Annotated in this window: 207 protein-coding genes, 3 tRNA genes, 3 rRNA genes, 2 other RNA genes and 2 pseudogenes; 73 read left to right on the plus strand and 144 right to left on the minus strand. The window is 71.3% G+C overall.

Annotation, left to right across the window (positions count from 1 at the left end; all coding sequences use genetic code 11):
* The first annotated feature begins 138 nt into the window (after nt 1-138).
* The gene (locus tag FHX46_RS23640; RefSeq protein WP_208400257.1) at nt 139-591 is read left to right on the plus strand and encodes a hypothetical protein; all 453 of its coding nucleotides are present in this window, start codon (nt 139-141) and stop codon (nt 589-591) included.
* Between the two features lie 252 nt (nt 592-843).
* Here FHX46_RS23640 and FHX46_RS23645 read toward each other — a convergent pair.
* The 3 genes from FHX46_RS23645 to FHX46_RS23655 all read right to left on the minus strand — a co-directional run bounded on the left by FHX46_RS23645 (nt 844) and on the right by FHX46_RS23655 (nt 2,309).
* Nucleotides 844-916: transfer RNA gene (locus FHX46_RS23645), tRNA-Ala, on the minus strand.
* A 104-nt stretch (nt 917-1,020) separates the two neighbouring features.
* The gene (locus tag FHX46_RS23650; RefSeq protein ID WP_167121632.1) at nt 1,021-1,797 is read right to left on the minus strand and encodes a DsbA family protein; all 777 of its coding nucleotides are present in this window, start codon (nt 1,795-1,797) and stop codon (nt 1,021-1,023) included.
* 5 nt (nt 1,798-1,802) lie between these two features.
* Nucleotides 1,803-2,309: a MauE/DoxX family redox-associated membrane protein gene (locus FHX46_RS23655; RefSeq protein WP_167119089.1), complete on the minus strand. Its 507-nt coding sequence runs from the start codon at nt 2,307-2,309 to the stop codon at nt 1,803-1,805.
* 109 nt (nt 2,310-2,418) lie between these two features.
* Between FHX46_RS23655 and hrpB the strand changes: the two genes are divergently transcribed.
* Nucleotides 2,419-4,782: an ATP-dependent helicase HrpB gene (gene hrpB, locus FHX46_RS23660; RefSeq protein WP_167119093.1), complete on the plus strand. Its 2,364-nt coding sequence runs from the start codon at nt 2,419-2,421 to the stop codon at nt 4,780-4,782.
* A 168-nt stretch (nt 4,783-4,950) separates the two neighbouring features.
* Nucleotides 4,951-5,307, plus strand: coding sequence for a nuclear transport factor 2 family protein (locus tag FHX46_RS23665; RefSeq protein ID WP_167119096.1), 357 nt, complete (start codon nt 4,951-4,953; stop codon nt 5,305-5,307).
* A 34-nt stretch (nt 5,308-5,341) separates the two neighbouring features.
* Here the strand turns inward: FHX46_RS23665 and FHX46_RS23670 are convergent, their stop codons facing one another.
* Nucleotides 5,342-6,121 carry an ion transporter gene (locus tag FHX46_RS23670; RefSeq protein ID WP_167119099.1) on the minus strand — a complete coding sequence of 260 codons (780 nt, stop codon included), beginning with the start codon at nt 6,119-6,121 and terminating at the stop codon, nt 5,342-5,344.
* An 89-nt stretch (nt 6,122-6,210) separates the two neighbouring features.
* Between FHX46_RS23670 and FHX46_RS23675 the strand changes: the two genes are divergently transcribed.
* Together FHX46_RS23675 and FHX46_RS23680 are read left to right on the plus strand one after the other, a co-directional pair.
* Entirely contained in the window at nt 6,211-7,125 is a 915-nt protein-coding gene (locus FHX46_RS23675; RefSeq protein ID WP_167119103.1) for an ABC transporter ATP-binding protein, read from the plus strand.
* Nucleotides 7,122-7,880 (plus strand): ABC transporter permease subunit, encoded by a 759-nt coding sequence (locus tag FHX46_RS23680; protein ID WP_167119105.1) that lies wholly within the window; start codon nt 7,122-7,124, stop codon nt 7,878-7,880. Before FHX46_RS23675 ends, FHX46_RS23680 begins: the two co-directional genes overlap by 4 nt.
* Nucleotides 7,881-7,882: 2 nt before the next feature.
* Here the strand turns inward: FHX46_RS23680 and FHX46_RS23685 are convergent, their stop codons facing one another.
* From FHX46_RS23685 to FHX46_RS23695, 3 genes are read right to left on the minus strand one after another with little or no spacing between them, the layout of a single operon-like run.
* Entirely contained in the window at nt 7,883-8,533 is a 651-nt protein-coding gene (locus tag FHX46_RS23685) for a response regulator (RefSeq protein ID WP_167119108.1), read from the minus strand.
* Between the two features lie 17 nt (nt 8,534-8,550).
* Nucleotides 8,551-10,089: a histidine kinase gene (locus tag FHX46_RS23690; protein WP_167119112.1), complete on the minus strand. Its 1,539-nt coding sequence runs from the start codon at nt 10,087-10,089 to the stop codon at nt 8,551-8,553.
* Nucleotides 10,090-10,136: 47 nt separating this feature from the next.
* Nucleotides 10,137-10,853 carry a dienelactone hydrolase family protein gene (locus tag FHX46_RS23695; RefSeq protein ID WP_167119115.1) on the minus strand — a complete coding sequence of 239 codons (717 nt, stop codon included), beginning with the start codon at nt 10,851-10,853 and terminating at the stop codon, nt 10,137-10,139.
* 27 nt (nt 10,854-10,880) lie between these two features.
* Between FHX46_RS23695 and FHX46_RS23700 the strand changes: the two genes are divergently transcribed.
* From FHX46_RS23700 to FHX46_RS23710, 3 genes are read left to right on the plus strand one after another with little or no spacing between them, the layout of a single operon-like run.
* Nucleotides 10,881-11,090 carry a hypothetical protein gene (locus FHX46_RS23700; protein WP_167119118.1) on the plus strand — a complete coding sequence of 70 codons (210 nt, stop codon included), beginning with the start codon at nt 10,881-10,883 and terminating at the stop codon, nt 11,088-11,090.
* Nucleotides 11,087-11,692 carry a hypothetical protein gene (locus FHX46_RS23705; RefSeq protein ID WP_167119121.1) on the plus strand — a complete coding sequence of 202 codons (606 nt, stop codon included), beginning with the start codon at nt 11,087-11,089 and terminating at the stop codon, nt 11,690-11,692. Before FHX46_RS23700 ends, FHX46_RS23705 begins: the two co-directional genes overlap by 4 nt.
* A gap of 58 nt (nt 11,693-11,750) precedes the next feature.
* The gene (locus FHX46_RS23710; RefSeq protein ID WP_167119124.1) at nt 11,751-12,116 is read left to right on the plus strand and encodes a VOC family protein; all 366 of its coding nucleotides are present in this window, start codon (nt 11,751-11,753) and stop codon (nt 12,114-12,116) included.
* Here the strand turns inward: FHX46_RS23710 and FHX46_RS23715 are convergent.
* The 7 genes from FHX46_RS23715 to hutH all read right to left on the minus strand — a co-directional run bounded on the left by FHX46_RS23715 (nt 12,100) and on the right by hutH (nt 20,267).
* Nucleotides 12,100-12,324 (minus strand): hypothetical protein, encoded by a 225-nt coding sequence (locus tag FHX46_RS23715; RefSeq protein ID WP_167099416.1) that lies wholly within the window; start codon nt 12,322-12,324, stop codon nt 12,100-12,102. The genes FHX46_RS23710 and FHX46_RS23715 overlap by 17 nt on opposite strands.
* Nucleotides 12,325-12,334: 10 nt before the next feature.
* Nucleotides 12,335-13,453 (minus strand): inorganic phosphate transporter, encoded by a 1,119-nt coding sequence (locus FHX46_RS23720; RefSeq protein WP_167119127.1) that lies wholly within the window; start codon nt 13,451-13,453, stop codon nt 12,335-12,337.
* 83 nt (nt 13,454-13,536) lie between these two features.
* Nucleotides 13,537-14,682, minus strand: a complete 1,146-nt coding sequence (hutI, locus tag FHX46_RS23725) for an imidazolonepropionase (protein WP_167119130.1) — start codon at nt 14,680-14,682, stop codon at nt 13,537-13,539.
* Nucleotides 14,670-15,962 carry a formimidoylglutamate deiminase gene (locus tag FHX46_RS23730; RefSeq protein ID WP_167119133.1) on the minus strand — a complete coding sequence of 431 codons (1,293 nt, stop codon included), beginning with the start codon at nt 15,960-15,962 and terminating at the stop codon, nt 14,670-14,672. The genes hutI and FHX46_RS23730 overlap by 13 nt, the downstream gene beginning before the upstream one ends.
* Entirely contained in the window at nt 15,959-17,110 is a 1,152-nt protein-coding gene (locus tag FHX46_RS23735; protein ID WP_167119136.1) for an allantoate amidohydrolase, read from the minus strand. The genes FHX46_RS23730 and FHX46_RS23735 overlap by 4 nt, the downstream gene beginning before the upstream one ends.
* Nucleotides 17,107-18,759 (minus strand): urocanate hydratase, encoded by a 1,653-nt coding sequence (hutU, locus tag FHX46_RS23740; protein WP_167119139.1) that lies wholly within the window; start codon nt 18,757-18,759, stop codon nt 17,107-17,109. Before hutU ends, FHX46_RS23735 begins: the two co-directional genes overlap by 4 nt.
* Nucleotides 18,756-20,267, minus strand: a complete 1,512-nt coding sequence (hutH, locus tag FHX46_RS23745) for a histidine ammonia-lyase (RefSeq protein ID WP_167119142.1) — start codon at nt 20,265-20,267, stop codon at nt 18,756-18,758. The genes hutU and hutH overlap by 4 nt, the downstream gene beginning before the upstream one ends.
* 72 nt (nt 20,268-20,339) lie before the next feature.
* Here hutH and FHX46_RS23750 point away from each other — a divergent pair, with 72 nt between their 5' ends.
* Nucleotides 20,340-21,122, plus strand: coding sequence for an IclR family transcriptional regulator (locus FHX46_RS23750; protein ID WP_167119144.1), 783 nt, complete (start codon nt 20,340-20,342; stop codon nt 21,120-21,122).
* 318 nt (nt 21,123-21,440) lie between these two features.
* On the opposite strand, the gene ssrA is transcribed toward FHX46_RS23750, so the two are convergent.
* Nucleotides 21,441-21,813, minus strand: a transfer-messenger RNA (tmRNA) gene (ssrA, locus tag FHX46_RS23755).
* Nucleotides 21,814-21,968: 155 nt separating this feature from the next.
* On the opposite strand from ssrA, the gene FHX46_RS23760 reads away from it, so the two are divergent.
* From FHX46_RS23760 to FHX46_RS23770, 3 genes are all read left to right on the plus strand, one after another.
* Nucleotides 21,969-22,646, plus strand: a complete 678-nt coding sequence (locus FHX46_RS23760) for a sensor domain-containing protein (protein WP_167119147.1) — start codon at nt 21,969-21,971, stop codon at nt 22,644-22,646.
* A 65-nt stretch (nt 22,647-22,711) separates the two neighbouring features.
* Entirely contained in the window at nt 22,712-23,779 is a 1,068-nt protein-coding gene (locus tag FHX46_RS23765; protein WP_390622659.1) for a sensor histidine kinase, read from the plus strand.
* Between the two features lie 51 nt (nt 23,780-23,830).
* Nucleotides 23,831-24,475, plus strand: coding sequence for a response regulator transcription factor (locus FHX46_RS23770; RefSeq protein WP_167119153.1), 645 nt, complete (start codon nt 23,831-23,833; stop codon nt 24,473-24,475).
* A gap of 4 nt (nt 24,476-24,479) precedes the next feature.
* On the opposite strand, the gene FHX46_RS23775 is transcribed toward FHX46_RS23770, so the two are convergent.
* On the minus strand, nt 24,480-24,851 hold the full coding sequence (locus FHX46_RS23775; RefSeq protein WP_167119156.1) for a cupin domain-containing protein: 372 nt from the start codon (nt 24,849-24,851) through the stop codon (nt 24,480-24,482).
* 78 nt (nt 24,852-24,929) lie between these two features.
* On the opposite strand from FHX46_RS23775, the gene FHX46_RS23780 reads away from it, so the two are divergent.
* From FHX46_RS23780 to FHX46_RS23790, 3 genes are all read left to right on the plus strand, one after another.
* Nucleotides 24,930-25,385 (plus strand): MarR family winged helix-turn-helix transcriptional regulator, encoded by a 456-nt coding sequence (locus tag FHX46_RS23780; protein ID WP_167119159.1) that lies wholly within the window; start codon nt 24,930-24,932, stop codon nt 25,383-25,385.
* Nucleotides 25,386-25,478: 93 nt separating this feature from the next.
* Nucleotides 25,479-25,697: a hypothetical protein gene (locus FHX46_RS23785; protein ID WP_167119162.1), complete on the plus strand. Its 219-nt coding sequence runs from the start codon at nt 25,479-25,481 to the stop codon at nt 25,695-25,697.
* A 97-nt stretch (nt 25,698-25,794) separates the two neighbouring features.
* Nucleotides 25,795-27,078 carry an acyltransferase family protein gene (locus tag FHX46_RS23790; RefSeq protein WP_167119164.1) on the plus strand — a complete coding sequence of 428 codons (1,284 nt, stop codon included), beginning with the start codon at nt 25,795-25,797 and terminating at the stop codon, nt 27,076-27,078.
* On the opposite strand, the gene FHX46_RS23795 is transcribed toward FHX46_RS23790, so the two are convergent.
* The 7 genes from FHX46_RS23795 to FHX46_RS23825 all read right to left on the minus strand — a co-directional run bounded on the left by FHX46_RS23795 (nt 27,068) and on the right by FHX46_RS23825 (nt 32,073).
* The gene (locus FHX46_RS23795; protein ID WP_167119167.1) at nt 27,068-27,958 is read right to left on the minus strand and encodes an amidohydrolase family protein; all 891 of its coding nucleotides are present in this window, start codon (nt 27,956-27,958) and stop codon (nt 27,068-27,070) included. The two genes, FHX46_RS23790 and FHX46_RS23795, sit on opposite strands and share 11 nt — an antisense overlap.
* Nucleotides 27,959-28,435 (minus strand): SsrA-binding protein SmpB, encoded by a 477-nt coding sequence (smpB, locus tag FHX46_RS23800; protein WP_167099463.1) that lies wholly within the window; start codon nt 28,433-28,435, stop codon nt 27,959-27,961. It abuts the gene before it with no gap.
* Between the two features lie 40 nt (nt 28,436-28,475).
* Nucleotides 28,476-29,372, minus strand: coding sequence for a permease-like cell division protein FtsX (gene ftsX / locus FHX46_RS23805; protein ID WP_167119170.1), 897 nt, complete (start codon nt 29,370-29,372; stop codon nt 28,476-28,478).
* A gap of 46 nt (nt 29,373-29,418) precedes the next feature.
* Nucleotides 29,419-30,108, minus strand: a complete 690-nt coding sequence (gene ftsE / locus FHX46_RS23810; RefSeq protein ID WP_017987098.1) for a cell division ATP-binding protein FtsE — start codon at nt 30,106-30,108, stop codon at nt 29,419-29,421.
* A gap of 63 nt (nt 30,109-30,171) precedes the next feature.
* Nucleotides 30,172-31,275, minus strand: a complete 1,104-nt coding sequence (gene prfB / locus FHX46_RS23815; protein ID WP_167119173.1) for a peptide chain release factor 2 — start codon at nt 31,273-31,275, stop codon at nt 30,172-30,174.
* 71 nt (nt 31,276-31,346) lie between these two features.
* Complete coding sequence (locus FHX46_RS23820) at nt 31,347-31,847, minus strand: PadR family transcriptional regulator (RefSeq protein WP_167119176.1); 501 nt, start codon at nt 31,845-31,847, stop codon at nt 31,347-31,349.
* Nucleotides 31,848-31,996: 149 nt separating this feature from the next.
* A tRNA-Met gene (locus FHX46_RS23825) sits at nt 31,997-32,073 on the minus strand.
* Between the two features lie 350 nt (nt 32,074-32,423).
* Here FHX46_RS23825 and FHX46_RS23830 point away from each other — a divergent pair.
* The 4 genes from FHX46_RS23830 (at nt 32,424) to FHX46_RS23845 (ending at nt 37,196) form a co-directional block, all read left to right on the plus strand.
* Nucleotides 32,424-33,203, plus strand: coding sequence for an SDR family NAD(P)-dependent oxidoreductase (locus FHX46_RS23830; protein WP_167119179.1), 780 nt, complete (start codon nt 32,424-32,426; stop codon nt 33,201-33,203).
* 45 nt (nt 33,204-33,248) lie between these two features.
* Nucleotides 33,249-34,790, plus strand: coding sequence for a sugar ABC transporter ATP-binding protein (locus FHX46_RS23835; protein ID WP_167119182.1), 1,542 nt, complete (start codon nt 33,249-33,251; stop codon nt 34,788-34,790).
* Nucleotides 34,787-36,022: a multiple monosaccharide ABC transporter permease gene (gene mmsB, locus FHX46_RS23840; RefSeq protein ID WP_167119185.1), complete on the plus strand. Its 1,236-nt coding sequence runs from the start codon at nt 34,787-34,789 to the stop codon at nt 36,020-36,022. Before FHX46_RS23835 ends, mmsB begins: the two co-directional genes overlap by 4 nt.
* 73 nt (nt 36,023-36,095) lie before the next feature.
* Entirely contained in the window at nt 36,096-37,196 is a 1,101-nt protein-coding gene (locus FHX46_RS23845) for a substrate-binding domain-containing protein (RefSeq protein ID WP_208400260.1), read from the plus strand.
* Nucleotides 37,197-37,268: 72 nt separating this feature from the next.
* Here FHX46_RS23845 and FHX46_RS23850 read toward each other — a convergent pair whose 3' ends face one another.
* The 4 genes from FHX46_RS23850 to FHX46_RS23865 form a co-directional block, all read right to left on the minus strand.
* Complete coding sequence (locus FHX46_RS23850; RefSeq protein WP_167119188.1) at nt 37,269-38,006, minus strand: lipoate--protein ligase family protein; 738 nt, start codon at nt 38,004-38,006, stop codon at nt 37,269-37,271.
* 65 nt (nt 38,007-38,071) lie between these two features.
* Entirely contained in the window at nt 38,072-39,439 is a 1,368-nt protein-coding gene (gene lpdA / locus FHX46_RS23855) for a dihydrolipoyl dehydrogenase (RefSeq protein ID WP_167119191.1), read from the minus strand.
* Between the two features lie 40 nt (nt 39,440-39,479).
* Entirely contained in the window at nt 39,480-40,805 is a 1,326-nt protein-coding gene (locus FHX46_RS23860) for a dihydrolipoamide acetyltransferase family protein (protein ID WP_167119196.1), read from the minus strand.
* A 42-nt stretch (nt 40,806-40,847) separates the two neighbouring features.
* Nucleotides 40,848-43,028, minus strand: coding sequence for an alpha-ketoacid dehydrogenase subunit alpha/beta (locus tag FHX46_RS23865; RefSeq protein ID WP_167119199.1), 2,181 nt, complete (start codon nt 43,026-43,028; stop codon nt 40,848-40,850).
* Between the two features lie 112 nt (nt 43,029-43,140).
* Here FHX46_RS23865 and FHX46_RS23870 point away from each other — a divergent pair, with 112 nt between their 5' ends.
* Both FHX46_RS23870 and FHX46_RS23875 read left to right on the plus strand, forming a co-directional pair.
* Nucleotides 43,141-43,650 carry a VOC family protein gene (locus FHX46_RS23870; protein ID WP_167119202.1) on the plus strand — a complete coding sequence of 170 codons (510 nt, stop codon included), beginning with the start codon at nt 43,141-43,143 and terminating at the stop codon, nt 43,648-43,650.
* 15 nt (nt 43,651-43,665) lie between these two features.
* Nucleotides 43,666-44,355 (plus strand): GntR family transcriptional regulator, encoded by a 690-nt coding sequence (locus FHX46_RS23875; RefSeq protein WP_167119205.1) that lies wholly within the window; start codon nt 43,666-43,668, stop codon nt 44,353-44,355.
* A 110-nt stretch (nt 44,356-44,465) separates the two neighbouring features.
* On the opposite strand, the gene FHX46_RS23880 is transcribed toward FHX46_RS23875, so the two are convergent.
* From FHX46_RS23880 to FHX46_RS23940, 13 genes are all read right to left on the minus strand, one after another.
* Entirely contained in the window at nt 44,466-45,308 is an 843-nt protein-coding gene (locus tag FHX46_RS23880) for a mycofactocin-coupled SDR family oxidoreductase (protein WP_167119208.1), read from the minus strand.
* Complete coding sequence (locus FHX46_RS23885; protein WP_208400261.1) at nt 45,305-46,222, minus strand: sugar phosphate isomerase/epimerase family protein; 918 nt, start codon at nt 46,220-46,222, stop codon at nt 45,305-45,307. Before FHX46_RS23885 ends, FHX46_RS23880 begins: the two co-directional genes overlap by 4 nt.
* Nucleotides 46,219-47,679, minus strand: a complete 1,461-nt coding sequence (locus tag FHX46_RS23890) for an NAD-dependent succinate-semialdehyde dehydrogenase (RefSeq protein WP_313886232.1) — start codon at nt 47,677-47,679, stop codon at nt 46,219-46,221. The genes FHX46_RS23885 and FHX46_RS23890 overlap by 4 nt, the downstream gene beginning before the upstream one ends.
* A gap of 53 nt (nt 47,680-47,732) precedes the next feature.
* Nucleotides 47,733-48,983 carry a M24 family metallopeptidase gene (locus FHX46_RS29080; RefSeq protein ID WP_208400262.1) on the minus strand — a complete coding sequence of 417 codons (1,251 nt, stop codon included), beginning with the start codon at nt 48,981-48,983 and terminating at the stop codon, nt 47,733-47,735.
* A gap of 10 nt (nt 48,984-48,993) precedes the next feature.
* Nucleotides 48,994-49,965: a zinc-dependent alcohol dehydrogenase gene (locus FHX46_RS23900; protein ID WP_167119210.1), complete on the minus strand. Its 972-nt coding sequence runs from the start codon at nt 49,963-49,965 to the stop codon at nt 48,994-48,996.
* Between the two features lie 19 nt (nt 49,966-49,984).
* Nucleotides 49,985-50,872: an NAD(P)-dependent oxidoreductase gene (locus tag FHX46_RS23905; RefSeq protein WP_167119213.1), complete on the minus strand. Its 888-nt coding sequence runs from the start codon at nt 50,870-50,872 to the stop codon at nt 49,985-49,987.
* The gene (locus FHX46_RS23910; RefSeq protein ID WP_167119215.1) at nt 50,869-51,966 is read right to left on the minus strand and encodes a zinc-dependent alcohol dehydrogenase; all 1,098 of its coding nucleotides are present in this window, start codon (nt 51,964-51,966) and stop codon (nt 50,869-50,871) included. Before FHX46_RS23910 ends, FHX46_RS23905 begins: the two co-directional genes overlap by 4 nt.
* A gap of 105 nt (nt 51,967-52,071) precedes the next feature.
* Nucleotides 52,072-52,809, minus strand: coding sequence for an SDR family NAD(P)-dependent oxidoreductase (locus FHX46_RS23915; protein WP_167119218.1), 738 nt, complete (start codon nt 52,807-52,809; stop codon nt 52,072-52,074).
* Between the two features lie 72 nt (nt 52,810-52,881).
* Nucleotides 52,882-53,679, minus strand: coding sequence for an SDR family NAD(P)-dependent oxidoreductase (locus tag FHX46_RS23920; protein ID WP_167119221.1), 798 nt, complete (start codon nt 53,677-53,679; stop codon nt 52,882-52,884).
* A gap of 45 nt (nt 53,680-53,724) precedes the next feature.
* Nucleotides 53,725-54,723 carry an ABC transporter permease gene (locus FHX46_RS23925; RefSeq protein ID WP_167119224.1) on the minus strand — a complete coding sequence of 333 codons (999 nt, stop codon included), beginning with the start codon at nt 54,721-54,723 and terminating at the stop codon, nt 53,725-53,727.
* Nucleotides 54,720-55,778 (minus strand): ABC transporter permease, encoded by a 1,059-nt coding sequence (locus FHX46_RS23930; protein ID WP_167119227.1) that lies wholly within the window; start codon nt 55,776-55,778, stop codon nt 54,720-54,722. Before FHX46_RS23930 ends, FHX46_RS23925 begins: the two co-directional genes overlap by 4 nt.
* Entirely contained in the window at nt 55,775-57,271 is a 1,497-nt protein-coding gene (locus FHX46_RS23935) for a sugar ABC transporter ATP-binding protein (protein ID WP_167119230.1), read from the minus strand. Before FHX46_RS23935 ends, FHX46_RS23930 begins: the two co-directional genes overlap by 4 nt.
* Before the next feature lie 124 nt (nt 57,272-57,395).
* Nucleotides 57,396-58,490: a sugar ABC transporter substrate-binding protein gene (locus tag FHX46_RS23940; RefSeq protein WP_167119233.1), complete on the minus strand. Its 1,095-nt coding sequence runs from the start codon at nt 58,488-58,490 to the stop codon at nt 57,396-57,398.
* A gap of 480 nt (nt 58,491-58,970) precedes the next feature.
* Here FHX46_RS23940 and FHX46_RS23945 point away from each other — a divergent pair, with 480 nt between their 5' ends.
* The gene (locus FHX46_RS23945) at nt 58,971-60,053 is read left to right on the plus strand and encodes a LacI family DNA-binding transcriptional regulator (protein WP_167119236.1); all 1,083 of its coding nucleotides are present in this window, start codon (nt 58,971-58,973) and stop codon (nt 60,051-60,053) included.
* 136 nt (nt 60,054-60,189) lie between these two features.
* On the opposite strand, the gene FHX46_RS23950 is transcribed toward FHX46_RS23945, so the two are convergent.
* Nucleotides 60,190-60,266, minus strand: a tRNA-Met gene (locus FHX46_RS23950).
* Between the two features lie 81 nt (nt 60,267-60,347).
* Nucleotides 60,348-63,326, minus strand: a complete 2,979-nt coding sequence (locus FHX46_RS23955) for a UPF0182 family protein (RefSeq protein ID WP_313886233.1) — start codon at nt 63,324-63,326, stop codon at nt 60,348-60,350.
* Between the two features lie 163 nt (nt 63,327-63,489).
* On the opposite strand from FHX46_RS23955, the gene FHX46_RS23960 reads away from it, so the two are divergent.
* The gene (locus FHX46_RS23960; protein ID WP_167119240.1) at nt 63,490-64,038 is read left to right on the plus strand and encodes a PPA1309 family protein; all 549 of its coding nucleotides are present in this window, start codon (nt 63,490-63,492) and stop codon (nt 64,036-64,038) included.
* 74 nt (nt 64,039-64,112) lie between these two features.
* Here the strand turns inward: FHX46_RS23960 and FHX46_RS23965 are convergent, their stop codons facing one another.
* Nucleotides 64,113-65,258: a YlbL family protein gene (locus FHX46_RS23965; RefSeq protein WP_167119243.1), complete on the minus strand. Its 1,146-nt coding sequence runs from the start codon at nt 65,256-65,258 to the stop codon at nt 64,113-64,115.
* Nucleotides 65,259-65,374: 116 nt separating this feature from the next.
* On the opposite strand from FHX46_RS23965, the gene FHX46_RS23970 reads away from it, so the two are divergent.
* Nucleotides 65,375-66,757 carry a zinc-dependent metalloprotease gene (locus tag FHX46_RS23970; RefSeq protein WP_167119245.1) on the plus strand — a complete coding sequence of 461 codons (1,383 nt, stop codon included), beginning with the start codon at nt 65,375-65,377 and terminating at the stop codon, nt 66,755-66,757.
* 998 nt (nt 66,758-67,755) lie between these two features.
* Here FHX46_RS23970 and FHX46_RS23975 read toward each other — a convergent pair.
* Nucleotides 67,756-68,325 (minus strand): M48 metallopeptidase family protein, encoded by a 570-nt coding sequence (locus FHX46_RS23975; protein ID WP_208401677.1) that lies wholly within the window; start codon nt 68,323-68,325, stop codon nt 67,756-67,758.
* Nucleotides 68,326-68,491: 166 nt separating this feature from the next.
* On the opposite strand from FHX46_RS23975, the gene FHX46_RS23980 reads away from it, so the two are divergent.
* The 3 genes from FHX46_RS23980 to FHX46_RS23990 all read left to right on the plus strand — a co-directional run bounded on the left by FHX46_RS23980 (nt 68,492) and on the right by FHX46_RS23990 (nt 72,325).
* Nucleotides 68,492-69,604: a TOMM precursor leader peptide-binding protein gene (locus FHX46_RS23980; protein WP_167119249.1), complete on the plus strand. Its 1,113-nt coding sequence runs from the start codon at nt 68,492-68,494 to the stop codon at nt 69,602-69,604.
* Nucleotides 69,601-70,947, plus strand: a complete 1,347-nt coding sequence (locus tag FHX46_RS23985) for an ABC1 kinase family protein (RefSeq protein WP_167119252.1) — start codon at nt 69,601-69,603, stop codon at nt 70,945-70,947. Before FHX46_RS23980 ends, FHX46_RS23985 begins: the two co-directional genes overlap by 4 nt.
* Nucleotides 70,948-71,383: 436 nt before the next feature.
* Entirely contained in the window at nt 71,384-72,325 is a 942-nt protein-coding gene (locus FHX46_RS23990; RefSeq protein ID WP_243871335.1) for a hypothetical protein, read from the plus strand.
* Between the two features lie 183 nt (nt 72,326-72,508).
* Here FHX46_RS23990 and FHX46_RS24000 read toward each other — a convergent pair whose 3' ends face one another.
* The 4 genes from FHX46_RS24000 to FHX46_RS24015 form a co-directional block, all read right to left on the minus strand.
* On the minus strand, nt 72,509-73,591 hold the full coding sequence (locus FHX46_RS24000; RefSeq protein ID WP_167119256.1) for a class I SAM-dependent methyltransferase: 1,083 nt from the start codon (nt 73,589-73,591) through the stop codon (nt 72,509-72,511).
* Between the two features lie 709 nt (nt 73,592-74,300).
* Nucleotides 74,301-74,702, minus strand: coding sequence for a WhiB family transcriptional regulator (locus FHX46_RS24005; protein WP_167119257.1), 402 nt, complete (start codon nt 74,700-74,702; stop codon nt 74,301-74,303).
* Between the two features lie 109 nt (nt 74,703-74,811).
* Nucleotides 74,812-75,048, minus strand: a complete 237-nt coding sequence (locus FHX46_RS24010) for a hypothetical protein (RefSeq protein WP_167119258.1) — start codon at nt 75,046-75,048, stop codon at nt 74,812-74,814.
* A 428-nt stretch (nt 75,049-75,476) separates the two neighbouring features.
* Nucleotides 75,477-77,540, minus strand: a complete 2,064-nt coding sequence (locus FHX46_RS24015) for an ATP-dependent DNA helicase UvrD2 (RefSeq protein WP_167121638.1) — start codon at nt 77,538-77,540, stop codon at nt 75,477-75,479.
* 80 nt (nt 77,541-77,620) lie between these two features.
* On the opposite strand from FHX46_RS24015, the gene FHX46_RS24020 reads away from it, so the two are divergent.
* Complete coding sequence (locus FHX46_RS24020; protein ID WP_167119259.1) at nt 77,621-78,352, plus strand: DUF4191 domain-containing protein; 732 nt, start codon at nt 77,621-77,623, stop codon at nt 78,350-78,352.
* A 51-nt stretch (nt 78,353-78,403) separates the two neighbouring features.
* Here the strand turns inward: FHX46_RS24020 and FHX46_RS24025 are convergent, their stop codons facing one another.
* Nucleotides 78,404-78,883 (minus strand): RDD family protein, encoded by a 480-nt coding sequence (locus FHX46_RS24025; RefSeq protein ID WP_313886234.1) that lies wholly within the window; start codon nt 78,881-78,883, stop codon nt 78,404-78,406.
* A 161-nt stretch (nt 78,884-79,044) separates the two neighbouring features.
* Here FHX46_RS24025 and glnA (FHX46_RS24030) point away from each other — a divergent pair, with 161 nt between their 5' ends.
* Nucleotides 79,045-80,469, plus strand: a complete 1,425-nt coding sequence (gene glnA / locus FHX46_RS24030; RefSeq protein WP_167099582.1) for a type I glutamate--ammonia ligase — start codon at nt 79,045-79,047, stop codon at nt 80,467-80,469.
* Between the two features lie 411 nt (nt 80,470-80,880).
* Here glnA (FHX46_RS24030) and FHX46_RS24035 read toward each other — a convergent pair whose 3' ends face one another.
* From FHX46_RS24035 to FHX46_RS24075, 9 genes are all read right to left on the minus strand, one after another.
* Nucleotides 80,881-81,789, minus strand: coding sequence for an NAD-dependent epimerase/dehydratase family protein (locus tag FHX46_RS24035; RefSeq protein ID WP_167119261.1), 909 nt, complete (start codon nt 81,787-81,789; stop codon nt 80,881-80,883).
* Between the two features lie 19 nt (nt 81,790-81,808).
* A complete protein-coding gene (locus FHX46_RS24040; protein WP_167119262.1) occupies nt 81,809-82,660 on the minus strand; it encodes a class I fructose-bisphosphate aldolase in 852 nt (283 codons plus the stop codon).
* A gap of 1 nt (nt 82,661) precedes the next feature.
* Complete coding sequence (gene dhaL / locus FHX46_RS24045) at nt 82,662-83,867, minus strand: dihydroxyacetone kinase subunit DhaL (protein WP_167119264.1); 1,206 nt, start codon at nt 83,865-83,867, stop codon at nt 82,662-82,664.
* Nucleotides 83,864-84,865 carry a dihydroxyacetone kinase subunit DhaK gene (locus tag FHX46_RS24050; RefSeq protein WP_167119265.1) on the minus strand — a complete coding sequence of 334 codons (1,002 nt, stop codon included), beginning with the start codon at nt 84,863-84,865 and terminating at the stop codon, nt 83,864-83,866. Before FHX46_RS24050 ends, dhaL begins: the two co-directional genes overlap by 4 nt.
* 21 nt (nt 84,866-84,886) lie before the next feature.
* A complete protein-coding gene (locus FHX46_RS24055; RefSeq protein WP_167119268.1) occupies nt 84,887-85,873 on the minus strand; it encodes a sugar ABC transporter substrate-binding protein in 987 nt (328 codons plus the stop codon).
* Nucleotides 85,874-85,897: 24 nt separating this feature from the next.
* Nucleotides 85,898-86,863: an ABC transporter permease gene (locus tag FHX46_RS24060; protein ID WP_167119270.1), complete on the minus strand. Its 966-nt coding sequence runs from the start codon at nt 86,861-86,863 to the stop codon at nt 85,898-85,900.
* 68 nt (nt 86,864-86,931) lie between these two features.
* Nucleotides 86,932-88,488 (minus strand): sugar ABC transporter ATP-binding protein, encoded by a 1,557-nt coding sequence (locus FHX46_RS24065; protein ID WP_167119272.1) that lies wholly within the window; start codon nt 88,486-88,488, stop codon nt 86,932-86,934.
* Between the two features lie 157 nt (nt 88,489-88,645).
* Complete coding sequence (locus FHX46_RS24070; RefSeq protein WP_167119274.1) at nt 88,646-89,401, minus strand: IclR family transcriptional regulator; 756 nt, start codon at nt 89,399-89,401, stop codon at nt 88,646-88,648.
* Nucleotides 89,402-89,403: 2 nt separating this feature from the next.
* Complete coding sequence (locus FHX46_RS24075; RefSeq protein ID WP_167119275.1) at nt 89,404-90,474, minus strand: substrate-binding domain-containing protein; 1,071 nt, start codon at nt 90,472-90,474, stop codon at nt 89,404-89,406.
* A 278-nt stretch (nt 90,475-90,752) separates the two neighbouring features.
* On the opposite strand from FHX46_RS24075, the gene FHX46_RS24080 reads away from it, so the two are divergent.
* Nucleotides 90,753-91,730, plus strand: coding sequence for a substrate-binding domain-containing protein (locus FHX46_RS24080; protein ID WP_167119277.1), 978 nt, complete (start codon nt 90,753-90,755; stop codon nt 91,728-91,730).
* A 24-nt stretch (nt 91,731-91,754) separates the two neighbouring features.
* Complete coding sequence (locus FHX46_RS24085; protein ID WP_167119279.1) at nt 91,755-92,156, plus strand: nuclear transport factor 2 family protein; 402 nt, start codon at nt 91,755-91,757, stop codon at nt 92,154-92,156.
* A 45-nt stretch (nt 92,157-92,201) separates the two neighbouring features.
* On the opposite strand, the gene FHX46_RS24090 is transcribed toward FHX46_RS24085, so the two are convergent.
* The 8 genes from FHX46_RS24090 to FHX46_RS24125 form a co-directional block, all read right to left on the minus strand.
* Nucleotides 92,202-92,627, minus strand: coding sequence for an acyl-CoA thioesterase (locus FHX46_RS24090; RefSeq protein WP_167119282.1), 426 nt, complete (start codon nt 92,625-92,627; stop codon nt 92,202-92,204).
* Nucleotides 92,628-92,684: 57 nt separating this feature from the next.
* Nucleotides 92,685-95,663, minus strand: a complete 2,979-nt coding sequence (locus tag FHX46_RS24095; RefSeq protein WP_167121639.1) for a bifunctional [glutamine synthetase] adenylyltransferase/[glutamine synthetase]-adenylyl-L-tyrosine phosphorylase — start codon at nt 95,661-95,663, stop codon at nt 92,685-92,687.
* Nucleotides 95,664-95,702: 39 nt separating this feature from the next.
* Nucleotides 95,703-96,452 carry a type 1 glutamine amidotransferase gene (locus FHX46_RS24100; RefSeq protein ID WP_167119285.1) on the minus strand — a complete coding sequence of 250 codons (750 nt, stop codon included), beginning with the start codon at nt 96,450-96,452 and terminating at the stop codon, nt 95,703-95,705.
* Between the two features lie 87 nt (nt 96,453-96,539).
* Nucleotides 96,540-96,656: ribosomal RNA gene (gene rrf, locus FHX46_RS24105) — 5S ribosomal RNA — on the minus strand.
* A gap of 77 nt (nt 96,657-96,733) precedes the next feature.
* Nucleotides 96,734-99,852: ribosomal RNA gene (locus FHX46_RS24110) — 23S ribosomal RNA — on the minus strand.
* A 287-nt stretch (nt 99,853-100,139) separates the two neighbouring features.
* Nucleotides 100,140-101,661, minus strand: a 16S ribosomal RNA gene (locus FHX46_RS24115).
* Together the 16S, 23S and 5S rRNA genes form the textbook arrangement of a ribosomal RNA operon.
* 375 nt (nt 101,662-102,036) lie before the next feature.
* Entirely contained in the window at nt 102,037-103,380 is a 1,344-nt protein-coding gene (gene glnA, locus FHX46_RS24120; RefSeq protein ID WP_167119289.1) for a type I glutamate--ammonia ligase, read from the minus strand.
* A gap of 9 nt (nt 103,381-103,389) precedes the next feature.
* Nucleotides 103,390-104,748 (minus strand): MFS transporter, encoded by a 1,359-nt coding sequence (locus FHX46_RS24125; protein WP_167119292.1) that lies wholly within the window; start codon nt 104,746-104,748, stop codon nt 103,390-103,392.
* Between FHX46_RS24125 and FHX46_RS24130 the strand changes: the two genes are divergently transcribed.
* Both FHX46_RS24130 and FHX46_RS24135 read left to right on the plus strand, forming a co-directional pair.
* Nucleotides 104,747-105,697: a GlxA family transcriptional regulator gene (locus FHX46_RS24130; RefSeq protein WP_167119295.1), complete on the plus strand. Its 951-nt coding sequence runs from the start codon at nt 104,747-104,749 to the stop codon at nt 105,695-105,697. The two genes, FHX46_RS24125 and FHX46_RS24130, sit on opposite strands and share 2 nt — an antisense overlap.
* A 17-nt stretch (nt 105,698-105,714) precedes the next feature.
* A complete protein-coding gene (locus tag FHX46_RS24135; RefSeq protein WP_167119298.1) occupies nt 105,715-106,407 on the plus strand; it encodes an LppX_LprAFG lipoprotein in 693 nt (230 codons plus the stop codon).
* On the opposite strand, the gene FHX46_RS24140 is transcribed toward FHX46_RS24135, so the two are convergent.
* Entirely contained in the window at nt 106,404-107,957 is a 1,554-nt protein-coding gene (locus FHX46_RS24140; RefSeq protein ID WP_167119301.1) for an alpha/beta hydrolase, read from the minus strand. The genes FHX46_RS24135 and FHX46_RS24140 overlap by 4 nt on opposite strands.
* Before the next feature lie 22 nt (nt 107,958-107,979).
* Nucleotides 107,980-109,536, minus strand: coding sequence for an alpha/beta hydrolase (locus FHX46_RS24145; protein ID WP_167121640.1), 1,557 nt, complete (start codon nt 109,534-109,536; stop codon nt 107,980-107,982).
* Between the two features lie 156 nt (nt 109,537-109,692).
* On the opposite strand from FHX46_RS24145, the gene secA2 reads away from it, so the two are divergent.
* Nucleotides 109,693-112,014, plus strand: coding sequence for an accessory Sec system translocase SecA2 (gene secA2 / locus FHX46_RS24150; RefSeq protein WP_167119304.1), 2,322 nt, complete (start codon nt 109,693-109,695; stop codon nt 112,012-112,014).
* Nucleotides 112,015-112,129: 115 nt separating this feature from the next.
* Nucleotides 112,130-112,708, plus strand: a complete 579-nt coding sequence (locus tag FHX46_RS24155; protein WP_167119307.1) for a DinB family protein — start codon at nt 112,130-112,132, stop codon at nt 112,706-112,708.
* Nucleotides 112,709-112,778: 70 nt separating this feature from the next.
* On the opposite strand, the gene FHX46_RS24160 is transcribed toward FHX46_RS24155, so the two are convergent.
* Nucleotides 112,779-113,312, minus strand: coding sequence for a methylated-DNA--[protein]-cysteine S-methyltransferase (locus FHX46_RS24160; protein ID WP_167119310.1), 534 nt, complete (start codon nt 113,310-113,312; stop codon nt 112,779-112,781).
* On the minus strand, nt 113,309-113,722 hold the full coding sequence (locus FHX46_RS24165; protein ID WP_167119314.1) for an SRPBCC family protein: 414 nt from the start codon (nt 113,720-113,722) through the stop codon (nt 113,309-113,311). The genes FHX46_RS24160 and FHX46_RS24165 overlap by 4 nt, the downstream gene beginning before the upstream one ends.
* A 71-nt stretch (nt 113,723-113,793) precedes the next feature.
* On the opposite strand from FHX46_RS24165, the gene FHX46_RS24170 reads away from it, so the two are divergent.
* From FHX46_RS24170 to panB, 3 genes are all read left to right on the plus strand, one after another.
* Nucleotides 113,794-114,501: a maleate cis-trans isomerase family protein gene (locus FHX46_RS24170; RefSeq protein WP_167119317.1), complete on the plus strand. Its 708-nt coding sequence runs from the start codon at nt 113,794-113,796 to the stop codon at nt 114,499-114,501.
* Nucleotides 114,502-114,665: 164 nt separating this feature from the next.
* Nucleotides 114,666-115,748 (plus strand): helix-turn-helix domain-containing protein, encoded by a 1,083-nt coding sequence (locus FHX46_RS28645; protein WP_243871336.1) that lies wholly within the window; start codon nt 114,666-114,668, stop codon nt 115,746-115,748.
* Between the two features lie 110 nt (nt 115,749-115,858).
* Nucleotides 115,859-116,719: a 3-methyl-2-oxobutanoate hydroxymethyltransferase gene (gene panB, locus FHX46_RS24180; RefSeq protein WP_167119320.1), complete on the plus strand. Its 861-nt coding sequence runs from the start codon at nt 115,859-115,861 to the stop codon at nt 116,717-116,719.
* Between the two features lie 75 nt (nt 116,720-116,794).
* Here the strand turns inward: panB and FHX46_RS24185 are convergent, their stop codons facing one another.
* From FHX46_RS24185 to FHX46_RS24215, 7 genes are all read right to left on the minus strand, one after another.
* The gene (locus FHX46_RS24185; protein ID WP_167119324.1) at nt 116,795-117,670 is read right to left on the minus strand and encodes a cytochrome c oxidase assembly protein; all 876 of its coding nucleotides are present in this window, start codon (nt 117,668-117,670) and stop codon (nt 116,795-116,797) included.
* Nucleotides 117,667-118,620, minus strand: coding sequence for an undecaprenyl-diphosphate phosphatase (locus tag FHX46_RS24190; protein WP_167119327.1), 954 nt, complete (start codon nt 118,618-118,620; stop codon nt 117,667-117,669). The genes FHX46_RS24185 and FHX46_RS24190 overlap by 4 nt, the downstream gene beginning before the upstream one ends.
* Nucleotides 118,621-118,671: 51 nt before the next feature.
* Nucleotides 118,672-119,478: an ABC transporter permease gene (locus FHX46_RS24195; RefSeq protein WP_167119331.1), complete on the minus strand. Its 807-nt coding sequence runs from the start codon at nt 119,476-119,478 to the stop codon at nt 118,672-118,674.
* Between the two features lie 10 nt (nt 119,479-119,488).
* Nucleotides 119,489-120,346, minus strand: a complete 858-nt coding sequence (locus tag FHX46_RS24200) for an ABC transporter permease (RefSeq protein WP_167119334.1) — start codon at nt 120,344-120,346, stop codon at nt 119,489-119,491.
* A gap of 1 nt (nt 120,347) precedes the next feature.
* Nucleotides 120,348-121,553, minus strand: a complete 1,206-nt coding sequence (locus FHX46_RS24205; protein ID WP_167119337.1) for an ABC transporter substrate-binding protein — start codon at nt 121,551-121,553, stop codon at nt 120,348-120,350.
* A 65-nt stretch (nt 121,554-121,618) separates the two neighbouring features.
* Complete coding sequence (locus FHX46_RS24210) at nt 121,619-122,695, minus strand: ABC transporter ATP-binding protein (RefSeq protein WP_208400264.1); 1,077 nt, start codon at nt 122,693-122,695, stop codon at nt 121,619-121,621.
* 5 nt (nt 122,696-122,700) lie between these two features.
* The gene (locus FHX46_RS24215) at nt 122,701-124,122 is read right to left on the minus strand and encodes a gamma-aminobutyraldehyde dehydrogenase (RefSeq protein WP_167119340.1); all 1,422 of its coding nucleotides are present in this window, start codon (nt 124,120-124,122) and stop codon (nt 122,701-122,703) included.
* A 132-nt stretch (nt 124,123-124,254) separates the two neighbouring features.
* Here FHX46_RS24215 and FHX46_RS24220 point away from each other — a divergent pair, with 132 nt between their 5' ends.
* The gene (locus FHX46_RS24220; RefSeq protein ID WP_167119343.1) at nt 124,255-124,998 is read left to right on the plus strand and encodes a FadR/GntR family transcriptional regulator; all 744 of its coding nucleotides are present in this window, start codon (nt 124,255-124,257) and stop codon (nt 124,996-124,998) included.
* A 34-nt stretch (nt 124,999-125,032) separates the two neighbouring features.
* On the plus strand, nt 125,033-125,761 hold the full coding sequence (locus FHX46_RS24225) for a cache domain-containing protein (RefSeq protein WP_167119346.1): 729 nt from the start codon (nt 125,033-125,035) through the stop codon (nt 125,759-125,761).
* On the opposite strand, the gene FHX46_RS24230 is transcribed toward FHX46_RS24225, so the two are convergent.
* The 3 genes from FHX46_RS24230 to FHX46_RS24240 are packed head-to-tail and all read right to left on the minus strand — an operon-like array spanning nt 125,748 to nt 128,295.
* Nucleotides 125,748-126,521 carry a helical backbone metal receptor gene (locus FHX46_RS24230; RefSeq protein WP_167119349.1) on the minus strand — a complete coding sequence of 258 codons (774 nt, stop codon included), beginning with the start codon at nt 126,519-126,521 and terminating at the stop codon, nt 125,748-125,750. The genes FHX46_RS24225 and FHX46_RS24230 overlap by 14 nt on opposite strands.
* Nucleotides 126,518-126,895: a DUF4326 domain-containing protein gene (locus tag FHX46_RS24235; RefSeq protein ID WP_167119352.1), complete on the minus strand. Its 378-nt coding sequence runs from the start codon at nt 126,893-126,895 to the stop codon at nt 126,518-126,520. Before FHX46_RS24235 ends, FHX46_RS24230 begins: the two co-directional genes overlap by 4 nt.
* The gene (locus tag FHX46_RS24240; RefSeq protein WP_167119355.1) at nt 126,892-128,295 is read right to left on the minus strand and encodes an RNB domain-containing ribonuclease; all 1,404 of its coding nucleotides are present in this window, start codon (nt 128,293-128,295) and stop codon (nt 126,892-126,894) included. The genes FHX46_RS24235 and FHX46_RS24240 overlap by 4 nt, the downstream gene beginning before the upstream one ends.
* Nucleotides 128,296-128,420: 125 nt before the next feature.
* On the opposite strand from FHX46_RS24240, the gene FHX46_RS24245 reads away from it, so the two are divergent.
* Both FHX46_RS24245 and FHX46_RS24250 read left to right on the plus strand, forming a co-directional pair.
* Nucleotides 128,421-129,383 (plus strand): ATP-binding protein, encoded by a 963-nt coding sequence (locus FHX46_RS24245; RefSeq protein WP_167119358.1) that lies wholly within the window; start codon nt 128,421-128,423, stop codon nt 129,381-129,383.
* A gap of 21 nt (nt 129,384-129,404) precedes the next feature.
* Entirely contained in the window at nt 129,405-129,797 is a 393-nt protein-coding gene (locus FHX46_RS24250; protein ID WP_167119361.1) for an SCO5389 family protein, read from the plus strand.
* A 43-nt stretch (nt 129,798-129,840) separates the two neighbouring features.
* Here FHX46_RS24250 and FHX46_RS24255 read toward each other — a convergent pair whose 3' ends face one another.
* From FHX46_RS24255 to rnpB, 9 genes are all read right to left on the minus strand, one after another.
* Nucleotides 129,841-130,038, minus strand: coding sequence for a hypothetical protein (locus FHX46_RS24255; protein WP_167119364.1), 198 nt, complete (start codon nt 130,036-130,038; stop codon nt 129,841-129,843).
* Nucleotides 130,039-130,077: 39 nt separating this feature from the next.
* Complete coding sequence (locus tag FHX46_RS24260) at nt 130,078-131,070, minus strand: hypothetical protein (RefSeq protein WP_167119366.1); 993 nt, start codon at nt 131,068-131,070, stop codon at nt 130,078-130,080.
* Between the two features lie 13 nt (nt 131,071-131,083).
* Complete coding sequence (locus FHX46_RS24265) at nt 131,084-132,082, minus strand: C40 family peptidase (RefSeq protein ID WP_167119369.1); 999 nt, start codon at nt 132,080-132,082, stop codon at nt 131,084-131,086.
* Between the two features lie 3 nt (nt 132,083-132,085).
* Nucleotides 132,086-132,682 (minus strand): hypothetical protein, encoded by a 597-nt coding sequence (locus tag FHX46_RS24270; protein ID WP_167119373.1) that lies wholly within the window; start codon nt 132,680-132,682, stop codon nt 132,086-132,088.
* A 5-nt stretch (nt 132,683-132,687) separates the two neighbouring features.
* Nucleotides 132,688-134,748 (minus strand): magnesium transporter, encoded by a 2,061-nt coding sequence (locus FHX46_RS24275; protein ID WP_167119376.1) that lies wholly within the window; start codon nt 134,746-134,748, stop codon nt 132,688-132,690.
* Entirely contained in the window at nt 134,745-137,624 is a 2,880-nt protein-coding gene (locus FHX46_RS24280; RefSeq protein WP_167119379.1) for an ATP-binding protein, read from the minus strand. Before FHX46_RS24280 ends, FHX46_RS24275 begins: the two co-directional genes overlap by 4 nt.
* A 10-nt stretch (nt 137,625-137,634) precedes the next feature.
* Nucleotides 137,635-138,090 carry a hypothetical protein gene (locus FHX46_RS24285; protein WP_167119383.1) on the minus strand — a complete coding sequence of 152 codons (456 nt, stop codon included), beginning with the start codon at nt 138,088-138,090 and terminating at the stop codon, nt 137,635-137,637.
* 18 nt (nt 138,091-138,108) lie between these two features.
* Nucleotides 138,109-138,375, minus strand: a complete 267-nt coding sequence (locus FHX46_RS24290) for a hypothetical protein (protein WP_167119386.1) — start codon at nt 138,373-138,375, stop codon at nt 138,109-138,111.
* Nucleotides 138,376-139,193: 818 nt separating this feature from the next.
* Nucleotides 139,194-139,579, minus strand: an RNA gene (rnpB, locus tag FHX46_RS24295) — RNase P RNA component class A.
* Between the two features lie 131 nt (nt 139,580-139,710).
* Here rnpB and sfnG point away from each other — a divergent pair.
* The 3 genes from sfnG to FHX46_RS24310 all read left to right on the plus strand — a co-directional run bounded on the left by sfnG (nt 139,711) and on the right by FHX46_RS24310 (nt 143,395).
* Entirely contained in the window at nt 139,711-140,856 is a 1,146-nt protein-coding gene (gene sfnG / locus FHX46_RS24300; protein WP_167119390.1) for a dimethylsulfone monooxygenase SfnG, read from the plus strand.
* Complete coding sequence (locus FHX46_RS24305) at nt 140,853-142,040, plus strand: acyl-CoA dehydrogenase family protein (RefSeq protein ID WP_167119393.1); 1,188 nt, start codon at nt 140,853-140,855, stop codon at nt 142,038-142,040. Before sfnG ends, FHX46_RS24305 begins: the two co-directional genes overlap by 4 nt.
* Before the next feature lie 131 nt (nt 142,041-142,171).
* A complete protein-coding gene (locus tag FHX46_RS24310) occupies nt 142,172-143,395 on the plus strand; it encodes an SLC13 family permease (protein WP_167119395.1) in 1,224 nt (407 codons plus the stop codon).
* On the opposite strand, the gene FHX46_RS24315 is transcribed toward FHX46_RS24310, so the two are convergent.
* Genes FHX46_RS24315 through FHX46_RS24325 form a run of 3 tightly spaced genes read right to left on the minus strand, consistent with a single transcriptional unit; the run spans nt 143,392 to nt 146,027 of the window.
* Nucleotides 143,392-144,471, minus strand: coding sequence for a bifunctional RNase H/acid phosphatase (locus FHX46_RS24315; RefSeq protein WP_167119398.1), 1,080 nt, complete (start codon nt 144,469-144,471; stop codon nt 143,392-143,394). The two genes, FHX46_RS24310 and FHX46_RS24315, sit on opposite strands and share 4 nt — an antisense overlap.
* Entirely contained in the window at nt 144,468-145,205 is a 738-nt protein-coding gene (locus tag FHX46_RS24320) for a zinc ribbon domain-containing protein (RefSeq protein WP_167119401.1), read from the minus strand. Before FHX46_RS24320 ends, FHX46_RS24315 begins: the two co-directional genes overlap by 4 nt.
* A gap of 15 nt (nt 145,206-145,220) precedes the next feature.
* On the minus strand, nt 145,221-146,027 hold the full coding sequence (locus FHX46_RS24325) for a Nif3-like dinuclear metal center hexameric protein (protein WP_167119404.1): 807 nt from the start codon (nt 146,025-146,027) through the stop codon (nt 145,221-145,223).
* Between the two features lie 40 nt (nt 146,028-146,067).
* Here FHX46_RS24325 and FHX46_RS24330 point away from each other — a divergent pair, with 40 nt between their 5' ends.
* From FHX46_RS24330 to FHX46_RS24340, 3 genes are all read left to right on the plus strand, one after another.
* Complete coding sequence (locus tag FHX46_RS24330) at nt 146,068-146,541, plus strand: low molecular weight protein-tyrosine-phosphatase (protein ID WP_313886235.1); 474 nt, start codon at nt 146,068-146,070, stop codon at nt 146,539-146,541.
* Nucleotides 146,542-146,611: 70 nt separating this feature from the next.
* Entirely contained in the window at nt 146,612-147,472 is an 861-nt protein-coding gene (locus FHX46_RS24335) for a fructosamine kinase family protein (RefSeq protein ID WP_167119410.1), read from the plus strand.
* Nucleotides 147,473-147,577: 105 nt separating this feature from the next.
* Nucleotides 147,578-148,471 carry an SURF1 family cytochrome oxidase biogenesis protein gene (locus FHX46_RS24340; protein WP_167119414.1) on the plus strand — a complete coding sequence of 298 codons (894 nt, stop codon included), beginning with the start codon at nt 147,578-147,580 and terminating at the stop codon, nt 148,469-148,471.
* Here the strand turns inward: FHX46_RS24340 and FHX46_RS24345 are convergent.
* Nucleotides 148,434-149,354 (minus strand): annotated as a pseudogene (locus tag FHX46_RS24345) (cobalamin biosynthesis protein CobD/CbiB); the annotation flags it as partial. The gene FHX46_RS24340 and the pseudogene FHX46_RS24345 overlap by 38 nt on opposite strands.
* 36 nt (nt 149,355-149,390) lie before the next feature.
* The gene (locus FHX46_RS24350; protein ID WP_167121643.1) at nt 149,391-150,059 is read right to left on the minus strand and encodes a FadR/GntR family transcriptional regulator; all 669 of its coding nucleotides are present in this window, start codon (nt 150,057-150,059) and stop codon (nt 149,391-149,393) included.
* Nucleotides 150,060-150,176: 117 nt separating this feature from the next.
* Between FHX46_RS24350 and FHX46_RS24355 the strand changes: the two genes are divergently transcribed.
* From FHX46_RS24355 to FHX46_RS24360, 3 genes and pseudogenes are all read left to right on the plus strand, one after another.
* A complete protein-coding gene (locus FHX46_RS24355) occupies nt 150,177-150,674 on the plus strand; it encodes a gluconokinase (protein WP_167119417.1) in 498 nt (165 codons plus the stop codon).
* Complete coding sequence (locus tag FHX46_RS28920) at nt 150,671-150,796, plus strand: hypothetical protein (RefSeq protein WP_279589483.1); 126 nt, start codon at nt 150,671-150,673, stop codon at nt 150,794-150,796. The genes FHX46_RS24355 and FHX46_RS28920 overlap by 4 nt, the downstream gene beginning before the upstream one ends.
* A pseudogene (locus FHX46_RS24360) lies at nt 150,769-150,918 on the plus strand (gluconate transporter); the annotation flags it as partial. The gene FHX46_RS28920 and the pseudogene FHX46_RS24360, both read left to right, overlap by 28 nt.
* Before the next feature lie 150 nt (nt 150,919-151,068).
* On the opposite strand, the gene nudC reads toward FHX46_RS24360, so the two are convergent.
* The 4 genes from nudC to FHX46_RS24380 form a co-directional block, all read right to left on the minus strand.
* On the minus strand, nt 151,069-152,076 hold the full coding sequence (gene nudC, locus FHX46_RS24365) for an NAD(+) diphosphatase (RefSeq protein WP_167119420.1): 1,008 nt from the start codon (nt 152,074-152,076) through the stop codon (nt 151,069-151,071).
* Complete coding sequence (locus FHX46_RS24370; protein ID WP_167119423.1) at nt 152,073-153,455, minus strand: M16 family metallopeptidase; 1,383 nt, start codon at nt 153,453-153,455, stop codon at nt 152,073-152,075. The genes nudC and FHX46_RS24370 overlap by 4 nt, the downstream gene beginning before the upstream one ends.
* Complete coding sequence (locus tag FHX46_RS24375; RefSeq protein ID WP_167119426.1) at nt 153,452-154,738, minus strand: M16 family metallopeptidase; 1,287 nt, start codon at nt 154,736-154,738, stop codon at nt 153,452-153,454. The genes FHX46_RS24370 and FHX46_RS24375 overlap by 4 nt, the downstream gene beginning before the upstream one ends.
* A gap of 130 nt (nt 154,739-154,868) precedes the next feature.
* Complete coding sequence (locus tag FHX46_RS24380; RefSeq protein WP_167121644.1) at nt 154,869-155,699, minus strand: RDD family protein; 831 nt, start codon at nt 155,697-155,699, stop codon at nt 154,869-154,871.
* Nucleotides 155,700-155,739: 40 nt separating this feature from the next.
* On the opposite strand from FHX46_RS24380, the gene FHX46_RS24385 reads away from it, so the two are divergent.
* From FHX46_RS24385 to FHX46_RS24395, 3 genes are read left to right on the plus strand one after another with little or no spacing between them, the layout of a single operon-like run.
* Nucleotides 155,740-156,744 carry a stage II sporulation protein M gene (locus FHX46_RS24385; RefSeq protein ID WP_167119429.1) on the plus strand — a complete coding sequence of 335 codons (1,005 nt, stop codon included), beginning with the start codon at nt 155,740-155,742 and terminating at the stop codon, nt 156,742-156,744.
* A gap of 47 nt (nt 156,745-156,791) precedes the next feature.
* Nucleotides 156,792-157,004: a hypothetical protein gene (locus FHX46_RS24390; RefSeq protein ID WP_167119432.1), complete on the plus strand. Its 213-nt coding sequence runs from the start codon at nt 156,792-156,794 to the stop codon at nt 157,002-157,004.
* Nucleotides 156,979-157,278 (plus strand): hypothetical protein, encoded by a 300-nt coding sequence (locus tag FHX46_RS24395; protein WP_313886236.1) that lies wholly within the window; start codon nt 156,979-156,981, stop codon nt 157,276-157,278. The genes FHX46_RS24390 and FHX46_RS24395 overlap by 26 nt, the downstream gene beginning before the upstream one ends.
* 14 nt (nt 157,279-157,292) lie before the next feature.
* Here FHX46_RS24395 and FHX46_RS24400 read toward each other — a convergent pair whose 3' ends face one another.
* Genes FHX46_RS24400 through FHX46_RS24420 form a run of 5 tightly spaced genes read right to left on the minus strand, consistent with a single transcriptional unit; the run spans nt 157,293 to nt 162,297 of the window.
* On the minus strand, nt 157,293-158,588 hold the full coding sequence (locus FHX46_RS24400) for a DUF58 domain-containing protein (RefSeq protein ID WP_167119435.1): 1,296 nt from the start codon (nt 158,586-158,588) through the stop codon (nt 157,293-157,295).
* Nucleotide 158,589: 1 nt separating this feature from the next.
* Nucleotides 158,590-159,558, minus strand: a complete 969-nt coding sequence (locus FHX46_RS24405; RefSeq protein ID WP_167119438.1) for an AAA family ATPase — start codon at nt 159,556-159,558, stop codon at nt 158,590-158,592.
* Nucleotides 159,555-160,673 carry a DUF4350 domain-containing protein gene (locus tag FHX46_RS24410; protein ID WP_167119441.1) on the minus strand — a complete coding sequence of 373 codons (1,119 nt, stop codon included), beginning with the start codon at nt 160,671-160,673 and terminating at the stop codon, nt 159,555-159,557. The genes FHX46_RS24405 and FHX46_RS24410 overlap by 4 nt, the downstream gene beginning before the upstream one ends.
* The gene (locus FHX46_RS24415; RefSeq protein ID WP_167119444.1) at nt 160,670-161,302 is read right to left on the minus strand and encodes a DUF4129 domain-containing protein; all 633 of its coding nucleotides are present in this window, start codon (nt 161,300-161,302) and stop codon (nt 160,670-160,672) included. The genes FHX46_RS24410 and FHX46_RS24415 overlap by 4 nt, the downstream gene beginning before the upstream one ends.
* Nucleotides 161,299-162,297, minus strand: a complete 999-nt coding sequence (locus FHX46_RS24420; protein WP_167119446.1) for a hypothetical protein — start codon at nt 162,295-162,297, stop codon at nt 161,299-161,301. Before FHX46_RS24420 ends, FHX46_RS24415 begins: the two co-directional genes overlap by 4 nt.
* Nucleotides 162,298-162,435: 138 nt before the next feature.
* Here FHX46_RS24420 and FHX46_RS24425 point away from each other — a divergent pair, with 138 nt between their 5' ends.
* Nucleotides 162,436-163,410, plus strand: a complete 975-nt coding sequence (locus FHX46_RS24425) for a neutral zinc metallopeptidase (protein ID WP_167119449.1) — start codon at nt 162,436-162,438, stop codon at nt 163,408-163,410.
* Here the strand turns inward: FHX46_RS24425 and FHX46_RS24430 are convergent.
* From FHX46_RS24430 to FHX46_RS24445, 4 genes are all read right to left on the minus strand, one after another.
* On the minus strand, nt 163,403-163,861 hold the full coding sequence (locus FHX46_RS24430) for a hypothetical protein (RefSeq protein WP_167119452.1): 459 nt from the start codon (nt 163,859-163,861) through the stop codon (nt 163,403-163,405). The genes FHX46_RS24425 and FHX46_RS24430 overlap by 8 nt on opposite strands.
* A 52-nt stretch (nt 163,862-163,913) precedes the next feature.
* Nucleotides 163,914-164,915 carry a potassium channel family protein gene (locus tag FHX46_RS24435; RefSeq protein ID WP_243871825.1) on the minus strand — a complete coding sequence of 334 codons (1,002 nt, stop codon included), beginning with the start codon at nt 164,913-164,915 and terminating at the stop codon, nt 163,914-163,916.
* Between the two features lie 65 nt (nt 164,916-164,980).
* Complete coding sequence (locus FHX46_RS24440; RefSeq protein ID WP_167119458.1) at nt 164,981-168,238, minus strand: ATP-dependent helicase; 3,258 nt, start codon at nt 168,236-168,238, stop codon at nt 164,981-164,983.
* A 52-nt stretch (nt 168,239-168,290) separates the two neighbouring features.
* Nucleotides 168,291-171,506 (minus strand): ATP-dependent helicase, encoded by a 3,216-nt coding sequence (locus tag FHX46_RS24445; RefSeq protein WP_390622639.1) that lies wholly within the window; start codon nt 171,504-171,506, stop codon nt 168,291-168,293.
* 59 nt (nt 171,507-171,565) lie between these two features.
* Here FHX46_RS24445 and FHX46_RS24450 point away from each other — a divergent pair, with 59 nt between their 5' ends.
* Nucleotides 171,566-171,853 (plus strand): MGMT family protein, encoded by a 288-nt coding sequence (locus FHX46_RS24450; protein ID WP_167099782.1) that lies wholly within the window; start codon nt 171,566-171,568, stop codon nt 171,851-171,853.
* A gap of 22 nt (nt 171,854-171,875) precedes the next feature.
* Here the strand turns inward: FHX46_RS24450 and FHX46_RS24455 are convergent, their stop codons facing one another.
* Nucleotides 171,876-172,685 carry a uroporphyrinogen-III synthase gene (locus tag FHX46_RS24455; RefSeq protein WP_167119464.1) on the minus strand — a complete coding sequence of 270 codons (810 nt, stop codon included), beginning with the start codon at nt 172,683-172,685 and terminating at the stop codon, nt 171,876-171,878.
* Nucleotides 172,678-173,643: a helix-turn-helix transcriptional regulator gene (locus tag FHX46_RS24460; protein ID WP_167119467.1), complete on the minus strand. Its 966-nt coding sequence runs from the start codon at nt 173,641-173,643 to the stop codon at nt 172,678-172,680. Before FHX46_RS24460 ends, FHX46_RS24455 begins: the two co-directional genes overlap by 8 nt.
* A 61-nt stretch (nt 173,644-173,704) precedes the next feature.
* On the opposite strand from FHX46_RS24460, the gene FHX46_RS24465 reads away from it, so the two are divergent.
* Both FHX46_RS24465 and FHX46_RS24470 read left to right on the plus strand, forming a co-directional pair.
* Nucleotides 173,705-174,097, plus strand: a complete 393-nt coding sequence (locus FHX46_RS24465) for a DUF3224 domain-containing protein (protein ID WP_167119470.1) — start codon at nt 173,705-173,707, stop codon at nt 174,095-174,097.
* Nucleotides 174,097-175,218, plus strand: coding sequence for a DNA glycosylase AlkZ-like family protein (locus tag FHX46_RS24470; protein ID WP_167119474.1), 1,122 nt, complete (start codon nt 174,097-174,099; stop codon nt 175,216-175,218). Before FHX46_RS24465 ends, FHX46_RS24470 begins: the two co-directional genes overlap by 1 nt.
* On the opposite strand, the gene FHX46_RS28925 is transcribed toward FHX46_RS24470, so the two are convergent.
* The 12 genes from FHX46_RS28925 to FHX46_RS24530 form a co-directional block, all read right to left on the minus strand.
* Entirely contained in the window at nt 175,215-175,733 is a 519-nt protein-coding gene (locus tag FHX46_RS28925; RefSeq protein ID WP_167119476.1) for a VOC family protein, read from the minus strand. The genes FHX46_RS24470 and FHX46_RS28925 overlap by 4 nt on opposite strands.
* 32 nt (nt 175,734-175,765) lie before the next feature.
* Complete coding sequence (locus tag FHX46_RS24480; protein WP_167119479.1) at nt 175,766-176,455, minus strand: sirohydrochlorin chelatase; 690 nt, start codon at nt 176,453-176,455, stop codon at nt 175,766-175,768.
* On the minus strand, nt 176,452-177,564 hold the full coding sequence (locus FHX46_RS24485; protein WP_167119482.1) for a uroporphyrinogen-III synthase: 1,113 nt from the start codon (nt 177,562-177,564) through the stop codon (nt 176,452-176,454). Before FHX46_RS24485 ends, FHX46_RS24480 begins: the two co-directional genes overlap by 4 nt.
* A complete protein-coding gene (gene nirD, locus FHX46_RS24490; protein ID WP_167119487.1) occupies nt 177,561-177,911 on the minus strand; it encodes a nitrite reductase small subunit NirD in 351 nt (116 codons plus the stop codon). The genes FHX46_RS24485 and nirD overlap by 4 nt, the downstream gene beginning before the upstream one ends.
* A complete protein-coding gene (gene nirB / locus FHX46_RS24495; protein ID WP_167121646.1) occupies nt 177,908-180,451 on the minus strand; it encodes a nitrite reductase large subunit NirB in 2,544 nt (847 codons plus the stop codon). Before nirB ends, nirD begins: the two co-directional genes overlap by 4 nt.
* 23 nt (nt 180,452-180,474) lie before the next feature.
* Nucleotides 180,475-181,836: a nitrate/nitrite transporter gene (locus tag FHX46_RS24500; RefSeq protein WP_167119490.1), complete on the minus strand. Its 1,362-nt coding sequence runs from the start codon at nt 181,834-181,836 to the stop codon at nt 180,475-180,477.
* Nucleotides 181,837-181,846: 10 nt separating this feature from the next.
* Nucleotides 181,847-183,289 carry an FAD-dependent oxidoreductase gene (locus FHX46_RS24505; protein ID WP_167119493.1) on the minus strand — a complete coding sequence of 481 codons (1,443 nt, stop codon included), beginning with the start codon at nt 183,287-183,289 and terminating at the stop codon, nt 181,847-181,849.
* A complete protein-coding gene (locus FHX46_RS24510) occupies nt 183,286-185,298 on the minus strand; it encodes a molybdopterin oxidoreductase family protein (protein ID WP_167121647.1) in 2,013 nt (670 codons plus the stop codon). The genes FHX46_RS24505 and FHX46_RS24510 overlap by 4 nt, the downstream gene beginning before the upstream one ends.
* Nucleotides 185,299-185,487: 189 nt before the next feature.
* Nucleotides 185,488-186,294 (minus strand): TIGR02569 family protein, encoded by an 807-nt coding sequence (locus FHX46_RS24515; RefSeq protein ID WP_313886237.1) that lies wholly within the window; start codon nt 186,292-186,294, stop codon nt 185,488-185,490.
* 115 nt (nt 186,295-186,409) lie between these two features.
* Nucleotides 186,410-187,588, minus strand: coding sequence for an adenylyltransferase/sulfurtransferase MoeZ (gene moeZ, locus FHX46_RS24520; protein ID WP_167099820.1), 1,179 nt, complete (start codon nt 187,586-187,588; stop codon nt 186,410-186,412).
* Between the two features lie 100 nt (nt 187,589-187,688).
* Entirely contained in the window at nt 187,689-188,681 is a 993-nt protein-coding gene (locus FHX46_RS24525) for a DUF3152 domain-containing protein (RefSeq protein ID WP_313886238.1), read from the minus strand.
* A gap of 193 nt (nt 188,682-188,874) precedes the next feature.
* Nucleotides 188,875-189,885 (minus strand): alpha/beta fold hydrolase, encoded by a 1,011-nt coding sequence (locus FHX46_RS24530; protein WP_167119497.1) that lies wholly within the window; start codon nt 189,883-189,885, stop codon nt 188,875-188,877.
* A gap of 86 nt (nt 189,886-189,971) precedes the next feature.
* Between FHX46_RS24530 and FHX46_RS24535 the strand changes: the two genes are divergently transcribed.
* Nucleotides 189,972-190,610, plus strand: a complete 639-nt coding sequence (locus FHX46_RS24535) for a TetR/AcrR family transcriptional regulator (protein ID WP_167119498.1) — start codon at nt 189,972-189,974, stop codon at nt 190,608-190,610.
* A 1-nt stretch (nt 190,611) separates the two neighbouring features.
* Here FHX46_RS24535 and FHX46_RS24540 read toward each other — a convergent pair whose 3' ends face one another.
* Together FHX46_RS24540 and FHX46_RS24545 are read right to left on the minus strand one after the other, a co-directional pair.
* Nucleotides 190,612-191,505 carry an alpha/beta fold hydrolase gene (locus tag FHX46_RS24540; RefSeq protein WP_167119499.1) on the minus strand — a complete coding sequence of 298 codons (894 nt, stop codon included), beginning with the start codon at nt 191,503-191,505 and terminating at the stop codon, nt 190,612-190,614.
* Nucleotides 191,502-192,407 carry an AurF N-oxygenase family protein gene (locus tag FHX46_RS24545; RefSeq protein WP_167119500.1) on the minus strand — a complete coding sequence of 302 codons (906 nt, stop codon included), beginning with the start codon at nt 192,405-192,407 and terminating at the stop codon, nt 191,502-191,504. The genes FHX46_RS24540 and FHX46_RS24545 overlap by 4 nt, the downstream gene beginning before the upstream one ends.
* Before the next feature lie 52 nt (nt 192,408-192,459).
* Here FHX46_RS24545 and FHX46_RS24550 point away from each other — a divergent pair, with 52 nt between their 5' ends.
* Both FHX46_RS24550 and FHX46_RS24555 read left to right on the plus strand, forming a co-directional pair.
* Complete coding sequence (locus tag FHX46_RS24550) at nt 192,460-193,227, plus strand: TetR/AcrR family transcriptional regulator (RefSeq protein ID WP_167119501.1); 768 nt, start codon at nt 192,460-192,462, stop codon at nt 193,225-193,227.
* Nucleotides 193,217-193,555, plus strand: coding sequence for a DUF4873 domain-containing protein (locus FHX46_RS24555; RefSeq protein WP_167119502.1), 339 nt, complete (start codon nt 193,217-193,219; stop codon nt 193,553-193,555). Before FHX46_RS24550 ends, FHX46_RS24555 begins: the two co-directional genes overlap by 11 nt.
* A 49-nt stretch (nt 193,556-193,604) precedes the next feature.
* Here FHX46_RS24555 and FHX46_RS24560 read toward each other — a convergent pair whose 3' ends face one another.
* Together FHX46_RS24560 and FHX46_RS24565 are read right to left on the minus strand one after the other, a co-directional pair.
* Complete coding sequence (locus tag FHX46_RS24560; RefSeq protein WP_167099838.1) at nt 193,605-193,835, minus strand: DUF3107 domain-containing protein; 231 nt, start codon at nt 193,833-193,835, stop codon at nt 193,605-193,607.
* A gap of 43 nt (nt 193,836-193,878) precedes the next feature.
* A complete protein-coding gene (locus FHX46_RS24565) occupies nt 193,879-194,526 on the minus strand; it encodes a ferritin-like fold-containing protein (protein ID WP_167119503.1) in 648 nt (215 codons plus the stop codon).
* A gap of 338 nt (nt 194,527-194,864) precedes the next feature.
* Between FHX46_RS24565 and FHX46_RS24570 the strand changes: the two genes are divergently transcribed.
* The 3 genes from FHX46_RS24570 to FHX46_RS24580 are packed head-to-tail and all read left to right on the plus strand — an operon-like array spanning nt 194,865 to nt 198,703.
* Nucleotides 194,865-196,472, plus strand: coding sequence for a DEAD/DEAH box helicase (locus FHX46_RS24570; RefSeq protein ID WP_167119504.1), 1,608 nt, complete (start codon nt 194,865-194,867; stop codon nt 196,470-196,472).
* A 45-nt stretch (nt 196,473-196,517) separates the two neighbouring features.
* Complete coding sequence (locus FHX46_RS24575) at nt 196,518-197,870, plus strand: Rv3212 family protein (RefSeq protein WP_313886239.1); 1,353 nt, start codon at nt 196,518-196,520, stop codon at nt 197,868-197,870.
* The gene (locus FHX46_RS24580; protein ID WP_167119505.1) at nt 197,867-198,703 is read left to right on the plus strand and encodes an alpha/beta fold hydrolase; all 837 of its coding nucleotides are present in this window, start codon (nt 197,867-197,869) and stop codon (nt 198,701-198,703) included. Before FHX46_RS24575 ends, FHX46_RS24580 begins: the two co-directional genes overlap by 4 nt.
* On the opposite strand, the gene FHX46_RS24585 is transcribed toward FHX46_RS24580, so the two are convergent.
* From FHX46_RS24585 to FHX46_RS24600, 4 genes are all read right to left on the minus strand, one after another.
* The gene (locus tag FHX46_RS24585) at nt 198,674-200,596 is read right to left on the minus strand and encodes a M48 family metallopeptidase (RefSeq protein ID WP_167119507.1); all 1,923 of its coding nucleotides are present in this window, start codon (nt 200,594-200,596) and stop codon (nt 198,674-198,676) included. The two genes, FHX46_RS24580 and FHX46_RS24585, sit on opposite strands and share 30 nt — an antisense overlap.
* A 3-nt stretch (nt 200,597-200,599) precedes the next feature.
* A complete protein-coding gene (locus tag FHX46_RS24590; protein ID WP_167119509.1) occupies nt 200,600-201,187 on the minus strand; it encodes a LemA family protein in 588 nt (195 codons plus the stop codon).
* 111 nt (nt 201,188-201,298) lie between these two features.
* The gene (locus tag FHX46_RS24595) at nt 201,299-201,640 is read right to left on the minus strand and encodes a hypothetical protein (protein WP_449224096.1); all 342 of its coding nucleotides are present in this window, start codon (nt 201,638-201,640) and stop codon (nt 201,299-201,301) included.
* A gap of 406 nt (nt 201,641-202,046) precedes the next feature.
* Nucleotides 202,047-202,904: a RecB family exonuclease gene (locus FHX46_RS24600; protein ID WP_167119511.1), complete on the minus strand. Its 858-nt coding sequence runs from the start codon at nt 202,902-202,904 to the stop codon at nt 202,047-202,049.
* 99 nt (nt 202,905-203,003) lie between these two features.
* Here FHX46_RS24600 and FHX46_RS24605 point away from each other — a divergent pair, with 99 nt between their 5' ends.
* Nucleotides 203,004-203,738 carry an ESX secretion-associated protein EspG gene (locus FHX46_RS24605; protein WP_167119513.1) on the plus strand — a complete coding sequence of 245 codons (735 nt, stop codon included), beginning with the start codon at nt 203,004-203,006 and terminating at the stop codon, nt 203,736-203,738.
* 59 nt (nt 203,739-203,797) lie between these two features.
* Nucleotides 203,798-205,243, plus strand: a complete 1,446-nt coding sequence (locus tag FHX46_RS24610; protein WP_167119515.1) for a hypothetical protein — start codon at nt 203,798-203,800, stop codon at nt 205,241-205,243.
* A gap of 9 nt (nt 205,244-205,252) precedes the next feature.
* Here the strand turns inward: FHX46_RS24610 and FHX46_RS24615 are convergent, their stop codons facing one another.
* The 4 genes from FHX46_RS24615 to FHX46_RS24630 are packed head-to-tail and all read right to left on the minus strand — an operon-like array spanning nt 205,253 to nt 207,535.
* Nucleotides 205,253-205,882 (minus strand): MarC family protein, encoded by a 630-nt coding sequence (locus tag FHX46_RS24615; protein ID WP_208400268.1) that lies wholly within the window; start codon nt 205,880-205,882, stop codon nt 205,253-205,255.
* Nucleotides 205,883-205,884: 2 nt separating this feature from the next.
* Nucleotides 205,885-206,733, minus strand: a complete 849-nt coding sequence (locus FHX46_RS24620) for a PHP domain-containing protein (protein ID WP_167119517.1) — start codon at nt 206,731-206,733, stop codon at nt 205,885-205,887.
* Nucleotides 206,734-206,789: 56 nt separating this feature from the next.
* Complete coding sequence (locus FHX46_RS24625; protein ID WP_167099862.1) at nt 206,790-207,350, minus strand: PH domain-containing protein; 561 nt, start codon at nt 207,348-207,350, stop codon at nt 206,790-206,792.
* Between the two features lie 20 nt (nt 207,351-207,370).
* Nucleotides 207,371-207,535, minus strand: coding sequence for a hypothetical protein (locus FHX46_RS24630; protein ID WP_167119519.1), 165 nt, complete (start codon nt 207,533-207,535; stop codon nt 207,371-207,373).
* A gap of 171 nt (nt 207,536-207,706) precedes the next feature.
* Here FHX46_RS24630 and FHX46_RS24635 point away from each other — a divergent pair, with 171 nt between their 5' ends.
* The gene (locus FHX46_RS24635) at nt 207,707-208,108 is read left to right on the plus strand and encodes an NUDIX hydrolase (RefSeq protein WP_167119521.1); all 402 of its coding nucleotides are present in this window, start codon (nt 207,707-207,709) and stop codon (nt 208,106-208,108) included.
* Between the two features lie 346 nt (nt 208,109-208,454).
* Here FHX46_RS24635 and FHX46_RS24640 read toward each other — a convergent pair whose 3' ends face one another.
* Genes FHX46_RS24640 through FHX46_RS24650 form a run of 3 tightly spaced genes read right to left on the minus strand, consistent with a single transcriptional unit; the run spans nt 208,455 to nt 211,704 of the window.
* On the minus strand, nt 208,455-210,047 hold the full coding sequence (locus FHX46_RS24640; protein WP_167119523.1) for an acyl--CoA ligase family protein: 1,593 nt from the start codon (nt 210,045-210,047) through the stop codon (nt 208,455-208,457).
* A gap of 39 nt (nt 210,048-210,086) precedes the next feature.
* Nucleotides 210,087-211,190, minus strand: a complete 1,104-nt coding sequence (locus FHX46_RS24645) for a DUF2332 domain-containing protein (protein WP_167119525.1) — start codon at nt 211,188-211,190, stop codon at nt 210,087-210,089.
* A 10-nt stretch (nt 211,191-211,200) separates the two neighbouring features.
* Nucleotides 211,201-211,704: a MaoC family dehydratase gene (locus FHX46_RS24650; RefSeq protein ID WP_167099876.1), complete on the minus strand. Its 504-nt coding sequence runs from the start codon at nt 211,702-211,704 to the stop codon at nt 211,201-211,203.
* Between the two features lie 312 nt (nt 211,705-212,016).
* Here FHX46_RS24650 and corA point away from each other — a divergent pair, with 312 nt between their 5' ends.
* The 3 genes from corA to FHX46_RS24665 all read left to right on the plus strand — a co-directional run bounded on the left by corA (nt 212,017) and on the right by FHX46_RS24665 (nt 214,789).
* Entirely contained in the window at nt 212,017-213,102 is a 1,086-nt protein-coding gene (gene corA / locus FHX46_RS24655; RefSeq protein WP_167119527.1) for a magnesium/cobalt transporter CorA, read from the plus strand.
* 173 nt (nt 213,103-213,275) lie between these two features.
* A complete protein-coding gene (locus tag FHX46_RS24660) occupies nt 213,276-213,944 on the plus strand; it encodes a metallophosphoesterase family protein (protein WP_167119529.1) in 669 nt (222 codons plus the stop codon).
* Nucleotides 213,941-214,789: a ParB N-terminal domain-containing protein gene (locus FHX46_RS24665; protein ID WP_167119531.1), complete on the plus strand. Its 849-nt coding sequence runs from the start codon at nt 213,941-213,943 to the stop codon at nt 214,787-214,789. The genes FHX46_RS24660 and FHX46_RS24665 overlap by 4 nt, the downstream gene beginning before the upstream one ends.
* 8 nt (nt 214,790-214,797) lie before the next feature.
* Here FHX46_RS24665 and FHX46_RS28930 read toward each other — a convergent pair whose 3' ends face one another.
* The 8 genes from FHX46_RS28930 to FHX46_RS24705 all read right to left on the minus strand — a co-directional run bounded on the left by FHX46_RS28930 (nt 214,798) and on the right by FHX46_RS24705 (nt 223,523).
* Nucleotides 214,798-216,198: a nitroreductase family protein gene (locus FHX46_RS28930; protein ID WP_167119533.1), complete on the minus strand. Its 1,401-nt coding sequence runs from the start codon at nt 216,196-216,198 to the stop codon at nt 214,798-214,800.
* Nucleotides 216,199-216,345: 147 nt separating this feature from the next.
* The gene (locus FHX46_RS24675) at nt 216,346-217,530 is read right to left on the minus strand and encodes an ABC transporter ATP-binding protein (RefSeq protein ID WP_167119536.1); all 1,185 of its coding nucleotides are present in this window, start codon (nt 217,528-217,530) and stop codon (nt 216,346-216,348) included.
* A 4-nt stretch (nt 217,531-217,534) separates the two neighbouring features.
* On the minus strand, nt 217,535-218,377 hold the full coding sequence (locus FHX46_RS24680; protein ID WP_167099893.1) for a carbohydrate ABC transporter permease: 843 nt from the start codon (nt 218,375-218,377) through the stop codon (nt 217,535-217,537).
* A complete protein-coding gene (locus FHX46_RS24685) occupies nt 218,377-219,327 on the minus strand; it encodes a carbohydrate ABC transporter permease (protein ID WP_167119539.1) in 951 nt (316 codons plus the stop codon). The genes FHX46_RS24680 and FHX46_RS24685 overlap by 1 nt, the downstream gene beginning before the upstream one ends.
* Nucleotides 219,324-220,640, minus strand: a complete 1,317-nt coding sequence (locus tag FHX46_RS24690; protein WP_167119542.1) for an ABC transporter substrate-binding protein — start codon at nt 220,638-220,640, stop codon at nt 219,324-219,326. The genes FHX46_RS24685 and FHX46_RS24690 overlap by 4 nt, the downstream gene beginning before the upstream one ends.
* A 157-nt stretch (nt 220,641-220,797) precedes the next feature.
* On the minus strand, nt 220,798-221,331 hold the full coding sequence (locus FHX46_RS24695; RefSeq protein ID WP_167099902.1) for a general stress protein: 534 nt from the start codon (nt 221,329-221,331) through the stop codon (nt 220,798-220,800).
* Between the two features lie 84 nt (nt 221,332-221,415).
* Nucleotides 221,416-222,612: an acyl-CoA dehydrogenase family protein gene (locus FHX46_RS24700; protein WP_167119545.1), complete on the minus strand. Its 1,197-nt coding sequence runs from the start codon at nt 222,610-222,612 to the stop codon at nt 221,416-221,418.
* 77 nt (nt 222,613-222,689) lie between these two features.
* Nucleotides 222,690-223,523, minus strand: a complete 834-nt coding sequence (locus tag FHX46_RS24705; protein WP_167119548.1) for an SPFH domain-containing protein — start codon at nt 223,521-223,523, stop codon at nt 222,690-222,692.
* A gap of 342 nt (nt 223,524-223,865) precedes the next feature.
* On the opposite strand from FHX46_RS24705, the gene FHX46_RS24710 reads away from it, so the two are divergent.
* The 3 genes from FHX46_RS24710 to FHX46_RS24720 are packed head-to-tail and all read left to right on the plus strand — an operon-like array spanning nt 223,866 to nt 226,836.
* Nucleotides 223,866-225,158, plus strand: a complete 1,293-nt coding sequence (locus FHX46_RS24710) for a magnesium transporter MgtE N-terminal domain-containing protein (RefSeq protein ID WP_167119551.1) — start codon at nt 223,866-223,868, stop codon at nt 225,156-225,158.
* Nucleotides 225,151-225,672 (plus strand): DUF1003 domain-containing protein, encoded by a 522-nt coding sequence (locus tag FHX46_RS24715; RefSeq protein ID WP_167119554.1) that lies wholly within the window; start codon nt 225,151-225,153, stop codon nt 225,670-225,672. The genes FHX46_RS24710 and FHX46_RS24715 overlap by 8 nt, the downstream gene beginning before the upstream one ends.
* 9 nt (nt 225,673-225,681) lie before the next feature.
* Nucleotides 225,682-226,836, plus strand: a complete 1,155-nt coding sequence (locus FHX46_RS24720) for an Mrp/NBP35 family ATP-binding protein (protein ID WP_167119557.1) — start codon at nt 225,682-225,684, stop codon at nt 226,834-226,836.
* The last annotated feature ends 240 nt before the right edge of the window (nt 226,837-227,076 follow it).

Here is a 227,076-nt window from a genome sequence, read left to right on the forward strand (position 1 = left end):
CCGTCGATGTCATCCCACGTCACCATCACGCTTTCCTCCCTTAGCGGAGGACTGTTCCGGACAGTTGAAGGACGGTGCCAAGAAAGTTGACGACGGCGCCGGGAACTCGCCTCCCAGCTGGGCAAGGGCCGTGACCAGGTGCCCAGCTACACCGATGCCGAACGAGCGCACCTCAAGACCGTCGCCGCGGATCCCAGTGCCGCCACGACCGACGGCACGCCGACCGGCACTTTTGCCCTCACGCTGTTCGCCGCGCTCGCCCTCTGGGCGCTGGCCCTGGCCACCTACATCGTCACCCGGGCCGTGCTGATCGCGCTGCTGGCCGCGTCGGCGTTCGTCGCGCCCAACCAGGCCGCCACGGCGAACTTCGGCCACGCCGGCCGGATAGCCTCGCTGGCCGTGCTGGTCCTGACGGGCGCGACGGGCGTCGTCTCGACGCTTTCCGGCCCGCTGTACGCCCTCGCGGACCACCTTCGACCCACGGTGCCGTCTTGGCGCTGCGTGCGGCGGCCGCCGACGGCACCGGCCTCACGACGGGGTCGCCCAGCTCGCCGCGTGGCTGGTGGTCGGGCACCATCGCCTCGATCCTGATCACCGATCGCCGCCGCTACCTGTCCGCCAAGAGCATCCGGCCTCGCCAAGTACACCCGCTCGCGACCGTCTGACCGAGAGGGGACCGCTCCGATGAGCCGTGCCGCACCCGGCGCATCGACTGGCGTCGCAGCACAGTCCGGACAGTTGACCTGGCCCTCGCCGTTGACAACAACCCCGGTCAGGCACGAAAGAATTGCACTACACAACGAAACCGATCCAATTCGGCTTCGCGTGTCCAAAAGTGTTCTGTGGAGCTAAGGGGACTCGAACCCCTGACCCCCACACTGCCAGTGTGGTGCGCTACCAGCTGCGCCATAGCCCCGGAGCGAAGGTGAACTCCGCATCTCGTCTGCGACTACTGTACATGACCCCGCTGCGGCCGTTGCGCGGGGGGTCGGTGTGACGGCCGGCCCCCCGCGGCGCGCGTCAGCCGGCCTGGTTGATCAGGTTCGTCAGCCAGTCGTTCTGGGTCCAGTTGACGACCGTGCCGTTGTGCATGACCGTCGGCGTGCCCTGGAAGGCCGGGTTCTTGGAGACCTCGGTGAGGGCGTCCTGGAGCTGCTGGTTGTACGTACCGGCGTTCACGCACCCCGCGAACCCGGGCGCGGTGACGCCCAGGTCCTGGCCGAGTTTGATCAGCTGCGCGTTGTCGTAGCCGCGCTTGCCCTCGGCGGGCTGGGAAGCGAACAGGCTGTCGTGGTACGGGGTGAACTTGCCCTGGTCGGCCGCGCACAGGGCGGCGTTGGCCGACGCCAGCGAGTAGCCCGGCGGGTCCGACCGGTTGTTCAGCAGCGGGATCATGTGGTACGTGACCTGCACGTTCCCCGCCTGGATCTGGTCCTCGATCTGCTTGCCGTACTGCTGCTGCAACCGCGCGCAGTAGGGGCACAGGAAATCGGCCCAGATGTCGAGCTTCACCTTGGCCTCGGGCTTGCCCGAGACCACCGTGGCGCCCTGACGTTCACCCGGGCTGTCCAGCGCGGCCGACGCGGTCTGCGGCGCGATGGTCGTGCCCTCGGTGGCGTTCTTCGACTTGTTCGTCCAGATCACACCGCCGATTACCACGGCGGCGAGCACCACCACGGCGACCACCGACACGATCGTCTTCCGGCTGGGGCCACCACCGCGGGCCTGGGTCACCGCCCTGGCCGCCGGGGACTGCTGCTGGCGGCGCTTGCGCGCGGACCGTTCCGCTCCACCCACGTTCTTCAAATCCTCTCTTTCTCCGTCTCGGCCCGCGGCTCCCCGCCGCGCAGCCAGCGATCCAGCGCAACCCGGGTGGCCGGGCGCACGATCAGCCAGCAGGCCAGGACCAGAAAGCCCACGTCACGCGCGATCTCCTCGGGGTACCGGGTGTGTCCCGCCTCGACCTGACCGCCACCGCCGAAGCAACCGCAGTCGATGGTCAGCCCCCGCGCCCAGGACTGCGCGACCCCGGCGATGAACACCAGCAGCAGCAGGGCCGAGACGACGCCCACCCAGCGGGTGAGCAGCCCGAGCAGCAGGAAGGCGCCCAGCGCCAGCTCCAGTAGCGGCAGCCCCGTCGCGACCGGGTGCAGCAACGCGTCGGGCAGCACCTCGTACGCCTTGACCGCCAGGTACGTCTGGCCGGAGTCGCTGATCTTGGCGACCCCGGAGACGAGCCACACGGCGGCCAGACCGAGTCGCACGAGCGTGCCGACGATGTCGAGCACTGGGGGGGACGGGCGGGACACGGGCCCAGGCTAGCGGCCCGCCCTGAGAAACCTGTGAGTTCCGGCCGTGCCCGGCCGATGCCATACGTCCGGGTGACCGGCGCCGCGGTCGTCTACCGTGACTCTCGCCATGAACCTGCCCGACCTCCCCGTGCGCGCCGTCCTCGACGACGTCGCCGGTGCCCTGGCCGCGCACGGCACCGCGGTGCTGGTCGCGCCGCCCGGGACCGGCAAGACGACCCTCGTCCCGCTGGACCTGATGTCACGCACCGAGGGCCGGGTCGTCGTGGCCGAGCCGCGGCGCCTCGCCGCGCGGGCCGCGGCCGTGCGCATGGCGGCGCTGCTCGGGGAACCGGTCGGCGAGACCGTCGGCTACTCCGTGCGGGGCGACCGGAAGGTGTCGCAGCGCACGCGCGTCGAAGTGGTCACCTCGGGCCTGCTGGTCCGCCGCGTGCAGAACGATCCGGAGCTGCCCGGCGTCGCGGCCGTGCTGCTCGACGAGTGCCACGAACGGCACCTGGACGCCGACCTGCTGCTCGCGCTCCTGCTCGACGTGCGCGGTGGGCTCCGCGACGACCTGCGCTTGCTGGCCACCTCGGCCACGGTGGCGTCGGGCCGGCTCGCGGACCTGCTCGGCGGTGCTCCCGTAGTGACCGCGCAGGCCCGGACGTTCCCGGTCGACACGATCCACGTCCCGCCCGCCCGCGGCGAACGGATCGAGGCGTGCGTGGCGCGGGCGATCCACCGGGCTCTGGCCGACGGGGACGGGGACGTCCTCGCCTTCCTGCCCGGTGCCGGCGAGATCGCCCGCGTCGGCGCCATGCTCGACCTCCCCGAGGTGGACGTCCTGCCGTTGCACGGCCGCCTTGCACCCGGGAAGCAGGACGCGGCGCTGCGCCCGGGGCAGCGCCGCCGGGTGGTGCTCGCGACCGCGGTGGCCGAGTCGAGCCTGACCGTTCCCGGCGTCCGGGCGGTCGTCGATTCGGGACAGGCCCGGGTGCCGCGCGTGGACCACCGCCGCGGGTTGCCGGGCCTGGCGACCGTGCGGGTTTCGGCCGCCGTGGCCGAGCAACGCGCCGGCCGGGCCGGCCGTGAGGCGCCGGGGCGGGCGTACCGCTGCTGGTCGCAGCACGAGCAGGCGAGCCTGCCCGCCTATCCGGAGCCGGAGATCCGCACCGCCGAGCTGGCGCGGCTCGCACTGGAGCTGGCCTGCTGGTCGACGCCGGACGGCGCGGGCCTGTCCTGGTGGGACCCGCCGCCGGAGGGACCGCTCGCCGCGGGCCAGGCGCTGCTCCGCACGCTGGGCGCGCTGGACGGCGGCACCGTGACCTCCCGCGGGCGCCGCATGGCCGAGCTCGGCCTGCACCCCCGCCTCGCGCGCGCGTTGCTCGACGGGGCCGCCGAGGTCGGAGCCCGGCACGCAGCCGAAGTAGTGGCCCTGATGGACGCCGGTGGCACGGCCACGGATGTGGAGACCGAGCTGCGCCGCCTCCGCGACGACCGTGGCGCGCGCTGGCATGCCGAGGTCCGCCGGTTGGCGCGGCTGGTGCCGGGCGGGCCGGATGCGCCCGATCCGGCGCTGGTGGTCGCGCTGGCTCATCCCGAGCGGCTGGCCCGGCGACGGGCGCCGGACTCGCCGGTCTACCTGATGGCGGGTGGCACCGCCGCGGAGCTGCCGGCCGGCAGCGGTCTCGGCGACGCAGAGTGGCTGGCGGTGGCCGAAGCCACCCGTGACCCCGGCCGGGCCCACGGCGTCATCCGGCTCGCCGCGCGGGCGGACGAGGAGCTGGCCGTGCGGGCGGCACCGAACCTGGTCTCCGAGCACGACGACGTGTCCTGGAACGGGGACGTGGTCGCCCGGCGGGTGCGGCGGCTGGGCGCGATCGTCCTGCGGGACCGGCCGTTGCGGGACCCGGACCCGGCGCGGGTTCGCGAGGCGTTGCTGACCGGGCTCCGGACCGGAGATGTGCTCACCTGGACCGCGGAGGCGGACCGGTTGCGCGCCCGGCTCGCCTTCCTGCACGGAGTCCTCGGCGGCCCCTGGCCCGCGGTGGACGACGAGGCGCTGTGGTCGAGAGTCGACGAATGGCTGGAGCCCGAGTTGTCTCGCGCTCGCCGCCGCGCCGACCTCGCTCGCGTGGACACGGCAGCCGCATTGCGTCGGCTGCTGCCGTGGCCGGAGGCGGGACGGCTGGACGAGCTGGCACCGGACCGGATCGAAGTTCCCTCGGGTGGCCGGTTCCGGGTGGACTACTCGACCGGACGCCCGGTGCTCGCGGTGAAGCTACAGCTCGCCTTCGGGTGGCGGGAGACCCCGAAGGTCGCCGGGGGTCGTGTTCCGGTTCTGCTGCACCTGCTCTCCCCGGCCGGCCGGCCGGCGGCGGTCACCAGTGACCTGGAATCCTTCTGGGTGAACGGTTATCCCGCGGTGCGGGCCGAACTGCGCGGCCGGTATCCCAAGCACGCCTGGCCCGCGGATCCACAGGTGCCATGAGATCGCCCGCTTGGTACGACCTGAGCGTGGTGGCGGCGACCACGCCGCCGGTACAGCCGGATATTGCGGTCGTCGTGTCCGCGTGAGGCGTGCCAGGCCGCATCGACCACGGTCCAGCAGGCGGGAATGAGGTTGCCGGCCGCCAAGACAACCGGACATACTCTGGGTATGAACGCCCGAGCCCACGCCGACGCTTGGCTGGACGCGTGGAAGGCGCGCGACCTCGATGCCATCATGGCTTGCTACGCCGATGATGTGGACTTCGCCGCCCCCACGGTGATACGTCGGTGGGGCAGGTCCGATGGCCGGCTGCATGGCAAGTCCGAACTTCGCCGGCATTTCGAACTCGGGTTGGAACTGGCCCCGGGCCTGACCTTCACCGAGGAAGCACTGCTGACCAGCCCGGGCGGCTACGCACTGCTCTACCGGCGCGAGAACGGCAACCGCGCGCTCGACGTCGTCGAGCTCGACCAGGACGGCCACGCGGCCCGGGTGCGCGCCTTCTACGAGAATCTCCAGCAGTAACTCCGCGGCTGATCCCTGCCTGGCGAGCGCATCGTCAGCTGCTGTAGGAGCGCTGTGGGCGAGCGGGCAGGTCGCGCTCGAGTTCTTCGTCCTCCTCCTCGTGCAGGCCGAGCACGACCGCCCGCCGGATCTGCTCGCGGTTCTCCCGGACGACGTGCGCGAAGAACTCTTCGGTGCGCGGGTCGGTCAGCACCTCGAGGATGACGCGCATCGTGGTGTCCACAAGGGACTGGAGGACCTCGTCGTGGAACGGCAGCCGGGACAGCCGCCCTGCCTGCGGGTCCGTCTTGATCTTTTCCGTGATGATGGCCCGCAACGTCTCGCGGTTTTCGCCCAGCGAACGGGCTAGGTTCTCCGGGTAGTTGCCCGTTTCGATGACCTTGACCACCTCGTCGAGCACCGCGACGGTGATCGGTTTCTTGATCGCCAGCACGATGGGCCGGGACATCCGCTCGACCAGCCGCTGGGTGAACAGTTCGCCGAACGCCCGGTCCGCGGTGCGCGCCAGCCGCACGATCACCATGACGATCCGCAACAGCCGGAAGCTGCGCAGAGCGGGGTGTGCGATCGGGATCATGCCGAGGATCTCGTACCAGTTGCGCAGCGGAAACCGCTTGTCCCAGCCAACGCGCGACCACCGCCACAGGAACTCCGCCAGGAACACGCCGCAGATGGAGGTGTCGATGACGAAGATGTGGTGCGCCGTTTCGGGTGTGTGCGGGAAGAACGTCACGTAGACGACCAGGCCGACGGAAACGACGGCCAGTGTCAGCATGGCCACGTCGAGGGCGCTCACCCTGCGCCGAGCAATCATGCGCCGCATTCTGCCCTGCCGAAGGTGCCGGGGAACGGATGCCCTTCGGCCGATGCGCCCGGGCGCGCCCGGTTCCTAGGGTCGGCGGCATGATCACAGTACGAGCGCTGACGAAGCGCTTCGGCGAGAAGATCGCCGTCGACCAGCTCACCTTCACCGTGCCACCGGGCACGGTGACCGGCTTCCTCGGTCCGAACGGCGCCGGTAAGTCGACCACCATGCGCATGCTGCTCGGGCTCGACCGTCCCACGTCGGGCACGGCGCTCCTCGACGGGAAGCGGTACGCCGAGCTGCGGTGGCCGCTGCGCACCGTGGGCGCGCTGCTGGACGCCAAGGCGGTGCACCCGGGACGTTCGGCGGCCAAGCACCTGCTGGCGATGGCCCGCAGCAACGACATCCCGGACCGCCGCGTCGACGAGGTGCTGGCGACCGTCGGCCTGTCCGACGTGGCGGGCAAGCGGGCCGGGCAGTTCTCGCTGGGCATGGCACAGCGGCTCGGTATCGCCGGTGCCCTGCTCGGCGACCCTGCCGTGCTCCTGTTCGACGAACCGGTGAACGGGCTCGATCCGGACGGCGTGCGATGGGTGCGGCAGCTGATCCGGTCGCTGGCCGCGGAGGGCCGGACCATCCTGGTCTCCAGCCACCTGATGAGTGAGATGCAGCTGACCGCGGACCACCTCCTCGTGATCGGGAAGGGCCGCCTGCTGGCGGATGCGCCGTTGACCGAGCTGCTCGCAAGCGGGGCGGTGGTGCGGGTGCGCTGCGCGGATCGCGGCGACTGCGCGCGGCTGGCGGCCCACCTGCCCGGCGCCCGCGTCGAGGGCGATTCGGTGCTGGTGGTCGACGCATCGGTCGAGTCCATCGGCGACCTGGCGTTCGAGCTGGGCATCCGGCTGCACGGCTTGAGCGAGGAACAGGCCTCGCTGGAGCAGGCGTATATGGAGCTGACCGCGGACGCGGTCGAGTACGGCGCGGACTCCGCGCGGAAGGCTGGTGTGCGATGACGACCACGGCGGCGATCCGGTCCGAGTGGACGAAGTTCTGGTCGGTCCGGTCCACGTTCTGGGGACTGGCCGGCGCCATCGTGCTGATGCTGGTGTTCGTCCTGCCGTCGGCGATGTCGCTCGCCGCCAACCGCATCCGGGCGGGCTCGGCACCCGACCTGGTGGCCGGCGGCAACTTCTACCTGGCGGAATTCGCGGTGATCGCCCTGGCGAGCCTGTTCGTGGCCGGGGAGTACGCGACCGGCAGCATCCGTTCCACCTTGCAGTGGGTGCCCGTCCGCGCCCGCGTGCTGACCGCCAAGGCCGCAGTGCTGGCACCGGTGTTGTTCGTGCTGGGAGTGGTGGCCGCGGCAGGGGCGATCGCGGTGGCGACGCCGTTGATGGACGGCTTCGGCCGCGCGGCGTCCACCGGCGAAATCATCCAGGCGTGTGTCGCGAACGGCACCTACTTCGCCCTCACCGGACTGCTGAGCCTCGGGATCGGCACGGCGTTGCGCAGTGTCGCCGGGAGCGCCACCGTGTCGTTCCTGGTGATGGTGATGAGCGCGATGGTGGCCGGTTCGCTCGGACTGGGCGTCGCGGATTACATGCCGGGCATCGCCGGGGTCACCGCCTTCGTGCCGTCGGGACAGCCCAACCCCGTCTCCGGCGCCGTGGCGTCGTATCCGTCGTGGGCCGGGCTGGTGATCCTCGCCGTGTGGACGGCGGTCGCGCTGGCGGTGGGGCACGAGGTGCTGCGCCGCCGGGATGCGTGACCTCATGTCACCAGCCCGGCCTCGTGGGCGATGATCGCAGCCTGGACCCGGTTGCGGACGTCGAGCCGGCCGAAGATCGTGCTGACGTAGGCCTTGACGGTCCCTTCCACCACGAACAGCCGCTCGGCGATGTCCGCATTGGACAGTCCGGCGCCGACGAGGGTGAGCACCTCGCGTTCGCGATCGGTGAGGACGGTGATGCGCTCCCGGGCCGCGGCGGCCCGGGAGACCCGGTCACCCGACAACTGGGCGATCACCCGTTGCGCAACTCGCGGGGACAGGAACGCCGCCCCGTCGGCGACCGCGCGCACTCCGGCAAGCAGTTCGCGGGGGTCGCCGGACTTCAGCAGGAACCCGCTGGCACCACAGGTGAGCGCGCGCTCGATGTAAGCGTCCTCACCGAAGGTGGTCAGCATGACGACACCGGTGCCGGGCACCAGCGTGCGGATCTCCTCGGCCGCGGCGAGGCCGTCGAGGCGCGGCATGCGGATGTCGAGGAGCGCGACGTCCGGACGGGTGCGCCGGGCCTGCTCGACCGCCTCGCGGCCGTCTCCCGCCTCGGCGACGACCTCGATGCCGTCGTCGGCGGACAGGATCGCTGCCACACCGGCCCGGATCATGGCCTCGTCGTCGGCCAGCAGTACACGGATCACTTCGGTTTCCTCCCGGATCACGCGCCCTCGCGCACGTCGGTCAGCAGTTCCTTGCTCGCGAGCCGCTCGCCGTCGAAACAGAGGCGGTAGGCGTCCAGCCGGAGCTCGACGATGCTGCGCCCGGTGCCGTAGTACTCGCACCTCAGCCCGGGCGGCTCGGGCGCCGCGACGTGTGGCCCGCGTTGCCGGTGCGGCAAGACGGCGGCGACCTCGGCCCGGCTCTGGCCGGGTCGCAGCTGCTCGTAGCCGGCGGGGTCCAGCACGGACGTCTGCCACTGGTACTGGTAGGTGGCCCCCACCACCCCGAGCAGACCGGCCAGGATCGACGGCGGCACGACCAAGGCGGCGACCAGCCTGCGCCGCACCGTCCGCCGCACCTGACCGAGCTGCCGCGCCGACTCGGACTGCACCGGCTCGACGGGCGCGGGTGCCGAGGCGTGCGGCAGCCGCGCCACCACTTCGAAGCCGCCGTCGCGGGGGCCGGCGCTGAGTGTGCCGCCGAGCAGCCGCACCCGCTCCCCCAGGCCCACCAGGCCCCGCCGTCCGGAAACGGTGCCGGGCAGCGGCCCGGCCGGCGGCGGACTGTTGCACACCCGGACGACCGTCTCCGCCGGTGCTCGCGACACGGACACGGTCACGCCCGCGCCCGGGGCGTGTTTGGTGACATTGGTGAGGGCTTCCTGGACCACGCGATAGGCCGCGCGTTCGACCATCGGCGCAGCCGATCGGCCGCCGGCTTCGTCGTCCACTCCGGACACCTCGTCCTCACGCAGGACGATGTCCATCCCGGATTCCCGCGCCCGCTCCACCAGTGACGCGACACCGTCGTCCACGGGCTCGACCGGCGCGGCGTCCTCACGGAGCACGCCGATGATCTCGCGCAGCCGTTCCGTGGCCGCGGCCGCGCTTTCCCGCAGCGCCTTGGCTTCCGCACTACCGGACATCTCCAGCGCCGCGGCCCGCAGGGCGATCAGGCTCAGCTCGTGGCCCAGCGAATCGTGCATGTCGCTGGCGATCCGGGCCCGCTCACGAAGCCGGGCCTCCTCCGCGACGATCCGCTGCCGCAGCTCCAGCTCCTCCGCGCGCTGCCACCCGGACCGCACCAGTTCGTCCCTCGTGCGCATGTACCGCCCGAGCTGCCACGGCAGCACGGCGAACAACAGGACCCCGAACATCGGTCCCCAGTCGCCCAACTCGGCCCGGCCGGCCCCCAGCGACAACGGAAGGCTGATGACGCTGATCGCGACGAACGTCGCCAGCGCGGGCCGCGCCGACTCCATCCGGCGCCCGGCCAGGTACCCGAACGGCACCATCAGCAGCACCGGCCACGCCGGGACGCGGCCGGCGAAGTTGAACAGCATCGCGGCGCTGGAGGCCACCGCGACGGTCAGCGACAGCCAGGGGCTGCGCCGGGCGGTGGCGATCGCGAGGACGACCGCGACCAGCCCGGCGACCAGCTCCCACGGCTCGGCGTTGTGCCGGCTCTCGTAGAGCAGCACGGCGGCGGCCGGCACCCCGGCCAGCACCTCGGCTGCGCGACCCCAGAATCTCCCCACGTCCGGGACGCTACCCACCGAAGTGGAGCCGCGGTATCTGTCGAAAGTCAGATTTTCGTCGTCACCCGGATGAAATCCAGCACCTGCGGCCAGGAGATCGCGAACGCCCCGGCGTTGACCGGCTCACCGTGCCGCGTCCGGCTGGCGAAGCCGTGCTCGGCGCCCGGGTAGACGTGGATCAAGCTCGCTCCGGTGACCCGCCCCTGCAACGCGGCCTGCAGCTCGTCGAACCGCGCGCGCGGCACGAGCTCGTCCGCCGTCGGGTACAGCATCATCACCGGCGCCTTGATCAGACCGGCGTGCGCGACCGCGTCCATCGTGTGGTTGGGCGGCGTCTCGCCGGGAACCGTCGGGTGGTAGGCGACCACGTTGGCCACCCGGTGATCCCGGCCACCGAGGATCAGCGCGAACCGCCCGCCGAGGCACCACCCGATCACGCCGGCCGAAGCGCAGCCGAGCTCGCCGAGCAGGTGGTCCAGCAGCTGCGCCTGCTCGTCCAGCGCCACCGCGTCGTCGAGCTCGGGCATCTTCGCCAGCAGGTCCGGCATCGACGTGTCGTCGCTGCTCGGGCCGTGGAACGGGTCCCACACCAGCGCGGTGACGCCGGTGGCCGCGAGCTCGTGCGCCCAGTCCCGGACCTGCTCGCCGATGCCGGTCACCATCGGCAGCAGCAGCATCCCCGACTCGCTGCCCCCGGCGGGCCGCGCGAGGTAGGCGCCGAGGCCGTTGACGACGAGTCGTGACCTTTCGATGTCCTGTTTCATGCCGTGACATTAGGCATGATGATCGCCATGGCCGAACGCACCCTGACCGAACAGCTCGGCGCCGAACCGCCCCCGGGCGTCGCCGCGCTGGACCCGGCGCACCAGCGGGACCTGGCGGACGCGCTGCGCAGCGCCCGGCGGCGGCAGGCGGCGGCGCTGGCCAAGGCGGGCAACGACGCGCTGAAGTTCGTGCCCGCCCTGCTGCGGCCCGCGGTGCGGAAGGCGGTCGGCCTGTGACTCCTCAGGAAGCGGAGATCCGCAAGCTCGCGCGGGTGCTGGGCGTCGGCGCCGAACGGCTCGGCTACCTCGCCGAGGTGCCCGTGGCGGACCTGCGCGAGCTGCGGGAACGCGCCACGACCGTGTTGTTCGACGCGCACCTGGGGGTGCTGGAGCGGATGGCCGGTGCGAGCAAGCTGCTGCCCACGCCGGTGCTGGCGAAGATGGCCGAGCGGGTGTTCGGGCCGCTGCTCGCGGCACGCATCGCCGGCCTGGTCGAAGCGTCCCGCGGGGCGGAGATCGCGGGGCGCCTGTCGCCGTCGTTCCTGGCAGACGTGGCCGCCGAGCTGGACCCGCGGCGAGCGCGGGGCATCATCGCGAAGCTGCCGGCCGGCGTGGTCGTGGCGGTGGCGCGCGAGCTGACCGGGCGACAGGACTGGATCACCATCGCGTCGTTCGTGGACCACCTGCCCGACGCGACGATCGCGGCGAGCCTCCGGTTCATCCCGGACGCGGCGCTGCCCGAGGTCGCCGCCCTGCTGGACGACCCGTCGAAGATCGCGAAGGTGCGGGAGCTCCTGCCGCCGGAACGGGTCGCGGCGCTGCCGGAGCACCTCCGCTGAGTCACCGGGTTCCCATTTCGCCAAGCCGGCGCGGGCGGGCGCGCGGCACGATGGACGGGTGATCAACCGCATCATCGCCTACGCGGGCGCGACCGAACCGGCCGCGGCCAGGGATTTCTACGTCCGCCTCCTCGGGCTCGAGGAGGCCATGACCGACCCGGTGCTGACCCTGCGCTCCCCGGACAACCCGGCCGCGCAGGTCATCGTCCTGCCGGACGGGGACACTCCCGCGCCGTCGTTCGGTGTCGACGTCGGCGACCCCGCGGCCGTCGACGCCATCCACGACGCGGCGCGGCGCGCCGGGCGGCGGATCGTCTACCCCCTCACCGACGAGCCGTGGGGGGTGCGGCGGTTCTTCGTCGAGGACCCGGGCGGCACGGTGGTCAACGTGCTCGCCCACCTACCGGTCAGGCCGCCACGATGAGGTAGATCCCGTACAGCACGACGGCCGCGCACGCGGCGAAGCACACGCCCGCCGTCAGCGTGCCCGCCGCACCGGTTCCGCCGCTCTCCCGGTCGTCGGTGCGGGCGGCGACTCCCCGCACGCCCGCCGCGAACAACCCGGTGACCACGGCCACCGCCGCCAGGGCGGTCACGAACACGCTGCCCAGCGCAGCCCAGTCGATGTGCACGAACGCCTCCTCAGGCCGCCACGGGAACCGGCTGCTCGGCAGCCATCGACTCCGGCGTCACCGGGTTGCGCCGCGACCACAGCCAGATGCCCAGCGCCGCGGCCACCAGCACGAGGCCGACCACGACCGTGCCCACGGTGCCCATCGTCGCGACCTCGGCGGACACCGCGCCGACGGCGGCCGCGGCCGGCAGCGTCAGCAGCCAGGCCAGCGCCATCCGGCCGGCGACGCTCCAGCGCACCTCGGCGAGGCGCCGACCGACACCCGAGCCGATGATGCCGCCGGAGCAGACGTGCGTGGTGGACAGCGCGAACCCGAGGTGCGAGGAGGCCAGGATCGTGGCGGCCGCGCTGGTCTCCGCGGCGAACCCCTGGGGCGTCTGCACGTCGGTGATCTTGCGGCCCATGGTGTGGATGATCCGCCAGCCGCCCACGTAGGTGCCGAGCGCGATTGCGAGCCCGGCGCTGAGCACCACCCACAGCGGCGGACCGGATCCGGCGGCCAGCGCACCCGACGAGATCAGCGTCAGGGTGATGACACCCATGGTCTTCTGCGCGTCGTTAGTGCCGTGCGCGAGCGAGACCAGCGACGCCGACAGCACCTGCGCGCGCTTGAACGACTTGCTCACCACGTCCTGCCGCACCTGTGCGGTGATCCGGTAGACGAGGTAGGTGCCGACGACCGCGATCAGACCCGCCACCAGGGGCGAGGCCACGGCCGGGATCAGGACCTTCTGCACGACCTTGGCGAAGTGGACCGCGTCGGCGCCCGAGGCGACCCAGACCGCGCCGATCAGCCCGCCGAACAACGCGTGGGAGGAGCTGGAGGGCAACCCGACCAGCCAGGTCACCAGGTTCCACAGGATCGCGCCGACCAGTCCGGCGAAGACGACCACGGGGGTGACCTTGGTGTCGTCGACGATGCCGCCCGAGATGGTCTTGGCGACCTCGACCGACAGGAACGCGCCGACGAGGTTGAGCACGGCGGAGATGGTGACCGCGACCTTGGGTCTCAAGGCGCCGGTCGCGATGGAGGTCGCCATGGCGTTGGCGGTGTCGTGGAAGCCGTTGGTGAAGTCGAACGCCAGTGCGGCGACGATGACCACGAGGACGATCAGCGAGAGGTCCACACCCACCACGGTACCGTTCGGGTGATGGCCCCCCGCCGGTGGTCGATGAACTTCCGGTGAACTGGCCGCCGGAGTGATTTGCCTTACGCCACAGCGGAACCCTTCCGCCAGACGCGCCAGGTGAGCGGCACCCCGGGGCGGTAGGCGAGGTGCGTGCGCGCGGGCGCGTCGAGTACGTGCAGGTCGGCCCGGGCACCCGGGCGGAGCACGCCCACGTCGGTCCGGCGGAGCGCACGCGCCCCGCCGAGGGTGGCGGCGCGCACCGCCTCGTCGACGGACAGGCCCATCTGCAGCACGGCCGTCGCCACGCAGAAGGCCATCGACGTGGTGTACGAGCTGCCGGGGTTGGCGTTCGTGGCGAGCGCCACGGTCGCTCCGGCGTCGAGCAGCCTGCGAGCCGGTGCGAGCGGCTGGCGGGTGGACAGGTCGCACGCGGGCAGCAGGGTCGCCACCGTCTCCGACGACGCGAGCGCCGCCACGTCCTGATCGGACAAATGGGAGCAATGGTCCACGCTGGCGGCGCCGAGCCGCACCGCGAGCTGCACCCCCGGCCCGGGGCCGAGCTGGTTCCCGTGCACCCGCAGGCCGAGGCCGTGCCGGGCGGCGGCACGCAGGACCCGTTCCGACTGCGCCTCGTCGAACGCCCCGGTCTCGCAGAACACGTCGGCCCAGCGCACCGATCCGGCCACCGCGTCGAGCATCTCCCCGCACACGAGATCCACATAGGATTCCGCGTCCGACCCGGGTGGCACGAGGTGGGCGCCGAGGAAGGTCACCTCGTCGGCGACCGCGGCCGCGATCCGGGCGGACCGGGCCTCGTCGCCGACCGTCAGGCCGTAGCCGGTCTTGGTCTCCAGGCAGGTGGTGCCCTGCCGCGCCGCCTCGGCCACGTGGCGGCGCAGGTTCGCGGTCAGCTCGGCGTCGGTGGCCTTCCGCGTCGCCGCCGTGGTGACCGCGATGCCACCCGCCGCGTACGGCTGCCCGGCCATCCGCGCTTCGAACTCGGCGGTCCGGTCGCCGGCGAAGACCAGGTGCGTGTGGCTGTCGACCCACCCGGGCAGCGCGGCGCGGCCCTCGACGTCGACGCGTTCGTCCGCGTCGGGTGCCGCCGCGGCCGGACCGACCCAGGCGATCGCAGGACCGTCGAACACGATCGCGCCGTGGTGGATCGTGCCGAGTTCGTCGTCGTTCGTGGTGAGCTCGCCGATACCGGTGATCAGGACCGCCACAACGCCTCCACCTCGTCCGCCAGCGCCGCCGAGGGGCGGTCGACCAGCCGGTGCACCCGGTCGCGCACGACCCAGCGCCCATCGACCAGGACGTCGGTCACGTCCGCGGCCGAGGCGGCGAACGGCACGCCCGCGGGTTCGGTTCCCGCGGTGCGCACCGAGTCCAGTGCCACCACGACCAGATCGGCCGGCGCCCCGGCGGCCACCCGGCCGGCGTCCCACCCGATCGCCGCGTGCCGGGTCGCCGCGTCGACCAGCTCCGCGACGCCGAACCGCCCGCGTTCCCCGGCGGCGAGCCGTTCGTGCAGCTCGAGCGACCGCAGTTCGTCGAACGGGTCGATCACGGCCTGACTGTCGCTGCCCAGGGACAGCGGCACGCCCGCGTCCGCCAGGGGTCTCGCCGGACCGATCCCGTCGCCGAGGTCGCGTTCGGTGGTCGGGCAGAAGCACACGCCGGTCCCCGACCGGGACAGCAGGCCGACGTCGGAGTCCGTCAGGTGCGTCGCGTGCACGGCGACGGTGCCCGGCCCGAGGACGCCCGCGCGGTCCAGCAGCTCCGCGGGGGTGCACCCGTGGTGCGCGCGGCAGTCGTCGTTCTCGGCCCGCTGCTCGGACAGGTGGACGTGCAGCGGACCGGATCCGGTGCGGGCGAAGGACGGCAACTGGTCGGCGGGCACGGCGCGGACGGAGTGCACGGCCGCGCCCACCCGCGCGGCGCCGGGCTTGATCGCGCCGACGCGCGCTGCCCAGCCGTCCACGTCCCCGTCGCCGAAGCGGAGCTGCACACCGGACAGCTCGCGCCCGAACCCGCCGGTGAGGTAGCAGGTGTCGAGCAGGGTGAGCCGGATGCCGGCGTCCTCGGCGGCCTGGATCAGCGCGTGACCCATGGCGTTCGGGTCGGCGTAGCGCCGCCCGCCCGGCGCGTGGTGCAGGTAGTGGAACTCCCCGACCGCCGTGTACCCGGCGAGCGCCATCTCGGCGTAGACGCCGCGCGCGAGCCGGTGGTAGGAGTCCGGGTCGAGCCGTCCGGCCAGCGCGTACATCCGCTCCCGCCAGGTCCAGAACGTGCCGCGGTCGTGGTGCGTGCGGCCGCGCAGCGCGCGGTGGAAGGCGTGCGAGTGCCCATTGGCGAAACCGGGCATCGCCAGGCCGGTGAGCACCGTCCCCGACCGCGGCGCATCCGGGGTGATCGTGGTGAACCGGCCGTCGGCGATCTCGATCCGGACCCCGGACGCGACGCCGTCCGGCAACCACGCGTACTCGGCCCACAAGATCGTCATGTCGACAAGTCCTCCAGGACCCGGGTGAGCGCGACCACGCCCGCTTCCACGTCGGCGTCCTCGGCGAACTCCTCCGGCGCGTGGCTGATGCCGGTCGGGTTGCGCACGTACAGCATCGCGGTGGCCGTGTGCGCGGCGAGGATCGCGGCGTCGTGCCCGGCCCCGGTGGGCAGTTCGGGCGCGCCCAGCAGACCGGTGAGCCGGTCACACAGCGCGGGGTCGAAGGTGACGGTGCCACCGTAGGATTCCTCGGTGACCGTGACCGTGCAGCCTTCGGCCGCCGCGGCCGCCCGGGCCGCATCGGTCAGCTCCGCCACGACCTCGCGGCTGCGCCCGCGGGCGTCCAACCACAGGTCCACAGTGGAGGCGATGACGTTCGTCCCGCCCGGTCGCGGCACGAGCCGCCCCACGGTCGCTCGTCCATCCACTGTGGACGCGAGGCGGCGGGCGGCGAGCACCACTTCGGCCGCGGGCAGCATGGGATCGCGCCGGTCGGCCAGAATTGTCGTACCCGCGTGGTTCCCTTGACCGGTGAACGAGAACCGCCACCGCCCGTGCTCCAGTACCGTGCTCCCGACGCCCACCGGCACGTCCAGCGCCCGCCCCTGCTCGACGTGCAGCTCGACGAACGTTCCGATGCGGCCGAGAGCCTCGTCGTCGCGGCCCAACCGCGCCGGATCCACCCCGGCGCGCGCCGCAGCCTCGGCGAGCGTCACGCCGTCCGGATCGCGCAGCGCCCGCGCGCGGTCCGGATCGAGGGCGCCGGTCAGCAGCCGCGACCCCAGGCACGGCACGCCGAAACGGCCACCCTCCTCCTCGGCGAACACGACGACGGCGAAGGGCCGCGCCGGGCGCGCCGGCAGCCGCGACACCGCCTCCAGCGCACTCACCACGCCGAGCGGGCCGTCGAACGCGCCCCCGCCGGGCACCGAATCGAGGTGGCTGCCGGTGACCAGCGCGTCCGGTCCCGGCTCGCCCCACCACGCCCAGAGGTTGCCGTTGCGATCGGTCTCGACATCCAGCCCGCGGCGCCCGGCCTGCTCCCGGAACCACTCCCGCAGCTCGGTGTCCGCGCGGTCGAACACGTGCCGGGCGTACCCACCACCGGGAGCGCGGCCCACTGCGGCGAGGTCGTCGAGCAGGCTCACGCCTCCTCCCGCATCGGCACGCGCACCCCGCGCTCCGCCGCCACCTCGGCGGCGCGCTCGTACCCGGCATCCACGTGCCGGATCACGCCCATCCCCGGGTCGTTGGTCAGCACCCGCTCGATCTTCCGCGCCGCGAGCGGCGTGCCGTCCGCCACGCACACCTGACCGGCGTGGATGGAGCGCCCGATACCGACACCGCCGCCGTGGTGCAGCGACACCCAGCTCGCGCCGGACGCGGTGTTGACCAGGGCGTTCAACAGCGGCCAGTCGGCGATCGCGTCCGAGCCGTCGGCCATCGCCTCGGTCTCCCGGTACGGCGATGCCACGCTGCCCGCGTCCAGGTGGTCACGGCCGATCACGACCGGTGCGCTCAGCTCACCGCTCGCGACCATCTCGTTGAACCGCAGGCCGGCCAGGTGCCGTTCGCCGTAACCCAGCCAGCAGATGCGCGCCGGAAGCCCCTGGTACGCCACGCGTTCGCCGGCCATCCGGATCCATCGGGCGAGGGAGTGGTCGTCCCCGAACAGGTCGAGGATGGCGCGGTCGGTCGCGGCGATGTCCGCCGGTTCACCGGAGAGGGCGGCCCAGCGGAACGGGCCCTTGCCCTCGCAGAACAACGGCCGGATGTAGGCGGGCACGAAACCGGGGTAGTCGAACGCCCGCGCACAACCACCGAGCTTCGCCTCACCACGTAAGGAGTTGCCGTAGTCGAACACTTCCGCACCGGCATCCAGGAATCCGACCATGGCCCCGGCGTGCTCGGCCATCGACTCGCGCGAGCGGTCGGTGAACTCGTCCGGTTTCGCGGTCGCGTAGTCGTGCCAGTCGGCGACGTCCACACCGATCGGCAGATAGGCGAGCGGGTCGTGCGCCGAGGTCTGGTCGGTGACGACGTCCGCCTCGAGCCCGCGCCGCAACAGGTCCGGCAGCAGTTCGGCGGCGTTGCCGATCACGCCGACGGACACCGCCTCACCGGCCCGTTTGGCAGCGGTCACCCTGCGCACGGCGGAGTCCACATCGGACGCCAGCTCGTCGAGGTACCGGGTGTCCAGGCGGCGGCGGGCCCGCGCCGGATCGCATTCCACCACGAGCGCGGTACCACCGTTCATGGTGATCGCGAGGGGTTGCGCACCACCCATGCCGCCCAGCCCGGCGGTGACCGTCAGCGTCCCCTTGAGCGTGCCGCCGAACCGTTTCGCCGCCACGGCCGCGAACGTCTCGTAGGTGCCCTGCAGGATGCCCTGGGTGCCGATGTAGATCCACGAGCCGGCAGTCATCTGCCCGTACATCGTCAGGCCGAGCTGCTCCAGCCGGCGGAACTCGGGCCAGGTCGCCCAGTCGCCGACGAGGTTGGAGTTCGCGATCAGCACGCGGGGCGCCCACTCGTGCGTGCGGAACACGCCCACCGGTTTGCCGGACTGCACCAGCAGGGTTTCGTCCTCCGCCAGCTCGGTGAGGCACCGGGTGATGGCGTCGAAGCTGGCCCAGTCGCGGGCGGCCTTGCCGGTGCCGCCGTAGACCACCAGGTCCTGCGGACGCTCGGCGACCTCGGGGTCGAGGTTGTTGTGCAGCATCCGCAGCGCGGCTTCGGTCTGCCAGTTCTTCGCCGTCAGCGTGGTTCCGCGCGCGGCCCGGACGGTGCGGCTCATGCTTCCTCCAGTGCGGTCAGGACGGCTCCCGAACGGACGAGTTCTTCGGCGGCGGCGATCTCCGGCCCGAGGTGGCGGTCCGGCCCCGGCCCGGCGACGCGTTCCCGCAGCAGGTCGCGAACGGCGGCGGTGACCGGTGCGGGCCGCAGCGGAGCCCGGAAGTCCAGCGCACGAGCGGCGGTGAGCAGCTCGATCGCCAGCACCGAGGTCAGCCCGTCGACGGCGCGGCGCAGCTTGCGAGCCGCGGACCAGCCCATCGACACGTGGTCCTCCTGCATGGCGCTGCTCGGAATGGAGTCGACCGACGCCGGCACGGCCAGCCGTTTCAGCTCGCTGACGATCGCGGCCTGCGTGTACTGGGCGATCATGTGCCCGGAGTCGACGCCGGGGTCGTCGGCGAGGAACGCGGGCAGACCGTGCGAGCGGGACACGTCGAGCATCCGGTCCGTGCGGCGCTCGGCGATGCTCGCGACGTCGGCGAGCGGGATCGCCAGGAAGTCCAGCACGTAGGCGAGTGGCGCACCGTGGAAGTTGCCGTTCGATTCGACCCGCCCGTCGGCGAGGACGACGGGGTTGTCGATCGCGGCGGCCAGTTCCCGGTCGGCGACCAGTTCGGCGTGCGCGACGGTGTCCCGCGCCGCGCCGTGCACCTGCGGCGCGCACCGCAGCGAGTAGGCGTCCTGCCCGCGGGTGCATTCCGGACCGCGGTGACTCGCGACGATCGCGGAGTCCGCGAGGGCGGCGAACATCCGGCGCGCGGACACCGCCTGCCCGGGGTGCGGGCGCAGGGCCTGCAGGTCCGCGGCGAACGCCCGGTCGGTCCCGAGCAGCGCCTCCACGCTCATCGCCGCGGTCAGGTCGGCGGTGTCGAGCAGGCGGCGCAGGTCGTCGAGGGCGAGGACGAGCATGCCGAGCATCCCGTCGGTGCCGTTGGTGAGCGCGAGGCCCTCCTTCTCGGCGAGCGTCACCGGCTCGATCCCGGCCTCGGCGAGGGCTTCGGCCGCCGGGCGGCCGTCGAGCACCTCACCCTCGCCCATCAGCGCGAGGGCCACGGCCGCGAGCGGCGCGAGGTCGCCGGAGCAGCCGAGCGAACCGTACTCGTGGACGACCGGGACGATGCCGGCGTTGAGCATCGCGGCCAGCGTTTCCGCGGTCTCCGGACGGACACCGGTGTGGCCGGACGCGAGGGTGCGCAGCCGCAACAGCATCAGTGCGCGGACCACCTCCGGCTCGACCGCGGGACCGGTGCCGGCCGCGTGGGACCGGATCAGCGAGCGCTGCAGTGCGGTGCGCCGCTCGGCGGGGATGTGCCGGATCGCGAGGGCGCCGAATCCGGTGGAAATGCCGTAGGTCGGCTGGTCCGCGCCGGCGAGCGCGTCGATGTGGCGGCGGGTCTCGCCGAGCGTCTTGCGGACCTCGTCCGTCAGCTCCACCCGGGCACCGCCGCGCGCCACCGCGACGACCTGCTGCCGGTCGAGGGGCCCGGAGTCCAACCGCACTGTGCTCATCGGCCCATTGCACCTCCACCCGAGGACGGGCGGAGGTCGCCACCGGGTGGTTGTGTCTGGTATCCCAGACAGATGACGGATGTCCCCGCGCTCCGCCGCGGCCTGGCGGTGCTGCGGGTTCTGGCGACCCGGCCGGGGCCGATCTCCGCGGGGGCGATCGCCCGCGAGCTGGGGCTGCCGCGCTCCACGACCTATCACCTGCTCGCGGAGCTGGCGGCGGCCGGTTTCGTCGTGCACCTGCCGGCCGAACGCCGGTACGGGCTGGGAATCGCGGCCTTCGAGCTGGGCTCGGCCTACCTGCGGCACGATCCGCTGGAACGGCTGGCCACGCCGCTGCTGCACAAGCTCGCCGACCGGGTGGGGCACCCGGCGCAGCTGGGCGTGCTGCACGGGAACGAACTGCTGTACCTGGTGAAGGAGCGGCCGCCTGCGCCGGAGACGTTGGTGACCGACGTCGGGGTGCGGTTACCGGCTCACCTGCCGGCCAGCGGTCAGGCACTGCTGGCGCACCTGCCGCACACCCACGTCCGGGCGCTCTACCCGCGCGCCGCCGCGTTCGTGAGCCGCACCGGCCGCGGCCCGGCGACCCTGGCCGCGCTCCGGCGTTCGCTGGCGGCGGTCCGGTCCCGCGGCTGGGCGGTGGAGGACGGCCACGTGACACCCGATTTCGCGTCGGTCGCGCACGCGGTGTTCGACCACAACGGCAGCCCCCTCGCCTCGGTCGCGGTGACGTTCCGCCACGTCTGCCCAGCCGGCTGCGCCGAGACGTGGCCCGAGCTGGCGCACGAGGTGCGGACGACGGCGGACACGCTGACACGCCGCGTGGGCGGCCGGAACCCGGGCCAACTCCGCTGACCGAAGATGGCAGGAAAGGTCGCCTACGCGCCGTCGTGACCGATCTCCGCGCTCTGACCAGCCGCTACACGGCCGTCTGGAGGGACGCCGTCGAATTCACCGACTACGGGCGGTACGCGGGGCTGGACGAGATGGAGGCGCGGGTGACCGCCGCCCAGGAGGAGTTCGTGGCCTTCCCACCTCCCCCACGTAACCACCGGATGGGGGTCCAGGGGGCGAAGCCCCCTGGCGGGGGCCCGGGGGTCCGACCCCCCGACAACACAACGAAGGCCGAGACCGCCGCGAGCGTCCCCCGCGAGCAGGTCCCGGCCTTCGGCCGAGTGGAGGTGCCGGGAATTGAACCCGGGTCCTCTGGCGCCTTGCCTAGGCTTCTCCGTGCGCAGTTCGCTCTGCCTCTACTCGGCCCCACCGGTCACGCGAACAAGCCGGTGTGACGGGCCCAGCCGCTGTGGTTTTCCCATCCGGTCCCCGCGGCCGGGTCCGGATGGTGAGCCTCCTAGCTGATGCCGGCTACCGGGACGGAGGCGCTCCCGGGCCGACAGACTCGCACTCGCTCAGGCAGCGAGGGCGAAGTCGCGCTGACTATTAGTCTTGGCGCTTATTTGGTTACGACGACGCTTAACGGTGGTCTCTCGCCTGCACCGGCACGCTTCCCTTGACTCAACGTCCAGAGTCGAAACCGTTCACCCCCTTGATGGTGTTTCGCAACCAGCATAACGCCCCGGGCAACCGGGTTTGTTCCGGCGGGGTGGGGTTGTCCCTACTCCGGGGATGCCCGCGCACCCCATGGTTCACCAGCGGAAACCTCGCGATGCTGGTCACGTGCTCCACAGAGAGGAACGGACCATGACGGTGACCAATTCCGACGGCACCCGGCCGCGTCCCGCGGTGCTGGGTTCGCTGGGGTACCTGCTGAGCAACCTGCCGCTCGGCGTCGCCGGGTTCAGCGTGATGGCGGTGCTGTTCACCGCGGGCCTGGGCACCGCCGTGGTGTGGGTGGGCCTGCCGGTCCTCGCGGCCGCGGTGCTGATCGCCCGGGGTGCCGGGCAGCTCGAGCGCGTCCGGGTGCACCGGATGCTCGGCACCTACATCGCGACGCCGTACAAGCCGTTGCCGGCGGCCGGTGTCAAGGCCCGGTGGCTGGCGCGGCTCAGCGACGGCGCGACCTGGCGGGAAGTGCTCTACCTGGTGGTGTTGCTGCCGCTGGGGATCGCCGAGTTCGTCGTCGTGGTGACCGTCTGGTCGATCGGGCTCGCGCTCGCCGCGCTGCCGTTCTACTGCACGCGCCTGCCCGGCGGGGCCTACTTCTTCCCGTCCTTCGACTTGCGCTGGATCGTCGTCGATTCGCCGGTGGCGGCGCTGCCGTGGGCCGCGCTGGGCCTGGTCGTCCTGGCGCTGGCAGCCGTGGTCACCCGCGGTCTCGGCACGGCCCACGCCCACTTCGCCCGCGGTGTGCTCGGCCCGGGGCCGCGGGCCCGTCGCCTCGCCGGATCGGACATCGGCTCGCCGGCCCCGGTGGCATGATGAGCGACGTGGGGAGTCAGCCGATCGAGCAATCACGCCCGGGAGCGGCGAGGTCGATCGGCTACATGGTCGCCTCCTTCCCGCTGCGGCTGGTCCAGTTCGTGCTGGTGGTGACGCTCTCGCTGGTCGGCATCGCGACCACGGTGGTCTGGGTGGGCATCCCGATCCTGCTGTGGACCACGAGCATGGTCCGCGGTTTCGGCGACCTGGAGCGCCGCTGGGTGCGGAAGGTGCTGGGCACTCCCCTGCCGCCCGCGGACCGCGCGCCGGCCGAGGGCAATCTGCTGGGCCGCTGGCGGGGCCGTCTGGTGGACGGCACCACGTGGCGCGACCTGGCGTACCTGTTGGTGGCGTTCCCGCTCAGCGTCGTGGAGTTCGCGGTCGGCCTGGTGTCGATCATCCTGGTGCCGATGGCGATCTGGGTCGCGCCGTGGATCGGCTGGATGCACGGCTCGCTCGCGATCGCGCTGCTCGGCCCGAACCGCGCGGAACGGCTGCAGGTCAAGGCGCAGCAGCTGCAGGCGTCGCGGGCCCGCGGGGTGGACGCGGCAGAGGCCGAACGCCGCCGCATCGAGCGGGACCTGCACGACGGCGCGCAGCAGCGGCTGGTCGCGGTGGCGCTGAACCTGGGCCGGGTGAAGAACAAGCTGGACCGGGATCCGGAGGCGGCGCGCGCGCTGATCGACGAGGCCCACACCGATGCCAAGCTCGCGGTGTCGGAGCTGCGGGACCTCGCGCGCGGCATCTACCCGGCGGTGCTCGGCGATCGCGGCCTGGACGCGGCCCTGTCCGCACTGGCGGCGAAGACGCCGATCCCGGTGGAGGTGACGGTGGACATCGAACCGCGCCCCCCGGCGGCGGTGGAAACCACCGCCTACTTCATCGCGGGCGAGACGCTGACCAACGTCGCCAAGCACTCCGGCGCGACAGAAGCGCAGGTCAAGGCGTGGCGGACGGACGACAAGGTGGTCGTCGAGATCACCGACAACGGGCACGGCGGGGCGGAGGTCCGGCCCGGTGGCGGGCTGGCCGGGCTGGCCGACCGGGCCGCGACGATCGACGGTGTGATGACGGTGGTCAGCCCCCAGGGCGGGCCGACCGTGGTGCGAGCCGACCTGCCGTGCACCTGGTGACCCCGTTCGTGAGTGAATAGGGCGGATTCACTCACGAACCGGGGGTTGCGGATGCGGGTGGTGATCGCGGAGGACGCGGTCCTGTTGCGTGCCGGGGTCGAGCGGCTGCTCGCCGACGAGGGCATCGAGACGGTCGCCGCGGTGGAGACGGGGGACGCGCTGGTCGGGGCGGTCACCGAGCACAAGCCGGACCTGGCGATCGTCGACGTCCGGATGCCGCCGACGTTCACCGACGAGGGCCTGCGGGCCGCGCTGGCCGCCCGCGAGACGGTGCCGGGCCTGCCGGTGCTGGTGCTGTCGCAGTACGTCGAGGAGAGCTACGCGGTCGAACTGCTCTCCGGCGGGGCCGGCGGGGTCGGCTACCTGCTGAAGGAACGCGTGGCCGACGTGGCCGACTTCCTCGACGCGGTTCGCCGGGTCGCGCGGGGCGGCACGGCCATCGATCCGGAGGTGATCGCGCAGGTCATGGCCAGAGGGCGGAAGAACCCGCTGGACGCGCTGACCGCGCGGGAGTCCGAGGTGCTCGGGCTGATGGCGCAGGGCCTGTCGAACTCGGCGATCGCCGCCCGGCTGGTCGTCTCGCACGGCGCCGTGGAGAAGCACATCGGCAACATCTTCGCCAAGCTCGGGCTGGAAGCCAGCGCCGAGGAGCACCGCCGGGTCCGCGCGGTCCTCACCTACCTCGGCCGGGCCTGACCACTCAGCTCGCCCACGGCGGCACGACCGTGGTGCCGCCGACCCGGCCGACCATTCCCGCCGACGTGCACACGGTGGCGCGCGCCGGTTCCGCGCCCGGGTTGCCCAGGCGGAACAGGGTGTCCGGGGGCACGATCATCGCGTCCCCCGGCGTGAGCCGGTGCGTCTCGCCGCCGAGGACCACCTCCAGCGCGCCGGAGTCGAGTACGAAGACCTCCTCGCGGCTCACCGAATGCTCCTCGCCGGTAACGCCCGGGGCGAGCTCCAGCGACCAGACGGCCAGCTCGACGGCTCCGCGGCTGGGCACGGCTAGCGGGCGGAACACCGCGCCCGCGCGCTCGAACCGGGGCGCTTCCGCCAACGTGGCAACAGGCATCACGACCTCCAAGTAGTCAAGTAGCTTTACCAGTCGTACGGTAAAGCAGCTTGACCATACAGTCAAGGAGGTTGACCATTGACCGCCGGGGACATGCCGGGGCTGCTCGCGCTCACGTTCCGCGCGCTGATGGACGAGATCCACACGCACCTCGCCGAGGAGGGATTCGCCGACGTCCGGCCCGCACACGGGTTCGCTTTCCACTTCCTGTCCCACCGCCCCGCCACCGCCGTCGAGCTGGGCGAGCACCTCGGTATCACCAAGCAGGCCGCCGTCCAGCTGGTCGACGAGCTCGCCGCCCGCGGGTACGTCGAGCGCCGCCCGCACCCGACCGACCGGCGCAGCCGCCTGGTCGTCCTCGCTCCCCGGGGCCGGCAGTGTGTCGATCGGGTGGTGGCGCTGTCACAGGCCGCCGAAGCGCGGTGGGCGGACCTGATCGGCGCCGACGCGTTCGCCCGGCTGCACCAGGGGTTGTCCGCGTTCGCGACGGAGATGGCGCGGCATCGGAGCGTCACCGTCCGCCCGGTGTGGTGAACCGCTCCTCACCCGTTCTGACGGCGGCGCCGGGCGGGCACCCTCACCTACCATGGGCGGACGTCGCCGTCGTTCCCCTACGAGGAGGGCTCCATGACCGAAGAGAACGTCCGGTTCTTCGGCGGCCCCCTCGACGGCCGGGTGCAGACGCTGGACGACCCGGTGAGCGGCACGATCGTGCGGCACGTCCACCTGCACGAGGGCCCCAAGATCGAGACCTTCTACCAGCTCGGCTTCACCCCGGAGTCCGGTTGGGAGTACCGGCTGTGCGGTCTGCCCGCCACCGAGGTCGGCGAGGCCCGCGAGCGGTAGGTGGGGCCTGCCCCACCACGATCCTGCACCTGACCCCCGGAAGAAGACGGCGGTCTGCCCGGCTGTGCCGGAAAGCCGCGCCGACCAGGCTCTACCCATGCGACAAAGCCTGCGGCAAGCCCCAGCCGGAGCCCGCGACACCTTCCTCGACGTGGTCCGCGCGACCGCGATCCTCGCGGTCATCGGACAGCACTGGCTCATGCCGGTGCTCAGCTACGACCACGGCACCCTGGCCACCGGCAACGCCCTGACCACCCCGGGCTGGTGGGCGCTGACCTGGCTCTCGCAGGTGATGCCGATGGTGTTCTTCGCCGGCGGTGCGGCGAACCTGTTGTCCCTGCGCCGCGCGGCGTCGACCCGGGACTGGCTGTCCACGCGGCTGAAGCGGCTGCTGATCCCGGTCCTGCCGTTGTTCGCGGTGTGGCTGCTCGCCCCGGACCTGTTGCGTGATCTCGGCGCACCGGAGCAGCCGGTGCAGATCGCCGGTGCGATCGCCGGGCAGCTGCTGTGGTTCCTGGCCGTCTACCTGATCACCGTCGCCGCGACACCGCTCATGCTCGCCGCGCACCGGCGCTGGGGCCTGGGTGTCCCGCTGGCGCTGACGGGGCTCGCGGTGATCGTCGACATCGGACGGTTCGAGGTGTTCGGCCCGCTCGGGTACGCCAACGCCGTGTTCGTGTGGCTCGCCGTGCACCAGCTCGGCTTCCACTACGTCGAGGGCCGTCTCGCGACGTTGAGCCGGCGCGGTGCGGCGGGGCTGGCTGTCGCCGGGTTCGGCGTGACTGCGCTGGCCGTCGCGTTCGGCCCGTATCCGGGCAGCATGATCGGCATGCCGGGGGCGCCGGTGTCGAACATGAGCCCGCCGACGGCGGTGCTGATGAGCCTCGCCGCCGGGCAGATCGGGTTCTGGCTCGCGCTCAAGCCGACCCTGACCACGCTCGCCGAGCGCCCGGCGGTGGCCGCCGTGCTGCGCTGGAGCGGCCCGCGGTTCATGAGCCTGTACCTGTGGCACATGCCGGCGCTGGTCGTCGTCGCGGGTGTCGCAGTGCTGGGCTTCGGCTACACCACGCCGGAGCCGGGCAGCGCCGACTGGTTCGCCGTCGCCCCGGTGTGGGTGGTCGCCGCTGCGGTGGTGCTCGCCGGGTTGCTGAAGGCGTTCGGCCGCTTCGAAACCCGGCCGTCCCCGGGCGGTGCGGTCGCGACCGGACAGCTCGCCGCCGCAACCGTGCTGGCCTCCGGCGGGCTGCTCGGCCTGGCCGCCCACGGGTTCACCGCGCCCGCCCACGGCGGCTCGCTCTCCGGGCCGCTGCCCTGGGTCGCGCTGGTGCTGGCCGCGCTGCTGCTGGTGAGCAAGCCGGTGCGGGTGGCCGTCAGAGGTTGAGCAGTTTCGCGGGGGTGTCGTGCAGGACGGCCCGCAGGAAGTCGTCCCCGAGGCGGTCGTCGGCAGCCCAGCCGGCGACCGCCCGCAGCTGGGTGGCATAGGAGTACGGGATGTTCGGGAAGTCCGTGCCGAGCACGACCCGGTCGGCGACGTCCACCAGCCGGTCCGTCCAGTGCGGCGGCAGCGGCATCAGCGACTCGGTGAACGGGACGCCGACCATGGTGGTGTCCAGGTGGACGCGCGGGTACCGCTCGACCAGCGCGAGCGCCTCGTCGTACTCGGGCATCCCGGCGTGCGCGAGCACCGCGGTCAGCCGCGGGTGCTTCGCCAGCACCTCGCCGAACACGTCGAGCCCGGTGTGCGGGCCGCGGTGGGGACCGTGGCCGGCGTGCACGACGACCGGCACCCCGGCCTCGGCGAGCAGGCCCCACGCCGGGTCCAGCAGCTCGTCCCGCGGGTCGTAGGCACCCACCTGGACGTGCGCCTTGAAGCAGCGGACGCCGGCCCGCAGCGCCTCGGCGACGTAGGTGGCGGCCGAAGGCTCGGGGTAGAACGTCGCGGTGGGCACGGCAGCCGGCACGCGCTCGGCGAACTCGCGCAGCCACCCGTTGAGCCATTCCGCCATGCCCGGCTTGTGCGGGTAGGCCAGCGGTGCGTACCGCAGGACACCGAACGACTCCAGCAGCGCGACGCGCTCGTCCTCGGACACCCGGTACTGAATGGGCCAGTCGTAGCCGGCGCGCTCCCGCATCGTGTCGAAGTACGCCCAGACCTTGACCAGCATCCGCTCGGGCAGGAAATGCAGGTGCAGGTCGACGAGCCCGTCCAGGCCGAGGCCGCGCACCCAGGCCGCGATGTCCTCGTCGCGCTCCGGCCCCACCTAGCGGCGGCCCTTCAAGGCGCGGCCCACGGCCCGGCTGATCTCCCGCTGGGCATCCCGCTTGGCCAGGTCCTGGCGCTTGTCGTAGGCCTTCTTGCCCTTGGCGAGGGCGAGCTCGACCTTGACCTTGCCGTCCTTGAAGTACATCGACAGCGGAACGAGCGACAGCCCGCCCTCCTTGGTCTTGCCGATCAGCTTCTCGATCTCGCCGCGGTGCAGCAGCAGCTTCCGCTTGCGCCGCGACTCGTGGTTGGTCCACGTGCCGTGCTCGTACTCGGGGATGTGGACGTTGCGCAGCCACACCTCACCGTCGTCGACGGTGGCGAACGCGTCGACGAGCGAGGCGCGGCCCGCGCGCAGGCTCTTCACCTCGGTGCCCACCAGCGCGATCCCGGCCTCATAGGTGTCCAGCACCGCGTAGTCGTGCCGCGCGCGGCGGTTCGACGCGATCACCTTGGAGCCTCGTTCCTTGGGCATAGGTCCAGGTTATCCCACACGTCCCGGCCCGGGCACGGCGTTAATGCCGGACGTAGAGCCGCAGCGTGACGTAACCGGTGGTGGCCGAGATGATGATCGACGCGAGGAGCAGCCACGGCGCCACCACGATCACGTCGAGCACCTGGACGTTCGGGATGATGCCACCGGTCACCGACAGGATCCGGTCGACGAAGGCGAACTTGGCCCCGATCAGGCCGCCCACCGCGATCGCCCAGCCGACCACCCCGGTGACGACCGCCTCCAGCAGGAACGGCAGCTGGGTGTACCAGCGCGTGGCGCCGACCAGCCGCATGATGCCGACCTCCTTGCGGCGCGTGAACGCCGAGATCTGCACCGTGTTGGAGATCAGCAGCAACGCCGCGAGGGCCTGGATCAGGGCGACGACGAACACCCCGTCGCGGACACCGCCGAGGACGCCGAAGAAGCGGTCCAGGAACTGCTTCTGGTCGTCCACCCTGGACACCCCGGGGCGGGCGCCGTACTCCTGGGTGATGACGTCGCTGCGGCCCGGGTCCTTCAGCTTGACCTGCAACGAGGCCGGCAGCGCCTCGGGGCGGGCCGACTGCACCAGGATCGGGTTGTCCTGGAACAGCCGCTTGAACCGCTCGTAGGCCTGGTCGCGGTTCTCGAACACGACGGACTCGACGGCCGGGTTGCTGTTCAGGTCGGCCCGCAGTCCACGGCAGGGATCCTGGGTGCAGGTCTTGTCGTTGGCGCTGACGTCCTGCGTCAGGTAGAGCGACACCTCGACGTCGGCCATGTAGTTGACCTGCATCTTGTCGATGGTCCGCACGATCAGCAACCCGCCGCCGAGCATGCCGAGCGAGATGGCCGTAGTGATGATCATCGCGATGGTCATCGTGATGTTGCGGCGCAGGCCGGTGAAGACCTCGCTGAACACGAAACTGGCACGCATCGGGGGGTTGGTTCCTCAGGTCGGGGGCAGGCGGGGGTGGGGGCGACTAGCGGCCGACGCCGTACACGCCCCGGGCGTCGTCACGGATCACCTTGCCGAGCTGGAGCTCGACGACCCGGCGTCGCATGGAGTCCACGATGGAGTGGTCGTGCGTGGCCATCAGGACGGTGGTGCCGGTGCGGTTGATGCGCTCCAGCAACAGCATGATGTCCTGGCTGGTGTCGGGGTCGAGGTTCCCGGTGGGCTCGTCGGCCAGCAGCACGAGCGGCCGGTTGACGAACGCGCGGGCGATCGCCACGCGCTGCTGCTCACCGCCGGAGAGCTCGTGCGGCATCCGGTCGGCCTTCCCCTCCAGCCCGACCAGTTCGAGGACCTCCGGTACCACCTTCTTGATGGTGTGCTTCGGCTTGCCGATGACCTCGAGCGCGAACGCGACGTTCTCCGCGACGGTCTTGTTCCCGAGCAGCCGGAAGTCCTGGAAGACGCAGCCGATGGTCTGCCGCAGCCGGGGGACGCGGCGGCGGGCCATCTTGGCCACGTCGAAGTTGGACACGAAGACCCGGCCCTTGGTGGGGACCTCCTCGCGCAGCAGCAGGCGCAGGAACGTCGACTTGCCGGACCCGGAGGGCCCGATCAGGAAGACGAACTCGCCCTTGTCCACGTCGACCGACACGTTCTCGAGCGCGGGACGTGTCGATGTCTTGTAGACCTTGGAGACACTGTCGAGCCGAATCACGGTGCGCCATCCTACCCATCGGCCCCGTCAAGCCCCGGTTGGCCTATTGCCACGGCGCGGCGATCACGCAGCGTTGACCTGCTTGCGCCAGCGGATCCCGGCCTCGAGGAAGTCGTCGATCTCGCCGTCCAGCACGGAGCTGGGGTTTCCGACCTCGTGCTCGGTGCGCAGGTCCTTCACCATCTGGTACGGGTGCAGAACGTAGTTGCGCATCTGGTTGCCCCAGCTGGAGCCGGAGTCCTTGAGGGCGTCGAGCTCGGCGCGCTCCTCCTCCTTCTTCTTCAGCAGCAGCTTGGCCTGGAGGACCTTGAGCGCGGCGGCCTTGTTCTGCAGCTGCGACTTCTCGTTCTGGCAGGACACGACGATGCCGGTGGGCAGGTGCGTGATGCGCACGGCCGAGTCGGTGGTGTTGACGCTCTGCCCGCCGGGGCCGGAGGAGCGGAACACGTCGACCCGGATGTCCTTCTCCGGGATCTCGACGTGGTCGACCTCCTCGACCTCGGGCAGCACCTCGACGTGCGCGAACGACGTCTGGCGGCGGCCCTGGTTGTCGAACGGCGAGATGCGGACGAGCCGGTGGGTGCCCTGTTCGACGGAGAGGGTGCCGTAGATGTAGGGGGCCGCGACCTTGAAGGTGGCCGACTTGATGCCGGCCTCTTCCGCGTAGGAGATGTCGTAGACATCGGTCGGGTAGCCGTGGCGTTCGGCCCACCGCAGGTACATCCGCAGCAGCATCTCGGCCCAGTCGGCGGCGTCGACCCCGCCGGCCTCCGCGCGGATGGTGACCACCGCGTTGCGGTCGTCGTACTCGCCGGAGAGCAGCGTGCGGACCTCGAGGGCGTCCACTTCGCGCGCGAGGCGGGTCAGCTCGGACTCGGCCTCGGCCTTGCTGGCGTTGTCACCCTCGGCCTCGGCGAGCTCGTGGAGCACCTCGAGGTCGTCCAGGCGCTGGCGCAGGTCGGTGACCCGGCGCAGCTCGGCCTGCCGGTGGGACAGCTGGCTGGTGACCTTCTGCGCGGCCTCCGGGTCGTCCCACAGGTTGGGGTTGGACGCCTGCTGTTCCAGGTCAGCCACCTGGGCGCGCAGGCCGTCGAGGTCCATGACGGACTCGACCTGCGTCAGCTTGCCGGCGAGGTCCTTCAGGTCGGCTGCGAAGTCACCACTCACAACCTTCAAGGTTACGGCACGAGGCGCGGCCGGTTACGGGAACCGGCCGCTTGGTGCCTCGTGGCCGCCGGTCAGAGGGCGTTGACCGCGTCGACCAGCTTCAGCGCCCCGCGGACGCACTGCTGGCGGTACTCGGCGGTCGCCTTGCTGAGGGGGTCGTCGGCGGCCTTGACCGCGGCCTTGGCCTCGTCGAGTTCCGCCTGGTAGGCGGCCCGCGCCGTGTCGATCAGGGCGCCGCGCTGCTTGGCGGTGAGCGAGCCGGCGTGGACGAGGCGCAGGATCAGCGGGCTGCGGAAGTGGTCGGGACCGGCCTCGGAGGCCAGCCACGCCTTGAACGCCTTTTTCCCGGCGGCCGTGATCACGTACTGCTGGCTGGAGCGCGGTCCCTGCTTGCCGAGCCGGACGAGCCCTTCCTGAGCGAGGGCGGGCAGCTCACGGTAGACCTGGCTGCGGGTGACGCTGAAGAACGCCCCGAACCGCTCCTCCGCCGCCGCAACCAGCTGCCCCCCGGTGGCCGGACCGTCCTGGAGCAGGCCGAGCAGTGCCGCTGCTGTTGCATTGAGTTCAGACACCCCTCCACGGTGCCACTTTTCCGCGGATCTGTCCACTGTGGTCAAGGACAATGTCCACAAAGGCCATTACCTTCCCCCGTCCGGCGCAACCGGCGGTGGACCAGGCGCACGAAAACGGCCCGGTTCTGATGAACCGGGCCGTTTTCCACTGGTAGCGGGGACAGGATTTGAACCTGCGACCTCTGGGTTATGAGCCCAGCGAGCTACCGAGCTGCTCCACCCCGCGTCGTGGACACCACTATACACACCCCGGGCAGCTCCTCCGCCCCACCCCCGACCATCCCGAGTGGACGCCCCCGGGCACGCCCCGTGCCCACTCCCCCACCACCCGCAGTCCCGCCGGCTCACCCGTCCGGCGGCGCGCCGGCGGCACCGGCCCGCACCCGATCCGGGACGTGGGCAGCGACTCTGCAACCGATTGCAGCTCGGGCTCGGCAAACACCGCCGCACACCTCCCGCAGTGGCACAAGCGCGCTGAGTTGACGGGCTCTTGTGACGCTTGACGCACCATCGGACGCCCGCTTATGGTTCTGCAACCGATTGCAAGCAACACCGACGAAACACAAGGAGACCGCAGTGACTGCTCGTCTGACGGATCGCACCATCGTGGTGACCGGCGCCGCCCGTGGCATCGGCGCCGGTATCGCGCACGCGATGGCGGCCGAGGGCGCGAACATCGTCGTGGTGGACCTCCTGGCCGAGGAGGCCGCGGAGACCGCCGAGCGCATCGTCAAGGACGGCGGGAAGGCGGTCTCCATCGCCGCCGACGTCACCAACCGCGAGCAGGTGCGCGCCGCGATCGACCTCGCCGTGTCGGAGTTCGGCCGGCTCGACGCCATGTTCAACAACGCCGGCGTCAACGACCCGCGCAACTGGCTCGACATCGACAAGGACAACTGGGACTTCATCACCGGCATCAACGGCTGGGGTGTCGTCGTCGGAACCCAGGAGGCCGCGAAGCAGTTCATCGCGCAGGGCAGCCCCGGCAAGATCATCAACACCGCCTCCATCGCCGGCCGCCAGGGCTACGCCGCCATCGGCCCCTACTGCGCGTCGAAGGCCGCGGTGATCTCCCTGACCCAGTCCGCGGCCCGCGCGCTGGCCCCGCACAACATCACCGTGAACGGGTTCGCCCCCGGCGTCGTCGACACCCCGTTGTGGGTCGAGCTGGACAAGGCCCTGGACAACATCGGCAAGCCGGAGCTCAAGTTCGCGGGCATGGCCGCCGACATCCTCCTCGGCCGGCCGAGCCAGCCCGCCGACATCGCCCCGACCGCCATCTTCCTCGCCGGCCCGGACTCGGACTACATCACCGGCCAGATCATTCCCATCGACGGCGGCATGATCCTCGTCTGACGAGGACGTCCGGCCCCACTTCTCGCCTTCGGAAACGGACAGTCCATGACGACCTCACCACAGCCCGTGCTCGAGATGCGGGGCATCACCAAAGCGTTCGGCAGCGCCCTCGCGCTCGGCGGCGTGTCCTTCGACGTGCTGCCCGGCGAAGTGCACGCGCTCTGCGGCGAGAACGGCGCCGGCAAGTCCACCCTGATGAAGGTCCTGAGCGGGGTTTACCCGCACGGGACCTACGACGGCGAGATCTGGTTCGAGGGCGAGCTCCTCCAGCTCAAGGACCTGCGCGACAGCGAGCGCCACGGCATCGTCATCATCCACCAGGAGCTGGCGCTGAGCCCGCACATGTCGATCGCCGAGAACATCTTCCTCGGCAACGAGCGGCGCGGGCGGTTCGGCCTGATCGACTGGAACAGGACCAAACGCGAAGCCGCGGCCCTCCTCGACCGGGTGGGTCTGCGCGAGGACGTCAGCGCCCCCGTCTCCGGACTCGGCGTCGGCAAGCAGCAGCTGGTCGAGATCGCCAAGGCGCTGTCGAAGGAGGTCAGGCTCCTCATCCTCGACGAGCCGACCGCAGCCCTGAACGACGAGGACTCCCAGCACCTGCTGAACCTGGTCGTCGAGCTGAAGAAGCACGGCATCGCGTCGGTCATCATCAGCCACAAGCTGAACGAGATCGAACAGATCGCCGATCGGGTGACCGTCATCCGGGACGGCCGGGTCGTCGAGACCCTCGACGCCACGGACGTCACCGAGGACCGCATCATCGTCGGGATGGTGGGGCGCGACATGGAGCACCGTTATCCGGAGCGCCCCGCCAAGCAACTCGGGCCGTCCGTGCTGCGCGTCGAGGACTGGACGGTGTACGACAGCGTGGACCCCACCCGGAAGGTCATCGACTCGGCCAGCTTCGAGGTCCGGGCCGGCGAGATCCTCGGCGTCTGCGGCCTGGTCGGGTCCGGGCGCACCGAGCTCGCCATGAGCCTGTTCGGTCACGCGTTCGGCAGCAACATCACCGGCAGAACCTGGGTCAACGGCCGCGAGGTCACGATGAAGACCGTTCGCCAGGCCATCGACCACGGCCTGGCCTACGCGACCGAGGACCGCAAGGCGCTCGGCCTCAACATGATCGACGACATCCGCCGCAACATCACCCTCGCGTCCTTGAACAAGGTTACCACACGCGGACTCCTCGACGAGCGCAAGGAAATCGGGGTGGCCAAGGGCTTCCGGGACTCCATGAACATCAAGGCCCCCTCGGTGTTCGCGGAAGCCGGCCACCTCAGCGGCGGCAACCAGCAGAAGGTCGTCCTCAGCAAGTGGATCTTCGCCGATCCCGACGTCCTCATCCTCGACGAGCCGACCCGCGGGATCGACGTCGGCGCCAAGTACGAGATCTACAACATCATCCACGAGCTGGCCCGCAACGGTAAGGCGATCCTCGTCGTCTCCTCCGAACTCCCGGAGCTTCTCGGAATCGCAGACCGAATCATGGCCGTATGTGAAGGCCGCATCACCGGCGACCTCCCTGTCGAAAGCGCAAACCCGGAAAGCCTGATGCGGCTCATGACCCTGGAGAAAGCACGATGAGCGCGACCCTGTCCAAAGACGAGCAGAGCACGCCGGCGCCCCTGGTGGGCATCGAGGAGCGCCGGCGCGTGAACCCGCTCGTCGCCGCCCTGTCACGCAACAGCATGTTCGTGGCCCTGGCCGCGGTGATCGTGGTGTTCACCCTCACGACTGACGGTGTCATCGTGCGGAACCAGAACGTCTCCAACGTCATCGTCCAGAACGGCTACATCCTCATCCTCGCCATCGGCATGGTGATGGTGATCGTCGGCGGGCACATCGACCTGTCCGTCGGATCACTGGCCGGGTTCGTCGGCTCGGTGTCCGCAGTACTGATGGTGAACCACCACGTGCACTGGGGACTGGCGGTCGTCCTGTCCCTGGTCATCGGCGCGGCCGCCGGAGCGTTCCAGGGGTTCTGGATCGCCTACGTGGGCGTCCCGTCCTTCATCGTCACCCTGGCCGGGATGCTCACCTTCCGCGGCCTGACGCTCATGGTCATCGGCCCGACGAACATCGGGTCGTTCCCGGAGGGCTTCACGAAGTTCGGCTCCGGCTACCTGGGCAACCCGCACCCGGGCAAGGGCGTCGACGTCCTGACCGTCATCCTCACCGTGCTCCTCGTGGCCGCCATCGTCGTGACCCGCGTCCGCGGGCGCCTCGGGAAGAAGTCGCACGGCGAGCCCGTCGGTTCCCCGATCCCGTTCGTCCTCGGCCTGATCGCGCTCAGCGCGGCCGTCTTCGCGCTCGGCTGGGCGCTGGCGAGCTACCGCGGCACCCCGATGGTCCTGGTCATCCTCCTCGTGCTGGCCGCGGCGTACACCCTCATCGCCAAGCGGACCTCGCTGGGCCGGTACATCTACGCCGTCGGCGGCAACCGCCGCGCGGCCGAGCTGAGCGGGATCAACGCGAAGCGGATCGTCTTCTTCCTCTTCGTGAACATGGGCCTGCTGGCCGCGCTGGCCGGCCTCGCGTTCACCGCCCGGCTGAACCTGGCGTCCTCCGCGGGCGGCTCCGGGTTCGAACTCGAGGCCATCGCCGCGGCCTTCGTCGGCGGCGCCGCCGTCCAGGGTGGCATCGGCACCATCAGCGGAGCCATCATCGGCGGCCTCACCATCGGTGTGATCAACAACGGCATGTCGATCATGGGCCTCGGTGCCCAGTGGCAGCAGGCCGTCCTCGGGCTGGTTCTGCTCGTCGTCGTCGCCTTCGACTTCTGGAACAAGAAGCGACGCGGTCGCCAGAGCGTCTGAGCCCGCCTCCACCCGCTGCCGTTCGGGGGCGGCGCGCAGCCCTCGCTGCAAACGACTGAAAGGTACAAGGTCCGTGAAAAAGATCCTTCTGGCCGTCCTCGGCCTGGCGCTCACCGCAGCGCTCGCCGCGTGTGGCGGGGGCGCATCCGGCTCCGGTGGCAGCGGAACCATCGGCATCCTGATGCCCAGCACCACCAACGCCCGCTGGCAGATCGAAGCCAACCAGATGAGCGCCACCCTCAAGGAGCGCGGTTACGACACGTCGGTCCAGTTCGCCAACGACGACGCGCCGACCCAGGTGTCCCAGCTCGAGGACATGGTCACCAAGGGTGTCAAGGCCCTCATCGTGGTGGCGGTCGACGGCAAGGCCCTCGGCGGCCCGCTCGCCGACGCCAAGGCGAGCAACATCCCGGTGGTCGCCTACACCCGGCTCCTGCAGAAGACCGACGCCGCCGACTTCTACACGACGTTCGACTACAAGAAGTACGGCGCGCTGAGCGGCACCGCCATCCTCCAGCGCCTGGGCATCCAGGACAAGGACGGCAAGGACACCGGCAACAAGGGCCCGTTCAACATCGAGATCGTCAACGGCAGCCCGACCGACTCGGTGGCCTACGACATGTGGGAGGGGTACCGGGCGACCATCCAGCCCTACGTCGACAACGGCACCCTGCGCGTCCTCTCCGGGCAGACCACCTTCGACCAGTCCGCCACGCTGAACTGGAACCCGGAAACCGCCCAGAAACGCATGGAGAACATCGTCACCAAGACCTACTCCGGCGGCGCCAAGCTCGACGCCGTCTGGGTGCCCTACGACGGCCTGACCCGGGGTGTCATCTCGGCCCTCACCGGCTCCGGCTTCAGCCCGGGCAGCGACCGCTGGCCGCTGCTCACCGGTGGCGACGCCGAGGTGGACTCGGTCAAGGCGATCCTCGCCGGACAGCAGTACTCGACCGTGTACCTGGACTACAAGGCACTGGCCAAGGGCACCGCCGACCTCGTCGCCGACAAGCTCGAAGGCAAGGGCTTCCCGAAGGCCGACACCGAGTACGACAACGGCACCACGAAGGTCCCGGCCAAGCTCTTCGACCTGAGCCTGGTGCGCAAGGACGACGTGAAGCCGGTCCTGGTCGACCGGGGCTTCTACACCGCCGACCAGATCGGCCTCAAGTAGTAGGTCACCACTGCGGTTGTGGGCCGTCGGCGAAGCGCCCGGCGGCCCACAACCGTGTGCGCGGTTGCGGGGTCACACGAGGTGGCGCGGCACCAGGTCTTCCGCGGCTGCGAGGGTGCTGCTCTCGAACGGGGTGGCCGGCCGGGAGTCCACGCCGTGCGCGACCCGGATCCGGCGCTCGACCTCGGCCACTCCGCAGCCGGGAACCTCGTCCGCGACCGAGCCGACGGTACGCGGATCGAACGGCAGGTCGAGAGCGGCGTAGACGTCGGTCAGCACACGCCGGAGGGGCTCGGCGTCGTCGATGACGATCAGCGCGCTGAACAGCCACCCGTTGCGCACGACGCGCTGCGCCGTGCCGACGAGCTTCACGACCGAACGGGCGTTGACGCTGTGCTCCCCCGCGCAGTACTCACCGGGGACGGGACCGACCCGGGCATCGACACCCAGCTCGCGCAGGGCGGTGGCGTAGCGGTCACCGAAGCGCGCGAACCGGTCGTTCAGACCCGCCGCGGCAGGCACCTGCCGGCACACGTGGTCGACCACGAGGGCGTTGCCGGTGTAGGCCACGGCCCGGCCACCGACACCGCGCACGCTCGTCTCGAACCCCGCCGCGGCGGCCGACTCGACCGCGGCCCGGAACCCGGGGCGGTGCGTGTCGCGCCGGCCGAACACGACCGCCGGGCCGGCGGGGCGGTAGATGCGGAGCGTCTCCGGGACCTCACCGGCAGCGGCCTGCCGCAGCAGGGCGGACGTGACCGCGAGCTCCGCGGCCTCCGAAGCACCGGCCCTGCCGGCGTGCAACCGCATACGACCCTGCCTACCAGATGATCAGGGCCAGGACACGCACCGGGCCGGGGGCCGGCCCGGTGACCTCAACCATGGGCGTGCAGGGGTTTCCCGGACAGCGCGAGGGCGGCTTCGCCGAGCGCTTCGTTCTGGGTGGGGTGCGCGTGCACGAAGCGGGCGACGTCGCCGGGGAGGGCTTCCCAGTTGACCACCAGCGCCGCCTCGCCGACCTGCTCGCTCATCCGCGCGCCGATCATGTGCACGCCGACGATCGGGCCGTCCGGCTCGCGCACCAGCTTCACGAACCCGCTGGTGCCGAGCATCTGGCTCTTGCCGTTGCCGGCCAAGCCGTACTCGAGGGTTTCGACCTCGCCGAACTGCTCGCGCGCCTGGGACTCGGTGAGACCGACGGAGGCGATTTCGGGCTCGCAGTAGGTGACGCGCGGGATGGTGTGGTCCTCGACCGGCGGCGGGTTCAGTCCGGCGATCTCCTCGGCCACGAAGATGCCGTGCGCGAAGCCGCGGTGCGCCAGCTGGAGGCCGGCGACCAGATCGCCGACCGCGTACACGTGCGGCACCGAGGTGCGCAGCCGCTCGTCGGTCGCCACCCAGCCGCGGTCCAGTTCGATGCCGTTCTCCTCGTACCCCAGCCCGGCCGACACCGGCCCGCGGCCCACCGCGACGAGGACGAGATCGGCGGGGATCGTGTCGCCGTTTTCCAGGCTCACCAGCACGCCGTCGCCGGTCTGCTGGACGCTGCTGAAGCGGGTGCCGGTGCGGAAACCGATGCCACGCTTGCGGAACGCGCGCTGGAGCTGCCTGCCGATGGCCGGGTCCTCCAGCGGGACCAGCGACGGAAGTGCCTCGATGATCGTGACCTCGGCGCCGAAGGACCGCCACACGGACGCGAACTCGACGCCGATGACGCTGCCGCCGATGATGACGACGCTGGCCGGGACCTCGGTGAGCCGGAGCGCGTCGTCGCTGGTGATGACGCGGCCACCGATCTCCAGACCGGGCAGGGTGCGCGCGGTGGAGCCGGTCGCGAGGACGAGGTCGGTGCCGGTGTAGCGTTCCCCGCCCACGTCCACGGTGGTCGGCCCGGCCAGCGTCCCCGCACCCGGGACCAGGGTGATCCCGCCCGCCTTCACCAGCCCCTGCAGGCCCTGGTACAGGCGGGCGACGACCCCGTCCTGGAACGCGTTGACACCGGCCATGTCGATGCCCTCGAAGGACGTCCGGACGCCGTGCGCGGAACCGGCGCGCGCGGCGTCGGCGAGCTCGGCCGCGTGCAGCAGCGCCTTGGTCGGCACGCAGCCGCGGTGCAGGCAGGTGCCGCCGAGCCGGTCCCGCTCGATGAGCGCGACCGACCGGCCGAGCTGGGCGGCGCGCAGCGCGGTCGCGTAGCCACCGCTGCCACCGCCGAGGACGACGACGTCGAAGTCGTGGGTCATGATCTCTCCTGGCCTGTCGGGGTCGTGGGTCGCGGCCGGGTCAGACGACCAGGCTCAGCGGGTTCTCGATCGCGGTGACGAGGGCGTCCATCCACTGCGCCGCGAGGGCGCCGTCGATGGCGCGGTGGTCGACCGACAGCACGAGCTGGACGGCCGTGCGGACCGTCACCTCGTCCCCCACCACGACCGGCGTAGGGCGGCCGGCACCGACGGCGAGGATCGCCGACTGCGGCGGGTTGATGATGGCCGAGAACTCCTCGACGCCGTACATGCCGAGATTCGAGATGCTGATCGAGCCGCCCTCGAGGTCCTGCTGCTGGAGCCGGCCGGCGTCGGCCTGCTCGACGTAGGTCTTGACCTGGGCGGAGATCGCCGAGAGCGAGGATTTCTCGACCCCGCGCAGCACCGGGGTCACCAGGCCCCGGGCGGAGGCGATGGCCACCGAGATGTCCACGCCGTCGAAGTGGCGCAGGGCGTCGTCGGTCCAGATCACGTTCGCGTCCGGCACCCGGGTGTGCGCCACGGCGACCGCCCGGATGAGGAAGTCGTTGACCGAGATCTTAGTGGGTGCGGCGTCGTTGAGCCGGGCACGCAGCGCGAGCAGCTCGTCGAGCACCGCGGTGCGCTTGACGTAGAAGTGCGGGATCTCCTGCTTGCTCTGCGTGAGCCGCCGGGCGATGGCGCGCCGCAGCCGCGTGTGCTCGACGTCGGTCCAGCCGGTCACCGCCGCGGCAGCCGGTGCGCTCGGTGCAGTCGGGGTAGACGGCACAGATGGCACAGATGGCACGGACGGCGCAGTGGGTGCGGCGGGTGTAGCCGGTGCGGCTGGTGCCTGGCTCGCTGCGGCGGCGACGAGGTGCTCGACGTCGCGCCGCCGGATGCGACCGTGGGGGCCGGTCCCGGTGACGCCGTCGGGGCTGAGCCCCGCCTCCCGCAGCAGCTTGCGCGCGATCGGGCTGATGAAGGTTCGCGACCCCGGCGCCGCATCGGTGGTTCCGGCCGACGGGCCCTGCGACGCCGCCTCGGTGGCGGACGCGGTGGCGGGCACGGCGGCGACCGGCTCGGCGGTGCCCGCTCCGGTCACACCCAGCTCGGCGAGTACGGCGTCGAGGTCCTCGGTGAGCTCGTCGGCGCTACCGAGCAGCGCCATGGGCGCTCCGACGTCGACGGTCGAGCCGGGCGCCACGAGCGCGCGCAGCAGGGTCGCGCCCTTCTCCGCCTCCATCTCGACCACGGCCTTCTCGGTCTCGATGACGGCGATGAGGTCGCCCGCCGCGAACTCGTCCCCCACTTTGACGAGCCACTCGGCGACGACCACCTCGGTCGCGCCGGCAGCCACCTCCGGCACCGGCAACAGCTCAGCCATGGAATTGTCCTCGTCTCTGGATCGGTAGCGGTTGGTGCGGGCTCACTCGGCGGCGATGCGCCGCAGGGCGGTGACGACCTCGTCGGTCTTCGCGATCGCGGCGCGCTCGAGCACCTTGCTGATGCTCGGCGACGCCTCGCCGCCGGTGACCCGCTCGACGGGGGCGTCCAGCCAGTCGAAGAGGCGGCGCTGGATCTCGTCCGCCAGCCAGCCGCCGTAGGAGGTGCCGATCGCGCCCTGCTCGACGATGAGGACCCGGTTGGTCTTCCGCACGCTCTCCTCGATCGTGGCCCAGTCCAGGGAAGCGCGGTCCAGCCAGCGCAGGTCGATCAGATCGGCGGAGACCTCGGGGACCTCGTCCAGCGCCTCCAGGCAGTGCCCCACCATGGAGAGGTAGGAGATGACCGTGAGGCCGGTGCCCTCCCGGCGCACGGCCGCCTTGCCGACCGGCAGGTGGTAGTCGAGGTCGTCGACCGGGCCGACACCCGTCGTGGTGTAGAGGTCGACGTGCTCGAGCACGACCACCGGGTCGTCACAGGCGAGCGCGGTGTTCATCAGCCCGACGTAGTCGAACGGCGTGGACGGGGCGACCACCCGCAGCCCGGGCGCGGTGGTCAGGATGCCGGCCGGGTCCATCGAATGCTGCGAGCCGTAACCGGTTCCGGCGGCGAGCTTGCTGCGCAGCACGAACGGGACGGCGCTCTCGCCGCCGAACATGTGGCGCGCCTTGGCGACCTGGTTGAACAGCTGGTCGGCAGCGACCCACATGAAGTCGGCGTACATGAACTCCACGACCGGCCGGAACCTGCCGTCGAGGGCCATCCCCCCGCCGAGCCCGGCGAAAGCGTTTTCACTGATCGGGGTGCCGAGGACCCGGTCGGGGAACAGTTCGAGGGCGCGCTTCGTGGCACCGTTGGTGCCGCCCTTGAGGCCGTCGACGTCCTCGCCCATCACGACGATGCGGTCGTCGGTCTCCATCCGCCGGCCCATCACGTCGCTCACCACGTCGATGAACCGCCGCTCGCCGAGCTCGCCGGTGAAGTCGTCCTGGTCCTCGAACCGGAGTCCCTCCAGCTCGGCGAGGTCCCCGCGCACGCCGACGTCGACGAAGCTGGTGTCGGGCCACAGCTCCGGCCGGATGCGGCGCTGCCCCGGCTTGCCCCCGGCGACCGGCTCCAGCAGCGTGTCACCGATACCCGCCATGACCGCGTCCACCTCGGCTTTCGCCGCGTCGACCGCGTCGGCGGTGAGCAGGCCGCGCTCGACGACGGCGGCACGCAGCTGGTCGATCGCGTCGCGCTGCCGCCACGCCTTCTCCTCGGCCTTGGAGCGGTAGCCGAAGGCGGAACCGGGGAACGCGCCGTTCTGGTGGAAGTACCGGTAGAGGTCGGCCTCGATGATCGTCGGCCCGTGGCCGGCCCGCATGTGCTCGACCGCTTCGGTCATCGCGGTGTACACGGCGAGGGCGTCCATGCCGTCGACGCGCCAGCTCGGGATGCCGAAACCGGGGCCGCGGGCCGACAGCCGGGTCTCCGCGGTGGCCTTGGCCACCGGCGTCGAGACGGCGTACTGGTTGTTCTCGATGAAGAAGCAGATCGGCAGCTTCCAGGCGGCCGCGAGGTTGAACGTCTCCAGGACGGAACCGATGTTGACCGCCCCGTCGCCGAAGTAGGTGACCGAGACGGCGTCCGTGCCGGCGTGCTTCATGTTCCAGGCGAAACCGGCGGCCTGCGGGACGCCGCCGCCGACGATGGCGTTGGTGCCCATCGCGCCCGCCTCGCGCCACTGGAGGTGCATCGACCCGCCGCGCCCGCGGCAGAAGCCGTCGGCGAGACCGCAGATCTCGGCGAGCGTGCGGCGGAACACCTCGTGCACCTCGGGCGTGATCTCCGGGAGCGCACCGGGCTTCGGCTGGAGAACGTGGCCGACCGCCTTGGCGATGAACTGGTGGTGGCCACGGTGGGATCCGTTGACGAAGTCGTCCGAGCGCAGCGGGAGGATCGAGCCGACGGCGCCGCCCTCCTGACCCACGCTGGAGTGGGCCGGGCCGTGGATGAGGCCCTGCCCGGCGAGTTCGAGCACGTACTCCTCGAACGAGCGGATCCACTGCGCGCGCCCGAGCAGCTGCAGAAGCACGTCCGGATCGGCGTCCGACCAGTCCCGCGCGCTGGTGGACAGCTCCACCCAGGGTGCGCCGGGGACCAGGTCCGTGTGCGTCGTCATGGTGCCTCTCCCGATCTGTAAATGGATCCATTACTGGATCTGACGCTGGCTTCTACCGCGGAATATCCCTACCCTAAGCGGTGGAATGTATCCATTGCAAGGAAGGGCTGCGATGACCACCACGCGGATCCCCGGCGTCCGGGGCGTCGACCACTTCGGCGTCACCGTCCCCGACCTCGACCAGGCGCACACCTTCTTCACCGAGGTCCTGGGCTGCGAGTACCTGTACCGGCTCGGGCCGTACCAGCACGACGACGACTGGATGAGCGTGCACCTGGGCGTGGACGACAAGGCGGTGATGCGACGGCTGCACTTCTACCGGCTCGGCGGGCAGGCGATCTTCGAGGTGTTCCAGTACGAGGCACCCGATCAGCGGACCGAACCGCCCCGCAACAGCGACATCGGCGGCCACCACGTCGCGATCTACGTCGAGGACCTCGACGCCGCCGTGGCGGCCCTGCACGCGAACGGGCTGACGGTCATGGGCGAGCCCACCGCGAGCAAGAACGCGAGCGAAGGACAGCGCTGGGTGTACTTTCTCAGCCCGTGGGGGATGCAGTTCGAGCTGGTCTCCTACCCCGGCGGCAAGGCCTTCGACCGCAACCCTTCCGCCTTCGACTGACCGGAAGGAGTGTTCGTGACAGCGACAGGGGCCGCACGGGTCGCGAGCCAGCGCATCGCCGAGGTCCTGCGCGAGCGCATCCTCGCCGGGCAGCTCCCGCCCGGGACCCGGATCAAACAGGACGAGCTGGCCGAGGAGCTCTCCGCCAGCCGGATCCCGGTCCGCGAGGCGCTGCGCATCCTCGAGTCGCGCGGCCTGGTCGAGGTTCGCGCCAACTCCGGCGCGTGGGTCACGCAGATGGACCTGCACAACCTGACCATCACCTACCAGATCCGGGAACGGATCGAGCCGCTGCTACTGATGGACAGCGTGCCGCGGCTGGATCCGGCCGTGGTCGCGCGGATGCGCGAAATCCAGGCGGAGATCGAGGCGAACGACGACCTCGAACGGTTCATGGCGCTCGACCGCGAACTGCACTGGGCGACCTACGCCGGCAACCGGACTCCCTACCTGGCGACCATGGTCGAGCGGCTGTGGGACACCACCCAGCACTACCGGCGCGAGTTCGCCCGCCAGATGGGCGATCGCGGCACCTGGGCGGTCAACACCGAGCACCGGCTGCTGATCGAGGCGATCGCGAGCGGCGACACCGCCAGCGCCTCGAACGTGCTCGCGCTGCACATCCAGCGCACCCGGGTGGAGCTGGCACGCAACCCCGAGTTCCTGGCGTCGATCGGGCACGGGACCGGCCCGGCGCAGTCCTGAGGCCCGGGACCGGGTGAACGGCTGCTGGTCTGGGTGCGGTTGCGGGAGCGGGTCACCGCAACCGCACCCACGTTCGGCGCGAACTCCGCGGGATGCCGTCGTTGGGCCGGTCAGGCGGTGAAGCGGGCGCTCCACCCGGCGTTGACGTCGATCGTCGAGCCGCTGATGTAACGCGACTGGTCCGAGGACAGGAAGAGGACGGCGTTGGACACCTCTTCGCTGTCGAGCCGTCCGGCCGGGATGGTGTGCACGGCCCAGTTCACGTACGACGTGACGTCGTCCTCGGTCGCGTCCGGGTTGTCCGGGAAGAACATCGGCGGCAGGGTGCCGTTGTTGATCATCTCGGTGCTGATGTAGCCGGGGCAGACGGCGTTCACCCGCACGAAGTGCGGGCCGAGGTCGACCGCGGCCGCCTTGACGAGCCCGATGACACCCCACTTCGACGCGATGTAGGCCGGGTTGTTGGCGGTGCCCACCTTGCCGACGCTGGAGGAGATCCCGACGATGGACCCGCTGCGCTGCTCCACCATCCGCGGGGACACCGCCCGGATGGTGTTGAAGACGCCGGTGAGGTTGACGTCGATGGTGTCCTGCCACTGCTGCGCCGTCATGGCCTGCACGGGTGTGTAGGAGTCGATACCGGCGTTGGCGACGGCGATGTCGAGACGACCCCACCGCTCGACGATCTCGCCGACGGCCCGCTCCATCTCCGGCAGCGACCGGACGTCGGCCTCGATCGCGAGGCACTCGCCGCCCGCGGCCTTGACGAGCTTCTCGGTCTCGGCGATGTCGCCGGGGCGGTTGATCGCGTAGGCGGTGTGGTCGAAGGATCCGGTGAAGTCGCAGAAGGCGACCTTCGCCCCGGCGCGGGCGAAGGCGAGCGCGTGCGACCGGCCCTGTCCCCGGCCGCCGCCGGTGACGAACGCGACCTTGCCGTCGAGGTTGTACGTCATCGGTTCTCCTCGGTGTCTGCTCGTGCGGCGGCGATCCCGGCCTGCACGATCGGGCGGGCCGTGCTGATGGCACGGGTAAGGGCTTCGTCGATCGGGAGGGCGCGGTGCTCGCGCGAGATGATCTCCACGCCCCACCCGCCGGTCCAGCCGGCACGGGTGAGCGTCTCGACCAGCCCGACGAGGTCGAAGACCCCTTCGCCGCACAGCCGGCGGTGGTGGATGGTGTCCTCGAACAGCGTGCCCCGCACCGTGGCGTCCGCGTCGTCCAGTTCGGCACCGAAGAGGATGTCGGGGGTCAGTGCGGCTTCGAGCTCTTCCAGGGTGGTGCCCGCCCGGAACACGTGCCAGCTGTCCACGATCACGCCACAACCGGGATGCCCGACCGCGCGGGCCAGCTCGGCCGCGGCCGGGACGCTGCCGATCAGCGAGAACGGCATGCCTTCGATGGCGATGCGGGTGCCGCGGTCGACCGCCTGCGCGGACAGCTCGCGCAACGGCTGCACGAACGGCGTCAGGTCCTCGGCCGGATCACCGTAGGTGGTCGCGACCTTGATGTGGTTGGCACCGAGCTCTTCGGCGGCGTCGAGGAGCAGCTGCCGGGTCTCGTCGGAGCGGGCCCGGCGGGTGTCCGTGGTCCACCAGTCGGTCAGGAGCTCGACCTCGGTCTGGGCGATGCCCGCCTCGGCGATCAACTCACGCAGCGAGGGGAACCCGATGGTGTCCCGCACTGCGCGCAGATCGTCCTGGGCGATGCCGATGCCGTCCCAGCCGGCCGCGGCGACCGCCCGGACGCGCTCTTCGATCGCCAGCGGGCTGCGCTCGTCGGCGTCCATGGGCGCGACGTTCCCGGCGCTCGTCCAGCAGGTCGCGATCATCGCCGGCTGCGGACCCGATGTGTGCGCGGTCGTGGTCACCAGTCCACCGCCACGTACTTGCTCTCGGTGAACTCGAGCATGCCCTCGTGGCCGCCCTCGCGACCGAGACCCGACTGCTTCGTACCACCGAACGGTGCGGCGGGGTCGGAGACCACCGGACGGTTCAGCCCGACCATGCCGGAGTCGAGGCGCTCGGCGACCTGCATCCCGGTGCGCAGGTCGCGGGTGTAGACGTAGGACACGAGACCGAACTCCGTGCGGTTGGCCAGTGCCACGGCCTCGTCGAGGTCGTCGTAGGCGACCACGGGTGCGACCGGGCCGAAGATCTCCTGGGACAGGATGTGGGCGTCCTGCGGCACCCCGCCGAGAACGGTCGGCGTGTAGTAGTAGCCGACCCGGTCCGGCGCGGACCCGCCCGCGACGGGTACCGCCCCGGCGTCGAGCGCGGACTGGACGAGCTCGGCGACCTTGTCCCGGGTCTTCGCGTTGACCAGCGGGCCGACCTTGGTGCTCTCGACCAGCCCGGGACCGACCTCGAGCGGCTCGACCGCGGCCGCGAACCGCTGGGTGAACTCCTCGGCGACGGCGGAGTGGACGATGAACCGGTTCGCGGCGGTACAGGCCGAGCCCCCGTTGCGCAGCTTGGCGACCAGCGCACCGGCGACGGCTTCGTCGAGGTCGGCGTCGGGCAGCACCAGGAACGGTGCGTTGCCGCCGAGCTCCATGGACGCGGAAACGACCGTCCGCGACGCGTGGCCGAGCAGGACGCGGCCCACCTCGGTGGAGCCGGTGAAGGAGACCTTGCGGACCAGGTCGTGATCCAGCAGCGTCGAGCTCACGTCGTTGGACCGCGTCGACGGCACGATGTTGACGACGCCGTCGGGGACGCCGGCCTCGGCGAGGATGGCGACGATCGCGAGCGCGGTCAGCGGCGTCTCGGACGCCGGCTTGAGGATGACCGAGCAGCCGGCGGCGAGGGCCGGGCCGATCTTGCGGGTCGCCATGGCAGCGGGGAAGTTCCACGGCGTGATCAGCAGCGACACCCCGATCGGCTGGCGCAGCACGACGATCTTGTTGGTGCCGGCCGGAGCGTGCTCGACCACGCCGGAGAGGCGGACCGCCTCCTCGGAGTACCAGCGGAAGAACTCGGCGGCGTAGGCGACCTCGGCCCGGGCGTCCGGGAGGGACTTGCCGTTCTCCAGCACGATCAGGCGGGCCAGCGCCTCGGCGCGCTCGGTCATCAGGTCGAAGGCACGCCGGAGCACGTCGCTGCGGAACCGCGGGCTGGTGGCCGTCCAGCGGCCCATCGCCTCCTGCGCGACGTCCACGGCCGCAACGGCGTCGGCGACCGTACCGTTCACCACCTCGGCGATCACGTCTTCGGTGGCGGGGTTGGTGACTTCGATGACGCCGTCGCCATCGGCCGGCTTGCCACCGATGACGGGCCCCAGTGGGATGGGTCCGAGCACCTTGATGATGTCGTCGAGATCGTTCACAGCTGTCCTCTTCTGTGGTGTTGCGCGGGAGTGATCAGGCGGCCGGGGGCTTCCTAGTACGGGTTGGTGACGACGAGGTCCTGGGCGGGGAACAGGGTCAGGACCTGCGGGCCGTCCTCGGTGATGACGATCTCCTCCTCGATCCGGGCGGCGGAGAAGCCGTCGGCGGCCGGGCAGTAGGTCTCGAGCGCGAAGACCATGCCGACCTGGAGCTCCACCGGCTCCTTCATCGAGTTGAGGCGGGAGATGATGGGCCGCTCGTGCAGGCCGAGGCCGAGGCCGTGGGCGAACTGCAGGCCGAACGCCTCCATTTCGCTGCCGAAACCGAACTCCTCGGCGGCGGGCAGCAGGGCCGCGACCTCGTCGGTACCCACACCGGCCCGGATGCCCGCGATGCCCCGGTCCATCCACTCCCGGGCCTTCTTGTACGCGTCGCGCTGCGCGGGGGTCGAGCTGCCGACCGCGAAGGTGCGGTAGTAGCAGGTCCGGTAGCCGTTGTAGGAGTGGATGATGTCGAAGAACGCCTGGTCGCCGGGCCGGATGAGCCGGTCGGTGAAGTTGTGCGGGTGCGGGTTGCACCGCTCACCGGAGATCGCGTTGACGGCCTCGACCTGATCGGATCCCATCTCGTAGAGCCGCTTGTTCGCGTGGGCGACGATCTGGTTCTCCCGCACGCCGGGCTTGAGCATCTCGACGATGTCCTGGTAGACACCGTCGACCATCGCGGCGGCCTGGTTGAGGAGCATGATCTCGTCGGCCGACTTGATGCACCGGGCGTCCAGCATCAGCTGCTGGGCGTCGACCACGCGCAGGCCCTGCCGCTCCATCTCGAACAGGAACGGCGGCTCGACGATGTCCACACCCACCGGCATGTCCGCGACCCCGGCCTCGACCAGCATGGACTTGATCTCGGCGACCGCCTCGGCCATCAGGCCGACCGAGGGTGCGACGGCGCCCCGGAAGCCGAGGAACCCGGCGCGGTAGTTCTCCTCGGGAACCCACCGGGAGTACTTCTTGTGGTGCTTGACCGCCGACCCGAAATCCCACAGGACCGGGTCCTTGTCGCGGGCCAGCAACGCGTACCGGATCATCTTGTCGCCCAGGGCGCCACCGATCCAGGTCTGGGTGGTGTACCGGATGTTGTAGAAGTCGAAGAGCAGGAACGCACCGCATTCGCTGCTCTCCAGCGCGGCTTTCGCGCGGTCCAGGCGGTAGCGGCGGAGCCGGTCGAAGTCGACGCGCTCCTCGTAGTCGACGCCCATGTGCCCGGGCGCCGGCAGGGGCTGGGGTGCTTGCGTGGTCACTGGAGATCCTTCAGAGGGCGGGGTTGTGGATGTGGACCTTGATGTTGTTGCGGTCCTTGGCGGCCTCGAGCGCGGCCAGCGAGTCGGTGAGCGCGAACCGCTTCGACACCAGCGCGGAGAGGTCCACGGGAAGGCGCTCGACGAAGCGGATGGTGGCGTCCCAGGAGGTGCCGAAGGAACCCATGCAGCCGCGGATGCGCAGTTCCTTTCCCATGATCAGCCCGAGCTCGGCCTGCGCGATCCCGCCCACGTTGATGCCGACGTAGTTGAGCTGCGCGTGGTAGGCGGCCATGGTCAGCGCGCTCGCCTGCGCCGCCGTGTTGCCGGAACACTCCACGACACCGGTGGCGCCCCGGCCGCCGGTCAGCTCGAGCACCTGCTCGGTGGCGTCGCCGGCCAGCGGGTCGACGACGTCCTCGGCACCCAGCTTCCCGGCCAGCTCGCGCCGCCCGGCGTCGGGTTCGACGACGATGGTCCGGGCGCCCTTCGCGGACGCCGACGCCGTGGCCAGCAGGCCGATCGGGCCGGCACCCAGGATCGCCACGACGTCGCCGCCGTCGAACTCCCGGGTGGCGCCGTAGGCGACGATGAACGGCTCGATCAGCGCGGCGACCGTGTCGTCGATCGTGTCCGGGATGCGGTGCAGCCAGGCGGCCGGCACGGTGAAGTACTCCGCGAGCGCGCCGTCGTGCGTGAACCCGAAGTGCTCGTCGGCCGCCACCGAGCACTCGCCGACGACCCGGTCACCGACCGCGAAGGTGGTCACGGCCGAGCCGATCTCGGCCACGCGCCCGTGCCATTCGTGGCCAGGGACGAGCGGGAACTCCAGCGGCAGCACGTAGTTGCCCGCGAGCAGGTCGAAGTCGGAGTGGCAGATGCCGACGGTGACCATCTGCACCAGCACCTCCGACGGGCCCGGTGCCGGTCGGTCGCGGTCGAGGACCTCGGCGACGCCGGGGGCGGTGTAGACGAGCGACTTCATCGGTTTCCCTTTCCCTGCATCAGGCGGTGTGCGGGGGTGTGCCGCGGAAGTACTCCGCCAGGCCGGACTCGTCCAGGTCGGCGTAGCCGGCGTCCACGGCCTCCTGCAGCAGCCGCCGGTTGGTCTCGGCCTGCGGCATCGGCGCACCGGCGTGATCCGCGACCTCGAGCGCCAGCCGGAGGTCCTTCTCGGCCAGGGCCAGCCGGAACGCGACCGGTGTCTCGTCCGGGCGTTCGTAGGCGGCTTGCCGGTACTGCACGAACGGGGCCGCGATGGCGCTGTTGAGGAAGACCTGGTACGCCTGGGTTCGCGGGATGCCGGACTTCTCGGCGAGGACGAGCGCCTCCGAGACCGCACCGTTGAGGCTGTGCACGATGGAGTTGACCGCGAGCTTCATGACGGCGCCCCGGCTGCTCTCCCCCAGGTAGACGACCAGCCGGCCCATGCCGGTCAGGATCGGGCGCGCCCGGTCGACGACGTTCTCGTCGCCTGCGGCCATGATCGTGAGCGAGGCCGCGGTCGCCGCGGCGGTGCTGCCGGAGACGGGAGCATCCACGAAGTGGGCGCCGGCTCCGGCCACCTCGTCGCGCAGCGCGAGCACCGTGCGGGGCGAGACGGTGCTCATGTCGATCGCGACGGCGCCGGGCCGGATGCCCGCGAGGATGCCGTCCGGGCCGCGGTGCGCGTCGAGAAGGGCGGCGTCGTCGGCGAGCATGGTGATCACGAAGTCGGCGCCGGCGGCCGCGGCGCGGGGCGTGTCCGCGGCGGTCGCGTTGTTCTCGCGGGCGAAGTCGGCGGCCTTGGCCGCGGTCCGGTTCCACACGCGCAACTGGTGACCGGCCTTCGCCAGGTTCGCTGCCATCGGCAGCCCCATCCGGCCGAGGCCGAGGAACGCGACGGTGCTCATGCTCCGGCCACCATCCGGGTCTCGCGGGTCATCGTGGCCTGCGGGTCGATGAGGGTCTTGATGCGGGTGCTGCGGCGCTCCACCAGCGGTTGCAGGCCTTCCGTGACGAGCTGGTCGAGCGAGAGGGCGATCGGGGCGAGGTCGGTCCACGGGTCGGGCCGGGACGCCAGCAGCTCCAGCGCGGTGGGCATGTCGGTGGCGAAGACGTGCGCGTTGGTGCCGATGAGCTCGTGCTCGATCAGGCTCAGCGTCCGGACGTCCCACTCGACCGGCCGGCCCTGCAGGCCCACCAGGACGAGACGGCCGCCGCGGGGCAGGATCGACAGCGCGGTCCGCAGCCCGGCCGGGGTCCCGGACACCTCGTAGACCACCGTCGGGTCGAGGCCGAGGTCACCGACGGCGGCACGCGCCTCGTCCGGATCCCCGGTGCGCAGGACGTGCGGGGCGCCGAGCGCGTCGGCGATCTTGAGCCGCTGCTCGTCGATGTCGATCACCAGGAGGTGGTCGGTGACCGACTTCGCCGCGAAGGTCAGGAAAGCGCCGATGCCGCCGGCGCCGACGATCACGGCGTGGTCCGCGGCGGTGAGCCGACCCCGGCGCATCGCGTGCACGGCGATCGACATGGGCTGGGCCAGTGCGGCGGCGTCCGGGGTGAGGCCGTAGGGAGCGACCTGCAGGCAGTTCGCCGCCGGGGTGGCCACGTATTCGGCCAGTGCGCCGTGGCGCTGCAGGCCGACGGTCGTGTACCGCTCGCAGAGGTTGGTGCGTACGCGGCGGCATTGGACGCACTCGCCACAGGCGATGCCGGCGCCGGAGACGACGAGGTCACCGACCGCGAAGCCGGTGACGTCCGGGCCCACCTCGCGGACCACGCCGGAGAACTCGTGGCCGGGGATCATCGGGCCGACGTGGCCGGAGACCGGGTGCTGGTCGTGGACGGGGAACATGTGCGGCCCGCTGTGGTATTCGTGCGCGTCGGTTCCGCAGATGCCGACCGCCCGCACCTCCAGCACCAGGTCGTGCGGTCCGCAGGTCGGTTCGGGGACGTCCTCGATGCGGATGTCGTCCCGGTCGTGGAAGACGGCGGCTCTCATGTCGATGTACTCCTGCAATCGTTTGCACGCACGGGCCGGGTCAAGGCGGCCGGGCGGTGGTGGCTGCGGTGGGTGGCGGGTGCCGCGGTCAGCGGCGAACGGTGGTCACTGGGCGACGAAACCTCCATCGACGTACATCTCGGCGCCGGTGACGAACCGGGACTCCTCGCTGGCGAGGTAGACCGCGGCGTGGGCGATGTCGTCGGGCTCGCCGGGAGCACCCATCGGAGTGGCGGCGACGAACGCCTCGGTCGCCCAGGCGGGCTGCTCGGCCACCATCGGCGTGGCGATGATGCCGGGGTGGATGGAGTTGACCCGGACACCGCGCGTGGCGAAGGTGACGGCGGCGTTCTTCGTCAGGGTGCGGACGCCGCCCTTGGCCGCCTGGTAGGCCGGCGCGACGTCGTGGCCGACCACGCCGGAGATGGACGAGATGTTGATGACCGAACCGGTCCCCGCCTCGAGCATCCGGGGGATGACGGTGCGCATGCCCAGGAAGCAGCTGGTGAGGTTGAGGTCGACGACGCGGCGGAACAGGTCCACCGAGGTCTTCTCCAGGGGATCGAAGCTGATCACCGCGCCGGCGTTGTTCACGAGGACGTCGATCGGCTGACGCTCCCACGCCTGCGCGACGGCGCCCTCCCAGGCGTCGGCGTCGGTGACGTCCATCCGGGTGAAGTGCACGCCGGTCCCGAGGGCTTCCGCGGCGCTCCGGCCCTCGGGTTCACGGATGTCGGCGATGGTGACGATCGCGCCTTCGGCGATGAACCGTTCGGCGATGGCCCGGCCGATGCCGCGTGCGCCGCCGGTGACCAGTGCGTGCTTTCGGGTGAGGCGGGACATCGATTCCTCCGGTTCGGGGTCAGAGCGGGGCTGGCGGGGTGCTCGGGGTGAGGCGGGGACTGGCCAGGGCGGTCACGTGAAGTCGAGGCCACCGTTGACGTTGATGCACTGGCCGGTGACGTAGGAACCGGACTTCGAGGCCAGCCACATGATGGCGCCGGCCATGTCGGAGCCGTAGCCGTAGCGGCCGAGCGGGATCGTGTCGAGCTCGATCTGCTTCATCTCGTCGAAGGTGATGCCGCGTTCCTTCGCGTCGGACTCGACGAACGCCCAGTGCATCTCCGTGGCCGCGAGGCCGGGGCACAGCGCGTTCACGTTGATGCCGTGCTTGGCCAGTTCGAGGGAGAGCGACATGGTGAGGGTGTGCACCGCGTTCTTGCTGGCGCCGTACGCGGCGGAGCCCGGGTGGCCGACCTTGCCGAAGAAGGACCCGGTGTTGACGATGCTGCCGCCCTGCCCCTGCGCGATCATCTGCCGTCCGGCGTGCTTGCAGCCGTGGAAGATGCCCTTGTAGTTGACGGCGAGCAGCTTGTCGACGTCACTCATCGCGGTGTCCACGACGTCGGCCGGGGTGACGTGGATGCCGGCGTTGTTGGCCATGATGTCGAGCCGGCCGAACTCGGCGACGGCGGCGGCGACGACGGCCTCGACCTGTTCCTCGACCGAGACGTCGACGACACGGGACGCGACCTTGACGTCCGGGTGTTCCTCGGCGATGCGCTCGGCGGTGGCGTGCACCTCCTCCCGCACGTCGGCGAGGAGGACGTTCACCCCCTCCGCCGCGAGGGTCTCGGCGATACCCTCTCCGATCCCCCGCGATGACCCGGTGACGATCGCGTTCTTGCCTGCGACGCTTCGGAAATCGCTCACTGTCGTTGTCCTCGCACTTTCGTTGTCATGGGTTGAGCGGACGGATCAACTGGCTCGGGTCAGCGGGGAAGCGCCGGTGCGCCTGAACGTTCGCGCGAACCAGCGCTTGGTGGCGTCGGAGTCCTTGATCAGCTCCACCGCGAGGACGACCAGGACGAGCACGCCGATCGCGAAGTTCGCGACGTACACGGCGCTGCCTTCGATGCTCAGCCCGCTGACGATGAAGCGCAGGGTGAGCGTGCCGGCCGCGATGCCGACGACGGTGCCGCGGCCACCGCGGAGGCTGACGCCGCCGATGAGCGCGGCGGTCACCCCGGGGAGCAGCAGATCGGCGAACTCGGTCGGTGAGGCCGAGCCGGACTTGAGGCTGAGCATGGCGCCGACGAGCGCGCCCATCGCCCCGGACATGCCGAACGCGATCACGAGGGGGCGCCACAACGGGATTCCGGCCGCGAGCGCCTCGACCCGCCCGCCACCGACGGCACCGATCTCCTTGCCCCACCTCGTGTAGGAGAGGAAGAGGCCGGTCAAGACCAGCACGACGATCGTGAGGATGCTGAACGGGGAGAAGATGTACAGCTGCTTCGACACCAGGTCGGCGATGTCCAGGTCGGGCACGATGATCGTCTTCGAGTCGGACAGCAGGTAGGCCACGCCGCGGAACGCGACGAGGGTGCCGATGGTGAAGACCAACGAGTTGATCTTCAGCCAGAAGATGGCGATGCCTTGCGCCACGCCGAGGACGAGGCCCACGGCCAGGGCGGACAGGACGGCGATGACGATGCCGTGCTCGGCCTGCTTGACGGCGATGACGCCGCCGAGTGCGGCGACCGACGCGATCGACAGGTCCAGCTCGCCCGCCATGATCGTCAGGCCGACGCCGAGCGCGATGAGACCGAGGAAGGCGAAACCCTCCATGACGGTGTACATGTTGCCGGTCGAGGTGAACACCGGGAGCGTGATCGCGAAGTAGGCGAACAGGACGACTGCGATGCCGAGACGGACGACGAGGTCGCTGTCGATCTTCTTGGGGAGGAAGTTCATGCCGATCGCCTCCGTGCGAGTGCGTAGGTGCTGACGGCGATGGCGACGGCGACGCCTTCGACGGTGATGCGCACGCCGAAGCTGTAACCGCGCAGCGCGAGCAGGTTGGACACCATGGCGATGAAGATCGCGCCCAGGCAGGTCTGCCACATCGAACCGCGACCGCCTTGCACCAGCGTCCCGCCCACCAGCACCGCCGCGATCACCTCGGTGTTGAAGTCGGGGAACTGGTTGACGATCCCGCGGCTGGTCTGCGCGGCCGCGAACACGCCCGCGAGCCCGGCGGCGACGCCGGAGATCGTGAACGCGGTCAGTGACGCGAGCTTGACGTTGAGGCCGCTGGCCTTCGCGGCGTGCCGGTTCGCGCCGACGAGGGTCATTTGACGGCCGGTACGGGTCCGGATCAGCACGACCGAGAACACGACGGTGAGGAGGACCAACGCCCAGGTCTGGACGGGGACGCCGAGCGGCCGTCCGGTACCGATGAACAGGGCCGTGTTGTCCTGGATGTTGACCTGCTTCTGGTCGGTCATCACCGACGCCAGACCGAACAGCGCGGCGCCGGCGCCGAGGGTGGTGATGATCGGGTTGGCTCCCGCGGCCACCACCAGTCCCTGTGCGATGCCGACGACGGCAGCCAGGAGCAGGGCGCACACCACGCTGAGGAGCCAGCCCATGCCCGTGTTCATCAGCATCGCGAAGCTGACCGCGGTGAACGCGGCGGTCTGCTCGACCGACATCGAGAAGTAGTTACCGGACATCGTGATGAAGGTCATGCCGAGGGCGGCGATGCCGACGACCGATGCCGCCCGCACGATGTTCAGGATGTTCTCGGTGGTGAGGAAGGCGGGAGTCGCCAGAGCACCGGCCACGAGGACGGCGACCGCGATGACGACGATGACCACGACCGGCAGGTTGCGCTTGTTCGGCACCCAGCGCGGCGCCTTGGTGCCACCGGTTCCGGCGGCGCGGGCGGACCGCACCCCTGCCGGGCCCGGAGTCGCCGGCGCCGGCTCGGTGTCCGGCTCGGCCAGATTGCCGTGTGGAACGGTCATGACGCGACCTCCTCGCGCGCACCCGCGGGGTGCGTGATGTCTGCAGTGAGCTGGGCGTAGTCGACGTCCTCGGCATCGCGGAAGGCGACCAGGCGCCCGCGGTACAGCGAGCCGATCCGGTCGGCGAGGCCGAGCACCTCCTGCGCGTCGGAGGAGGCGAAGAGGATGGCCAGGCCCTCGTCGGCCAGCTTGCGCAGGTGCCGGTAGATCTCGGCACGGGCGCCGACGTCCACTCCCCGGGTCGGCTCGTCGATGAGCAGCACCCGCGGCTCGATACCGAGCCACTTGCCCAGGACGATCTTCTGCTGGTTGCCACCGCTGAGCGTCGAGGCGAGTGCCTTGAGCCGCTTGGTGTCGAAGCTGAACGCCTGGGCGATCTCGGTGCCCATCCGGCGCTCCCGAGCCCGGTTGAGCCATCCACCAGGCGTGACCCTGGCGAGCGAGGCCGAGGTGAGGTTCTCCGAGACGGGACGAATGCCGAACATGCCGTCGCGCTTGCGGTCACCGGAGCAGTAGGCGATGCCCTCGCGGATGGCGGTGTGCTGGTTGCCGGTCTTCACGCGCTTGCCGACCAGCGTCACGCTCCCGCTGTCGCTGTGCCGCGCGCCCGCGATCGCCTCGAGGAGCGGAGTGGCGCCGCTGCCCACCTGACCGGCGAGACCGACGATCTCCCCCGCACGAACCTCGAGGCTGATCGGCTCGGCCAGCCCTGCCGCGGCGATCCGCGACACGGAGAGGACGGTCTCGCCGAACGTGCGCCCTGGAACTCGCTCCGGGAACATGTTCTCCAGGCGACGCCCCAGCATTTTCGTGATCAGGCCCTCGACGTTGAGCTCGGCCGTCTCGAGCGGTTCACTGCTCTCACCGTTGCGGAACACGGTGACCCGGTTCGCCAGCTCGAAGATCTCGCCGAGCCGGTGGGTCACGTAGATGACCGAGCGGCCTTCGGCGGCCACGCCCTTCACCACCGCCTTGACCCGCTCGATTTCGGTGTCGGACAACGCTGCCGTGGGCTCGTCGAGGATCAGGATGCGGGCGTCACGAGCGATCATGCGGGCCACCTCGACCAGCTGCTGCTCGGCGACGGAGAGCGTGCCGGCCGGGGTCTGCGGGTCGACGTAGTCCAGGCCGACCGTCTTCAGGTGCTCCCTGGCACGGGCGGCGAGCCGTCGCCCGCTCCAGTTTTGCCCGCTGCTCGCGTTGCCGAGGAACACGTTCTCGGCGACGGTCATCGTGGGGACGACGCTGAGTTCCTGCTGGACGACCGCGACGCCGACCTCGGCGGAGCGGCGGGACGAGTGGATGTCGACCTGCTCGCCGTTGATGCGGATCTCGCCGCTGTCCGGGCGGTGGATGCCGGACAGCATCTTCACCAGGGTGCTCTTGCCGGCGCCGTTCTCGCCGGCCAGAGCCATGACCTCGCCGGCGCGGAGCTCGAAGTGCACGCCCTTCAGCGCGTGTACCGCGCCGAAACTCTTGGTGATGTCTGTCATCCGCAGATAGGGCTCTGTAGACACCGGATTCCTCGCATCTCGTGTGGAACGTTGGGGTGGCGCCGGGAGGCGGTGGCCCGTCGGCGGGACGGGGCCACCGCCACGGCATCGATCCGGTTCGGCCTCAGTACGTGCAGAGGTCGGTCATCTTGTGACCCCACAGACTGGTGGACTGCACTTCGTTGGAGTGGACCATCGGGTTCGGGATGAAGTTGTACCGCGAGACGGAGTCGACCGTCGGAGCCTTGTCCGGGGAAGCTTCCGGACGAGCCTCGCCGTCCTTGACCTGCTTGGTCTTCAGGTAGGTGTTCACCACGTCGACCGTGTACTGCCCCTCCAGGCTCGCGGCCTGGAGACCGGTGCCGAACTGCTTGCCGGCCTGCAGGTTGCTGAAGTCACCGTGGCAGTTGCCGCCGACCACCGCGACGTTCTTGCCGGGCTGGTAACCGGCCTCCTCCAGCGCCTGGATGGCGCCGTCGGCGAGGGCGTCGTTCTCGGCGTAGACGATGTCGATGCCCTTCGCCTTGTTCGCCGCGATCAGCTGGGCGCCGATCTTGTAGCCCGTCGTCTGGTCGAAGCCGGCCGGAGCCTCGGCGATGACCTGGATGCCGGTTCCGTCGATGCGCTTCTTGAAGCCCGTCATGCGGTCCTGGGTTGCGCCGTAGCCCGCGGGGAACGTGATCGCGATGGCGTTGCCACCGGCGGAGTGCAGCGGGGCGCCGCTTTCCTTGAGCTTGTCGCGGGCCTGCACGGCCAGCTGGCCCGACACGTCGCCGTTCTGGGTGTCGTCCACACCGGCGTAAGCCACGATGTATTCGAGTCCGCGGCTGTCCGGGTTCTGGTTGGTCTGGAAGGTCGGGACCTTGCTGTCGTGCAGCTTCTTCAGCGACGCGAGCCCTGCGGCGTTGTCGACCGGCCACCAGATGTAGGCGTCGGGCTTGGACCCGCTGCCCAGTTGCTGCTGCACCTGGGTGTCCTGCTCGGGCTGGCTGAACTGGTTTTCCAGGATCTTGATGTCGATGCCGAGCTTCTGCGCCTCGGCCCGGGCTCCTCGCTGCCACTCGGCGAGGTAGTTGTCCGAGCCCGGGGGCATGAAGACGACGACGCTGCGCGTGTGGTCGCCACTGCTGGCGGTGCCCGCGTCGCCACAGGCGGCGAGCGTCGCACCGGCCACTGCCAGTGCGAGGGTCAACCCGAGGGTGCGGCTGTTCTTGATCACTTGCTTCTCCCGTGCCTTGCGACTGCGCCCTTGCAATCGTTTGCAACTTCAATCAGAAAAGAGCCGTGGCGGCCAGCTCGACATGCGGTACTCGATCGGCGCCTGGTGTGGAGTTGTGTCTCGGAAACCGAGGGAACCAGGTGCGGGCGCTGGTGGCTGCCAACCTCTCGTTCGCTCGCTGCAATCGATAGCAGGGACGGTAGGTCGAACCGGGCGCCGGTGTCAAGGGTCACAGGTGGACAGCTCCGGAACTGGCTGCACTACGCGCGTTTCCGCGATACCGGCGGGGGCACCACGGGACCAGCAGAGCCCTGACCATGCGTTGCTAACGATTGCCGCTCGACGACGAGTACCGCGCCGGGCCGACGGCATGCGGATACCCGCGCAATGCGGCTCCAGCGCGGCCTTCGCCCGGCGCCCCGCCGACGTGTACCGCAACCGATGGCTCGCTGCTATCGTTTGCGAACATGGGTGGACCGAATGGTTGACGCCGCCGGCCGGCGGCGCGACGCACGACAGGCGGGGGCGGCGATGAAATCGCGGGACGCGGGTCCGACGCTGAAGGACGTGGCCGCACTGGCCGGTGTCCATCCGACGACCGCCTCACGCGCCCTCGACCCGGCGAAGAGCCATCTGGTCAGCGAGGAAACGCGGCAGCGGATCCTGCAGATCTCCGCCGAGCTCGGCTATCAGGTGAACGCGATGGCGCGCAGTCTGCGCACCGGTTCCAGCGGCCTGATCGGCATGGTGGTGGCGGACGTGTCCAACCCGTTCCTGCCGCCGATCCTGCGCGCCATCGAGCACGTGATCCGCCACGAAGGCTTGATGCTCCTCATCGCCGAAACCCACGACGACTCGCGCACGATGCAGGAGATCCTGGGGCACTTCGCGCGCCGGCGCGTCGACGCGATCATCCTCAGCGCCGCTCACCAGGGGGATCTCGAAGTCGTCCGCGCGGCCGCCGCGAGCACCCCGGTCGTCCTCGCCGTGCGCAGTGTGGACGGCGGCAAGTTCCCGACGGTGACGCACGACGACCGGCTCGGCGGGAGGCTCGCGACCCAGCACCTCGTCGAACTGGGCCACCAGGACGTGGCCCAGCTCCGCGGACCGGAGGACGTGTCGTCGTTCAGCGGCCGGTCGGCGGGCTTCTACTCGGTGCTCGCCGAGACGACCGCCCGCGAGGTCGGTTCCGGCCTGGTGGCCGCCAGCCCGACCGTCGAGGAGGGACGCCGGCTGACCGCGGAGTTGCTGGCAGCCCCGGGCGACCGGCCGACCGCGATCTTCGCCCACAACGACCAGATGGCCGTGGGCGCGATGGACGCCCTGCGCGAGGCCGGCCTGAGCTGTCCGCGGGACATTTCCATCGTGGGGTACAACGACGCGCCGCTCGCGGACCACATCGATCCCCCGCTGACGACCATCAGGCTCCCGGCGGCGGAGCTGGGCAGGCGCGTGGCGCGCCTCGCGCTGGAGCAACTGTCCGAGGAGCCGGTCGACACCTCGACGGTGCGCCTGCCGCCGGAACTCGTCGTCCGCCGCTCGACGGCGCCACTCACCGCCTGACCCCGGCACCGGAGCTCGGCCAACGGGATCCGGTGCCACCCGCCGGACCGGACGCTGGGGTCCTCGTTGTTCGCCGCGCAGGCACTCGCACAAATACATCAGGCGCGGATCCCGATCCGGGATCCGCGCCTGAACGTGGTAGCGGGGACAGGATTTGAACCTGCGACCTCTGGGTTATGAGCCCAGCGAGCTACCGAGCTGCTCCACCCCGCGTTGTGAGAACCAGTTTACGCGGTGGTGCCGGGGGCGTGCACACCGGGTGCCGGAAGCGGCTCCGGCACCCGGTCGGCCGCGTCAGCCACCCGGTTGGGGCGGCGCCGAGCTGGTCTGGCCGGCCTTGGCGTTCTCGTAGGCGCGCGCCGCTGCGTCGAGAGCGGCGAGCGCCTGCCCCTGGGCGGCGAAGTCGCCGTTCTGCTGGGCCTGGTGCAGCCGGGTGAGGGCCGACTGGATGTCGGCGACGGCCTGGTCCAGGGCCGGGTTGCTGCTCGCGCCACCGGCGGCAGGCGGCGGTGTCGACGTCGACGGGGCCGTGCTCGGCGACGGGGTGGTGGTCGGGGTCTGCTGGGTCGGCGCGGTCGCCGCCTGACCGGCCTGGTCGCCGAACACCTGCTTGAGCGCCTCACCGATGGTGGGGGCGAACCCGACCTTGGAGCCGTAGGACACGAGCACACGCGCCAGCTGCGGATAGCTGTTCTGGTTGCGTTGCTGGATGTAGACGGGTTCCACGTAGAGGAACCCGCCGCCCACCGGCAGGGTGATCAGGTTGCCGAAGATCACCGTGACGCTCTGGTTGCTGAACAGGGTGCGCTGCTCGGCGAACCGCGAGTCGCTCTGGAACCTGTTCTGCACCTGGACGGGGCCGTCGACCTGACTGTTGCCGGACGCCGTCGTCGGCAGCCGGAGCACCTTGATGGCGCCGTAGTCCTTCGGATCGGACGACACCGTCATCCAGGCGGCCAGGTACTGCACCTGGAGGGCGGTGAGCGGACTGGTCAGCTGGAACGTGGTGCCGCCCTGGCCGGGCGCCTGGGCGAGGACGTAGTAGCCGGGCTGGTTGGCCAGGCCGGAGGCGCCCACGTTGGTGCCGCCCTCCTGGGTCGGGTCCTGCGGCACGTTCCAGAAGGTGTTGGTCGTGTAGAACTCCTGCGGATCCGTCACGTGGTACTTCGTCAGGAGCTCCCGCTGGACCTTGAAGAGGTCCTCGGGGTACCGGAAGTGCGCACGCAGGTCCGGCGTGATGTCGCTGCTCGGCTGGACCACACCGGGGAAGACCTGCTCCCACGCCTTGAGGACCGGGTCCTTGTCGTCCACCGAATACAGGGTGACGGAGCCGTTGAACGCGTCGACGGTCGCCTTCACCGAGTTCCGGATGTAGTTGATGTTGTTGTTGGCCTGCCGGGCGACACCCGCGAGGGTGTCCTGCGTCGCCGCGCCCAGCTGCGTCTGCTCCGAGTAGGGGTAGTTGTTCAAAGTGGTGTAGCCGTCGACGATCCAGACGATCTTGCCGTCCACGACCGCCGGGTACGGGTCGCCGTCCACGGTCAGCCACGGTGCGACCTTGCTGACGCGGTCCCGCGGGTCGCGGTTGTACATGATCTTCGAGCCGTCGCTGATCGCGTCGGAGAAGAGGATGTTGCGCTCGCCGTACTTCGCCGCGAAGGCCAGCCGGTTGAACCAGTTGCCGAGGTTGACGCCACCGCTGCCGTCGTAGCGGTAGTTGCTGCTGCTGGCGCTGTCGTACTCGCCGGGAGCCTTGCCCTCCTGGCCGCCGACGATCGCGTAGTCGTTGGTCAACTCCCCGTAGTAGATCCGCGGCTGCTGCACCGCGATGCCGGGTGCGGTGGGTTTGGCCGGGTCGATGCCGGCGCCCGTCGGGTTCTGGGTGTCGCTGGTGACCGCGATCGGGTAGCCGCCGTCGCTGTTCGCGCCGCTCACCGCACGGTCGATCGTGTTGGCCGGAGCCGCCACGAAGCCGTTGCCGTGGGTGTAGACCATGTGCTTGTTGATCCAGTTGGTCTGGTTCCCGGTGAGGTTCGCGGTGTTGATCTCGCGGGCGGCGACCACGTAGTCCTGGGTCTTGCCGTCGATCGAGTAGCGGTCCATGTCCAGCTTCGCCGGAAAACCGTAGAAGTTCTCACGGCCCACGCGCTGGGTGAAGGTCGGGGACAGCACGTTGGGGTCGAGCAGGCGGATGTTGGGCACGGTGGTGGTGTCCGCGCTGATGTCCGCGGCGGTCGCCTGCCCGGTGCCCGGGTAGTCCTCGTACTGCACGTTGTTCAGCCCGAACGCCGTCTTCGTCGCCGCCATGTTGCGGCTGATGGAAAGCGCTTCCTTCTGGTTGGCGTTCGGCTTGACCGAGAACTGCTCGAGGATCGCCGGCCAGGCGACCCCGACCAGGACGCCGGACAGGATCAGCAGCACCAGCGCGATCGCGGGCAGCTGGATGTTGCGCAGGAAGGCGCCGGCGAAGAACGCGAGCGCGCAGATCGCGGAGATGCACAACAGGATCAGCTTCGCCGGCAGCACCGCGTTCAGGTCGGTGTAGGTGGCGCCGTAGAACAGTGGGGCGTTGCGGTCGGAGAACAGCAGGTTGTACCGGTCGAAGAAGTATTCGACCGCCTTCAGCAGCACGAAAATCCCGGCGGTGACCGCGAGCTGCACCCGGGCCGAGCCGGCGAGCTGGCCGCCACGGCCGGCGAGCCGGATCCCGCCGAAGAGGTACTGCGCGATGAGCGCGCCGACGAACGAGATGGTCACCGCGACGAACAGCCAGCCGAGCAGCCACTGGTAGAACGGCAGTGTGAAGGCGTAGAAGCCGATGTCGTTGCCGAACTCGGGGTCGGTCTGGCCGAAGCTCGTGCCGTGCAGGAACAGCTGGATGCGCTGCCAGTCGCCCTCACCGGTCGCCCCCGCGATCAGACCGGTCACCAGCGGGATGCCGATGCCGAACAGCCGGATGCGGCCGACCACGGCCGAGCGGTAGCGCGACAGCGGGTCGTCGGCGCCGGAGACCGGGACGAACACCGGGCGGGTGCGGTAGGCGATCCACAGGCTGAGCGCGAGCGACCCGCCGACGAGCAGCCCGATCGCGAAGAACAACACGATCCGGGTGACGACCACGGTGTTGAACACCTGACGGGCGCCCACCTCGCCGAACCACAGCCAGTCGACATAGGTGTCGAGCAGACGCGCGCCCAGTAGCAGCGCCAGAACGATCACCGCGGCGACGATCAGCAGTACCCGGCTGCGACGGGACAGCTTCGGCAGGCTCACTGGGGGCCGACTGGCCACTGCGCACGCTCCTGTTGTCGTGGTCCGCTGGCGGGGCACCGGTCACGCACGACACCCCTGAACCCCTAACTCTAGGAGGCCCGCTCCGGGTTCCCCGACCGGCCCGAATCGGACACCTCCGGCGGTCACCTGCCACCATGAGCAGATGGGATCGGAGAGCAACCCCGCCGCGCGCCCGGCGGTCGCCGCGCTCGCACGTGAGGTCGAGGAGTTCGTGGCCGCCGCCGGGTGGGACCAGGCGCCGCAGCTGTTCGCGTTGGTCCCGACCGCAGCGCTGCTGCGCGAGCAGCCGGAGCTGGCCGGGCAGCTCGACCCGTCGAGCGCGCTGACGCCGGTGGCGCAGGAGCCGCTGCCGGAAGGCGACCTGGCGGAGGCGCTGGGCCGGATCGCCTGGCCGGAGGCCGTGACGGGCTGCGCGCTGGCCCAGGAGATCGTCGTGCTGCCGCCGAGCGTCGAGTCGGAACTGTCCGGCACCGGCGACCTGGACCGGCTGCGCCAGGCCGCGGCGGACCATCCGGACAGGACGGAGGCGCGGCTGGTGGCCGCGGTGCTGCGGGACGGACCCGGTGCGTGCGTCATGCGCCTGCGCGGCTACGCGAAGACCGAGGACGCCGAGCCGGCCGACCAGGTCATCGAGCACCCGGACCTGGCGCCGAACCTCCTGGACGCGCTCCGCGCCACGCTGGCCCCCTGAGGAGCGCTGCTCCCGTCACGGGACGAAGCCCCGTCCACGGGCCACGCCCGGTCCCGGAGCAGTTCCGGCGCGGGTCAGCAGGACGGGGTCGGCTGCCCGGCCTTGAGCGCGTCCAGCGCGGCGAGCGCGCTGTCCAGACTGGTCACCTTGACCAGCTTGAGCCCGTCCGGGTCGGCGGCGGCCGCCTCGGCGCAGTTGGCCTCGGGCGTGAGGAACACGGTCGCACCGGCCTCACGCGCGGCGACCAGCTTGAAGGTGATCCCGCCGATCGGCCGGACGGCACCCTTCTCGCTGATCTCGCCGGTGCCCGCCACGTGCTCACCGGCCACCATGTCGCCCGGCGTGAGCCGGTCGACGATCGCCAGCGCGAACATCAGGCCGGCCGAGGGGCCGCCGACGTCCTGCAGCGAGATCTTCACCTGGAACGGCACGTCGGCCCGGTCGATGGGCTGCAGGCCCATGAAGCCCTGCTTCTTGCTCGGGTCCGGGTTGGCGGCCAGCGTGATCTGCTCGGTCCGCGGCGGCTCGGTGCCGTGCTGGAACGTGATGGGCACGGTCTGGCCGGGAGCGGTGTCGGCGACCGCGGCGGTGACGTCGTCCTCGGTGGTGATGGTCCGGCCGTTCACCGACAGCAGGCGGTCGCCGGGCGCGAGGACCCGGCTGACCGGGGTGTTCTCCACGATGTTCTGGGCGAGCACCTTGATCGGGTAGCCGAGGTGGCGCAGCGCGGCGACCTCGGCGTTGCTCTGCGAGTCCTGGAACTGCTGGACGTTTTCCTGCTGGACCTGCTCGTTGCTCTCGCCGGGCCGGAAGTACTCCTCGCGGGGCGCGAGGGCGTACCGGCCGCTGACCCACAGCCCGAGGGCGCCGAAGAGGCTGATCTCGTCGTTGAGCGACACCGTGGTCATGCGCAGCTCGCCCGCGGTCGGGTAGGTCTGCTGCCCGTCGATCTCCACCACCGGCGCGCCCTTGACCTGACCGAGCGTGTCGTAGGTGGGGCCGGGGCCGATCGCCACGTAGGGCACCTGGACGAACGCGCCGATGAGTCCGAACACCACGATGAGCGCACCGCTGGCCACCACGGTCCAGCCACGTCTGGTCAGGCCGGCGCGGTCACGCGGCCGCGTGGCGCGGTGCGCGTCGCGGGCCTGGTCGCCGTCGCCGGGTTTGGTGCCGGTTGCGGCACCGGGAGCAGTGCTTTCGTCGCGGGACTCGCTCACGGCCCACAGCGTACGGTGAGCGGCCCGGACGCCCGATCACCAGGCCATGATCGCGGGGAGCGAAATCGGACACCACTGACGCGGTCGGGGCTGCTCCGGCCGCGTACGGTGGGGGTATGAGCAACCTCCCGTTCGGCTTCGGGCCCCCGGATCCCGACAAGCCCGGTGACAACGGGCCGTCGGAGGGCGGCCAGCAGTCCGGTGCCGACGCGTTCAACCAGCTCGGCCAGATGTTGAGCCAGCTCGGGCAGATGCTGAGCCAGGCAGGCAGTTCGTCGGGTCCGGTGAACTACGACCTCGCCAAGCAGATCGCGCTCCAGAAGCTGAGCGGGAGCGCGGGCGGCACGATGGGTTTCGCCTCGAGCGGCGACGCCGACAGCGCCGTGCGCGACGCCGGTCACCTCGCGGAGCTGTGGCTCGACGCGGCGACGATCCTGCCGGCCGGCGCGTCGGCGACCACGGCGTGGTCGCCGCGCGACTGGGTGCACAAGACGCTGCCGACGTGGCAGCGCCTGTGCGACCCGGTGGCCCAGCAGGTGTCCGGCGCGTGGGTCGAGGCGCTTCCCGACGAGGCGAAGCAGGCGGCCGGGCCGCTGCTGTCGATGGTCGGTCAGATGGGTGGCATGGCCTTCGGCTCGCAGCTGGGCAACGCGCTGGCGCAGCTCGCCGCGGACGTGCTGACTTCGACGGAGGTGGGGCTGCCGCTGGGTCCGGAGGGGACGTCGGCGCTGCTGCCCGCGAACATCGAGAAGTTCACCGAGGGCCTGGAGCTGCCGAGCAGCGAGGTGCTCGTGTTCCTGGCCGCGCGGGAGGCCGCGCACCAGCGTCTGTTCTCGCACGTGCCGTGGCTGCGGCAGCGGCTGCTGGCGACGGTGGAGGAGTTCGCGCGCGGCATCAAGGTGGACACGTCGGCGCTGGAGCAGCTGGCGGGCCAGGTGGACCCGTCCAACCCGGCGAGCATCGAGGAGGCCCTGTCGTCGGGGCTGCTCGAGCCGCAGACGACGCCCGAGCAGCAGGCGGCGCTGAACCGGTTGGAGACGCTGCTCGCCCTGGTGGAGGGCTGGGTGGACGTGGTGGTCGCCGAGGCGGTCGGGGACCGTCTCCCGGGAGCCGGCGCGCTTCGCGAGACGCTGCGCCGGCGCCGCGCGACGGGCGGCCCGGCCGAGCAGACGTTCGCGACGCTGGTGGGGCTGGAGCTGCGCCCGCGGCGGATGCGTGCGGCGTCGGCGCTGTGGAAGCTCGTGGGCGACCAGCACGGCGTCGACAAGCGGGACGGCCTGTGGTCGCACCCGGACCTGATGCCGAACGCCGAGGACCTCGACGATCCCATGGAGTTCTCCGAGCGCCTCGGACAGCCCGGCGAGCTGGACGACATGGACCCGATGGCGGAGCTGGAACGCACCAAGCCGGAGGCCAAGGCCGAGCCGGAGACGACACCGGAGACCAAGCCGGACGCCGCCAAGGACGACGGCCCCGAGGACGACGACTCCGGCCACTGACGCCGCCGCGGCTCCACCGTCCACATGAGCGCGCTCGTGTGGACGGTGGTGGCCTGCCAGGTCTTCCCGCCTGCCAGGTCTTCCCGCCTGCCAGGTCTTTTCGGCTGCCAGGTCTTTCGGCTGCCAGGTCTTCCCGCCTGCCAGGTCTTCCCGCCTGCCAGGTCTTCCCGCCTGCCAGGTCTTCCCGCCTGCCAGGTCTTCTCGCCGAGGCCATCGATGTCCCTGGCCTCAGGCCCTGACGTGCGGGACTGCCCGCCGGCTTAACCACCGGTCCGCTGCGCCCGTCTGCTCAGCGGTGGGCGTCCGCCCGCCCGTCTCGACGCCCACCAGCCCCGGGCCAGGCGCGCCGCCACCAGGCCGACGGTGAACCCTTCGCGCGGCTCCTCCTCGAAACCCGTCCCGCAGCCTCCGCGGAGCCCTTCCGCAGCTACCGCTACCCCGCCCCTCGCCGCGGCTACCGCACATCCAGTACAGCGGTCCGCGCAGGCTGTGCAGCGGGCGGTGCAGCACCGGCCGGGCACCGACCAACCAGCACGGGCCCGGACGTTCACCAGCCGCTCTCCGGCCGGCGGAGCAGCCCGGGCTCCCCAGGCCGGTATCGCGCCACTCACCTCGGCATTCGCCCCCCAACCGCCGGGCGCCCGCGGGCACGCTTCGCGCGAACTCCTCCAGCCCACTCCAGGTCCGCGGAAACGGCCCCGCGCCCCCTCACCTGTGGACGGCTCCCCGGGCCGCCCCACCCGCACCGGCCCCCGAGGCCCGCACCACCGCTCCGAGGCGCTACCGCGCCCACCCGCACATCTACCCAGGCCCGCCGCACCGGCTCGGAGAACTCCTCCGGCCCGCCCCAGCTGCGGGGAAGACTCCCCCGCCCGCCTCACCTGCGGACGGCTCCCGGACGCCCGCCCCACCGCTCCGAGAACGCCGCCGCCCCCACCGCACAACCACCCCACGCGCGCCGCGCCTCCCGGAGTGCCCATCCGGCCCGCCTGACCTGCTCACTCCTCGTCCAGTTCGCTGATCCCCCATCCCGCCGCCGCGGAGAGCCCCTCGAGGTAGCCGATGGCCCGCTCGGTCTTCGGGTACCGCCGCACCAGCTCCCAGAACTCCGCGTTGTGGGCCGCCACCCGCAGGTGTGCCAACTCGTGCACCAGCACGTAGTCCAGCACCCACGCAGGCACGTTCTGCAGCCGATCGCTCACCCGGACGGTCCGGTCCGCAGGGGTGCAGGACGCCCACCGGGTGCGCATCGGCGGCACCCAGCGGACACTCGCCGGCAGTGCCTGCCGGTCGAGGTACCGCGCCGACAGCTGCGCACAGCGCGCGAGCAACGCCGCGTCCGATTCGCGCGCCGGTGACGCGCGCCGGGTCTCCGTGCGCTGGAGCTTGCGCTCCATCTCGGCCACCCAGTGTTTCTCCTCGGCTCGGCTCATGCTCGCCGGGATGAGCACCACGAGGGTGTCCCCGTCCCGGTAGGCGCTGACCGTTCGCCGTCGTCGTGCACTCCGTCGTACTTCCACCTTGAGCTGCGGGTTTGATGACTGCCCGGTGTTGTCCCGGTTCCTCAGAGAAGGCACCCGTGCGTTCGCCACTCGTCCACGGTAAAGCCAGGGACCGACAACCTGGGAGGGTCAGCTTCCCGGAGGCCCGAGTTATCCACAACTCGGCTCGCCTGTGGATAACTCGGGGACTCACTTAGCGAAAACTTAGCGACGGTCCCTCACCCTGTGCTCCATGACGGACACCATGAACAGTCAACGCCCGGTCTTCCTGCCCGAACGCCCCTGGTTGCGGCCTGGTCTCGAGGTCTTCGACCGCGGTCCGGGCGAGCTGCAGATCGGGCTCGACCCGCGCCATGCGGTGCTCGGCAAGGGCCTGCCACCGGACGTGGTGCGCGCGCTGCACCACCTGGACGGCAACCTCCGGCTGGAGAGCCTGCTCGCGCTCGTCGACAGCGATCACGTCGAGCTGCTCCGCGACCTGCTGACCCGGCTGACGCGGCTCGGGCTGGTCGAGGAGGCGTGGCCGCCGTCCGCCTACAGCCGCACCGTCAACGAAGCGGGGTTGTGGTCGCTGTCCGCGCGGCAGGGGCACGGCGAGACAGTGGCGCGACGCCGGCACAGCGCCGTCGTCCTGTTCGGCTCCGGGAGGCTCACCGTCGCGATGGCGGTGCTGCTGGCGTCGGCGGGGGTCGGACAGGTCCGCGTCGAGGCCGACGGCACCGTGACCGAGCACGACACCGGCAGCGGCTACACGGACTCCGACATCGGCCGGACCCGGGCCGCGGCTGCCGCCGACGCGATCCGGCGGGCGAACCCGGCGACCGTCACCCGGCGCCTGCGCGACGGCCGGTTGCCGGAGCTGGCGGTGCTCGCCGATGCCGTGGTCCCCGCGCCCGAAGTGGTCCGCCAGCTGATGCACGAGAAGGTGCCGCACCTGGCCGTCCGGGTCCGCGAGGGCATCGGGATCGTCGGGCCGCTCGTCCATCCGGGCAGGAGCAGTTGCCTGGGCTGCGCGGACCTGGTCCGCCGGTCGATGGACGATCGCTGGCCGGTCGTCGCCGGCCAGCTGGCCGGCCGGACCCAGCCGGCGGACCTGGTGACCGTCCAGGCCACGGCGGCTCTGGCGACCGGCCAGGTGCTGCGGGCGCTGGGGCCGGCCGACGGGGTGCCGCCGGGCTGGAACACGACCATGGAAGTCGACCCCTACGAGAACACGATCTATCACCGCCCGTGGTCGCCGAACCCGGTGTGCACCTGCGGTGCCCGCCCGGAGCCGCAGGTCAGTGCCGCTGCCACGCCGATGGCTGCGGAGAACATGGTCGACAAGGCAGAATCGAAGGAGTGACCGACTTCCCCGAAGCGACCGACGACCGTGCCGATCCCGGGATCCCCCGCCGCACCGCCGCCCGCGCTGCCAAGCTCGCGAGTCTGCCCCTGGGCATCGCGGGCCGGGCGGTGGGCGGCTGGGGACGCCGGCTGACCGGTCAGAGCGCGGAGGAAGTCAACGCGAACCTGTCCGCGAAGGCGGCGGAGCAGCTGTTCGAGGTCCTGGGCACGCTCAAGGGTGGCGCGATGAAGTTCGGCCAGACGTTGAGCGTGTTCGAGGCGGCAGTGCCGGACGAGTTCGCCGCCCCGTACCGGGACGCGCTGACCCGGCTCCAGGCGGCCGCGCCACCGATGCCCGCACGCCAGACGCGACGAGTGCTGGCCGAGCAGCTGGGCCGGTCGTGGGAGACGCGGTTCCGGGAGTTCGACGAGGTACCCGCCGCTGCGGCCAGCATCGGCCAGGTGCACCGCGCGGTGTGGCATGACGGGCGCGTCGTCGCGGTGAAGGTGCAGTACCCCGGCGCCGACGAGGCGCTGCGCAGTGACCTGCGGCAGTTGCAGCGGTTCAGCAGGCTGTTCCAGGCGTTGCTGCCGGGAACGGAGGTCAAGCCACTGCTGGCCGAGCTGTCCGCGCGCATGGACGAGGAACTCGACTACCGCGGCGAGGCCGACAGCCAGCGCGAGTTCGCGAAGGCCTTCGACGGCGACGAGAACGTCCTGGTGCCGAAGGTCGTCGCCAGCGCCCCGAAGGTGCTCGTCACCGAGTGGATCGACGGCACGCCCCTCGCCAAGATCATCGCCGGGGCCGACACCGAAACCCGCAACCAGGTCGGCACGCTGCTGGCCGAGTTCCACTTCTCCTCACCGGCGCGGGCGAAGCTCCTGCACTCGGACCCGCACCCCGGCAACTTCATGCTGCTCGACGACGGCCGCCTGGCCGTGATCGACTTCGGAGCCGTGGCCCGCCTGCCGCACGGCATCCCCCGTCAGCTGGGCGAGATGACCCGCCTCGCTCTCGACCACCGCTCGGACGACCTCATGCAGCTGCTGCGCTCGTCCGGCTTCATCCGTCCCGGCACCGAACTCGACGCCGACGACGTGCTCTCCTACCTGGCACCGTTCACCGAGCCACTCGCGACCGAACGCTTCCACTTCACGCGTCGCTGGATGCAACGCCAAGCGATGCGCGTCGGCGACACCCGGGGCCGCGATTTCCGCACCGGCCGGTCGTTGAACCTGCCGCCGGAGTATCTCCTGATCCACCGCGTGACCGCCGGTTCAACGGGAATCCTCTGCCAGCTCGACGCCGAGATTCCTGCCCGCGGGATCGTGGAACGGTGGCAACCGGGGTTCGCCGATTAGGCCGGCAACCCATCCACTCCGCCGGTCACCGGCATCGGGGTCTCCGCACGGTCGCAAGCCCTGTCGTTCCTTGTCCGCCGCCTTGCCCGTGCGCCGCCACACCATCCGGCCAGCCAGACCGGCGCTTTCTACCTCATGAGCACCTCCTTATCACTCGCTACCCCACCGCTGCCACCCGCTCACACATCGCGCAGCTTCGCCAGAAGTCGCTCCTCCTTTCGATTCCGCCGTCCGGCTGTTCACGCCCGCACTTGCCGTCACCGCCAACTGCAAGCATGCCGGAAAGATTGGACGACGCAATCAAAGCTGGGCTGCACGCGGGTAGTTGTCCACAATTTCGGCAAAAACCGCACGAGACCGCCAATCACACCACCAAGTTGTCCACAGATTTACGCGGTGACTTCCGGGGAGTACCGCCCCGCGTCAGGCTGTGGTCATGACCGAAACCATCAGTGCTCCCGCACCGGGAGAACCGGCGCACCGGGATGGAGTCACCACCAGCACCCACCTGCGCCGGGCGGGGCTGAGCCAACATGCCATCTCGTCCCGGTGCCGGCCCGGCGGTCCCTGGCGGCGTCTTCTGCCGGGAGTGATCCTGCTCAGCAATCGAGAGCCGAGCCGGGATCAACAGTTGCGCGCAGCCGTCTACCACGCCGGTCCGGATGCTGTCGTCAGCGGCACGGACGCCTTGCAGGCACAGGGAATTCCGCTGTCACCGTCCCGGCGCGTCCACGTGCTGATCCCGATCGGGAGGCGCCTCACCTCACACGAGTTCACCTGGCTCGACCGCACTTCACGCGTGCCCGACCCGGTCGTCGTGGACGGCATTCCGTTCGCGCCGCCCGCCCGGGCCACCATCGACCTGGCTCGTCACGAAACGGATCCGGACAGGTTGCGGCGCCTGCTCACCCTGCCGGTCTACTACGGCCTGTGCACCGCGGAGCAGTTGCGCAACGAGCTCGACGCCGGCAACCAACGAGGATCGTCAGCCGTACGCCGGACACTGCACACCCTCGGCTCCCTCCGCGACACCTATCAGCAAGGTGTGGCACGGGAACTGCTCGGTGGCGTACCGCTGCCACCACCGATCTGGAACGTGACTGTGTGCGACTCGTCGGGAGGACGGTTGGGCGTGGTCGACGCGTGGTGGGACGAAGTTGCGATGGGCTGGCTCCTCGATCAGGCCGCGCCTCGTTCGGACCAGTCCGTCGCGAGCCACCTGCCGCTCACCGGGGCAGGCGTGGTTCTTGTCCGCACCCCTGCCCATCGGCTACGCGGAGATGCGACGGCGGTGGCCCGTGAGCTCACGAGCGCCTTCGGAGCGGCGGCTCACCGCCGGAGGCCGCGGGTCCAGGCACTGCGGGAGGTGGCGGTGTGAGCGACGATCACCAGTACTCCGACGGCAGCTTTCCCTCGATGTCCCGCACGTGCTCACGTGCGCAACGCGGGCAAAGCCAGCGCAGGGCACCTCCGTCCCGGTCACTGACCCAGGCGAGGGCATCGAGGGGGTCCACATCGGCGTTGCGTGGAACGCCGCATCGCGAGCAGATCACGGATTCGCTCATGGCCGGAATCCGAAATGGACCGTCTGCGTACCGAGCACGTAGAGATCGTCCCGCTTGCCCAGGTAATGCGGGCCGGCGCGGTCCAACAGACGACGCAGGGTGTCCCGATCTTCCTGTGTCACGAGTTCGTCGCCGCCCGAACCGAGCCCTTCGATGTGTTCGAGCACGTACTCCCGGACATTCTCGTCCGGCGGCGCCGGCCGGTCGATGAGGTGGCTGAACGAGCCGACACGTTCCAGCCCCGCCTTGGCCAGGGCGATGTTCCAGCCATACGGCATTCCGACCGCACCCGGCATGCCGGCACGCATTTGCCCGAACCAGCGATCATGAGCCGCCAACAGGCGACGCTCGAGCCCCGGTTCTCCGATCCCGAGATCCCAGGGCAGGCAGTAGGTGGGTGGGCTGCCCTCGGCGAGGGCGAGCATGCCACCCGGTTTGAGCCCGGTGACGAGGCCGGACACCCCGGCTTGTTGATCAGGGAGGTGATGCACCATAGCGGCGGCCCAGACCAGATCCGCGGCCGGGACGAGCTGACCGAGGCCGGTGGACGCGACATCCGCGTGCACGCGCTCGATCCGAACCTGCCCGGTGAGCGCGGCAGCGGAGACAGCGTCGACCCCGGGGTGAGCACGCCCGACAGTCGCCGCCACGGCGGCGCCGTCAAGCTCTGCTCGTGCTTGCTCGGTCTCAGCTCGTTCCCGGCCGGCTACGTCCGGAACAGTCCTGGCCCGACCGTCTGGGGATGTCCCTGGCGAGTTGTTCGACGACGTCGACAAATCCAGATTCGCTCGGACACGTTCGACGGCCGCCTCGGCGACGGTCTCGGCGACGTCGAGCAAAGCGGGTACTGCGTCGACAAGAACGAGCGTTCCGCCACCGCGGCGGGTGAGCTCGGCGGCGAACGCCGCACTCATCCCGCCGGCTCCGCTGCCGGCATCGACGACGACCGGCTGATCACCGAGCTGCCCGATCAGGCGGGCGGCGACCTCCGCGTACACCGGTGCATGGAGGTCATCGGCACGGCGTAAGGCCGGAATTCGCTCGGCCCAATCGATGTCGTCGTGCGTGTGTGCGCCCATACCGGCCATTCAACACCTACCGCGGGTACCTCGCCGTGACTCCCGCGCAGTCGGTCCCGCCGCCGAAAACGAGAGCTCCCATGCCGGATGGCTTCGCGGAGCTGGCCTCGCGTTCCCTGCCGGAGAGTTGCGCCCGGCCTCAGGTGGACGCGTGGCCCGCGGCGGGCGGCGGGCAGCGGGCAGCGGGCAGCGGGCAGCGGGCAGCGGGCAGCGGGCAGCGGGCAGCGGGCAGCGGGCGAGTTTGCCACGACGTCGTGCGCGCGCCGCGAACTCCATCGCGCGACCGGGTGAACATGATCGGGCGAAAAGCAGCGCGACCAGCGCCGCACCCACATGACTCACAGCGGTTGCCGACGGCATCGCCTCCCCTGTCCCGACCGAGACCGAAGACCGGAACGGCCGAGCCCAGCAGCATGCGGAGGTAACAGAATCTCCGCATACTGCCGGGCCAGGAATCGCTAGGCGCGGTACCGTCCTGCGCGCCGGGAGGCCCAGCGGGCTACTCGGTCCCAGCGGCGTGCAGCGCGTGGGTTGCTGCGCATCGGCCGCCGGCGGACGTCGTCGTGCAGGTCCTGTATTCGTGCTCTCGCCAATTCTTCGTTGAGCAACATTCGGGTCATCTCCTTGGTCATGCGTGCGACCCCGGCGCGGGGGCGGGGCGTGCTCGGATGCTTCGTCCAGCTCGTGAGGACGATTGGGGCTTCAGTACTCATGCGGCTGCGCTCTGCTGGTCAGTGCGGTTGACGCGCTCGACGCGCTTCCCCGCAACGGGCGTTTCCACCGGGTTCTTACGAGGACGACCCCGCGGCCGCTTACGGGCGACCACGACACCGCGCTCGAAGATCTCGCCTCCCCAAACCCCCCAGGGCTCCCGCCGGGCGAGCGCACCGGACAGGCACGCATTCCGGATCGGGCAGTCGGCGCACCGGCTTTTGGCCAGCTCCAGATCCGCCGGTGACTCCGCGAACCACAGGTCGGCGTCACCCGACCGGCAGGGCAGGTCCGCATCAGGTGAGGCCACGGCGTCGAAAAGCTCACCGATCCCGGATCCCGGAAGGGTGAGTTCGTCGGTTAACGCCTTCTCTGACGCGAAGGCGATTGCCGATGACATCCCGTTCTCCTTTGTGTAGTAACGGTTTTGAGTTGGTACAAAAACACGAGGGCCGCGGATCCGATACTCGGTTCCGCGGCCCTCGTGAGCCTGTCTCCCTGACGGGGGGTCAGAGTCTGAGCTCCGGCGGAGCCAGCGGAACGTGGAGTCGGTTCTGCTTGTTGGTCGGGACGTACGCCGGCTTGACGGCGGACACACCAGTCCCGTCGAAACGGTCACGCAGCCGGGCGAGAACCGGCACTTCGACGCCGGCCTTGCCAGCGCCCCAGCCGTTCCCGCACGCCATCACCGAGCGGGCAAAGGGCAGAGCGGCGCCAGGGTTCGTGACCGTGGTAGAGATCTTCACGTCCCAGCACCTCCTCTCGTCCTTCGCTCATCGCCGGCGGGCAACGGGCGGTCGCTTCGCGGGCACTCCTCACCCGCTCATGCAGGCTATTGCCCCTGCCCGATCTGGGGCAACTGATTTTCCGCAGAACTTTCCCCAGCGACGAAGATCGTCGTTGAGCAGCGGTTCTGCCGCACGAAGCAGCCCTTGGACGCGGTCAACCGTGCGCCCGCCGCGATCCCGAGTAGGCAAAACCGCCCGCGGCCCCGGCGACCCACCAAGCAAGCAGCCTGTGTCGGTGAGCACATCCCAGCAAGGTGGCCCCGCACACCACCCCAACCGTGCCGCGCAGCACTCGCCGGGTGGCGACGAGCGTACCCACTGCCCGGAACACGTCTCGCGCCCCATCGCGAACTGTGCGCTTACCCCACTCCGCACCCCGGGAAGGGTCAGGAGCGCTGCCGGCGAAGCAGGGACAGCACCTCGTCGCCGAAGCGTTGGACCTTGGTGGGGCCGATGCCGGAGATCGAAACCAATCCGCGTGGGTCGTCGGGGCGTTGTTCGGCGATCGCGACCAGCGTGGCGTCCGTGAAGACGACGAACGGGGGCACCTTCAGCTCCCGCGCCCGCTCCGCCCGCCACTCCTTCAACCGGTCGAGCAGGCCCTCGTCCAGGTCGGACGGGCACCGCGCGCAGCGGCCGAGCTTGACCTCCAGCGTGTTCGCCAGCTGCTCACCGCACATTCGGCAGCTCGGCTTCGTCCGGGTGGCCGGTTGCCTACGCAGCACCCGTGCGGCGGGGTGTTCGTCGGGCACCAGCCCGTACAGGAACCGGCTGCGCCGCCGGTGCCGGCGCCCGCCCGGGTGCCGCGACAACGACCACGACAACCACAGGTGCTCCCGCGCCCGTGTCACCCCGACGTAGAACAGCCGCCGCTCCTCCTCGATCGCCGCTTCGTCGCCGTCCGCGCGCTGGATCGGCACCGTGCCCTCGGCCAGCCCGACCAGGAACACCGCATCCCACTCCAGGCCCTTCGCCGCGTGCAGCGACGCGAGCGTGACCCCCTCGACGGTCGGCGGGTGCTGCGCCGCCGCGCGCTGCTCCAGCTCCGCCACGTAGCGGCCCAGCGACACGTCCTCGGCGGTGGACACCAGCTCCTCCGCCAGTTCGACCAGCGCGAGCAGCGCGTCCCACCGCTCCTTCGCCGCGCCGCCCGCCGGCGGCTGCTCGGTGAGCCCGACCCGCGCCAGCACCGCACGCACCGCCGGCACCAGCTCCCCCGGCGGCGGGTCGCCCGCGGCCGTGCGCAACGCGACCATCGCCTGCCGGACCTCGCGGCGCTCGAAGAACCGCTCCCCGCCCCGGACCAGGTACGGGATCCGCAGGTCCGTCAGCGCCTGCTCGTAGACCTCCGACTGCGCGTTCACCCGGTACAGGATCGCGATCTCGCTCGCCGGCACCCCCGAGTCGAGCAGCTGCCGGACCCGACCGGCGACCGCACCGGCCTCCGTCGGCTCATCGTCGAACTCCGCGAACCGCGGCTCCGGACCGTCCGGCCGTTGCCCGATCAGCTTCAGCCGGGAGCCCGCCGGGCGGCCGCGCGCGGCACCGATCACCTTGTTGGCGAGTGCGACGACCTGCGGTGTGGACCGGTAGTCCCGCTCCAGGCGGACCACCGTCGCCTCCGGGAACCGGCGGGTGAAGTCGAGCAGCGGCCGTGGCGAGGCGCCGCCGAAGGAGTAGATGGTCTGGTTCGCGTCGCCGACGACCGTGATGTCGTCACGGCCGCCGAGCCACGCGTCGAGCAGCCGCTGCTGCAGCGGCGTGACGTCCTGGTACTCGTCCACGACGAAGCACCGGTACCGGTCGCGGAACTCGCGCGCGACGTCGGCGTTCTCCTCCAGCGCGGCCGTGGTGTGCAGCAGGAGGTCGTCGAAGTCGAGCATGCGGGCCGCGTTCTTGACCTCTTCGTACTTGCGGTAGACCTCGGCGACCTGCGCGGCCTGCAGGGGGGTGTCCCGCTGCAGGCGGGCGGCCTGCGCGGGGTAGTCGTCCGGGCCGATCAGCGACGCCTTCGCCCACTCGATCTCGTTCGCGAGGTCCCGCAGGACCTCGGTGTCGCTGCTGATCCGCGAGCGCTGCGCCGCCTGCGCGACCAGCCGCAGCTTGCCGTCGAGCAGGTCCCACATCCGGTCGCCCACCACCCGCGGCCAGAAGTACCGCAGTTGGCGCCGGGCGGCCGCGTGGAACGTCAGGGCCTGCGCGCCGTCGACCCCCAGCGCGCGCAGCCGGGTCCGCATCTCCCCCGCCGCGCGCGCGGTGAAGGTGACCGCGAGCACCTGACTCGCGGCGACGTGCCCGGCCGCGATCAGGTGCGCGATGCGGTGGGTGATGGTGCGGGTCTTGCCGGTGCCGGCGCCGGCCAGGACGCAGACCGGTCCGCGGGGGGCTGCGGCGGCGGCACGCTGCTCGGGGTCCAGCCCGTCCAACAGGCCCGTCGGGGACTTGGTCACGCGTGCGCTACCCACCCCGGCATCCTCGCAGAGGGGACCGACAGGATCGCGCCGCCCCGCCCAGCCGTATCCTGCTTCATATGGCGGGAAAGCAGGACAAAGAGGCTGCCAAGCAGGCCAAGGCGGAACGGCGCGCCGAGAGCAAGGCCAAGCGTGGCCAGATCTGGGAAGCGTTCAAGATGCAGCGCCGGGAGGACAAGGCGCTGATCCCCTGGTTGCTCGGCGCGTTCCTGGTCGTGGTGGCCGTGTTCGTCGTGGTCGGGCTGCTCCTGGACATGCTGTGGGTCCTGCTGCCGCTGGGCATCGTCCTCGGCGTGATCGCCGCGATGATCATCTTCGGCCGCCGGGTCCAGCGCACCGTCTTCGGGAAGGCCGAGGGCCAGCCCGGAGCCGCCGGCTGGGCACTGGACAACCTGCGCGGCCGCTGGAAGGTCACGCAGACGGTCGCCGCCACCACCCAGCTCGACGCCGTGCACCGCGTGCTCGGCGGGCCGGGCGTGGTGCTCGTCGGCGAGGGCGCCCCGCACCGCGTGCGGAACCTGCTCGCGCAGGAGAAGAAGCGCGTGGCCCGGCTCGTCGGCGACACCCCGATCTACGAGGTCGTGGTCGGCAACGACGAGGGCCAGGTCCCGCTGCGGCGCCTGTCCGCGCACATGATGAAGCTGCCGCGCAACCTGCGTCCCCCCCAGGTGGACGCGCTGGAGGCCAAGCTCGCCGCGCTCGGCAACCGCGGTGGCGCGGCGATGCCGAAGGGCCCGATCCCGCAGGGCGCGAAGATGCGCAGCGTGCAGCGTGTCATCAAGCGCCGCTGACCGCCAACCCACGAGGAAGGCCCCGGCCCGCCGGCCGGGGCCTTCGTCGTGTCAGCGCATCCGGACGACCACGGTTCCGGTGAGCCGGTCGAGCCAGCTGCGGCCGTCGGCGTTGCGGATCGCGGCGGGGATGATCACGAAGGTGAGGGCCGCGCGGACGATCGCCCGGGGCACGCCGACCATCTGCGCGCCGTCCAGCCGGGCGACGCGGATCCCGGTCGCGAACATGCCCGGGGTGAAGCCGAAGAACGACGCCGGCACGACCGTGACGACCGCCCACACCCCGATCGACCACAGGTTGTAGGACTGCATCGTGGCCGTGTCCTGCAGGTCGGGCCGGATGAACAGCGACGTCAGCAGGGACGCGACGACCAGGTCGATCACCAGCCCGAGCAGGCGGGAACCGCCGCCGGCGACCGAACCGATCCCCTGCTCGGGGAGCCCGAGCCGTTCCCCGCGCCAGCGCGGGGGGTCCCCGGCGTCCGCGCCCGGCCGGGGTCCGGACAGCCACTCACCGGTCCATCTCGCCACTCGACCAGGGTAGGCCGGTGGCGTGCGCCACTGCCGCCCGGTCCGCCGGGTCACCGTTAACATCCGCGAAACATACGGGTGACGGTCGGGCAACACCGTTCTCCTAGCGTGAGCCGAAGAGAGTACTGCCCCCGGCAATGCGTATGAAGGAGTTACAGAGGGTGACCACTACTCCAGACGATATCCAGCGTCTCATCGCCGATGAGAACGTGCAGTTCGTAGACGTCAGGTTCTGTGATCTGCCGGGTGTGATGCAGCACTTCACCGTCCCCGCGAAGGCTTTCGACGCCGACGCGTTCGAAGAGGGCCTGGCCTTCGACGGTTCCTCGGTGCGCGGCTTCCAGTCGATCCACGAGTCCGACATGCTGCTGCTGCCCGACCCGGAGACGGCGCGGATCGACCCGTTCCGCAAGGAGAAGACCCTCTCCCTCAACTTCTTCGTGCACGACCCGTTCACCCGGGAGGCGTACAGCCGGGACCCGCGCAACATCGCGCGCAAGGCCGAGCAGTACATCGCCGAGTCGGGCGTGGCGGACACCGTGTACTTCGGCCCGGAGGCCGAGTTCTACGTCTTCGACTCCATTCGCTTCTCGTCCTCGGAGAACGCCTCGTTCCACGAGATCGACTCCGTCGAGGGCTGGTGGAACACCGGCCGCGAGGAAGAGGGCGGCAACCGCGGGTACAAGACCCCCTTCAAGGGTGGCTACTTCCCGGTCCCGCCGGTCGACCACTTCGCCGACCTGCGTGACGAGATCAGCCAGCGGCTGATCAACTCCGGTTTCGAGCTGGAGCGCGCGCACCACGAGGTGGGCACCGCGGGCCAGGCCGAGATCAACTACCGGTTCAACACCCTGCTGCACGCCGCCGACGACCTGCAGCTGTTCAAGTACATCGTGAAGAACACCGCGTGGAACGCCGGCAAGACCGCGACCTTCATGCCGAAGCCGCTGTTCGGTGATAACGGTTCGGGCATGCACTGCCACCAGTCGCTGTGGAAGGACGGCCAGCCGCTGTTCTACGACGAGTCCGGTTACGCCGGCCTGTCGGACATGGCCCGCCACTACATCGGCGGCATCCTGGCCCACGCCCCGTCGCTGCTGGCGTTCACCAACCCGACGGTGAACTCCTACCACCGTCTGGTGCCGGGCTACGAGGCGCCGGTGAGCCTGGTGTACTCGCAGCGCAACCGCTCGGCCTGCGTCCGGATCCCGATCACCGGTTCCAACGCCAAGGCCAAGCGCATCGAGTTCCGGTGCCCGGACTCGTCCGGCAACCCGTACCTCGCGTTCGCCGCGATGATGATGGCCGGCCTGGACGGCATCAAGAACAAGATCGAGCCGCCGGAGCCGATCGACAAGGACCTCTACGAGCTGCCGCCGGAGGAGGCCAAGGACGTCAAGCAGGTCCCGGCCAGCCTCGACGAGGTGCTGAACAACCTGGAGGCCGACCACGACTTCCTGACCGAGGGCGGCGTGTTCACTCCGGACCTGATCGAGACGTGGATCTCGCTCAAGCGGGAGACCGAGATCGACCCGCTGCGGCTGCGCCCGCACCCGTACGAGTTCGCGCTGTACTACGACGTGTGATCCGCCTGGCGGAGGGGCGCTGACGGCGGGAACGCCGTCAGCGCCCCTCCGCGGGCGTCCAGTCCACCTGGCCCGCCGGCACCGCGCCGGCGGGCCATGGTGCGTTCGGACCCGAGCACGCGCACGGGCCACCCCGCGCCCACTGGCACGATCTCGCCGACGGCCTCGGAACCAGCCACATACCCGCGACCCGGACCAGGACTTCGCCCTGGCCGGGAACAGGCACGGGTGCGTCGGTGATCAGACGCATGTGCCGCGGACCGTGACCAGAGGTCCGCTGCAGGGCGCATGGTCGCGGGGATGCTCATGGCGGTCTACTTCCGTTGCGGAAGAAACCGCCTGCCCCCGGATCGTCCGCGGCCACCCCCGCTCCGGCCGCGGGGGTGTCCGGCGAAACGTGGCAGCGGCGTGTCAGGCCAGCGACTCCGCGATCCAGTCGGTGACCGACGTGTGCCGTGGCCGCCAGTCGAGCTCCTCGCGGGGCGCCACCCCGCGGACCCGGCTGTTGGATCCGAGCGCGTAGACGGCGGGCTCGTAGCCCCATTCCGCGATGGCCGACTCGATGTCGAGGGGCTCGGGCCCGGGGAGTCCGAGGGCACCGGCGATGGTTTCGGTGATCTCGCGGAAGCTGGCCTCCCCGTTCTCCACGAAGTAGAACGAGCCGGGAGTCGCGCCGTCCAGCGCGCGGAGGTAGAGGTCGCAAACATCGGCCAGGTGCACGTTGGACCAGATGTTCGCGCCGGGGCCGATGTGGCGGACGACGCCCGTCCGGCGGCTCGTGGCGACCAGACGCGGGATCTGGACGCTGTCGGCGCTCAGTCCCAGGCCGGTCCCGTAGATCATGGAGTTGCACAGGACGACCGACCGCACGCCGCGGTCCGCGGCGGCGAGGACCGCGCGGTCGATCGCCACCCGGGCCGCCTTGTCCGGTGCCGGCTGCCACCCCGCACCTTCGGCCACGTCGGCCTCGGTGTAGACCTCCTCCTGCGGTTCGCCGGCCGTGGCCTCACCGACGATGCTCGAACCGCTGGTGTGCAGCAGGGGTTTGCCGGAGCCCGCCAGTGCGGTGACCAGTGCGGTGACAGCGCCCGCGTGGTCGCTGTCCGCCGCGTTGATCACCGCGTCGGCGGCTCGTGCCTCCTCGGCGAGGACGTCGGGCCGGTCGAGGTCGCCGAGAACCGGATCGACGCCCCGCGCGCGGAGGGCGGCGACCGTGTTCTCCGAGCGCGTCAGGCCACGAACGTGGTGCCCGGCTTCCACCAGTTGCACGGCGAGCGAGCCGCCGAGGTAGCCGGTCGCTCCGGTGAGGAAGATGCGCATGAACGTGTTGCCCCTCGTGTCAGTGTCGGCTGTCCGGCTCGGTGCCGGACAGGATGTCTCGCGCGGTCTGCAGCGGCGTGTCCGGTTCGTGCACCAGTGTCATGAGCGCTCGAACCATCCGCCGCGGATGGGGATGGTGGATGATGTTGCGGCCGTACACGATGCCCGCCGCGCCCTGCCGCATGATCTGCGCCGTTCGTTCCAGCAGCTCGTCGTCGGGAGCCCGGCCACCCCCGCGCACGAGGACCGGCACCGACGTGGCGACCTCGACCACCCGGTGGAACTCTTCCGGATCGGTGCACGGATCGGCCTTGATGACGTCGGCGCCGAGCTCGGCGGCCTGGCGGACCAGCGCCATGATCTTCACCAGGTCGCCGTCGACCTGGTAACCGCCCCGCGAGTTGGGGGCCATCACCAGCGGCTCGATCATCAACGGCATGCCTGCCCGCTCGGTCGCGCGCTTGAGCCGGGATATGTTGCGAATGCACTGGTGGTGCAGTTCGGGCTGGTCCGGCAGCTGCATCAGGTTGACGACCACGCAGACCGCGTCCGCGGCCACCGCGATGTCCACGACCTCGTCCACCAGCGTCGAGAACGGGTGCCGCGGCAACGTCGAACCGTACACATTGGACACGTCGGTGCGCAGCGCCAGTGCGGGACGGCGGCGCCCGCGCAGCCCGTCGAGGTGGCGCACCATGCCCGGGGTCAGCTGGATGACGTCCGGTTCGGCCTCGGCGAGGGTGTGCACGGTCGTGCGCATGTTCTCGATGCCACCGAGGAAACTGGGTTCGTCGACCATGCCGTGGTCGATGGCGACGTCGAGGCAACGGCCGCTGGCGTTGAACATGCGGTCCAGTCGTGGGGTGACCATGTCAGCGCGCGTCCTCCGGCGGGTAGACCGAAACCATGTCCGGCGGCAGGTCGAGCAGCGGGCAGTTGCCGAGTTCGTAGATGAAGTCGAGCTTGGGTTCGGTGCCCAGGTAGTAGTGGACGTCGGTCTCGAACTGCCCGGTCTGCAGCACACCGATTCCCTTGTCGCGGAATCCGGCGAGGACGCGGTCGATGTCCTCGTCGGGGATCTGTTCCTTGATGTGGTGCAGTCCCTCGCCCTTGCGCGCCAGGTGGTCCTCGTAGATCGTCGGCCCGTACACCGGCTGGATGATCTCCAGCTGCATGTCGCCGATCCAGGAGATCGCGATCAGGAACTTGAAGGGTTCGGTGACCTTCTGATCGGCGACCTTGAGGTACTTCATGGTCTCTTCGGTGAACGTGAGGACGGTCCACGGACCGATGCCCAGGTTCTCCACCCAGGACTGCATGCTCTTTTCGAGATCGCGGGTGATGAAGGCGATCTGGTAGATCTTGCGGCGCTTGTTGAGTTCGGTGAGTTCGGCGTTGTTCATCGGTTGCCTTCCGTGTCGAGAGGTGGACGACGTGAGGTGGTCGTCGGCCCAGTCCGCCATGGCCGTGAAGATCAGCGCGGTGGACAGGGCGCCCGGGTCGGGGTGGCCGAGGGATCGGTCCTTCAGGCTGACGGCTTTGCCGAACCGGGCGAGGTAGTTCCTGGTGCGGTCCGCGCCGTCGGCAGCGGCATCCGCCGCACGGTGCACCGCGGTGCGGAGGTCGTGGCCGGCCGCGGCGCTTTCGGCGAGCGCGCGGGTCGCGGGTTCGAGCGCGTCCACCATGGTCTTGTCCCCCGGTGCCGCACCACCGCGCTCGGTGATCTGGGCCAGGGACCGGGCGAAGTGGTCGGCGAGCCCCGCGACGTCGAGGTGGCGGGCCGCCGCGCGGTCGGCTGCCCCGGCGCGGAACAGGAGCCCGAAGATGACCCCGGATGCACCACCCATGCTGCGGAGGAGAGCGTTCCCCGCCGTGGTGAACACCGCGTGCACGTCGTCGAAGGTGGCGCCGGCGAGCGCGGCGCGCGCGGCGGTGAAGCCGCGGGTCATGCCGAGGCCGTGGTCGCCGTCCCCGACCTCGCGGTCCGCCTTGCTCAGCTCGGGCTCGGCGGCGATGACCCGGTCGGCCACGTTCACCAGCATGTCCCGCAGCTGGCCGGCGGTGAGTTCGGTCGTCATGATCCGTTCACCCCGTGGAAGAACGAGGTGCGGGCGGGCGCGTCGTAGTGCGGCCGCAGTTCGGGGGGCATGGCGAACACGCTGAGCGAGAAGCCGTGCATTTCCTGGCTGGTGGCGAACTCTCCGACCTGGGTGTCGTGGATCGCGACTCCGCGCTCGGTCAGGTTCTCCACCGCCCGCCGTGCCGCGATGAACAGTTCGGCGCGGGTCGTCGCGCCGAGTCCGTTGACCAGCAGGCACACCGGGTCTCCGGCGGGGACCGGACGGTCGGCGAGGACCAGGTCGAGCATCGCGTCCACGGTGTCGTCGGCGGTCATCAGGTCCGCGCGGCGCACCCCGACTTCGCCGTGCATCCCCATCCCGATTTCCATCTTCCCGTCCGGCAGCTCGAAGGTCGGCTGGCCGGTACCGGGGACGATGCCCGCACCGCTGGCCACACCGATGCTGCGGGTGCAGTCGGCCGCTTGCTGGGTGAGCGCACGAACGCTCTCCAGCGGCAGCCCGGCTTCGGCGGCGGCGCCGGCGATCTTGGCAGCGAAGAACCCGCCCGCGATGCCCCGCCGGTCGGCCATCCGGTCGGGCCCGGCCGCGGCGACGTCGTCGGCGATCCGGACCGTCTCGACCTGGTGCCCGTCCTCGCGCAACAGATCCGCCGCGAGGTCGAAGTTGAGCCGGTCACCGGAGTAGTTGCCGTACAGGAAAAGCACGCCGTGTCCACTGTCGACGGACTTCGCCGTGGTCACGATGCTGTGCGGGTCGGGAGCGGCGAAGACGTCGCCCTGGCAGACCGCGTCCGCGAAACCCGGACCGAGGTATTCCAGCCAGACCGGCTCGTGCCCGCTGCCACCGCCCGAGACGATCGCGACCTTCCCGGTTCGCGAGCGCCGGCGGATGGCGAGCGCGCCGGGTACCGCCTCGAAGTCCCGGCCGTGGACGGCGAGGAACCCGTCGAGGGTCTCCCTCGCCACCGCGTCCGGTTTGTTGATGAACTTCCGCATGGTTTCTCCGAAACTGCGTCGTCAGCCCGCGTGGGTCGCCAGGTATTCCTGGACGGGGGCGGGGTTGTCGTGGGTGAAGGCGGGGCCGGGCGTGTAGTGCTCGTACGGTCCGGTGTTCTGTCCGCTGTGGATCTGCTCGGCGATCTTGATCACCTCGCCCGCCCAGGACGCGGCATCCTGGCCGGTGGTTTCGACGACGGTGCCGGCCGGGTCGAGCAGGAGCTGTCCGACGGTCGGGTTGATGCCGATGCCGAAGACGACCGCCTTGCCGGTGAGGCCGCGTGCCCTGATGGCGTTCGCGGCGGCGACCACACCGTCTTCGTTCTCGGCGAGGAAGACGTCGACGTCGGGATGCGCGGCGAGGATCGAGGTGGCCACCGGTGTCGCCTTGTCCACGACGAATCCTTCCTGGGCGGCTGCGACGTCGATGTCCAGGCCGGCCAGCCCCTGGTCGAGCCCCTCGCGCCGTTGCTTGCACACGTCGTAGGTCTCGCACGTCAGGTAGGCGATGGTGGCCTTGCCGCCGAGCTTGGTCCTGATGTAGTCGGCGGCCGCGGCGGCGGTGGTGGCACCGAGCTTGCGCTGGTCGTTGGTGACGAAGGCCCGGGTGAGCTGCTGGTCGTCCGGCGCGTTGAGGCAGGTGTTGTAGCAGATCACCGGAACACCGCTGGAGTTCAGGCGGCGCAGCGCGGCCAGTGATCCGGTGGGTGAGACGACACTGGCGATGACCATGTCCACCTTGCGTGTCCCGCACGCGGTGAGGACCTGGTTCTCCTTGGCCGAGTCGTTGTTGACGTCCTGGACGTCGAACGTCATGCCGTGCTGGGCGCCCTGGTTCTGCAGAGCGGTGGTGAACTCGGCGAACGTGCCGGTCGGGAACAACGTGGTGACACACGCGGTGAAGCGGTTGCCGCCGACGGGGGCCGACGTGCACCCGGCGAGCACGAGGAGGCCGGCGGCGAGCGCGATCGCGGCTGTCCGCCGTGCCGCGGTGAATCGGCGTTTCATGATGGGAAGTCCTTTCTCACCCGGCTAGTTCCGGCCGGTACCGATGAGCCGCCGGGGCCGCGACGACGGCTTGATGGCGCTGACGAGCACGGCGAGCAGCACGATGGCGCCGTTGGCGACGTTCTGCGCGTAGCTGTTGACACCCAGCAGCACCATGCCGTTGTTGAGCACGCCGATGAACACCACGCCGAGCAGCGTCCCGACCATCGAGCCGCGACCGCCGTAGAGGTTCGCGCCGCCGACGATCACGGCCGTGATGACCTCGAACTCGACACCCGTGCCGATGGTGGGGTTGCCCGCGCCCAGCTGGGACGTCTGCAGCAGCCCGGACACCGCCGCGAGCAGTCCGGTGGTGGCGAACAGGGTCGTCCGCACGGCGCGCACCGGGATCCCGGACAGGCGCGCGGCTTCGGCGTTGCTGCCGATCGCGTAGACGCTGCGGCCGAACGTGGTCCGCTTGGCGATCAGCCAGAAGATCAGGAACAGCGCCAGGAAGATCACCGCGGGGACGGGCACGCCGAGCACGGATCCGTTGCCCCAGGTGGCGAAGCCCGGATCGGTGATCGGCAACGGGACCGCGTCGGTGATCAGCAGCGCCAGGCCGCTCAGCGCCGAGAAGAGCGCGAGGGTCACGATGAACGACGGCATGTTCAGCACGGCGCGCACGAGCCCGGCACCAGCGCCGATCAGCGCGCCGAGCACGCAGACGGTGACCGCGGCCAGCCACATCGGCCAGTGCTGGTGCACCACGAGGACACCGAACAACGACGAGTTGAACGCGATCGCCGAGCCGACGCTGATGTCGATCTCCGCGGCCACGATCACCAGCGTCATGCCGAAGGCGATGGTTCCGGTGAACGAGAGCTGCCGCGCCACGTCCAACAGATTGCTGCCGCTGAGGAAGTTGGGGGCGGCGAACGACAGCACCACGACCAGCGCGACCAGTGCACCGAGCAGGCCGAGGTGATCGCCGCCGACGCGACCGGTCATCCGCGCCAGTGCACCTCGCGGTGGAGCGGACTCGGAGGCGGGCCGGGTTGCGGTGGGTACCGGGGTGGTCACTGCTGTCCTCCCATCGCCAGGGCCATCACCGAGGGCAGCGCGGTGTCCGCGACCTTCGGTTGCGCCACCACGTGGCCGTCGCGCAGGACGAGCAGCCGATCGCACACTTCGAACAGCTCCTCCAGTTCGGAGGAGACCATCAGGACCGCGGCTCCGGTTGCCGCCAGATCCCGGATGAGCTGGTAGATCTGGTCCTTGGCCTCCACGTCGACCCCGCGGGTCGGCTCGTCGAGCAGGAGCACGCGGGTACCGGCGTTCAGGAGCTTGCCGAGGACGACCTTCTGCTGGTTGCCGCCGGAGAGAGTGCCGACCGCGGTGCGCAGCGACGGTGTCTTCACCGAAAGGCGCGTGCAGCTGGCGGTCGCAGTCCGGCGTTCGCGCCCGGCGGAGAGCAGGCCGCGCGACCGCACGGCGGGCAGGGACGCCATCACGAGATTGGCCGAGACGCTCATCCCCAGTGCCAGTCCCTCCCGCTTGCGGTCTTCCGGAGCGAGCCCCACTCCGGCGCGTATCGCCTGCCGGGGGTTGCGCGGCCGGAACGGCTGCCCGTCGAGCCGCATCGACCCGCTGGCCGGCGTCGTGAGGCCGGACAGGCAGCGGAGCAGCTCGGTGCGCCCGGACCCGAGAAGCCCCGCGATGCCGACGACTTCGCCTTCCCGCAGTTCGAACGTAACGTCGCGCACTTTGTCCGCTGTGGACAGTCCGCTCACCGAGAGCACGGTGCGCCCGGCTGCGGCGGTCGTTCGCGGGCGGTGGGAGTGGATCGCGCCTCCGGTCATCATGTCGACGATCTGCGCGGTGTTCGCCTCGCTGATCGGCCGGGTGGCGACGTGCTGCCCGTCGCGCAGTACCGTCACCGAGTCCGCGACCCGGGGAATCTCGTCCATGCGGTGCGACACGTACACCACGGACAGCCCGTCGGCGGCCAGCCGGCGCACCAGCTCGAGCAGGGCCGCGACCTCGGCCGTGGCCAGCGAACTGGTGGGCTCGTCCAGGATCAGGACCTTGCCGCCGTAGGACAACGCCCTGGCTATCTCGACCATCTGCTGCTGCGCGACGCTGAGTGCGCCGACCTTGGCCTTCGGGTCGATGGCGACGCCCAGGACACCGAGATGCCGCTGCGCGTACGCAGCCATCGCGGCCGGGCTGATCAGGGGCCCCCGGGTGCCGGCCTCGCGCCAGCGCCCCAGCAGCAGGTTCTCGGCGACGGTCAGCTCGGGCACCAGGCTCAGTTCCTGGTGGACGGTGGCGATGCCCGCCGCCCGTGCCTCGGCGGGCCCGGCCGGCTGCACCACCTGCCCGTCCAGCTCGATACGCCCAGCGTCGGCACGCAGCGCACCCGAGAGGATCTTGACGAGGGTGGACTTCCCGGCCCCGTTCTTGCCCAGGAGGGCCCGAACCTCACCGGCCGCCAGGTGGAAGTCCACACCGTCCAGGGCGCGGACACCCGGGTAGTTCTTCACCAGTCCCCGCACGGCCAGGCGCACGGGGCTGCCGCCCGCTGCGTCCGCTCGGCAGACCGACCCAGACGGGTCATCCACGGAGGGCTTCATGCCCTGCTCCTTCCAGCTCATCCCGCCACGTCGCGGGCGACTCGGCGTCCCGTTCAAAATTTCGTCGCATCGTCCGAATTACTGAACAGTGAAATGGGCTGGGCAGGTTCTGTCAAGGGGCGGAGCGGAGTAGCAGCCCAGGAGAAGCCCGGGAACCTCAGTCCTGGATCAGCTCGGCGAGCCGGCGAGCGAGCCCGCGCACCGGCTCGGCGTCCTCGTCGGGGTCGTGGACCTGGTCGAGATCGACGACCGAGCCGACGGCCGCCACACAGCCGGTCAGGCCACCGACGACGGCCGCGGTACCGGCCAGCTGCATCTCGCCGAGCTCCGCGTTGGAGGCGTACCCGCGCTGCTGGGCCAGCGTGACCGCGGCCGTCAGCTCGGCGAGCCGGAACGGGTGGCCGCTCGGCGATTCGGGCACCCGGCCGCGGTGCATCCGTTCGACCACGTCGACCGGCAACGCGGACAGCAACGCGCGCCCGGTGCCGGTGGACCAGGCCGGCATGCGCATGCCGGGCTTCAAGGTCAGCGCCAACGGACGCACACCGGGCCGGACAGCCAGGTAGGCCACGTCGAGATCCGCGAGCACAGCCAGCACGACGGTACGGCCGCGCAGGCCCGGCGCCTGGGCGCACGCGCGCGGAAACACCTCCAGCAGCCGGCTCCCGCCGACCAGCCCGCGGGCGATCCGGCCGATCGCCGGGCCGACCTGCACGCCACCGTCGAGATCGCGGGTCAGCATGCCCAGGTCCAGCAGGACCCCGCAGATGTCGGCCAGCGAACTCTTGGGGGCGTCCAGCCGGCGGCTGAGTTCCGCCACGCTCACCGTTTCGTCCTGCGCGGCGAGTTCCCGCAGGACACGGGCCGCGCGACGCACGGCGGGCGAACCGCTCCGGCCCTCTGCTTGCGCCATCGTCATCCCCACGGCTGGTAGTCGGCGAGAGTGTCCCTGGTGATCAACGTCGTCGGCAGGAGCCTTCGCTTCCCGTCGGCGAGCGCGTCGCCGGCGTGCGCCTGGGCGGCGTACTGGACGGCCAGCCGGCCGAGGCGCGCGGGATCCTGCGCCGCGGTCGCCTGCCACGGCCCGCCACTCCCGATCGCTTCGACCGCGACCGCGGCGCCGTCGATGCTCACCAGCGGAACGGCGACACCGAGGTCCGTCATCGCGGCCAGAGCGCCGGCGGCCATCGGATCGTTGATCGCGAAGATCGCGCTCAGACCGGGATGGCGGGTCAGCAGCCGGCGCGCGATGTGCTCGCCGGAGGCCACGGAGTGATCGCCTCGCTGACGGGCGACGACCGTGATGTCCGGGTGGTCGCGCAGCGCCCCGAGGAACCCGACGATCCGGTCCGCGACCGCGGTCACCGGCTGACCGTCCACGATCGCGACGTTTCCCCGTCCGCCCAGCAGACCGGCCAGATAGCTGCCCACCAGGTGCCCGGCCTGCACGTTGTCCGTGGTCACGGTCGCCCGCGCGCCTTCCGCGCCGACGTTGACCGCGACCACGGGGACACCGGCAGCCTGCGCCTTCGCCACGACCTCGCCGACGGTGGTCGAGTGGACCGCGTCCAGCACGATCGCGTCGACCCCCGCCTCCACGAACTCCTCGATCTGCCGGACCTGGGCTTGCGCGTCCTGCTCCGCGTCGACCGCGACCACCTCGGCACCGAGCTCACCCGCCGCCTGCCGGATTCCCGCGATCTCCACCGCGTAGAACGGGTTCAGGCTGTTCGGGACGGTGACGCCGAGCGTGCCGAGCAGCGGCGGACGGGCCGCCTGGGCGGCGGCGAGCTCCGCGACCGCGAGGCCGAGCGTGTACCGGCCGCCCAGGTCCTGCGCGAGCAGCCGCTCTTCCACCAGAGCCTGGCAGATCCCGAGCAGGCTGCTTTTCGGCAACGCCAGGCGCCGGGCCAGGTTCGCGAGCGTCGCCGGGCCGTTGCGGGCGATGTCGTCGAGCACCGCCATCGCGCGGCTGACGGCAGGCACCCGCGAAGCGAGGTCGGCAACCGGCCCCCGCTCTCCCCCGCTCGCCTCGGCCACACCAACCTCCCCATGCCCGTCCGCGCGAGCACTTGACACCGACATCCACGAATGTATCTTGTTCACAATACCGCGTTCCCGGCCGAAATATCGACCGGCCTCGATCTCCCTCGGCTCTGCCCCTCCCGGAACCGGCCAGGCAGAGCGAACACCTCTGGGCAGCAAACCCCTGGGCCACGTTCCGCTGCCCGAATCCGACCCGACCCGGCCCGACGGAGACGACGATGTCCCGAACCGCCCACACGCTCGCCGCCACCCTACTCACACTCACCGCGATCACCACCGCCTGCGCACCCGGCACGGCAGACCATTCCCGGCTGAAGATCGGTGTGGTGGAACTGTTCTCCAACCCCTTTTTCGCCGAAGCCCGAGCCGGAATGGAGAAGGCCGCCGCGGAAGGCGATGCCGACCTGGTCATCAACAACGCGAACGCGGACTCGGCCAAGGAAGCCGGCTTCGTCACCACCTACCTCACCCAGAAGGTCGATGCGATCGTGCTGTCCGCGGTGTCGCCGACGGGTTCCCTGGCCACCCTCCACCGCATCAAGGCGGCCCATGTGCCCGTCGTCTGCTACGACACCTGCGTCAACCCACCGGACGACCAGCAACTCGTCGACGCCTTCGTCACCAGCGACAACCGGGGCCTCGGCGCGACAACCGGCCGCCAGGCGGCCACCTACATCAGGGACGAGCTGAGCGGGAGCGCCAAGGCCATCATGCTCACCTGCGAAGAGTTCGACGTCTGCAAACAACGGCGCACCGGGCTCGACGCGGAACTCGCCGCGGTCCATGTCGACCTGCTCGCCGAGCAGGAGGGCTACCAGGTCGACAAGGCCACCCCGATCGCCAACTCCATGCTGGCCGCACACCCCGACGCCCAGGTGATCATCGCCGAGAACGAGGACGCCATCCTCGCCGCGGCCACCGCCGTCAAAGCACGCGGACTGACCGGGAAAGTGGCGATCTTCGGCATCGACATCGACCCGCAAGTGGCGCTCCTGATCACCCAGCCCGCGACCGACGTGAAGTGGACCACCGGTCAATCCCCGTTCGACATGGGTTACCAAGCGGTGCAAGCCGCCATCGCGAGAGCACACGGCCGGCCGGCCGGCGACTTCTACCACCACACCCCATCACCCACGTTCTCCTCGGCGGACCCGGCCAGTGCCCGGAACTACCTCGATTCGCACCACACCAATTGAGCGCTACCAGGAAGGCGACATCGCATGAGCAATCCCGACAACGAAATGGTCGTTCGCCAGTTCGTCGACGCTCTCAACGACGGCGACCTCACCACGATCGCCGACATCCTCGCCGACGAGGCGAGCTGGCACCTGCACGGAACCCTGCCCGTCGCGGGTCACTACGAGGGACGTGACGCGGTCCTCAACGACTTCCTCAGCCAGGGGCTCGGGCTCTACGAACCCGGCAGCCTGAAGATCGAACTCACCAGCATCGTGTCGGACGGTCCCACCGTTGCCATCGAATGGCACGCCACCGGGCGCAGCGCCAGGGGAAACCTCTACGACAACGAATACGCCCTGTTCTTCCACCTGACCGACGGCAAGATCGCCGCGATCCGCGAGTACTGCGACACGCTGCACGTCAACGACGCGCTCTACGGCTGATCACGGGCCCGGCCGGTGGCCCTTCCACCGGCCGTGCCCGACAGGTCAGTCGGCGGTGAAGACCGAGAGGTCCACACCGGCCCGTTCGAGGTGTCCACGCGGATCGTCGACCAGCTTGCGCCGCCGCAGGTCCATCAGTCCCAGTGTGCAGGTGATCTCGGCGGCGAGGGTGCCGTCCGTCTTGTGGAGGTCGTTGGTCATGTGGAACGTCTTGCCGGTGCCGAACTTCGCCACGCAGCCGACGTACACGGTTTCGCCGGCGCGGATCTCCCGGCGGAACACGATGTGCGACTCCAGCAGCACCGGCGCCAGGTGCTGTTCCCGCAGCGCCGCGCCCCCGGCCTGATCGAGCGCCTCCGTGCGGGCGACCTCGCCGTAGGAGTGGTAAACGGCGTGGTTGAGGTGGCCGAGCGTGTCCAGCTCGTAGTGCCGGACCTTGATCTCCACCCGGAACGGTTCGCGCTGAGTCACCAGCCCACTCTAAATCGCTGTCACCCGGCGGTCAGCGGTCCTGGGACGTTCGCCACGTCACGCCTGGTAGAAGAGCCGCTCGACGACGGCGTGCGCCCGCCGGGTGGTGCGCCGGTAGGAGTCGAGGAATTCGCCGGGGTCGTCGTCGGCGGTGTAGCCGAGGATGCGGGCGACGGCGGCCAGGTCCCGTCCCGAGCTCGGCACCTGGTCGACGGCCTTGCCGCGCACCAGCATCGCCGCGTTGCGCACCCGGGTGGCGAGCAGCCACGCCTCGGTGAGCGACGCGGTGTCCTCCGGATCGGCCAGCCCGGCCTCGGCCATTGCCGACAACGCCCCGGGCGTGGAGGTGGTGCGCAACTCCGGGACGTCGAACGCGTGCCGGAGCTGGAACAGCTGCACGGTCCACTCCACGTCCGCCAGGCCGCCGCGACCCAGTTTGGTGTGCAGCGTCGGGTCGGCTCCGCGCGGCATCCGTTCGGTGTCCACCCGGGCCTTCATCCGCCGGACCTCGCGAGCCCGGGACGCGTCGAGCCCGCCGTCCGGGTAGCGGATCGGGTCGATCATCGAGATGAACCGCTCCCCCAGCTCCTCGTCACCGGCGACGAACCGGGCGCGGAGCAGCGCCTGCGTCTCCCACACCTCGCCCCAACGGGCGTAGTAGGCGCGGTACGAGTCGAGGGTGCGCACCAGCGGCCCGCCGCGTCCCTCCGGCCGCAGGTCGGCGTCCACCTGCAACGGCGGGTCGGCGCTCGGGGCACCGAGCATCTTGCGCACGGTCTCGGCGACCGAGGACGCGTACCGGACGGCGTCACCGTCGGACACGCCCTCAGCCGGCTGGCACACGAACAGGACGTCGGCGTCCGAGCCGTAACCCAGCTCGGCGCCGCCCAGCCGGCCCATGCCGATGACCGCCAGCGTGGCGGCCTCGCCGTCGAGCTCCGCGCGGCGTTTCCGGATGGCCGCGGACAACGCGCTCTGCAGGACCGCGACCCACACCGAGGACAGCGCCTCGCACACCTCCCGCACGTCCAGCAGCCCCAGCAGGTCGGCCGCCGCCACCCGGAGGACCTCGTGGCGCCGCAACGAACGGGCCGCGGCGACCGCCGCCTTCAGCCCGGGTTGCCTGCGCACGGTCGCCCGCAGCGACTTCGCCACCTCGGCGGGGGCGCGACCGGTCAGCCGCGCCGGATCGCCGAGCAGCTGCAGCACCTCGGGCGCGCGGACGAGCAGGTCGGGCACCAGCTTCGACGTGCCGAGCAGGGACGCCAGCCGCTCGACGACAGCTCCCTCGTCGCGCAGCACCCGCAGGTACCACGGCGTGTCCTCCAGCGCCTCGGACACCTTGCGGTAGGCGAGCAGACCGCCGTCCGGGTCGGGGGTGTCGGCGAGCAGGTCGAGCAGGACGGGCAGCAGCGCACGCTGGATCGACGCGCGCCGCGACACCCCGGCGGTGAGGGCACGGATGTGCTGCAACGCGCCGTCCGGCGCCGCGTACCCGAGCGCGGCCAGGCGCTGCGCGGCCTGTTTGGTGGTCAGCCGCAGGTCCTCAGTGGACACGTTCGCCACGGATTGCAGCAGCGGGCGGTAGAACAGCTTCTCGTGCAGGCGGCGGATGCGCTGCACGTGGCGGCGGAACTCGACGAGGAGGATTTCACCCTCGCCACGGCCCATCTCGGGACGGACGCCGATCGCGCGGCCGAGCACACGCAGTTCCGCGGCGTCGTTGAAATCGGGGAACAGGTGGGTGCGGCGGAGGCGGCGCAGCTGCAACCGGTGTTCGACGGTCCGCAGGAACTCGTAGGACATCTCCAGCTCGGCGGCGTCGCTGCGGCCGACGTACCCGCCGGCCCCGAGTGCGGTGAGCGCCTCGACGGTCGACGGCGACCGAAGGCTGGGGTCGGCTCGGCCGTGGACCAGCTGGAGCAGCTGGACCGCGAACTCGACGTCCCGCAGCCCGCCGCGCCCCAGTTTCAGCTCGCGCTCGGCCAGTTCGGACGGCACGTGCCCCTCGACACGGCGGCGCATCTGCTGGACGTCGGCGACGAAGTTCTCCCGTTCGGCGGCCGCCCACACCATCGAGGTGACCATCTCGGCGTACTGGTTACCGAGGTCCGCGTCCCCGGCGATCGGGCGGGCCTTGAGCAGCGCCTGGAACTCCCAGGTCCGGGCCCACTTCTCGTAGTAGGCGGTGTGGCCCTCGATCGTGCGGACGAGCGCCCCTTGCTTGCCCTCGGGCCGGAGCGCGGCGTCGACCTCGAAACACGCCTTGCCGACGACCCGCATCATCGTGCTGGCCAGCCGCGTGGCCAGCTGCAGATCGCCGTCGCCGACGAAGATCACGTCGACGTCGCTGACGTAGTTGAGCTCGCGGCCGCCGCACTTGCCCATGGCGATGACGGCCAGCCTGGTGTCCCCGAGGCCCTGCGGGGCCTGCTCGGCCTGCGCGATCTCCAGGCCGGTGGCGAGCGCGGCCTCGGCGAGGAGCGTGAGCTGCTGCGCGACCTCGGCGTACGCGGGCCGGTCGAGAGCGGCTTCGACCAGGTGTCCGAGGTCGGTTCCGGCGATTTCGAGGAGCAGGCCGCGGTAAGCGGCACGGAGGGCGGTCTCGGCTGGCGTGCCGGTGCGGATCTCACCGCCCTCGCGGACCGCGTCGAGCAGGACGTCGGCGTAGCAGTCGGCTTCGGTGCACTTGTCGGCGGCGAGGCGGGTCCACTCGTCCGGGTGGCCGACGAGGAAGTCGCCGAGGGCACTGGACGTGCCGAGTACGGCGACCAGCCGGCCGCGCACGGTGCGGTTGTCCCGCAGCGCCTCGGCGAGCTCCGACCAGTTCCGCTCGTCGGTTTCCCGGATGCGGTCGAGGCTGCGCAGGGCGAGGTCGGGGTCGGCGCTGCGGGACAGCGCGACCAGGATGTCCACGGCTTCCCGGGCCGGCCCGGCGTCGGTCCACCATCCGGCAGCGCGGAGGTGTTCCTCGGCTCGATCGTCGGTGAAGCCGTAGCGCGCAGGGGATCCGGCCCCTCGTGACTGCTCTGCCATCATCGTCCACCGTAGCCGGGTAGCGGGGGGAACCGGTGCTCACGCGAACGGGAGAGACGCGGGTGGGGCGGTCTCCAGTGCGCCTCGAGCGAGCTGGACGAACCGGGCCGCGAAGGGCTGCCAGGTCTCGGCGATGTCGGCGTGGTTGCGGTCGAGCGTCTCGATGTCGAACACCCCGGCCGGCCGGGTCGCCGCCATCCGCGGTGCGTCCTGTGCCCAGGCCCGGACGGCCGCGGTGGTGGTTTCGATGTGGAATTGGAGGCCGTAGGCGCTCCGGTGGAGCCGGAACGCCTGGTTGGGGTATCGCGGAGCGGATGCGAGGAGGACGGCGCCGCGGGGCAGCCGGGTGATGACGTCCTCGTGGAAGTGCATGACGTCCTGCATCAGCGGGAGGTCGGCGAAGAGGGGGTCGCTCCAGGCGGCGTCCTTCTTCGCGACGAGCGACGGACCGACCTCGGGTCCGGATTCGCCCACTTCGACCCGGCCACCGGCGGCGACCGCGAGGAGCTGGGCTCCCAGGCAGATCGCGAGGGTGGGCACGTTCGTGCGCGCAGCGTCGGCGAGGAGGGTGCGGACGTCGGCGAGCCACGGGTGCTGGGTGTCGTCCTCGGCGCTCATCCCGCCGCCGAGGCACACGACGCCCTGGTGATCGTCGAGGGTGGTGGGGAGGGAGTCCTGCGGCAAGCTCCGGATGTCCAGTTCCGCGCCGGCCGCGGTGAGCCAGTCGCCGAGGGCTCCCACCGGGTCCGAGGGATCGGGTTGCAGGACCAGGAGGCGCGCCGTCGTCATGTCCGCCAGCATAAGGGCACAAAAAGACCCAGGGGCCCGGGAGAACGTGAAGTTCTCGACCGAGCCCCTGGGCTTTTGTGAAGTTGTGTTCGGCGGTGTCCTACTCTCCCACACCCGCGGGGGTGCAGTACCATCGGCGCTGGCAGGCTTAGCTTCCGGGTTCGGAATGGGACCGGGCGTTTCCCTACCGCCATGACCACCGAAACTCTCCGAAACAACACCAGAGCGTTTCCAGTCCGGTGTGGTGTCTCAGAGTTGCAGAGCGGATGCGTAGCAGCTTTGTGGGCAAGTCCTCGGCCTATTAGTACCAGTCCACTCAAAAACACATTACTGTGCGTCCATGTCTGGCCTATCAACCCAATCGTCTCTTGGGGGCCTTAACCCACAAAGGGGTGGGAGACCTCATCTAGGAACAGGCTTCCCGCTTAGATGCCTTCAGCGGTTATCCCTTCCGAACGTAGCTAACCAGCCATGCCACTGGCGTGACAACTGGCATACCAGAGGTTCGTCCGTCCCGGTCCTCTCGTACTAGGGACAGCCTTCCTCAAGTCTCCTACGCGCGCGGCGGATAGGGACCGAACTGTCTCACGACGTTCTAAACCCAGCTCGCGTGCCGCTTTAATGGGCGAACAGCCCAACCCTTGGGACCTACTCCGGCCCCAGGATGCGACGAGCCGACATCGAGGTGCCAAACCATGCCGTCGATATGGACTCTTGGGCAAGATCAGCCTGTTATCCCCGGGGTACCTTTTATCCGTTGAGCGACATCCCTTCCACCAGGAGATGCCGGATCACTAGTCCCTGCTTTCGCACCTGCTCGACCCGTCAGTCTCACAGTCAAGCTCCCTTGTGCACTTACACTCAACACCTGATTGCCAACCAGGCTGAGGGAACCTTTGGGCGCCTCCGTTACCTTTTAGGAGGCAACCGCCCCAGTTAAACTACCCACCAGGCACTGTCCCTGAACCCGATCAGGGTCCTAGGTTAGATTCCCAATCCGACCAGAGTGGTATTTCAACAACGACTCCACCCGAACTAGCGTCCAAGCTTCACAGTCTCCCACCTATCCTACACAAGCCGAACCGAAAACCAATACCAAGCTATAGTAAAGGTCCCGGGGTCTTTCCGTCCTGCCGCGCGTAACGAGCATCTTTACTCGTAGTGCAATTTCACCGGGCCTGTGGTTGAGACAGCCGGAAAGTCGTTACGCCATTCGTGCAGGTCGGAACTTACCCGACAAGGAATTTCGCTACCTTAGGATGGTTATAGTTACCACCGCCGTTTACTGGCGCTTAAATTCTCAGCTTCGCCCCCCAAAGAGAGCTAACCGGTCCTCTTAACGTTCCAGCACCGGGCAGGCGTCAGTCCATATACCTCGTCTTACGACTTCGCATGGACCTGTGTTTTTAGTAAACAGTCGCTTTCCGCTGGTCTCTGCGGCCAACTCACCCTAGCCCGCACGGGGCTTCAAGTGCTTTGGCCCCCCTTCTCCCGAAGTTACGGGGGCATTTTGCCGAGTTCCTTAACCACAGTTCACCCGACCGCCTTAGTATTCTCTACCTGACCACCTGTGTCGGTTTGGGGTACGGGCCGCACATGTTCTCGCTAGAGGCTTTTCTCGGCAGCATAGGATCACCCTACTTCACCTCAACGGCTACGCATCACGTCTCAGGCTACACAAGCGGCGGATTTACCTACCACTCACCCTACACGCTTACACCAGTACAACCACTCACTGGCGGAGCTACCTTCCTGCGTCACCCCATCGCTTGACTACTACACACTCAGGTCCCGCGCGTCCCCGATCAACTCCGAAGAGCCTCACAGTTCAGGGCGGTTAGTATCATGCACCTCGTCATGGGCGAACATACGCGGGTACGGGAATATCAACCCGTTGTCCATCGACTACGCCTGTCGGCCTCGCCTTAGGTCCCGACTTACCCTGGGCAGATTAACTTGACCCAGGAACCCTTGGTCATCCGGCGGCAGAGGTTCTCACTCTGCATTCGCTACTCATGCCTGCATTCTCACTCCCACACCCTCCACCACTCGCTTCCACGGTGGCTTCCCTGGATGCAGGACGCTCCCCTACCCAACAACACCACTGCACAACACTCACAAAGAGCGAAGTGGATGTAAATGTGTCATTGACACGGCTTCGGCGGTGTACTTCAGCCCCGCTACATTATCGGCGCAGGACCACTTGACCAGTGAGCTATTACGCACTCTTTCAAGGATGGCTGCTTCTAAGCCAACCTCCTGGTTGTCTCGGCGACCCCACATCCTTTCCCACTAAGCACACACTTAGGGGCCTTAGCCGGTGTTCTGGGCTGTTTCCCTCTCGACGACGAAGCTTATCCCCCGCCGTCTCACTGCCGCACTCTCACGTGATGGTATTCGGAGTTTGGTTGACTTCGGTAACCCGGTAAGGCCCCTAGGCCATCCAGTAGCTCTACCCCCACCACGAAACATGCGACGCTGCACCTAAATGCATTTCGGGGAGAACCAGCTATCACGGAGTTTGATTGGCCTTTCACCCCTACCCACAACTCATCCCCCAGGTTTTCAACCCTGGTGGGTTCGGCCCTCCACGAGGTCTTACCCTCGCTTCAGCCTGGCCATGGGTAGATCACTCCGCTTCGGGTCTAGACCACGCGACTCCACGCCCTATTCAGACTCGCTTTCGCTACGGCTACCCCACACGGGTTAACCTCGCCACGCAGCACTAACTCGCAGGCTCATTCTTCAAAAGGCACGCCATCACAAACACAAGTTCGCTCTGACGGCTTGTAGGCACACGGTTTCAGGTACTCTTTCACTCCCCTCCCGGGGTACTTTTCATCTTTCCCTCACGGTACTCGTCCGCTATCGGTCACCAGGAAGTATTTAGGCTTACCGAGTGGTCCCGGCAGATTCACAGCAAATTCCACGAGCTCGCTGCTACTCGGGAACACCAACACACCACACCAACACAGCTTTCGCGTACGGGACTCTCACCCACTCCGGTCCACCATCCCAGGCGGTTCCACTAGCCATGCAGCACGATGCCAGAAGTGTCAGCTCCTGGAAGTCAGGTCCCACAACCCCGCACACACAACCCCTGACAGGTATCACATGCGCACGGTTTAGCCTCCTCCGCTTTCGCTCGCCACTACTCACGGAATCACTAAGTGTTTTCTCTTCCTACGGGTACTGAGATGTTTCACTTCCCCGCGTTCCCTCCACGCACCCTATATATTCAGATGCGGGTAACACCTCATAACAGGTGCTGGGTTTCCCCATTCGGACACCCTCGGATCACAGCTCGGTTGACAGCTCCCCGAGGCTTATCGCAGCCTCCCACGTCCTTCATCGGCTCCTGATGCCAAGACATCCACCATGTGCCCTTAACAACTTGACCACAAAGATGCTCGCATCCACTCTGCAATTCTCAAACACCACACCCAGAAACAACACACGTGTTGCCTCAGGACCCAACAGCGTACCCATGAGCACCCACCGATCCGGCCAGCCATGCCGTTCCACACTCCCCGAAAGAAGCAGTACTAAACCATCACCACACCATCACGATAAGCATCAGCCAGCCGTCCACAATTCCTCGAGCAACCAGACAGCGCCACACACGGACACTGAGCCTGGCCACTCCACGACCCACCGAAGCAGGCGTGGATGTGTTGTGCTCCTTAGAAAGGAGGTGATCCAGCCGCACCTTCCGGTACGGCTACCTTGTTACGACTTCGTCCCAATCGCCAGTCCCACCTTCGACCACTCCCTCCCACAAGGGGTTGGGCCATGGGCTTCGGGTGTTACCGACTTTCATGACGTGACGGGCGGTGTGTACAAGGCCCGGGAACGTATTCACCGCAGCGTTGCTGATCTGCGATTACTAGCGACTCCGACTTCACGCAGTCGAGTTGCAGACTGCGATCCGAACTGAGACCGGCTTTAAGGGATTCGCTCCACCTCACGGTATCGCAGCCCTCTGTACCAGCCATTGTAGCATGTGTGAAGCCCTGGACATAAGGGGCATGATGACTTGACGTCATCCCCACCTTCCTCCGAGTTGACCCCGGCAGTCTCCCGCGAGTCCCCGCCATTACGCGCTGGCAACACAGGACAAGGGTTGCGCTCGTTGCGGGACTTAACCCAACATCTCACGACACGAGCTGACGACAGCCATGCACCACCTGCACACCGGCCACAAGGGGGCCGACATCTCTGCCGGTTTCCAGTGCATGTCAAGCCCAGGTAAGGTTCTTCGCGTTGCATCGAATTAATCCACATGCTCCGCCGCTTGTGCGGGCCCCCGTCAATTCCTTTGAGTTTTAGCCTTGCGGCCGTACTCCCCAGGCGGGGCGCTTAATGCGTTAGCTACGGCACGGACAACGTGGAAGTCACCCACACCTAGCGCCCAACGTTTACAGCGTGGACTACCAGGGTATCTAATCCTGTTCGCTCCCCACGCTTTCGCTCCTCAGCGTCAGTATCGGCCCAGAGACCCGCCTTCGCCACCGGTGTTCCTCCTGATATCTGCGCATTTCACCGCTACACCAGGAATTCCAGTCTCCCCTACCGAACTCAAGCCTGCCCGTATCCACTGCAGGTCCGGAGTTAAGCCCCGGATTTTCACAGCAGACGCAACAAGCCGCCTACGAGCTCTTTACGCCCAATAATTCCGGACAACGCTTGCACCCTACGTATTACCGCGGCTGCTGGCACGTAGTTAGCCGGTGCTTCTTCTCCAGGTACCGTCACTTACGCTTCGTCCCTGGCGAAAGAGGTTTACAACCCGAAGGCCGTCATCCCTCACGCGGCGTCGCTGCATCAGGCTTCCGCCCATTGTGCAATATTCCCCACTGCTGCCTCCCGTAGGAGTCTGGGCCGTGTCTCAGTCCCAGTGTGGCCGGACACCCTCTCAGGCCGGCTACCCGTCGTCGCCTTGGTAGGCCATCACCCCACCAACAAGCTGATAGGCCGCGGGCCCATCCCGTACCGCCGAAACTTTCCACCCACCACCATGCGGTGCCAGGTCGTATCCGGTATTAGACCCCGTTTCCAGGGCTTATCCCAAAGTACAGGGCAGGTTACCCACGTGTTACTCACCCGTTCGCCACTCATCCACCCAGCAAGCTGGGCTTCAGCGTTCGACTTGCATGTGTTAAGCACGCCGCCAGCGTTCGTCCTGAGCCAGGATCAAACTCTCCAACAATGCTAGAAAATCGATCCGGCTATAATTCATAGCCTCAAAGGAACCCACAAAGGGTTCTAGCTAATCAAACTGGCTTTAGCTCATCAATACACTGTTGAGTTCTCAAACAACACGAAGCTGCTGCTTCTTCAAAGCTTTTGTTGGTTGTCGCGGAGGGCGTCAGCAACCCTACTCGTTTAGTAGTAGTGGTTGGCGACCCACCCGCGGGCCGACCAAGAATTTTACCCGGTTCGGTTCGCGGTGTCAACCGCCCGACCCTGGCCCGTCCGCCGGGGCGCTCGGCCCCGTCGTCCCGGTCTCCCTGGCGACGAAGAGAAGATTACACGCCCCGGAACCCCCTCGAACAGGGGGGTCCCTTAATGACATTTCCGCTGATCAGAGCACCGGCAACAGGGTCCTGAGCTCGTACGGCGTGACCGACCGGCGGTAGGCGTCCCACTCGGCGCGCTTGTTCCGGAGGAAGAAGTCGTAGACGTGCTCGCCCAGCGCGTCGGGCAACAGCTCGGACTTCTCCATCTCGGCGAGCGCCTCGCCGAGGTTCTGCGGCAACTGGTCGTACCCGGCCGCGCGGCGCTCCGCGTCGCTCATCGACCAGATGTCGTCCTCGGCCGCCGGCGGCAGCTCGTACCCCTTCTCGATGCCCTTCAGCCCGGCGGCGATCACGACCGAATAGGCCAGGTAGGGGTTGCACGCCGAGTCGATCGTGCGGATCTCCACCCGGCGCGAGGACGCCTTGCCGGGTGAGTAGTTCGGCACCCGCACCAGCGCGGACCGGTTCGCCCGGCCCCAGGAGACCGTGGTGGGCGCCTCTCCCCCGCTGATCAGCCGTTTGTACGAGTTCACCCACTGGTTGGTCACCGCGGAGATCTCCCGCGCGTGGTGCATCAGCCCGGCCACGAACGCCTTGCCCGTCTCGGACAGCTCGTACGGGTCCTCCGGGTTGTGGAACGCGTTGCGGTCGCCCTCGAACAGCGACACGTGCGTGTGCATGCCCGACCCAGGCTGCTCGGTGAACGGCTTGGGCATGAACGTCGCGCGCACCCCCTGGGTCAGCGCGACCTCCTTCACCACGTACCGGAACGTCATCACGTTGTCGGCCATGGTCAGCGCGTCGGCGTAGCGCAGGTCGATCTCCTGCTGCCCCGGGGCGCCCTCGTGGTGGCTGAACTCGACGGAGATGCCCATCGCCTCGAGCGCCTCGATGGCGTTGCGGCGGAAGTGGGTCGCCGTCGCGTGACTGGTCTGGTCGAAGTACCCGCCGTTGTCGGCGGGCTCGGGTTCGCTGCCGTCCGAGGGCAGGCTCGACAGCAGGAAGAACTCGATCTCCGGGTGCACGTAGCAGGTGAACCCGGCCTCGCCGGCCTTGGACAGCTGGCGCCGGAGCACGTGCCGCGGGTCGGCCCACGACGGCGACCCGTCGGGCATCGCGATGTCGCAGAACATCCGCGCCGAGTAGTGCCCGCCCTCCGGGGTCTCCCAGGGCAGCACCTGGAACGTCGACGGGTCGGGCTTCGCGACCATGTCCGATTCGTAGACGCGCGCGAAGCCCTCGATGGCCGATCCGTCGAACCCGATCCCGTCGCTGAACGCACCCTCCAGCTCGGCGGGAGCGACGGCCACCGACTTCAGGAAACCCAAGACGTCGGTGAACCACAGACGGACGAACCGGATGTCACGTTCTTCCAGCGTGCGCAGCACGAACTCCTGCTGGCGATCCATGGCCGCACCCTACGCATGGCGTGTTAACGGCATGTTTCGCGGTTCCCGCATTGCCCTGGCCGAGGGAATCAGCAGCGACATCACCGTGGCCAGGGCGCAGAGGCCGCCCGAGATGTACCACGCGAGGTCGTAGCTGCCGGAGCGGTCGTGGATGATCCCGGCGCCGGTCGCGGCGATCGCCGCGCCGATCTGGTGGGACGCGAACACCCAGCCGAACACGATCGGGCCGCTCACGCCGAAGCGCTCGCGGGCCAGCGCCACCGTCGGCGGCACGGTGGCCACCCAGTCCAGGCCGTAGAAGATGATGAACGCCCACATCGGCGGCTGCGTCGTCGGAGCGAACAGGTGCGGCAGCAGGATCAGCGACCCACCGCGCAGGAAGTAGTACACGCCGAGCAGGATCCGCGGGTCGAACCGGTCGGTGAACCAGCCGGACGCGATCGTGCCGGCCACGTCGAAGAGGCCGACGACCGCGAGGAGCGAGGCCGCGGTGGTGGGCGGCATGCCGTGCTCGTGCGCGGCCGGCACGAAGTGGGTCTGGACCAGGCCGTTGGTGGACGCCCCGCAGACCGCGAACCCGCCCGCGAGCAGCCAGAACGTGCGGGTCTTGGCAGCCTGTCCCAGCACCTGGAGCGCGCGCCGGGCCGCTCCGGACGAGTGCGGCACCTCCTCGACCTCGGTCGCGCCGTACGCGGTGAGGCCGAGGTCGCTCGGGTGGTCACGCAGGAAGATCAGCGTGATCGGCACGACCGCGAGCGCGGCGAAGGCGACCACCAGCGACGCGGTGCGCCAGCCCTGGTGCGTCGCCAGCGCGGCGAGCAACGGCAGGAACACCAGCTGCCCGGCCGCGCTCGCCGCGGTGAGGATGCCGCTGACCAGGCCGCGATGGCGGACGAACCAGCGGGAGGTGACCGTCGCGACGAACGCCAGCGCCATCGACCCGGTGCCCAGCCCGACCAGCACGCCCCAGCACAGCAGGAGCTGCCAGCTCGCGGTCATGAACACCGTCAGCCCGCTGCCCGCCGCGACCAGGACCAGCGCGCCGACGACCACCCGGCGCATGCCGAGCCGCTCCATCAGCGCGGCGGCGAACGGCGCGGTCACGCCGTACAGCACCAGGTTGATCGACACCGCGGACGAGATCGTGGAGGTCGACCAGCCGAACTCTTCGTGCAGGGGGTCGATCAGCACGCCGGGGACGGCGCGGAACCCGGCGGCACCGACGAGCGCGACGAAGGCCGCGAAGGCGACGAACCAGGCCGGGTGTATGCGCGCACGGGTCTGCGTTGAGGTCACCGGACCAGCTTCACCGATCAACGCACCGCAGACGAGTGGCCGGAGCGCCAATCTGTGCAAGAATCTGGCCATGCACCGTGTGGTGGTTCTCGCGGTTTCCGAGGTCGTGGGGTACGACCTGAACATCGCCCCGCTCGTCTTCGGCAGGGCGATCAAGGACGGTGCCCAGCTCTACGACGTGCGCGTGTGCAGCCCGGACGGCCGGCCGGTGCGGGTCAGCCACGGTTACGACGCGCACCTCGACCACGGCCCGGAAGCGCTGGACGACGCCGACACCGTCGTCATCCCCGGCACCCGCGTGACCGGGCCGCGCCACGAGGGCGTCCTGCCCCCCGACCTGGCGGCGGCCATGGCCCGCATCCCACCGTCGGCCCGGCTGGTCTCGATCTGCACCGGCGCGTTCGTCCTGGCCGCGGCCGGGGTGCTCGACGGGCGCCGGGCGACCACGCACTGGGCGCACGCGGCCGACTTCCGGCGGCTCTACCCGCAGGTGGACCTCGACGAGAACGTGCTGTTCGTGGACGACGGCGACGTGCTCACCTCCGCCGGGCTCGCCGCCGGCGCGGACCTCTGCCTGCACCTCGTGCGCTCCGACCACGGCAGCGCGGTCGCCAACCAGGTGGCCCGGTACTGCGTGGTGCCGCCGTGGCGGGACGGCGGGCAGTCCCAGTACATCGAACAGCCGCTGCCTGACGGAGACGGCAGCACCGCGGCCACCCGCGCCTGGGTGCTGGAACGGCTCGGCGACCCCCTCGACCTGGCCACGCTCGCGCGCCACGCGGGCATGAGCGTGCGCACCTTCAGCCGGCGGTTCCGCGCCGAGACCGGGCAGTCGCCGCGTGCCTGGCTCATCCAGCAGCGCGTGCTGCACGCCCGGCACCTGCTGGAGACCACGGACCTGCCGGTCGACCGGGTCGCCGCCGAGTCCGGCCTGGGGACGGCGGCGTCGCTGCGCCAGCACCTCAACGCGTCGATCGGGGTGGCACCGCTGGCATACCGCCGGACCTTCGCCCGCGGCTGATCGCTACCGTGGACCACATGCTCCGCCGACGCACCGCCGGTGTTCTAGCCCTGGTCCTGGCGCTGTCCACCGCCTGCTCGACGGCGCCCCAGGAGCCGCTGCCCGACGGGCGAGCGCTCGTGGACGCCGCCGGCGCGAGCCTCGACGGGGTCCGCAGCGTCCGGTTCGACTTCAGCGCCAGCTCCACCGTCCCCGGCCTGGACATCCGTGAGGTCAAGGGACTGGCCAGCAAGGACGGCGGGCCGCACGGCACCGCGATCGGGCAGGCGGACGTGCAGGCGTCGGCCGACCGGTTCGAGCTGGACTACGTACTGGCCGGCGAGACGCTGTTCCTCACCGACCGGAAGGGCGTGCAGTCGCAGGTTCCGGTGCCCGCCGGCTACAACCCGGCGACGCTCCTCGATCCCGCCCGCGGACTGCCGAAACTGCTCACCGAGGCGACCGGGCTGAAGACCGAGACCAAGGAGGACGTCCTCGGCGTCGAGGCGTACCGGGTCACCGGGAAGCTCGCCAAGGACGTCATCTCCAGCGTCGTCCCCGGCATCCTGGCCGATGTCGACGTCAAGTTCTGGGTCACGCAGTCCGAGCCGCGCAACCTGGTCCGGGTGTGGATCCAGGTGCCGCCGCGGCAGCCGAACGAGGGCGCGACGCAGCTGGAGCTCGCGCTGTCCGATCAGAACGTGCCGGTCGGGACCGCACCCGGTCGTTAGGCCGGGCAGCGCGTGCCGGGTGCCGGCTGGGTGCCGTCGACCAGGTAGTCGAGGCCGGCGACGTCCACGCACATATCACCGTGCAGGAACGCGGTGTGCTGCGTGCCCGCCACCGTCAACAGCCCGCCGTGGAACACGTTCGCGAGGTTGACCCCGGCCTGGTACGGGGTGACCGGGTCGCCGGTGGTCGAGATGACCAGCGGCGGTGCCGCCGGCACGGTCATCGGCTGGTGCGGCTGGGACGTGCTCGGCACCGGCCAGTGCGCGCACACGTCCAGCTCGCCCTGGTCGGGGCGGCCCCAGCCGAGGAACGGCGCGGCGTCGATCATCCGCTGCCGCACCGCGGCGGGATCCGGCACCGGCGCGTTGTCCACGCACCGCACCGCGTAGTAGGCGTCCTGCAGCGACGAGTACCTGCCGTCCGCGGCGCGCTCGTAGTAGCTGTCCGCGAGCCGGAGGAGGATCGAGCCGTCCCCGGCCCGCAGCAACCCCAGCCCGGTGTTGAGGAACGACCACGACTGGCTCGAGTACATCGCCTCGACCACCCCGGTGATCGCGTCCCGGTACGACAGGTGCCTGCTGTCACCGGTCCTCGCCGGCGCCGTCATCAACGGCTGGACCAGGCTCTGGAACTCGGTCGTCGCCTTGGCCGGGTCGCGGCCCAGCGCGCAACCGTCGTGCCGCGCGCACTCCGTCGCGAACTGGCCGAACGCACGGGAAAAGCCGGTGCCCTGCGCGACCAGCGAATCCGGATCGTTCTCGGCCGGATCGATGGCCCCGTCCAGCAGCAGGGCACGCACCCGGTCCGGGAACGCCTCGGCGTAGCTGTACCCGACCTGGGTGCCGTAGGAATAGCCCAGGTAGCTCAGCTTCGCGTCACCCAGCGCGGCCCGCAGCACGTCCAGGTCCCGGACCACGTCCCGCGTGCCCATGTTGGCCAGCATCGCCGCCCCGTGTTCGGTGCGCTGGACGCACTTGCCGGCGTAGTCCGCCGCCTGGCCGGTCCAGGCCGCGTCGGAGGTGCCCGGGTTGCTGTCCCGCACCGCGTCGCGCTCGGCGTCGGTCAGGCACTGCACGCGCGGCCGGCTCGCGCCGACACCGCGCGGGTCGAAGCCGACGAAGTCGAACCGCAGGCCGATCGCGTTGTTCACGACCGTGGGTACCAGCCGCGCGGCCGCCTCCATCCCGGAACCGCCCGGCCCGCCCGGGTTCATCACCAGCGACCCGATCCGGTTGGCCGGGTCGAGCGCCCGGTGCCGCAGCACGCCCAGGGTGATCGTCGCGCCGCGCGGGTTCGCGTAGTCCAGCGGCACCGTCAGCCGCGCACATTCCAACCCCGCCGCGCGGAACACGTCCTGGCTCTGCTGCCCCGTCGCGTACGGCGCGCAATCGCCCCACGCCAGCTGCTGCTCGTAGAAGCGGTCGAGCGCGTGGGTGTCCGCGACGGGGGACGGGGACGGCGGCGGCGCGGTGACCTGCGTGGTGCACGCGGTCGACGCAACGGCCAGCAGGCCGGCGGCGATCAGCGTCCGTAGGCGGGAGAAGCGCATCTCCCACATCGTGCCAGCCCGGTCACTGAGCGGTACAGCGCGCACCCTCGGGCGGCAGCGTCCCGTTGATCAGGTAATCGCTGCCGATCCGGTCCACGCACGAGATTCCCTGCAGGAAGACGGTGTGCTGGGTGCCCTCGAAGGTCAGCAGCGCACCCTTCATCGCCTTCGCGAGGTTCACCCCCGCTTGGTAGGGCGTGGCCGGGTCGTTCGTGGTGGAGATCACCAAGACCGGCGGCACGCCCGACACGTTCGGCTCGTGCGGCTGCGACGTGTTGGGCACCGGCCAGAACGCGCACGGGTCCAGCGCCGCACCGTTCGGCCTGCCGTCGTCGAGGAACGGCGCCGCCTGGTCGTACCGGTTCTCCGCGGTCAAGATCTCCGCCCGGTCGGTGACCGGCGGATCGTCCACGCAGCGGATGGCGGTGAACGCGTCCTGCGTGTTGGTGTAGTGCCCGCTGCTGTCGCGCTCGTTGTACTGGTCGGCCAGCGCCATCAGCGTCGTGCCCTGACCCTCCTTCAGCTCGTTGAGCCCGGCGTTCAACGGCGACCACAGCTGCTGCGAGTACAGAGCCTGGATCGTGCCCAGCGTGGCGTCGTCGAAGGTGAGTTCCCGGCCGTCGCGCAGCCGGACCGGGTGGTCGATCAGCGGCCGCACCAGGTCCTGGAAGGCGCGGGTGGCGGCGGAGGGGTCGGCGCCGAGCGCGCAGTCCTGGCGCGCCGCGCACCACTTCGTGAAGTCGTTGAACGCGACGCCGAAGCCCCGGCCCTGCGCGACCAGCGACGAAACCTCGTCCTCGTTCGGGTCCACCGCGCCGTCGAGCACCATGGCACGCACGTTCTGCGGAAACGCCTCGGCGTAGGTGGAGCCGAGACGCGTGCCGTAGGAATAGCCCAGGTAGGTCAGCTTCTGCTCACCCAGCGCCGACCGCAGCACGTCCATGTCCCGGACGACGTCGCGGGTGCCCAGGTTCGCCAGCATCCCCGTGCCGTACTTCGTCCGCTGGGCGCACTTGGCCGCGAACTCCTTCGACTCGGCCTCCTGACGGGCCACGCCGGCGGGCGATCCGTCGGTGTCCAGATCCTCGCTGCGTTCCTGGTCGCGCTCGGTGTCGGTCAGACAGGTCACCTCCGGCTCGCTGGCGCCGATGCCGCGCGGGTCGAAACCGACCAGGTCGAACCGCTTGCCGAGGTCGGTGCCGGCGACCTGGGACGAGATCCCGGCGGCCGCGGACATGCCGGACGCGCCGGGACCGCCCGGGTTGAGCACGAGCGCACCGACGCGGTGCGCGCTGTCGGAGGCCTTGTGCCGCAGCACGCCGATCGTGATCGTGTCACCCTGCGGCTTGCCGTAGTCCAGCGGCACGGTCAGCCGCGCGCACTGCAGGTCGGTCCTGCCGAAAGCGGACCTGACGTCGTCCGAAGTCGCGTAAGGTGCGCAGGCGCCCCAGGTCAACGGCTGGGCGTAGAACCGGTCCAGCCCCGCGGGCACCGGTCCGGCCGGCCCCGCCGACTCCGTCGTCACCGACGGCGCCGCGGGCGGCGCCTGCTGCGGCGAGGTGCACGCAGCCAGCGGCACCAGCAGGCAGGCGCCGAGGACGGCGGCGCGGACGGACCAGGACGTGGCTCGCTGCAGGAGGGGCACTTGCTGATCGTGCCATCCTGAGTGGGAACACAGGTGCACCGCCACCTCGTTGGCCGGCGGGTAGCGCGCGACAAGGACAGGAGACCACGGGTGCCAGCACTGATCAGCCGAATGGGCAAGCGGCTTCGCCGGCTCATCGAGCGGCCGGGCAGCGTCGAGCTGACCGGCTACGAGGCACTGCTGCCGGACATCGGGGCACTCGAACCGGAGCTGGAGAAGCTGAGCGACGCCGAGCTGACCGAGCGCGCCGGCAAGCTCCGCCTGGAGGCCGAGCTCGGCGACACGCAGCTGGTCGAACTGTGCGCCCTCGGGCGCGAGGCCGCGCGCCGCGCCCTGGACGAGCGCGCGTTCGACGTGCAGCTGCTCGGCACGATGGGCCTGCTGTCCGGCCACGTCGTGCAGATGCAGACCGGTGAGGGCAAGACGTTGGCCGGCGCGCTCGCCGCGGCGGGCTACGCGTTGCAGGGCAAGCGGGTGCACGTCATCTCCGTCAACGACTACCTGGCCCGCCGCGACGGCGAGTGGATGAAGCCGGTGTACGACCTGCTCGGCGTGTCCGTCGGCTGGGTCGACGGCAGCCTCACCCGCGAGGAGCGGCGCGCGGCCTACGACGCCGAGGTCACCTACGGCGCGGTCAGCGAAATCGGGTTCGACATGCTGCGCGACCGGCTCGTCACGCGCGCCGGCGACATCGTCCAGCCCGCGCCGGAGGTCGCGATCGTCGACGAGGCCGACTCGGTGCTCGTCGACGAGGCGCGCGTCCCGCTGGTGATGGCCGGTTCGGTCGACCAGGCCGTCGCCGACACCGAGGTGGCCAACGTGGTACGGCGGCTGCGGCTGGGCCTGCACTACGAGACCGACACCGACGGCCGCAACGCGTGGCTGACCACCGCCGGCGCCTCGGTCGTGGAGAAGGCGCTCGGTGGTGTCGACCTCTACAGCGAGTCCGGCTCCGACCGGCTGGCCGCGGTCAACGTCGCCCTGCACGCGCACGCGCTGCTCACCCGCGACGTCGACTACCTGGTGCGCGACGGCAAGGTCGAACTGATCAACGCCTCCCGCGGACGGGTGGCCGAGTTGCAGCGGTGGCCGGACGGGCTGCAAGCCGCCGTCGAGGCGAAGGAGCAGGTCGCGCCCACCGAGCGCGGCGAGATCCTCGACTCGATCACCGTGCAGGCGCTCATCGCGCGCTACCCGCAGGTCGCCGGCATGACCGGCACCGCGGTCGCGGTCGCCGAGCAACTGCGCGAGTTCTACCAGCTCGAGGTCGCGGTCATCCCGCCGAACAAGCCGAACGTCCGTGCGGACCTCGACGACCGGATCTTCGCGTCGCCGTCGCAGAAGCTGCGCGCCATCGTCGACGAGATCCGGGAGGTGCACGAGACCGGGCGGCCGATCCTCGTCGGCACGCAGGACGTCGCCGAGTCCGAGGAGCTCGCCGACAAGCTCGCGAAGGCGGGGCTGCCGTGCGTCGTGCTGAACGCGCGCAACGACGCCGAGGAAGCCGCGATCATCGCCGACGCCGGCAAGTACCAGGCGATCACGGTGTCCACGCAGATGGCCGGGCGCGGCACCGACATCCGGCTGGGCGGAGCCGACGGCCAGGACCGGGAACGCGTCGCCGAACTGGGTGGCCTGCACGTCATCGGCACCGCGCGGTACCCGTCGAGCCGGCTGGACGGACAGCTCCGGGGCCGGTCGGGCCGCCAGGGCGACCCGGGCAGCGCCGTGTTCTTCGCGAGCCTCAACGACGAGCTGGTCGTCTCCAACGCGCCCGACGTGCCGGAGGGCATCACCGCCGACGACGAGACGGGCGAGATCACCGACCCGGCGGCCAAGCGGCACATCGACCACGCGCAGCGGGTTGCCGAGGGTGTCGACCTGGAGATCCACCGCAACACCTGGCGCTACACCCGCCTCATCGAGCACCAGCGGCGCGAGCTGCTGGACCACCGCGACAAGCTGCTGCGCACCGACATCGCCGCGGAGGAACTGTCGGGCGAGAAGCACTACGCCGAACTGGTCGAGAAGGCCGGCGAGGAGCAGGCGAAACAGATCTGCCGTGAGATCATGCTGTTCCACCTGGACCAGCTGTGGTCGGACCACCTGGCGTTCCTGACCGATGTGCGGGAGAGCATCCACCTGCGGGCACTAGCCCGGGAGACCCCGCTGGACGAGTTCCACCGCATCGCGATCCCCGAGTTCCGCAAGATCGTGCCGGCGATCCGCGAGCGGTCGGCCGAGACGCTCGCGGACGCGGAGATCGGCGAGGACGGGATCGACCTGGGGGCGTCGGGAGTGCGCCGGCCCAGTTCGACGTGGACGTACCTGGTGCACGACGCGCCCTTCGACGCCGGCTTCGAGGAGACGCTGCGGCAGGTGCGCAGCCTCTTGCGGCGCAAGAAGAACTGAACCGGCGGACGAATCCCCCGCGGGAGTTCCGGCGCCGGAAATTGTCGGACCCGGATGGGACGATCCCTGCAGGTGCCGGAACTCCTCCGGCTTCCCGTGGAGAGGATTCGTTGTCATGCCTGGAAAAGTCCGTCCTGTCGCCGACGAGCGCGACGGCCTGCTCGCCTTCCTCGCCCAGCAGCGGTACGTCCTGCGCCTGACCGCGCACGGTCTCACGGACGAGCAGGCCCGGCTGGTGCCGACGCGAAGTGCGCTGAGCGTCGGTGGCTTGATCAAGCACGTCACGAGCACCGAACGGAGCTGGATGGCGGCCGTGCTCCACCGGGAGAAACCACCGGAGGCGCCAACCACCTTGTGGTGCACGGATTTCCGCCTCGGTGACGGCGAGACGCTGGGTGACGTGCTGGCCGCGTACGACGACGCGGCCCGGTCGACGGAGGAGATCGTCGCGGGTGTCGCGGATCTGGGTCAGGCGGTGCCCGTGCCGCGGGAGGCGCCGTGGTTCCCGGACGAGCGCGACGCGTGCTCGGTGCGCTGGGTGCTGCTGCACCTGATCCAGGAAACGGCACGGCACACCGGGCACGCGGACATCGTCCGGGAACACATCGACGGTGCGACGGCTCTGCCGTTGATGTCCGCGGCGGAACGGTGGCCGGTCACACCGTGGCTGCAACCCTGGCGCCCCGGCGGTTGACGTCGCTTCGCGGCGCGGCGTTCCCGCGCCACCGGTTCACCCGGCTCGGTGCTCCGACGGCCGGGCGCGGTCAGAAGAGGGTCGGCTGGACGTCCGCACCTTCGATGATCAGCATCTGGCGTTTGGTCTCGACGCCGCCGCGCGCGGAGAACCCACCCATGCGGCGGCCGGCGGCGAGCACCCGGTGGCAGGGCACGACGATCGGGAACGGGTTGTGCCCCAGTGCCTGGCCCACCGCCTGGGCCGAGCCGGGCATGCCGAGCCGGTGAGCGATGTCGCCGTAGGTGAGGGTTCGTCCGGGCGGGATGGTGCGCGCGATCTCGTACACCCGGCGGTTGAACTCCGGCACGCCCTGGTAGTCGACGGTGATGCCGAGGAGGTCGCGACGCTCGCCGTTCAGGAGGGCGACGATGTCGTCGATCGCCGCCTGGACCTCCGCCGGCGGCGCCGACTCGGCAGCCTCGGGGAACGCGGCCCGCAGGCGCGCCCGCATGGTGGCGGGAGCACCGTCGGGCAGGTGGACCGCCGTCACCCCGTGCTCGCCCCAGGCGAGGCCGCAGTGGCCGATCGCGGTGCCGAAGAGCGTGTAACCGAGTGTCGTCATGGTGTCCCCTCAGGCCGCGTGGCCTCGAGCGTCTTCTTGATGGCGGCGGTGCCCTGTTCCATGAAAGCACCGGTGCGCTCGGCGAGGGTGTCCGGGAGGAAATCGGCCACCCAGACGAACCGCGTCCGGCCCGGTCCCTCGGCGAGCACCTGCGCGGCGCCGTTGTGGTGCCGGTAGGGGCCGCCGGTGACCGACCAGACGAGACGGTGCGCGTGGTTGTCGAGGTCGACCAGCACCTCACGGACGACGGTGCCGTCGAAGAAGGTGACGATGCGGTCGGTCCCGTCCAGGCGGGTGTCCGTGACGAACCCGGGCGCGAGGCGTTCGTGGAGTGCGCCCCAGTCCCGCAGCGCCGCCCAGGCCGAATCGAGAGGAGTGTGGATCAGGGTTTCCGTACGAATCGAAGCCATGCGGCCAGCGTGGCGCGTCGCAAGCGCGGAGTCTTGAAGATTCTTGCGGTTCCCCGCGGGTATCCGGGGCCATGGACGATCTGCGGGTCGGCGTGGTCGCGTCGTTCGACTTCACCCGGGACGACGAGATCCGGCGCTGGGTACCGGACGGCATTGAGCTGGACGTGCGCTGGACCGCGGCGGTGCCGGCGGACGACAACCTGGCGATGGTGTCCGCCCTGGCCGGACCGGCGCACCTCGCCGCGCCGGTCCGGTCCCTCTGCGCGGGTGACCCGGCGGCGGTCGCCTATGCCTGCACGGCGTGCAGCTTCGTCCGGGGCGCCGCGGGCGAACGCGCGCTGCGGGCGGCCATGACGTCGTGGGGCGCGCGTCGCGCACTGACGACCTCGGGTGCGGCGGTGGACGCGCTGCGGAGCGTCGGTGCGCGGCGGGTGGCCGTCGTGCACCCCTATGCACCCTCGGTCGGCCGGCGCCTGCACACCTACCTGACCGAGCAGGGCTTCCAGATCACCAGGATCACGGGTTTCGCCTTGACGGCCGACGAGGTGCCCGCCGTCCAGCCCGACGAGGTGGCCGACCTGATCCGCGAAGGCGACACCCCCACCGCCGACGCGGTGTTCGTCAGCTGCACCGGGTTGCCGACCTACGACGCGATCACCCCGCTCGAGTCGGAGCTGGGCAAGCCGGTGATCACCGCCAACCAGGCCACGATGTGGGCGCTGCTGCGCGCGGCAGGTGCGAAGGCAACCGGTCCCGGTCAACGGTTGCTCGCGAGCTGACGCCGTTTCGAGCGTCGAAGTGCGGAGCTGACGTGCCCCGGACCAGGTGGTGCGGGCCGACGACGGGCGTGCCACGCACTGTCCGGGATGCGTGTGGCCGCTGGACAGGGCCGCTCCGGCGCGCGTGACCCGGAATTGTCGTACCGCCGCGATAGCTTCGGCGGATGGTGGCCGTGTCGTTGATCGCCGCGCAGCCGGGGTTCGTGGTGCGTGTCGTCGAATGCCGGGGCGAGCATCGCGGATGGTCGGAGCCCGAGGAGCGCAGCGGGCCGGAGCTGGTGCTGGTTCGCGGGGGATGGTTCCGCCGCCGTACCCCAGCCGGGATCGTCGATGCGGACCCGACCCTCGGGTACCTCAGTCTGCCGGGTGACGAGGAGACCTTCGCGCACCCGGCGGGCGGCGACGTGTGCACCGCGATCCGGTTCACGCCGCAGCTGTGGGACCAGCTGTTCGACGGACGGCCCGCGGCGGGCTCGACCGTGTACGTCGGCGCCGCACTCGAACTCGCCCACCGCAGGTTCGTGGCGGCGACCCGGCAGCCCGACGTGGACTACGGGCTGTCCGAGCACCTGCTCGAGCTGGTCCGCACCGCACTCCAGGAATCCGCCGCCGCAGCCACGAGCCCCGACACCCCACCGACTCCCCAGCCTGCGCACCCCAACCCCACAATCCACGGAACGCCCACCGCCGCAGCCGAAAATCCCGGCGAGCCGCCCGCTCCCCAGCCACCGCGCCCCACCGCAACCGCCGCCCACCGGGACCCCGGCGGGACCCCCGCGCAACCCGCCGCCGCCACGGGTGGCACCGGCTACCCATCCGCGGCCGGCCGACCGCGGGCCACTCCCGGGGGCGCCTCCGGTCAACCGGAACCCGCGGCCGGTGGCCGCCGTCCCGCCGGCGCTCGTGATCGGGACCTCGCCGGCGAGGCGCGGCTCGCCATCGTGGCGGGCGATCCGGCCGCGCGCAGCCTGCTGTCGCTGGCCGGGGCGCTCGAGGTGTCGCCGTTCCGGTTGAGCCGCGCCTTCAGCCGCGAGGTGGGCGTGTCGCTCACCCACTATCGCAACCGCGTGCGCGTCAGCCGCGTGCTGGCACGTCTCGAAGCCGGTGAGGCGGACCTCGCGGCTCTCGCCGCCGAGCTCGGGTTCGCTGACCAGGCCCACCTCACGCGCACGGTTCACCGGTACGCCGGTCACCCGCCGGCACATCTGCGGCGCCTGCTCCGCGCCGGGACGACCACGGCGGTGTGAAGCTCATCGCAGGCCCTTGGGAGCACTCCGCCGGTGGTGTCACCCTGGGGCTCCCAGATCCACGACCCGGGGACCCGACGAGGGCCTCGAGGGAAGGACGGTCGACGACGATGTCCACCACCAGCGGCGAGACCGCGGCTCCGTACGGCTCCGGCCCGGCTCCCGGCGCCACCGGCAAGCGGGTCCGCATCCCCCACCTGCAGGAACTCAAGCGCCGTGGCGAGCCGTGGCCGATGCTCACCACCTACGACATGTACACGGCCGAGCTGTTCGACGAGGCGGGCATCCCGGTGCTCCTCGTCGGTGACTCGGCGGCGAACAACGTGTTCGGCTACGACACCTCGCTCCCGGTGACCGTCGACGAACTGCTGCCGCTGGTCCGCGCCGTCACGCGCGCCGCCAAACGGGCACTCGTCGTCGCGGACCTGCCGTTCGGCTCCTACCAGCTGTCCCCCGAACAGGCGCTCGCCACGGCCGTGCGGTTCATGAAGGAAGGCCGCGCGCACGCGGTCAAGCTCGAAGGCGGCCGCCGCTTCGCGCCGCACGTCGAGGCCCTCACCGGCGCGGGCGTGCCGGTCATGGGCCACATCGGCTTCACCCCGCAGAGCGAGCACAACCTCGGCGGCTACCGCGTCCAGGGCCGCGGCGAGTCCGGTGCGGGGCTCATCGCCGACGCGCTCGCCCTGCAGGAGGCCGGGGCGTTCGCCGTCGTGATGGAGATGGTGCCTGCGGAGGTGGCCAAGCAGGTCACGTCCGAGCTGACGATCCCGACGATCGGTATCGGCGCCGGCCCGGACTGCGACGCCCAGGTGCTGGTGTGGCAGGACATGGCCGGCCTGCGCCGCGGCAAGGCGCCCCGCTTCGTGAAGCGGTACGCCGACCTCGCCGGTGTCCTGTCCGGCGCCGCGACCGCGTTCGCCGACGAAGTCCGCCGGGGCGAGTTCCCGGCACCGGAACACGCGTTCCACTGACAGCGCTGACAACACTGACGGCACTGACGGCGCCCGGGGCGCGGCAGCAGACGAGGCCGCGCCCCGGGCGCACGGTCACCGTTCCCGCTTGAACCGTTCGGCCAGCACCGGGTCGTTCTCCCACCAGAGGCCCTCCGGCGCCGGCTGTTCGTCGTCGATCTCCGCCTGTCGTTCGTCCGCGCGCAGCCAGCGCAGCAGCAGCGCCACGACGAACGGCAGCCCCGCCAGATCGCCGCCGATCCACAGGATCCCGGCGCCGATGATCTGGTCGGTGCGCGCGTCCGGGCCCCAGGTGCGGCCCAGCGCCTCGTAGTACCCGGCCGCCCGCAACGGGCCCAGCCACAGCACCAGCCCGAGCGCCGCGTCGACGATGACCTCGGTGAAGCTGATGGCGAACGACACCAGGTGGTGGTCCTCCCGCGGGGTCGGGTCGACCCGCAGCCGCGTCCAGAAGTAGACGAACCCGCACCCGAGCAGCACCAGCCGCACCAGCTCGTCGACCGCCGCGTGCCGCAGCGTCAGCTCGTACAGCGGCGACAGGTAGATCACCAGCGGCGGGACGATCAGCAGCACCGAGATCACCAGCGGGAAGGTCAGCGCCCGCGCCACCCGCCCGCGCCCCCACCGCCGCAGCCGGCGGCTCGGCACCACTGCGAGCAGCAGCGTGACCGGTGCTCCCAGCGCGAGCAGCAGCGGCGTGATCATCAGCAGCACCACGACCTGCACCGCGCGCGGCCAGAACAGCACGTCGTCGTAGACGCCGAGGGACGAGCACGTCACCAGCACCACGGTGGCGAGCCCGGCCAGGAACGCCACCGTCCGGGAGCGGGGCCACGGACGCGCCCGTCGCGCCGCCCACAGGTAACCGGCGGCGAGCACCACCACGAACACCAGCGCCGGGACGTCGGCCGTCCACGCGCTGATGATCCGTTCCCCGGAGAGCGGACTCATGCCGCGAAATACACCAGGCTCCCAATTCCGGCGACCACACAGTAAATCGCGAACGGGGTCAGCGTTCGGGTTTCAAAATAACGCGTCAGGAACCGCAGGGCCAGGTACGCCGCCACCCCGGCCACCAGGCTGCCGACCAGCGCCGGGCCGAGCGACGCGTGGTTCTCCGCCGTGAACAGCGACGGCATCTTCAGCACGCCCGCCGCCAGGATCACCGGCGTGGCCAGCAGGAACGCGAACCGCGCGGCGTCCTCGTGGGACAGTCCGCGCCGCAGCCCGGCGACCATCGTGATGCCGGACCGGCTGATGCCCGGGAACAGCGCGAGGATCTGCGCCGCGCCGATCAGCACCGCCTCCCCCACACCGAGCCGGGCCAGGCGCCGGTCGGCGGCCACCTCGGCCCGCACGATCCGCAGCGGCATCGTGGTCTCCGCGGAGAAGTCGCGGGTGATCTCCGACGCCTCGGGCACCGGCGCGGCCGGCACCGGCCGCCGCCCGGCGCGGGCGAACCGTTCCACCGCCAGCAGCACGACGCCGTTGAGCGCCAGGAAGATCGCAGTGGGCACCGGTTTGCCGAGGAAGTCGCGCAGCGCGCTCTCCAGCAGCAGACCGGCGATCCCGACCGGGATGGTGGCGAGCACCAGCAGCCAGGCGAGCCGCTGGTCGGCGTCGACCACCTCCCGGTCGCGCACCGAGGTCCACAAGCCACGCACGATGCGCACCCAGTCCCGCCGGTAGAACACCACGAGCGCGAGCGCGGTCGCCACGTGCATCGCGACGAGCACCGCCAGGTACGGCGAATCCTTGCCCATGCTCAGGTCACGCGCCCAGGATCCGCCCACCCAGGCCGGGATCAGGATGCTGTGTCCCAGGCTGGACACCGGAAACAATTCCGACACACCTTGCAGAGCGCCGACGACAATTGACTCGAAATACGTCACAGCGGACATCGCGGACCTCTTTTCCGACCGCCAGAAGCGTCCGCCAAAATACCTGAGGCCCTACAGCCGCCCGCCGCTGGCCGTGTCACCGGACAACCGCTGCGCGAGGTACACCGGCACCGTCGACACCACGATCAGCACCGCGGCGACCACGTTGACCACCGGCGCCTGGTTGGGCCGGAACAGGTTGTCGAGGATCCAGATCGGCAGCGTCTGCATCCCGGCGCCCAGGGTGAACGTGGTGACGATGATCTCGTCGAAGGACAGCGCGAACGCCAGCAACCCGCCGGCGAGCAGCGCCGACCGCAGCATCGGGAACGTGACGAGCCGGAACGTGGTGATGCCGTCGGCACCGAGATCCATCGACGCTTCCTCGAGGTTGCCGCCCATCCGGCGCAGCCGCGCGACGACGTTGTTGAACACCACCACGATGCAGAAGGTCGCGTGCGCCACGATCGCGGTGAACAACCCGAGGTCGACGCCGAGGATCGTGCGGAACGCGTTGTTCAGCGCGATGCCGGTGACGATGCCGGGCAGCGCGATCGGCAGGATGATCAGCAGCGACACGCTGTCCTTGCCGAAGAACCGGTACCGTTGCAGCGCGAACGCCGCCATCATGCCGAGCACCAGCGCGATCGCGGTGGCGGCGAGTCCGGCTTCCAGGCTGGTCACCAGCGCCCGGAGCACGCCCTCGTTCTGCGCCGCGCGTCCCCACCATTCGAGGGTGAAGCCGGACGGCGGCCAGCCGAACGTGGTGTCGGAGTTGACCGAGTTGAGCAGGACCACCACCAGCGGCACGTAGATCACGGCGAGCCCGAGCACCAGCCCGGCGAGCAGCACGTACTTGGTCTTCTTCGAGAGCATCATCTTCGACCGCCTACAGGTTGTCCAGCGCACCGGTGCGGCGCACCGCGGCGAGGTAGACGAGCATGATCACGACCGGCACGGTGGCGACCGTCGCCGCGAAGGGGAGGTTGTTCGCCGCGCCGATGTTGTCGTAGACGACGTTGCCGAGCATCTGGTTGGCGCCGCCGACGATCTTGACCGTGATGTAGTCGCCGAGGGTGAGCGAGAACGTGAAGATCGAGCCGGCCACGATCGCGGGGAACGTCAGCGGCAGCACCACGGACCGGAACGTCCGCCACGGGCGCCCGCCGAGGTCGCCGGACGCCTCGACGAGCGAGTTCGGCAGCCGGTCCAGTCCCGCGTAGATCGGCAGGATCATGTACGGCAGCCACAGGTAGGACAGCGTGATGACGGTGGCCGCCAGGCCGTAGCCGGGGGTGGCGCCGAAGAGCCACCCGACCAGCCCGTTGCCCGACAGCATGACCCGCCACGAATACGCCTTCACCAGGTAGCTGGCCCACAGCGGGGTCATCACCGCGATCACCAGCACCCGCTGCGCACGCGGGGACGCGAACTTGGCCATGTAGAAGGCCATCGGGAACGCGATCACGGCGTCGATCACGGTGACCGCGACCGCGATGCCGAGCGTGCGGACCGTGATCGTGCGGTAGACCTCGTCGCGGAACAAGGTGGCGAAGTTGTCCAGCGACCACTCCGTCACGACCTGGCCGGTGAACGTGTCGGTGTGCCAGAAGGCGGTGACGAACAACGCCGCCAGTGCGCCGAGGTAGGCCAGGCCCAGCCAGAGCAGCGGCGCGCTGAGCAGCATGCCCAGTCGCAACCTGGGTTTGCGGTAGAGGAATCCCGACACACTGGCGGCGATGCTCATGTCAGCCCTTGATCTCCGTCCACGCGCGAGTCCACTCGCCGTAGTCCTTGCACTTGACGTCGGTGCGGCCGTCGATGCACTGCGTGATCGGCGTGGTCCAGTACCAGATCTGGCTCGCGTAGGCCGCGTCACCGGCGTGGTAGGTCTCGCAGTGCTTGGCGTCCGCGGTCATCGAGCACGCCTTCGGGTTGGCCGGCGCCTCGCCGAAGTACTCGGCGACCTTCGCGTTGGCCTGCGGGCTGACGATGTGGTCGAGCCACTTGTAGGCGCAGGTCTTGTGCGGCGACTTCGCCGAGACCATCCAGGTGTCCGACCAGCCGGTCGCCCCCTCGGTGGGCAGGGTGGACTGCACCGGCGCGCCCTCGGACTGGGTGAGGTTGACCGTCACCTGCCAGGCGGTGCCGATGACGGCGTCGCCGTTCTTGAGCGCCTGGCTCTCCTTGAGGTAGTCCGACCAGTACTCCGACACGAGCGGGCGCTGCTGCTTGAGCAGGTCGACCGCGGCCTGGAACTGCTTGTCGTCCAGCGCGTAGGGGTTCTTGATGCCCAGTTCCGGCTTGGTCTTCATCAGGTACAGCGCGGCGTCGGCGATGTAGATCGGTGAGTCGTACGCGATGACCTTGCCCTTGTACGGCGAGTTCGGGTCGAACATGGTGGACCACGAGTTCGGCGCGGGGCTGACCTTGTCGGTGCGGTAGGTCAGGACGTTGGCGCCCCAGCCGTGCGGCACGCCGTAGGAGACGTTGTTGACGCTGTTCCACGGCTTGTTCTTGAGGAAGTCGTAGATGTCGGCGTAGTTCGGCACCAGGCTGGTGTTCACCGGCTCGACGTCGCCGCCCGCGATGAGCCGCAGCGACGCGTCACCGGAGGCGGAGATCACGTCGTACTGGCCGGTCTTCATGAGGCTGACCGCCTCGTCGGACGTGCCGAAGGTCTTGACGTTGACCTTGCACCCGGTGGCCTGTTCGAACGGGGTGACCCAGTCGACGTTCGGGTCGTTGGACCCGTTTTCCGCGTAACCGGGCCACGCCAGGATGTTCAGCGCGCCCTCGGGCTGGCCGAGCTGGGACAGGGCTTCGAGCTTGGGCGGGGTGAACGCCCCGCCGCCCGCACTGGACGAGCTGGTGCTCGACGTCCCGCAGGCCGCCAGGGCGGTGCCCGCGCACATCACCCCCGCGATCAGGCGCAGGGTCCGGCTGTTGCGCATGGATTGGCTCCTTCGGATTGTTTCTGAGCGGTGGAACGGAAGTCGCGCGGCCGTGGGCCGCTTGCTCACTGGTCGTTGATGCGGAAGTTGTGTTCCTGCCGCCAGGACAGGCGGACCCGGTTGTCGGCGAGGTCGAGTGGTGCGCCGGCGTTCTGCCGGACCACCGAGAGCTGCCCGCCGACGTCGAGCGCGACGACGTAGCGGACGGTGGCGCCGGCGTAGGAGGTGCTGGTGACCGTGCCGGTCGCGCTGACCTCGCCGGGCGCGGCGGGCTGGGACAGGTCGGTGCCGATGCGGATCTTCTCCGGCCGGATGCTGAACACGCCACGGGTGCCGAGCACGGCTTCGGCGCCGTCGCCGGAGAGCAGGTTCGACGTGCCGACGAACCCGGCGACGAACGCGGTGGCCGGCTTCTCGTACACCTCGCTGGGCGTGCCGACCTGTTCGATGCCGCCGGTGTTGAACACCGCGATCCGGTCGCTCATCGTCAGCGCCTCGTCCTGGTCGTGGGTGACGAAGATGAACGTGATGCCGACCTCGCGCTGGATCTGCTTCAGCTCGCTCTGCATGGCGTGCCGCAGCTTCAGGTCCAGTGCGCCGAGCGGTTCGTCGAGCAGCAGCACCTTGGGCCGGTTGACCAGAGCGCGGGCCAGCGCGACGCGCTGTCGCTGACCGCCGGACAGTTGCGTGGGTTTGCGGCTTTCGAACCCTTCCAGGTGAACGGTCCGCAGTGCCTCGAGGGCGCGTTCGCGGCGCTGCGCGCGCGGCACCTTCTTGACCCGCAGGCCGTATTCCACGTTCTGCTGCACGGTCATGTGCGGGAACAGCGCGTAGTCCTGGAACACCGTGTTCACGTCGCGCGCGAACGGGGCCAGCCGTGTGACGTCGCGGCCGGCCAGTTCGACCGTGCCGGACGTGGGCAGTTCGAACCCGGCGATCATGCGCAGCACGGTGGTCTTGCCGGAACCGGACGGTCCGAGCATCGAGAAGAACTCGCCCTGCGCGATGTCCAGGTCGACGCCTTCCACGGCCACCACGGAGCCGAACTCCTTGCGCAGGCCGCGCAGGCGGATCGCGCTGGTGGCCGTCGTGCGGACGGCGGTCTTCTCGGCGGTCAGGGAAGGTGCTTGGTTGGGCGACATAGTCCTCACCACGCCGTCATGACGTGCTTGATCCGGGTGTAGTCCTCGAGCCCGTACAGCGAGAGGTCCTTGCCGTAACCGGACTTCTTGAACCCGCCGTGCGGCATCTCGGCCACCAGCGGGATGTGGGTGTTGATCCAGACGCAGCCGAAGTCGAGCTTCGCGGACAGGCGCATCGCGCGCCGGTGGTCGGCGGTCCACAGCGACGACGCGAGCCCGTACTCGACGCCGTTGGCGGCGGCCAGCGCCTCGTCCTCGCCGCCGAACCGCTGCACCGTGATGACCGGGCCGAACACCTCGTTCTGCGAGATCTCGTCGTCCTGCCGGACGCCGGAGATCACCGTCGGCTCGAAGAAGTAGCCTTCGTCGCGGGCCGGTTTCCCTCCGGTGTGGACGGTCGCGTGCGCGGGCAGCCGCTCGATGAACCCGGCGACCTTGGCGAGGTGGCCGGCGCTGTTGAGCGGGCCGTAGAGCACGTCGGGGTCGTCGGGCAGGCCGGTCCTGGTCGCCTCGGCGTGCCGGGTCAGCGCGGCGACGAACTCGTCGTGGACGTCGTCGTGCACCAGGACGCGGGTGGCGGCGGTGCAGTCCTGGCCGGCGTTGAAGAACCCGGCCATGGCGATGGTTTCGGCCGCGTTCTCGAGGTCGGCGTCGTCGAAGACGAGCACCGGGGCCTTGCCGCCGAGTTCCAGGTGCACCCGCTTGAGGTCGGTGGCAGCGGCGCCGGCCACCTCGATGCCGGCGCGGACCGAGCCGGTGATCGACACCATCGCCGGGATCTCGTGCTCGACCAGCGCCCGGCCGGTGTTCCGGTCCCCGCAGACCACGTTGAGCACGCCGGGCGGCAGGAACTCCGCGGCGATCTCGGCGAGCAGCACCGTGGACGCCGGGGTGGTGTCGGACGGCTTGAGCACCACCGTATTGCCCGCCGCGAGTGCGGGCGCGATCTTCCAGATCGCCATCAGCAGCGGGTAGTTCCACGGCGTCACCTGCGCGCAGACGCCGATCGGTTCGCGCCGGACGTAGGAGGTGTGGCCGGTCAGGTACTCGCCCGCGGACCGGCCCTCCAGTGCGCGGGCGGCCCCGGCGAAGAACCGGAGCTGGTCGACGATCGCCGGGATCTCTTCGGTCGTGGTGACGGCGAGCGGCTTGCCGGTGTTGGCCGACTCGACGCGCACGATCTCGTCGGCCCGCCGCTCGACCGCGTCGGCGATCTTGAGCAGCGCGACCTGGCGCGTGCCGGGGGTGGTCTCCCGCCAGTCCTCGAACGCCCGGGCCGCGGCACGCAGTGCGCGGTCCACGTCCTGGGCGCTGCCGACCGGGGCGGTGCAGTACGGCCGTCCGGTGACCGGATCGATGATCTCGGCGACGGCTCCGTCAGCGGAATCCGCGGGTTCGCCGTCGATGAAGTGCTTCAGCTGGTGCACGGGCAGGCTCCTGGCTCGGCGGGGGGCGGTGCGGGTTGGTACCCCGATGGCCGGAAAACATATAAGACCATATTTCATAGGACAAGGTCTTCAGGCAGGATTGTTGCGGCGCTACCCGAAAGAAGGAGGCCGATGCGCAGGCCGTTGACATCCCCCAGCGCGCGATCAGTGCTGTTCGCGCCCCTGGACCAGACCGGGCGGGCCGAGCTCGTCGCCCGGCGCCTGGTGGACGCGATCACGCTGGGTGTCCTCGCCGACCAGGAGCAACTCCCGAGCGAGGCGGAGCTGGCCGAGCAGTTCGGGGTGTCGACCGTGACCGTGCGGGAGGCACTGGTGGCGCTGCGGCAGCAGGGTCTCGTGCAGACCAAGCGGGGTCGCGGCGGCGGCAGTTTCGTCTGCGCACCCCCCGAGGAGAACGACGAGACCTGGCGCGCGCGGCTGCGCGAGGTCTCGCTGAGCGAGCTGCGCGACATCGGCGACGACTACGTGGCCATCGCCGGCGCGGCCGCCCGGCTGGCCGCGGAACGCAGCTCGGCCGAGGACATCGCCCGCCTCCAGCTCGCAGCCGAGGACCTCGACGGCGCGGTCGGTACCGCGGCTGCCCGCGCCGAGCGGCAGTTCCACCTGGAGGTCGCCGCCGCGTCCCAGTCCCCCCGGCTCACCCACCAGGAGATCCGGTTGCAGAGCGAACAGGGCGCTCTGCTGTGGCTGCCGCTCGGCCACCACGATCCGGTGACGGCGTGCACCGAGCACCGGGCCATCGCGCTCGCGATCGCGCAGGCCGACGGCGACCGGGCCCGCATATTGACCGAGCAGCACATCCTGGACACCATCGACCGATTGGGTGAGGTGCATCTTGACCTACTCGGGTCCTAAGCTTCGACACCTCGACTACTTCAGGGACGGCACCGTGAACGACACGCTGGCCGGCGAGGGCATCGCCGAAGAGGTGTCCGGCATCGTCGAGGACGTTTTCGCGCGGCTCGCCCCCGTCGTCGCCGCGGCCACCGCGATCCTCGGCCGGACCGGCCCGGTCCGCGCGGCCGACCTGGACGCGCTGCGCCCGGACGTGCAGGCGGCCCTGGGCGGGCGGATCGTCGGCGCCGGCTTCATCGCGGCCCCGGACACGCTCGCCGACCAGCGCTTCGGCTTCGAGTGGTGGACCTGCACGCCCGGCGGCCCGCCCGCCCAGCTGTTCATCAGCCTCGACCCGGGCAGCGACCACTTCCTCGACTACACCCGGCAGTCCTGGTTCACGGTGCCGCGCGACTCGGGCCGCCGGCACATCACCGGCCCCTACGTCGACTACCTCTGCACCGACGAGTACACGCTGACCTTCACCGTCCCGGTCCTGCGGAACGGCACGTTCGCCGGGGTGGTCGGCGCGGACGTGTTCGTGCACGAGTTCGAGCGGCTGCTGCTGCCCAAGCTGCGCCGCGTCGACGGCCGCGCGGCGGTCATCAACGCGCAGGGCCGGGTCATCGCGGCGAACACCGCCCGCCAGGCGACCGGTTCGCTGGTGCGCGATCCCGACATCGCGTCCTGGTGGAACGCCGGGGCGCAACCGGTGCGCGACGCCGGCACCCTGCTGCTGCGCTGCGGGGACGCGCCGATCGCCCTGCTCGTCACCAGGCGCTGAACGCCGCGTCCAGAGCGCGGTGGGCGTCCACCAGCGACGGTCCGTACCACGTCAGGTAGCGACCGGAGACCAGCACGAACGGCACCTCCGGGAACGCCTCCGGGCCGTCGTTGTCGGTGAACAGGTACGGCTCGTCGGGCAGCACCAGCAGATCGGCCGCGCCCTCGGCGAACCGCGACCGCAACTCGTCGATCTTCGGCCGCGGGTACCGGTCCTCGTGGCCGGCGTAGACGTTTCCGACACCCAGCCGGCGCAGCACGTCCCCGCCGAAGGTGTCCCTCCCGAGCACGACCCACGGTTTGCGCCAGACCGGCACGATCGCGCGGACGCGCTCGGGCCGCGTGTCCCGCCACAGGCTTTCGGCGGTCACCAGCCAGTCCGGTTCGGACACCTCCAGCCCCTGGGTCAGCAGGCGGCGCAGGGAGGCCAGGGCCTGCGGGACGGTCTCCGGAGCCGCCATCACCCACACCGGGACCCCGTTGGCGCGCAACCGTTCCACGTCCTCCGGCCGGTTCTCCTCGGAGTTGGCCAGCACGAGATCCGGGCGCAACGCGAGGACCTCGTCCACCTTGGGGTACTTCGAGCCGCCGACGCGGGACACCTCGAGCGACTCCGGATGCGTGCAGTAGTCGGTGGCGCCGGCGATCCGGCCGGGCGCACTCACCTCGACCGCCTCGGTCAGCGCGGGCACCAGGGAGACCACGCGGCGCGGCACACCACGCACCGGCACGTCCGCGCCGAGATCGTCGAACAGGGTCATCGCTTTCCTTCGAGGTGGTCCAGCAGGACGTCGCCGTGGCAGGGCAGCGGCGCGCACCAGCAGCCCAGCGCCCGGCCGGCCAGCTCGGGCAGGCGCGCCAGCAGGTCCGGCTGCCCGGCCAGGTATTCGCGGTAGTGCCGCACCATCGCCTCCCGGTCGTGCCTGGCCTCCTTGACGAACGGGTTCGCGAAGTCGGACTCCGGCCACGGATGCCGGTTGCCGCGGTGTCCGATGTAGGTGATCAGGTCGTGCTCGACCAGCCACGGCACGAGGTGCCGGTGCGGCCCCGACTTGCGGACGTTCACGAGCACCGCGTGCCCGTCCCGGACGCGCCGGGCCAGTTCGCGTTCCTCGTCGGTCCACTCGTCGGTCATGCGCGCTCGAACGACACCTTCCGCTTGTCGGCGTCCACCGCGGTGAGCCGGACCGTGATGCGCCGCCCCTCCGGCAGGTTCTCCCCCGCGCACCGCGCCATCACCGGCGGGTCGGCGAGCATGATCTCCGCGCGGTTGTCCTCCGCCCGCAGCACGACGGCTTCGAAGGTGTCCCCGGCACGGCCGGCGAGCATCCAGGCTTCGACCTGGTCCAGGCACGCCTTTTCCACGCGAGCCGCGAGCAGGTCCGACGCGTTCATCAGTCCCGGCAGGGCGGGCAGCGCCTCGCGCGCCCACGCCGGAACCGGCTCCCCGGCGGATACCGCCAGGCAGATTTCGGCGGCGAACCGGTCGGCCAGTCGCCGGATCGGGGCGGTGACGTGCGCGTACGGGGCGCCGATGCCGGCGTGTGCGACCGTCTCGGGCAGATCGCCGTCGAAGGCCGTGTACCCGGCGCCGCGCAGCAGGCGGGTGGTGTCGGTGTACAAGGCCATCGACTCCGGTTGCGCCGGGTCGAGCCCGGCCAGCAGTTCCGCCACGCTCGTGCCGGCGGGCCAGTCGATGCCGAGCGCGCGGGCCGAGCCACGCAGCCAGAGCAGGGTCTCCGCGTCCGGATCCGGCAGGGTGCGCAGCAGGCCGATCCGGGCGTCGATCATCATCCGCGCCGCGGCCATGCCGGTGAGCAGGGAGATCTCTGCGTTCCAGGCTTCCAGCCTGGTGCGGGGGCGCATACCCAGCACCCACTCGCCGCCGTTGGCACCGATGACCCGGTCCGGCAGCTGCGGTTCCACCGCGCCCCGGCGGACCGCCAGCTCGCGGCGCAGCGTGCCCAGCTCGGGCAGGGCGGCGATCGACGGGTGCGGGGCGGCCGGGTCCTCGGTCGCGTAGTCGAGCTGCTCGGTGGAGCGGACCAGCGCGCGGCGCACGTTCGCCTGCGTCAGCTCGCCGTCCCGGTCGAGGTCCAGGGTCCACAACACGGCGGGACGGGACTCGCCGGGCAGCAGGCTCGCGGCACCTTCGGACAGCACGGGCGGGTGCAACGGCACGGTGCCGTCCGGGAGGTAGAGGGTCTGCCCGCGGCGACGCGCCTCGCGGTCGATCGGGCCGTCCGGCGTCACGAACGCGGCCAGGTCGGCGATCGCGTAGTGCACCCGGAAGCCACCCGCGCGCCGCTCGATCAGGATCGCCTGGTCAAGGTCCTTCGCGCCCGGCGGATCCAGCGTGACCAGGGGCAGGTCCGTCGCGTCGGCGCGACCGGCGGCGAACTCGGACGGGTCCATCACCATGCGCTCGGCCTCGGCGAGCACGGCCGGGTCGAAGTCCTCCGGCAGCTCGAACTCGGCGCGCAGCCGGGCGAAGCCGCCGTCCGCCGAGTTCGTGCCGGTCACGACGTGGGACACCCCCCAACCCTAACCCGGCACCCGCGGATCGGTCGCCCGATCGTGCTTGCGCCGGACGGGTGTATCTTTCCCGCACACTGTCGAAAACCGATATCGTTTTCATCAATGGGAAGGGTGCGCACACTGTGAAAGTCGCCTTCGTCGGCAAGGGCGGCAGCGGGAAGACCACGCTGACCTCGCTGTTCGCCGCGTACCTTGCCGGTTCCGGCTGCCCGGTCCTGGCCATCGACGCCGACATCAACCAGCACCTGGCCGTGGCACTGGGTGCGTCCGCCGAGGAGGCGGCCGCGCTGCCGGCGCTCGGCGAGCACCTCACCCTGATCAAGGACTGGCTGCGCGGCGACAACCCGCGGATCACCGGCGCCGGCGCGATGATCAAGACGACTCCGCCCGGCCGGGGCTCACGACTGGTGCGGCCGTTCGAGGACAACCCGGTCTTCGCGGCCTGCTTCCGGGACGTCGCCGGAGTCCGGCTGGGCGTCACCGGCCAGTTCGCCGAGGACGACCTGGGCGTCGCCTGCTACCACTCCAAGGTCGGCGCGGCCGAGCTGCTGCTGAACCACCTGGTCGACGACGCCGGCGAATACGTCGTGATGGACATGACGGCCGGCGCCGACGCGTTCGCCTCCGGGCTGTTCACCCGGTTCGACGTGACGTTCCTGGTGTGCGAGCCGACCCGGCGCAGCATCGGCGTGTACCGGCAGTACGCCGAGTACGCCCGCGACTTCGGGGTGCGGCTCGCCGCCGTCGGGAACAAGGTCACCGACGACGAGGACGTCGAATTCCTGCGTGCGGAGCTGGGCACCGATCTGCTGTGCTGGCTGACCGGGTCGGCGCACGTGCGGGCCGCCGAACGCGGCCGGGCCCGGCCGATCACGGCGCTGGAGCCGCACAATCTGGACGCACTCGCCACGCTGCGGTCCACTGTGGATTCCACGCAGCGGGACTGGGCGAAGTTCCACCGCCAGGCGGTCGAGTTCCACCTGCGCAACGCCCGGTCGTGGGGCAACGAGCGCACGGGCGAGGACCTGGCCGCACAGGTGGACCCCGAATTCGTGCCCGGCCCGCCCGCGCTGGCCGGGGCCTAGTTGGAAACCGGAAGGAGCACGATGTCCCTCGATGTACCCGCCGACCTGCTCGCCCGCGCCGAATCGGGTGCCGTGACCGACGCCGAGTTCGTCGCCTGCGTGCGCGACTCGCTGCCCTACGCGTGGCAGGTCATCAGCCAGGTGGCCACCGACCTCGCCGCCGGGACCGCCGGCTTCGCCGACCACGCGACCCCGCCGCCCAGCGAGCAGGAGCGCGGCCAGCTGCTGCGGGCGCTGGCATCCGACGCCATCCGGGGCGGCCTGGAACGGCACTTCGGGATGAAACTGGCCTTCCAGAACTGCCACCGCGTCGCGGCGTTCCGGCCGGCGGCCGTGGACAGCGACGACTACCGGGAGTTCATCTCACCGGCCGGTCAGCTCCGCAACCAGAGCCCCGAGCTGCGCGACTGCTGAGCGGGTCGAGGAGCCCCGGACCAGACCCGGTCCGGGGCTCTGCTCATTTCCACCTGGCGTCTTCCTCATCGGCCTTGCGGGTCCGCTCCCGCGCGATCTCGAGCGCGCGCTTCGCCGTCGCCTCGTCGGGATAGGGGCCGAGGAGGTCGATGGACCGCGACCGCTCGAGGTGCTCCACCTCGCCGGTGCGGGTGTTGTAGTACCAGCCCTGGTCCGGGTTCGGGTCCGTGGATTTCGCCATGCCCCGAGCTTCGCACCCGGCGCGGACCCGCGCCAGCGGTCAGGGGCGGTAACGGTACGGCAGCTCCGTCGGCTGACCGGTCGGGCCGAAGTCGTGCTCCGGCTGGTCCTCCTCGAACCAGTCCCGGTTCGCCCTCGCAGGCGCCGCCGGCTCCGCATCGGCCGTGCGGCCGCCGAGGGGAATACCGGATGCCGGGGTGGGCTGGGGCTGCGGCGGCAACGGCTCCGTGAACCGCGGCCGCTCATCCGCCGGTTCCATCGTGCGCCACGCCTGCGGGTCGGTGACCGGCCGCGTCTCCGGCTGCGCGGGCAGCGCCGCGCCGGCCCCGGGAACGGCGCGCGCGCCCGGTTCGGACACCGGCGCCCAGCCGCTCTCCCGCGCCGGCACCGGCCCGGCGCTCGTCTCGGGCGGTGTTCGCGGTGCCGCGAGCTTCTTCGGCGGCTCCGGCAGCGGCGGCACCTCGGGCGACGGCGTGGTCGGCGTGGTCCGCCACACCGGGGCCGGCGGAATGATCATCGGCGCGGCCCGGGGCGCTTCCGGGGCCGGGGCGGCGGCCTGCGGTTCACGGCGGGTCTGCCCGCGCGCCGGGATCGGGTCCAGGCACGGCACCAGAACCGTGGTGTTCTCCGGCTCCTCGACCTTCCGCCCGCTGCGCTCGCGGTAGATCATGTCGCCGTCGCCGTCGATCTCGACCAGGTAGCCGACCTCCGCGAGTTGCTCCTCGTCCAGGTTGACGAGCTTCTCGTAGCGCGACGGCACGGTCCGGTACACCGGCCACGACAACGACCGGTGCTGCTGGTGGAACTGCGACAGCAGACCGGCCATCTGCTGCTGCCACGGCAACGACATCGACTCGGCCAGCGACCGCGGCAGCACGACGTAACCCTCGTCCACGCCGGGCAGCGTCTGCGACAGGTAGTCGGCCAGCGGAGTGCTGGACGCGGGCGGCCCCGAACGCGGCGGGGGCGGCGGGGCACCGAACAGATCGCCCAGCTGCGCCGGCTTCTTGCGCTTACCGAACTTCTTCGCCACCGGGAATCACCTCCTACACACCGGGCCGGACTGCCTGCGGCACGAGTTCGTCTTCGGTCCAGGAAACCTTCCGGACGTGCACCGGCACACCGTCCTGCTGCGCCTCCACGATCTTCCCGTCGCCAAGGTACATCGCGACGTGGTGGATGGTCGCCGGGTTCGAGGCGTCGTACGCCCAGAACAGCAGGTCACCGGGCTGGGCGTCGCGCACCGGAAGCATCGCGCCGTTGTGGTACTGGTCCCGCGACACCCGGCTGAGCGTGATACCCGCCGCCTCGTACGCCCGCAGCATCAGACCCGAGCAGTCGTAGGAGTTCGGGCCGGTCGCCCCCCACACGTAGGGTTTGCCCTGCTCCCCCAACGCGAACTGGATGGCCGCCGCGGCGGCGTTGTTCGGCGGCAGCACCAGGCCCGCGCTCTGCCCGCAGCCGACCATGTCCGCGACCTGCCCGAGGTTCTCCACCAGGTGGGCGGCCATCTGCTCCCACTTGTGGTACCGGTCCGGGAAGGCCGACCGCTCGACGTCCTGCGCCGAGGCGCCGGGGCGCTGCTTGTCCCAGTCCGGCACGGCGAGCAGCACGTCGTAGAACTTGTTGATCTGGTACGGGATGTCCTGCAACTGCGCGACCGTGCCCCAGCCCATCGACGGCCGCATCTGGAAGATGCCCAGCGAATCACGATCGCCGTAGTTCAGGTTGTGCATGCCCGACTCGGTCATCCCGGCCTGGATCGCGATCTGCCACGCCCGTGGGGACAGGCCACGCTGCTTGCCGATCTCGATGATCTGCCCGACGATGAACTGCTGGTCGCCGGTGAGCCGCGCGGCCTGCGCCGCGCCCTGGTCGCCGCCCGGCACGCTCGGCCCGATCGCGGCATCACAGCTGACGTTGCGGTAGGCGGCCTGCATCTGGGCCTGCTGCTGGTCGGTCACGACCTTGCTGAGCACCCCGACGGTCGCCACGCCGGCGAACAGGACGGCGGCCAGGCCGCCGGCGAGGACACCGATCCGCATGGGTCAGCTCGCCTGGTCGAAGCCGGTCACGAGCCAGCCGGCCGTGGTCTTCGCGACGGTGATCGACAGCTTCGGCCCGTCGGTGGGGACGAGCACCTCGACGGAACTGGTGTAGGACTTGGTGACCGTGGGCTCGCCGGTCACCCGGGTGGCCGGGATGTTCGCCGGGTCCACAGTGGACATCTCCGGCAGGTACTCGGCAGTCGTGAGTGGACGGAGGCCGTCCAGCCACTGGGCGTTGGTGATCCCGGCCGGGTGGGTGGCCCACGCGGTGGCCCACTGCCTGGCGACCTGCAGCGCCGCCGGGTCCGGTGCGGCGGACGTCGGCTGCACCAGGGGCGCGGTGAGCCGGGTCGGCAGGGGTGTCGTTGTGGCGCTGCTCGGCAGCGGTGTCGTGGTGCCGTCGGCGCCCTGCACGCGGACCGGGGCCGGCCCGGAACGGTTGGGGTTGCCCAGCAGGTGCGGCACGACGATGCCGATCGCGACGATCAGCACGATGACCGCGACGGCGCTGCCGACGAGGTGGGCGGGCGAGCGCAGCGGGAAACCCCAGATGCGGCGGTAGACGGCGGCGCGGCCGCGGTTGGTCCGGATCGGCATCTACCTCACCCCACGATCCGGTCGGTGTCCCGGAGATCCTCGCGCACCTCGAGCCCGCGCGAAGGCCGGTACAGCACGTGAACCGGCTTGCCGGCGACGAGTTCCCGCCCGGCGCGGCGCGGTTCCGGCCGCTGCACGGGGGTCGCGGACACACCCGGACGCGAAATGCGCGACGGGATGACCACCGGATCGGGTTCGTCCCAGCCCCGGTCGTAGACCGGCGAGGTGTCCACGCGGCGGCTCGGCGGCTGCGCGACCGGCGGCATCCACCCGTCGGCGCGGCGCGTGGTGCCCGGCGGCGCCGAGTAGACGAACGCGTCCGGATCGGCGCCCTGCGGGACGTAGCCGGCGTAGGCGGGCTGGTTGCCACCGCCGGAGGGCAGCCCACGGCGGGTCCGGGCGGGCAGCGCGGGCCCACCACCCGGCCACGGCGCACCGGACCAGGCAGCCGCGGGACGGGCGGCCATCGCACCAGCACCGTCGAGCCGCTGCGCGGTGGCGAACACGGTCGCTTCGGGACGCCCGCGACCGGCCGACCCGGTCGGGCTGGCCACCTCGCTCTCCTCGCCCTCGCGCACGCTGTCCCAGAACTCGTCCTGCGGCGTCGGCCCCTGCTTCTTGCGGAACCGGCTGAACAGCCCCCCACTCGGCGCCGGAATGGACGACCCGACCATGCCGACCGACATCTCGACCATCTGCCACAGGCGGCGCACCGGCCGCCCGACGAGGAAGAGCAGCACGGTCACCAGACCCGCCATGACCATCTGGGTGAGGATCGACAGCGAATTCCCCGCGGCGAAGATCGCCTGCAGCAGCAGCGCGTGCACGCCGGCGAGCACCGACAGGACGAGCAAGTTGAACCCGACCGCACCGATCAACCGGGCGACCCGGCGCAGGATGTCGTGGTGGATCAGGGCCACCAGACCGATCAGCGGAGCGGTCAGCACGAAGAGCCGGATCAGCACCTGGGCCAGGAGCACGGAAGCCTTGGCCAGCAACTGGAACAACGCGTAGACCAGGCTCTGGCCGAGCGCCAGGAATCCCGAACCCGTCCGGCTACCACCTTCACCCGTGAAGTACTGGGTGGCAGGACCGAGCTGAGTGGAGATGTTCTTGTAGGCCGCCTTTTTCCCGTCCACGACCCCCTGGTTCGCGTCATCGCCGTTGCGGATCTGGTCCCAGGTGAAGGCTTGCGCGTCGAGCAGCGGGCGGCCGAACTGCTGCGCCTGCGAGGAGTCCGGGGCGCCGAATTCGCCTCGCAACCAGTTGCTGTAGATCACCTGGTTGTACAGGTCGGTCGGCAGCATCTCACGCACGATACGGTCGCCGGAGTTGTCCACGAATCCGGCTTGGATGTTCGTGCTGGTCTGCACGATGGCTCGGTCGATGGGATCGAAGTACTGCAGCATGGCCATAGACGAGGCCGCGAGCCAGACGGCCCCCAGGGCGTAGAGCCCGCGTTTGCTCACGGCCGACAGATCACCCCGCCAGATGTTGCGGAACATCATGATGGCGAGCACCAGCGCGAACAGGCCGAACAGCTGGGCGTAGATGTTGTTGTAAACCTTTTCCGCGCCCGACTTGACGGCGTTGTAGATGGGGTTGAGGAGGCCGCCTTCCATCACGGTGTAGTGCAGCGAGTTGGTCGCTCCGACGATGTTCTTGCCGATGTTGAACAGCTGGTTGCCGGCCCAGGTGTCGATGGTCGTGTTCGGGCTGGTAATCCCGGACAACGGGCCGCAGTCGGTCTGGTAGACGTACCAGACGGTGCCCGCATAGCTGTAGTCGAGGTAACCACTGCCGTTCTCGCCGTGACGCGCCGGCGGATCCAGTGCGCCCACCAGCCCGGAACCGGGCCGCTCCGGATTCGGGGCGTCGCCGCAGGCGGCGGCTGACGCGGAGGGCGCCAGGACGGTGGTCTGGACGGCCAGCACCAGGGCGACGCCCAGCACGGCCGTCCAGCGGGGTGGTCTCTTGCGGCGGCTGCCGCGGTTCGTCAGACCCCTGCGGAGCGCGTGCCAGCACCCGGCCAGGGCGAGCACGCTCAGGACCGTCACGAGCGTCATGCGGCGTCCCAGCCGCCGCGGTTTCCGGCGCCCGCCCGTTCGCCGGCGCCGGGCACCTCCTCGGCGAGGATCTGCTCCTCGGTGAGCCCCACCTCGCGCTCGGCGGCGAGCTCGAGGTCCGGCTCCAGCTCGTCCTCGGGTGGCGGCGCCGCGACGTGCTGTTCCTCGACGGCGGGCTCGGACTCGCGGGCGCGCGAGTCGGCCGGCAGGGCGTCCTTGGAACCGGGCGTCGTGTCCAGGGCGGCGCGCAGGTGGGCCAGGTGCGGGCCGGAGAAGTCCACGCGGATGCGCTCCACACCGCCCGCGCCGTCGCCGAAGATGAACTGCCGTGGTTCGCGGTCGCGCTCCAGGCCGCGTTGCGCGCCGGGCCGCCGGCCCAGCGAGGCGACCACCTGCTCGTACCCGACGCCGACCGGCACCTTCAGCAGCCGCAGCGCGTCGGCCTGCGCCTCGTCGTCGTCGAGGCGCCCGACGAACACCGAGTCGAGCAGTGCGACGAACCCCTGGATCTTCAGGAAGTCCGCCGGGATCTGCGAGGACAGCAGCACGCGGACGTTCCACTTCCGCGAGTCACGCGCGAACCGGTTCATCAGCACGCGCCCGGTCGGCACCTCGGACAGGAAGAACGCCTCGTCGATCCACACGCCCTTGCGCAGGTCCTTCGGCTTCTCGTACACCGACCGCTGCGTCAGCCACGCGGCCAGGTTCAGCATTTCCACGCCGAGCGCCTCGGCGTCGGTCCAGTGCTCGCGGCCGACGCCGTCCTTCGGCAGCGTCAGGCCGGCCATCGTGAGCACCGTCAGCCGGTCGTCGCGCGTCTCCGAGTACGGGTCGGCGTCGCTCTCCGGGATCAGCAGCGACATGCGCTCACGCATCTCGTCGAGGAAGTCCGCGACCACCACCGCGTGCTCGTGGTGCTCGCTGGAGTCCCGCCGCAGCGCGTCGATCACCTGGCCGGGGTCGGCGTCGTACCGGCCGCCGACCGCGCGCACCGCCCGCAGCAGCACGATGCGGCTCTGCGGCATGCGCGCGACCTCGTAGGGCAGCACACCGGTGAGCACGTCGAGCACCAGTCGCCGCCGGGTCGCGCCGGCCAGCGCACGCTCGCGCCGCCAGGCCCGTTCCGGGTCGTCCTCGTCCATGAAGTGCTCGAGCAGCGGTTCGGCCACCACCCGGTACGGGTTGAGGATGCCGGGCTGCGCGTTCAGCAGGTTGATCGGCCGCGCGTAGGGCCGGATCTCGGGCAGGTCGCACAACCGGGACAGCGGACCGGACGGGTCGAGCAGGGTCCAGTGCGCGCCGGCGCGCAACGTCTTGTAGACGATGCCGCCGCCGAGGAACGACTTGCCGCCACCGAGCCCTGCGACCATCGCGGTCAGACCGGATCCGTCGCGGATCTCCTGCGCCATCCACGGGTCCCACGCCACCGGGCGCCGCGTGGCGGTGCAGGTCTCGCCGAGCAGGATGCCGCGCCGGTCACCGACCTCCGCGGTCGCCGTGGGCACCGCGGCCGCGGCCCACACCACCGACCCGCGGCGCATGTAGGCCGCCGAGGACAGCGGCTCGCCCGGGATGAACTCCCGCGCCAGCGCGTACTGCGCCTCCGGGTGCTCGATCGCGATCTTCGGCTTGTACAGGTCCAGCAGCTGCTGGGCCAGCCGCAGCGCCTCGCGCTCGCTGTCGCCGGACACCGCCAGCCGCCACCACGACCGCACCCGCGTCGCCAGCGCGGTGAAGCCCGACGTCATCTCGTCGTCGATCTCCAGCACCCGGCCCGCCTGGCGCGCCAGCGACTGCGGCGGCTCCAGCTCGTGCTCGTCGGTGTAGTGCTTGACCTGCGAGCGCACCTTGTTCATCTGGCGCTGCAGCTCGCCCGCCACCTCCTCGGGGCGGCGCACGTAGATGCGCGCCGACCACTCCACCGAGGCGGGCAACCGGTCGGCGTGCTGCACCCACGGGTCGTCGACCTCGGGGATCTGCAGGCCGTGCATCTGGCCGACGGTGAGCACCGCGAGGTGACGCTGCACGCCGGCGTTGGAGCCGGTGCGCCCCCGCACGGTGAGCGTCGGCGCGTACGGCTCGGCGTGGAAGTCCGCCGCGTCGGTGAAGCTGGCCAGGTCCTCCGGCTCCCACGCCGCACCGGGCACGGCGGGCAGGTGCCGGGGCGCGGGCAGGCCCAGCGAGCACGAGCGGTGCATCAGCCAGGACATCTCCTCGGCGTGCACCGGGCGGCCCTCCAGGCCGGAGGAGCCGATCACCTGGTCCAGGTGCTCGACCTCGGAGTCCAGTGCGGCCAGCTCGGCGTCGACCGCTTCGGGCAGGATGCGGCGCAGCAACGGGGCGGCCCGCTCGACCGCCCGGTCGACCGCCCGCCGGGTCTGCACCTGGACGCCGATGTAGACCTCCTTCTCCGCCATCGACCGGCCGAGCAGCTGTTGCTGCTCGCCGATCAGGTAGTCGTCGAAGGACAGCGCGCCGGGCACGTCCGGTGGGCGGCGGACGGCGTTGTGGACGTGCGCCTCGGCCCACATCCGGATCGGGTACGGCCGGGTGGTGACGCGCAGGTGCAGCCACCGGCCCTGCAGCTCGGCGTACTGTCCCGCGATCGCGGCGATCAGGTCACGCCGCTGCGAGTCGGAGCGGAACGACCAGCGCTGCGGCGCCAGCCGGTACCAGGCGTACACCTCGTTCCCGGTGCGCACCAGGTGCCCGTCGATCGTGCGCAGGGCGATGGACGGGGTGTAGCTCGGTATCGCCTGCTCACCGGGCAGCCGGCGGCCCTGCTTACCGGGCGCGCGACCCGGCTGCGGCGACCACTGGGTGGCCCCGCCCGGGCCCGGCTTCCCGGCCTTCCGGCGTCCGCCGCTTCCGAACAACCTCTACCTCCTACCGTGGCGCCGGAGGGCGGGCGCCACGCGGTCGTGCTGTCTGGTGGTGAGGATGGGCACCCGCCACGGCGGGGTGCCGTTTGTGCTTGGGCAGCGGCCGCTGGTTCCGCACGCGGATCTTCGTGGCCGTGACCGCACCGCCCGTCCCGGAGGTCTGCTCGCGGGGCGTTTGCAGCTCACGCAGCCACATGGTCAGAACGGCACCGAGCGGACGCTCATGACTGATCTTGGCCGTGATCATCCGGGTGATCAAGATCGTCAGGACGAAGGCCCACGCGGTGGAGAAGAACCCGAACCCGAACCCGAGCTGCCGCTCCACCGCGAGGACGAGGAGGAACACCGGGATGCCGACGCCCCAGGCCACGTAGCGGGCCCGCCAGGGGAACGTCGCCTTCGGCGGCCCGAGCCAGACCGCGTCGACCCGGTAGACCTCGTCATCGGTTCGAATCCGCACGCGCGTTACCCCGCGCCGTCAGCTGGTGAACAAGCCGGCGATCCACTCGCCGACGTTGACGCCGAGCCCGCTCACGGCGAGGCCGACGATCGCGAGCGCGATCACCACACCGGCGAGGCGGCGCATGACGCCGGCGTTGTCGCCTTTGCCGCCACCGAGCCAGAGCAGCAGCAACGCAACGGCGAGCAGGACCAGGGGGATGACGTTGTCCAGCAGCCACTGCTGAACCCCTCGGGTCTTGATCTCCTGCTGCGCCAGGTGCTGCACAACTGTCATCATGGTCATCGCGTACTCCCAGGTGCGAGGAGTGTGGGTGTCGGGTGGGTCAGCGCGGGGCGGGCCCACGAGGTCGGAAAGTTCGTCCGGTCTGTCTAGCCCATCATGGCGTCACGAGCTGTGACGGTCAAAGCGCTCACTGTCGAACGGCAGTCCATTCACACCAGGCACAGTACGGCCACTTCCACTGAACTCGTCGCCCTCCATCATCGTGGCAAGACCGCTCAGGGTTAACCCCCTGCACCCGGATTTCCTAGTGTGGGCAGGGACTCACTCACAGGCGCAATCTCGGTTCACTCTGGGTGTGCGGTATCGCTGTTCGACGGCGCGGGGAACAGTGTGGCATGACCCGTTCGGCCGCATCGCACGTACCCGGGCGTGACGGCTTGTCCGGGCGAGTCGATCATCCGATCCGGCGAACGTGATCACGGAGCGCCCGGGCGACCCCACCAGGTGATCACGAAGCGTGATCGGTAAGCACTTTCGGATGAACTCGGGTGTAAGCGCTCGCCCGACCAGTCCGTGCTGCGCGAGTCGGCCTCGGCGGGGACGCAAACGCTTTCGCGCGGACGGGCGGGCCCGGCGGCCCGGTCGCCGCCGCACGGCCGGGACGAGATGCTCCCCTCCCCAGCAGCCGCCGACGCCGGTCCTCAGAGCGCCGCGGCTCCGCGGGCGCCCGCGCACGGGAAGTGGCTGGCGACGAGTCCGGGAGCCGAAGCCGGCCGCGATCACCTCCGCGATCACCTCCGCGATCACCCGCAGCGTGGCAGCGGACCGCAGAGCCGGGGACTGGGGTACTGGGGCACCGGGGCATCGGGGGACAGGGGCGGACGAGTTGACCTGTAAGCCGGATCCTGTCCCGCGGCCGGAGCCGCGGTGGCGGCCATCCATCTAGGCCCGCCGTCGCCGGCGGGCTCGAGCGGCCTACCCGCAGGCATCGGACGGGCCGCCCTCGATCGCCTGCGCAGGCACCTCGCGGCGCCCTCTTGGCCTTGCTCCGGGTGGGGTTTACCGAGCCACCCCGGTCACCCGGGGTGCTGGTGGTCTCTTACACCACCGTTTCACCCTTACCCCGGTCCTGCCGGACCGGGGCGGTCTGTTTTCTGTGGCACTGTCCCGCGGGTCGCCCCGGGTTGCGGTTAGCAACCACCCTGCCCTGCGGAGTCCGGACTTTCCTCGAGGGAGTGACCCTCGCGGCCGCCCGGCCAACTCGTCCGCCCATCCAGGGTAACCGTTCCCACGCCGTGGACGTCGGTTGCCCCTCCCCCGGCCCACCGCTTTACTCGGAATCCGATCGCGCGACCGTCGACGCACAATTCCCGACACCATTTCCGTGGAGCGTTCATGCCCTCATTTCCCGCGCCCGATCCGCGCGAACCGCTGAAATTCGCCTATTGGGTGCCGAACGTCAGCGGCGGGCTCGTCACGAGCCGGATCGAGCAACGCACCGACTGGGGTTACGACTACAACCGCGAGCTCGCTGTGCTCGCGGAGAACAACGGCTTCGACTACGCGCTGACCCAGGTCCGCTACACCGCCAGTTACGGCGCCGCCTACCAGCACGAGTCCACCGGGTTCAGCCTGGCGCTGCTGCTGGCGACCCAACGGCTGAAGGTGATCGCGGCGGTCCACCCCGGACTGTGGCACCCGGGTGTGCTGGCGAAGTTCGTGGCGAGCGCCGACGTGCTGTCCGGCGGCCGCGCCGCGGTCAACGTGGTCAGCGGCTGGTTCAAGGACGAGTTCACCGGCCTCGGTGAACCCTGGCTCGAACACGACGAGCGGTACCGCCGGTCCGAGGAGTTCATCCGCGTCCTCAAAGAACTGTGGACGACCGACTCGGCCGAGTTCCGCGGCGACTTCTACCGCATCCACGACTTCGACATCAAGCCGAAACCGGTGGCCGGCGCGGATCGCCCGCACCCGGAGGTGTTCCAGGGCGGCAACTCGACCGCGGCCCGCAAGCTCGCCGGGCGCGTGTCGGACTGGTATTTCAGCAACGGCAAGGACTTCGACGGGTTCAGCGAGCAGGTCGCGGAGGTCCGCGGGTACGCGGCGGAGAACGACCACCACGTCCGCTTCGGGCTCAACGGGTTCGTCATCGCCCGCGACACCGAGGCCGAGGCGCGCGAGGTGCTGCGGGAGATCGTGGACAAGGCCGACGTAGCGGCGGTGGAGGGGTTCTCCTCTGCCGTCCAGCAAGCGGGCAAGTCCACATCGGACGGCAAGGGCATGTGGTCGGACTCGGAGTTCGCCGACCTGGTCCAGTACAACGACGGCTTCCGCACCGGCCTGATCGGCACGCCCGAGCAGATCGCCCGGCGGGCGATCGAGTACAAGCGGCGCGGGGCGAACCTGCTGCTGCTCGGTTTCCTGCACTACCACGAGGACGTGGAGTACTTCGGCCGTCACGTCCTGCCCATCGTCCGCGAGCTCGAGCAGGAGCTCGACGCCAGCGCCGCCACCGCCGAACCCGTGGGGAGCCCCGCATGACCACCACCGAAACCGACTGGCTCGTGCGGGCGCGCGAGGTCGCCGCGCAGCTGGCGGTCGACGCCGTCCAGCGGGACCAGGAGGGCCGCACCCCGGCCGCCGAGGTCCAGCTGCTCAAGGACAACGGCCTGGTCACCCTGCTCGGCCCGGTCGAGCACGGCGGCGGCGGGCAGACCTGGGAGACCGCCTACCGGGTGATCCGCGAGATCGCGAAGGCGGACGGCTCCATCGGCCAGCTGCTCGGCTACCACTACCTGTGGGCGTGGGCGGTGCGGCTGGTCGGCACCGAAGCGCAGATCGCCGCCGTCGAAGAGCTGTACACGCGCGGCAACCTGTTCTTCGGCGGCGCGGTCAACCCGCGCGACTCCGACCTGCGGATCACCGAGGACGGCGACGAGCTGGTCTTCGACGGGCACAAGTCGTTCTCCACCGGCAGCCGGGTGTCGGACCTGACCGTGCTGGAGGGGGTGCTCGACGGCACCGGCGAGCACATCTTCGCGATCGTGCCGTCGAAGCAACCGGGAATCGTGTTCCACGACGACTGGGACAACATCGGGCAGCGGCTCACCGAATCGGGCAGCGTGACCATTTCTGGCGTGCGCGTGCCGTGGCCGGACGCCGCGGGATACGTGGACCGGAAATTCCGGCCCCTGGTCTACAACACGCTGAACGTGCCGGCCATCCAGCTGGTGTTCACCAATTTTTACCTCGGCATCGCGCAGGGCGCGCTGGAATCGGCGCTGGCCTACACGCGGGAACGGACCCGGGCCTGGCCCTACGGTGGCGACGACAAGGAGTCCGCGACCGACGAGTGGTACGTGCTCGAGGGTTACGGCGACCTGCAGGCCAAGCTGTGGGCGGCGGAGGCCCTGGTCGATCGGGCGGGTGCGGCGATCTCGCCGATCCTGCACGCGCCGCGGGAGGAGGTCACGCCGCAGGCCCGCGGCGAGGTAGCGGTGCTGATCGCCGCGGCCAAGCAGCGGATCGTCGAGACCGGCCTGGAGATCGGCACGCGGATCTTCGAGCTCACCGGAGCGCGGGCGAGCGCATCGAAGTACGGGCTGGACCGGTTCTGGCGGAACCTGCGGACCCACTCCCTGCACGACCCGTTGCCCTACAAGAAGCGGGAGGTCGGGGACTACGCCGTGAACGGCCGCCACCCGGAGCCGACCTGGTACACCTAGCCAACGGTTGCCCGCGGGCCACCCTCGCCGCCGGTCAGGGCGCGGGGGTGGCCCGCACCGTCGCGGGGTGTGGCCGGTCGCCGGTTCGCCGTCCGGAGCGGGCACACCGGGACGGTCGCTAACGTGGAGACATGGTCGCGGCGGTCGGGAGCCTGGGTGCGCTCGGGGCCGTTCTCGGGTTCGCCATGGCCCGGCCGCGCGGCTGGCCGGAAGCGGTCGCCGCGGTCCCGGCCGCACTGCTCGTCCTCGCCCTCGGCCTGGTGCCGCCCCGGGAGGCGGGCGCCCGGATCGCGACCTTGGCGCCCACGCTCGGGTTCCTCGCGGCGATCCTGGTCCTCGCCGACCTGGCCAACCGCGAGGGTGTCTTCCGCTGGCTCGGTGTCCGGCTGGCCACCGCCTGCCGCGGCCGGTCGCGCCTGCTGCTCGCCCTGACGTTCGCCGCGGCGGCCGGCACCACGGCGATCCTCAGCCTCGACGCGACGGTCGTGCTGCTGACCCCGGTGGTCCTCGCGACCGCGCAGACACTGGGCCTGCCGCCGAAACCGCACCTGTACGCGTGCGCCCACCTCGCCAACTCGGCGTCCACGCTGCTGCCCGTCTCCAACCTGACGAACCTGCTGGCCTTCGCCGCCTCCGGGCTCACCTTCACCGGGTTCGCCGCGCTGATGGCGCTGCCGTGGCTGGTCACCCTCGCCGTCGAGCTGGCGGTCTTCCTGTGGTTCTTCCGGCGCGACCTCACCGGGCACTCCCGCGCCCCGGAGACCGGCCTGCCGACGCCGGTGTTCGCGCTCGTCGTCCTCGCGCTGACGCTCGCCGGGTTCGGCGCCGGGCCGCTGATCGGACTGGCACCCGGCTGGGTCGCCGCGATCGCCGCCGCCGTCCTGGCCGTGCGCGCGCTGCTGCGCCGGGAAACCGGCCCGCGGCAGCTGGTGGCCGCGGCGAATCCGCCACTCGTGCTGTTCGTGGCGGGGCTCGCGGTCGTGGTGCAGGCGGTGTCGGACCACGTGCTCGGCGGCCCGCTGCGGGCGCTGCTGCCGGCCACCACCGGACTGCCCGAACTGCTGCTCACCGCGTTCGTCGCGGCAGCGCTGGCGAACCTCGTCAACAACCTGCCCGCCACGCTGATCCTGCTGTCCGCGATCGGCCCGCACCCGGCGCCCGGGGTGCTGCTCGCCGTCCTGCTCGGGGTGAACATCGGCCCGAACGCCACCTACGTCGGTTCGCTGGCGACGCTGCTGTGGCGACGGGTCCTCGGCCGGGACGCGCCCGGCCTGGGCGAGTTCACCCGGCTCGGCCTGGCGACGGTCCCGGCCGGTCTGGCGGCGGCGACCGTCGCGCTGTGGCTGGTGCTCTAGCCCAGGTGGGAGATGTCGTTGACCAGCCGGACCGACGCGTTGCCGTCCGGGTAGAACTCGACGATCGACAGCGACGCGAGGTCCAGGTGCAGCCGGAACAGCAGCGACGGACCGGCGTCCAGCCCGAGCCGCAGCAGCGACTTGATCGGCGTGACGTGGCTGACCACCACGATCGTCCGCCCGCTGTGGGTCTCGACCAGCTCGTCCCGCGCGCGGCGCACCCGCCGGTGCACCTCGTCGAAGCTCTCCCCGCCCGGCGCCGGCACGGACGGGTCGCGCAGCCACCGGCCGTGCAGCTCGGGGTCGCGCTCAGCGGCCTCGGCGAACGTCAGGCCCTCCCACTCGCCGAAGTCGGTCTCCAGCAGACCGGGATCGGTTGCCACGCGTGCACCGAGCGCGTCGGCGACGGCCTGGGCGGTCTGCCGGGTGCGGGTCAGCGGGGAGGCCACCACCGCGGTGTCCGCACCGAGATCCGGCATCGCCGCGAGGCGTTTCGCGGCGGCTGCCGCCTGCTGCAGGCCCTGTTCGGTGAGCGGCACGTCGCCACGGCCGGAGTAGCGGCGGTCCACCGACATCGCGGTCTGCCCGTGCCGCAGCAACATCATCCGCGTGGGGGTGCCCTGTGCGCCGGTCCACTTCTGCGGGGTGGTGCGCTCGGTGGCCGTGCTCCGTCCGGCCTGGGTGTCCATGGCCTCGTTCGCGAGCCGGTCGGCGTGCGCGTTCTGCGCGCGCGGGATCCACTCGTAGGTCACGCCCGCGAACCCGGCGGCCAGCTCACGAGCCTGGCCGGCGAGCGGGCGCAGCGCCTCGTGCTTGATCTTCCAACGGCCGGACATCTGCTCGACCACCAGCTTGGAATCCATCCGCACGGCCACCTCGGTGGCACCGAGCCCGGCCGCGGCCCGCAGTCCGGCGATCAGGCCGGAGTACTCGGCGACGTTGTTCGTCGCCACGCCCAGGCCCTCCCGCCGCTCGGCCAGCACCTCGCCGGTGGCCGCGTCGCGGACCACCGCGCCGTACCCGGCCGGGCCGGGGTTGCCGCGCGAGCCGCCGTCGGCCTCGACGACGACCTTCACAGGCCCGACTCCACGGTGCGCACCAGGATCGCGCCGCAGTTCTCGCACTGCACGACCTCGTCCTCGGCCGCGGCCTTGATCTCGGCCACCGTGTTGCGGTCGAACTCCATGTTGCACGCCAGGCAGCGGCGCTGCCGGACCAGCGCGGCGCCGATGCCCTTGTGCGCGCGGACCCGCTCGTACAGCTTCAGCAGGCCCTCCGGGAACCGCGGCACCAGCTTGGCGCGGTCCTCCTCGCGGCGGGCCTTCGTGGTGTCCAGGTCGGCGAGCGTCTCGTCGCGGCGGCTCCGCACGTCGGCCAGTGCCTGCTCGGTCTTGTCCACCTCGGCGCCGGTGCGCTGCACGTCCAGGGTCAGGGCCTCGCGGCGCTCCATCAGCTCCAGCAGGTCGTCCTCGAGCGCGCTCTGGCGGCGGGCCAGGGTCTCCAGCTCGTGCTGCAGGTCGGTGACCTGCTTGGCGTTGACGGTGCCGCCGTCGATCAGCTTGCGGTCGCGCTCCTCGCGGGCGCGCACCGACTCGATCTCCTTCTCCTGGCGCGCGATCTCGCGGTCCAGGTCCGAGGCCGCGGTCTCGTGGCGGACCGCGGTGTCCCGCAGCTCGCGGAGGGTCTTCTCGATGCCCTCGATCTCGGCGGTCTCGGGCATGGTGCGGCGGCGGTGCTCGACCCGGGACAGCTCGGCATCCACTTTCGCGAGCTCGAGCAGCTGACGCTGGACGGCCGGCTCTGCCTTCACTGGTACTCCCTCGGTTCACCCACGGATGGTCCACGGATCGGTTCGGCGCGTGGACACGTGAACGTTGACGTTACCCGCAAACGCGGCGCGCAGGACGGCCGAGGCTTGACCGCACCACGGCCACTCGCTCGCCCAGTGGGTCAGGCCGACCAGCGCGGGCGCGCCGGGGCCGGTCTCCAGGTGCTCACCGGCCGGGTGGTGGCGCAGGTCGGCGGTGACGTAGGCGTCCACGCCGGCTTCGGTGGCGGCGGCGAGGAAACCGTCACCGGCCCCGCCCGACACCGCCACCGTCCTAATCGGACGATCCGGGTCGCCGGCGCCGAGCACGCCCGGTTCGGTCCGCGGCAGGGCGGCGGCGACCCGGTGCACGAACGCCGCGAACGGCTCCGGCCCGGGCAGCTCACCGATCCGGCCCAGGCCGGTGGTGCCGTCCGGGTGCGGGTCGAGCGGGCGGAGCACCCGCAGGCCGATCGCCTCGGCGAGCGCGTCGGAGACGCCGGGGTTCGCCGAGTCGGCGTTGGTGTGCGCGCAGTACAGGGCGACACCGGCGCGGATGAGGCGGTGCACCAAGCGGCCCTTCGGCGTGTCGGCGGGCACGCCGTGCACCCCGCGCAGCAGCAGCGGGTGGTGCGCGACGACCAGCTGGACACCGGTGTCGATCGCCTCGTCGACGGTCGCCGCCACCGGGTCGACGCAGACCAGCACGTCCGTGACCGGCTCGGCCGGGTCCCCGCAGACCAGGCCGACGGCGTCCCAGCTCTCCGCGAGCGCGGGCGGGTAGGCGTCCTCCAGGGCGGCGATCACTTCGGCGAGCACGGGCATGGGGGGATCTTCGCACGTGCGGTGGGGCAGACTGCGGGGTGTGACCGAGCCGAGCCTGCACATCTGCTTCGTCTGTTCCGGCAACATCTGCCGCTCCCCGATGGCGGCGATCGTGGTCCGGGAGCACCTCCGGCGCGCCGGGCTGGCCGACCGCGTGCGGGTGACCAGCGCGGGCACCGGGCCGTGGCACGTCGGCGAACCGGCCGACCCGCGCGCCCGGGACACGCTGCGCGCGAACGGCTACTCCGCCAAGCACGTGGCCGCGCAGGTGGATGGTGACCACCTCGCCGCCGACCTCCTGCTCGCCGCCGACCAGGGCCACCTGCGCACGCTGCGGCGGATGGTGGACGACCCGGACCGCGTGCGCCTGCTGCGCTCGTTCGACCCGTCCGCCCCGGACGGGGCGGAGATCCCGGACCCCTACTACGGCGGCGACGACGGGTTCCCCGAGGTGCTGGCGATGATCGAGCGCACCGTGCCGGGGCTGCTCGACTGGGTGAAGGCCCGGCGGTGACCGCGTCCGTGCACCGCCCGCCGCACCCGGATACCGTGTCGGACATGCCGACGCGGGTACAGCGACAGCCATGAGCGCGCGGGAAGCCGTGGAACGGCTGCTGGGAGTCGAGGTCACCGGGGTGCGCCGCAGCGGCGGGGCCGTGTGCCTGGTCACCGCTGCCGGACGCGGTGTGCTGGTCGCCAAGGAAGGTGCCGGACCGGGCGCGACCGAGGCCGAGGCCGCGGGGCTGCGGTGGCTCGGCGAGTACGGCGACGTCCCGGTCCCCGAGGTCCACGCGCACGACGGCGAGTGGATCGTGATGGCCTACGTCCCGCCGACCTACCCGGAGGCCGCGGCGGCGGAGGAGTTCGGGCGCGGCCTGGCGCGGCTGCACCTGCGGGGCGCACCGGCCTACGGGTCGCCGCCGCCGGGCGGGCCCGCCGACGCGTGGATGGGCCTGGCGCCGATGCGCAACGAGCCGGGCGAGGACTGGGCGTCGTTCTACGCCGCGCAGCGGGTGCTGCCCTACGTGCGGATGTGCGTGGACCAGGGCCTGTACGACACCGAGCAGGCCGCGGTGTTCGAGCGGCTGTGCGCACGGTTGCCGGAGCTGGGCGGGCCGCCGGAGCCGCCGTCCCGCATCCACGGCGACGCGTGGAGCGGCAACGTGCACTGGGCGCAGGGCGCGGTGTGGCTGATCGACCCGGCGGCGCACGGCGGGCACCGCGAGGCGGACCTGGCGATGCTCCAGCTGTTCGGGACGCCGCTGCTGGGTCACATCCTCGGCGCGTACGAGGAGGCGGCGAAGGACCTGGACGCCCCGCTCGCCGAGGGGTGGCGGGAGCGGGTGGAGCTGCACCAGCTGTTCCCGCTGCTGATGCACGCCGCCGTGTTCGGCGCCGGCTACGCGCGGCAGGCCCTGCGCGCGGCGCGGGCGGCCCTCGGCTGACGCGACCCGGGGTCGCCGCCGTGACCTGCGGCACACGCCGGAGCCGGGCCGGGTCTGGCCGCACCTCCCACACCGTCCCCACCGCCGACCGCCTACCGTAGGGGTGTGCGGCTGAAGTTCCTCCTCAGGCCGAGCTGGCTCGCCCTCGTGGTGGGTGTGCTCGCGTTCGCGTTCGCCTGCTTCACGCTGCTCTCGCCGTGGCAGTTCTCCCGCAACGAGCAGCGCGAGGCGCAGAACAAGGCCATCGAAGCCTCGCTCACCGCCGACCCGCGCCCGCTGAACGACGTCCTGCCGCCCGGCGCCACCCCGGACAGCCGCACCGAGTGGACCCGCGTGTCGATCACCGGCACGTACCTGCCCGAGCACGAGGTCGTCGCGCGGTTGCGGACCGTGCAGGGCCAGCCCGCCTTCGAGGTGCTCACCCCCTTCCGCACCACCGACGGGCAGGTCGTGCTCGTCGACCGGGGCTACCTGCCGCCCGACTCCCGCACCGAGGTGCCGCCGTACGCCGCGCCGCCGGCCGGTCCGGTGACGGTCGTGGCACGCATCCGGCAGGACGAGACCGACCCGAAGAACCGGGACGCCTTCGCCGACGCGTCCACCCGCGGCAAGCTGCAGAGCTACGTCGTGGACAGCCGCGTGGTGGCCCGGGCGAGTGGTCTGGACATCCGCGGCGGGTACTTCCAGCTCGACTCGGACCAGCCCGGCGTGCTCAACCCGCTGCCGCTGCCGCAGACCGACGCCGGACCGTTCTTCTCCTACGCGCTGCAGTGGATCGCGTTCGGGATCATGGCCATCGCCGGCCTGGTGTACTTCACCGTCCGGGAGATGAAGCCCGGCGGGGTGCTCAACGAGATGGCCGGGAAGCGGAAGCGGAAGTCGGTCGCGGAGATCCTGGCCGAGGACGAAGCCGGGGAGCACGCGGCCGGCGGCCCAGACCGGGAAGGCGCAGACCGGGAAGACGCAGACCGGCAAGAGCAGCCAGCACAGCGGAACTGACCCCGGCCAGCCACCCGGCCACGCGGGACAGTTCGACCGCGCGGGTCACGTGGCCGGCATCGGGGTTCCGGCCGTCGCCCAGCACCGGCAGTTCCTCGACGCCGTGCGGGTAGACCGTGCGACCGCCGAGGCGGATCTCCAGCGCACCGGCGAACGCGGCCGCCATGCGGCCCGTGGTGGGGCTCGGGTGAGCCGCCGTGTCGCGCCGCCACGCACGCCACGCCCCGGCCGCCGAACCACCCACCACCGGTGCACCGGCCACCGTCAACGCCGCCGCGAACCGGGCCGGCAGCAGGTTGACCAGGTCGTCCAGACGCCGGGCCGACCGCCCGGCCGGCTGCGTCGGGTCGCTCACCGTCCGCAGTACCGAGGCGGTGCGCGCGGCGAGCAGGCCGGGCATCCCGGCCACCGCGCCCCAGAACAGCGGCCCGACGACCGCGTCCGCGGTGTGCTGGGCGACCGACTCCACCGCCGCCCGGGACAGCCCCACCACGTTCAGCCCGCCGGTCTGCCTGCTGTCCAGTTCGGCGAGTTTGTCCCGGGCCGCGTCCAGCCGCCCTTCTTCGAGGTCGCGGGCCAGTTCGGTGCCGTCCGCGGCGAGCCCGGCGCCACCGAGGACCGCCCAGGTCACGACCGCGGTGCCCAGTGCCTGCAGGGCCGGGCGGCCCCGCACCGACCGCTCGGCGAGCAGCCCGGCCAGCACGGCCGAACCGGCCAGCCCGCCGGTGTAGACGATCCCGGCGGTGCGGTGCGGGGGCAGCCGGGTGCCGAGGTCGCGGACGGCGCGGGTGAAGGTGGTGACCGGCCGTCCGCGCTTCGGCTCGCCGATCACCCCGTCCGCCACCGCCCCCAGCAGCAGGCCGATCGCCCGTGCGGCACTCACGTCGTCGCTCCCCCGAGGTCGATGTTCGCGGGCAGACTACTGGAACTGCTCAGCGACCTCATCCCGCGCCTGGAGCATGATGCCGCGCATCGCCTGCTCGGCCCGCTCCGCGTCGCCGCGGTCGACCGCGTGCGCGACCTCCAGGTGCAGGGCGACGGCCTCCGGCTGCGGTTCCAGCGGCATCAGGCCGTGCTCGGTCCGCCCGGTGAGCACCTCCGCGACGACCGCGGACAGCTGCCCGAACATCGGGTTCCCGGACGCGGCGAGCACCAGGTGGTGGAAGGCGATGTCGTGCCGGAGGAAGGTGGTCAGGTCCCGCGCGTGCGCGGTGGCTTCCAGCCGGGCGCCCAGGGCGCGCAGCCGTCCGCGGTCCTCGGGGCTCGCCCGGAGCGCGGCGAATCGCGCGGCGCTCGGTTCGACCGCCCAGCGCAGCTCCATGAGGTTGCGCAGCGCCACCGGCCGGTGCTCGCTGTCGAGTTGCCAGCGGATCAGCCGGGGGTCGTAGTGGTTCCAGTCGGCGCAGTCCCGCACGGTGATGCCGACGCGGCGCTTGCTGGTGGTCAGGCGCATCGCCTCCAGCGCGCGCACCACCTCCCGGGCGACGGTGCGGGAGGCACCGTGGCTCTGCTGGAGCTCCTCCAGCCGCAGCACCGAGCCCGGCGGCAGCTGCCCGCAGGCGATCGCGGTGCCCACCGCGTCGAGCATGCGCTCGTGCATTCCCTCGGCCACGACGGTGACGGTAGACCCTGACACGATCAAGTAGTACTTGTGACCGAATAAGTAGTACCTTTGCGATGCAGCGATCACAGGGAGGTCAGCGAGATGACGGTCATCGTCGTAATGGGGGTAGCCGGGTCGGGCAAGACGACGGTCGGGGCGATGCTGGCCGAGCGCCTGGGTGTCGAGTACGCCGAAGCGGACACGTTCCACTCGCCGGCGAACATCCAGAAGATGTCGTCCGGCCATCCGCTCACCGACGACGACCGGTGGCCGTGGTTGCGGGCGATCGCGGCGTGGATCACCGCGCACCAGCGGTCCGGCGGTGTGGTGTCGTCGTCCGCGCTCAAGCGTGGTTACCGGGACGTGCTGCGGACCGGCGGGGACCTGTGGTTCCTGCACCTGGACGGCCCGCGGGACGTGCTGGCGGAGCGGATGCGCGGGCGCAACGGGCACTTCATGCCGGTGTCGCTGCTGGACTCCCAGCTCGCCGACCTCGAACCCCTCGGAACGGACGAGCGCGGGATGGTCGCCGACGTCCGGGAATCCCCCGCGGCGATCGTGGACCGGGCGCTCACCGAGCTGGCCCAGGAAGTGCCGTGAGCACCCTCGCCGCCCGGTGGGTGCCCGCTGCGGCGGCGCCGGAACACCTGGTGCCGGCGCGCAGCGGCAGCGAGGAGGAGCTGCGCCGGCCGGGATGCTCGACTCCGCCGGCGACCCGCTGATTCCATTGCTCGCAGCCGTGCTGCTGGGCGTGGCCACGCTGGGCCGGGCCGCCGGGTTCACCCGCGACCGGCTGTCGCCGGCGGTCAGCGGGCGGCTCGGCCCGATCGCCGGGATCGTCCTGATCGGCGCCGCGAGCGGCGGGTTCAAGCAGATCCTGGTGGACGCGGGTGCCGGCAACGGTGTCCGCAGCCGGGCTGGTGTCCGGCCTGGTAATCAACGATGCCGCCCACCGCGCCCAGGCCTCCGGCGCGTGCCGGCGGCCCGGACCGCGTCAACCCCGGTCGGCGTAGGCCCAGGCTTCCAGCATCACGCGGGCGATCGAGGCGTTACCCGGCAGGATCAGTTCGCCCGCCCCGTCCAGGATCGGCACCGGGCGGCCGCCGGCTTCGAAGGCCGCTCGCACGTCGGCGCGCGGCACCCACATCGCGGTCTCGATCTCGCCGTCCGCGGGAACCAGCGGGCGCGCCGGGTCGGCCTTGGCGGTGAACCCGAGCATGATCGACCGCGGGAACGGCCACGGCTGGCTGCCCAGGTACCGCACGTCGTGGACGTCGGCGCCGACCTCCTCGCGGATCTCCCGCACGCAGCAGCCTTCGAGCGACTCGCCGGCCTCGACGAACCCGGCCAGCACGGAGAACCGCCCCGGCGGCCACACCGGCTGCCGCGCCAGCAGCACGTGCTCGCCGTTGACGCCCTCCTCGTCGTGCACCAGGCAGATGATCGCCGGGTCGGTGCGCGGGTACTCCTCGCGGCCGCACGACTCGCACTTCGACGCCCAGCCGAACTGCACCAGGTGCGTCGGGCTACCGTCGCGCACGCAGAACCGCGCCTGCCGGTGCCACAAGCGCAGCGCCTGTGCCGTGGTGAACAGCCCCGCCGCGGTGTCGTCGAGCTGGTCACCGTGCGCCCGCAGCGTCACCCACAGCTCGCCGTCGACGCGGGGCACCTCCTCGGGCACGCCCCAGCTGCCCGGCTGCTGCACGATCTCCGGTTCGCCCTCCGGCTCACCGGGCAGCGACCAGTGGTCGACGCCCTGCCATTCGCCGAGGAACACCGCGTCAGCCGGCGGTTCCTCCCCGAAGGTCAGCGCCTTGCGGGTGGCCAGGACGGGCTCCCCCTCGCGCACCGGCGTGCGCAACTGCTTGTCCAGCAGCATCACCTGCGCGTCCCGCCAGCGGGCGCGCAGGCGCTCGGGGTTGGTCCGCAACATCTCCTGACGGTCCACTGTGGACCGGGAGAGGGTCGGGAGGCGGCCCAGCCTGAACGGTGCGACGGTCACTGGCCGGGCTCCCCCACCGCGACCCCGCCCAGCGCGGTCAGCTGCGGCGCGAGCGTGTCGGCGTCACCCACCACGACCCCGGTGAAGCGGGCCGGGGCGAAGAAGTCGAGCGCGGCCTGCGCGACCTCCTCGACCGTGACCTCGGCGACCCGCCGCGGGTGCTCGGCCAGCCACTCCGCACCCAGGCCCGCCGCGGTCAGCGCGGCGAGCTGGCTCGCCAGCCCGGCCTGCGACGAGGTCGCGGTCAGCAGCGAGCCGATCGCGTACTGGCGCACCGACTCCACCTCCTCGGCCGTCGGCGGCACGACCGCGAGGCGGCCCAGCTCGTAGCGGGTCTCCAGCAGCGCGGCCGCGGTGACCTCGTTCGCCGTGTCCGCGTCCACGCCCACGGTCGCGGTGGTGCCGGTGAACTCGAACCCGGAGTGGGCGCTGTAGGTGTAGCCCTTGTCCTCGCGGATGTTCTCCACCAGCCGGGACGAGAAGTAGCCGCCGTAGGTCAGGTTCGCCAGCTGGAGCGCGGGGTAACGCGGATCGGTGCGGGGCAGCGACTGCGCGATGAGCCGGATCTGCGACTGCACCGCCCCGGCCCGGGGCACCAGCAGCAGGTCACCACCGGTCACCTCGGGCAGCCCGGGCATCGCGACCGCCGGGCGGTCCGACGCCCAGCCGGACAACGCGCGCTCGACGTCCCCGGCGATCTGCTCCGGGTCGACGTCGCCGACGATGACGAGCACGGAACCGCGCGGCAGCACGGACGCGGCGTGCAGCGCGCGCACGGCCTCCGGCGTCACCTGCTCGACGTCGGACGCCTGCGGCATCTCGCGGGTCGCCGGGTGGTCGCCGTAGACGTGCCGGAGCAGCGCCTCGCGCGCGATCACCCGCGGCTGGGTGCGGGACACCGCCAGCCGCTCGACCAGCCGGGCCGACTCCCGCGCCACCTCCTCGTCCACATAGGACGCACCGGTGAGTGCGTCGGCGAGCACGTCCAGCAGCGTCGGCAGGCCGGTCGCCAGGCCGTTGCCGGAGATGGTGAGCCGCTCCGGATCGACCACGGTGTCCAGCTCGCCGCCGATCAACGCCAGTTCGGTGTCGATCTCGACGCGGTCCCGCCGGGCGGTGCCGGTGAGCATGGTCTCGGCGAGCACCTCGGCGGTGGCCGCGTGCAGCGGCTCGGTACCGCCGAACGGGATCCGCAGGCGCAGCTCGACCAGCGGCACGGTCGGCTTGCGCACCGCGAGCAGGCGCAACCCGCTGGGCAGCACGGTGTCCACGTGGGCCAGGTCCGCGGCGGCGATCTGCGCACCGAGTTCCGGGACCGGGCGCGGGCCACTGGCCGTGCGGCCGATCTCCTCGGCGCTGCGGTGTCCGACGGTCGTCACTTCGCTCCCCCTTCGGGCTCGACGAGCAGGACCGCCCGCGAGTCGGGCCGCAGCGCCTTGGCCGCGGCGGCCACATCGGCACCGGTGACCGCGGCCATCCGGTCCGGCAGCTGGTGCACCAGGGACGGGTCCCCGTAGAGCAGTTCGAACGCGCCGATCGACAGCGTCCGGGACATCAGCCGGTCGTGCTCGGCGTGCAGGCTCGCGCTCCACCGCGCGGTCACCTTGGCCAGTTCCTGCGCGTCCGGCGGCGTGGCCGCCAGCTTCTCCAGTTCCTCGTCGATCGCGGTCAGCACGCGCTCGGCCGTCACGTCCGGCGAGTGGATGGCGGTGATCGAGAACGTGTCCGGGTCGCGCGCCTCGAACGGCCCGAACAGGCCGGCGCCCGCGCCGATGTCGGTGACCAGCGGCTCGCGGTGCACCAGCCGCTGCTGGAGGCGGGAGCCGTCGCCGTCGGTCAGCACACCGGCCAGGACCAGGTTGGCGAGGTAGGCGTCCAGCTCGCGGACCGGGTCCGGCATCCGGTAGCCGACGGCCAGCGCGGGCAGCGGCGCGTGCGGATCGGTGTGGTGACCGCGGACCTCGCCGGACGGCGGCGGCTCGGCGAACGAGCGCTTGGGCGGCGCCGGGCGGTGCGGCACGTCGCCGAAGTGCTTGCCGATCAGCTCGCGCGCCCGGTCCGGGTCGAAGTCGCCGGCGACGGTGAGCACGGCGTTGGCCGGCGAGTAGTAGGTGTCGAAGAACGCGGCGCAGTCGTCCAGGCTCGCCTGCTCCAGGTCGGTGAAGTCGCCGTAGCCGTTGTGCGCGTTGGGGAACGTCGAGTAGAGCACCGGGGGCAGGAGGATCCACGGGAACCCGCCGTAGGGCCGGTTCAGCACGTTGAGGCGGATCTCCTCCTTGACCACGTCGATCTGGTTGGCCAGGTTCTCCCGCGTCAGCTTGGGCGCGCGCATGCGGTCGGCCTCGAGGAACAGCGCACGCTCCAGCGCCGCCGAGGGCAGAACCTCGTAGTAGTCGGTGTAGTCCGGGTGGGTCGACCCGTTGAAGGTGCCCCCGCTGGACTGCACGATCTTGAAGTGCGCGAGCTTCTCCAGGCTCTCGCTGCCCTGGAACATCAGGTGCTCGAAGAGGTGGGCGAACCCGGTGCGCCCTTCCGGCTCGGAGCGGAAGCCGACGTCGTAGTGCACGGCGACGCCGACCACCGGAGCGGTCGGATCCGGCGCGAGCACCACGCGCAAGCCGTTGTCCAGGGTGAACCGGGAGGTCCGGGAAGTCTCCGCCATGGGCTCCACCTTACGGCCATCGCGCGGCCCGGCCCGGCGGCGGTCCCGGGCGGCGACGCGGTGTTCACCGAGCGCGAACGCCACCCCGCTCGGCAGGAGGGACGACCGCTGCGGGACACCGGACCGGATGTCAGCTGGGCGGGGTGAAGCCGCGCGGCGGCCCGGCCTCACCCGCTTCGGCCGGCGGCACGGCAACCGGCGCCGGTGGCGGGGCGGGCGGCCGGCCCACCCCGGCCTGGTCGCCCGCGCGGCGGCGCCGTTCCGCGAGCACCGCCTGCAGGTAGGCCCACGGCGGCACGCCCCGGGGCAGCGGCGCGCCGATGCGCGTCGCGACGTCGTGCACCAGCTGGTGCCCCAGGGGGTCCCGCGCCCGGTCGCTCAGCTCGCCGTACCGCGCGAGGTACTGCCGGGCGGCCAGCGCCAGGTCGTCGGTGAGCGCGGTCAGGTCCAGCTGCGCGGCCCACCCGGCCAGCGCCGGTGGCATCTCGATGGCCGGCGCCACCGGCTGCGCGGCGCGCTGCCGGATGACGACCGTGCCCGCCAGGTAGTCGCCCACCCGCTTGGACCGCGGCGAGAACAGCGACACGAACAACGCCACCGCGCTCCACAGCAGCACCGGCCCGAAGTCGACGATCGCGCCCGCCAGGGCGCGGGTCAGGGTGTGGCGGAAGCGGACCGGGCCGCCGTCGTCCCGCACCACGCGCAGCCCCATCGCCATCTTGCCGAGGGTGCGGCCACGGCTGAGCGTTTCGAACAGCACCGGGTACCCGATCCGCACCAGCACGAAGAACCCCAGCGCCAGCGCGCCCAGCAACGCCTCGTCGTGCATGCCCGCCAGGAGGAGGACGAGGGTGAAGAGCAGGAGCGCGGCGGCCTGGATCGCCACGTCGACCGCGAACGCCGCGGCCCTGCTGGCGAGCTGCGCGATCGGCAGCTCCAGCACGACGGCCTCGCCGGTCACCAAGCCGGGTTCTGTCACCCGGTCACTGTAATCTGCCCCCATGGACGTGGACCTGTTCGTCGCGGCCCACCGCGCCGAATGGGCCCGGCTGGACACGCTGCTCGCCGCGCGCAGGCTGACCGGCCCGGAGGCCGACGAGCTGGTCACGCTCTACCAGCGCGCGGCGACCCACCTGTCGGTGGTGCGCTCCGCCGCCCCGGACCCGGCGCTGCTGTCGTGGCTGTCGGCGCTGGTCGCGCGCGCCCGCTCGGCCGTCACCGGCGCGCACAGCCCGGCCTGGCGCGAGGCCGGGCTGTTCTTCGCGCAGCGGTTCCCCGCCGCCGTCTACACGAGCGTCCGGTGGTGGTTGCCGGCCGCGGTGGTGTCGATCCTGCTGGGCGGCCTGATCGGCGCGTGGATCGCGGGCGACCCGCAGGTGCGGGCGAGCCTCGCCGCGCCGGAGGACGTCCGCGCGCTCACCGAGCCGGGCGGGCAGTTCGAGACCTACTACTCGGCCAACCCGGCCGCCTCGTTCGCCGCGCAGGTGTGGACGAACAACGCGTGGGTCGCGGCCATGTGCTTGTTCTTCGGGGTGCTGCTGGGCGTCCCGGTGCTCATCGCGTTGTGGCAGAACGTGCTCAACGTCGGCCTGTCCGCCGGGTTCATGGCCGCCGCCGGGCGGCTGGACGTGTTCTTCGGGCTGATCACCCCGCACGGGCTGCTGGAACTGACCGCGGTGTTCGTCGCCGCCGGCACGGGCCTCCGTCTCGGGTGGACGGTCCTCGCCCCGGGTGGGCGGTCCCGGGCGGCGGCGCTGGCGCAGGAAGGCCGGGCAGCCGCGGGCATGGCGCTCGGGCTGGCGTGCGTGCTGCTCGTGTCCGGTGTCATCGAGGCGTTCGTGACGCCGTCCGGCCTGCCGACGTGGGGGCGGATCGCGATCGGGCTGGTCGCGGAGGTGCTGTTCCTGCTGTACGTGTTCGTGCTGGGGCGGCGGGCCGTGCGGGCCGGGGTCACCGGGGACGTGGCGTCGCGGCACGCCGGTGACCTGCTGCCCGAGGCCGGCTGACACGCCGTTGCCCGGAATCGCCGGTGCCACGACCTAGGGTGGAGGGCATGCGGCTGGAGCTTTCCGATGACACGTACGCGCTGGTGACGGCCCTCGCCGAGCAGTCGGGCCAGTCCGTGGGCGACTGGGTGCGGGCCGCCGTCGGGCGGGAGGCCTACCGGCAACTGTGCGAGCAGCAGGCGCGGTGGAACGCCGAGCACCCCGAACAGGTGCGGGCCGCCGCGGACGACTGGCGTGCCCGTGGCTCCTCGGCCGCGTAGGGGCGAGATCTGGGCCGTCTCCCCCGGATCGCGACGGGTGCTGGTCTTCTCCGGCAACATGCTCAACGACATCGACGACGAGCACGTCGTGACCATGGAGGTCATCGAGCACCCCGTGCCGCTCAGCGTGGCCACCGGCAGTGGCGGGTGGGTGCGTTACACGTGGCTGGACCACGTGCCCAAGGAGTCGCTGACGCGTCAGCTCGGCGAGGTGCCGGAGGAGCTGATGCAGCGCCTGAGCACCCGGTTGTTCATGGTGATCGCCACGGACTGACCGCGGCCCGTGCGCTACAGGCGGCCGGCGGCCTTCAGGGCCAGGTAGCTGTCGGCGAGCGCGGGCGCCAGCCGGTCGGGCACCGCGTCCACCACCGTCACCCCGCGCTGCGCGAGCAGGCTCGTGACACGCCGGCGCTCCGCCAGCGTCCGTTCGGCGGCGGCCGCGTCGTAGACGGCTTCCGCGTCGCCGCGGGCGCGGGCCATCGCGGTGACGCCGGGGTCCGCCACACCGGCCACCACCAGCTGGTGCCGGGCCACCACGGACGGCAGCACGGGCAGCAGGCCCTCCTCCAGCGGCGCCGCGTCCAGCCCGGTCAGCAGCACCACCAGCGACCGGCGGCGGGCGCGGCGGAGCACCTCGGCCACCATGCCCCGCGCGTCGGTCTCCACCAGGCTCGCCTCGAGCGGCGCCATCGCGGTCACCAGCCCCGGCAGCAGCTCACCGGCCGCGAGCCCGCGGACGTCCGCCCGCACCCGCCGGTCGTAGGCCAGGAAGTCGACCCGGTCACCCGCCCGGGACGCCAGCACCGCGAGCAGCAGTGCGGCATCCAGCGCCGCGTCCAGCCGCGGCACGTCGCCCACCCGGGCCGCCGCCGTCCGGCCGGTGTCCAGCACCACGAGCACCCGCCGGTCCCGCTCCGGCCGCCACGTCCGCACCATCACGTCCGCGGCGCGCGCCGTGGCGCGCCAGTCGATGGACCGCACGTCGTCGCCGATGACGTACTCGCGCAGCGAGTCGAACTCGGTGCCCTCGCCACGCACCAGCGCCGCCTGCCTGCCGTCCAGCTGTTGCAGCCGGGTCAGCCGCGACGGCAGGTGCTTGCGGCTGCTGAACGGCGGCAGCACCCGCAGGGTCCCCGGCACGCGGTGCGATCCCTGGCGCCCGGCCAGCCCGAGCGGTCCGAGCGCGCGCACCGTCACGCGGTGCGCCGTGCGGTCCCCGCGGCGCACCGGCCGCAGCCGGACCACGACCGGCCGCCGCTCCCCCGGCGGTACCGTGATGCGGAACCGGTCCCGTTCCAGCCCGGCGCTCGGCGGCCACGCGTCCCGCAGCACCCCCCGCAGCGGCCGCCTTCCCGGGTTGGTCACCCACAACGTCACCTCGGCCGTCTCGCCGAGGCGGACGACCGCCGGCCCGGACCGCGCGAAGGTCAGCCCCCGCACCGGGGCCGCGAGCAGCACGTCCACCGCCACCGCGGCGGCGAGCGCACCGAGCACCACGAGCACGCCCGTCCACGACGGCAGCCCCATCGCCACCGGGACGACGCCGACGAGCGCCAGTAGCCCGACCTTGCCGGTGATCGCCATGTCAGCGCGGGACGGGGACGGTGGCGAGCACGCGCTCGATCACGCCGTCCGCGGTCGCGCCCTCCAGCTCGGCCTCCGGGCGCAGGTCCAGCCGGTGCCGCAACGCGGGCCGCGCAAGCGCTTTCACGTCGTCCGGTGTGGCGAACCCGCGTCCGGACAGCCAGGCCCACGCCCGGGTCGCCGCCAGCAACGCCGTCGCGCCGCGCGGGGACACCCCGATCCGCACGGACGGCATCGCCCGTGTCGCGCGGCACAGATCGACGATGTAGCCGAGCAGCTCCGGCGCGACCGTCACCCCGGCCACCGCGGCCCGCGCGGCGGCGAGCTGCTCCGCCCCCGCGACCGGGCGCACCCCGGCGGCGGCCAGGTCACGCGGGTCGAAACCCTGCGCGTGCCGGGCCAGCACGCCGATCTCGTCGTCCCGGGCCGGCAGCGGCACGGTGAGCTTGAGCAGGAACCGGTCCAGCTGCGCCTCGGGCAGCGGGTAGGTGCCCTCGTACTCGACCGGGTTCTGGGTGGCGATCACGATGAACGGGTCGGGCAGCGGCCGCGGACGGCCGTCGACGGAGACCTGCCGCTCCTCCATCGCCTCCAGCAACGCGCTCTGGGTCTTCGGCGGGGTGCGGTTGATCTCGTCGGCGAGCAGCAGGTTCGTGAACACCGGGCCGGCGCGGAAGGAGAACTCGCCGGCGCGCGAGTCGTAGACGATCGAGCCGGTGACGTCACCGGGCATCAGGTCCGGGGTGAACTGGATGCGCGTGGTGTCCAGGTCGAGCGCGGTCGCCAGCGCCCGCACCAGCAGGGTCTTCGCCACGCCGGGCACGCCCTCGACGAGGACGTGCCCGCGGCACAGCAGCGCGATGATGAGCCCGGTGACCGCGGCGTCGTTGCCGACCACCGCCTTGCCGACTTCGGCGCGCAACGCCACCAACGCGTTCCGGGCGTCGGTGCTGGTGTCCGTGCTGGTCAACTGATCTCCCTCTCGATGCGGTCCAGCTCGTCGGCGAGGCGGACCAGTCCGGCGTCGTCACCGGGCGCCGGGCCGTACAGCAGCTCCTCGATGGCCGGGCCGGGCCGTCCGGTGCGGGCCGCGACCGCGGCGACCACCGCCTGCGCTTCCGCCACCGGGCCGAGCCCGAGCAGCGGCCGCATCCGGTTCAGGGCCGCCTGCCGCAGCGTATCCGCGGCGTGGCCGGCGGCACCCGCGCGCCGGTAGAGCCGGGCGCGGCCTTCGGTGGTCTCGGCGGCGCGGACGGCGACCGGTAGCCGTTCGGTCACCACCGGCCCGAGGCGGCGGGCCCGCCACAGCGCGAACAGGACCACGGCGGCACCGAGCTGGATCGTGCCGAACAACCAGGGCCCCGGGACGAGGTCGGTGAACGCGCGCGCCCCGAGCCCGTTCCCGGTGTCCGACGGCGACGGCAGGTACCAGACGAGCGTCGCGCTGCGGCCGAGCAGGCGCAGCGCGAGCGCCGCGTCACCCTCGTCGGCCAGGCGGTCGTTGGTCATCGGGGTGCCGTCCCCGAGGATCGTGGTGGTGCCGCGGTCACCGGGCAGCTGGAGCAGCGTCCCGTCGTAACAGGAGCGGGCGCGGCCGTGCGCGGCGTAGGCGTGGCCGCCGAGGACCGCGTTCCCGGCGGCGACGGCGGCCGCGACGGTGCACGCGGGTTCGCGTACCCCAGTCCCGGGCTCGCCGGTGCCGGCCACCCCGGGCGTCAGGACGCTCAGCACGCGGTCACCGGGGCCGATGAGCACCGCGTCCGCCGCGCGCGCCCGTAGCGCCGCGAGCTTCCCCGGGTCGACGAGGTCGGGAGCGGTCACCAGCAGCGTCGCTCCGTCGCGCAAGGCGGCTTCCGCGTCGGCGTAGGTGCGGGCGGTGACGATCCGCACGCCCGCCCGGTCGAGCAGCCGCGCCAGCGCGCGCGAGCCACCCGGGTCGGCCGAGCCGGGGTCGAGCGACCCGTGCTGCTGCCCCGCGGAGCCGAGCAGCACGACGAGCGCGCCGAGGACCACGATCACCGCGATCACCACCGGTGCCCGCGCGGCCCGCCAGATGCGGCACGCGTCCGGGGACACACTGGTCACGCCGGCACCTCGGGACGCGCCCGGCGGACCTGGTCGTCGAGGTCGGCGAGGTCGCGGTACTCCCCGGGGGTGGCCTGCCGGCCGCCGTAGTGCACGGCGTCGAAGAGCTCCGCGCCCTGCCGCAGCGCGTCCCGCGCGGACGGCATCCGGTCACCGGCAGCACGCGCGGCCTCGTCCGCGGTGCGCCCGGCCCGCTCGTCCAGCACGCCGCGTTCCTCCAGCACCCGGACCACCGCACGGAACCGGTCACGCACGGCGGCGCCGAGCTCCCCGGCGGCGAACGCCCGCTCCGCTGCGTCCCGGTAGTCCTGGGCCGTGCGCGGGGATTCCGCGAACACCGCACCGGGCCGGCGGGCCGGGCGGGCGAGCGGACCGACCCGCAGCCGCACCACGACGACCACCAGCACCACGACGGCGAGCAGGACGAGCACACCGAACCCGCCGCCGGGCACGCTTCCCAGCGCGCCGAACAGGTCCGCGATGCGCTGCACCAGCCAGCCCATCGCCCGGTCGAACCAGTTCGGCTGCGCCTGCGCGTAGACCGGGTCGGACAGCTCGGCCCGCGCGGCGCGGCGCGCGTCGTCGGCGTCGATGACGACCGGGACGTCGGCGAGCCACGCGGCGATCAAGCCGTGCCCGCCGCCCGCGCCAGCTGGAGGTCCATGCCCTCCTTGCGCATCCGCTGATCGATGTAGAGCAGGGCGGTCGTGTTCGCCGCGAACGGCTGCACGATCGTCAGCGCGATCACCTGTCCCAGCGCGACGACCAGCAGGCCGCCCCAGCCGGCCGGGACCTCACCGGTGATCGTGCCGCCCGCCAGCAGCCGGAACGGGATGTCGATCAGGTACTGGAGCACCGTCGCGATCAGGCCGGCCAGCAGCAGGATGCCGAAGCAGCGCCACCACGAACCGGACACCAGCTGCCGCGAGCGGCTCAACGACTCGCCGACCCGTCCGCGCTCCAGCACGAGCGCGGGCGTGGTCAGGCCGAGCAGCGTGAACAGCCAGATGCCGGGAATCAGGCACAGCACCGATCCGAAGCCGACCGCCAGCGAGTACACGATCGTCGCGCCGAGCAGCGGGAGGAACCGCGGACGCGCCTCGGCCATCGCCTCGGCGAAGGTCACCGGCCTGCCCAGCACGGACTTGCCGATCACCACGGTCAGGAACCCGGACAGGAAGGTCTGCGTGAGCACCGTGATGATCAACGCGATCCCGGTCACCAGCCCGGTGTCGCCGAGCGCCTTGAGCGCGGCGTTCTGGACCTGCTGGTCGGTGGCTGCGGGGCCGAGGTTCTGCAACGCCGACACGTCCGGCAACAGGTACCGGCTGGCCAGCAGCTGCAGCACCGCGGCGACGACCGCGACGACAGCCGAGGAGCCGAACACCAGCCCGGGGTGGCGGCGCATGGTGGCGATCGCCCCGTCCAGGATCTCGCTGACCGACAACGGGCGCAGCGGGATCACCCCCGGCTTGCCGTAGCCGGGCGGCGGACCCCAGCCGTACTGCTGGTGGGGCGCTCCCGGCGGCGGCGGGGCGGGCGGGATCGGGCCTCCGGCGGGAGGCGTGGCGTCGTCGGGCCGGTCCTTCGGATCGGGTCCGGCCCAGCCGCCGGTGTCGCTCATCGGGTCTTCTCCACTCACTGCGGATCGGTTCGCCGCCCACTCTCGCAGAGCCGTCCGGTACCGGCCACGGGTGGCACGCGGCCGCCGCCGAGTCGTGATCTCCCGGACCGGTCCGGGCGCTGGCTATGCTGGCGCCCGATGACGCCTCCGCCGCAGCGCCCCCGGGAACCGTTGCCGCCGCCCTCCTCGGCGCCGCGGCACCGGGCACGTCGGCGTTCCACGCGGCCGGTCACCGCCTTCGCGCTGAGCGCCGTGGCGGTGCTGCTCGCGGGTCTGGTGGTCTTCGTCGCGGTCCGCGCCGGTTCGGGCTCGCCCACCACCACCGCCGCACCACCGGCGACCGCGGTCAGCGGCGGCAACGCGGCGGGCGCGGCCACCAGTGCCCCGGACGGCGAGAAGATCCTCGCGCTCGCGGACCACCCGATCCTGCAGAACCCGGACGACGGGCTCCGGAACCTGGCCTGTGAGCTGCCCGGCTGGCACAGCGACCAGTCCTCGGCCGAGGCCTTCTTCACCGCCGCCGACGAGTGCCTCAACCAGGCGTGGGGCGACTTCCTCCGGCAGCACCACCTGCCGTTCACCCCGCCTGCCCTGCACTTCCCCACCGGCACCCACTTCACCACCGCGTGCGGCACGATCGCGGTCAGCGTGGCGACCGCGGCCTACTACTGCGACGACAACCTCTACGTCCCCTTCCGCGGCCTGCAAACCGACCAGTACGGCGACAACCCGGGCGTGTACCTGGCGCTGTTCGCGCACGAGTACGGCCACCACGTGCAGGAGGTGGCCGGGATCATGGACGCGGTGTGGCAGCAGATCTACGCCGTGGGGCAGAACACGCCGGCCGGGCTGGAGCTGTCCCGGCGCAAGGAGCTCCAGGCCCAGTGCTTCTCCGGGATGTTCCTCGGCGCCGTGGTCGGCCAGGGCGGTTCGGTGACCCGGGACATGTACGCGAAGGCGTGGCGGGACCAGGACAGCCGCGGCGACAACACCTCGGGCAGCAACGACCACGGCACCAACGCGCACTACGCCCAGTGGTGGCGAACCGGCGCCCAGTTCAACCGCATCGCGAAGTGCAACACCTTCGCCGCGCCCGCCTCCGCGGTCAGCTGACGCCGGCCGCCGCGTCCCGGCGTGGGCCGCGGCGCACCAGGAACGCGTAGGTTCCCCCGCCGAGGCAGCTCAGCGCGAGCAGCGCGAGCCCGACCGGGCGGCGCACACCGTCGTGACCGGTCACCACGTCGGCCAGGTGGACCTGGATGTCCTGGGTGTCACCGTCCCCGGCGGAGGCCGGCACGGTGACGTCGACGCGGTCGTTCGGGTCGTGCCCGCACGCGTCCAGCGTGCCGGTGCGCTTCCGGCCGTCCAGGGTGATCTCCACCGTCTCCTGCGGGTCGGCCGCCGAGCACTCCGCGCCCTTCGTGACGGTGGCCTGCGCGACCGTGCCCTGCGCGGCGGACGCGGTGCCCAGCACGCCCGGGCCCGCCCACCACACGGCGGTCACGATGGCGATGCCGACGACCACGGCGACGGCGACGGTGTTCCAGCGCAGCACGGCTCCCATGCTCCCAGACGGCCGGTGGGATGCCCACCCGCCCGCGGGTGGGCCGGATCTCTCACTCGACCTGTTCTGCAGGGGTCACTTTCCGCACATACAGCAGCCGGTCGCCCGGCTCGATGGCGTCCACCGCCGGCGAGTCCACCCGGTGCAGCTGCCCGCCACGCACCACGCCGAGCACGATGTCCGGCAGGTGCCGGGGCGAGCCGCCCTCCTCGGACTTCTCCGCGGGCCGCTCGGCGATCGCCAGGCCGGACTCCGGGGTCAGCAGGTCCTCGAACATGTCGACGACCACCGGCGTGGACGTGGCCATGCCGAGCAGCCGTCCCGCGGTCTCGCTGGAGACCACCACCTGGTTGGCGCCGGACTGCTTGAGCAGGTGGACGTTCTCCGCTTCGCGCACCGACACCACGATGTGCGCGTCCGGCGCCAGCTCACGCGCGGTGAGCGTGGCCAGCACCGCGGAATCGTCCCGATCCGCGGCGACGACGACCGCGCGCGCCCGCTGCACCGCCGCCACCCGCAGCACGTCCGAGCGGGTGGCCGAGCCGTGCACCGTGACCAGGCCCATCGCGGCGGCCGCGTCCAGCGCCTGCTGGTCGGTGTCCACCACGACGATCTTGTTCGGCTCGACGGCCTCGTCGCCGAGCAGCGTCTTGACAGCGGACCGGCCCTTCGTCCCGAACCCGACGACCACCACGTGGTCCCGCACCCTGGACCTCCACTTCTGAATCCGGAACGCCTGCCGTGACCGTTCGGTCAGCACCTCGAGCGTGGTGCCGACCAGGACGATGAGGAACAGCACCCGCAGCGGCGTGATCACCAGGACGTTGATCAGCCGGGCGGTGCTGGTCACCGGCGTGATGTCGCCGTAGCCGGTGGTCGAGAGCGAGACGGTCGCGTAGTAGAAGCAGTCCAGCAGCGACAGTCCGTCGTCGTTGACGTCGCGGTAACCGTCCCGGCCCAGGTAGACCAGGAACACGGCGGCCACCAGTGCGACCAGCGCCCACAGAACCCGTCTGCCGATGGATCGGATGGGGCTGACCGACGGCTCGGGCATCCGGACGACGCCGACGGGCGACGGGTCCGGTTCGTCCGCGACACGCACCCGCGGATCGTAAACGATCAACGTTCCCCCCGCCAGGGCTCCGGAACGCCGCGGAGCAGGTCCCGCAGGCCGTCGCCGTCCAGCAGGTCCACCGGGCGCACGGTGCGGTTCTCGCGCACGTAGTGGAAGGCTGCCCGCACCTTCTCCAGCGGGGTGCCGGACAACGACGCCCACGCCAGCCGGTAGGCCGCGAGCTGCACGGCGAGCGCCGCCATCCGGCCCTCCTCCGGCACCGCGCCGGTCTTCCAGTCCACGACGGTCCACCCGCCGTCCGGATCGGCGAACACCGCGTCCATCCGCCCGCGCACGGTCACCCCGTCCACCTCGGTGGAGAACGGCACCTCGACCTCGTGCGGGGTGCGCAGCGCCCAGTCGCCGCGGTCGAAGGCGTCCCGCAGCGCATCCAGCTCGTCGTCGCCGGCCTCGTCCGGGTCGGCGGCGCCGGGCAGCTCGTCGAGGTCGAACAGCCGGTCGCCGGCGAACCGGCGTTCCAGCCAGCCGTGGAACGCGGTGCCACGGCGCGCGAAGGTGTTCGGCGGAACCGGCAGCGGCCGGCGCAGGCGGCGGGCCAGCGCGGCCGGGTCGGCGGCGAGCTCGACGAGCTGGCTCACCGACAGGTGGTCGGGCAGCGTGACCTGCTCCTGCGTACCGGCGCGGCTGGCGTACTCGGCCAGCAGGACGTCGGTGTCAGCGATCCAGCCGTCCGGGTCGTCGCTGTGGCCACCGTCGTCACTTTCGTCTCCGTCGTCGGTCTCCTCGCCCTCGGCCAGTGCGGTGCGCACCAGGTCGGCGCCCTCGGCCACCGCGTCGCGCCGCCCGGTCAGCGGATCGGACGGCCACTGCGCCGACCGGGCCTGGCTGACCAGCGGGTTCTCCTCGTCCGCGGGCGGTTCCGCGGCCCACGTGGCGATCTTGCCGATTCCCTCGCGGGCGAGCTCGCCGACCTCCAGCAGGAAGTCCGAAGGCCCCTTGGGACGGGTGCTCGTCTCGTTCCACCAGTGCCCGGAGACGAGGAGGGCGCGCTCGGACCGGGTGAGCGCGACGTAGCAGAGGCGGCGTTCCTCGTCCGCCTCGCGCTCGGCGAAGTCCTGCTCGTGGATCTCGAACGCCTCGGTGATCTCCTTGCGGTCCATGCCGTCGGACACGCGCAGCTTCGGCAGGTCCGCCGAGTCGCCGCGCAGCGCCGCCGGCAGCGAGGTGACGGTGCGCAGCCAGGACGAGGACCGGCGTTTGTTGGGGAACACCTCGCGGGCCAGGTGCGGCACTGCGACGACCTCCCACTCCAGCCCCTTCGCGGAGTGGACCGTGAGCACCTGCACCCGGTCCGGCAGGACCTCGACCTCACCGGGGGTGAGGCCGTCCTCGGCGTGCGCCGCCGTAGCCAGGTAGTCCACAAAGGACATCAGTGTGGCGTTCGGCGAGGTCTCGGCGAAGTCGGTGACCACGTCGGCGAAGGCGTCCAGGTGCGCCCGGCGGGCACTGCCGGGGCGGGCCTGGGCCTCGACGTCGAGCAGCAGCGTGCGCTCGACGTCGGCGACCAGCTCCGGCAGCGACTGGTCGAGGCGGCGGCGCAACGCGGCCAGCTCGTGGCCCAGCTCGCGGATCCGGCGGTAGCCCTCCGGCGAGTAACGCCTCGGGTCACCCGGGTCGTCGATGGCATCGATCAGGCCGGTCTGCTCGGCACGCTCGGCGAACAGACCGTCCATTCCGGACTCTTCGGTGGGTGGCGGCGCGGAGATCTCGTTGGCGCGCCGCCACAACGCGGCGAGGTCGGCGGCCGCCAGGCGCCAGCGGGCGCCGGTGAGCAGACGTGCCGCGGCGGTGCCGGCCAGCGGGTCGGCGAGCACGCGCAGGGTGGCGACGAGGTCGGCCACCTCGGGCTCGTCCAGCAGCCCGCCGAGGCCGACGACCTCCACCGGCAGGCCGCGGGCCCGCAGCTCGGCGGCGATCGGGGCCATGTCGGCGCGGCGCCGGACGAGAACCGCCGCGGTGGGCGGGGCGCCGTGTTCGGCCTGGTGGCCGAACCAGCGCTGGGCGAGCGCACCGGCGACCCACTCGCGTTCGGTGCGGATGTCCGGCAGCAGGGCGACCTCGATGTCGGCCGCGGGCGCGTCGTCCCGGGCCCGCAACCGTTCCACGCCGAGGCCGCGGGCACGCAGTGGTTCGGCGATGCCGTTGGCGAGCACCAGGACCTCGGCGGGGTTGCGGAAGCTGGTGAGCAGGCCGTACTCGTGAGCGGGCCGGAGACCGGTACGCGGGAAGTCGGTGGTGAAGCGGGGCAGGTTGGCCGCGCTGGCGCCGCGCCAGCCGTAAATGGCCTGGGCGGGGTCGCCGACCGCGGTGACCGGCATCGGCTCGTTCCCGGTGCCGCCGAACAGCGAGCGCAGCAGGATGCGCTGGGCGTGGCCGGTGTCCTGGTACTCGTCGAGCAGGACGGCGCCGTAGCGGGCGCGTTCGCCCTCGGCGACCTGCGGGTGACCGCTCGCCAGCGTCGCGGCGAGCGACATCTGGTCGGCGAAGTCGAGCGCGCCCTCCGCGCGTTTGCGGCGCTGGTACTCCTCGATGAGCGGGATGAGGGAGAGGCGGAAGGTCTGCGCCGCGATGATGTCGGTGAGGCTCTTCGGCATGGCCGCGCGCTGGCCCTTGGCTCGCGGGGCGCGTTCGATGAGGTCGCACAACCAGCGCGTGTAGCTCGCGAGCTGCTCCTCGGTGACCAGGTGCTCGCCGAGTTCGCCGGTGAGGGCCAGCAGCTGGGCCGTGACCGAGGCCGGCACGCGGTCGGTGTCCAGGTCCGCGTCCCAGGTGGACACCACCCGGTGGGCGAGCTGCCAGGAACTGGTCTCGGACAGCAGGCGGACGCCGGGCTGCACCGGGAGGCGGAGGCCGTGTTCGGCCAGCAGGCGGCCGGCGTAGGCGTGGTAGGTGAGCACGGTCGGCTCCCCGGCGAGCACCGCGGCCCGGCGCGCGCCGCCGGGGTCGAGGCGGTCGAGCAGGCCGGACCCGGCGAGGCGGCGCAGGCGGGCGCGGACCCGGTCGGCGAGCTGGCGGGCGGCCTTGCGGGTGAACGTGAGGCCCAGGACGCGATCCGGGGTGACGAACCCGTTGGCGACGAGCCACACCACCCGCGCGGCCATGGTTTCGGTCTTGCCGGCGCCCGCCCCGGCGACGACGAGCGCGGGCTCGATCGGCGCCGCGATGACCGCCGCCTGTTCCGGGGTCGGCGGGTGCAGGCCCAGCGCGTGCGCGACTTCGGCCGGGCTGGCCAGTTGCGTCATCGGGTTTCTCCCCCGGCTCGTGCCGCGGGCCGCGCGCTCCCGATGGCACCGGTCACGGCCCCGTCACCTGCCTGCCCTCCGGCCGCAACGGGCAGGTGCCCTTCGCCGGGCACCGGTCGCAGTCCGGGTTTTCCGTGGCGTCGTACTCCGGCCCGGTGGCGGACGCCGCGACCTTCCGCACGAGCTCGAGCCACTCGCGGCCGCTCTCCTCGTCCAGCGCGGGCTGTTCCCGCACCGCCGCGCCCGTCCGGTTGTGGGACTTCGCCAGGTAGACCAGCTTCGCGCCCCCCGGGCGCCGCGCATCGCCGAACGCTCCCAGCAACACCGACAGCTGGTAGGCCGCCAGCTGCGGGTTGAGCTCCGCGTCCGCGGCGCTGACCACGGTCTTCCCGGTCTTCAGGTCGACGATCACCGGGCGGCCGTCGCGGTCGTGCTCGAGCCGGTCGACCCGGCCACGCAACTTGACCAGCAACCCGTCCGACCCCACCGGCAGTTCGACCTCGATGTCCTGCTCGATGCCCATCTGCCGCAACTCGTGCCGGGACGTCTCCAGCCACGCCAGGAAGTTCCGCACCATCTGCTCGACCCGGTTCCGTTCCCGCCGCGAGAACCACGGCGCGCCCGCGTCGACCCTCGCCCACGCCTCGTCCAGCGCCCGGCGCAGCCCTTCCTCGTCCATGCCGCCCGCCGCGGCCTGCGCCAGCTCGTGCACCAGCGTGCCGGTGATCGCCGCGAGCTGGGCCGGGTCGCTGCCGCCGTGCCGCTCGATCAGCCACCGCAGCGGGCACTTCTTCAGAGTCTCCACAGTGGACGGGGAAATCCGGACGACGTCGCCGGTGGCGTAGAGCGGCGCGTGCGTCGACGGCTCGACCGTGCCGTACCACGAATCCGGGTGCGCGCCCGGTACCCCGGCCCGCGCCAGCCGCGCCAGCTGCCGCGCCGCCCTGGCCCGGCGCTCCGGCTCCACCTCCGGATCGCACACCGCCCGCCGCAGGTCACCGACCAGCTCGGCCAGCACCAGCGACCGCCCCGGCGGCTTGACCCGGGAGTCCAGCCCGGACTCGTCGGCGGTGTTCGCCTCCAGGTCGTCGACGAACCGGGAGGGCTGCTCGTCCTCCCCGATCACCGCGCTGACCAGCAACGTCCGCTTCGCCCGGGCGGCAGCGAGGTAGAACAGCCGCCGCTCCTCGGCGAGGATCGGCGCGGTGGCCGAGACGGTCTCCTCCTCCAGCCCGGACAGCAGGTCCACCAGCCGCTCGACCCCGAGCAGCGACCCCCGCAGCCGCAGGTCCGGCCAGCTGCCCTCCTGCACGTTCGCGACGGCCACCACCGTCCACTCGCGACCCGCGGCCCCGTGCGCGCTCAGCAGCGAAACGCCCGCACCGCGCATCGCCACCGGCGCCAGGCTGTCACCGGCGATGTTCTGCGCGGACAGGTAATCGGCAAAGGCCGCCACGCTCGCCCTCGGCAGCCGGTCGACGTAGGTGCCGGCGGCGTGGAACAGGGCCACCACCGCGTCCAGATCGCGGTCGGCCTGCGCACCGAGCGTGCCGCCACGCGCGGACAGCCGGACCCACCGCTTCTGCAGCCCGCTGTCCCGCCACACGTCCCACAGCACCTGCTCGACACCGGCGCCGCGCTCGATGGCCGCGCGGGCGGCGGCGATCAGCCCACCCACCCGGCGGATCGGTGCCGCCTCGCCCTCCGCGAGGCCGCCGAGCTTGTCGTTGTCCCGCAACACTTCCACGAGCAGCTCGTCGCTGGACCGCTCGCCACCGCCGGCCAGTTCCAGCCGGCGCAGACCGCGGCGCATCCGCCGCAGCGCCAGCGGATCCGCGCCGCCGAGCGGCGACGCCAGCAGCATCTCGGCGGTGTCGGCGTCCAGCAGGTCCGGATCACCGGCCACCCGCAGCACCGCGAGCAGCGGCCGGACGGCGGGCTGGCGGGCCAGCGGCAGCTCCTCCGCGGCGGACGCGATCGGCACCCCGGCAGCGCGCATCGCACGCTGCAACACGGGCAGCGACCGGGCCGGCGAACGCACCAGCACCGCCATGTCCGACCACGGCACCCCGTCGATCAGGTGCGCGCGGCGCAACTGGTCGGCGACCCAGCTCGCCTCCGCGGACGGCGTCGGCAGCAACCGCACCTTGACTTCACCCGGCTCGGACCCGGGATCGACGCTGATCGCGCGGTGCCGGTTGGCGCCCGGCAGGGTGGCGCCGAGCTTCCGCACCGCCTCGTGCACGGCCAGGCTCATCCGGTGCGTGCGGGTCAGTGTCACGGTGCGCGCGCCGTCGGCGTCGGCGCGGGTCAGCAGGTTCGGATCGGCGCCGCGGAAGGAAAAAATCGCCTGATCCGGGTCGCCGGCCACGACGAAGTCCTCGGCCGCCGTGCCGAGCAGCCGCAGCAGCCGGAACTGCAGGTGGTCCAGGTGCTGGGCGTCGTCGACGAACACGTGCCGGATCCGCGCCTGCTCCCGCGCCAGCAGGTCCGGATCGCCTTCCAGCTCGACGAGCGCGCTCGCGACCAGCTCGGCGGCGTCCAGGGCCGGTGAACCGGGCGCGCCCAGCGCGTTGCCGCCCGCGCCCTGCAACACGGTGACCTCTTCGTACTGGCGCCAGAAGAGGCCGGCGGCGACCCACTCCGGACGGTCCTTGCGGCGGCCGAGCTTGACCAGGTCCTCCGGGCCAAGGCCGCGCTCGGCGGCACGCAGCAGCAGGTCCCGCAGTTCCTCGGCGAACCCCGGTACGGCCAGCGCGGGACGCAGCTGCTCGGGCCAGTTCTCCGCGCCCTGCGCGAGGTCGCCGGCCAGCAGATCGCGGACCACCACGTCCTGCTCCGGGCTGGACAACAGCCGCGGCGCCGGCACGTCCTGCAGCCCGGCCTGCAGGCGCAGCAGCGAGAACGCGTACGAGTGGACCGTCCGCACGATCGGCTCCCGGATCGTGCGCGGCAACCCACCGCTCTCGCGGGCCGTGACGCGCCGCGTGATCTCGGCGCGCAGGGCGCCGGCGGCGCGGCGGGACGCGGTGAGCACCAGCAGGCTCTCCGGATCGGCACCACCCTGGATGCGGGCCGCGGCCGCGCTGGTGATCAGGGTGGTCTTGCCGGTGCCCGGGCCGCCGAGGACCCGGACGAACCCGCGCGGCGCCGCCAGCACCGCCCGCGCATCACCGTCCCAGAGCTCCGGGCGCGGCTCGGCGACGGGCGGCCGAACCAGCCGCGCGCCCGCCCGGGACCGGGTGCCCTCTCCGCTCACGTCTGGCATGGAATCACGACGGACCGACAGAACCACGCACCGGCACACCCTGGCGGTAGTTTGGTCACGTGGACGAGGAGCTGCACGAGCGGGTGCGCGAGGTGATCGCCACCGTGCCGCCGGGGAAGGTCGCCACCTACGGCGACATCGCGGCCGTCGCCGGAGCCCCGTCGCCGCGGATGATCGGCCGCGTCCTGTCCGAGGACGGCGCCGACCTGCCGTGGCACCGGATCCTGCGCGCCAACGGCACGCCCGCGCCGCACCTCGTGCACCGGCAGCTGGAGCTGCTGCGGGCCGAGGGCGTGCTGGCGGACGGGCAGAAGGTGGACCTGCGCACCTACCGCTGGCGGCCGTAGAGCCGCCGGCCCGGCCCCTGGGTCACCGGGTGCCCAGTTCCGCCACCAGCAGCTTGACCAGCGCACCGAGCCGCTGCCGCTCGGGTTGCCGCGTCGGGATGCCCGCCTCGGTGAATGGTGCCGCGGTCACCGGGCCGACGCATGCGCACACCACGTCCCCGCGCAGTGCGCGCACCAGCTCGTCGTAGCTGCCGCGCTCGCGGGCCAGCCGCAGCAGGTTCGCGCTGGCCGGGGCGCTGGTGAACGCCAGTGCCCGCACCGCGCCGCCGAGCACCCCGTCGAGCAGTTCGTGTGCCGGGCGCAGGTCGGCGGGCCACTCCCACCGGTACGGCTGCACCTCGGTCACCCGCGCCCCGGCGCCGCGCAACGGCTCGGTGTGTTCCGGCAGCGGCGAGCCGTGCAGCTGGACCGCCAGCCGCGCGCCGGTCACCCCGGCGGCCAGGATGTGCCGGAACAGCTCGCGGTTGCTCTCGCCCGGCGCGGCCCACTCCTCGGTCAGGCCCATCCCGCGCACCGCACCCGCGCCTTTCGGTCCGCGGACGAAGATCCGGGCCCGGCCCAGCGAGGCGAGCAGCTCGTCGCGCAGCCCCCAGCCCTCGGCGGCCTCGATCCAGCCGCGGAACCCGGCGCCGGTGGTGACCGCCAGGAGGTCCAGCGGCTCGGCCAGGACCTCCTGGGTGGCCGCGCGCAGCCGGTCATCGCCGGACAGCGGCACGATGTGGATCAACGGCGCGTGCCGCACGGTCGCGCCGTGCCGTTCCAGCGCCCCGATGAACTCGCCGGCCCGCCGCTCCGCGGTCACCCCGATCGTGACGCCACTCAGCTCACCCATAGATCGCACCCATCCGGCCGACGGCCGCCGCCACCTGGTCGCGCAGGTCCGCCGGCTCCAGCACCTGCAGCTCGGGCCCGAACCGCAGCAGCTCGCCGAGCGCGGGCGCGCCCGGTTCGACCGGCAACTCCACGCGCAACCACCCGTCCTCGTCCGGGGTTCCGCGGCACTCGCGCAGGGCGCGGGCGCCGACCGCCCCGAGGTAGAACGGTACGAGGTCGCGGCCCAGCGGGGACAGCCGCACCACGGCGACGCGCGGGTACATCCGCCGCTCGAACTGCTCGGACCACTCCCGCCAGTACCCGGTGAGGTCGAAGTCCGCCGGGCGCTCGAACACCGCTCCGGGTTCCACCGAGAGGATGCGGGACACCCGGTAGGTGCGGATCGCCCCCTCGCAGCGGGCGGCGAGGTACCAGTTCCCGGCCTTGAGGATCAGCCCGAGCGGCTCCAGCACGCGGTTCGTCTCGCTGTGGTCCCACCGCTGGTAGCGCACGGACACCCGCCGCGAATCCCACACCGCCTGCGCCACCCCGGCCAGCAGCGGCAGGCTTTCGATGCCGCGGAACCAGCCGGGCACGTCGAGCACGAACCGCTCGGCGACCTTCCCCGCGCGGCTGCGCAGTTCCTCCGGCAGCGCGGCGTACAGCTTGAGCTGCGCGGCGGTCAGCACCGTGCCCAGGCCCAGCTCGGCGGCCGCGTCCGGCAGCCCGGCCAGCGGGAGCGACTGGGCCTCCTCCCCGGTCAGGCCGGTCAGGCGGGTGCGGTAGCCGTCGAGCAGCCGGTAGCCACCGGCCCGGCCGCGCTCGGCGTAGACCGGCACACCGGCGGCCGACAGCGACTCGATGTCGCGGTACACGGTCCGCACCGACACCTCGAGCTCCGCGGCCAGCTCGTCGGCGGTCATCCGGCCGCGGCTCTGCAACAGCAGCAGCACCGACAGCAACCTGCTCGCACGCATGGGTCCAGTATTCCGCGAATACCTGACAGAAGATGTCAGTTCGAGGTCGCACAGTGGGGACATGACGAACACTTTCACCATGCGCAGCTGGGACGAGAAGGTCGTGAGCGGCCCGGGGGACGGCCCGCGGTACGCCCACGCGCACGCCACCTTCACCTACTCGGGTGTCATCGAGGGCGAGTCGGCGTGCGACTACCTGCTGTACTACCCGGGCGAGGGCTACACCGGCAGCACGCAGACCGCGCCGGGGTTCGAACGGATCGAGGGCACCGTGGACGGCCGGAAGGGCAGCTTCGTGATCCGGCACGAGGTGGCCTACGGCGCCGAGGGCATCCAGGGCACGTTCACCGTGGTCGAGGGCTCGGGCACCGGCGAGCTGGCCGGGATCACCGGCAGCGGCACGATCGGCGGGGCGAGCGAAACCGTGTCCTACACCTTCGACCACCGGTTGTGATGCTGGAGGTCGATCGCGAGCAGGTGCTCGCCCACCGGATCGCGGCGCAGGGACTGCACCGCGAGGAGGCGGACGCGGCCGCGCTGGCCGTGTTCGACCTCGGCCTGCAGAGCACGCAGCGCGACACCGCGGCGATCTCGCTCGCGGCGCGCCTGCCCGGCCCGGTCACCGAGGAGTCCTTCGCCGACGATCCGCGGTTCGTGCTGGCCTGGACGCACCGCGGAGCGCCGCACTTCCACCGCGCCACCGAGATCGGGCAGGTCACCGCCGCGCTGGTCCCGCTCGGCGAGGACGACGCGATGGCGCGGATGGGCTGGCAGCGCAAGCAGGTCGAGGCGGCCGGGATGAGCGCCACCGACAGCCTGTTCACCGCGGCGAAGGCGATCCGCAAGGTCGTCACGCGCACGATGACCAAGGGCGCGGTGAGCGAGGCGGTCACCAGGATCATCCCGGACGGGTTGTCCTACTGGTGCCGCGGCTGCCAGGCCACCCACATCCTGGAGCAGCTCATGCGGCTCGCGGCGATCCACGGCGGCGCGCGGCTGGAGGCCGCCGCCCAGCCCGCGACGCTGGCGCCGCTGACCGGCCGTCCGCGGATGCGCACCACGCCGGACCCGGCGGCCGCGACCGCGGTCGTCCGCGACTACCTGCGGCTGCACGGCCCGGCCACGCCGTCCGAGGCCGCCGACTTCGTCGGCACGAAGGTGGCGGTGGCGCGGCGGATGTGGCCGGACGATCTGGCGGAGGTGCGTGTGGCGGGCCGCACCGCGTACCTCCCCGAGTCCGATGTGGACGCGCTGGCGGACCCGCCGGAGCCGGACCTGGTGCGGTTGCTGCCACCGTGGGACCCGTTCCTCCAGTCGCGGGACCGGGCCCTGCTGGTGCCGGACCGGGCGCGGCAGAAGGAGGTCTGGCGGATCCTCGGCAACCCGGGTGCGCTGCTCGCCGGCGGCGAGGTGGCCGGCGTGTGGCGGACCAAGGGCAGCGGCCGGAAGCGGCTGGACTTCACGATCACCGCGTTCGATCCGCTGCCGCCCCCGGCACGCGCGGCGGCGGAAGCGGAAGCCGAGCGCGTCGCGGCGGCTCGTGGTTTCGCGGACCTGCGGATCACCTGGTCCTAGGCCGGGGTGGCGATTTGGATGAGGTTGCCGCAGGTGTCGTCGAAGACGGCGGTGGTCACCGGGCCCATCTCGGTCGGCTCCTGGGTGAACCGGACGCCCAGGGAGCGCAGCCGCTCGTACTCGGCGCGCACGTCGTCGACCGTGAACATCGTGAACGGGATCCCGTCGGCGACGAGCGCGTCCCGGAACGGCTTCGCCGCCGGATGACCGCTCGGTTCGAGGAGCAGTTCGGTACCTTCCGGGTTGTCGGGTGACACCACGGTGAGCCACCGCGCCCCGCCCGCGGGCACGTCGTGCTTCTTCACGAAACCCAGGCGGTCTCGCAGCACCTCGACGTGCTGGAGGCCGCCGGACTGGTGGAGATCAGGCGAGACCGCCTGCCGCGACGACGTGAGGCCGTGGTTGGTCGCCAGCCGGCCGCAGATCTCGAAGAGCGTCTGTCCATCCCGGACGGTCAGTTCGTCGAGGATCGTCCGCCGGGTGGGATCGGCCAAGGCCTTGAAGACGTCACCCACGGCGTCACGATAGGCAAGTCGTCGCTTGCCTGTCAACCCGGCGCGTCCCCGGTGAGAGTGAACTGCCGCCGCGCCCGCCGGTAGCGGGCCAGCACCAGGCCCACCACATCCGGGTGCACGCCCAGCGGGTCCGCGACCACGTCCGCACCGGCGTCGGCCACCCTGCGCTGGAACAGGCCCGGCGCCAGCAGCCACGACGCCACCGCCACCCGACGTCCGCGGGCCCGCGCGACGACGTCGGCGATCGCCGGCCGAGCCGTGGCCGCGTAACCGACCTGCACGGAGACGCCGAGCAGCGCGCCCAGCGTGTCCGCGGCGAAGCGCACCTCGGCCAGCGCACCCGGGTCGCTGGATCCGGCCGCGGCCAGCACGACGGCGTCACCTGCGCGGTAACCCGCCTGCTCGAGCCGGTCCCGCAGCACCCCGATCAGTTCCGGCGCCGGGCCGAACGGTTCGGCCACGACGGCGTGGCGGTGCCGGCTCGCCGCGATCTGCGCCGGAATGTCCGTGCGCACGTGGTAGCCGGACGCGAGGAACGCCGGGACGACGACCGCCTGGCAGCCGCGCACCGAGTCCAGCACGGTCGTTACGTCGGGCTGCCGGACGTCGGCATAGGCCACCCGCACCGGCACCGGTGCCGCGGCCCGCACCCGGTCCGCCAGTTGCTCGATCACCCGCGCCCCCCGCGGGTCGCGGGTGCCGTGGGCCGCCAGCACGATCATCGTTCCACCGCCAGCCGGTATCCGCGCTTCACCACGGTCTGCACGAGCCTCCCTTCGCCGAGCGAGGTGCGCAGCCGCCCGATCGCGGTCTCCACCGCGTGTTCCGCGCCGCCCCCGGGCAGCGCCGAGGCCAGCTCCCGGCGCGACACCACCCGCCCCGGTTCGCGGGCCAGCGCCCGCAGCACCGCCATCGGCGCGGGTGCCACCTCGCACAGCTGACCGTCCACAATGGCCGCCTGCCCGCGCAGCTCGAGGCACCGGCCGGCGGCGCGCAGTTTCGGCGACCGCTCGGCCAGGGCCTGCGCCACCACCCGCGCGAGCGCCCCGATGCGGGCCCGCTCGGGCTGGACCGCCGGGATCCCGGCCGCGGCCAGCGGTGCGGCCGTGACCGGGCCGACGCACGCCACCAGCACCCGGTGCGTCAGCGCGTCGACCAGCCCGGCCAGCCGCCCGGTGCGCCTGGCCACCGCCAGCGTGCTCGCCGCCGCCGGTGCGCTGGTGAACGGCAGCGCATCGACCGCACCGTCCAGCACCGCGTCGATCAACCGGTCCAGCGGGCCCGGATCGGCCGGCCCGACCCAGCGGTAGACCGGCACCTGGATGACCTCGGCCCCGGCCTCCCGCAGGGCCTCGGCGAAGTACGGCAGCGGCTCGCCGTGCAGCTGCACCGCGATCCGCCGGCCCGCCACGCCGGACTCCAGCAGGTGCTGGAGCAGCTCGGCGCTGCTCTCCGACGCCGGCGCGTAGCTCTCCGACAGGCCGGCCGCCCGGATCGCGCCCCGGGCCTTCGGGCCGCGGGCCAGCAGTGCCGCCGTGCCGAGCCGGTCGACGAGCTCCTCGCCCAGCCCCCATCCCTCGGCCGCCTCGACCCAGCCGCGGAACCCGATCCCGGTGGTCGCCACGACCACGTCCACCGGTTCCGCCAGCAGCCGTTCGGTCGCGGCGCGCAGCTCGGTGTCGTCGGCGAGCGGCACGATCCGGATGGCCGGCCCGTACCGCACCGTCGCACCCTTGCGCACCAGCAGCGCGCCGAGCTCGTCCGCGCGGCGGGCCGCGGTGATGCCGACCGCGAACCCGGTGAGCGGCAGGGTTCCGGAAGCCTCGATCATGCTTGGAGGTACACCACGCCCTCGACCACCCGCACCGGGTAGGTGCGCACGGCCACCGTCTCGTCGTCCAGGCAGTACCCGGTGGCCAGCTCGAACCGGTGCTTCAGCATGGGCGACGCGACGTGCGGCACGCCGCGGACGTCACCGACGATCCCCCGCGACAGCACGGCAGCCCTGGTGAACGGATCCATATTGGACAGGGCGTGTACCTCGCCGGTCGCCGTGCGGAAGATCGCCACCTGCCTGCCGCCGGGCAGCAGGGCGGCCACGCCGCGGCCGGGAACGAGCCGGTCGACCGGGCAGATCTCCACGACGCCCGTCGCGTGCTTCTCCTCCACCGCGGTCATCGCGGCACCACCTCCGGGACACCCAGCAGGACGGGCACTTTCTGCTCGCGTTCCGCGCGGAACGAGATCGTCGGGTCGGGCACGCCCGGCGCGTTGACGAACGAGGTGAACCGGGCGAGCTTCTCCGGGTCCTCCAGCACGCCGCGCCACTCGTCGGCGTAGTTCGCCACGTGCTTGGCCATCGCGGCGTCCAGCTCGTCGCAGATGCCGAGCGCATCGTCGACGACGACCGCCCGCAGGTGGTCCAGCCCGCCGTCCATCTCCTCGATCCACGGCGCGGTGCGCTGCAACCGGTCGGCGGTGCGGACGTAGAACATCAGGAACCGGTCGAGGTAGCTGATCAGCGTGTCCTTGTCCAGGTCGGACGCCAGCAGCCCGGCGTGCCGGGGCAGCGCGCCGCCGTTGCCGCCGACGTAGAGGTTCCACCCCTTCTCGGTGGCGATCACGCCGAAGTCCTTGCCGCGGGCCTCGGCGCACTCCCGGGCACAACCGGAGACGCCGGCCTTGAGCTTGTGCGGTGAGCGCAGGCCCCGGTAACGCAGCTCCAGTTCGATCGCCAGGCCGACGCTGTCCTGCACGCCGTAACGGCACCAGGTGGACCCGACACACGATTTCACGGTGCGCAGCGACTTGCCGTAGGCGTGCCCGGACTCCATCCCCGCGTCCACCAGCCGCTTCCAGATGAGCGGCAGCTGGTCCACCGTCGCGCCGAACAGGTCGATGCGCTGCCCGCCGGTGATCTTGGTGTAGAGCCCGAATTCCTCGGCGACCTCGGCGATCACCTTCAGCTTCACCGGGGTGATCTCGCCGCCGGGGATGCGCGGCACGACCGAGTAGGTGCCGTTGCGCTGGAGGTTCGCCAGGAAGTGGTCGTTGGTGTCCTGCAGCGCGGCCTGCTCGCCGGCCAGCACGTGGCCGCCCGTGCGGTCGGTCGTGTCGAGCGTGGCGAGGATCGAGGCGACGGCCGGTTTGCAGATCTCGCAGCCGGCGCCGGTGCCGTGCCGGGCGATCAGCTCGCCGAACGTGGTGATCCGGGTGGCGCGGACGATCTGGAACAGCTCCTGCCGGGAGTGGGTGAAGTGCTCGCACAGCGCCGTCGACTGCTCGACCCCGCAGACGTCCAGCAGCTTCGTCAGCATCGGCACGCACGACCCGCAGGTGGTGCCGGCCTTGGTGCAGCCCTTGATCTTCGCGACGCTGTCACAGCCCTGGTGCACGATCGCGTCGGTGATCGCGCCCTTGCTCACCGCGTTGCACGAGCAGACCTGCGCCTCCTCGGGCAGCGCCTCCACACCCACCGCGCCCGAGGCGCCCTCGGGGGCGAGCATCGCCGCCGGGTCCGCCGGCAGCGGGCTGCCGACCAGCGGGCGGAGCAGGGTGTAGGCGCTCGCGTCACCGACCAGGACACCGCCCAGCAGCAGGCGCTTGCCATCCGAGTCCGCTTCGGACACGACCAGCTTCTTGTAGTAGCCGCCGACCGCGTCGGAGAGCACAACCTCGGCCGAGTTCTCGGTGGCGCCGTGGGCGTCGCCGAAGCTGGCCACATCCACGCCCATCAGCTTGAGCTTGGTGGACAGGTCCGCGCCGGGGAATTCGCCGGACCGGCCGAGCAGCTGCGCGGCGACGATCTCGGCCATCGTGTAGCCGGGGGCGACGAGACCGTAGCACCGGCCCCCGACCGCGGCGCACTCGCCGACCGCCCAGATGTCCGGATCGCTGGTGCGGCACGAGGAGTCCGTGACGATCCCGCCGCGCTCGCCGACCTCGAGGCCGGCCGAGCGGGCCAGCTCGTCGCGGGGCCGGACACCGGCGGAGAACACCACCAGGTCCAGGTCCAGCTCGGTGCCGTTGGTGAGGGTGGTGACGAGCCGGTCGCCGTCCGGCTCGATCCGCTCCGCCGACGTTCCGGTGTGGACCGTCAGGTCGAGGTCGGTGACCAGCTTGCGCAGCAGCCGTCCGCCGCCGTCGTCGACCTGGATCGGCATGAGCCGCGGCGCCATCTCGACCACGTGCGGGGACAGGCCCATGTCCCGCAGCGCCTTGGCCGCCTCCAGCCCGAGCAGGCCGCCGCCGACCACCATCGCGGCCGCGCGGCCGCGCCGGGTCGCCTTCGCCCGCTCCACCGCGGCGCGGATCGCGTCCAGGTCCTCGATCGTGCGGTAGGCGAAGCAGCCCGGCAGGTCGTGCCCGGGCACCGGCGGCACGAACGGACGCGACCCGGTGGCCAGCACCAGCGCGTCGTAGGGCTGCACGTGCCCGGCAGCCGTGGTGACCTGCTTCGCGGCGCGGTCCACCACGGTCACCGGGTCACCGAGCCGCAGCCCGACCAGGTCGTCGCCCGCGTAGTCCGACCCGGGCAGGGTGATCGCCTGGGCGTCCCAACCGTCCACGTAGGAGGTCAGGGCGACCCGGTCGTAGGCCGGGCGCGGCTCCTCGGCGAGCACAACCACCCGCCAGGTGCCCGCGGTGTCCGCGTCCCGCAGAGCCGCCACCAGGCGGTGGCTCACCATGCCGTTGCCGACGACGACGAGTGTGCGCATCACCGAAACCTCCTGCTCGCTCGTCAGACCCGCGCGCCGGCCAGTGCCAGCCCGCGCTCGCTCACCGGGGCGTCCGATTTGCGCAGGTAGACCGCCCAGGTGAGCAGGAAGCAGATCCCGTAGAAGGCGAGGAACCCGGCGAACGCCGGCACCCCGCTCCCGGTGTCCAGGAACGACTGGCGGAACGCCAGGTTGATGAACAAGCCGCCGAGCGCGCCGATCGCGCCGGCCAGCCCGATCAGCGCACCGGAGCGCTTGCGGGCCGTGCGCATCTCGGTGGCCTCGTCGGCGCCGGCCGCGATGGCCGCCTCGGCCTTGGTGCGGAAGATCGCCGGGATGCTCTTGTAGGTCGAACCGTTGCCGACCCCCGCCAGCACGAACAACACGATGAACGCGGTGGTGAACAGCGCCAGTGATCCGGTGTTCGACGCGACGATGAGGATCACGGTCAGCACCGCCATACCGGCGAACGTGGCGAAGGTGACCCGCATGCCGCCCACCCGGTCGGCCAGCCTGCCGCCGGCCGGGCGGGCGACCGACCCGAGCAGCGGGCCGAGGAACGTGACCGCCGCGGCCTGCAGCGGAGTGCGGCCGAACTGGTTCTGCAGCACCAGGCCGAAGGCGAAGCTGTAGCCGATGAACGAGCCGAACGTGCCGATGTAGAGGAACGACATCACCCAGGTGTGGGCGTCACCGATGATCTCCCGCATCGCTTTCTTGTCGTTGCGGACCGACGCGATGTTGTCCATGAACAGCGCCGAGCACAACGCGGCCAGCACGATCAACGGGACGTAGACGGCGAGGACGATCCGCGGCGCACCGGTGCCGGCCGTGGCGATGACCAGCAGTCCGAGCAGCTGGATCACGGCCACGCCCAGGTTGCCGCCGCCGGCGTTCAGGCCCAGCGCCATGCCCTTGGCCCGCTCCGGGAAGAAGGCGTTGATGTTGGTCATCGAGGACGCGAAGTTGCCGCCGCCGACCCCGCCGAGGGCCGCGACGAGCAGGAACGCCCACAGCGGGGTGCCCGGCTCCATCACGATCGCCGCACCGATGCTCGGGATCAGCAGCAACAGCGCACTGATGATCGTCCAGTTGCGACCGCCGAACCGCGCCACCGCCCAGCTGTAGGGCAGCCGTGCGATCGCGCCGATCAGGGTCGGCGTCGAGGTCAGCAGGAACTTGTCGGCCGCGGAGAACCCGTAGCGCGGGTCCATGAACAGGACCATGACCGACCACAGTGTCCAGACGGAGAAGCCGATGTGCTCGGCGAATACCGAGAACCAGAGGTTGCGGTGGGCGATCCGCTTGCCGGTGGCCGCCCAGAACGCCGCGTTCTCCGGCTCCCAGTGGTCGATCCAGTGCTTGCGCGGCTTGGTTGTCGTCATGTGCACCCTCCTAGGCGGTGGTGGCCAGCCAGTCCGCGATGCCGCGGACGGCGTCGCGGCAGCTGCCGCATCCGGTGGTCGCTCTGGTGACGGAGGCGAGTTCGCCGACGTCGGTGGCCCCGGCGCGGAACGCCTCGACCAGGCGGCCCTTGGTCACCGAGTTGCACCGGCAGACGACAGCGGCCGCCGGGAGGTCGGCGGGGCTCGACGCGACGGTCGCCCCGCCCGGCAGCGCACGTCCGAGCAGGACGGCGAGCCGGTCTTCGGGAACCGGGACACCCCGGTCGAACAGGTGCGTGATGGTCGCGGCCGCGTCCGGCGCGCCCAGCAGGATCGCCCCGGCGACGCGTTCCGCGCGCACGACCAGCTTCGCGTACCGGCCACGGACGGGATCGGTGAGGCACACGACCTCGGCGTCCGGGTCCGCCGCGTCGGTGTGCACGTCGCCGAGGGCGGTGAGGTCTATGCCGCGGGCCTTGAGCTTGGTGACGACGCGGGTACCGCGGTAGCGCGCCGCGACGTCGGTGCCGGTGAGCAGGCCGGCCAGTACCTCCGCCTGCTGCCACGCCGGTTCGACCAGGCCGGACACCGCACCGGGGTGCTGCGCGCAGTCGCCGATCGCGTGGATGCGGCCGTCGCTGGTGCGCAACGCGTCGTCGACCACGACACCCCGGTCGACCGCCAGCCCGGCTGCGGCGGCCAGTCCGGTCTCGGGTCGCACGCCGGTGCTGACCACGACCAGATCGGCGGGCACCTGGGTGCCGTCGTCGAGCTTGAGCCCGTCGCCGGGCAGGTACCGGGCCGCACCCGCGCCGATCCGGAAGCCGATGCCCAGCTCGCCCAGCGCACGGGCGAGCACCCGTCCGGCGCCGGCGTCCAGCTGGCGTTCCATCACGTGCGCCGCCGGGTGCACGACGGTGACCAGGTTGCCGCGCCCGGCCAGGCCGCGGGCGGCCTCCAGGCCGAGCAGGCCGCCGCCGAGCACCGCGACCGGCGCGCCGGCCCGGGCCGCGGCCAGGATGCGGTCGCAGTCGTCCAGGGTGCGGAAGGTGACCACGCCCGGGGCGGGGGTCCCGTCGTCGAGGGTCAGGCCTTCGACCGGGGGCAGCCACGGCCTGCTGCCGGTGGCCAGCACCAGCGCGTCGTAGTCCACAGTGGACCCGTCGCTGAGCCGGACCCGGCGGGCGGCGCGGTCGAGGTGCTCGGCCGTGACCCCGGTGCGCAGATCGATGCCGCGCTGGGCGGCCCAGTCCGCGTCGTGCAGGCGGACCAGCTCCGGTCGCATCGTGCCGGCGACCACGGCCGAGAGCAGGACGCGGTTGTACGCCGCGTGCGGCTCCGCGCCGACCACGGTCAGCGTGACGCGCGTGCCTTCGGGGTCGCGGCCCCGGATCTCGTCGGCGAGCCGGGCCCCGGCCATGCCGTAGCCCAGCACCACCACCTTGCGGGTCATGCCGCACCGTCCTTCGGCGACAGGCGGACCGCGCACACCTTGAACTCGGGCATGCGGCTCGCCGGGTCCAGGGCCGGGTTGGTCAACAGGTTCGCCCGCTGCGCGCCGGGGAAGTGGAACGGCAGGAACACGGTGTCCGGTCGCATCGAGGCGACGCGGCGCACCCGCGCGGCGGTCTCGCCGCGCCGGGAGATCACGCGGGCCCAGTCACCGTCGGCCAGCCCGGACCGCGCCGCGGTGTCCGGGTGCACCTCCACGTAGACCTCCGGCACGGCCTCGCTCAGCTCCGCGATCCGCCGCGTCTGGGCGCCGGACTGGTAGTGCTGCAGGACCCGGCCAGTGGTCGCGATCAGCGGGAACTCGTCGTCGACGGGCTCGGCCGGGCCGCGGTGCTCGACGGGGACGAACCGGGCGCGGCCGTCCGGGTGGGCGAAGGAGTCCAGGAACATCCGCGGCGTGCCGGGGTGATCGGTGCCCGGCACCGGCCAGTGCAGGGCCTCGCCGTCGCGCAGGCGGTCGTAGGTGACGCCGGAGTAGTCCGCGAGCCCGCCCCGCGACGCCTCGCGCAGCTCGGCGAACACGGCTTCGGCCCGGACCGGGAACCGCTGCGCGGGCTGGCCGAGCCGCCGCGCCAGTCCACTGAGGACTTCCAGGTCGGTGCGCACCCCGTCCGGCGGGTCGATCGCCTTCTGCCGCAGGAGAACGCGGCCCTCCAGGTTGGTCATCGTGCCGCTCTCCTCGGCCCACTGGGTGACCGGCAGCACGACGTCGGCCATCGCGGCGGTCTCGGACAGCACGAAGTCAGCGACGACGAGGAGGTCCAGGCTGCGCAGCCGCTGCACGACGTGCGCCGACCGCGGGGCCGAGACCACGACGTTGCTGCCGAAGACGAGCATCGCCTTCGGGCCGGTTGCGGTGCCCAGCGCGTCGAGGAGTTCGTAGGCCGAACGCCCCGGTCCGGGCAGCGACGCGGGATCGACACCCCACACCCGCGCCACGTGCTCGCGGGCCGCCGGGTCGTCGATCCTGCGGTACCCGGGCAGCTGGTCGGCCTTCTGCCCGTGCTCGCGCCCGCCCTGGCCGTTGCCCTGCCCGGTGAGGCAGCCGTAGCCGGAGCCCGCGCGGCCGGGCAGGCCGAGCGCGAGCGCCAGGTTGATCCACGCGCTGACGGTGTCCGACCCGCTCGCGTGCTGCTCGGTGCCGCGCGCGGTGAGGACGTAGGCGTTGCGGGCGGTGGCCAGCAGCGAGGCGACGCGACGCTGGTCGGCGGCGGCGACCCCGGTGATCCGCTCGACGCGCTCCGGCCACCAGCGCACCGCGATCCGCCACACCGCCTCGAAACCGCGGGTGCGCCGCGCCACGTAGTCGCGGTCGACCAGGTTCTCGGCGACGAGCGCGTGCAGGATGCCCAGCGCCAGCGCGAGATCGGTGCCCGGCGCGGGCGCCAGGTGCAGGCTCGCCTGCTCCGCGGTGGGCGTGCGGCGCGGGTCGACCACGACCAGCCCGCCGGCGTCGATCGCCTTGCGCAGGTGCTGCATGAACGGCGGCATCGTCTCGGCCGGGTTCGACCCGATCAGCAGGACGGCGTCGGCGTCACCGATGTCGGTCAACGGGAACGGCAGGCCGCGATCGAGGCCGAACGCCTTGGTGCCGGCCGCCGCCGCGGACGACATGCAGAACCGGCCGTTGTAGTCGACCTGCGAGGTGCCGAGCGCGACCCGCGCGAACTTGCCCAGCAGGTAGCTCTTCTCGTTGGTCAGCCCACCGCCGCCGAACACGGCGATCGCGTCGCGGCCGTGCCCGGCCTGGATCTCGGTGATCCGGCGGGCAACGAGGTCGAGCGCCTCGTCCCAGGTCGCGGGCACCAGCTCCGCACCGGACCGCACCAGCGGCGTGGTCAGCCGTTGCGGGGTGGTGAGCAGGCTGCCCGCGGTCCAGCCCTTCTGGCACAGGCCGCCGCCGTTGGCGGGGAACTCGCGTGGTGCGACGGTCGTGCCGGACAGGCTCATCCCGCACTGCAGCGCGCAGTAGGGGCAGTGGGTGGGGACCAGGTGTTCCGCGGTGAGCGTCACGCGCACCTCCTTCCGCCGTTCGGGACCGACGGTAGGAAGGCCGTGTTACCTGCGAGCGCCGGAATGTTTCCGGCGGTTGACATTGCTGCGGGAGTTCGCGGGACACCCGGTGAGAAGTGACACCGGTTACAGGATTTCGCTGACCGCGGCCGCGGCGGCGCGCAGACCGTCCAGGGAGGCGGCGGTGGCGCGCGGGCTGAGCGCATTGCCGGCCAGGCGGAACAGCACGGCGCGCAACAGGAGCTGGGGCCATTCCGGCAGGTGCGACCAGCGCTCGAGGAAGCCGGGCGCCGCGCCGCCCCAGGCGACCGCGTCCACGGCGACCACCGCGGCACCCCACTCCGCGGGCCGGTGGAACGGGTCGAAGTCGACGATGCCGGGCGGGGCGTCTTCGTCGAAGAGGACGGCGCCGAACAGGTCGCCCGGCACGACCTGGTCCGGCAGCCGCACGGGTCTTCGCGCCACCGCGAGCACCTCGAACCAGCGGCCACCCTTGGCCTCGTCGACCGGCACGGTGGCCTCGCCCCAGGCGATGCGGTCGGCCAGCGCGTCCGGATCGGTCCTGGCCGCGAGGTGTTTCGGGCGGGGCAGGCCGTGCAGCGCGTGGGCGAGCTTGAGCGCGGCGAGCATGGTCTCGTCGTGCCGGTGCTCCGGCGTGCCGGGCAGGTAGTGCCGGGCCGACCACCCGGCGACGATCCAGCGCCCGTCCCGGGAGCGCAGCGGGCGGGCGATGCGCAGGTCCGGCACGTCCAGCTGGTGCAGGGTGTCCGCCAGCCACGCCGTCCTCGGCCGGTCCTGCACCAGGGTCAGCACCGCCTCGCCGCAGCGGTACGCCCGGCCGCCCGGCAACGGTTGCGGGGTGGTGTGCTGGAGCCCGAACGCCAGGAGCACAGCCGCCGGCGGCGCCTGGGCTGCTCTCGGACCGGCACGCACCGCCCGAGATTACCGCGCCGGGACGACATTTCCGGGCTCCCGGCGCGGCCCGTCACGGCCGACGGAAAAGGGCCCGCCGCGGCGAAACCGCGACGGGCCCCTTCCGGTGGGAGCGTCAGTACGTCGGCAGGCTCTTGTCGATCTGCGCGGCCCAGGCCAGCACGCCGCCACCGAGGTGGGTGGCGTCCTTGAACCCGGCCCGGTGCAGGGCCGCCAGCGCCTCCGCCGACCGGGCACCGGACTTGCAGTGCAGCACGATCGGCTTGTCCTGCGGCAGCTCGGCCAGCGCCTCACCGGACAGGATGCGGTCCTTCGGGATCAGCTTGGCGCCCTTGATGTTCACGATCTCGTACTCGTGCGGCTCGCGGACGTCGATCAGCTCGAAGTCCTCGCCCGCGTCGAACTTGGCCTTCAGCTCGGCCGGGGTGATGGTGCTCCCCGACGCCGCCTGCTGCGCCTCGTCCGACACGACACCGCAGAACGCCTCGTAGTCGATCAGCTCGGTGATCTTCGGCGTCTCCGGGTCCTTGCGGATCTTGACCTCGCGGTAGCGCATCTCCAGCGCGTCGTAGCTGATCAGGCGGCCGAGCAGCGGCTCACCGATACCGGTGATCAGCTTGATCGCCTCGGTCACCATGATCGAGCCGATCGAGGCGCACAGCACGCCCAGGACGCCACCCTCGGCGCACGACGGGACCATGCCGGGAGGCGGCGGCTCCGGGTAGAGGTCGCGGTAGTTGAGGCCCTGGCCGTTGGGCGCGTCCTCCCAGAACACGCTGACCTGGCCCTCGAACCGGAAGATCGAGCCCCACACGTACGGCTTGCCGAGCAGCACCGCGGCGTCGTTGACCAGGTAGCGCGTCGCGAAGTTGTCCGTGCCGTCCAGGATCAGGTCGTACCCGCGGAAGACGTCCAGGGCGTTCGCCGTGGTCAGCTGCTCGGTGTGCAGGATGACGTCGACGAACGGGTTGATCTCGGCGATCGACTCCTTGGCCGAGACGGCCTTGGGCTTGCCGATGTCGGACTGGCCGTGGATGACCTGGCGCTGCAGGTTGGACTCGTCGACGACGTCGAAGTCGATGACCCCGAGCGTGCCGACACCGGCGGCGGCGAGGTAGAGCAGCGCCGGGCTGCCGAGACCGCCCGCGCCGATCACCAGGACCTTCGCGTTCTTCAGCCGCTTCTGCCCGTCCATCCCGACATCCGGGATGATCAGGTGCCGACTGTAGCGGGCCACCTCTTCCTTGGTGAGTTCGGCCGCCGGCTCCACGAGCGGCGGCAGCGTCCCTGCCATCGGTCCTCCAAATCGCGCGGCTGTCGTTGTCGCTTCCCCCAGTATCCACAACACGCGGCGCGACCGGACCCTTCCCGCCTCCCACCCTGCGGGACGGTGCCTAGCCGGCGGGGGCGGTGTCGCCGAATTGGAGGACGGGCCAGGCGTTCGGCACGCAGGTTTTGCCGTCGGCCGGCACGGCCTTGGAGTTGTACTGGTCGACCGCGTTCAGCTGGGCCACGTAGTTGTTCGACACGCCGAAGGTCTGCTGCATCATCACCGGTGCCAGCGCGCCGTTCTGCTGGCAGCCGACGTGCGATTTGCCCAGCGCGTGGCCGACCTCGTGGTTGATCGCGTACTGCCGGTACAGGCCGAGGTCGGTGAACGCGAGCGCACCGCGGACCCACCGGGCGAGGTTGATCACCACCCGGTGGCCGAACGTGCGGGAGTAGCACGAGGTCGGGAACGGGATGCTGAACCCGCACACATCCGGCCGCTTCGCCGTCTCGGGAGTGGTGAGGCTCACGCGGAAATCGATGTCCCCGTAGTCCGCCCCCACCCGTTGCAGCTTGACCTTGCCGGTGCCGATCCAGCTGCGCACGTCGGACAGCGTCCGCTCGACCGCGCTGGCGAAGGCGTCGTCCCCGGCGTAGCTGGACGGGTCGATGCCGTTTTCCACCTCGATCGTGTAGTGGTAGACCGTCCCGCCGCTGCCCGCCTCCTTGCCGCTGACGCCGTCGTTCGGCACCGGGACGACGTGGTAGGCCATGGCGGCGCTCCGCGTGAAATCACCACCGGTCGGCAGCTCGGCCGTGGGGATGTTCAGGTCACGCGGCGCGGCGGGCTGTTCCGCCAGGGTGCCGTCACCGCCCTGGCCGGCCCCACCGTTCTGCGACGCGCCCGTCTCCGTCGGGGCGGGTGCGGTGGCGGTGTTGAACGCCACCAGGACGGTGATCACGAGGAGGACCGGGAGCGCGTAGACCCGCCAGCCGTAGGCGCCGACGAGACGGCCCACCCGGCCCTGGCGGCGCCGCGCCTTGCGCGCTTCCTCCGGGTCCTGTTCGAGCTGCGCCTGGGGCGGCCGCCACTGCGCCGCGAGCGGCTCGGCCTGCACCCGGCGGGCCCGCGGCCGGTACCGGTCTTCACTCAGGCGAACCGACGATCGATCCGACCGAGGCGGGTACTGCGTTCGCCGTTCATCGCCACGCTCGCTCGCCCGGTTCACGGCACCCAGATTGCCACATGCGCAGAGTTACGCAACGCGCGACCGAGTCGTCACGGAGCGGGCTCGAAATAACCCGAATGGGCTACCACGATCCGGCGGCGACCGCTTCCCACATACCCAGAACAGCCTTCGCTACGACAACCGGGCGTTCCATTTGTGCCACGTGACCGGTCCGCGGCAGCACGAGCAGCCGGGCCCGCGGGATCACCTTCGCGGTCCGGGCGGCCCGGCGCACCGAGATCACCTTGTCCTCCGTGCCCCACACCACGAGCGTCGGCACCCGCACGTTCGGCGCGACCCGCCACAACGACGCCGCGCCACGCGCGAACCAGGTCCGGAAGATGCCGAACGTGCTGCGCGACATCGCGGCGTTCGCCCACGCCTGCTCGGCCCGCGCGGTGTGCTCCTCGACCAGCTCGGCCATCCGGTGCTCGGGGAACGCGTCCGGGTCGGCGAAGCACAGCTTGATGACCATCTTCGCCCGCTCGTACGCGGTGTAGGCGGCGAGCTTGCGGCGCGCTCGCCGTCCCAGCAGCGGCAGGTAGGCCAGCGCCATCAGCGGATCGGACAGCCGGCGCGGATCCGGCCGCCGGTCCGGCATGGCCGGCGAGACCAGGGTGAGCGTCCGCACCAGGTCCGGGTGCCGGGCCGCCACCAGCAGCGCCACCGCGCCGCCCATCGAGTTGCCCAGCAGGTGCACCGGCCCGGTGCCCAGGCCCCGCACGAACCTGGCGAGCACCTCGGCGTGCGCGTCGAGGCTGAAGTCGAAGGCGCGTTCCGGCTCCGAGAACCCGAACCCGGGCAGGTCGATCGCCACTCCCCCGGCCACCGGCGCGAGCAGCGCGGCCAGGTCGGTCCAGTTCGTCGACGACCCGCCGAGCCCGTGCACGTAGACGGCGGTCTCGTCCGGCGCGCCGGGCGTGCGGCGCACGTGCAGGGAAACCCCGCCGACCTGCTCGGTGACGCCCGGCCACGGTGGCAGTCGCGGGTCCAGTTCGGGCAGCTCCCGAGTGGACAGCGGTACCCGGGTGAGTGGCTCGCGGCCCGCTCCGGAGTCCGGGGCGGGCCGGGAAGCCGGGACGGTGCCGGTCATGTGTCCAGGATGGCCTAGCCACCCGTCGCTTGGCGAGCCGGCGATACCGGCGAGTAATCTCGAATGGGCTCTTTGGGAGGGAAGCGATGACGGAGACTGCGGCGGCGCAACAGCGGGGCGTACGACTGCCCCGTACGGAACGGCGGGCGCAGCTTCTGGCTGCGGCACAACGGGTCTTCGCGGCCAACGGCTACCACGCGGCGGCGATGGACGAGATCGCCGAGCAGGCCGGCGTCAGCAAGCCTGTGCTGTACCAGCACTTCCCCGGCAAGCTCGACCTCTACACCGCGCTGCTGGAGAACCACGTCGACGAGCTGGTCGCGCGTGTCGGCGCGGCGCTCGCCTCGACCACCGACAACAAGCTGCGCGTGCAGGCCGCCGTCGGCGCGTTCTTCGACTTCGTCGCCAACGAGACCGGCGCCTTCCGGATGATCTTCGAATCCGACCTGCGGGGCGAGCCGGTCGTGCAGGAGGCGGTCGACCGCGCCACCACCGAGTGCATCAACGCGATCACCGACACCATCACGTCCGACGCCGGCCTGGACGAGGGCCGGGCGCGCCTGCTCGCGGTCGGCCTGGTCGGGCTCAGCCAGGTCAGCGCCCGGTTCTGGCTGGCGCACCACAGCACCATGAGCCGCGAGGAGGCGGTGTCGCTGACCGCGACGCTCGCCTGGCGCGGCATCGGCGGTGGTTTCCCCCTCCAGCACGCACCGGGCGAGGCGTGAGCTAGGACCCGAGCAGGCGGTTCAGGCGCGCGGCGACCTCGCGGGTCCGCTCGTAGGTCAGCTCGTGGCCGGCGCCGGGGAGCAGCACGAACTCCGCCTCGGGCAGCTCCTCGGCGATGACCCGCGCGTGGTGCACCGGCGTGATCCGGTCCCGGTCGCCGACCATCACCACGGTCGGGGTGCCGCGCAGGTTCTTCAGTGCGACGCGCCGGTCGTGGTCGGACATCGAGTCGCGGAACCCGCCCACGCTGCGCGGGTGCGCCCGCAGGAACTGGTCCGTCATCGCCCGCACGTCCGCGCGGCGGGCCTTCTTGCCGAACGCCAGCCACTTCACCGACGGCCGGGCCAGCGGCGCCGGGATCGGCAGGTGATCCTTGCCGTACCTGGTCAGCATCCGGCCGAAGGACTTGTCGACCCGCATCGCGATCCGGCCCGCAGCGCCGTTCAGGCCCAGGGTGAGCCGGTCCATGTCGCAGCACGAGGTCGCGATGAACGCGACGCCGCCGGCCCGCGCGGCGACCAGGTCCGGGTGCCGTTCGGCCAGTGCCATCACGGTCATCCCGCCCATCGAGTGCCCGGCCAGGACGAGCCTGCCCGCCGGCGCCAGCTCGCCGATCAGCTCGGCGAGGTCGTCGGCCAGCTGCGCCACGGTGGCCGTTCCGGGCCGCGCCGGCTCGCTCAGCCCGTGCCCGCGGTGGTCGTAGCGCAGCACCTGGACACCGGACGGCAGCAGCGGCAGCACCGGCTCCCATTCGCGGTGGTCCTGGGTCCAGGCGTGCACCAGGACCAGGGTGGCCGCGGCGTCGCGCGGCCCGGACAGCTCGACGTGGAGTGCGGTGCCGTCGCTGGTGGTGAAGCGACGGTCCGTCCCCCGCGGCCGGACCGTCGCCGTCATCGCGCCCCCAGCAGGAAGGACTTGCGCCACCAGTAGGTCCCGGGCTGACCGACCAGCCCGGCGTCGTCCAGGAACGCCATGATGCGCTCGCCGGACCAGCGCAGCGTCTCGTGCCAGTGCGGGTTGGCCATCGCGGTCTGCCACGCCTCGCGCGCGTCGAGCCCGATGGCGCGGTAGACACGCGGGTTGATCAGGCTGCGGGTGATCGCGAAGCTGACCACGGCGATGAGCCAGCGCTGGTAGAACAGCTCGGCCTTGCCGAGACCGGCCATCCCGCGGGTGACCTCCTCGCGGGCGAACGTGACGTGCCGCGCCTCTTCCAGCACGTGGATGCGGTTGACCATGCGCACCAGCGGCTGGATGTTCTCGTCCGCCATGCTCTCCCGCTGGATGCGGTCCAGGATCTCCTCGGCGACCAGGATCGAGCCGTACAGCGCGGGGCCGTAGCCGATGAACGGCAGCAGCTTGCCCAGCCGGTGCACGATCTTCACCGGCCCGTAGGCGGGGGCGCCGACGGTTTCCACCGAGCGCGCGAACATCGTGGAGTGGCGGCACTCGTCGGCGATCTCGGTGAGCGCGTACTGCACGTGCTTGCGGGTGGGGTCGGAGTTGTAGACCTCCTTGAGCAGCAGCTGCATCAGCAGCACCTCGAAGAAGATGCCGTTGCTGGCGATGCTGGCGAGCTCGTGCCTGCCCAGCTCGAGCCGCTGCTCGTCGCTGAGCCGGTCCCACAGCTGCGTGCCGTACAGCGAGCTGCGGTGCTCCAGCTGGAAGGGTTTGCCTTCGGCCAGCGGGGCGGACCAGTCGATGTCCACCTCCGGGTCGTAGAACTTGCCGGCGGAGGACTTGAGCAATCGGTCGGCGGTCTTCTCACGGCCGTGGTCGTCCAGCGTGCGCGTCATCGCGTGCTCCCCACTGATTCTGTAACCCGTGGTAACAGTTACCTCTGGTAGCATGGGGTGTGTGACGGATCATGTCAAGCGCGGCGGCAAGCACCCGACGGCCGGCGAACCGGCGACCGGTGACGCGCGGCGGGACCGGTGGCGCAAGCACCGGGTGGAGCGGCGCGCCGAGTTCGTCGAGGCCGCGCTGACGGCCCTCGCCGAGCACGGGCCGGACCTGGCGATGGACGACGTCGCCGTCGCGGCCGGCGTGACCAAACCGGTGCTGTACCGGCACTTCGCGGACAAGGCCGACCTGTACGACGCGCTCGGGCAGCGCGGCACCGAGCTGCTGTTCTCGCGCCTGGTGCCGGCGATCAACGCCGAGCTGGCGCCGGTGCCGCGGATCCGCATGGCGCTGGACGCGTTCTTCACCGTCATCGAGGAGCACCCGAACCTGTACCGGCTGCTGGTGCGCGGGTCGTTCGCGGGCAAGCCGGCCGACGCCGACGTGGTGGCCGAGGACAAGGAACTGATCGCCACCGCGCTGACCGCCCTGCTCGGCGACTACATGCGAATGTTCAACATGGACTCCGGTGCGGCCGAGCCGTGGGCCTACGGGATCGTCGGGATGGTGCAGAACACCGGCGAGTGGTGGCTGGACCGCCGGTCGATGAGCCGGGACAGCGTCGTGGAGTACCTGACGCAGATCATCTGGGCCGCCATCGACGGGCTCGCCCGTCAGCACGGGGTCACGATCGACCCGAACAAGCCGCTGGAGGAGAACAAGATCGTCCAGCTCGGACGGGTGCACCCGAAGGAGGAGACGGATGTCGGCTGACCACGCTGAGGGCACTGAGGACGCTGACGGCTACACCGGCCCGGCGACCGTGGTGGTCGACGGCACCGAAATCGACGTCGAGGTGGAGCTGCGCGGCCACTTCCAGCCCATCGACGGCTACTACCGTTGGTACGGCCGGATCGCGCCGAACACCTCGCTGGACGCGGTGTGCGGCGGCCGGAAGAAGAAGGGCGAGATCCGCACCCCGGACGGCGCCGCGACCGGCGAGCTGTCGGATCCCGACCCGTGGGGCCGCTACCGCATCCTCGGCACGAGCACGCCACCGTTCACGGTGCCGAAAACCCTCGCCCAGCTGGCTGATCAGTGAAAAAGGGGCGCCCGCCGAATTCGGCGGGCGCCCCTTTTTCCGGGAAGACTCAGGAACCGACCGCGAACCCCACCCGGCGCACGTCCGAGGGTGCGATCTCGACGTAAGCGATCCGGTCCGACGGGACCAGGAACTTCCGGCCCTTGTCGTCGGTGAGGCTGAACAGGCCGTCCGCGGTCTTCAGCGCGTCGGCGACCAGCTTCTCGACCTCCTCGGCGGACTGGCCACTGGACACCACCAGCTCACGCGGGGTGTCCTTGATGCCGATCTTGACCTCCACCTGCTACCTCCGACTGGTTCTGCCACGTTCTGCACCGCCCAGGCTAGCCCAGCCCGAGCACCTGCATCCGTTTGGTGTGCCCCTGCTGCAACCGGCGGAACAGCCCCGCGATTCCCGACAGGTCGCCCGAGGAGGACACGATCAGCTCGGCCAGCGGGTCCCGCTCGGCCACCACGTACTGCGCCTGGGTGAGCGCCTCGCCGAGCAGCCGCCGCCCCCACAGGGCCAGCTTGTCCCGCGTCTTCGGATCGGCCTGGATGCCGGCCGCGACCTCGCGCTCGGCGAAGGCCGAGTGCCCGGTGTCGGCCAGCACGGTGAGCACGAGGTCCTTGGTCTCCGGGTCCAGCCAGCTGCCGACCTCCCGGTAGAGGTCCGCCGCCAGCCCGTCCCCGACGTACGCCTTGACCAGCGATTCCAGCCACGACCTGGGTGCGGTGGAGGCGTGCCAGGCGTCGAACCGGGCCACGAACGGCGCCATCGCGTCCTCGACCCGCCGACCGTGGTCGGCGAGGAACTTCGCGAGCATCTCGTAGTGCCCGATCTCGGCGGCCGCCATCGACGACAACGCGGCACGCCCGGCCAGGGTGGGAGCCTTGCGCGCGTCCTCCGCCATCCGGTCGAACGCGGACAATTCGCCGTAGGCGATGACCCCGAGCAGGTCGACGACGCCTTCGCTGATCTCTCGTGTCACGGGCGTGAGCGTACCGCCGTGACGAAGAGACGAATCTTACGTGGACACACCGGGCCGAAATACCGGGACCCGGCCGGTACCGGTTACAATTGGACGGGAAAGCTACCGCATCCGCAGTAGCGCGCCCCATCCGAGGCACCCCCGCCTCGACTCGCCGGAGGACGAGCAGACCCCGGGCGCCACTGTGAGCGGCAGGTAATGCGCGTGCACGCCGTCCAGGCAATCCCGGTGGACCTTCCCGCCGGTTGAGTGCCCAGTCTCGACCAGGCCGTGCGCGCTGGTAGAGAGAGGCGATCACACTGACCGCGACCGAATCCGACCAGAACCAGATCGACCCGGTGGCCCTGGAGCACAGCGAGACCGGGGTCCCCGACACCGACACCTCCCACCCGTTGCAGGCCGACCACCTCGAACCGGCCACGCCGACCTTCGCCGAGCTGGGCGTCCGCCCCGAGATCGTGCGGGCGCTCGCCGAAGCCGGCATCGAACGCACCTTCGCGATCCAGGCGCTGACCCTGCCGCTGGCCCTCGCCGGCGACGACCTCATCGGCCAGGCCCGCACCGGCATGGGCAAGACCCTCGGGTTCGGTGTGCCGCTGCTCCAGCGCGTGGTCACGCCCGGTGACGGCACCCCGCAGGCCCTGGTCGTCGTGCCGACCCGCGAGCTGTGCCTGCAGGTCACGCGCGACCTCACCGACGCCGGCAAGCACCTGGACGTGCGCACCCTGGCGATCTACGGCGGCCGCCCGTACGAGCAGCAGATCAGCGCCCTGCGCAAGGGGGTCGACGTGGTCGTCGGCACCCCCGGCCGCCTGCTGGACCTGGCCGAGCAGAAGGCACTGGTGCTGGGCAAGGTCCGCGCCCTGGTGCTGGACGAGGCCGACGAGATGCTCGACCTGGGCTTCCTCCCGGACATCGAGCGCATCCTGGGCATGGTGCCCGACCAGCGCCAGACGATGCTGTTCTCGGCCACGATGCCGGACCCGATCATCAAGCTGGCCCGCACCTTCCTCGACCGCCCCACTCACGTGCGGGCCGAGGAGAACGACTCGAGCGCGGTGCACGAGCGCACCACCCAGTTCGCCTACCGGGCGCACTCGCTGGACAAGCCGGAGCTCATCGCCCGCGTCCTGCAGGCCAAGGACCGTGGCCTGACCATGATCTTCACCCGCACCAAGCGCACCGCGCAGAAGGTGGCCGACGACCTCGCCGAGCGCGGGTTCGCGGCGGCCGCGGTGCACGGTGACCTGGGCCAGGGCGCCCGCGAGCAGGCGTTGCGCGCGTTCCGCTCGGGCAAGGTCGACGTGCTGGTGGCCACCGACGTGGCCGCGCGCGGGATCGACGTCACCGACGTGACGCACGTGATCAACTACCAGACGCCCGAGGACGAGAGCACGTACGTGCACCGCATCGGCCGCACCGGCCGCGCGGGCAAGACCGGCGTCGCGATCACCCTGGTCGACTGGGACGACCTGCACCGCTGGCAGAGCATCAATGACGCGCTCAAGCTCGGCATGCCCGAGCCGGTGGAGACGTACTCGACGTCGAAGCACCTGTTCAGCGACCTGGACATCCCGGCCGACGCCACCGGGCGGCTGCCGCTGTCCCAGCGCACCCGCGCAGGCCTGGCGGCCGAGCCGGAGGAGCAGATGGGCGGCCGTCGCCGCGCCGCTGCACCGAGCCGCGCCCGCCGCCGCACCCGGGGCGCGAAGAAGACCGAGGGCGAAACGGCCGAGACCACCGAAACCGCTGGTGAGGAGCGCCGTCGGCGGCGCACCCGCGGTGGCAAGGTGACCGGGGAGACCTCCGGACCGGCGGAGAAGGGTCCGGCCGAGCGCGAGGCCGGCGAATCCGCCGACCGTCCTGCCCGCCGTCGCCGCCGTCGCCGTCCGGGCTCGGCGGGCGCCGCGGCGAACACGTCTGATACACCGGGTTCGGCAGACTGAGGCCGACCGGCGCCGTCGGCGCCGTCGAACACCGGGAGCAGGAACGTGAGCGAGCCCGTGGAAGGGGGACGTCATCGCCGTCCCGAGGGCGGCGAGACCACCGGGCTGATCGGCACGGAGGACGTGCTGGCCGGCGGTCCCGGGGCGGCTCGCGGTACGAAGCCCCGCCGGAGCCGCCCGTCGCCGTGGAACCGCCCGCGCGACCGGGTGATCGCGGTCGTGCTCGCCGTCGCCGCCGTCGCCACCGGCATCGCCCTCTGGGCCGGTAGCGAGAGCCGGGCCACGGTCCAGCAGACCTCCGCGCCCGGTGCTCCGGTGCCGCTCGGGCCCGACGCGGTGCCGGCGACCCTGCGTGAGCTGTGGCAGGCGCCCAGCGGCGCGGCCCCGGTGCCGATCGCCGAGGGCACGGCCGTCGCCACCGCGAACGGCGGCGAGATCACCGGCCGGGACCCGTTCACCGGCCAGGTCCGCTGGCGCTACGCCCGCGACCTCCCGTTGTGCACCGCGGCCGAGGCGTGGGGCCGGGTGCTGGCGGTCTACCGCAAGACCGGCCTGGACGGCCGGTCCGGCTGCTCGGAGGTGGTCGGGCTCGGTATCGACACCGGCGAGCGCAAGGCCCAGCGCACCGGCAGCGCCGAGCTGGGTACCGGGCTGGTGACCGACGGCAGCCAGGTCACCGCGACCGGCCCGGACCTGCTCGTGACGTGGCGGGACGACCTCGTGGAGACCAACGAGTACGGCCGGGTTCCCGCGCTGGTCAACCCGGACAAGCAGCCGCGCACCGGGTGCACGTACGGCTCCGTCGCGATGGCTTCCGGCCGGGTCGGCGTGATCGAACGCTGTGCGGGCGACCCGGGCGACCGGCTGACCGTGATGAAGGCCGTGCCGAAGGAGGCGGACCAGCCGCAGGTCTCGTTCAGCACGATCGTGGCCGGTCACCACGGGCAACTGGTCGCGATGTCCGGCGACTACACCGCGGTGGCGCTGCCCGACCAGCGGCTGCTGGTCCGCTACGACGCGGACGGCGAGCAGACGGCGGCGTACCCGCTGGACCTGCCGGCGCCGGACCTGGCGCAGGACCCGCCCGGCCGGGTGGCCGCGACGGAGTCCACCGCCGCGAACGTGTACTGGTACACCGGGTCGAAGGTGCTGGCACTGTCCCGGGACAGCCTCACTCCACTGTGGACAGTCAACGGCGCGCTCGGCCCGGGAATCACCTTCGCGCACCAGCTGGTCGTGCCGATCCCGGGCGGGCTGGCGGTGCTGAACGAGTCGGACGGCTCGACGATCCGCACGATCGCGGTGGACCGGCACGGCTACTCCGGCCCGGTGCGCCTGGCCGCGCTGGGGCCGGTGCTGCTCGAACAGCGCGGCGACACGCTGGCCGCGTTGTCGTGATCGCGCAGTTGGCGCCGCACGGGGCGGAAAAGGTCCGGGTGCGCGGGCTGGCGGCGCTGCGGACCCCGGCTCCCGCGAAGGCGACGGCCGTGCTGGTCCCCGGCTACACCGGGTCCAAAGAGGACTTCGCGCCGCTGCTGGACGGATTGGCGGCCGGCGGCTTCCGCGCTCTCGCCATCGACCTGCCGGGCCAGTTCGAGTCGCCCGGTCCGGCGGACGAGACCGCCTACCTGCCCGCACCGCTGGGGGCCGTGGTGGCCGGGCTCGTCGAAGACGTCGCGGCCGAGGCGCCGGTGGTGCTGCTCGGGCACTCCTACGGTGGCCTGGTCGCGCGCGCCGCGGTGCTGGCGGGCGCGCCGGTGGCGGGGCTGACCCTGCTGGACAGCGGCCCGGCCGAGCTGCCCGACGGCGCGCGGCGGCAGGCGCTCGGCGCCGGTGAGCCGGTGTTGCGGGCATCCGGCCTGGACGCCGTCTACCGGGTGCGCGAGCAGGTGAGCGCACGGTCACCGCTGTGGGTCGCGCTGCCACCCGATCTGAAGGACTTCCTGCGGGAACGGTTCCTGGCGTCCAGCCCGGCCGGACTGCTGGGGATGGCCGCCGGGTTGCGCACGGAACCGGACCGGGTCGACGAGCTCGCCGCGACCGGCGTGCCGACCCTGGTGGTGGCCGGCGAGCGCGACGATGCGTGGAGCGTGCCGTCCCAGCGCGAGATGGCCGCGCGGCTCGGCGCCCCGTTCGAGCTCATCCCGGGCGCCGCGCACTCCCCGAACACCGAGAACCCTGCCGCGCTGGTGCGTGTGCTGCTACGCGCGTGGCGGCAGTGGCTGGTGTGAGACGGCCACGGTCATCAGCGGCGGCAGCGGGCAGTGCAGCATCCCGCAGACGGTGCGCAACAACTCGCTCTCGGCCACGCCCACCACGCCGTCGTTGCCGATGACCGTGGTCAGCCCTTCCACCACCAGTGCCTTGTCCGGCCCGGCGAGGCCGTCGAGGACGGGCCACACCCCGTCCAGCGCCTGCCACGCCTGAGCGGGCGGCTGGAACGGGACCGTCGCCACGAGCACGACCCGCGACAGCCCGGCGCGGAACGCGGCCGCAGCCGCCGCCTGCTCCCGGTGCCCGGCCGCGGCGACCACGGCGAACAGCGCGGTGATCGCCGGTGCGGCCTGCGGCAGCGCGATCCGCCGCACCGGCCACGGCGGCCGGTGGTGCACGGCCTCGTGCAGGTCGCGAGCGAGCAAAGTGGACAGACAGTACTCGAAGGTGTCCACGTTGCCGTCGAGACGGACCACTTCGTACAGCACCGCCTGGACCGCGTGCAGCTCCTGCGCGGGCCGCCCGCTCAACGCGGGGAAGGCCAGTTCGGTGAGCGGCAGCCGCAGCGCGGGATCGAGCGCCCGGAGCCGCTCGCCCTCGCGCCACACGGCGTCGGCGAGCGGGGCGCCCAGCCGGGCCGCGAGCAGCCGGTACTGCGCCGTGCGGGTGTGCGGTTGCGCCGACAACAGCAGGCCGAGGACCAGCGGCACGACGGTTTCCGCCCGCCGCGCCTGCGCCTGCACGTCCTCCGGGATGCCGCGCAGCAAGCCGCCGGCGTGACCGAAGGAGCCGCTCGCGGGGTTGCCGATCGACGCGACCACCGTGGCGGGTGGTGCGGCCACCGAGGCCGGAACGGCCACCGGCGCCGCGCGACCGGCCAGGCCGAGCGCCCGGTCTTCGTCCGTGCCGGACGGTGGCAGGGCCGCCCACCGCGTGCCCAGCTGGTCCAGCTCGCGCACGTCGAAGGCCGGGTCGAGCAGCTGGATGCGGCGCTCCAGCGGCGGGTGGGTGGCGAACAGGGACAGGGATTTCCGGCCTTCCCCGAACAGCATGTGGCTCACGTCCTCGGCTTTCGCCGCGTGCAACCGGGAGCCGGCGGGCAGTCCGCCGATCTTCTTCAGCGCACCCGCGAGCCCGGCGGTCTGCCGGGTGAACTGCACGGCCGAGGCGTCGGCGAGGAACTCCCGCTGACGGGACACGCCCGCCTTGATGAGCCGTCCGATGAGGACACCGGTGTACCCGGCAGCCACCGCGACCAGCGCCGGGAGAACCAGTGGGCCGGCCTGGCGCCTGCTGCCGCGCCCGGACAGCAGCATCCGGCCGAGGACAGCGAGGCCGACGATGCCGGTGAGCACGCCCATCAGCCGGATGTTGAGCCGCATGTCGCCGTTGACGATGTGGCTGAACTCGTGGGCGACCACGCCCTGGAGCTCGTCGCGGTTGAGGCGGGCGAGGGCGCCGCCGGTGACGACGATCGCCGCGTTGCCAGGTGTCCACCCGGCCGCGAAGGCGTTGATGCCCGGCTCGTGCGGCAGCACGTACAGCTGCGGCACCGGCATGCCGGAGGCGATCGCGATCTCCTCGACCACGTTCCGCAGGCGGCGCAAGCCCGGAGCCGCGGTGTCCGGCGGGACCACCACCCCGCCCAGGGCCACGGCGACCTTGCCGCCGCCGCCGCGGCGCAGCAGCAGGGTGCGGATCCACGAGGTGAGACCGATGACGAGCACGGTGAGCAGACCGGCCGCGACCAGCACGCGCACGGCAACGCCGGTGGGCCGGTGCCCCAGCCGGAAAGCCACCCAGACAGCCAGGTCCACGAAGGCGACGATCAGGGCGACGGCGAGCGCGAACAGCCACACCAGCCGCGCGGAGGCACGGCGCACTTCCAGTTGTCGTTCGAAGAAGTTCATGGGTCAGAAGGAGATCCGTGGCGCCTCGCGCTGTCCGGGCGACTCGATCTCCAGCAGCGCGGCCGGGGCGAACCCGGACACGCTCGCGACCAGGTTGCCGGGGAACACCTCGCGCTTGGTGTTGTAGGCCATCACCGAGTCGTTGTAGCCCTGCCGCGCGAAGGCCACGCGGTTCTCGGTGGAGGTCAGTTCCTCGGACAGCTGCACCATGGTCCGGTCACCCTTGAGGTCCGGATAGGACTCGGCGAGCGCGAACAGGCGGCCCAGGGACCGGGTGAGGGCGTGCTCCGCGCCGGCGAGCTGCCGCATGGCGCCGGGATCGCCCGGGTTTCCGCGTGCGGCCGCCTGGGCGTGGACCGCGCCACCCCGGGCCGCGACGACCGCTTCGAGTGCCTGCCGCTCGTGCTGGAGGTAGCCCCGGGCGATCTCCACCAGGTTCGGGATCAGGTCGTGCCGGCGGGTCAGCTGCACGTCGATCTGCGCGAACGCGTTGCGGTACGCGTTGCGTCGCTTGACCAGCCCGTTGTAGATCCCGGTCGTCCCGATGGCGAGCACCAGCACGACGACCACGACCACGATCGCCACGATCACCCCAGTACCTTTCCCTTGAACTGCGTTCTCGGCGGGAACGATAGGGCGGCCGCGGAACCGGCGGAGTCCAGTGCGCGAAGATCGCCCGTTAGGGTGAGCCGGGAGCCGGGTCTAGGCCCACCAGAAGGTCCACAGCGCCACGGCGACGATGGCGAGGACCGCGACTCCCGCGACGCCGGCCACCGGACCGTCCCGCCGGTCGGCGGGACGTTGCGCGAGAAGGGCGAGCACGGCGGCGACGGGGTGGGCGATCATCGGAACGGCGCCGGGACCGGGCACGCCGAGGAAGGTGCACAGCAGACCCGCGCCCAGCACCACGACGGCGAGCGCGACGAGACCCGCGGCGAGCGAGCCGGTGAACCCGCGCCACCAGCGGGACACCCACGGCCGACCGCCGTCCGGGGGCCGATCCAGCTCCTCGGTTTCCGTCGTGTCGTCGCTCACCAGTTCCACCGGATTCCTCCCCACCGAGCCGCCGTCGGAAATTCCACCATGCCCCCGTCCAAGGGAACAGGACCACCCGGGTCCGGGCCTCGTGCGGGCGCCCGTTCCGCAGCCGCCAGGCCCGGCGGAGACCCCACCGACGCCACCAGCGATCCGGCGTCGCCGGGCCGCCCTCGGCCCTGCCCCGCCGACCTCGGCGCAGCCCAGCGCTCCCGGCCTCTCCTCCGGCCCGCCCGAACGCATCACGAACCGTTCCGCCCAGCCACTGTTCCCCCCGGCGCGCCCCGACCCGACGGCTCAGCACATCCGCGAACCCCGGCACCGGGAGATGCATCCGGCCACGAGCCCGGCCGGCGGCGGCCCCTCGTCCGCGCCCCAGCACCCGGGCTGCCGGATCGCAGCTAGCCGCGAAGCCCTACGGGGACAGCAGCTCCCAGGGCTTCGCGGCGGGACCGGCTTCCCGGCCCGCCGCGCAGCTGGGGCGGAAGTCGCACCAGGCGCAGCGCCGGTCGGGGCGGGCGGGAAACAGCTTGTCGGCGTCGCCGCCCGCGTCGAGGCTGTCCGTGGCCAGCCGGACGTCCTCCGCGGTCTCCTGCGCGCGGCGGAGGTGCCGGGTCAGGCTTTCCGGCGTGTGCGTCGCCTCGGCGACCGTGCCGCTCGGCAGGTGGTGCAGTTCGACCTTCCGGCACGGCCGCCGCAGCGTGCGTTCGGCCGCCACCGCGTACATCGCCAGCGGCTGCGAACTCCGCGCCTCGACCTCGTCCGGCGCGCGGCGGCCGGTCTTGTAGTCCACGATCACCAGCTCGCCGCCACGCTGGTCGATGCGGTCGGCCCGGCCCTCGATGATCATCGAAGCGGGTTGCCCCGGGTCGGGGTTCACCGGCGCGGACACCCACCGCTCCAGCCCCACCGGGTCGCTGCTCACGTCGTGGTGCTCGGCGTACCCGGCGACCCACTCCTTCGCACGGGCCCGGTACACCGCGGCTTGCTCCCGGTCGGCGAAACCCGCGTCCTGCCAGTGTTCGGACAACAACGCCGCCGCGCGCTCCGGGGTGCGGCGCTCCGGCGGCAGGTCGAACAGCGCACGCAGCGCGTTGTGGACGACCGCGCCGAGGGTGCTGTGCGCCCACGGCCCCGCGCGCTGCGGGGTCGGCCGGTCGAGGTAGGTCATGCGGTACCGGCGCGGGCAGTCCGCGAAGGTCGCCAGGCGCGCCGGACTCACCTTCGTCAACCGCCGCGGCTGGACCGCGAACTCGAACCCCAGTTGCTCCACGTCCACTACGGTACGCACCACCACCGGCACTTTCGGCTCCGCCCGCCTTCCGCGCCCCCTATGATCTGGGCGGTTGCTTGCGAATCCGGGGGGAAATGGGTGTTGACGTTCGAAACCGCGCCTGCCGAACTGGACGTACTCGACGAGGAACTGGGGCTCGGGAGGTTCGTCTACCCGCACCGGATCCCGTTCGTCAGCGGAACCCACAGCGAACGCGCCGAGCAGCGGCAGCGCGTGTTCGAACACTGGCAGCGCCTCGGGCGCATGTCGCGGGACCGGCTGCGCGGCGAGTTCGAGGACCTGCTTCGGTTGTGGGCGCGCCCCGAGGTCCTCGTCACCCAGGTCCTCGCCGAGCTGTCGGCGGACGTCACCGTCCTGTCCCGCGGCGGGTGGACCGGTGAGCGCGGCGTGCTGAGCCGTCAGACCGGTGACCGGGTCAGGTTCACCGAGCTGCGTGCGGGCCAGGTGCTCCCGCAGCTCCTCGGCCCCCTGCCGGAGGTGCCGCCGGCACGGATCACGCCGGCGAGCTACGTGTCGCACGGCCCCGATGACGCCGGTCCGTTCGACGGCGCGGAGCCGCCGCGCGAAAAGCGGCTCGCGGACCGGTACTTCACGGTGCCACCGCAGCGCGCCGGGGTGATCTCGTGCTCCGTGCGGGGCGCCGACGCCGGTCGGCTGACCTGGTTCGACACCCCGGACGGCCGCTTCTTCACCACGGTCGAGACCCTGCCCGACGGCGCCCAGCGGCACACGTTCACCCCGGCCGACCGGGCGCGCATCGGGCAGTGGGTGCGCGACCACGTCAACCGGCTCCTGTCCGAGGCGAACCGGTAACACGATGGGTCCGGACACGCTACCGTGAGCAACCGGGAGCCAGGGGAGGACGAACGACCATGACACAGCCGGACAGCGGGTATTCCCGCCGCAGGTACGAGGCCGAGGTCTACGCCGAGACCGCAGGCAAGTCGGCCGGGAAGTTCTTCCACACGGACCCCGCGGCGGTCGCGGGCAAGTACTCGAACAAGTCGGCCGAGATCTACACGACCAAGCTGCAGGCCGAGGGCGGCGGCTACCGCGACGGCCTGGCTCCGTCGGACATCCAGTACGAGTCGATACCGCACCAGCAGCTGGCCGAGATGGTCAAAGCCGCCTCGCCCGAGGAGGTCGACGAGCAGGGCGTCATCGTCAACGACCTCGGCAACGCGTTCGGGGAGATGGCGACCACGCTCCGGCAGGGTGTCGCCAAGGAGCAGGCCGGCTGGCAGGGCAACGGCGCGTCGTCGGCGTTCGGGTACTTCACCACCCTGGCGGGCTGGGCGGACACCTCGCGCGACGCGGCGTTCCTGTCGGCCAACCGGTATTCGCAGACCTCCGCGGCGCTGGTCGACGCACGCAACAAGATGCCGGAACCAGCGGGCCGGACCGTTGAGGAGTCGGTCGCCGCCGCTCGGCAACAGCTGCTCAGCGGTAACTGGGAGGCCGCCAGCGCCACCATGAACGACATGCAGAACCAGGCCGCGCTCCAGCACGAGGCGCAGCAGCAAGCGGCGGCGGTCCTGGCGCAGCGGGACGTCATGCTCCACTCGGGCGGCTCCACCCAGCCGGTCTACGCGACGCCGACCGCGCCGGCCGACACCGGCGAGCGCACCGCCCCGCAGTTCGCCGCCGGCGACCACACCGTCGCGGCCCACGCGGGCGGCGTCGGCCCGATGGGCGGGCCGGCGGGAACCGCGCGGACCACGGCCGGCATCGCGCCGCCCAGCGTGCCCCTGCCCGCCGGCGCCGGACTGGCCACCGGTGCCGGGCCGGCCGGCGGGTGGGCCGACGCCGGCGGCGGCTGGGGTCGTTCCCCCGCGCCGACCGTGCCCGGCGGCGCCGCGGCATCGGCCGGTGCGGGGATGGTGCCGGTGCCCCCGGGCCAGGCCGAGCAGAACCGCACGTCACCGCGGCCGGGCTCGGGTGCGGGCCGGGCGGGATCGTCCCCGTACGGGGGCGGCGGCGGGGGCGGCGGTGGCCGCGCCCCCGGGGGCGGTGCGGGCGGCCGTCTCGGCGGTGCCGCCGGCGCGGAACGGGTTCCGGGCCGCAGGGCCGGGATCGGCGAGCCGGGCGCGCGGGCCGCGGCGGAAAGCGCAGGCAGCGGCCGCACTGGAGCCGCCGGGAAGGCGGGCACGTCCGGGGCCCCGGGCATGGGCCCGGCAGGCGGCAAGAAGCAGGACGAGGACAAGGACCACGAGCGGGCCGCGTACCTGCTCGAGGACGACCCGGACAGCATCTTCGGCCTCGACGGTGCCACGGACGAGTACGGCAACCGCATCACCCCGCCCGTGATCGGCGGGTGATACCGGGGATCAGCCGCCCGCGATGAAGCCGCGCACCGAGTTCGCCACCAGCTCCACGGCGATCGCGGCCAGGAGAAGACCCGCGATCTTCGCGAGCAGGGTGATACCGCTTTCCCGGATGACCCGGATCACCACACCGGAGAAGCGCATGGCGGCGTAGATCACGACGTGCACCGCGACGATCGCGCACGCCAGCGCGACGTAGGCACCGACATGCCCGGCCGCCTGCCGGACGAAGACGATCGTCGCGGCGATGGCGCCCGGCCCGGCGAGCAGCGGAGTGCCCAGTGGCACCAAGGCGACGTTGACGTCCTCGACCACGTTGGGCTCGCTCGTCGCACCGCGCCCGGTCAGCAGGTCCAGCGCGATCAGCAGCAACAGCAGGCCGCCCGCGCCCTGCAGCGCCGGCACGCCGATACCGAGGTAGGCGAGGATGGCCTGCCCCGCGATCGCGAACAACGAGATCACCAGCAGCGACACCAGCGCCGCCTGCCGGGCCGCGCGCGCCCGCACCGCCGGCGGCTTGCGGCCGACCAGGCTCAGGAACACCGGCACCGTCCCCGGCGGGTCCATGATCACGACGAGCGTGATGGACGACGCCAGAAACAGCTTCACGTCGAAGAAGTCGGCAATGGCCAAGGTCAGCCCACCGCGATCTGGGCGCCCGACGCCTTGTCGATCAGCGCCTCGAACTGCTCCGGATCGGTGTTCTCGGCACCGATGGGAATCGTCTTGTTGGTTCCGTGGTAGTCGCTCGACCCGGTCCGGACCAGCCCCAGCTCAGCGGCCAGCCCGCGCAGCTCGGCGCGCGTCTCCTCGTCGTGGTTGGGGTGGTCGACCTCGAGCCCGGTCAGCCCGATCTCCGCCAGATCGGCGATCACCTGCGGCGAGACGATCCGGCCGCGGCTGCGCGCGAACGGGTGCGCGAACACCGTCACCCCGCCGGCCTCGGCGATCATCTCGATCGCCACCTCCACCGGCGTGTCCTGCCGCGGCAGGTAATAACCGCGGCCGCCGCCGAGGTACTCGGCGAACGCCTGGTCCACACTGGTCACCAGCCCGGCCCGCACCAGTGCCTGCGCGAGGTGCGGCCGCCCGGCCGGCGAGTCCGGTCCGAGGGAGCCGAGCAGCTCGTCGGGGTCGATCGGCAGCCCGTCGGCCGCCATCCGCACCGCCATCGCACGCAGCCGTGTGCGGCGTTCCTGGCGCAGCCGGGTCTGCTCGGCCACGATCGCCGGTGCGGTCGGGTCGAACAGGTAGGCCAGCAGGTGGATGCTGATGCCCAGACTGCTCACGCAGGACAGTTCGGCTCCCGGCACGAGCGTGAGGCCCGGCGGGAGCGCGGCGGCCGCTTCGGCCCAGCCGGCGGTGGTGTCGTGATCGGTCAGCGCGACCACGTCGAGCCCGGCCGCGGCGGCCGCGGCCACGAGTTCGGCGGGAGTGTCCGTGCCGTCCGACACGGTGGAGTGGGTGTGCAGGTCGATGCGCATCGCCGTACATTGTCGCCTACCCGGCCGGCAAGCGGGCGACCAGGCACGACGACGGGTCAGCCGACGATCTTCTTGCCGCGCGCGAGACGCTGCGCCTTGATCATCGAGAAGCGCTCGCTCTGCTTGTGCTTGTCGCCGAACACGAGCTCGGAGATGGTGTCGTAGAAGTCCTCCGGGCTCGGCAGGAACTCGATGCGGTTCAGTGCCTGGATCTGGCCCGCCGACTCGACCACGACCGTGCCGTAGCCGAACATCCGGCCCCACCACGTGCGCTCGTAGGTCAGGTCGGTGACCTTGGAGATCGGCATCATGGCGACCTTCGTGGTGAAGACACCGGTGGTGAGCACGAACCGCTTGTCGGTGACCACCAGGCGTTCGACCCACCACTCGATGACCTTGAACGCGTAGACGAGGACCACGAGCAGCGCCGCGTACCACAGGATGTTCTGGACCACCCACAGCGACGGCGGCAACAGGTAGGACACCATGACGCAGATCGCGAGCAGGGCGATCGCCTCGAACGTGTCCCAGGCGAGGTACGCCCAGTGCCTGCGAACCCGGACGACGCGCCGCTCGGTGTCGAGCAGGTACTCGTCGGGGTCCCGTGGGGCGAACATCAAGCCAGCCTACCGGCCGACTACGAAGTGAACACGTTGCTGACGAAGGTGATGACGGCTTCGGCCGATTCACGCAGGAAGCCGACGATGTTGCCGACCAGGTGGGCCGCGTTGCCCGGTTGGGCGATCACGAAGAACAGCACCAACGCGATACCCACGAGCCCGGCAATCTTCTTCGCGTTCACAACGATCAATCCCGTCTCTTACTCCGGCGTCGGACTGGCAAGGTCACCAGTAACGTTGTACCGCACTCCGCAGTGTTACGGGAGGTAAGTCCCGCGCTTGGGTCAGTGTCCGGGTGTGATCTCATCGGTCGGTTACTCTCCGCTTCCACCCTGCCGGGCTAGGCTGCTGTCATGAGCGCGAGCAGCCGGGCCGGGGTGCGGTGCGTGGGCGGGATCGTGCACGATCCGGCGGGCCGGCTGCTGCTGATCCAGCGCGCGAACGAGCCCGGGCGCGGCCTGTGGTCGATCCCCGGCGGACGGGTGGAGCCGGGGGAAACCGACGTCGCGGCCCTGGTCCGGGAGATGCGCGAGGAGACCGGTCTGCGGGTGCGCCCGGACGAGCTGGCCGGCCACGTGGTCCGCGGCCGCTACGAGATCTACGACTACGTCTGCCACGTCGAGGGCGGTGCGCTGCGGGCCGGGGACGACGCGGCGGACGCGCGCTGGGTCGACGCGGCGGCCTTCGCGGCACTCGCCTTGACCGACGGGCTGGCCGACACGCTCCGCGGCTGGGCGATGCTCCCGCGCTGCTGAGCGCGCTTTCCCCGCGGCGTGCACTTCCCCGCCGACCGCACCGCCCAGCGCCACCCACCGAGCCAACACACCGCCCGCTACAGCAAACACGCCACCCCGAACGACCAACACGCTGCCCGCACCAGCAAACACGCCACCCACCCGCCGTGTTTGCGCCTCCCCGCGCCGTGTTCGCCGCTCCCGGCGCCGTGTTTGCCGCTCCCGGCGGCGTGTTCGCCCCTCCCCGCGGCGTGTTTGCCCCTCCCGGCGGCGTGTTCGCCGCTACCGGCGGCGTGTTTGCCGCTGGCGGCGGCGTGTTTGCCGCCCGCGGCGGGGTGTTGGGCGCTGGTGGCGGCGTGTTGGGTGCTCAGCCCTGGATACGGGCCTCCGCGCCGCCCCACTCGCGTTCCCGCAGCTGGAACTTCTGGATCTTGCCGGTCGAGGTCTTCGGCAGCGCGTCCAGGAACTCGACCTGGTCCGGCACCTTGAAGCGCGCGATCTGGCTGCGCACGTGCGCCCGCAGCTCGTCCGCCGACACCGAAGCCCCCGGCCGCAGCACGACGTACGCCTTCGGCCGCTCGCCCCACTTCTCGTCGGGCACGCCGACGACCGCGACCTCCGCCACGGCCTCGTGCGAGTCCAGCGCCGCCTCGACCTCGATCGTCGAGATGTTCTCGCCCCCGGAGACGATGATGTCCTTGGCGCGGTCGCGCAGCTGGATGTAGCCGTCGGGGTGCCACACGCCCAGGTCGCCGGAGTGGAACCAGCCGCCGCGGAACGCCTTCTCCGTCGCCTCCGGGTCGGCGAAGTAGCCGGACATCACGTTGTTCCCGCGCATCACGACCTCGCCCATCGTGGCCCCGTCGCGGGGTACGTCGCGCATCTGCTCGTCGACCACGCGGATCCCGTCGGTGACCACCATGCCGACGCCCTGCCGCGCCATCAGCGCGCTGCGCTGGGCGATGTCCAGCCCGAGCCACCCCTCCTGCGGCTCGCACACGGTGTACGGGCCGTACGTCTCAGTCAGCCCGTACACGTGCACCAGCCGTGCGCCGAGGTCGGTCATCCGGCGGATCACCGTCGGCGACGGCGGTGCGCCGGCCGTGGTCACCACCACCTCGCGCGCGAGCGGGTGCGCGCCGGAGTAGCCGGCGATCGTGTTCAGCACCGTCGGCGCGCCGTTGAGGTGCGTGATCCCCTCGGTGTCCAGCAGGCGCCAGATCTCCGCCGCGTCGACCGCCCGCAGGCACACGTGCGTGCCGCCGATCGCGGTGACCGCCCACGTGGTGCACCAGCCGTTGCAGTGGAACATGGGGAGCGTCCACAGGTACCGCGACTCCGGCGAGTGCCCCGAATGGATGATCTCCGCGAGCGAGTTCAGGTAGGCCCCGCGGTGGTGGTATTGGACGCCCTTGGGCCGCCCGGTGGTGCCGGACGTGTAGTTGATCGAGATCGTGGACCGCTCGTCCGCGACCCGCCACGGCAGTGGCTTGTCGCTGCCCCGCGCGAGCAGCTCGTCGTAGGTGATGCCGCCGACGGCCGGGTCGGGAACAGCGCCCTCGACGACCGTCACGATGTCCACCGCGGCGTCGCGCGGCACCGAGGAGTGCAGTGCGGCGTCGACGACCAGCACCTTCGCGCCGGAGTGCTCAAGGATGTAGCGGATCTCGGCCGCCGCGAGCCGGGTGTTGATCGCCACCAGCACCGCACCGGCGAGCGGCACGGCGAAGTGGGCGACCAGCATCTCCGGGATGTTCGGCAGCAGGTAGGCGACCCGGTCACCGGGCGCCACGCCGCTCGCCCGCAGCGCGTGCGCCACCCGCGTGGCCTCCGCGGCGAACTCGCGGTAGCTCACCCGGCGCTCGCCGTGGACGATCGCCTCCTTGTCCCCGAAAACCTCGGCGGATCGCTCCAGGAAGGCCAGCGGGGTGAGCGGGGCGAACCACGTGTCCTCAGCCATGACGACATCCTCACCGCAGTGGCGGCCATCACACAACAGCTAGGCGGCCAGCCAGGTCATCCGGGCGCCGTAGCGGGTGGTGCGAGCGAGCGCGACCGCGTCCCAGCCGCCGGCGGCCGGCCGCGCGAGGCCCAGCGTGGTCAGCCCGTCGGCGGCGAAGGCCAGCTCGTCCCGGCCCGGCAGCACCGCGGACAACCCGTGCTCGTAGGTCTCGTCCATGACCCACCACAGTGGACGGGTCTCCCCCAGCGCCGCCAGCTTGGACAGGAACTCGCCGCGGTCGTCGTCCGGTACGTGCCCCATCGTCCGGCTGGTGAGCACCACCAGCGGCAGCTCGGCGGGGAGCCGGGACACGGCCTCGTCGAACCCGCCGACCGCGTCCCCGGCGATGATCTCCGGCGGCGACTTGCGCTGAGCGAGCGCGGCCGCCCGCAGCAACCGCACCCGGTCCGGCTGGTCGGCCCAGACGCACGCCTCCAGCCACGCCAGCTCGTCCTCATCGGACAGATCGAGCGGCTGCGGGTCGAGACCCGCGCGGGCCGCGACCGTGAGCTTCTTCGGCAGCTTCGGCAGCGTCGCGCCGGGCGCCAGGTCCAGCGCGCAGTGCAGGCCGACCGCCGCCTTGGCCGGGCCGGCCACCAGCTGCTCACCGCCGTCGCACTGGTAGCGGTAGGCGAACTTGTCCATGCCGAGCAGCAGGCCGCCCGCGGTGCCCACCTCGAGCAGCGCGATCTTGCCGCCGGCCTGCTTGGCGGCCATCGCGACCGCCGGGAACGCGCACGCGGCCCGGCGCACCTCGTTGTTCGCCAGCGACCGGGACGCGAGCATCTCCGCCGCGGCATCGGCGTTGGCGAGCAGGAACTCCCGGAACACCGCCCAGGTCCCGTCGTCGACGCCGTCGAACCCGCCCAGCGACGGGTAGTAGCGCGACAGCGGGTGGATCGGGTCGGCCTGGATGAGCCGGTGCGCGACCGCGAACAGCAGCGCGGGACTGGCGCTGTCCGGCGCGGCGGCCAGCAGGCCGGCCACCTCGTCGTCCTCGGCCGCCCGGGACGCGAGGTATTCGTAGAGCGGCGACTCGTCCGCTGCGCCCCCCGCGAACTCCGCCAGCTGCCGCTTGGCCCCGGTCAGCCCGATCGCCACCGGCCCTCCCTCACTCGTGCGGAACGGGACGGCCCGGCTGCTCGCCCCCGCGCGCCTCACCGTAGTTCTGCTTCGGCACCAGAACCTTACGCCGGAAAACGCACACTACCGTGCCGTCCTGCTTGTAGCCCCGGGTCTCCACGTACACCACGCCGCGGTCGTCCTTGGACTTCGACGGCGTCTTCTCCAGCACCTCGGTCTCACCGTAGATGGTGTCCCCGTGGAACGTGGGCTTGACGTGCCGCAGCGATTCGATCTCCAGGTTCGCGATCGCCTTGCCCGACACGTCCGGCACCGACATGCCCAGCAGCAGCGAGTAGATGTAGTTGCCCACCACCACGTTCTTGCCGAAATCGGTGGTCTCGCCGGCGTAGTGGGCGTCCAGGTGCAGCGGGTGGTGGTTCATGGTGAGCAGGCAGAACAGGTGGTCGTCGTATTCGGTGACCGTCTTGCCGGGCCAGTGCTTGTACACCGCGCCCACCTCGAACTCCTCGAAGTACCGCCCGAACTGCACTGCTGGACCTCCCTGCGGGTAACGCCACACCGACCTGGGGCGACGTCAGCTGATGTTGAGGAGTACCCTCGACCAATGGTGGCAGTGCGTCAACGCGACAGCCGCCACGTTGCCGGTCCGGCTGGAGGAGGTGAGGAACGCGCGATGAGTAGTGGCGATAGTCCGCTCCCTAGTGAACCCAGCGTTTCCCTCCGGACGGCTGGATCCTCTTTCCGCCGTTAGGCGCAATTCTCCGGGAAACGCTGGTAGTGCCGGGCGGACAGCTGTGCCGCCCGGCGGTCGTGGTACGCACTGCGAAAGCCAGGAGATCCCATGCCTGCGATTCCCTCCCTCGGTGGCCTGCGCGGCCGGGGCAACGGCCGCACCACCCGCGTCGAGCCACCCGTGCCCGTGCCGGTCTCGGCCTACATCGTCGACTGCGCCGTGTACGTCGACGGTGCCCGGCTGCCCGGGCGCTGGACGCACGCCGAGGCCATCAAGGAGGTCCGGCGCAGGCGGGACGGGTTCGTCTGGATCGGCCTGCACGAGCCGGACCAGCAGCAGATCCAGGGCATCGCGGACGTCTACGGCCTGCACGAGCTGGCCGTCGAGGACGCGGTCCAGGCACACCAGCGGCCCAAGCTGGAGCGCTACGACGACACCCTGTTCATGGTGCTCAAGACGGTCCGCTACGTCGAGCACGAGTCGCCGACCACGGCCAACGAGATCGTGGAGACCGGCGAGCTCATGGCGTTCCTCGGGCTGGATTTCATCATCACGGTGCGGCACGGCGCGCATTCCGGCCTCGCCCGGCTGCGCCGGGACCTCGACCAGGACCCGGAGCGCCTGGCCGGCGGCCCGGCCGCGGTGCTGCACGCCATCACCGACCTGATCGTCGACCAGTACCTCGACGTCACCGCCTCGATCGAGGACGACATCGACGAGATGGAGACGCGCGTGTTCGCGCCCCGCTCGACCGTCAGCGCCGAGCAGATCTACCTGATGAAACGCGAGGTGCTGGAGCTGCGCCGCGCGGTGCTGCCGCTGGTCACGCCGGTGCGCCGGCTCGCCGAGGGGTTCACCCGCCTGGTGCCGGAGGAGGTCCGGTCCTACTTCCGGGACGTCGACGACCACCTGGCCACCGTGTCGGAACGGGTGAACAACTTCGACGAGCTGCTGACCACGCTGGTCGACGCGACGGTCGCGAAGATCACGCTCCAGCAGAACACCGACATGCGCAAGATCACCTCGTGGGCCGCGATGATCACGGTGCCGACGATGATCGCGGGCATTTACGGCATGAACTTCGATTTCATGCCCGAGTTGCACTGGCGCTTCGGATATCCGGTGGTGCTCGTGCTGATTCTCGGGATCTGCCTGCTTCTCTACCGAATATTCAGGAAGAACAACTGGCTGTGAGTCCCGTTTCCTGAACTGTTCGCTGGAAGGAGTTGAGCGATGACCAGACTGCTCACGAGCCTGAAGTTCTGGGCCCTCACGCTCACCGTCGCGTGGATCGCGGTGGTGGCGGTCCTGATCGCCGACCACCCGGAACTCGCGCAGGCCCGCTGACGAGTCCCTATCGTGGAGTCATGCGTGCACTGGTGGTCGCCGACGAGGTCGACGAACAGCTGTGGGCCGGTCTCGGCCCGGGCGGCGAGGTCGATCTCGTGCTGGCCGCCGGTGACCTGCCGTTCGACTACCTGGAGTTCCTGACCGACTCGCTGGGCGGGGTGCCGTGCGTGTTCGTGCCCGGCAACCACGACCCGGACCTGTCCGGGTTCACCCGTCACGGCGGCCTGTTCCTGCGCGCCGGTTTCCCGCAGGCGTGGCCGGGCCCGGCCGGCGGCATCAACGCCGACGGCCGGGTCGTCGACGTGTGCGGCCTGCGCATCGCCGGCCTGGGCGGTTCGGTCCGCTACAACGACGGCCCCAACCAGTGGACGCAGGCGCAGCAGGCGCGGCGGGCCCGGCGACTGGTCCGGCTGGCCGCGCGCCGGAACCGCCGCGACGGCCGCGGCGTCGACGTGCTGCTCACCCACGCCCCGCCGCGCGGCGTCGGCGACCGCGAGGACCCGCCGCACCACGGGTTCGGCTGCCTGCACGGGACGGTTGCGAAGATGCGGCCGGACTGGTTGCTGCACGGCCACATCCACCCCTACGGCGAGCATCCCCGGGAGCACCGGATGGGCGGCACGCGCGTCCGCAACGTCGTCGGCAAGCACGTCATCGAGTTCACCCCGCACGGGGTGCGGGCATGAACGCCGCGCGCGACACCGGTTTCCCCCGCGCGGACGCCGAGCACGACTTCCTGCGCGCACGGCGCCGCCAGGTGCTGTCCCGGCTGGCGAACTGGCTGCGCCGGGAACCCGACGACGTCAACATCATGCTGCCGTTCGACGAGGTGGTGGACGCGCTCGGTTACCTGAGCGAGCGGCGGATCGGGCTGCGGGTGATCCCGCTGAGCTCGATCGTCGGCAGCGTCGACCGCGGCCGCGACTTCGACCGCCGGTTCCGCCCCACGTCCGGGCGGGTGCGGGAACGCTGGGAACGGCTCGCGCTGGCGGCCCGCCGCGGCGAGAGCATCCCGCCGATCGAGGTGTACCGGGTCGGCGACCTGCACTTCGTGATCGACGGGCACCACCGCGTTTCGGTCGCCTACGCCCTGGGGCTGACGACCATCGACGCGATGGTCACCGAGGTGCGGACGAAGCTGAACCCGCAGGGCATCCGGTACCGGGGCGACCTGATCGTCAAGGACTACCGGCGGTTGTTCCTCGCCCGGGTGCCGCTGCCGGGCGAGGCCCGCGCGTCGGTGGTGGTGACCGACCCGTGGAACTACGCGCACCTCGGCGAGCACGTGGAGGCGTGGGGGTTCCGCCTCATGCAGGACGAGGGACGGTTCCTGGACCGGCCGACGGTGGCGAAGCGCTGGTACGAGGAGGAGTACCAGCCGGTGGTGGAGATGCTGCGCCAGGCCGACCTGATCGGCGACCGGACCGAGGCGGAGGCGTACATGTGGGTCGCGGGTGAACGCTACCGCCTGATCCGGACGCACCGCTGGGACGACGAGGTCATCGAGGCCCTGCGCTCCCGCCAGCGCTGAGCCCCGGATCAGCCGCGCTCCGCGTTCCCGGGGGCCGCGGTGGCCAGCGGCGCCGGCCGGCCGCGGAGCCTGCGGAACGCGGCTTCGCTGAGGGCCCGGCCGCACACCGTCACCGAGCCCACGGCCCGCCCGTCGGCGTCGAGGATCTGCACGTCGTAGCGCGGCCGGTTGCCACGCTCGCCCGCCTTGGTCCAGGTCAGGACCGCCCCGGCGGACGGACCGGCGGGCACCGTGGCGGCGAGCCGGGTGAGCACGAAGCGGGTGCCCTCCTGCCGCTGGTTGTCCGCGTACTCCAGGAGGGTCACGAACTGCCGCGCCGCCTCGATGAGCCGTTCCGCGGTCCGCCCGCCGTCGAGGTGGTGCCCGGGGGGCGGCGGCAGCACGGTCACGCGCCAGTCGTGCTCGCTCTCCACGAGGTCACCGACGAACACGTTCTCCGCGCGCCTGCGGTGCACCAGCCGCTGGTCGACGGGCTGCACGGGCCAGGAGGGCGACCCCGGCGAGGTCTCGGCCGGGTCGCCCTGCTCGATCGTGCCGGTCATGATCGTTCTGCCGTCCTGGTCGGCGTGGACCTGCCACAGCCGGCCGGTGGAGTCCGGTGAGTCGGCGGACAGCCGGACCGGCCCGTCCAGCTCCCCCATGCCGCGGAAGTCGAGCGTCAGGGCGACGGCGGGGTCCGCGCCGGCCGGGCGGACGAGGTCGAGCGCGGCGCTCAGGAGCATCATGCCGGGCAGGTGGTCGAGTTCGTGGTCGAAGAAGAACGGGTCGTCGAGATCGGCCATGAGCTCACGGGTCCGCCGCTCGGGCCGCGGCCACCGGTCGACCACGAGCACGTCGGCGAGCGGCGCGCGCCGGGCGGGGCGGAACGACCCGCCGTCGTGGTAGGCGGTGGGGATCAGCACACCCTGCCGGATCCCGGGCGGCAGGCCGAGGATGTCCGCGATCTCGGCCTCCCGGCGCAGGTGGCAGGTGGTCCAGGCGGTGCCGAGCCCGCGGGTGCGCGCGGCGAGCATGTAGCTCCAGGCGGCCGGCAGCAGCGACCCCCACGAACCGGCCTGGCTGCCCTCGGGCAGCCGCGGCGCGACGAGGCACGGCAGCACGAGCACGGGCACGCGGTGCAGGTTGTCGGCCAGGAACCGGGCGCTGTCCAGGTCCCGGGACGGTCCCGGGTTGCCCAGCTCGGCGACGTACTCGGCGAAGCACCGCCGGTACACCTCGGCGATCCTGGCCCGCTGCACCTCGTCCCGCACGACGATCCACCGCCACGGCTGGCGGTTGCCGCCGTTGGGCGCCTGCAAGGCGACCTCCAGGCACTCTTCGATCACCTGCTCCTCGACGGGCACGTCGAGCAGCAGTCTCCGGCGAACGGCACGAGTGGTGGTGAGCACCTCGTCGACCGGCAATGTCATCGGAATCCCCTTCCGCAATACCAACGGTATTTCGACATTACCGAACAACCCGTCACCCTCGTGGGCCAATTCACACTTCGCTTTGGTAACGACGGAGGGCCACTCCCCCAGCAGGAGGAGCGGCCCTCGTCGCACACCGCGGTGCGGTCACTCCTCGTACGTGAGGTTCCGTCCCGAAGCCGGGTCGAACAGCTGGACCTTCTGCACGTCGAACCAGACGTCGAGCGACCCGCCCTCCCGCGCCGCCGACGACGGCGACAACCGGGCCGTGATGGAGGCACCGGCGCCGGGCACGTCGTCCGCCCCGGCGTCCGCCGCCAGCTCGGCCAGCTCCGACGTGGTGGCCACCTCGCCGCCCTCGACGGTGAAGTAGGCGTACTTCTCCGAGCCCATCGACTCCAGCACGTCCACGTGCGCGCTGAACACACAGCCCCGGCCCACGGCCGCCTCGTCGAGCAGGCCGGCGTCCTCGAAGTGCTCCGGCCGGATACCGGCGATCAGCTCACGCGGCGCGTTCGCCTCCTCCGCCAGCCGGCGCAGCCGGTCCGGCAACTGGACCGTGCCCAGTGCGCTCTTCAGACTGCCGTCCTCGAGCGTCGCCGGGACGAAGTTCATCGACGGCGACCCGATGAACCCGGCCACGAAAAGGTTCTTCGGGTGGTCGTAGAGGAACTGCGGCGAGCCGATCTGCTGCACGTACCCGGCCCGCAGCACGACCACCCGGTCGCCCAGCGTCATCGCCTCGGTCTGGTCGTGCGTGACGTACAACGTGGTGGTGCCGAGCTGGCGCTGCAACTTCGACACCGACGTGCGCATCTGGCCACGCAGCTTCGCGTCCAGGTTGGACAGCGGCTCGTCCATCAGGAACGCCTTGGGGCTGCGCACGATCGCCCGGCCCATCGCCACCCGCTGCCGCTGCCCGCCGGAGAGGTTGGACGGTTTGCGGTCCAGGTGCTGGGTCAGATCCAGGATCTCCGCCGCCTCCTCGACCTTCGCCTTGACGGTCGCGTCGTCGACCTTGGCCAGCCGCAGCGGGAAAGCCATGTTCTCCCGCACGCTCATGTGCGGGTACAGCGCGTAGGACTGGAACACCATCGCGATGTCCCGGTCCTTCGGCGCCCGCTCGTTCATCCGCTCACCGTCGATGCGCAGCTCACCGGAGGAGATGTCCTCCAGCCCGGCCACCATGTTCAGCGTGGTCGACTTCCCGCAACCGGACGGGCCGACCAGGATGATGAACTCACCGTCGGCGATCTGCAGGTCCACTTCGGACACAGCGAGCGCGCCGTCCGGGTACCGCTTGCTCACCTTGTCCAGCACGATCTCAGCCATGGCGCTACCCCTTCACCGCACCGGAGGTCAGCCCCGCGACGATGCGGCGCTGGAAGAACAACACGAACAGGATGATCGGGACGGTGATCACCACGGCCGCGGCGCAGATCGTCCCGGTCGGGTCCTCGAACTGGGAGGCCCCGGTGAAGAACGACAACGCCGCCGGCACCGTCCGCGACGCGTTGGTCGAGGTCAGCGAGATGGCGAACAGGAAGTCGTTCCAGCAGAAGATGAACACCAGGATGGCCGTGGTGAACACCCCCGGCGCGGCCAGCGGCGCGATCACCCGCCGGAACGCCTGCCCCGGCGTGGCGCCGTCCATCTTGGCGGCCTTCTCCAGCTCCCAGGGGATCTCGCGGAAGAACGCCGACAGCGTGTAGATCGCCAGTGGCAGGGCGAAGGTGATGTAGGGCAGGATCAGCCCCGGCCAGGTGTCGAACAGCCCGAGCGTGCGCTCGATGTTGAACAGCGGGCTCACCAGCGACACCTGCGGGAACATCGCGATCAGCAGCGAGACGCCGACCAGCAGCTGCTTGCCGGGGAAGTCCAGCCGCGCGATCGCGTACGCCGCCATCGTCCCCAGGACCACCGCGATCAGCGTCGCGATGAGCGCGATGCCGATCGAGTTGATCAGCGCCCGCACGAAGTCCAGGGTCTGGAAGATGTCCCCGTAGTTCTGCAGCGTCCACGAGCGCGGGATGAACTTCCCGTCGTCGATCGTGTCCTTGGTCTTCAGCGACAACGACAGGATCCACAGCACCGGGACCAGCGCGTAGACCACCACGACGATGTCGATCAGCGTCCACCGGGTCTTGCGGGCGGTGGTGACCGCTCCACCCATCACCATCAGCGCTTCCCTCCCTGGTCACTGCCCGGCGCCGCAGTGCCGAACAGCTTGATGAAGATGAACGCGATGATCGCGACCGTGATGAAGATCAGCACCGACATCGTGGACCCGATCCCCAGGTTCAGACCCTTGATCAGGTTGTTGTAGGTCTGCATGGACACCGACGACGTGTTGTTCTGCCCGCTGGTGAGCACGTAGATGTTGTCGAAGATGCGGAACGCGTCCAGCGTCCGGAACAGCAGCGCCACCAGGATCGCCGGCTTCATCACCGGAACCATCACCTTGATGAACCGCTGCCACGCGTTCGCGCCGTCCATCGCCGCCGCCTTGAGCAGGTCGTCCGGCACCAGCGCGAGACCGGCCATCAGCAGCAGCGCCATGAACGGCGTCGTCTTCCACACCTCGGCGAGGATGATGATCGCCAGCGACGGGATGTACTGCGTCAGCGGAGCCGAGTTCCCGGCGAGGGTGTTCGCCAGGTAGCCGGTGTCCGGCGTCCACGCGTAGTACCACGAGAACGCCGCGACCACGGTCACGATGCCGTACGGGATCAGCGAGACGGTGCGCACCAGGCCGCGCCCGACGAGCGTGCGGTGCATGATCAGCGCCAGCAGCATGCCGAGCACCAGCTCGACGGCCACCGAGATCACTGTGATGACCATCGTGGTGGCGAACGCGGTCCACCAGTAGGAGTCGGACAGCACGGCCGCGTAGTTCGCGAGCCCCACGAACTCGGTGTCCTGCGGGAACCGCAGGTCGTACCGCTGCAACGACAACCAGACCGAGTAGACGATCGGATAGGCGGTGACCGCGACCATCACGATCGCCGCGGGTGCGCAGAGCAGCCACCCCAGCCGCCGCTCCGCCCGCTTCCCTTCGCTCAGCGCCGGTTTGCCGGATCTTGCCGTGGTCTGCCGCGGTGTCGCCGAAACGTCCTCGACCGTGCTCACGGAATCACCCCTTTCGAGTTCAGCGCGTCGGTCAGCTTGCTGCGCAGCTCGTCGGCCGTCTTCTGCGGGTCGATCTTGGACGGCGGCGACAGCACCTTGGAGATGACCGTCGACAGGCTCTGGTACGCCGGGGTCAGCGGGCGCACCGCGGCGTCCTTGAGCGCGGCGAGGATGGTGTCCCGCATCGGGTACGCGGTGGCCATGCTCGGGTTGTTGTCCGCGTCGACCGGTTTGGCCGGGTCGAGCGGGGTGTTGTCGGTGTAGAGGGACTCCAGGCTCGGCGGGACGCCGTCCTTGACCGCGGAGAACTTCTGGTTGTCCCGGTTGCGCAGGCACAGCGCCGCCTCGAACGCTTCCGGCTTGTGCTGCGAGGTGGTGCTGACCGCCAGGTCGTAGCCACCGATCGTGGTCTTCGCCGGGACGCCGGGCTGGACGGACGGGTAGGTGGACCACTTGAAGTGCGCCAGGTCCTTCGGCTGCTCGTCGGCGTAGGACGCGTAGACGAACGGCCAGTTCAGCTCGAACGCGCCGTTGCCGCGCTGGAACGCCTGCCGGACGTCGTCCTCCTTCTGGTTCGTCAGGGACGGGTCGGTGATGCCGCTGGAGGTGACCCGTTTGAGGATCTCCAGCGCCTGCACCGCACCCTGGTCCATGACGACCGACTTGCCGTCCTCGGACAGGATGTGCCCGCCCGCGGAGGCGACCAGGGTGTTGTAGATGACCACCAGGCCCTCGTACTGGGCGCCGGTGAACAGGATGTTGTGCGGCTTGCCCGCGGCCTTGAGCTGCTCGGACTCACCGACCATCTGGTCCCAGGTGGCCGGTGCCTGCGGCGTGATCCGGTCGTCGTACCAGAGCAGCTGGACGTTGGTGTTCTTCGTGGCCGCGTAGAGCTTGTCGTTCCAGGTCGCCGTGGCCAGCGGGCCGGGCAGCACGCCCGCCTCGGCCTGCGCCTTGTTCGCGCCCGTCCACTCCTCGGCCCAGCCGGCCTCGGCGAACTCCGGCACCCAGGTGACGTCCAGGCCCAGGATGTCCAGGCCCTTGTCACCGGCGGCGAGCCGGCGCGCCATTTGCAGCCGCTGGTCGTCGGCACCGCGCTGGAGCTTGTTGTAGACGATCCTGTAACGCCCGGCCGCCTGCGCGTTGCAGTTGTCCACGACCTTCTGGAACGTGTCCTCCGGCGCGTAGTACAGGTTGAGCGTGATCCCCTGATCGGATCCGCAAGCGGTGACGAGACCAGCGGTCAGCATGCCCGCGCCGACCACCGCCGCCATCCTGCCGGGCGGCCTGCCCCGCCCCGTTCCGTTCCCCATGAGGCCTCCTCCTCGGCACGCGGCCGGCGGGAGACCCACCCCACACGCCGTCGTGCATGCAATCAAGCAACCCGAGGCTGTCAACCCGAGTCGCACGATCGGTGGGAAGTCAAACTATTCCCAGCGATCACGGGCCGCAACCGCTGGAGGTCACGATTCAGCCGGTTGACCCGGATGGCCGCATCGCGAGCTTCGCGAGCAGGTTGCGGCCCTGCTCGGCGTTCCGCGGCTGGCACAGCACGTCGTACCGGCCGGCCACGAGCTGGCTCGCCGACGCGAAGTCCCGGCGACCGCGCGAGGAGGCGTAGCTGATGGCGGCGAACACCAGCCCGAACAGCACACCGGAGGCCAGACCGACCAGGATCGGCTGGTAGGTGACCGTCGCGCCGGAGGCGAACATCGCCAGCAGGAAGCCCACGAACAGGCCGAACCAGGCTCCGGACATCGCGCCCGTCATCAGGACGCGGCCCCACGACAGCCGGCCCAGCACCCGTTCCACGAGCATCAGGTCGACGCCGACGATGGTCACGTCCTCAACCGCGAACTGGTTGTCGGCGAGGTAGTCGACGGCCCGCTGCGCCTCCTGGTAGGTGGCGTACGACCCGATCGGCCATCCGGTGGGCGGTGTCGGCAAGCGCGGCAGACCCTGTGCGGGGCGGCCGCCGGAGCTGAACGGGCTGGTCACGGTCATCACCTGTGCTGTCGTAGTGATCGAGTGACTTCATCCTGCCAACCCCCATGGAACCACGCGAACCCGACACTCCAGGGGCTCCGGTCAGGAGCGGGACTGGTAGTCGCGCAGGAGGCCGCGGCTGATGATGGTTTTCTGGATCTCGCTGGTGCCCTCGCCGATGAGCAGGAACGGCGCCTCGCGCATGAGCCGTTCGATCTCGTACTCCTTGGAGTAGCCGTAGCCGCCGTGGATGCGGAACGCGTCCTGCGTGACCTCGGCGCAGTACTCCGAGGCGATCAGCTTGGCCATGCCGGCGGCGACGTCGTTGCGTTCGCCGGTGTCCTTCAGCCGGGCCGCGTTGACCATCATCAGGTGCGCCGCCTCGACCTTGGTGGCCATCTCGGCCAGCTTGAACGCGATCGCCTGGTGCTGCGCGATCGGCTTGCCGAACGTCCGGCGCTGCTGCGCGTACTCGATCGCCAGCTCGAAGGCCCGGATCGCGATGCCGCACGCGCGCGCCGCGACGTTCACCCGGCCGACCTCGATACCGTCCATCATGAACGAGAACCCGCGGCCCGGCGCCTCACCCAGCACCTGCGACGCCGGGATCCGGAAGCCGTCGAACACCGCCTCGGTCGTGTCGACGCCCTTGTAGCCCATCTTGTCGATCTTGCCCGGGATGGTCAGGCCCGGCGCGACCTCGCCGAAGCCCTCCGGCTTCTCCACCAGGAACGTCGTCAGGTTCTGGTGCGGCTTGCCGGCATTTTCGTCGGTGCGCACCAGCAGCGCGATCAGGTTCGACGAGCCGCCGTTGGTCAGCCACATCTTCGACCCGTCGATGACGTAGCTGTCCCCGTCGCGCCGCGCCCGGGTCCTGATGGCGGCGACGTCGGAGCCGAGGTCCGGCTCCGACATGGAGAACGAGCCGCGGATCTCGCCGGCCGCCATCCGCGGCAGGTACTTCCGCTTCTGCTCGTCCGTCCCGTGCCGGGAGATCATGTGCGCCACGATGAAGTGCGTGTTGATCACGCCCGACACGCTCATCCAGCCCCGCGCGATCTCCTCCACCACCAGGGCGTAGGTCAGCAGCGACTCGCCCAGCCCCCCGTACTCCTCGGGAATCGTGATCCCGAACAGCCCCATCTCCTTCATGCCCGCGACGATGTCGGCCGGGTACGCGTCCGCGTGCTCCAGTTCCTGGGCGTGCGGGATGATCTCCTTGTCCACGAACGACCGGACCGTGGACAGGATCTCCGACTGCACCTCGGTGAGGCCGGCGGTCTGGGCCAGACGGGCCATGGGGCGACTCCTGTCGTCTGCGGGACGTGTTACCGGCGAGTATGGCCGCCGGGGGACCCGCCCGCATATGGCGCGTCTCACCCAGCGGCTCGGTCCTCCTGCTGGCGGGGAATCGTGGCGTGGCCGTTCACCGGCTGCTCGGCGGCCGGCTTGTCGGGCTGGGCGGTCTGTCGTTCGAGAAAGCGCAGCAGCTCCACCGGGAACGGCAGCACCAGCGTCGAGTTCTTCTCCGCCGCCACCTGCACCACCGTTTCCAGCAGCCGCAGCTGCAGCGCCGACGGGGTGTCGGCCATGACGCCCGCCGCCTCGGAGAGCTTGTGCGACGCCTGCAGCTCACCGTCTGCGGAAATCACCCGTGCCCGGCGCTCCCGCTCGGCTTCGGCCTGGCGCGACATCGAGCGCTTCATCGACTCGGGCAGGGCGACATCCTTGATCTCCACCCGGTCGATGTGCACGCCCCAGTCCAGGGCCGGGCTGTCGATCATCAGCTCGAGCCCCTGGTTGAGGCGCTCCCGGTTGGACAACAGGTCGTCCAGGTCGCTCTTGCCGATGATCGAGCGCAGCGACGTCTGCGCCACCTGCCCGACGGCGAACCGGTAGTCCTGCACGTTGATCGCGGCGACCACCGGGTCGATGACCTTGAAGTACACGACCGCGTCCACGCGGACGGTGACGTTGTCCCGCGTGATGCCCTCCTGCGCGGGCACCGGCAGGGTGACGATCTGCATGTTCACCTTCTGCAGCCGGTCGGCGCCCGGCACCAGCAGGGTCAGGCCGGGCTCGCGGACGGCGGACCGGACCCGGCCGAACCGGTAGACCAGCCCGCGCTCGTACTGCCGGATGACCCGGACGCTGGTGGCGAGCCCGGTGACTCCCACTGCGGCGACGATGGAGACGATTTCGGCCAGCATGGCGGCTCCCGGGGGTGCGTGTCCCTTGACGCGATGTTACCCCGGTCACAGCGGATGGGAAGTGCCTGATCAGAGACCCTGGCGGCCCGCGGATGCGGCCCCGTTCGTCCCCCGCTGCCCGGACGGGCCCGAGCACCGGGGACCTACCGGCGGAACTGTCCACCTGGGACGGGTCCGGTCGTTCCGGCCCCCCGCCACCCGGCCCCGATTCCTGCGGTGGCACCGGTCCACCCGGTCCACAGTGGAAGCGCGGCCGAGCGGCGGGCCGCGCCCCAGGACAGTGCGCACGCGCGGGCACGCGCTGCGATCGCCGAGCACGCCGCGCTCGAATAGTGTGACGGCATGGCGGGAGTGAACAGGGTCTTCGCCGCCCAGCTGGCCGGCCTGCCGGTGTTCGGGCCGGACGGCGAGTCGATCGGCAAGGCGCGTGACCTGGTCGCCGGCCTCCGGCTCGACCAGCAGCCGCCGCGGGTGCTGGGGCTCGTCGTCGAGCTCGCCACCCGGCGCCGCGTCTTCGTCCCGATGCTCCGGGTCACCGGGATCGAACCCAACGCCGTCACGCTCGCCACCGGAACGGTCAACATGCGCCGGTTCCACCGGCGGCCCAACGAGGTGCTCGTGCTCGGGCAGCTCATCGACGCCCAGGCGCACCTGGCGTCCACCGGTGCGCGGGTCACCGTCGCCGACGCGGCCATGGAACCGCTGCGCAGCCGGGACTGGGTGCTGGCGAAGCTCGCCGTGCGGGAACGCTCCAGCCGGCTCGGGCTGGGCCGCCGGCGGTCGTCGCTGCAGGTCCTGCCGTGGTCCGACGTGCGTGGCCTCGGCCTGACCGATCTCACCGGCCAGCCGCAGGGCGCCGGGCAGCTGCTGATGCTGTTCGACACGATGCGCGCGGTGGACATCGCGGCGACCATGCGGGACCTGCCGACCAAACGGCGGCATGAGGTGGTCGACTCGATGGACGACGAGCGGCTCGCGGACGTGCTGGAGGAGCTGCCCGAGGAGGACCAGAAGGAACTGCTCGCCCACCTGGCCGAGGAACGCGCCGCCGACATCCTCGAAGCGATGAACCCGGACGACGCCGCCGACCTGCTCGCCGAACTCGCACCGGCCGACCAGAGCAGGCTGCTCGAGCTGATGCACCCGGACGAGTCCGAACCGCTGAAACGCCTGCTCACCTACTCCTCGGACACCGCGGGCGGCCTGATGACGCCGGAACCGGTCATCCTCACCCCGGACGCCACGATCGCCGAGGCACTGGCCCACATCCGCAACCCGGACCTGCCCGCCGCGCTGGCCAGCCTGGTGTTCGTGTGCCGCCCGCCCACCGAGACCCCCACCGGGCGGTACGTCGGCTGCGTGCACTTCCAGCGCCTGCTGCGGGAAGCGCCGGCGGAACTGGTCGCCACCGCCGTGGACACCGACCTGCCCGCGCTCGGCCCCGACGCCACGCTGCCGGAAATCACGCGCTACTTCGCGGCCTACAACCTCGCGTGCGGACCGGTCGTGGACGACCAGGACCACCTCCTGGGCGCCGTCACCGTCGACGACCTGCTCGACCACCTGCTGCCGGACCGCTGGCGGGAGACCGGGCTGCACGACATCACCGAAGGACAGGAGATCGACAGTGCCTGAGCTGACCACGCGACGCCGTCTCGACCAGCCCCGCGCCGGGCGGGGTCTGCTGGTCAGTATCGACCCGGACAGTTTCGGCCGGGTGTCCGAACGGCTGGCCCGCTTCCTCGGAACCGGGAAGTACCTCTTCTGGCAGACCCTGATCGTCGTCGTCTGGATCGCGATCAACCTCGGCGCGGCCACGCTGCGCTGGGACCCGTACCCGTTCATCCTGCTCAACCTGGCGTTCTCCACCCAGGCCGCGTACGCCGCACCGCTGATCCTGCTGGCGCAGAACCGGCAGGACGACCGCGACCGGGTGTCGCTGGAAGAGGACCGGCACCGGGCGGCGCAGACGAAGGCCGACACCGAGTTCCTGGCGCGCGAACTGGCGGCGCTGCGCCTGGCCGTCGGCGAGGTCGCCACCCGCGACTACCTGCGCGGGGAGCTGGACAAGCTGCGCGAGGACCTCAACACCAAGCCCCGGCGTGGCAAAAGCAATAGGGCCCAGGCGGAGACCATTACCGGTCCGTAGCATGGTGGGGTGACCAGTACGCAGCAGATCCCCAGCGTCGAGGACGTCCGCGCGGCGCTGAAGGACGTTCACGACCCCGAGATCCGCAAGCCCATCACGGAACTCGGCATGGTCAAGGACGTCACGGTCGGCTCGGGAGACACTGCCGGTGTCGTGACGGTCTCGGTGTACCTGACGGTGGCCGGTTGTCCGCTGAAGGACACGATCACCAAGGACACCCAGGCCGCGGTCGGCAAGCTCGACGGGGTGCGGGAGGTGCGGGTCGAGCTCGACGTGATGAGCGACGAGCAGCGCACCGCGCTGCGGAAACAGCTGCGTGGGGACGCGGCGGAGCCGGTCATCCCGTTCGCCCAGCCCGGCTCGATGACCCGGGTGTACTGCGTGGCCTCCGGCAAGGGCGGGGTCGGCAAGTCCAGCGTGACGGTCAACCTCGCGGTGGCGATGGCGCAGCGCGGGCTGTCGGTCGGGGTCGTCGACGCCGACATCTACGGGCACTCGGTGCCGCGCATGCTGGGCGCGCGCGAGAAGCCGACCAAGGTCGAGCAGATGATCATGCCGCCGCAGGCGCACGGCGTGAAGGTCATCTCGATCGGCATGTTCACCCCGGGCAACACCCCGGTGGTGTGGCGTGGCCCGATGCTGCACCGGGCGTTGCAGCAGTTCCTCGCCGACGTGTTCTGGGGCGACCTGGACATCCTGCTGCTCGACCTGCCGCCGGGCACCGGTGACATCGCGATCTCGGTGGCGCAGCTGATCCCGAACGCGGAGATCCTGGTCGTGACAACCCCGCAGCAGGCGGCCGCCGAGGTGGCCGAGCGCGCGGGTGCGATTGCGATGCAGACGCGGCAGCGGCTGGCCGGCGTCATCGAGAACATGTCGTGGCTGGAGACCCCGTCCGGGGAGCGGATGGAGATCTTCGGTTCGGGTGGCGGCCGCACGGTGGCGGAGTCGCTGAGCAAGTCGGTGGGTACCGAGGTGCCGCTGCTGGGCCAGGTCCCGCTCGATCCGCGGCTGCGCGAGCAAGGGGACGCCGGAACGCCTCTCGTGCTGGCCGAACCGGACGCCCCGGCGTCGGAGGTGCTGCGCGACGTGGCGAAGAAGCTGTCCGTACGGGCCCGCGGCCTGGCCGGCAAGATGCTGAACCTCAGCCCCAGCGGCCGCTGACCAGGAGCCCCACACCGCTCCCGGTCACCGTGTTGACCCGTCGGCGCGCCGTGTCCGCCGCTCCCGGCGCCGTGTTCGCCGCTCCCGGCGCCGTGTTTGCTACTCAGGGCAGCGAATTGGCCCGTGTGCTTCAGCCGGTTCGGGTTCGGGCGCCGCTCGCGCTGACGGCGATCGGTGAACTGGGGCTCGTGCCGTGCATTCGCGGCGGCGGACGGGTCGAACGCGACCCGTTGTCCACGC

The organism is Amycolatopsis viridis, assembly GCF_011758765.1.
Taxonomy (GTDB): domain Bacteria; phylum Actinomycetota; class Actinomycetes; order Mycobacteriales; family Pseudonocardiaceae; genus Amycolatopsis_E; species Amycolatopsis_E viridis.

What these genes read in the sequence shown, in the direction of transcription:
- hrpB (WP_167119093.1), top strand. Translation starts at nt 2,419, where the DNA reads ATGAACCTGCCCGACCTCCCCGTGCGCGCCGTCCTCGACGACGTCGCC.
- FHX46_RS23665 (WP_167119096.1), top strand. Translation starts at nt 4,951, where the DNA reads ATGAACGCCCGAGCCCACGCCGACGCTTGGCTGGACGCGTGGAAGGCG.
- FHX46_RS23670 (WP_167119099.1), bottom strand. Translation starts at nt 6,121, where the DNA reads ATGATTGCTCGGCGCAGGGTGAGCGCCCTCGACGTGGCCATGCTGACA.
- FHX46_RS23675 (WP_167119103.1), top strand. Translation starts at nt 6,211, where the DNA reads ATGATCACAGTACGAGCGCTGACGAAGCGCTTCGGCGAGAAGATCGCC.
- FHX46_RS23680 (WP_167119105.1), top strand. Translation starts at nt 7,122, where the DNA reads ATGACGACCACGGCGGCGATCCGGTCCGAGTGGACGAAGTTCTGGTCG.
- FHX46_RS23695 (WP_167119115.1), bottom strand. Translation starts at nt 10,853, where the DNA reads ATGAAACAGGACATCGAAAGGTCACGACTCGTCGTCAACGGCCTCGGC.
- FHX46_RS23700 (WP_167119118.1), top strand. Translation starts at nt 10,881, where the DNA reads ATGGCCGAACGCACCCTGACCGAACAGCTCGGCGCCGAACCGCCCCCG.
- FHX46_RS23730 (WP_167119133.1), bottom strand. Translation starts at nt 15,962, where the DNA reads ATGACGATCTTGTGGGCCGAGTACGCGTGGTTGCCGGACGGCGTCGCG.
- hutU (WP_167119139.1), bottom strand. Translation starts at nt 18,759, where the DNA reads ATGAGCCGCACCGTCCGGGCCGCGCGCGGAACCACGCTGACGGCGAAG.
- hutH (WP_167119142.1), bottom strand. Translation starts at nt 20,267, where the DNA reads ATGAGCACAGTGCGGTTGGACTCCGGGCCCCTCGACCGGCAGCAGGTC.
- FHX46_RS23750 (WP_167119144.1), top strand. Translation starts at nt 20,340, where the DNA reads ATGACGGATGTCCCCGCGCTCCGCCGCGGCCTGGCGGTGCTGCGGGTT.
- FHX46_RS23760 (WP_167119147.1), top strand. Translation starts at nt 21,969, where the DNA reads ATGACGGTGACCAATTCCGACGGCACCCGGCCGCGTCCCGCGGTGCTG.
- FHX46_RS23765 (WP_390622659.1), top strand. Translation starts at nt 22,712, where the DNA reads ATGGTCGCCTCCTTCCCGCTGCGGCTGGTCCAGTTCGTGCTGGTGGTG.
- FHX46_RS23770 (WP_167119153.1), top strand. Translation starts at nt 23,831, where the DNA reads ATGCGGGTGGTGATCGCGGAGGACGCGGTCCTGTTGCGTGCCGGGGTC.
- FHX46_RS23775 (WP_167119156.1), bottom strand. Translation starts at nt 24,851, where the DNA reads ATGCCTGTTGCCACGTTGGCGGAAGCGCCCCGGTTCGAGCGCGCGGGC.
- FHX46_RS23785 (WP_167119162.1), top strand. Translation starts at nt 25,479, where the DNA reads ATGACCGAAGAGAACGTCCGGTTCTTCGGCGGCCCCCTCGACGGCCGG.
- FHX46_RS23790 (WP_167119164.1), top strand. Translation starts at nt 25,795, where the DNA reads ATGCGACAAAGCCTGCGGCAAGCCCCAGCCGGAGCCCGCGACACCTTC.
- smpB (WP_167099463.1), bottom strand. Translation starts at nt 28,435, where the DNA reads ATGCCCAAGGAACGAGGCTCCAAGGTGATCGCGTCGAACCGCCGCGCG.
- ftsX (WP_167119170.1), bottom strand. Translation starts at nt 29,372, where the DNA reads ATGCGTGCCAGTTTCGTGTTCAGCGAGGTCTTCACCGGCCTGCGCCGC.
- FHX46_RS23835 (WP_167119182.1), top strand. Translation starts at nt 33,249, where the DNA reads ATGACGACCTCACCACAGCCCGTGCTCGAGATGCGGGGCATCACCAAA.
- mmsB (WP_167119185.1), top strand. Translation starts at nt 34,787, where the DNA reads ATGAGCGCGACCCTGTCCAAAGACGAGCAGAGCACGCCGGCGCCCCTG.
- FHX46_RS23850 (WP_167119188.1), bottom strand. Translation starts at nt 38,006, where the DNA reads ATGCGGTTGCACGCCGGCAGGGCCGGTGCTTCGGAGGCCGCGGAGCTC.
- lpdA (WP_167119191.1), bottom strand. Translation starts at nt 39,439, where the DNA reads ATGACCCACGACTTCGACGTCGTCGTCCTCGGCGGTGGCAGCGGTGGC.
- FHX46_RS23860 (WP_167119196.1), bottom strand. Translation starts at nt 40,805, where the DNA reads ATGGCTGAGCTGTTGCCGGTGCCGGAGGTGGCTGCCGGCGCGACCGAG.
- FHX46_RS23865 (WP_167119199.1), bottom strand. Translation starts at nt 43,028, where the DNA reads ATGACGACGCACACGGACCTGGTCCCCGGCGCACCCTGGGTGGAGCTG.
- FHX46_RS23870 (WP_167119202.1), top strand. Translation starts at nt 43,141, where the DNA reads ATGACCACCACGCGGATCCCCGGCGTCCGGGGCGTCGACCACTTCGGC.
- FHX46_RS23880 (WP_167119208.1), bottom strand. Translation starts at nt 45,308, where the DNA reads ATGACGTACAACCTCGACGGCAAGGTCGCGTTCGTCACCGGCGGCGGC.
- FHX46_RS23900 (WP_167119210.1), bottom strand. Translation starts at nt 49,965, where the DNA reads ATGAAGTCGCTCGTCTACACCGCCCCCGGCGTCGCCGAGGTCCTCGAC.
- FHX46_RS23905 (WP_167119213.1), bottom strand. Translation starts at nt 50,872, where the DNA reads ATGAGCACCGTCGCGTTCCTCGGCCTCGGCCGGATGGGGCTGCCGATG.
- FHX46_RS23910 (WP_167119215.1), bottom strand. Translation starts at nt 51,966, where the DNA reads ATGAGAGCCGCCGTCTTCCACGACCGGGACGACATCCGCATCGAGGAC.
- FHX46_RS23915 (WP_167119218.1), bottom strand. Translation starts at nt 52,809, where the DNA reads ATGTCCCGCCTCACCCGAAAGCACGCACTGGTCACCGGCGGCGCACGC.
- FHX46_RS23925 (WP_167119224.1), bottom strand. Translation starts at nt 54,723, where the DNA reads ATGAACTTCCTCCCCAAGAAGATCGACAGCGACCTCGTCGTCCGTCTC.
- FHX46_RS23930 (WP_167119227.1), bottom strand. Translation starts at nt 55,778, where the DNA reads ATGACCGTTCCACACGGCAATCTGGCCGAGCCGGACACCGAGCCGGCG.
- FHX46_RS23935 (WP_167119230.1), bottom strand. Translation starts at nt 57,271, where the DNA reads ATGACAGACATCACCAAGAGTTTCGGCGCGGTACACGCGCTGAAGGGC.
- FHX46_RS23945 (WP_167119236.1), top strand. Translation starts at nt 58,971, where the DNA reads ATGGTTGACGCCGCCGGCCGGCGGCGCGACGCACGACAGGCGGGGGCG.
- FHX46_RS23960 (WP_167119240.1), top strand. Translation starts at nt 63,490, where the DNA reads ATGGGATCGGAGAGCAACCCCGCCGCGCGCCCGGCGGTCGCCGCGCTC.
- FHX46_RS23970 (WP_167119245.1), top strand. Translation starts at nt 65,375, where the DNA reads ATGAGCAACCTCCCGTTCGGCTTCGGGCCCCCGGATCCCGACAAGCCC.
- FHX46_RS23980 (WP_167119249.1), top strand. Translation starts at nt 68,492, where the DNA reads ATGACGGACACCATGAACAGTCAACGCCCGGTCTTCCTGCCCGAACGC.
- FHX46_RS23990 (WP_243871335.1), top strand. Translation starts at nt 71,384, where the DNA reads ATGACCGAAACCATCAGTGCTCCCGCACCGGGAGAACCGGCGCACCGG.
- FHX46_RS24000 (WP_167119256.1), bottom strand. Translation starts at nt 73,591, where the DNA reads ATGGGCGCACACACGCACGACGACATCGATTGGGCCGAGCGAATTCCG.
- FHX46_RS24005 (WP_167119257.1), bottom strand. Translation starts at nt 74,702, where the DNA reads ATGTCATCGGCAATCGCCTTCGCGTCAGAGAAGGCGTTAACCGACGAA.
- FHX46_RS24020 (WP_167119259.1), top strand. Translation starts at nt 77,621, where the DNA reads ATGGCGGGAAAGCAGGACAAAGAGGCTGCCAAGCAGGCCAAGGCGGAA.
- FHX46_RS24035 (WP_167119261.1), bottom strand. Translation starts at nt 81,789, where the DNA reads ATGCGCATCTTCCTCACCGGAGCGACCGGCTACCTCGGCGGCTCGCTC.
- FHX46_RS24040 (WP_167119262.1), bottom strand. Translation starts at nt 82,660, where the DNA reads ATGGTCACCCCACGACTGGACCGCATGTTCAACGCCAGCGGCCGTTGC.
- dhaL (WP_167119264.1), bottom strand. Translation starts at nt 83,867, where the DNA reads ATGACGACCGAACTCACCGCCGGCCAGCTGCGGGACATGCTGGTGAAC.
- FHX46_RS24050 (WP_167119265.1), bottom strand. Translation starts at nt 84,865, where the DNA reads ATGCGGAAGTTCATCAACAAACCGGACGCGGTGGCGAGGGAGACCCTC.
- FHX46_RS24055 (WP_167119268.1), bottom strand. Translation starts at nt 85,873, where the DNA reads ATGAAACGCCGATTCACCGCGGCACGGCGGACAGCCGCGATCGCGCTC.
- FHX46_RS24060 (WP_167119270.1), bottom strand. Translation starts at nt 86,863, where the DNA reads ATGACCGGTCGCGTCGGCGGCGATCACCTCGGCCTGCTCGGTGCACTG.
- FHX46_RS24065 (WP_167119272.1), bottom strand. Translation starts at nt 88,488, where the DNA reads ATGAAGCCCTCCGTGGATGACCCGTCTGGGTCGGTCTGCCGAGCGGAC.
- FHX46_RS24070 (WP_167119274.1), bottom strand. Translation starts at nt 89,401, where the DNA reads ATGGCGCAAGCAGAGGGCCGGAGCGGTTCGCCCGCCGTGCGTCGCGCG.
- FHX46_RS24080 (WP_167119277.1), top strand. Translation starts at nt 90,753, where the DNA reads ATGTCCCGAACCGCCCACACGCTCGCCGCCACCCTACTCACACTCACC.
- FHX46_RS24085 (WP_167119279.1), top strand. Translation starts at nt 91,755, where the DNA reads ATGAGCAATCCCGACAACGAAATGGTCGTTCGCCAGTTCGTCGACGCT.
- FHX46_RS24095 (WP_167121639.1), bottom strand. Translation starts at nt 95,663, where the DNA reads ATGGCAGAGCAGTCACGAGGGGCCGGATCCCCTGCGCGCTACGGCTTC.
- FHX46_RS24100 (WP_167119285.1), bottom strand. Translation starts at nt 96,452, where the DNA reads ATGACGACGGCGCGCCTCCTGGTCCTGCAACCCGATCCCTCGGACCCG.
- glnA (WP_167119289.1), bottom strand. Translation starts at nt 103,380, where the DNA reads ATGGATCGCCAGCAGGAGTTCGTGCTGCGCACGCTGGAAGAACGTGAC.
- FHX46_RS24130 (WP_167119295.1), top strand. Translation starts at nt 104,747, where the DNA reads ATGCACCGTGTGGTGGTTCTCGCGGTTTCCGAGGTCGTGGGGTACGAC.
- FHX46_RS24125 (WP_167119292.1), bottom strand. Translation starts at nt 104,748, where the DNA reads ATGGCCAGATTCTTGCACAGATTGGCGCTCCGGCCACTCGTCTGCGGT.
- FHX46_RS24135 (WP_167119298.1), top strand. Translation starts at nt 105,715, where the DNA reads ATGCTCCGCCGACGCACCGCCGGTGTTCTAGCCCTGGTCCTGGCGCTG.
- FHX46_RS24140 (WP_167119301.1), bottom strand. Translation starts at nt 107,957, where the DNA reads ATGCGCTTCTCCCGCCTACGGACGCTGATCGCCGCCGGCCTGCTGGCC.
- FHX46_RS24155 (WP_167119307.1), top strand. Translation starts at nt 112,130, where the DNA reads ATGCCTGGAAAAGTCCGTCCTGTCGCCGACGAGCGCGACGGCCTGCTC.
- FHX46_RS24160 (WP_167119310.1), bottom strand. Translation starts at nt 113,312, where the DNA reads ATGACGACACTCGGTTACACGCTCTTCGGCACCGCGATCGGCCACTGC.
- FHX46_RS24165 (WP_167119314.1), bottom strand. Translation starts at nt 113,722, where the DNA reads ATGGCTTCGATTCGTACGGAAACCCTGATCCACACTCCTCTCGATTCG.
- FHX46_RS24170 (WP_167119317.1), top strand. Translation starts at nt 113,794, where the DNA reads ATGGACGATCTGCGGGTCGGCGTGGTCGCGTCGTTCGACTTCACCCGG.
- FHX46_RS28645 (WP_243871336.1), top strand. Translation starts at nt 114,666, where the DNA reads ATGGTGGCCGTGTCGTTGATCGCCGCGCAGCCGGGGTTCGTGGTGCGT.
- panB (WP_167119320.1), top strand. Translation starts at nt 115,859, where the DNA reads ATGTCCACCACCAGCGGCGAGACCGCGGCTCCGTACGGCTCCGGCCCG.
- FHX46_RS24185 (WP_167119324.1), bottom strand. Translation starts at nt 117,670, where the DNA reads ATGAGTCCGCTCTCCGGGGAACGGATCATCAGCGCGTGGACGGCCGAC.
- FHX46_RS24190 (WP_167119327.1), bottom strand. Translation starts at nt 118,620, where the DNA reads ATGTCCGCTGTGACGTATTTCGAGTCAATTGTCGTCGGCGCTCTGCAA.
- FHX46_RS24195 (WP_167119331.1), bottom strand. Translation starts at nt 119,478, where the DNA reads ATGATGCTCTCGAAGAAGACCAAGTACGTGCTGCTCGCCGGGCTGGTG.
- FHX46_RS24200 (WP_167119334.1), bottom strand. Translation starts at nt 120,346, where the DNA reads ATGAGCATCGCCGCCAGTGTGTCGGGATTCCTCTACCGCAAACCCAGG.
- FHX46_RS24205 (WP_167119337.1), bottom strand. Translation starts at nt 121,553, where the DNA reads ATGCGCAACAGCCGGACCCTGCGCCTGATCGCGGGGGTGATGTGCGCG.
- FHX46_RS24210 (WP_208400264.1), bottom strand. Translation starts at nt 122,695, where the DNA reads ATGTCGCCCAACCAAGCACCTTCCCTGACCGCCGAGAAGACCGCCGTC.
- FHX46_RS24220 (WP_167119343.1), top strand. Translation starts at nt 124,255, where the DNA reads ATGCGCAGGCCGTTGACATCCCCCAGCGCGCGATCAGTGCTGTTCGCG.
- FHX46_RS24230 (WP_167119349.1), bottom strand. Translation starts at nt 126,521, where the DNA reads ATGACCCTGTTCGACGATCTCGGCGCGGACGTGCCGGTGCGTGGTGTG.
- FHX46_RS24235 (WP_167119352.1), bottom strand. Translation starts at nt 126,895, where the DNA reads ATGACCGACGAGTGGACCGACGAGGAACGCGAACTGGCCCGGCGCGTC.
- FHX46_RS24250 (WP_167119361.1), top strand. Translation starts at nt 129,405, where the DNA reads ATGTCCCTCGATGTACCCGCCGACCTGCTCGCCCGCGCCGAATCGGGT.
- FHX46_RS24255 (WP_167119364.1), bottom strand. Translation starts at nt 130,038, where the DNA reads ATGGCGAAATCCACGGACCCGAACCCGGACCAGGGCTGGTACTACAAC.
- FHX46_RS24265 (WP_167119369.1), bottom strand. Translation starts at nt 132,082, where the DNA reads ATGCGGATCGGTGTCCTCGCCGGCGGCCTGGCCGCCGTCCTGTTCGCC.
- FHX46_RS24270 (WP_167119373.1), bottom strand. Translation starts at nt 132,682, where the DNA reads ATGCCGATCCGGACCAACCGCGGCCGCGCCGCCGTCTACCGCCGCATC.
- FHX46_RS24275 (WP_167119376.1), bottom strand. Translation starts at nt 134,748, where the DNA reads ATGACGCTCGTGACGGTCCTGAGCGTGCTCGCCCTGGCCGGGTGCTGG.
- FHX46_RS24290 (WP_167119386.1), bottom strand. Translation starts at nt 138,375, where the DNA reads ATGACCATGATGACAGTTGTGCAGCACCTGGCGCAGCAGGAGATCAAG.
- sfnG (WP_167119390.1), top strand. Translation starts at nt 139,711, where the DNA reads ATGCCCTCATTTCCCGCGCCCGATCCGCGCGAACCGCTGAAATTCGCC.
- FHX46_RS24305 (WP_167119393.1), top strand. Translation starts at nt 140,853, where the DNA reads ATGACCACCACCGAAACCGACTGGCTCGTGCGGGCGCGCGAGGTCGCC.
- FHX46_RS24310 (WP_167119395.1), top strand. Translation starts at nt 142,172, where the DNA reads ATGGTCGCGGCGGTCGGGAGCCTGGGTGCGCTCGGGGCCGTTCTCGGG.
- FHX46_RS24325 (WP_167119404.1), bottom strand. Translation starts at nt 146,027, where the DNA reads ATGCCCGTGCTCGCCGAAGTGATCGCCGCCCTGGAGGACGCCTACCCG.
- FHX46_RS24335 (WP_167119410.1), top strand. Translation starts at nt 146,612, where the DNA reads ATGAGCGCGCGGGAAGCCGTGGAACGGCTGCTGGGAGTCGAGGTCACC.
- FHX46_RS24350 (WP_167121643.1), bottom strand. Translation starts at nt 150,059, where the DNA reads ATGCTCGACGCGGTGGGCACCGCGATCGCCTGCGGGCAGCTGCCGCCG.
- FHX46_RS24355 (WP_167119417.1), top strand. Translation starts at nt 150,177, where the DNA reads ATGACGGTCATCGTCGTAATGGGGGTAGCCGGGTCGGGCAAGACGACG.
- FHX46_RS24375 (WP_167119426.1), bottom strand. Translation starts at nt 154,738, where the DNA reads ATGGCGGAGACTTCCCGGACCTCCCGGTTCACCCTGGACAACGGCTTG.
- FHX46_RS24385 (WP_167119429.1), top strand. Translation starts at nt 155,740, where the DNA reads ATGGACGTGGACCTGTTCGTCGCGGCCCACCGCGCCGAATGGGCCCGG.
- FHX46_RS24390 (WP_167119432.1), top strand. Translation starts at nt 156,792, where the DNA reads ATGCGGCTGGAGCTTTCCGATGACACGTACGCGCTGGTGACGGCCCTC.
- FHX46_RS24400 (WP_167119435.1), bottom strand. Translation starts at nt 158,588, where the DNA reads ATGGCGATCACCGGCAAGGTCGGGCTACTGGCGCTCGTCGGCGTCGTC.
- FHX46_RS24420 (WP_167119446.1), bottom strand. Translation starts at nt 162,297, where the DNA reads ATGAGCGACACCGGCGGCTGGGCCGGACCCGATCCGAAGGACCGGCCC.
- FHX46_RS24425 (WP_167119449.1), top strand. Translation starts at nt 162,436, where the DNA reads ATGACGCCTCCGCCGCAGCGCCCCCGGGAACCGTTGCCGCCGCCCTCC.
- FHX46_RS24430 (WP_167119452.1), bottom strand. Translation starts at nt 163,861, where the DNA reads ATGGGAGCCGTGCTGCGCTGGAACACCGTCGCCGTCGCCGTGGTCGTC.
- FHX46_RS24435 (WP_243871825.1), bottom strand. Translation starts at nt 164,915, where the DNA reads ATGCCCGAGCCGTCGGTCAGCCCCATCCGATCCATCGGCAGACGGGTT.
- FHX46_RS24440 (WP_167119458.1), bottom strand. Translation starts at nt 168,238, where the DNA reads ATGACGCAACTGGCCAGCCCGGCCGAAGTCGCGCACGCGCTGGGCCTG.
- FHX46_RS24445 (WP_390622639.1), bottom strand. Translation starts at nt 171,506, where the DNA reads ATGCCAGACGTGAGCGGAGAGGGCACCCGGTCCCGGGCGGGCGCGCGG.
- FHX46_RS24455 (WP_167119464.1), bottom strand. Translation starts at nt 172,685, where the DNA reads ATGGGTGAGCTGAGTGGCGTCACGATCGGGGTGACCGCGGAGCGGCGG.
- FHX46_RS24460 (WP_167119467.1), bottom strand. Translation starts at nt 173,643, where the DNA reads ATGCGTGCGAGCAGGTTGCTGTCGGTGCTGCTGCTGTTGCAGAGCCGC.
- FHX46_RS24465 (WP_167119470.1), top strand. Translation starts at nt 173,705, where the DNA reads ATGACGAACACTTTCACCATGCGCAGCTGGGACGAGAAGGTCGTGAGC.
- FHX46_RS24470 (WP_167119474.1), top strand. Translation starts at nt 174,097, where the DNA reads ATGCTGGAGGTCGATCGCGAGCAGGTGCTCGCCCACCGGATCGCGGCG.
- FHX46_RS24480 (WP_167119479.1), bottom strand. Translation starts at nt 176,455, where the DNA reads ATGATCGTGCTGGCGGCCCACGGCACCCGCGACCCGCGGGGGGCGCGG.
- FHX46_RS24485 (WP_167119482.1), bottom strand. Translation starts at nt 177,564, where the DNA reads ATGATCGAGGCTTCCGGAACCCTGCCGCTCACCGGGTTCGCGGTCGGC.
- nirD (WP_167119487.1), bottom strand. Translation starts at nt 177,911, where the DNA reads ATGACCGCGGTGGAGGAGAAGCACGCGACGGGCGTCGTGGAGATCTGC.
- nirB (WP_167121646.1), bottom strand. Translation starts at nt 180,451, where the DNA reads ATGCGCACACTCGTCGTCGTCGGCAACGGCATGGTGAGCCACCGCCTG.
- FHX46_RS24500 (WP_167119490.1), bottom strand. Translation starts at nt 181,836, where the DNA reads ATGACGACAACCAAGCCGCGCAAGCACTGGATCGACCACTGGGAGCCG.
- FHX46_RS24505 (WP_167119493.1), bottom strand. Translation starts at nt 183,289, where the DNA reads ATGACCCGCAAGGTGGTGGTGCTGGGCTACGGCATGGCCGGGGCCCGG.
- FHX46_RS24510 (WP_167121647.1), bottom strand. Translation starts at nt 185,298, where the DNA reads ATGAGCCTGTCCGGCACGACCGTCGCACCACGCGAGTTCCCCGCCAAC.
- moeZ (WP_167099820.1), bottom strand. Translation starts at nt 187,588, where the DNA reads ATGGCAGGGACGCTGCCGCCGCTCGTGGAGCCGGCGGCCGAACTCACC.
- FHX46_RS24530 (WP_167119497.1), bottom strand. Translation starts at nt 189,885, where the DNA reads ATGACCGGCACCGTCCCGGCTTCCCGGCCCGCCCCGGACTCCGGAGCG.
- FHX46_RS24535 (WP_167119498.1), top strand. Translation starts at nt 189,972, where the DNA reads ATGACGGAGACTGCGGCGGCGCAACAGCGGGGCGTACGACTGCCCCGT.
- FHX46_RS24540 (WP_167119499.1), bottom strand. Translation starts at nt 191,505, where the DNA reads ATGACGGCGACGGTCCGGCCGCGGGGGACGGACCGTCGCTTCACCACC.
- FHX46_RS24545 (WP_167119500.1), bottom strand. Translation starts at nt 192,407, where the DNA reads ATGACGCGCACGCTGGACGACCACGGCCGTGAGAAGACCGCCGACCGA.
- FHX46_RS24550 (WP_167119501.1), top strand. Translation starts at nt 192,460, where the DNA reads ATGGGGTGTGTGACGGATCATGTCAAGCGCGGCGGCAAGCACCCGACG.
- FHX46_RS24555 (WP_167119502.1), top strand. Translation starts at nt 193,217, where the DNA reads ATGTCGGCTGACCACGCTGAGGGCACTGAGGACGCTGACGGCTACACC.
- FHX46_RS24585 (WP_167119507.1), bottom strand. Translation starts at nt 200,596, where the DNA reads ATGAACTTCTTCGAACGACAACTGGAAGTGCGCCGTGCCTCCGCGCGG.
- FHX46_RS24610 (WP_167119515.1), top strand. Translation starts at nt 203,798, where the DNA reads ATGACACAGCCGGACAGCGGGTATTCCCGCCGCAGGTACGAGGCCGAG.
- FHX46_RS24620 (WP_167119517.1), bottom strand. Translation starts at nt 206,733, where the DNA reads ATGCGCATCGACCTGCACACCCACTCCACCGTGTCGGACGGCACGGAC.
- FHX46_RS24625 (WP_167099862.1), bottom strand. Translation starts at nt 207,350, where the DNA reads ATGTTCGCCCCACGGGACCCCGACGAGTACCTGCTCGACACCGAGCGG.
- FHX46_RS24635 (WP_167119521.1), top strand. Translation starts at nt 207,707, where the DNA reads ATGAGCGCGAGCAGCCGGGCCGGGGTGCGGTGCGTGGGCGGGATCGTG.
- FHX46_RS24640 (WP_167119523.1), bottom strand. Translation starts at nt 210,047, where the DNA reads ATGGCTGAGGACACGTGGTTCGCCCCGCTCACCCCGCTGGCCTTCCTG.
- corA (WP_167119527.1), top strand. Translation starts at nt 212,017, where the DNA reads ATGCCTGCGATTCCCTCCCTCGGTGGCCTGCGCGGCCGGGGCAACGGC.
- FHX46_RS24660 (WP_167119529.1), top strand. Translation starts at nt 213,276, where the DNA reads ATGCGTGCACTGGTGGTCGCCGACGAGGTCGACGAACAGCTGTGGGCC.
- FHX46_RS24665 (WP_167119531.1), top strand. Translation starts at nt 213,941, where the DNA reads ATGAACGCCGCGCGCGACACCGGTTTCCCCCGCGCGGACGCCGAGCAC.
- FHX46_RS28930 (WP_167119533.1), bottom strand. Translation starts at nt 216,198, where the DNA reads ATGACATTGCCGGTCGACGAGGTGCTCACCACCACTCGTGCCGTTCGC.
- FHX46_RS24675 (WP_167119536.1), bottom strand. Translation starts at nt 217,530, where the DNA reads ATGGCTGAGATCGTGCTGGACAAGGTGAGCAAGCGGTACCCGGACGGC.
- FHX46_RS24680 (WP_167099893.1), bottom strand. Translation starts at nt 218,377, where the DNA reads ATGGTGATGGGTGGAGCGGTCACCACCGCCCGCAAGACCCGGTGGACG.
- FHX46_RS24690 (WP_167119542.1), bottom strand. Translation starts at nt 220,640, where the DNA reads ATGGGGAACGGAACGGGGCGGGGCAGGCCGCCCGGCAGGATGGCGGCG.
- FHX46_RS24695 (WP_167099902.1), bottom strand. Translation starts at nt 221,331, where the DNA reads ATGACCGTGACCAGCCCGTTCAGCTCCGGCGGCCGCCCCGCACAGGGT.
- FHX46_RS24700 (WP_167119545.1), bottom strand. Translation starts at nt 222,612, where the DNA reads ATGGCCCGTCTGGCCCAGACCGCCGGCCTCACCGAGGTGCAGTCGGAG.
- FHX46_RS24705 (WP_167119548.1), bottom strand. Translation starts at nt 223,523, where the DNA reads ATGCTGGCCGAAATCGTCTCCATCGTCGCCGCAGTGGGAGTCACCGGG.
- FHX46_RS24710 (WP_167119551.1), top strand. Translation starts at nt 223,866, where the DNA reads ATGGCGGGAGTGAACAGGGTCTTCGCCGCCCAGCTGGCCGGCCTGCCG.